This is a genomic window from Burkholderia seminalis DSM 23518, assembly GCF_902832885.1.
GTDB lineage: Bacteria > Pseudomonadota > Gammaproteobacteria > Burkholderiales > Burkholderiaceae > Burkholderia > Burkholderia seminalis.
On sequence record NZ_CADFDK010000011.1, the window covers coordinates 1 to 207,500 of the forward strand.

The window sequence follows — 207,500 nt, forward strand, 5'->3', positions numbered from 1 at the left end:
CTCCGATCGCGATGGAAGAAGGTCTGCGCTTCGCAATCCGCGAAGGCGGCCGTACGGTCGGCGCCGGCGTCGTCGCCAAGATCATCGAGTAAGCCAGTTATTCGTTGATCGACAGTTTTGGGGCTGGCAACAGCCGGCCCCAACATGGTTTAGGGGTATAGCTCAACTGGCAGAGCGTCGGTCTCCAAAACCGAAGGTTGGGGGTTCGATTCCCTCTGCCCCTGCCAAAAATAGCCACGTGTCCTACGTGGCATTTGTTTTAAGGTGTTATGGCGAATCCATCCGTCGAAACTGTAAATACCTCCGGCGATAAGCTGATGCTGGCCCTGGGTGTATTGCTGGTGTTGGCCGGATTCGTGGGCTTCTTCTGGCTGGCCAATCAGCAGTGGTATGTCCGCGGTGCCGCGTTGGCGGTAGGGATCATCGCCGGTGTGGCCGTCGGGCTGATGTCGGCCCCTGGCAAGAGCCTCATCGCTTTTGCCAAGGATTCGTACAAGGAAGTCCGGAAGGTCGTTTGGCCCACCCGCAAGGAAGCAACGCAAACCACGCTCGTCGTGTTCGGTTTCGTGCTCGTGATGGCGATTTTCCTCTGGTTGAGTGACAAATCGATCGAATGGGTGATTTTCTCGGCGATTCTGGGTTGGAAATGATATGAGCGATACTCCGGCATCCCCGAGCGGAAAACGTTGGTACGTCGTGCACGCCTACTCCGGTATGGAGAAGAGCGTGCAACGTGCGCTTCAGGAGCGCATCGAACGTGCTGGCATGCAGGACAAATTCGGTCAGATCCTGGTCCCGACCGAAGAAGTGGTTGAAGTCAAGGGCGGTCACAAGGCGGTGACCGAGCGTCGTTTCTTCCCCGGCTACGTGCTGGTGGAAATGGAGATGACGGACGAAACGTGGCACCTCGTGAAGAACACCGCGAAGGTCACCGGCTTCGTCGGCGGTGCGCGTAACCGCCCGACCCCGATTTCCCCGAAGGAAGTCGAGAAGATCATGTCGCAGATGCAGGAAGGCGTCGAGAAGCCGCGCCCGAAGACCCTGTTCGAAGTCGGCGAGATGGTGCGTGTCAAGGAAGGCCCGTTCACGGACTTCAACGGCACCGTCGAAGAAGTCAACTACGAAAAATCGCGCGTGCGTGTGTCGGTCACCATCTTTGGTCGATCCACCCCGGTCGAACTCGAATTCGGCCAGGTCGAAAAAGTTTGATCCCGATTCGGTGGGCAGCCTCGGCTGCCCACCTTCGCGCTTACGGCCCGCGTCATGGCCGTTGAGGAGCGTCAGTAGCCAGCGGCGAACGCGCGTTATTACTCACCGAACGCCCTTTCGGCGTTCCAATGAGGTTCACAAATGGCAAAGAAGATTATCGGCTTTATCAAGCTGCAGATCCCTGCAGGTAAAGCCAACCCGTCGCCGCCGGTCGGTCCGGCACTGGGCCAGCGCGGCCTGAACATCATGGAGTTCTGCAAGGCGTTCAACGCGCAGACTCAAGGCATGGAGCCGGGTCTGCCGGTGCCGGTGGTCATCACGGCATTCGCTGACAAGAGCTTCACGTTCGTGATGAAGACGCCGCCGGCAACCGTCCTGATCAAGAAGGCGGCGAAGGTGGACAAGGGCTCGAGCAAGCCGCACACCGACAAGGTCGGTTCGATCACGCGCGCTCAAGCCGAAGAAATCGCGAAGACCAAGATGCCGGACCTTACGGCAGCTGATCTGGACGCAGCCGTTCGCACCATCGCTGGTAGCGCACGCTCGATGGGCATCACTGTGGAGGGCGTGTAAATGGCTAAGATCTCCAAGCGCCGTCAGGCATTTGCCGCCAAGGTTGATCGTCAGAAGCTGTACGCGATCGAAGACGCACTGAGCCTCGTGAAGGAATGCGCGAGCGCGAAGTTCGACGAGTCGATCGACGTCGCAGTCCAGCTCGGCATCGATGCAAAGAAGTCGGACCAGGTCGTTCGTGGTTCGGTCGTTCTGCCGGCCGGTACGGGCAAGTCGGTTCGCGTTGCCGTGTTCGCGCAAGGCGAAAAGGCCGAGCAGGCACGTGCAGCAGGCGCGGAAATCGTCGGTATGGAAGACCTGGCTGAGCAGATCAAGGCTGGCCAGATGGACTTCGACATCGTGATCGCTTCGCCGGACACGATGCGTATCGTCGGTACGCTGGGCCAGATCCTCGGCCCGCGCGGCCTGATGCCGAACCCGAAGGTCGGTACGGTCACGCCGGACGTCGCAACCGCCGTCAAGAACGCGAAGGCTGGTCAGGTGCAATTCCGTGTCGACAAGGCCGGTATCATCCACGCGACCATCGGCCGTGCATCGTTCGAGCCGACCGCACTGCGTTCGAACCTGTCGGCGCTGATCGAAGCGCTGCAGAAGGCCAAGCCGGCAACGAGCAAGGGCGTGTACCTGCGCAAGATCGCACTGTCGAGCACGATGGGCGTCGGCGTGCGTGTCGACCAGGCTACGCTGGCAGCACAGTAAGCAAGTATTCGGGCCGCTTCGTTCGCGAAGCGGCCTACATGGGCTTTGGGCGGTTGCTCGTGCAGCAAGGCGAGCAACCGGTTATCAAAGACCGTTGGTGGGGCGCAGCAGTCAGGTGATCCCTTAATTCAAGCCAACGCAGATGGCGAACCCGAAAAAGTTTTGCAGTGGTGAAGCCGCAGGCCGTGAAGCGATTCGCGGCGTGAGGTGGAAATACTCCTAACGAGGTCGGACGCCGTTGTTGAACGAGGTACGTGAGGTTTCGGCCATACCGGCCGCGCCGAACGTATCGTTTCTGGAGGCTAACCGTGCCGCTTAATAGAGAAGACAAGCAAGCCGTCGTCGCTGAGGTTTCCGCGCAAGTCGCGAAGGCCCAGACCGTTGTGCTGGCTGAGTATCGTGGAATTGCGGTTGGCGATCTGACCAAGCTGCGCGCGCAAGCGCGTGAGCAGAAGGTTTACCTGCGCGTGTTGAAGAACACGCTGGCGCGTCGCGCTGTTGAAGGTACGCCGTTTGCTCCGCTGGCAGAGCAGATGACTGGTCCGTTGATCTACGGCATCTCGGAAGATGCAATTGCTGCTGCTAAGGTCGTCAACGACTTCAGCAAGGGCAATGACAAGTTGGTCATCAAGGCTGGTTCGTTCGATGGCAAGGTGATGGACAAGGCTGGCGTGCAAGCGCTGGCAAGCATCCCGAGCCGCGAAGAACTGCTCTCGAAGCTGCTGTTCGTTATGCAATCGCCTGTTTCGGGCTTCGCGCGTGCTCTGGCAGCGCTGGCCGAGAAGAAGCAAGCGGAAGCTGCATAAGCGAGCGTGCATCAGCGTTACTGATCGCTGGCTGTATCCGAATTCAATTTAGGAGTATTTCAAATGGCAATCGCAAAAGAAGACATCCTGGCAGCAGTCGAAGGGATGACCGTTCTGGAACTGAACGAACTGGTCAAGGCGTTCGAAGAGAAGTTTGGCGTGTCGGCAGCTGCAGTGGCAGTCGCTGGCCCGGCAGGCGGCGGCGCTGCTGCTGCTGCAGAAGAGAAGACCGAATTCACGGTCGTCCTGGCTGAAGCCGGCGCCAACAAGGTTTCGGTCATCAAGGCCGTTCGCGAACTGACGGGCCTGGGCCTGAAGGAAGCGAAGGACCTGGTTGACGGTGCACCGAAGCCCGTCAAGGAAGGCGTCGACAAGGCTGCTGCTGAAGAAGCCAAGAAGAAGCTGGAAGAAGCTGGCGCGAAGGTCGAAGTCAAGTAAGTTTCGACGCGCTGTGCGAAGGCTGGCGGTATTTTCACCGCCGGCCTTTTTGTGCTTTGTGGGGACGTTATTCTGGCACTCATTCGGGAGCCCGAATAATCGGCCCCAGAAGCCAAAGAAAACCGCCTGATCGTTGTGAAAGATCACGCACGATTGGCGGTTCTCTTTGTCTTCTGAAGCGACTGCAGAAGGCAAGTTTGGTCGGGTAGCGGGCAACACAGGCATCCGCTGCCGTCAGCCAGCGGTTGGTAGCGGCCAACCACCAAGCTTCTCGGCTCGTTCAAGCCGTCGAACGGCCATCGGGTCTCAGTCGGTGAACACTCGGGTTTGAAACGTCCAGGTATTCCGCCTCGATAGCACCCGCCGTGATTCGGAGATCGTATGCAATATTCCTTCACCGAGAAGAAGCGCATTCGCAAGAGTTTCGCGAAGCGCCCCATCGTTCACCAAGTTCCGTTCTTGCTGGCTACCCAGCTTGAATCATTCAGCACGTTTCTGCAAGCCGATGTGCCGGCGACGCAACGCAAGCCTGAAGGTTTGCAGGCCGCGTTCACATCGGTATTTCCCATTGTTTCGCACAACGGTTTCGCGCGCCTCGAGTTCGTGAGCTATGCGCTGTCCTCGCCGGCATTCAACATCAAGGAATGCCAGCAGCGTGGCCTGACGTACTGCTCCGCGCTGCGCGCGAAGGTCCGCCTTGTCATCCTCGACAAGGAATCGCCGAACAAGCCGGTCGTCAAGGAAGTGAAGGAGCAGGAAGTGTACATGGGCGAAATTCCGCTCATGACGCCGACGGGCTCGTTCGTCATCAACGGCACCGAGCGTGTCATCGTCTCGCAGCTGCACCGTTCGCCGGGCGTGTTCTTCGAACACGACAAGGGCAAGACGCACAGCTCGGGCAAGCTGCTGTTCTCGGCACGGATCATTCCGTACCGCGGCTCGTGGCTCGACTTCGAATTCGATCCGAAGGACATCCTGTACTTCCGCGTCGACCGTCGCCGCAAGATGCCGGTCACGATCCTGCTGAAGGCCATCGGCCTGACGCCGGAACAGATCCTCGCGAACTTCTTCGTGTTCGACAACTTCACGCTGATGGACGAAGGCGCGCAACTCGAGTTCGTGCCCGAGCGCCTGCGTGGTGAAGTCGCGCGTTTCGACATCACGGATCGTGATGGCAAGGTCATCGTCCAGAAGGACAAGCGGATCAACGCGAAGCACATTCGCGACCTCGAAGCCGCGAAGACCAAGTTCATCTCGGTGCCGGAAGACTATCTGCTCGGCCGCGTGCTGGCGAAGAACGTCGTCGACGGCGACACCGGCGAAGTGATCGCGAGCGCGAACGACGAAGTCACGGAAAGCGTGCTCGAGAAGCTGCGCGAAGCGGGCATCAAGGACATCCAGACGCTCTACACGAACGACCTGGACCAGGGCCCGTACATCTCGTCGACGCTGCGTGTCGACGAAACGACCGACAAGACGGCCGCGCGCATCGCGATCTACCGCATGATGCGTCCGGGCGAGCCGCCGACCGAAGAAGCGGTCGAGGCGCTGTTCAACCGTCTGTTCTACAGCGAGGAAGCGTACGACCTGTCGAAGGTCGGCCGCATGAAGTTCAACCGCCGCGTCGGCCGTGACGAGATCGTCGGCCCGATGACGCTGCAGGACGACGACATCCTCGCGACGATCAAGATCCTCGTCGAGCTGCGCAACGGCAAGGGCGAAGTGGACGACATCGACCACCTCGGCAACCGTCGCGTGCGTTGCGTCGGCGAACTGGCGGAAAACCAGTTCCGCGCGGGTCTCGTGCGTGTCGAGCGCGCGGTCAAGGAACGCCTCGGCCAGGCTGAAAGCGAAAACCTGATGCCGCACGACCTGATCAACTCGAAGCCGATTTCGTCGGCGATCCGCGAGTTCTTCGGTTCGTCGCAGCTGTCGCAGTTCATGGACCAGACCAACCCGCTGTCGGAAATCACGCACAAGCGCCGCGTTTCCGCACTGGGCCTGGGCGGTCTGACGCGCGAACGCGCAGGCTTCGAAGTCCGCGACGTGCACCCGACCCACTACGGCCGCGTGTGCCCGATCGAAACGCCGGAAGGTCCGAACATCGGCCTGATCAACTCGCTCGCACTGTACGCGCACCTGAACGAATACGGCTTCCTCGAGACGCCGTACCGCAAGGTCGTGGACAGCAAGGTGACCGACCAGATCGACTACCTGTCGGCGATCGAGGAAGGCCGCTACATGATCGCGCAGGCGAACGCCGCGATCGACGAGAACGGCCAGCTGATCGACGAACTCGTGTCGTCGCGTGAAGCCGGCGAAACGATGATGGTCACGCCGGACCGTATCCAGTACATGGACGTCGCGCCGTCGCAGATCGTGTCGGTGGCAGCCTCGCTGATTCCGTTCCTCGAGCACGATGACGCGAACCGTGCACTGATGGGTTCGAACATGCAGCGTCAGGCGGTGCCGTGTCTGCGTCCGGAAAAGCCGGTCGTCGGTACGGGCATCGAGCGCACCTGCGCGGTCGACTCGGGTACGACGGTTCAGGCGTTCCGCGGCGGCGTCGTCGACTATGTCGACGCGGGCCGTATCGTGATTCGCGTGAACGACGACGAAGCGGTCGCAGGTGAAGTCGGTGTCGACATCTACAACCTGATCAAGTACACGCGTTCGAACCAGAACACGAACATCAACCAGCGTCCGATCGTGAAGATGGGCGACAAGGTCTCGCGCGGCGACGTGCTGGCCGACGGCGCCTCGACGGACCTGGGCGAGCTCGCGCTTGGCCAGAACATGCTGATCGCGTTCATGCCGTGGAACGGCTACAACTTCGAGGATTCGATCCTGATCTCGGAGAAGGTGGTCGCGGACGATCGCTACACGTCGATCCACATCGAAGAGCTGAACGTCGTTGCACGCGACACGAAGCTCGGGCCGGAAGAAATCACGCGCGACATCTCGAACCTGGCGGAAGTCCAGCTCGGCCGTCTCGACGAATCGGGCATCGTGTACATCGGTGCCGAAGTCGAAGCAGGCGACGTGCTGGTCGGCAAGGTCACGCCGAAGGGCGAGACCCAGCTGACGCCGGAAGAGAAGCTGCTGCGCGCGATCTTCGGCGAGAAGGCTTCGGACGTGAAGGACACGTCGCTGCGCGTGCCGTCGGGCATGAGCGGCACCGTGATCGACGTCCAGGTGTTCACGCGTGAAGGCATCCAGCGCGACAAGCGTGCGCAACAGATCATCGACGACGAACTGAAGCGCTACCGCCTCGACCTGAACGACCAGCTGCGCATCGTGGAAGGCGACGCGTTCCAGCGTCTCGCCCGCATGCTCGTGGGCAAGGTCGCGAACGGCGGCCCGAAGAAGCTCGCGAAGGGCACGAAGATCGACCAGGCTTACCTGGAAGACCTCGACCACTACCACTGGTTCGACATCCGCCTGGCGGACGACGAGGCAGCGGCGCAGCTCGAAGCGATCAAGAACTCGATCGAGGAAAAGCGTCACCAGTTCGACCTCGCGTTCGAAGAGAAGCGCAAGAAGCTCACGCAAGGCGACGAACTGCCGCCGGGCGTGCTGAAGATGGTCAAGGTGTACCTCGCGGTGAAGCGCCGTCTGCAGCCTGGCGACAAGATGGCAGGCCGTCACGGTAACAAGGGTGTCGTGTCGAAGATCGTTCCGATCGAAGACATGCCGTACATGGCCGACGGCCGTCCGGCAGACGTCGTGCTGAACCCGCTCGGCGTGCCGTCGCGGATGAACGTGGGTCAGGTTCTCGAAGTGCACCTCGGCTGGGCCGCGAAGGGCCTCGGCTGGCGTATCGGCGAAATGCTGCAGCGTCAGGCGAAGATCGAGGAACTGCGCGTGTTCCTGACGAAGATCTACAACGAGTCGGGCCGCCAGGAAGACCTGGAAAGCTTCACCGACGACGAGATCCTCGAACTCGCGAAGAACCTGCGCGAAGGCGTGCCGTTCGCGACGCCGGTGTTCGACGGTGCGACCGAGGAAGAAATGGGCAAGATGCTCGACCTCGCGTTCCCGGACGACATCGCCGAACAGCTCGGCATGAACCCGTCGAAGAACCAGGTCCGTCTGTACGACGGCCGCACGGGTGAAATGTTCGAACGTCGCGTGACGCTCGGCTACATGCACTACCTGAAGCTGCACCACTTGGTCGACGACAAGATGCACGCGCGTTCGACCGGCCCGTACTCGCTCGTCACGCAGCAGCCGCTGGGTGGTAAGGCGCAGTTCGGTGGCCAGCGTTTCGGTGAAATGGAAGTGTGGGCACTCGAAGCGTACGGCGCGTCCTACGTGCTGCAGGAAATGCTGACGGTGAAGTCGGACGACGTGACCGGCCGGACGAAGGTGTACGAAAACCTCGTCAAGGGCGATCACGTGATCGATGCAGGCATGCCGGAATCCTTCAACGTGCTCGTGAAGGAAATCCGCTCGCTCGGTATCGATATCGATCTCGACCGCAATTAATCGGACTACGGAGAGAAAGCAATGAAAGCTCTGCTCGATCTATTCAAGCAAGTCCAACAGGAAGAAGTTTTCGACGCGATCAAGATCGGTCTGGCCTCGCCGGACAAGATCCGTTCGTGGTCGTTCGGCGAAGTGAAGAAGCCGGAGACCATCAACTACCGTACGTTCAAGCCGGAACGCGATGGTCTCTTCTGCGCGAAGATCTTCGGGCCGATCAAGGACTACGAGTGCCTGTGCGGCAAGTACAAGCGTCTGAAGCACCGCGGCGTGATCTGCGAGAAGTGCGGCGTCGAAGTGACGCTGGCGAAGGTGCGTCGCGAACGGATGGGCCACATCGAACTGGCCTCGCCGGTCGCGCACATCTGGTTCCTGAAGTCGCTGCCGTCGCGTCTGGGCATGGTGCTCGACATGACGCTGCGCGACATCGAACGCGTGCTGTACTTCGAAGCCTATGTGGTGATCGAACCGGGCATGACGCCGCTGAAGGCGCGGCAGATCATGACCGAAGAGGATTACTACAACAAGGTCGAGGAATACGGCGACGAATTCCGTGCCGAGATGGGCGCGGAAGGCGTGCGTGAACTGCTGCGCGCGATCAACATCGACGAGCAGGTCGAGACGCTGCGCACCGAGCTGAAGAACACCGGCTCGGAAGCGAAGATCAAGAAGTACGCGAAGCGCCTGAAGGTCCTCGAGGCATTCCAGCGCTCGGGCATCAAGCCCGAGTGGATGATCCTCGAAGTGCTGCCGGTGCTGCCGCCGGAACTGCGTCCGCTCGTGCCGCTGGACGGCGGCCGCTTCGCGACGTCGGACCTGAACGACCTGTATCGCCGCGTGATCAACCGTAACAACCGGTTGAAGCGTCTGCTTGAGCTGAAGGCGCCTGAAATCATCGTCCGCAACGAAAAGCGGATGCTGCAGGAAGCCGTCGACTCGCTGCTCGACAACGGCCGTCGCGGCAAGGCGATGACGGGCGCGAACAAGCGTCCGCTGAAGTCGCTCGCCGACATGATCAAGGGCAAGGGCGGTCGTTTCCGTCAGAACCTGCTGGGCAAGCGCGTCGACTACTCGGGCCGTTCGGTCATCGTGGTCGGCCCGACGCTGAAGCTGCACCAGTGCGGTCTGCCGAAGCTGATGGCGCTCGAGCTGTTCAAGCCGTTCATCTTCAACAAGCTGGAAGTGATGGGCGTCGCGACGACCATCAAGGCTGCGAAGAAGGAAGTCGAGAACCAGACGCCGGTGGTGTGGGACATCCTCGAAGAGGTGATCCGCGAGCACCCGGTGATGCTGAACCGTGCGCCGACGCTGCACCGTCTCGGTATCCAGGCGTTCGAGCCGGTGCTGATCGAAGGCAAGGCAATCCAGCTGCACCCGCTCGTTTGCGCGGCGTTCAACGCCGACTTCGACGGTGACCAGATGGCCGTTCACGTGCCGCTGTCGCTCGAAGCGCAGATGGAAGCGCGTACGCTGATGCTGGCGTCGAACAACGTGCTGTTCCCGGCCAACGGCGATCCGTCGATCGTGCCGTCGCAGGATATCGTGCTGGGTCTGTACTACGCGACCCGCGAAGCCGTCAACGCGAAGGGCGAAGGCCTGTCGTTCACGGGCGTGTCGGAAGTGATCCGCGCGTACGAGAACAAGGAAGTCGAGCTGGCCTCGCGCGTCAACGTGCGGATCACCGAAATGGTCCGCAACGAGGACACGTCGGAAGGCGCGCCGGAATTCGTGCCGAAGATCTCGCTGTACGCGACGACCGTCGGCCGCGCGATCCTGTCGGAGATCCTGCCGCACGGCCTGCCGTTCTCGGTGCTGAACAAGCCGCTGAAGAAGAAGGAAATCTCGCGCCTGATCAACACGGCGTTCCGCAAGTGCGGTCTGCGCGCGACGGTGGTGTTCGCCGACCAGCTGATGCAGTCGGGTTTCCGTCTCGCGACGCGTGCCGGCATTTCGATCTGCGTGGACGACATGCTCGTGCCGCCGCAGAAGGAAACGATCGTCGGCGACGCCGCGAAGAAGGTGAAGGAGTACGACCGCCAGTACATGTCCGGTCTCGTCACCGCGCAGGAACGCTACAACAACGTGGTCGACATCTGGTCGGCAACGTCGGAAGCGGTCGGCAAGGCGATGATGGAGCAGCTGTCGACGGAGCCGGTGACGGACCGCGACGGCAAGGAAACGCGCCAGGAGTCGTTCAACTCGATCTACATGATGGCCGACTCGGGCGCCCGGGGTTCGGCGGTTCAGATTCGTCAGCTGGCCGGTATGCGCGGCCTGATGGCGAAGCCGGACGGCTCGATTATCGAGACGCCGATTACCGCGAACTTCCGCGAAGGTCTGAACGTGTTGCAGTACTTCATCTCGACCCACGGTGCACGTAAGGGTCTGGCTGATACGGCACTGAAGACCGCGAACTCGGGTTACCTGACGCGTCGTCTCGTCGACGTCACGCAGGATCTGGTCGTGGTGGAAGACGATTGCGGCACGTCGAACGGCGTCGCGATGAAGGCGCTGGTCGAAGGCGGTGAAGTCGTCGAAGCGCTGCGCGACCGTATCCTCGGCCGCGTCGCGGTCGCGGACGTCGTGAACCCGGAAACGCAGGAAACGGTGTACGAATCGGGCACGCTGCTCGACGAAACGGCGGTCGAGGAAATCGAACGCCTCGGCATCGACGAAGTGCGCGTGCGCACGCCGCTGACCTGCGAAACGCGCTACGGCCTGTGCGCGGCCTGCTACGGCCGTGACCTCGGCCGCGGCTCGCTCGTGAACGTCGGCGAAGCAGTCGGCGTGATCGCCGCACAGTCGATCGGTGAGCCGGGCACGCAGCTGACGATGCGTACCTTCCACATCGGTGGTGCGGCATCGCGTGCGGCAGTGGCTTCGTCGGTCGAAGCGAAGAGCAACGGTATCGTGCGCTTCACGGCGACGATGCGCTACGTCACGAACGCGAAGGGCGAGCAGATCGTCATTTCCCGCTCGGGCGAAGCGATGATCACCGACGACTTCGGTCGCGAGCGCGAGCGTCACAAAGTGCCGTACGGCGCGACGCTGCTGCAGCTCGACGGCGCGACGATCAAGGCCGGCACGCAGCTCGCCACGTGGGATCCGCTGACGCGTCCGATCATCACCGAGTACGGTGGTACGGTGAAGTTCGAGAACGTCGAGGAAGGCGTGACCGTCGCGAAGCAGATCGACGACGTGACCGGCCTGTCGACGCTGGTCGTGATCGACGTGAAGCGTCGCGGTTCGCAGGCTTCGAAGAGCGTGCGTCCGCAGGTGAAGCTGCTCGACGCGAACGGCGACGAAGTGAAGATTCCGGGCACGGAGCACGCGGTGCAGATCGGCTTCCAGGTCGGCGCACTGATCACCGTGAAGGACGGCCAGCAGGTGCAGGTCGGTGAAGTGCTCGCACGTATCCCGACCGAAGCGCAGAAGACGCGTGACATTACCGGCGGTCTGCCGCGGGTGGCGGAACTGTTCGAAGCGCGTTCGCCGAAGGATGCCGGCATTCTCGCGGAAGTCACGGGTACGACGTCGTTCGGCAAGGACACGAAGGGCAAGCAGCGTCTCGTCATCACGGATCTCGAGGGCAACCAGCACGAGTTCCTGATCGCGAAGGAAAAGCAGGTTCTGGTTCACGATGCCCAGGTCGTCAACAAGGGCGAAATGATCGTGGACGGTCCGGCCGATCCGCACGACATCCTGCGTCTGCAGGGTATCGAGGCGCTGTCGCGCTACATCGTCGACGAAGTGCAGGACGTGTATCGTCTGCAGGGCGTGAAGATCAACGACAAGCACATCGAGGTGATCGTTCGCCAGATGCTGCGTCGTGTGCAGATCACCGACAACGGCGATACGCGCTTCATCCCGGGCGAACAGGTCGAGCGTTCCGACATGCTGGACGAGAACGATCGCATGATCGCCGAGGGCAAGCGCCCGGCTTCGTACGACAACGTGCTGCTCGGTATCACGAAGGCATCGCTGTCGACCGACTCGTTCATCTCTGCGGCATCGTTCCAGGAAACGACCCGCGTGCTGACCGAAGCGGCGATCATGGGCAAGCGCGACGATCTGCGCGGCCTGAAGGAAAACGTGATCGTCGGCCGTCTGATTCCGGCCGGTACGGGTCTCGCGTTCCACAAGGCACGCAAGGCGAAGGAATCGTCGGATCGCGAGCGTTTCGACCAGATCGCAGCGGAAGAGGCATTCGACTTCGGCACGCCGAGCGCGCCGGCGGAAGAGCCGCAACACCCGGCAGCCGAGTAAGTGCGGGCGGCGCAAGCCGCCTCACCTCGCTGTCACCGAAACCGTCCGGTTCCGCCGGGCGGTTTTTTTTCATCCGTCGTTCACGTGCATGACGTGCCTGAGCCGCGCCCGCGCATGCCCGCAATCGCCGGCCGCGCGGCCGCGACAGGCCCGCGATGCACGCGAACGGACCCTGACCGAACGGCCAACAACGCTCGATTCGCCACGCGCCGCGCAAGCGGGTTGTTAAAATCGCGATCATCGTTCAGCCGTCCTTGTTCCCATTCATGTCCCGCGCCCTCGAAATCCTCGACGAAGTCTTTGGTTATTCCGCCTTTCGCGGCCAGCAGGGCGAGATCGTCGAGCACGTCGCCGGCGGCGGCGATTGTCTCGTGCTGATGCCCACGGGCGGCGGCAAGTCGTTGTGCTACCAGATCCCGGCGCTGCTGCGCCGCGAGGCCGGGCAGGGCGCCGGCATCGTCGTGTCGCCGTTGATCGCGCTGATGCAGGACCAGGTCGCCGCGCTGCGCGAAGTCGGCGTGCGCGCGGCCTACCTGAATTCGACGCTGTCGGGCGCCGAGGCCGCGGCCACCGAGCGCGCGCTGCGCGAAGGCGAGATCGACCTGCTGTACGTCGCACCGGAGCGGCTGATGACCGGGCGCTTCCTCGACCTGCTCGAACGCGCGAAGATCGGCCTGTTCGCGATCGACGAAGCGCACTGCGTGTCGCAATGGGGGCACGATTTCCGTCCGGAATACATCCAGCTGTCGGTGCTTCACGAGCGCTTCCCGTCGGTGCCGCGCATCGCGCTGACGGCCACGGCCGACGCGATCACGCGCGACGAGATCATCCATCGTCTCGCGCTCGACGACGCACGCGTGTTCGTATCGAGCTTCGATCGCCCCAACATCCGCTACCGGATCGTCGAGAAGGACAACGCGCGCGCGCAGCTGCTCGACTTCATCCGCGCGGAGCACACGAATGCCGACGGCACGACCGACGCCGGCGTCGTCTATTGCCTGTCGCGTCGCAAGGTCGAGGAAACCGCCGAATGGCTGAAGGCGCAAGGCGTGCGGGCGCTGCCCTATCACGCCGGGATGGAGTTCGAGGTGCGGCAGAAGCACCAGGAAATGTTCCAGCGCGAAGAGGGTATCGTGATGTGCGCGACGATCGCGTTCGGCATGGGCATCGACAAGCCCGACGTGCGCTTCGTCGCGCACCTGGATCTGCCGAAGAGCGTCGAAGGCTACTACCAGGAAACGGGCCGTGCGGGCCGCGACGGGATGCCCGCGAATGCGTGGATGGCGTACGGCCTCGGCGACGTCGTCCAGCAGCGCAAGATGATCGACGAATCGGATGCGGACGACGCACACAAGCGCGTGCAGACGTCGAAGCTCGACGCGCTGCTCGGGCTGTGCGAGACGATTTCGTGCCGCCGCGTGCGGCTGCTGAACTACTTCGGCGAAGAGAGCCGGCCGTGCGGCAACTGCGACACCTGCCTCGAGCCGCCCGCGTCGTGGGACGCCACGCGCGAGGCGCAGATGGCGTTGTCGTGCGTGTTCCGCGCGCAGCGCGCGAGCGGTTTCAATTTCGGCTCGAGCCACCTGATCGAGATCCTGCGCGGCGGGCGCACCGAGAAGGTGTTGCAGCGCGGCCACGACCAGCTCAGCACGTTCGGGATCGGCGCGGCGCTGTCCGAACCGGAATGGCGCGCGATTTTCAGGCAGCTCGTCGCGTACGGCTACCTGGCGGTCGACCATGGCGGCTTTGGCGCGCTGATGCTGACGGAGGCCGCGAAGGCCGTGCTGAAGAACGAGGAGAAGGTCACGCTGCGCCGCTACGTGAAGCCGCAGCGCACGCGCCAGTCGTCGAGCCGCAGCGGCACGCGCGTCGATCCGACCGCCGGCATGGGCACGCGCGAGCGCGCACGGTGGGACGCGTTGCGCGCGTGGCGCGCGGAAACCGCGAAGACCGACGGCGTGCCGGCCTACGTGATCTTCCACGATGCGACGCTCGCGGAAATCGCGCGCAACGCACCGGAGTCGATCGACGACCTGCGCCACATCCCCGGCATGGGCGTACGCAAGCTCGAACGCTTCGGCGACGAGATCATCGACGTGGTCGAATCGGCCTGACACAGGTGTTCGGACCCTTCCTGTAAACCACGCGGTCGACCGGCAAATCACGCAACCCGTTGACTTAGTTGGTATTTCCGGACTATTATGCTGGGTTCCGGTATTCGGTGGGCTGTGTCGCGTTCGAAAGCGCGCGCCCGATTCGCCGGTGCGGAAGTCAACTGTGCGCCGATTCTCGCTTTGCCCGAAATCGATGCGCAGATTTTGTTCAATTTCAGGAATAAACAATGCCAACCATCAACCAACTGGTTCGCAAAGGCCGTCAGTCGGAAACGACGAAGAGCAAGAGCCCGGCCCTGCAGGACTGCCCCCAGCGTCGCGGCGTGTGCACCCGTGTGTACACGACGACGCCGAAGAAGCCGAACTCGGCACTCCGTAAGGTCGCCAAGGTTCGTCTGACGAACGGCTTCGAAGTGATTTCGTACATCGGCGGTGAAGGCCACAACCTGCAGGAACACTCGGTTGTGCTGATCCGCGGCGGCCGTGTGAAGGACTTGCCGGGTGTGCGTTACCACATGGTTCGCGGCTCGCTGGATACCCAGGGCGTCAAGGACCGTAAGCAAGCGCGCTCGAAGTACGGCGCGAAGCGTGCAAAGGCTGCCAAGTAAGCAGTTTTTGATCAGGGATCGCCGCAGGGCGGTCAAGGCGGGAGTGCCGGATTGCCGGTGCTGTCGAGTAAGTGGTCACCCGGCCAAGCTGGTTAGTCGTGAAGATGTGATCGGGTTTGTTGGTGGCCGCGGAGCTGGAACCAGCTCCAACTGAACAAGTAAAGGAAGAATCATGCCGCGTCGTCGCGAAGTCCCCAAGCGGGAAGTGTTGCCGGATCCGAAGTTCGGCAACGTTGATGTTGCCAAGTTCATGAACATGCTGATGCTGTCCGGCAAGAAGTCGGTCGCAGAGCGCATCGTTTATGGCGCATTCGAACAAATCCAGACCAAGGGTGGCAAGGACCCGCTGGAAGTGTTCACGGTTGCGCTCAACAACGTGAAGCCGGTGGTCGAAGTGAAGAGCCGTCGCGTTGGTGGTGCCAACTATCAAGTTCCGGTCGAAGTGCGCCCGTCGCGTCGTATGGCATTGGCGATGCGCTGGCTGCGTGAGGCTGCGAAGAAGCGCAGCGAGAAGTCGATGGCCCTGCGCCTGGCAGGTGAACTCTCCGAAGCGGCCGAAGGCCGTGGCGGCGCGATGAAGAAGCGCGACGAAGTTCACCGCATGGCAGAAGCCAACCGCGCGTTCTCGCATTTCCGTTTCTAAGCGCCTGGCTGGGCTGTTAGCGGAAATAAATTCCGGGCGGGTGCGCTTTTCAGGCGCCTCGCCCGTTTGTGTTGAAGCATGATGCAGCCGGGCTGCATCGTGTTATCCCAGTAGAGGATCAAAGTGGCTCGCAAGACTCCTATCGAGCGCTACCGCAATATCGGTATTAGCGCTCACATCGACGCCGGCAAAACGACGACGACCGAGCGCATTCTGTTTTACACCGGTGTGAACCACAAGATCGGTGAAGTCCACGACGGCGCAGCCACGATGGACTGGATGGAGCAGGAACAGGAACGTGGCATCACGATCACGTCCGCTGCTACCACGGCCTTCTGGAAGGGCATGGGCGGCAACTATCCGGAACACCGCATCAACATCATCGACACCCCGGGCCACGTCGACTTCACGATCGAAGTCGAGCGCTCGATGCGCGTGCTCGACGGCGCGTGCATGGTGTACTGCGCAGTGGGCGGCGTGCAGCCGCAGTCGGAAACGGTGTGGCGCCAGGCGAACAAGTACAAGGTGCCGCGTCTCGCGTTCGTCAACAAGATGGACCGTACCGGCGCGAACTTCTTCAAGGTCTACGACCAGCTCCGTCTGCGCCTGAAGGCGAACCCGGTTCCGGTCGTGGTGCCGATCGGCGCGGAAGAAAACTTCAAGGGCGTCGTCGACCTGATCAAGATGAAGGCGATCATTTGGGACGAAGCGTCGCAAGGCACGAAGTTCGACTACGTCGACATCCCGGCCGAGCTCGCGGAGACCTGCAAGGAATGGCGCGAGAAGATGGTCGAAGTGGCTGCCGAAGCCAGCGAAGACCTGATGAACAAGTACCTGGAAGAAGGTGATCTGCCGGAAGCCGACATCGTCAAGGCGCTGCGCGACCGTACGATCGCGTGCGAAATCCAGCCGATGCTGTGCGGTACCGCGTTCAAGAACAAGGGCGTGCAGCGTATGCTCGACGCCGTGATCGACTTCCTGCCGTCGCCGGTCGACATCCCGCCGGTCAAGGGCGAGCTCGAAAACGGTGAAGAAGCGGAGCGCAAGGCGTCGGACGAAGAGAAGTTCTCGTCGCTCGCGTTCAAGATCATGACCGACCCGTTCGTCGGCCAGCTGATCTTCTTCCGTGTGTACTCGGGCGTCGTCAATTCGGGCGACACGCTGCTGAACTCGACCAAGGGCAAGAAGGAACGCCTCGGCCGTATTCTGCAGATGCACGCGAACCAGCGTGAGGAAATCAAGGAAGTTCGCGCAGGCGACATCGCTGCTGCGGTCGGCCTGAAGGAAGCGACCACGGGCGACACGCTGTGCGACCCGGCGAACCCGATCGTTCTCGAGCGCATGGTGTTCCCGGAGCCGGTGATCTCGCAGGCTGTCGAGCCGAAGACCAAGGCTGACCAGGAAAAGATGGGCCTCGCACTGAACCGTCTGGCTCAGGAAGACCCGTCGTTCCGCGTGCAGACCGACGAAGAATCGGGCCAGACCATCATTTCGGGCATGGGCGAGCTCCACCTCGAAATTCTGGTCGACCGGATGAAGCGTGAATTCGGCGTGGAAGCAACCGTCGGCAAGCCGCAGGTTGCGTACCGCGAGACGATCCGCTCGACGGCGAAGGATGTCGACGGCAAGTTCGTCAAGCAATCGGGTGGTCGCGGCCAGTACGGTCACGCGGTCATCACGCTCGAGCCGAACGAACAAGGCAAGGGCTACGAGTTCTTCGACGAGATCAAGGGTGGTGTGATTCCGCGTGAATACATCCCGGCGGTCGACAAGGGTATCCAGGACACGCTGAAGTCGGGCGTGCTGGCTGGCTTCCCGGTCGTCGACGTGAAGGTTCACCTGACGTTCGGTTCGTACCACGACGTTGACTCGAACGAAAACGCGTTCCGCATGGCCGGTTCGATGGCGTTCAAGGAAGCGATGCGCAAGGCGAACCCGGTCGTCCTCGAGCCGATGATGGCCGTCGAAGTCGAGACGCCGGAAGACTACATGGGCAACGTGATGGGCGACCTGTCGGGCCGTCGCGGTATCGTCCAGGGCATGGAAGACATGGTCGGCGGCGGCAAGATCGTTCGCGCCGAAGTGCCGCTGTCGGAAATGTTCGGTTACTCGACGTCGCTGCGCTCGCTGACGCAAGGTCGCGCAACGTACACGATGGAGTTCAAGCACTACGCTGAAGCTCCGCGCAACGTTGCCGAAGCGATCATCAGCGCGAAGTCGAAGTAAATCTGCAGCTACCAACTGATTATTTTTTGAAAGAAGAGAACCATGGCAAAAGAAAAGTTTGAGCGGACCAAGCCGCACGTGAACGTTGGTGCGATTGGTCACGTTGACCACGGCAAGACGACGCTGACGGCAGCGATCACGACGGTTCTGACGAAGAAGTTCGGCGGCGAAGCGAAGGCGTACGACCAGATCGACGCGGCACCGGAAGAAAAGGCGCGCGGCATCACGATCAACACGGCACACGTCGAGTATGAAACGGCGAACCGCCACTACGCACACGTCGACTGCCCGGGCCACGCTGACTATGTGAAGAACATGATCACGGGCGCAGCGCAGATGGACGGCGCGATCCTGGTTTGCTCGGCAGCTGACGGCCCGATGCCGCAGACGCGTGAGCACATCCTGCTGGCGCGTCAGGTTGGCGTTCCGTACATCATCGTGTTCCTGAACAAGTGCGACATGGTGGACGACGCTGAACTGCTCGAGCTGGTCGAGATGGAAGTTCGCGAGCTGCTGTCGAAGTACGACTTCCCGGGCGACGACACGCCGATCGTGAAGGGTTCGGCGAAGCTGGCGCTGGAAGGCGACACGGGCGAGCTGGGCGAAGTGGCGATCATGAGCCTGGCCGACGCGCTGGACACGTACATCCCGACGCCGGAGCGTGCAGTTGACGGCGCGTTCCTGATGCCGGTGGAAGACGTGTTCTCGATCTCGGGCCGTGGTACGGTGGTGACGGGTCGTGTCGAGCGCGGCATCGTGAAGGTCGGCGAGGAAATCGAAATCGTCGGTATCAAGCCGACGGTGAAGACGACCTGCACGGGCGTTGAAATGTTCCGCAAGCTGCTGGACCAAGGTCAGGCAGGCGACAACGTGGGTATCCTGCTGCGCGGCACGAAGCGTGAAGACGTGGAGCGTGGCCAGGTTCTGGCGAAGCCGGGTTCGATCACGCCGCACACGCACTTCACGGCTGAAGTGTACGTGCTGAGCAAGGACGAAGGCGGCCGTCACACGCCGTTCTTCAACAACTACCGTCCGCAGTTCTACTTCCGTACGACGGACGTGACGGGCTCGATCGAGCTGCCGAAGGACAAGGAAATGGTGATGCCGGGCGACAACGTGTCGATCACGGTGAAGCTGATCGCTCCGATCGCGATGGAAGAAGGTCTGCGCTTCGCAATCCGCGAAGGCGGCCGTACGGTCGGCGCCGGCGTCGTCGCCAAGATCATCGAGTAACATCGACGATCCGCGGATCCCGACGGGGTCCGCGATTCCGCGGTACGCGGTTGTGCCGTCGAAACCGGGTGTCCAGCTTGTGCTGGCACCCGGTTTTGTTTTTCCGGCGGCGCGTTGCGCGGGCCGTGAAATGCACGCCACGGTTTCAGAATTTCGTGTAGAATCGCCGGCTTAGCAGTGGAAGTACTGTCCGGAACCTGATGCTTCGCTCCCCGCTGGCGTCATGTTTCACGTTCTTTTAGTGTCCGGCGATGCAACATCGCCTCGCTCTTTTCAAGGAATCGTCATGCAGCAACAGAAAATCCGCATTCGCCTGAAGGCATTCGACTATCGTCTGATCGATCAATCGGCTGCCGAGATCGTCGATACCGCGAAGCGGACTGGCGCAATCGTCCGTGGCCCGGTGCCGCTGCCGACGCGCATTCAGCGTTTTGACATCCTGCGTTCGCCGCACGTCAACAAGACGTCGCGCGATCAGCTCGAAATCCGCACCCACCAGCGCCTGATGGACATCGTCGACCCGACGGACAAGACCGTCGACGCGCTGATGAAGCTCGACCTGCCGGCTGGCGTCGACGTGGAAATCAAGCTGCAGTAAGGCTTCCGGCGCCGATCGGCATGCCGGGCGGCGCTAAGTCTTTGTATTGCTTGCGGAAATGGAAAAGTCGGGCTATACTGCTTGGCTTTTCGCGTATTCGCGTAAAAAAGTTGGGCCTTGCGTGCCCGGCATTTTGTAAATCAGCCCCGACCAATCGCAGTCGGGAATGGAGAAAATGATGAGCCTTGGACTCGTAGGTCGCAAGGTTGGCATGACCCGTATCTTCACGGCTGAAGGGGATTCGATTCCCGTCACCGTGCTGGACGTGTCGGACAACCGCGTGACGCAGATCAAGACTGTTGAAACCGACGGCTACACGGCCGTGCAGGTTGCATTCGGCTCCCGTCGTGCATCGCGCGTGACGAAGCCGCTGGCAGGTCATCTCGCCAAAGCCGGTGTCGAAGCCGGTGAAATCCTCAAGGAATTCCGCATTGATGCGGCCAAGGCAGCCGAGCTGTCGAATGGCGCCGTGGTCGGTGCAGATCTTTTCGAAGTGGGCCAGAAGGTCGACGTGCAAGGCGTGTCGATCGGTAAGGGCTACGCCGGTACGATCAAGCGTTACAACTTCTCCTCCGGCCGTGCCACGCACGGTAACTCGCGCTCGCACAACGTGCCGGGCTCGATCGGTATGGCGCAGGATCCGGGTCGTGTTTTCCCGGGTAAACGCATGACGGGTCACATGGGTGACGTGACGGTGACGGTGCAGAACCTCGAAATCGCTCGTATCGACGCAGAGCGCAAGCTGCTGCTCGTGAAGGGTGCGATTCCGGGCGCGAAGGGCGGCAAGGTCTTCGTGACGCCGGCCGTCAAGACCAAGGGGGCGAAATAATGGAACTCAAGCTCCTGAACGAAAATGGTCAGGAAGGTGCAGTGGTCAACGCATCGGACGTCGTGTTCGGTCGTGACTACAACGAAGCGCTGATCCACCAGGTCGTCGTCGCTTACCAGGCGAATGCTCGCCAGGGTAACCGCGCACAGAAGGACCGTGAGCAAGTCAAGCACACGACCAAGAAGCCGTGGCGCCAGAAGGGTACGGGCCGTGCTCGTGCCGGTATGTCGTCGAGCCCGTTGTGGCGTGGCGGTGGTCGTATCTTCCCGAATTCGCCGGAAGAAAACTTCTCGCACAAGGTCAACAAGAAGATGCATCGCGCAGGTCTCTGCTCGATCTTCTCGCAGCTGGCCCGTGAAGGCCGCCTGTCGGTCGTCGAGGACATCATCCTCGAAGCGCCGAAGACCAAGCTGCTGGCCGACAAATTCAAGACCATGGGTCTCGACTCCGTGCTGATCATCACCGACACGGTTGACGAAAACCTGTACCTGGCATCGCGCAACCTGCCGCACGTGGCAATTGTCGAGCCGCGCTACGCTGACCCGCTGTCGCTGATCTACTTCAAGAAAGTGCTGGTCACGAAGGCTGCGGTCGCCCAGATCGAGGAGTTGCTGTCATGAGCGAGATTCGCAAGAACGATCATCGTTTGATGCAGGTCCTGCTCGCACCGGTGATCTCGGAAAAGGCGACGCTGGTTGCCGACAAGAACGAGCAAGTCGTGTTCGAAGTCGCACCGGATGCCACGAAGCAGGAAGTGAAGGCGGCCGTCGAGCTGCTGTTCAAGGTTGAAGTTGATTCCGTCAACGTGCTGGTTCAGAAGGGCAAGCAAAAGCGCTTTGGCCGTTCGATGGGCCGCCGCAAGGACGTGAAGAAGGCGTACGTTTGCCTGAAGCCCGGCCAGGAAATCAACTTTGAAGCGGAGGCCAAGTAATCATGGCAATCGTTAAAGTTAAGCCGACATCGCCGGGTCGCCGCGCGATGGTCAAGGTGGTCAACAAGAACCTGCACCAGGGCAAGCCGTTCGCGGCACTGCTCGACTCGCAGAGCTCGACCGCCGGCCGTAACAACAACGGTCGTATCACCACGCGTCACAAGGGTGGTGGTCACAAGCAGCACTACCGTATCGTCGATTTCCGTCGCACGAAGGATGGCATCCCGGCAAAGGTCGAGCGTCTCGAGTACGACCCGAACCGCAGCGCGAACATCGCGCTGGTGCTCTACGCAGACGGCGAGCGTCGCTACATCATCGCCCCGAAGGGCCTGACCGTCGGCCAACAGCTGATGTCGGGTTCGGAAGCGCCGATCCGTGCAGGCAACACGCTGCCGATCCGCAACATTCCGGTCGGTACGACGATCCACTGCATCGAGATGCTGCCGGGCAAGGGCGCGCAAATGGCGCGTTCGGCTGGCACGTCGGCCATGCTGCTGGCACGTGAAGGCGTCTACGCGCAGGTTCGTCTGCGTTCGGGCGAAATCCGCCGCGTGCACATCGAGTGCCGTGCAACGATCGGTGAAGTCGGTAACGAAGAGCATAGCCTGCGCCAGATCGGCAAGGCTGGCGCGAACCGCTGGCGCGGTATCCGCCCGACGGTGCGTGGCGTTGCGATGAACCCGGTTGATCACCCGCACGGTGGTGGTGAGGGCAAGACGGCTGCAGGTCGCGATCCGGTGAGCCCGTGGGGTACGCCGGCTAAGGGTTACCGCACCCGCAGCAACAAGCGCACGACGACGATGATCGTCCAGCGCCGTCACAAGCGTTAAGGAGTAGGCAATGGCACGTTCTGTTAAAAAAGGTCCGTTCTGCGACGCCCATTTGCTGAAGAAAGTTGAGGCGGCTGCAGCTTCGCGCGACAAAAAGCCGATCAAGACCTGGTCGCGTCGCTCGACGATTCTGCCGGATTTCATCGGCCTGACGATCGCTGTTCACAACGGCCGTCAACACGTTCCGGTGTACATCTCGGAAAACATGGTCGGCCACAAGCTTGGCGAGTTCGCACTGACCCGTACGTTCAAGGGTCACGCAGCCGACAAGAAGGCCAAGAAATAAGGGGCAATCAAGATGGAAGTGAAAGCAATTCATCGCGGTGCCCGCATCTCGGCGCAAAAAACGCGCCTTGTGGCTGACCAGATCCGCGGTTTGCCGGTCGACAAGGCGCTGAACGTTCTGACGTTCTCGCCGAAGAAGGCGGCTGGCATCGTGAAGAAGGTTGTGCTGTCGGCAATCGCGAATGCGGAGCACAACGAAGGCGCCGATATCGACGAGCTCAAGATCAAGAGCATCTACGTCGACAAGGCTGCATCGCTCAAGCGTTTCACCGCGCGTGCCAAGGGCCGCGGTAACCGCATCGAGAAGCAATCCTGTCACATCACTGTGACGGTCGGGAATTAAGGAGCCATACGATGGGACAGAAAATTCATCCGACTGGCTTCCGCCTGGCTGTCAGCCGCAATTGGGCTTCGCGTTGGTACGCGAACAACAACAATTTCGCGGCGATGCTGCAGGAAGACATCGGTGTTCGTGAATACCTGAAGAAGAAGCTGAAGAACGCTTCGGTCGGTCGGGTCGTCATCGAGCGTCCGGCGAAGAACGCGCGCATCACGATTTACAGCTCGCGTCCGGGCGTGGTCATCGGCAAGAAGGGCGAGGATATCGAGCAGCTGAAGACGGAACTGCAACGCCGCATGGGCGTGCCGGTTCACGTCAACATCGAGGAAATCCGCAAGCCGGAAACCGATGCTCAGCTGATCGCTGACTCGATCACGCAACAGCTCGAGCGCCGGATCATGTTCCGTCGCGCGATGAAGCGTGCGATGCAGAACGCGATGCGTCTGGGTGCCCAAGGCATCAAGATCATGAGCGCGGGCCGTCTGAACGGTATCGAAATCGCTCGTACGGAGTGGTATCGCGAAGGTCGCGTGCCCCTTCACACGCTGCGTGCTGATATCGACTACGCGACTTCGGAAGCGAAGACGACTTACGGGATCATCGGCGTCAAGGTGTGGGTCTACAAGGGCGATACGCTCGGCCGCAACGACGCACCGGTGGTGGAAGAAGTAGCCGAAGACAAGCGTCCGCGTCGCAATGCGCGTCCGGGCGACCGTCGTCCGCGCCGTGACGGCGAAGGCGGCGCTCCGGGTGCTCGTCGTGGCGCACCGCGCCGCGGCGCCGGCAAGCCCGAAGACGGCAAGACTGGAGAATAACGATGCTGCAACCGAAACGCAGAAAGTATCGTAAAGAGCAGAAGGGTCGTAACACCGGCAAGGCGACGCGCGGCAACGCAGTGTCGTTCGGTGAATTCGGCCTGAAGGCGATCGGTCGCGGTCGTTTGACCGCACGCCAGATTGAAGCGGCGCGTCGTGCAATGACGCGTCACATCAAGCGTGGCGGCCGCATCTGGATCCGGATCTTCCCGGACAAGCCGATTTCGCAGAAGCCGGCCGAAGTGCGTATGGGTAACGGTAAGGGTAACCCGGAGTACTACGTCGCCGAGATTCAGCCGGGCAAGATGCTCTATGAAATGGACGGCGTAACCGAAGAACTGGCACGCGAAGCGTTCCGTCTGGCTGCAGCCAAGCTGCCGCTGAAGACGGCATTCATCGTGCGCCAGCTCGGCGCCTAAGGAGAAAACATGAAGGCTTCCGAACTTCTCCAGAAAGACCAGGCCGCGCTCAACAAGGAGCTGGCGGACCTGCTGAAGGCGCAATTCGGCCTGCGCATGCAACTCGCGACCCAGCAGCTCACGAACACGAGCCAGCTGAAGAAGGTTCGTCGCGACATCGCACGTGTGCGGACCGTCATGACTCAGAAGGCGAACCAGAAATGAACGATAGCGTGAAAACCTCGCTGAAGCGGACGCTGGTCGGTCGGGTCGTCAGCAACAAGATGGACAAGACCGTCACCGTGCTGATCGAGCACCGCGTCAAGCACCCGATCTACGGCAAGTATGTCGTGCGCTCGAAGAAGTACCACGCGCATGATGAAGCGAACACCTGCAACGAAGGCGATCTCGTCGAAATCCAGGAAACTCGTCCTGTTTCGAAGACGAAGGCCTGGACGGTGTCGCGCCTCGTCGAAGCCGCTCGCGTCATCTAAGCGGGCAGCGCAGTAGGCAGTAACAGGCACCTCTCCTCGAAGTGCTTGAAATCGCAAAGTTTTTGCTTGCGTGACCAGGATTATTTGTTATAATCCTGGTCTTCCCTCTTTATGGGAGCCCCGTCGCGGGCGAAGTTGGTGGGGGAAGCGGACTGGCGCCTGCCTGTCCGAAAGATTCACCGAATTGCGATGGCGGGTTTCGTTTGCCGTCGCTGCTGTTCCAACCCAAGCAGCCGATTGGCTGACGGGACCAAGACTGACCGAATGCATCATGGTGGTGCATCCGGATTAAGTTGGGAAAGACAAACCATGATCCAGACCGAATCTCGGCTCGAAGTAGCCGACAACACGGGTGCGCGTGAAGTCATGTGCATCAAGGTGCTCGGCGGCTCGAAGCGTCGTTATGCCGGCATTGGCGACATCATCAAGGTGACCGTCAAAGAGGCAACGCCGCGCGGGCGCGTGAAGAAAGGCGAAATTTACAACGCCGTGGTGGTCCGCACCGCCAAGGGCGTGCGCCGTCAAGACGGCTCGCTGATCAAGTTCGACGGCAACGCCGCTGTGCTTTTGAATAACAAGCTCGAGCCGATCGGCACCCGTATCTTCGGGCCGGTGACGCGTGAGCTGCGTAGCGAACGATTCATGAAGATCGTTTCGCTGGCGCCGGAAGTGCTGTAAGGAGTCGCGATGAACAAGATTCGCAAAGGCGACGAAGTGATCGTCGTCACTGGCAAGGACAAGGGCAAGCGCGGCGTCGTGCTGGCTGTCGGTGCTGAGCATGTGACGGTTGAGGGTATCAACCTCGTCAAGAAGCATGTGAAGCCGAACCCGATGAAGGGTACGACGGGTGGCGTGGAAGCGAAGACGATGCCCCTGCATATTTCGAACGTCGCACTGGTCGACGCGAATGGCAAGGCGTCGCGTGTTGGCATCAAGGTCGAGGAAGGCAAGAAGGTTCGCTTCCTGAAGACGACCGGTGCCGTACTGAGCGCCTGACGCAGCGGAGTAAAAAATGGCTCGTTTTCAAGAGTTTTACAAAGAAAAGGTTGTGCCCGGCCTGATCGAGAAGTTCGGTTACAAGTCGGTCATGGAAGTGCCGCGCATCACCAAGATCACGCTGAACATGGGTCTTGGCGAAGCGATCGCTGACAAGAAGATCATCGAGAACGCCGTTGGCGACCTCACGAAGATCGCCGGCCAGAAGCCGGTCGTCACGAAGGCACGCAAGGCAATCGCTGGCTTCAAGATCCGCCAGGGTTACCCGATCGGCGCGATGGTGACGCTGCGTGGCCAGGCGATGTACGAATTCCTCGACCGTTTCGTGACCGTTGCCCTGCCCCGCGTGCGAGATTTCCGCGGTGTGTCGGGTCGTGCGTTCGATGGCCGTGGCAACTACAACATCGGTGTGAAAGAGCAGATCATTTTCCCCGAAATCGACTACGACAAGATCGACGCACTGCGTGGGCTGAACATCAGCATCACGACGACTGCGAAGACCGACGACGAAGCAAAGGCTCTGCTCGCCAGCTTCAAGTTCCCGTTCAGAAACTGAGGTTACCGTGGCTAAACTGGCACTGATCGAACGTGAAAAGAAGCGCGCCCGCCTGGTCGCGAAGTTCGCAGCAAAGCGCGAAGCGCTGAAGGCGATCGTCGAAGACCAAAGCAAGTCGGAAGAAGAGCGCTACGAAGCACGCCTGGAGCTGCAGCAACTGCCCCGCAACGCAAACCCGACCCGCCAGCGTAACCGCTGCGCGATCACGGGCCGTCCGCGTGGCACGTTCCGTAAATTCGGCCTCGCGCGTAACAAGATTCGTGAAATCGCATTCCGTGGCGAGATTCCTGGCCTGACCAAGGCGAGCTGGTAATAGGAGAAACGTAAATGAGCATGAGTGATCCTATCGCCGATATGCTGACTCGCATCCGCAACGCGCAGATGGTCGAGAAGGTATCGGTTGCGATGCCCTCGTCGAAGGTCAAGGTTGCAATCGCGCAAGTCCTCAAGGACGAAGGTTATATCGACGATTTCGCCGTGAAGGCGGAAGGTGCGAAGTCCGAACTGAATATCGCGCTGAAGTACTACGCAGGTCGCCCGGTCATCGAACGCCTCGAGCGCGTGTCGAAGCCTGGTCTGCGCGTGTACCGCGGCCGTAACGACATTCCGCAGGTCATGAACGGCCTCGGCGTGGCTATCGTGTCGACGCCGAAGGGCGTGATGACCGACCGCAAGGCGCGCGCTACCGGCGTCGGCGGCGAAGTCATCTGCTACGTCGCTTAAAGCCGAGGAGAGAGAAACATGTCTCGAGTAGGTAAGAGCCCGATCGCGCTGCAAGGCGCGGAAGTCAAGCTGGCCGACGGTGCTATCACCGTCAAGGGCCCGCTGGGCACCATCACGCAAGCGATCAATCCGCTCGTGAACGTGGCGAACAACGACGGCACGCTGAATCTGTCGCCGGTCGACGAAAGCCGCGAAGCAAATGCACTGTCGGGCACGATGCGCGCGATCATCGCGAATGCCGTGCACGGCGTGACCAAGGGTTTCGAGCGCAAGCTGACGCTGGTTGGCGTCGGTTACCGTGCGCAAGCGCAAGGCGACAAGCTGAACCTGTCGCTGGGTTTCTCGCACCCGGTGGTGCACCAGATGCCGGAAGGCGTCAAGGCTGAAACCCCGACGCAAACCGAAATCGTGATCAAGGGGATCAACAAGCAACAAGTCGGTCAAGTGGCTGCGGAAGTCCGCGGTTACCGTCCGCCGGAGCCCTACAAGGGCAAGGGCGTGCGTTATGCCGACGAGGTTGTGATCCTCAAAGAAACGAAGAAGAAGTAAGGGTGCGCAATCATGGATAAGACTCAATCTCGCCTGCGCCGCGCTCGCCAGACGCGTATCAAGATCGCTGAGCTGCAGGTCGCGCGTCTCGCCGTGCATCGCACGAACACGCACATCTACGCTCAAGTGTTCTCGCCCTGCGGCACCAAGGTGCTCGCCAGCGCGTCGACGCTCGAAGCAGAAGTGCGCGCCGAACTGGCCGACAAGTCGGGCAAGGGCGGCAACGTGAATGCCGCGACGCTGATCGGCAAGCGTATTGCCGAGAAGGCAAAGGCTGCCGGCATCGAATCCGTCGCCTTCGACCGCTCGGGCTTCCGCTACCACGGCCGCGTCAAGGCGCTGGCTGAGGCAGCTCGCGAAGCTGGGCTCAAGTTCTAAGGAAGGAATTCGTCATGGCAAAGATGCAAGCGAAAGTTCAGGCTGACGAGCGCGACGACGGCCTTCGCGAAAAGATGATTTCGGTCAATCGCGTGACCAAGGTCGTGAAGGGTGGCCGTATTCTCGGCTTCGCCGCACTGACCGTGGTTGGCGACGGTGATGGCCGCATCGGTATGGGCAAGGGCAAGGCGAAGGAAGTGCCGGTCGCTGTCCAGAAGGCAATGGAACAAGCTCGCCGCAACATGTTCAAGGTGCCGCTCAAGAACGGCACGCTGCAACACGAAGTGCACGGCAAGCACGGCGCATCGGCCGTCCTCCTCGCTCCGGCGAAGGCAGGTACGGGCGTGATCGCCGGCGGCCCGATGCGCGCAGTGTTCGACGTGATGGGCGTTCAGAACGTCGTGGCGAAGAGCCACGGTTCGACGAACCCGTACAACCTCGTTCGCGCCACGCTGGACGGCCTGCGCAAGCAGTCCACCCCGGCAGACATCGCGGCGAAGCGCGGCAAGTCCGTCGAAGAAATTTTGGGCTAAGCCCGGGTGGTCACCATGTCTGAAAAAACTGTCAAGGTTCAGCTCGTTAAGAGCCTGATCGGGACCCGCGAATCGCACCGCGCGACCGTGCGTGGTCTGGGCCTGCGCCGACTCAATTCGGTCAGCGAGCTCCAGGACACGCCGGCGGTCCGCGGCATGATCAACAAGGTCTCGTACCTCGTTAAGGTCATCGCGTAAGCGGCCCTACGGATCAAGGAGTTGATATGGAATTGAATAACCTGAAGCCGGCCGCTGGCGCCAAGCACGCCAAGCGTCGCGTCGGTCGTGGCATCGGTTCGGGCCTCGGCAAGACGGCTGGCCGTGGTCACAAGGGTCAGAAATCGCGTTCGGGCGGCTTCCACAAAGTCGGTTTCGAAGGCGGTCAGATGCCGCTGCAACGTCGTCTGCCGAAGCGCGGCTTCACGTCGCTGACGAAGGAATTCGTCGGTGAAGTGCGCCTGGGCGACCTCGAGAAGCTGCCGGTCGACGAGATCGATCTGCTCGCACTGAAGCAAGCCGGCCTGGTCGGCGAGCTGACGAAGAGCGCAAAGATCATCGCGACGGGCGAACTGAAGCGCAAGATCGTCGTGAAGGGTCTCGGTGCCACCAAGGGTGCGCGCGCTGCGATCGAAGCGGCCGGCGGTTCGTTCGCCGAGTGACACGCGTAGCGCGTCGTCACTTGCATTCATCGGAGAAGGTACTTGGCTAACAGCCCGAGTCTTGCAAAACCCGGTCGAAGCACGGCGAAATTCGGCGATCTGCGTCGGCGAGCGATGTTCCTGCTCCTGGCGCTGATCGTCTATCGCATCGGCGCGCACATTCCCGTGCCGGGCATCGATCCGGATCAACTGGCTAAGCTGTTCCAGAGCCAGGCGGGCGGCATCCTGGGCATGTTCAACATGTTCTCGGGTGGCGCGCTTTCCCGCTTCACGATCTTTGCGCTGGGGATCATGCCGTACATTTCGGCGTCGATCATCATGCAGTTGCTGGCGATCGTATCGCCGCAGCTCGAGGCGCTGAAGAAGGAAGGGCAGGCAGGGCAACGGAAGATCACGCAGTACACGCGGTATTTCACCGTGGTGCTCGCGACCTTCCAGGCGTTCGGTATCGCGGCCGCGCTGGAAAACCAGCCGGGCCTCGTCACCGACCCCGGCATGCTGTTCCGTCTGACGACGGTCGTGACGCTGGTTACCGGTACGATGTTCCTGATGTGGCTCGGCGAGCAGATTACCGAGCGTGGTCTGGGCAACGGTATCTCGATCATCATCTTCGGCGGGATCGCAGCAGGGTTCCCGAATGCCGTGGGTGGGTTGTTCGAGCTGGTGCGTACGGGTTCGATGAGCATCATTTCGGCGATCATCATCGTCGTTCTGATCGCCGCGGTGACTTACCTGGTCGTGTTCATCGAACGCGGTCAGCGCAAGATCCTCGTGAACTACGCGAAGCGCCAGGTCGGCAACAAGATCTACGGTGGGCAGTCGTCGCATCTGCCGCTGAAGTTGAACATGTCGGGCGTGATTCCGCCGATCTTTGCATCGTCGATCATCCTGTTCCCGGCGACGATTCTCGGCTGGTTCAGTACCGGTCAGCCGACGGGAAGCTGGATTTCCAATACGTTGCATAACGTAGCGGAAGCGCTGAAGCCGGGCCAGCCGGTCTATGTGCTGCTGTACACGCTGGCGATCGTGTTTTTCTGCTTCTTCTACACCGCACTGGTGTTCAACAGCAGGGAAACCGCGGACAACCTGAAGAAGAGCGGCGCGTTTGTTCCGGGCATCCGTCCGGGCGATCAGACCGCACGATATATCGACCGCATCCTCACGCGTCTGACGCTGGCCGGTGCGATCTACATCGTCTTCGTGTGTCTGCTGCCGGAATTTCTGGTGCTGCGCTGGAACGTGCCGTTTTATTTTGGTGGAACGTCGCTGCTGATCATTGTCGTCGTCACGATGGACTTTATGGCGCAGGTGCAGTCGTACGTTATGTCGCAACAGTATGAGTCTCTGCTCAAGAAGGCGAACTTCAAGGGCGGCAACATCCCGATGCGTTAAGGACTATGGCCAAAGACGATGTAATCCAGATGCAGGGAGAGGTGATTGAAAACCTCCCGAATGCGACCTTCCGTGTGAAGCTGGAAAACGGCCATGTCGTATTGGGACATATTTCCGGGAAGATGCGGATGCACTACATCCGTATCCTGCCGGGCGACAAGGTGACGGTTGAGTTGACGCCTTACGATCTGTCTCGTGCGCGGATCGTGTTCCGGGCGAAGTGATTTGAAAAAAGGGTATTATCATGAAAGTGATGGCATCGGTTAAGCGCATTTGCCGCAATTGCAAGATCATCAAGCGCAAAGGCGTCGTTCGCGTGATCTGCAGCTCGGATCCGCGCCACAAGCAGCGCCAAGGCTGACCGCGCGTTTGTTTGCGCTTTTTGTTTGAGGAAAAACAATGGCTCGTATCGCAGGGGTTAACATCCCGAATCACCAGCACACCGAGATCGGCCTGACGGCTATCTTTGGTGTCGGCCGCACCCGTTCGCGCAGCATCTGCGTGGCAGCTGGCGTCGATTTTTCGAAGAAGGTCAAGGATCTGACCGACGCAGACCTGGAAAAGCTGCGTGAAGAAGTGGGCAAGTTTGTCGTCGAAGGCGATCTGCGCCGTGAAGTGACGATGAACATCAAGCGCCTGATGGACCTCGGTTGCTACCGTGGCGTCCGTCATCGCAAGGGCCTGCCGATGCGCGGTCAGCGTACGCGTACGAACGCACGTACCCGTAAGGGTCCGCGTCGTGCAGCGCAAGCGCTGAAGAAGTAAGCGGAACTGACAGTTACAGGAAAACGTAATGGCTAAGGCTTCGAACACCGCGGCGCAACGCGTTCGCAAGAAGGTTAAGAAGAACGTCGCTGAAGGCGTGGTTCACGTTCACGCGTCGTTCAACAATACGATCATCACGATCACCGATCGCCAAGGCAACGCTCTGGCATGGGCGACGTCGGGCGGTCAGGGCTTCAAGGGCTCGCGCAAATCGACGCCGTTCGCTGCTCAGGTCGCAGCCGAGTCGGCTGGCCGCGTCGCGATGGAATACGGCGTGAAGAATCTGGAAGTGCGGATCAAGGGCCCGGGCCCGGGTCGCGAGTCGGCAGTGCGCGCACTGCACGGCCTCGGCATCAAGATCACCGCGATTTCGGACGTCACCCCGATTCCGCACAACGGCTGCCGTCCGCCGAAGCGTCGTCGTATCTAAGGATGTGCTGGCACGTTCGTGCTAGCGCATTGCCTGTCGCCGCTCAGCGTCGACGGGCGTTGCTTTTTTGATTGACTAAGCCCACCGTTCGCCCCAAAGGGAGCGGACTAGCGCGGATTTCGGTTCGCGTGACTGATTGATAAAGGAATGCAAAGTGGCACGTTATATCGGCCCCAAAGCCAAGCTGTCCCGCCGTGAAGGCACCGACCTGTTCCTGAAGAGCGCACGCCGCTCGCTCGCCGACAAGTGCAAGCTCGACAGCAAGCCGGGCCAGCACGGCCGTACCTCGGGCGCACGTACGTCCGACTACGGTACGCAGCTGCGTGAAAAGCAGAAGGTCAAGCGCATCTACGGCGTGCTGGAGCGTCAGTTCCGCCGCTACTTCGCTGAAGCCGACCGCCGCAAGGGCAACACGGGTGAAAACCTGCTGCAACTGCTCGAGTCGCGCCTCGACAACGTCGTGTATCGCATGGGCTTCGGCTCGACCCGCGCTGAAGCGCGTCAGCTGGTGAGCCACAAGTCGATCACCGTGAACGGCGTCGTCGCAAACGTCCCGTCGCAGCAAGTGAAGGCAGGTGACGTCGTCGCGATCCGCGAAAAGGCGAAGAAGCAAGCGCGTATCGTCGAAGCGCTGTCGCTGGCCGAGCAAGGCGGCATGCCGAGCTGGGTTGCAGTCGATGCGAAGAAGTTCGAAGGCACGTTCAAGCAAATGCCGGAACGCGCCGAGATCGCAGGCGACATCAACGAAAGCCTGATCGTCGAATTGTATTCGCGTTAATCCGATTGACGGCCGAGGTACCCCGATTGCGTTGCGCAAGGAAGGGCCTCGGCTGTTTATTTTCTGGTTGTTACCGGTCAGCCTTATCGGTGTAACGAGCCGAGGGTATTGAAAAGGAAAACCCATGCAAACCAGTTTGCTGAAACCCAAGATCATCGCCGTGGAATCGCTGGGCGAGAACCACGCGCGGGTGGTCATGGAACCGTTCGAACGCGGTTACGGCCATACCTTGGGCAATGCGCTTCGCCGCGTGCTGCTGTCGTCGATGGTTGGCTACGCGCCGACCGAAGTCACGATCGCAGGCGTGGTGCACGAGTACTCGACGCTGGACGGCGTGCAGGAAGACGTCGTCAACCTGCTGCTGAACCTGAAGGGCGTGGTGTTCAAGCTGCATAACCGTGACGAAGTGACGGTTACGCTGCGCAAGGAAGGTGAAGGCGTTGTCACGGCCGGCGATATCGAACTGGCCCACGATTGCGAAGTCATAAACCCGAATCACGTGATTGCGCACCTGTCGAAGGGCGGCAAGCTCGACGTTCAGATCAAGATCGAAAAGGGTCGCGGCTATGTGCCCGGCAACGTCCGTCGTTATGGCGAAGACACGGCCAAGATCATCGGCCGCATCGTCCTCGACGCATCGTTCTCGCCGGTTCGCCGCGTGAGCTACGCGGTCGAAAGCGCACGTGTCGAGCAGCGTACCGACCTCGACAAGCTCGTGATGAACATCGAGACGAGCGGCGTGATCACGCCGGAAGAAGCGATCCGTCAATCGGCCCGCATCCTGGTCGACCAGCTGTCCGTGTTCGCGGCGCTGGAAGGCACGGAAACGGCAGCCGAAGCACCGTCGCGCGCGCCGCAGATCGACCCGATCCTGCTGCGTCCGGTGGACGATCTCGAGCTGACGGTTCGTTCGGCGAACTGCCTGAAGGCCGAGAACATCTACTACATCGGCGACCTGATCCAGCGCACGGAAAACGAGCTGCTGAAGACGCCGAACCTCGGTCGCAAGTCGCTCAACGAGATCAAGGAAGTGCTCGCTTCGCGCGGTCTCACGCTGGGCATGAAGCTCGAGAACTGGCCGCCGGCTGGTCTCGACAAGTAAGCCCGGTTGTTGCTGTAGTTGGCAAAGATGCGGATTTTCCTTTAAAATCCGCATCTTGCTTTTTTTCGCTACCGGCCCGTGCACCCTCGGGGTGCGATAGAAGAGCTGGATCAAAACTTTGAATCAAGGAAACTGAAATGCGCCATCGTCATGGTCTGCGGAAACTGAACCGCACGAGCAGCCACCGTCTGGCTATGCTCCGTAACATGTCCAACTCGCTGATCGAGCACGAAGTCATCAAGACGACGCTGCCGAAGGCGAAGGAACTCCGTAAAGTCGTCGAGCCGCTGATCACGCTCGGCAAGAAGCCGTCGCTGGCAAACCGTCGCCTGGCGTTCAACCGCCTGCGCGATCGTGACTCGGTGGCGAAGCTGTTCGACGTGCTCGGTCCGCGTTTCGCGAACCGTCCGGGCGGCTACCTGCGCGTGCTGAAGTTCGGCTTCCGCGTGGGCGACAACGCACCGATGGCACTGGTCGAACTGCTCGACCGTCCGGAAGTCGACGAAACGGAAAACGTGCAAGAAGCCGAGTAAGCTTCCGGTACGCCGCAGTATCTGAAAAGGGCCGAGCAATTGCTTGGCCCTTTTTGTTTTCGAGATGCCGGCTGCGATCGATTGTCGCAGGCCGGCGCCGGCAGCATTGCGCGGGCTGCGCTACGATACGGGCAGCCGACGCGATCCGAGGACAGGCAATCCGCGCCGGCCGGAGCCGGTAGACCAGCCAGGAGGGCGCGGATGATAGTGGTGCTGATGCTGACGACGGTGCCCGATGCGGCGACGGCCGCGGCGCTGTCCGATGGCGCGCTCGACGCGCGGCTGGCCGCATGCGTGTCGGAGCTCGGCGCGATCAAGTCGCGCTATCACTGGCAGGGCAAGGTCGAAACGGCCGACGAGATCCAGTTGCTGTTCAAGACGAGCCCCGTGCGGGCGCTCGAACTGGAGCGATTTATTCTCGCGCATCATCCGTACGAGACGCCCGAAATCGTCTCGTGGCAAACGACGGCGTCGGCCGCGTATGGCCAGTGGGTGACCAGCGAAACTCAACGTCTATTTCATGTTTAACGGTATGGCGCTTTCCGTGCGCGTGCGCGCGCTGCGGTTCCTGGCAGTCCTGTTGTCGTTCGCGGTCATGCTGGGCGGCCTGTCGGTCGCGCGCGCGGCCGACGATTTCCTCGATCCGTCGGTCGCGTTCAAGTTCAGCGCGAGCGAGTCGCCGGGGCAGGTGGACGTCCGCTTCAAGGTCGCCAACGGCTATTACCTGTACCGCGAGCGGTTCGCGTTCGCGGTGAAGAGCGGACAGGCGACGCTTGGCGAGCCGCAATTCCCGGCCGGCCACGTGAAGTTCGACCAGACGTTCCAGAAGAACGTCGAGACCTATCGCGACGAAGTCGTCATCCACGTGCCGGTGAAGCAGGCGGCCGGGCCGTTCGACCTCGCGGTGACGTCGCAGGGCTGTGCGGACGAAGGGATCTGCTATCCGCCGGCCGAGCACGTCGTGAAGGTCGGCGGTGCGGCGCTCGGCGCCGCGTCGTCGTCCGGTGGAGACGCGGCGGCCGCGGGCAGCTGGTTCGACAAGGTCACGAGCGCCGATTTCGCGCAGTCGCTGCTCGAAGGCCACGGCTTCTTCACGATCGTCGCCCTGTATTTCGTCGCGGGTGTCGTGCTGAGCCTCCTGCCCTGCTCGTACCCGATGATCCCGATTGTGTCCGCGATCATCATCGGCCAGGGCACGCGGGCGACACATGCACGCGGCCTCGCGCTGTCGCTGACCTATGTGGTCGGCATGGCGCTCGTCTACACGGTGCTCGGCATTGCCGCGGCACTGGTCGGCCAGAGCCTCGGCGCGTGGCTGCAGAACCCGTGGGTGCTCGGCGCGTTCGGCGTGCTGCTGACCGCGTTCGCGGTATCGCTGATCTCGGGCAAGGACATTGCGTTGCCCGCACGCTGGCAGAACGGCGCGGCCGAAGCCTCGAGCGCGCGACAGGGCGGCCACTTCGTCGCGGTCGCGGCGATGGGCGCGTTGTCGGCGCTGGTCGTCGGCGCATGCATGACGGCGCCGCTGTTCGCCGTGCTCGCCTTCATTGCGCACACCGGCAATGCACTGCTCGGCGGGGCGGCGCTGTTCGCGATGGGGCTGGGGCTCGGCGTGCCGCTGCTGGTCGTCGGCGTCGGTGCCGGGACGGTGCTGCCGCGCGCAGGCGCGTGGATGGACGGCGTGAAGGTGTTCTTCGGCATCGTGCTGCTCGCGGCCGCGCTGTGGATCGTGTGGCCGGTGCTGGCAGGCGGCCTGAAGATGGTGCTCGCCGCGTTGTGGCTGCTGGTCGCGGCCGCGGCGCTCGGCCTGTTCACGCCGAATGCCGGCGCCGCGTCGATCTGGCGCCGCCTCGGCAGGGGCCTTGGCGCCGCGCTCGCGATCTGGGCCGCGACGCTGCTCGTCGGCCTGGCGGCCGGCTCGACGGATCCCGTGAAGCCGCTGGCCGTGCTGGCGGCACGCACGGCGGCGTCCGGCGGCGCTGCGGCTGCCGGCGCGGCCGCCGCGCAGGACGGCCCCGCGTTTGCGTCGGTGCGCTCCAGCGGCGAACTCGACGCGCTGCTGAAGACGTCTGGCAAGCCCGTGATGCTCGACTTCTACGCGGACTGGTGCGTGAGCTGCAAGGAGATGGAGCATCTGACGTTTACCGACGCTCGCGTGCAGGCGCGTCTCGCACAGCTCCACCTCGTGCGCGCGGACGTCACCGCGAACAATCCGGACGACCAGGCGCTGCTCAAGCGCTTCAACCTGTTCGGGCCGCCGGGCATCATCTTCTTCGATCGCAGCGGCAACGAGATCGGGCGCGTGGTCGGTTATCAGGCGGCCGAGACGTTCCTGCGCAGCCTCGACCGCGCCGCCGTCCCGACGGTGTAGCGAACGAGGGCGTTCGACGCGGCATCGGCTTCGATCGCCGGTAAACAAAAAACGGCGGAACACCGAAGTGTCCCGCCGTTTTTCGTTGGGCCTGCCGGCGCGCGATCAGCGCTGCGCTTTCAGCAGGCGTGCGGCGTCGAGCGCGAAGTACGTGAGCACGCCGTCGGCGCCGGCGCGCTTGAACGCGAGCAGCGATTCGAGCACGACCTTGTCGTGGTCGAGCCAGCCGTTCATCGCGGCCGCCTTCAGCATCGCGTATTCGCCGCTCACCTGGTACACGTAGGTCGGGAAGCGGAACTCGTCCTTCACGCGGCGCACGATGTCGAGATACGGCATGCCGGGCTTGACCATCACCATGTCGGCGCCTTCGTCGATGTCGAGGCGCACTTCGCGCAGCGCTTCGTCGCTGTTCGCCGGATCCATCTGGTAGGTCATCTTGTTGCCCTTGCCCAGGTTGGATGCCGAGCCGACCGCATCGCGGAACGGACCGTAGAACGCCGACGCGAACTTGGCCGAATAGGCCATGATCCGCGTGTGGATGTGGCCGTCGCTTTCCAGCATTTCGCGGATCGCGCCGATGCGGCCGTCCATCATGTCCGACGGCGCGACGATGTCGACGCCGGCTTCAGCCTGCGCGCGCGCCTGATCGATCAGGATCTCGATCGTGTCGTCGTTGATCACGTAGCCGTTCTCGTCGAGCACGCCGTCCTGGCCGTGGCTCGTGTACGGGTCGAGCGCGACGTCGGTCAGCACGCCGAGCTCGGGGAAGCGTTTCTTCAGCTCGCGCACCGCGCGCGGAATCAGGCCTTCCGGATTGGCTGCCTCGCGGCCGTCGGGCGTCTTCACCGACGGCTCGATGGCGGGGAACAGCGACAGCACGGGCACGCCGAGTTCGACGCATTGCTCGGCGACGTGCATCAGCAGATCGACCGACACGCGCTCGACGCCGGGCATCGACGGCACCGGCTGCCGTTCGTTGGTGCCTTCGACGACGAACACCGGGTAGATCAGGTCGTCGGTGGTCAGGCGGTTTTCGCGCATCAGGCGGCGGGAGAAGTCGTCGCGGCGCATCCGGCGCGGACGATGAAGCGGATGGAAGCTCATGGCGATTTGGCAGAAATCAGGGCGGTAAGGACCTTACGGAACCCTTAGGTGATTTTTGAGAGCGTTGGTATATGATAGCGATCGAGCGGCACGCGTCGCGTGCAGCTCCCCGCTTCTCCTCCCTGAGCGGGTGCCTGTCGTTTTTCGATTAGGCTGTTTGACCCGCCGTCCAACGGCGGGTTTTTTTATGAGCCGGCCGAATCCGCAGGCGCCATCAGGTGCGCGCCGCCGATCCCGGCCGCGCGTTGCCCGATCATTGTGCTACAGGCTCGCCTTTTTCGTCGGCGACGGACGGCCGCACCCAGCTCTCGATCAGCTCATGTGCCTCGTCGAGCCCCGTGCGCTTCAGCGCGGAGAACAGCTGGACCGTCAGCTTGCCCTGGACGCCCTGGTCGCGATACGCATCGAGCCCCTTTTGCGTGGTCCGCAGCGCGTTGATGCTTTCCTGGCGCGTCAATTTGTCGCACTTGGTCAGCAGCGTGTGGATCGGCTTGCCGGTCGGCGTGAACCACTCGATCATGCGGCGATCGAGGTCGGTCAGCGGACGGCGCGAATCCATCATCAGGATCAGGCCGCAGAGCTGCGAACGCGTCGCGAGGTAGGACGACAGCAGCATCTCCCAGTGCGCCTTGGCGGCGCCGGGCACTTCCGCATAGCCGTAGCCGGGCAGGTCGACGAGGTTCGCGACGGGCTCGGCGGCCGGGCCGACGGAGAAGTAGTTGATATGCTGCGTGCGGCCGGGCGTCTTCGACGCGAAGGCCAGCCGCTTCTGGTTGCACAGCACGTTGATCGCCGTCGACTTGCCGGCATTCGAGCGGCCCGCGAACGCGATTTCCGGCTGGACCGTCGGCGGCAGGTCGCGCAGATGGTTGACGGTCGTGTAGAAGCGGGCTTGATGGAGCAGAAAGGCCATGGGAACCGGAAGGACGGGCGGCGCGAGCCGCTTGGTGGAGGCGGGGTAGCCCCGATAGGCGCGGGAGCTTTCAACGCGATATTGTACAATACGGCGGTTTTACCGAAGGCCACCCGGCGCCTGCCTCGCGCTTTTATGTGGCTTCTGCGGTAGACTGGTCGCCGTCGTTTTTTGCAGAACCTCAAATTCCCACAAGACGAAACAGGGTGTGCGAATGAATCGACTGTGCAAGTCTCTGATGGTGCTTCAGGTTGCAGCAGGGTTCGTAGGTTTCGTAGCGGAGGCAAACGCGGCGGATGCGGCAAAGCCGGATCTCGACCGCGGCAAGGCGATTGCCGGGCAGGTCTGCGCGTCGTGTCACGGCGCCGACGGCAATAGCGCATCGGCCAGTTTCCCGAAGCTGGCCGGCCAGCATCCCGAATATCTGGTCAAGCAACTGAACGACTTCAAGACGCAGCCGGGCGCGAAGGGGCCGGCGCGCAACAACGCGGTGATGGTCGGATTCGCGAGCGCGTTGAGCGCGGACGACATGCGCAACGTCGCCGCGTACTACGGGTCGCAGACGACGAAGCTCGGTACCGCACGCGACGCGGCGACCGTGCCGGTCGGCCAGAAGATCTATCGCGGCGGCATCGCGGAGAAGGGCGTCCCTGCCTGCGCGAGCTGTCACGGGCCGACGGGGCAGGGGATGCCGGTCCAGTATCCGCGTCTGTCGGGGCAGTGGGCCGATTACACGGTCGCGCAGTTGACCGCGTTCCAGCAGGGTGCCGGCGCGCGCAACAACAACGAGGCGATGCATCAGATCGCCACGCGCCTGTCGGACAACGAGATCAAGGCCGTCGCGGATTACATCGCGGGCCTGCGTTGACCGGCCGGTCGCGAACCGAATGACCGGTCGCCCGCAGGGCGGCCGGAGCCAGAACAAGAAAAGGGTGGGGCGCCGCGCCAGTGCGGCCGCCTTGCCCTTTTTTGTTGTCAGTTGGAGTTTGAATGAGCGTTACCACGTCGGGGTTGCAGTCGAAGTCGGGTCAGGGTGCGTCGAGGCGCGCGGTCGAGTTGCTGAGCTCGATGCGCTTCGCGATCGCGCTGCTGGTGGTGCTGTCGATCGCGAGCATCATCGGGACGGTCCTGACCCAGGACGATCCGTATCCGAACTACGTGAACCAGTTCGGGCCGTTCTGGGCGGACATCTTCCGCTCGCTCGGCCTGTACAACGTGTACAGCGCGTGGTGGTTCATGCTGATCCTGATCTTCCTCGTCGTGTCGATCTCGCTGTGCGTGATCCGCAACGCGCCGAAGATGCTCGCCGATGCGAAGAGCTGGAAGGACAAGGTCCGCGAAGGCAGCCTGCGCGCGTTCCACCACAAGGCCGAGTACTCGGCTTCCGGCACGCGCGCGAGCGTCGCGGCGACGGTCGCCACCTTCGTCACCAAGGCCGGCTACAAGCACGTCGTGCGTGAAAACGACGGCGCGACGCTGATCTCCGCGAAGCGCGGCGCGATGACCAAGTGGGGCTACATCTCCGCCCACCTCGCGATCGTCGTGATCTGTATCGGCGGCCTGCTCGACAGCAACCTGCCGATCAAATTCCAGATGTGGATGTTCGGCAAGAGCCCGGTCAACACGAGCGCGACGATCAGCGAGATCTCGCCCGACCATCGGCTGTCCGCGTCGAACCCGACGTTCCGCGGCTACGCGTGGGTGCCCGAGGGCCAGTTCGTGTCGACCGCGATCCTGAACCAGCCGAGCGGCTCGCTGATCCAGGATCTGCCGTTCTCGATCCAGCTGAACAAGTTCATCGTCGACTACTACACGACGGGCATGCCGAAGCTGTTCGCGAGCGACATCGTCGTGATCGATCGCGAGACCGGCCAGAAGATCCCGGCGCGCGTCGAGGTCAACAAGCCGTTCACGTACAAGGGCGTGTCGATCTACCAGTCGAGCTTCCAGGACGGCGGCTCGCAGATGCAGATGACGGCCTACCCGATGACGGGCGGCAGCGCGACGACCCTCCCCGTGAAGGGCACGATCGGCAGTTCGGCGCCGCTGCAGGTGCCCGGCGCCGACGGCGACACGATCGAGTTCTCCGATTTCCGCGCGATCAACGTCGAGAACATGGCCGACGCGAACGGCAAGCCGGACGTGCGCGGCGTCGCGACGACGAGCTCGCTGAAGGAAGTGTTCGACGAGCGGCTCGGCTCGGGCGCGAAGACGTCGAAGCCGACGCAGCTCCACAACATCGGCCCGTCGGTGCAGTACAAGATCCGCGGCAAGGACGGCCAGGCGCGCGAATTCAACAACTACATGCTGCCCGTCGACATGAACGGCGAGCGCGTGTTCCTCGCCGGCGTGCGCGCGAGCCCGAACGATCCGTTCCGCTACATGCGGATCCCGGCCGACAGCCAGGATTCGATCGGCGAATGGATGCGCCTGCGCGCCGCGCTGGAGGATCCGGCCGTGCGCGCCGAGGCCGCCGCGCGCTTCGCGCAGCGTTCGCTGCCGGGCACCGACGCATCGCTGCGCGGCCGCCTGCAGGACAGCGCATCGAAGGTGCTGACCCTTTTTGCTGCAAGCGACGACAGCGTCGGCCGCGGTGCCGACGGCCAGCCGGTCGGCGGCTTCCAGGCGGTGGCGACGTTCATCGACCGCTCGGTGCCGAAGGCCGAGCAGGAGAAGGCGGCGAGCCTGCTGCTGCGGATGCTCGAAGGCTCGATGTGGGAGGTCTGGCAGATCGCGCGCGAGCGTGCCGGCGAGCCGGCCGCCCAGCAGGGCACCGAGACGATCCGCTTCGTGCAGAACGCGATCAATGCGCTATCCGACAGCTTTTTGTATGGATCGCCGGTCTATTTGCAGCTTGACTCATTCAAGCAAGTGCAAGCTTCGGTATTTCAGTTGACGCGCGCACCCGGCAAGAATCTGGTGTATCTTGGCAGCCTGCTGCTGGTCGCCGGCATCTTCTCGATGTTCTACGTGCGCGAGCGGCGCCTCTGGTTCTGGCTGAAGGACGCCGGTTCGGGCGTCGATGTGGTGATGGCGATGTCCACGGCCCGCAAGACCTTCGATTTCGAGAAAGAATTCGTGCAGACGCGCGACGCGGCCGGCGTCGCCTTGCGCGCCGCACCTCGCGACGCCGCGCCCGCCGGTGCGGCATCGACGGCCCGCCCGCCTGCCGGCGGCGGTTCCGATTCCGAGAATTCCACCCGGTAACATCATGGATCTCACGCAAGTTTCCTCTTCCCGTGCGGCGTCGGCCCAGGCGCCGGTTTCGTCGCCGCTGTTCGACGACCGTCCTTTCCTCGCGCGCCTGTCGCTGTTCGACTGGCTGTTCGCTCTGGCGCTCGTGGCGGGCGCGGGCTATGCGCTCGTGCACTACAACGCGCACATGGATTACTACGACAAGGCGGTGATGATCGGCACCGTGCCGGCGCTCGTCGCGCTCGGCTGGCGCTGGAAGCCCGCGCGGCTGATGATGGCGTCGATCGCCGTGCTGTCGCTGCTGTCGATCCAGATCTACCAGGGCGATCTCGCGCGCGCCGATTCGGCGTTCTTCCTCAAGTACTTCCTGTCGAGCCAGTCGGCGATCCTGTGGATGAGCGCGCTGTTCGTGCTCGCGACGATCTTCTACTGGATCGGCCTGCTCGCGCGCTCGGAAACGGGCGCCGCGATCGGCCAGAAGCTCACGTGGGTCGCCGTGCTGATGGGCTTCACGGGGCTGATGGTGCGCTGGTACGAGTCCTACCTGATCGGCTCGGACGTCGGCCACATCCCGGTTTCGAACCTCTATGAAGTGTTCGTGCTGTTCAGCCTGATTACCGCATTGCTGTACCTGTATTACGAAGGCCACTACGGCACGCGTTCGCTCGGCGCGTTCGTGCTGCTGGTGATCAGCGCGGCGGTCGGCTTCCTGATGTGGTACTCGGTCGCGCGCGATGCGCAGCAGATCCAGCCGCTCGTGCCGGCGCTGCAGAGCTGGTGGATGAAGATCCACGTGCCGGCGAACTTCATCGGCTACGGCAGCTTCGCGCTGTCGGCGATGGTGTCGGTCGCGTACCTGATGAAGGAGCGCGGCGTGCTCGCCGATCGCCTGCCGACGCTCGAAGTGCTCGACGACGTGATGTACAAGTCGATCGCGGTCGGTTTCGCGTTCTTCACGATCGCGACGATCCTCGGTGCGCTGTGGGCAGCCGAGGCATGGGGCGGCTACTGGAGCTGGGACCCGAAGGAAACCTGGGCGCTGATCGTATGGCTGAACTACGCGGCGTGGCTGCACATGCGGCTGATGAAGGGCCTGCGCGGCGCGGTCGCTGCATGGTGGGCGCTCACCGGCCTGCTGGTCACGACGTTTGCGTTCCTCGGCGTCAACATGTTCCTGTCGGGGCTGCACAGCTACGGCAAGTTGTAAGATTTCCGCCGCTCGTCCGACTATCGAACCGCCGGTGCACTGCGTGCCCGGCGGTTTTGTTTTGTAACGGGCGGGCGAACCGGGCGTCGAACGGCGCACGACGGGCCGGGTCGAACGCTCATGAAGCATGCGCGCCGCGCATGCAGGAGGAACAGCACGATGTGGATCAAACGCCCTTTGCGGAACGTACTGACCGGCGGTGATATTTCGTCCAGCGAGGTCACGCCGCGCGCGGTATTCGAGAACCGGCGGCGCGTATTGCAGGCGGCCGGCCTCGCGGCGGCGGGCGGGCTGCTCGGCGGCAGCGGCGCGGCATTCGCCGCGTATGCGTCGCCCGACGCGCGGGCGACGAAGCTCGCGGCAAAAACGAATCCGAAGTTCGTCGCCGCCGACAAGGTGACGCCGTTCAAGGACATCACGTCCTACAACAACTTCTACGAGTTCGGCACCGACAAGAGCGACCCGGCGCAGAACGCCGGCACGTTGCGGCCGCGCCCGTGGCGTGTGAGCGTCGAGGGCGAGGTGCTGCACCCGAAGGTGTTCGATCTCGACGAACTGATGAAGCTCGCGCCGCTCGAGGAGCGCGTGTACCGGCTGCGCTGCGTCGAGGGATGGTCGATGGTGATTCCGTGGATCGGTGTGCCGCTGTCCGAGCTGATCAAGCGCGTGCAGCCGACCGGCAACGCGAAATACGTGCAGTTCATCACGCTGGCCGATCCGTCGCAGATGCCCGGTCTGTCGACGCCCGTCCTCGACTGGCCGTATTCGGAAGGGCTGCGGATGGACGAGGCGATGAACCCGCTGACGCTGCTGACGATGGGCGTCTACGGGCAGGTGCTGCCGAACCAGAACGGCGCGCCGGTGCGGATCGTCGTGCCTTGGAAGTACGGCTTCAAGAGCGCGAAGTCGCTCGTGAAGATCCGCTTCGTCGACAAGCAGCCGAAGACGAGCTGGAACACCTACGCGTCGAACGAGTACGGCTTTTATTCGAACGTGAATCCGAACGTCGATCATCCGCGCTGGAGCCAGGCGACCGAGCGGCGCATCGGCGAGGACGGCTTCTTCACGCCGAAGCGCAAGACGCTGATGTTCAACGGCTACGGCGATCTCGTCGCGTCGATGTATCAGGGCATGGACCTGAAGAAGAACTTCTGAACGCGACCGTGAGAAACGACATGCCTCCTCCGACGCTCACGCCCGCGCGTGCCGCGGGCGCCGGGCCGGCCGCGCGCGCGGCGCGAAACGGTGCGGTCCGACCCGCCGCGCCGCGCTGGCTCGTGCCGGCCAAGGTGCTGGTGTTCGCGGCCGGCCTCTATCCGCTCGCGCGTCTCGTGCTGTTCGGGCTGACCGACCGGCTCGGCGCGAATCCGATCGAATTCATCACGCGTTCGACGGGCCTCTGGACGCTCGTCTTGTTGTGCATCACGCTCGCCGTCACGCCGCTGCGGCGCATGACGGGGTTCGCCGCGCTGCTGCGTTTTCGCCGGATGATCGGGCTGTTCGCGTTCTTCTACGCGACGCTGCACTTCACGACCTACCTGTGGTTCGACAAGTGGTTCGACGTCGTCGCGATCCTGAAGGACGTCGGCAAGCGTCCGTTCATCACGGTCGGCTTTGCCGCGTTCGTGCTGCTGATCCCGCTCGCCGCGACATCGACGCGCGCGATGGTGCGCCGGCTCGGCCGCCACTGGGCGACGCTGCATCGCACGATCTACGCGATCGCGCTGTTCGGCGTGCTGCACTTCTGGTGGATGCGGGCCGGCAAGCACAATCTCGCGCAGCCGAAGCTCTATGCGGCCATCGTCGCCGTGCTGCTCGGCTGGCGGCTGATCGCATGGGGATGGCGGCGCGTGCGTGCGTGACGGCGCGGCCTGGAAAAACAAAAGGCGATGACTGGAAGTCATCGCCTCGTTTCGCCGGCCGCGCGTGCGGCCTCGCGTCGTTACTTCGCGGCGGCCGGGCTCGATGCCGGCGCGGGCATGGTCGATGCGCCGCTCGACAGCTCGGGCGACAGCGTGAGCGGCGAGCCCGACGTGTCGGGTGTGTCGTCGGACGACGCGTTTTCATCGGTCGGTTTCACGTCCGACGGCGGCGTATCCTGCTGCTGGAGCGGCTTGGGCATCGGAGGCACGGTGGGCAGATAGAGCGCGCCGCTTTGACCGCAGCCGGCAAGAATCGCCAAAGCCGCTACAATCGCGCTCATCCGGAAAACGACTCGCATGATCGTCCCTGAACAATTGAACCGATAGAGTTTAGCATGTCCGATACCGAATACCTGACCCGTGCCGAGGCCGTGCTGATGGCCGTCGAGCGTACTGTCGACGCCGCGAACGACGGCGACCACGACATCGATCTGGAGCGTAACGGCAGCGTCCTGACGCTGACGTTCGAGAACGGCTCGAAGATCATCGTCAACCTGCAGCCGCCGATGAAGGAAGTGTGGATCGCCGCGAAGGCGGGCGGATTCCACTACCGTTTCGTCGACGGTCAATGGCGCGATACGCGCACGGGCACCGAGTTCTTCTCGGCGCTCTCCGAATACGCGACCCAGCAGGCCGGCTTGCCGATCACGTTCAGCCTGTGACGTGCCGGGGCGCCGGAGCCCGAGCGTTGCCGCCAAAGAAAAAGCGCCCCGCGGGGCGCTTTTTTCATGTCCGGGCCGTGTGTCAGTGGCCGCGGAACAGGTTCATGATGTCCTGCTTTTCCTGTTCGTCGACGTGCGGGACCGCTTCGTCGACGCCCTGCGCGGCCGGTGCCTGCGGTACGCCGACCGTCGACACGAAGCCGTGACCCGGCGTGAATTCGGTGAAGTACAGCTCGCTGCCGAGCGATTCGACACCGTCGGGCATCGTCGGCTTGAACTCGGGCACGCCCTTCAGCGCCGCGCCCATGTAGTCGATCCAGACCGGCAGCGACAGGCCGCCGCCCGTTTCGCGATCGCCGAGGCTGCGCGGGTTGTCGTAGCCGATCCACGCGATCGCGGCGAGCGTGTGCTGGTAGCCGGCGAACCACGCGTCGTGCGAATCGTTCGTCGTGCCGGTCTTGCCCGCGAGGTCGGTGCGCTTCAGGATGTTGGTCCGTGCGCCCGTGCCGCGCTGCGCGACGCTCTGCAGCAGGCTGTTCATCACGTACGCGTTGCGCGCGTCGATCGCGCGCGGCGCGTTCTGCTCGGCGACGAGCGGTTGCGCGCGGGCGACGATCGCGCCGTTCGGATCGGTGACTTCGGCGATCAGGTAAGGATTGACGCGGTAGCCGCCGTTCGCGAACACCGAGTACGCGCCGGCCATCTGCAGCGGCGTGACCTGGCCGGCGCCGAGTGCCATCGGCAGGTAGGCCGGATGGCGCTCGGCGTCGAAGCCGAAGCGCGTGATGTACTGCTGCGCGTACTTCGTGCCGATGTGGTTCAGGATCCGGATCGACACGAGGTTGCGCGAGCGCTGCAGCGCGGTGCGCATCGACATCGGGCCTTCGAAGCCGCCGCCGTAGTTCTTCGGCTCCCACGGCTGGCCGCCCGTTTCCGCGGCACTGAAATACAGCGGGCCGTCGTTGATCACGGTGGCCGGCCCGAGGCCCTTGTCGAGGGACGCCGAGTAGATGAACGGCTTGAACGACGAACCCGGTTGCCGCCACGCCTGCGTGACGTGGTTGAACTTGTTCTTGTTGTAGTCGAAGCCGCCGACGAGCGAGCGGATCGCGCCGTCCTGCGGGACGATTGACAGGAACGCGCCTTCGACCTGCGGCAATTGCGTGATCGACCACTTGCCGGTGTCGTTCTTCACGACGCGCACTATCGCGCCGGGGCGGATGCGGCGGTTCGGCTGCGCGTTGGCCGACAGCGCGCCCGACGCGAAGCGCAGGTTGTCGCCCTCGACCGTCGCCGTGCTGCCGTCGATGAATGCCACCGTGATCTGGCGCGGGCTCGCGGCCGTGACGACCGCGGCAATCAGCTCGCCGTTGTCGGGATGTTCGAGCAGCGCGTCGTCGATCGCCTGTTCGCGGTCGTCGGCACCGGCGGGCAGCTCGATGAAGCCTTCCGGCCCGCGATAGCCGTGGCGGCGCTCGTAATCCATGATGCCCTTGCGCAGCGCGGTGTACGCGACCTGCTGGTCCGCGGAATCGATCGTCGTGACGACGTTGAAGCCGCGTGTGTAGGTTTCCTCGCGGTACTGCGCGTACATCATCTGTCTGACCATTTCCGCGACGTACTCGGCGTGCACGCTGAAATCGCGTCCCGGGCCCTTGACGACGAGCGGTTGCGCGACGGCTTCGTCGTACTGCTCGCGCGTGATGAAGTTCAGCTCGAGCATCCGCTGCAGGATGTATTCCTGGCGCACCTTCGCGCGTTTCGGATTGACGACCGGGTTGTACGCGGACGGCGCCTTCGGCAGCCCCGCCAGCATCGCGGCTTCCGCGAGGCTGATGTCCTTCAGGTCCTTGCCGAAATAGACCCGCGCGGCGCTCGCGAAGCCGTACGCGCGCTGGCCGAGATAGATCTGATTCATGTAGACCTCGAGAATCTGATCCTTCGTCAGCGCGCGCTCGATCCGGTACGCGAGCAGCATCTCGTAGATCTTGCGCGTGTAGGTCTTCTCGCTCGACAGGAAGAAGTTGCGGGCGACCTGCATCGTGATCGTGCTCGCGCCCTGCGACGCGTGGCCGTTCGTCAGCGCGACGAAGCCGGCGCGGATGATGCCGGTGAGGTCGACGCCGCCGTGATCGTAGAAGCGCGCGTCCTCGATCGCGAGGATCGCCTTCTTCAGCGAGTCGGGCACGTCCTTGAAATGCACGACGTCGCGGCGCTCCTCGCCGAATTCGCCGATCAGCACGTGATCGGACGTATAGATGCGCAGCGGCACCTTCGGGCGATAGTCCGTCAGCGCGTCGAGCGACGGCATGTTGGGCCAGGCGATGACGAGGGCATAGCCGAGCACGAGGCCGCCGGCCACGACGGCGGCCACGCACATCGCGGCGAAGCCGAGCAGGACTTTTTGCCACCAGGGCCGCTTCTTCTTCGGCTCCGGGGCGGGAGGCGGGGACGTAGGAGTCGTGGATTGCATAGGCACACCGGAAAACAGTCCCGCGATTATAGCTGCCCGGTAACACCGGTCCTGGCGCGGGGGGGGCGCCCGCCGGCAAGCCGCGGGTCGGCGGGCCGCCAGTATGACCCGCGCACGGCCGCCGCCGGCCGCTGCTGGCCGTTTGGCCGACTGTCGGCCCTGCAAGCCGCTTTGCAGAATCAGGTCTCGGCAACGTGGCGTGGGCCGCGACGATTTCGGGAGGCTGGGATGGCGGGACGATGGGTAGCGCGGTTGGCGCAGGGCAAGCACCGGTCGACGGGGATCGACATCGGCGCGGACGAGCTGAGGGTGGTCGTGCTGAGCCGGCGCGGCCGGGGCGCGGACGTGCGGGTCGAGGGGCTCGAGCGGGAGCCTGTCGGATTGTGCGGCGGCCCGGAAGACGCGCGCTGGGCCGCGGTCGCGCGGGCGCTGGCGGCAGCCGTCGCGCGGCTGTCGGCGGCCGACGTGCGGTGTGACACGCGCGGCGTGATGGCGTTGCGCGATGACGAGATACGTACCGCGACGCTCGACCTGGCCGGGCGTCACGACATCCCGGACGCCGCGCGGCAGGCGGCCGAGCGCATCTCGGGGCTGGCGCCGGACAGTTTCGCGTTCGACTGGCGGCAGCACGGCGGCGCGCGATCCGGTGAAATCGCGGTCGCCGTGGCCCCGCTGGCGCTGCTGGAGCGGCGGATCGACGTGGCCGCCCAGGCCGGTATCGACCTGACCGCGGTCGACGGCGAGTCGGCCGCGATGCTGCGCGCGTTGCGCTATGCCGCTCAGTTCGAACTCGACGCGCAGGGTTCGTACGCCGCGCTCTGGTTCCGCGACTCGGAGGTGCGAGGCTGGCGAATCGAAGGGCCGCTGGCGGTTCCGGTGCTCACGCTGTCCGGCCTCCCTCCGGAGGCGCTTCCCGATGCGCTGCGCCGGTGCGCGCTCGGCGCCGTGCGCCGTGTGTTCGTCGCCGGGGACGAGCGAAGCATCGCGTGCTTCGATACGTCCGTCGCGGAGATTGGCGACGTGCTTGGCTCGGCGGTGGTGCCGTTCGACTGCACGGGCTGGGACGGGCAGCCATGCGCGCCCGGCGGCATGCCGGGCGGCCCGGCATTCGCCGTTGCATTCGGGCTGGCGTTGCGCGGGGTGTGGGAATGATGGCCGACCAGGCGGCACTCGGCGGCTTCAACCTGCTGCCGTACCGCGAGCGGCGGGCGCACGCGTTGCGGCGTCGCCGGGCTGTGCAGTGCGGGGCGGCGATCCTGCTCGGCGTGCTCGGCGCCGCACTGTGGACGGGCGCGGCCACCTGGATGCGGTGGCGCGCGGACGCCGCGCGCATAGGCGTGGAGACGCGGCTGCGGCAGTTGCAGCCGCGGGTGCATGCCGCGACGCGCGCCGCCGATGCGGCGGCAGTCATCGCGCGGCGCGATGCACAGGTCGCCGCGCTTGCCGCACCGTACGAGCGCGCCGCGGGGCTGCTGGCGACACTGGCGCGGGTGCGCGACGACGGCGTCCGGCTCGACACGCTGCGCACGACGCCGGCCGGGGCCGTGCTCGAGGTGCGTGCCACGAGCTATCGGGCAGCCGCGCGATGGCTTGCCGGGATGGCGCGCGAGCAGCGCGACTGGCGGATCGACGTGGATGCATTGAAACCCGTGTCGAGCAGCGCGCCGGTCCCACTGGCCGGGTTGCCGCTGCGGTTTTCGGTTCAATTGCGCTGGCACGACGCGATGCTGTCGCGGACCGCGACGGGAGACGGCGCATGACGGCGATCACGCATTGGCCTGCGCCGCGTGGCGATGCGTGGCCAGGCGGCATGCGGCGGGTCTCGCCGGGGGCCCTGCATGCCGCCGGCTGCGTGCTGACGTTCGTGGCCGTGCTGGCGGGCGGCATTCATCTGACGAATACGGCCGACTGGAGCGGGCTCGCGCAGAGTCGCGCGTTGCTCGCCGCCGCGCAGGGGCGTGTGGTCGACGCGCAGCGCGTACTCGGGGCTGCGGAGCAAAGGCACGAGACCCGTTTGCCGCCGGCGCATGGCGACCGCGCGCCGGAATGGGCGGCGCTGATGCTGGAATTGGCCGATCTTGCCGCGTCGAGCGGGCTGCACGGCGTATCGATCGAGCCGCAGCCCACCGACGGCGCGGCGCGGGATGGCCGGCGCGCCGTGCGTATCGTTGCCGACGGCGGCTTTCGCGCGCTGTCGACGATGGTCGGCGGGCTGGCGCGCTTTCCGGTGCTGGCGGTGCCGTCGGCGCTGCGTGTCGAGCGAGGCATGCAGTCGACACGGGTGGACATGTCTATCGACGTGTATCCGGCGCTGCCGACGGCATCGTCCGCACGCGGCACGATGCCGCTTCAGGCCGCTGCGCTCGACGCCGATCCGTTCGGCGGGGAAGCCGACGGGAGGGCGGTCCGCCTCGCCGGCACGATTCGCGACGCGCGTGCCGGTCTCGCGTTGTTCGACGACGGAGACGGCGTGTTCACCGCCGTGGCGCCCGGCGAAGCGCTGGGGGCAGTGCGCGTGGTGCGCGTCGAGCCCGCGGCGGTGATGCTCGCGACGGCGGACGGCGCGCACCGGGTCGTCCTGGACGACGGAGGGCGGCCATGATGAAGCACGGCTGTCGGGTACTCGCCGTCTGGGCCGGATTGACGGCGGCCGGTGCGGGCGCGTCGTTGCCGCCGCTGCCGGCAGTCTGGCCCGCCGCGTCGGTGGAGGCGCCGGCGCCGGGTCTGCCGCTGCCGCACGGGAGCGTGGACGGCGCGGACAGCGCGGCTCCCGAGGAAGCCGGCCCGCCGCCGTCCGGCCAGGCTGCTCGCGCGGTGCTTCAGGCGGAGCCCGCTCCACCGGCGCCGCAACTGGAGGGGCCGCCGATTCCGTTGGCGCCGCCGGCCCGAATGAGCGACGCCGCTGCGCGGCAACCCGACGATGCGGACGACGCGCGACGAATCTCGCTGAATCTGCAGGGCGCCGGGCTCGCGGCCGCGTTCGACGCATTCGCGCGGTTCACGGGGCTCAATATCGTCGTCGGCGAGCAGGTGCGAGGCACCGTCACGTTACGTCTGAACAATGTGCGCTGGCGCGATGCATTCGACACGCTGCTCGACACGCACGGGCTCGCGATGTCCCGGCGCGGCAACGTGATCTGGGTCACGCCGGCGGCCGAGCTGGCCGCCCGGGAGCGCGAGCGCTTCGAAATGCATGCGCGGGCCGCCGATCTGGAGCCGCTCGCGAGCCGCACGTTCGCGCTGCACTACCCGCGCGCGCAGGACGTGCAGCGGCTGCTGGCCGGCGCGACCGGCCAGCGCCTGCTGTCGAAACGCGGCGCCGCGGCGGCCGATCCGCGCACGAACCTGCTGTTCGTCACCGATCTCGCGCCGCGCCTCGCGCAGATCGCGAGCCTGATCGACGCGATCGACCGGCCGTCGCGGCAGGTCCGGATCGAGGCCCGCATCGTCGAGGGCGAGCAGGGCTTCTCGCGCAACCTCGGTGCACGCGTCGCGCTGCGGGCGCAGGGGCGTCCGTCGGGGGGGCGAGAGCGCCACGTTCACGGCCGACGCGCGCAACGCGCTCGACCTCGCCGCGCGGCCGCTCGGCGGCTTCGACGCGGCGACCGCCGGCTTCACGCTGTTCGCCGCGCCGCTCAGCCGTGTCCTCGACGTCGAGCTGAGCGCGCTGGAGGCGCAGGGGCGGGGCCAGATCGTCTCGCGGCCGCGCGTGGTGACGGCCGACCGCGTCAAGGCCATCGTCGAGCAGGGTTCGGAGCTGCCGTACCAGGCGAAGGTGGGCAATGGCGTGAGCGGCGTGCAGTTCCGCCGTGCGACGCTCAAGCTGGAGGTCGAGCCGCAGATCACGCCGGACGGGCGCGTGGTGCTGGATCTCGATGTGACGAAGGACAGCGTCGGCGAGCCGACGGCGGCCGGCCCGGCCATCCATACGAAGCATGTGCGGACGCGTGTCGAGGTCGAGAATGGCGGGACGGTCGCGATCGGCGGCATCTATGAACAACTGAACCGGAACGATGTGACGCGCGTGCCGCTCTTGGGCAAAATACCGTTTCTGGGCGCGCTTTTCCGGCATCGCGCGCAGCGCGACCAGCGCAACGAACTGGTCGTGTTCATCACGCCGACCGTCGTCGATGCGCGTTGCGATGGGCGCGACGCGGGCGATGCGGATCCCGATAAAACGGGGCCAGAAGGCGCCGGCGCAGGCTCGACAAGGCAGCCGCTTTGCCAGTAAGCTGCGCCACACACCAGCAAGATTGAAGCAGAGGAAGCCGTTGCAAGCGCGGGACCCACATGCAAACGTATTTTTCGTCGGCCTTATGGGAGCGGGTAAGACCACCGTGGGCCGTGCGGTCGCGCGTCGTCTCGACAGGACGTTCTTCGACTCCGACCACGAAATCGAGGCCCGCACGGGCGCGCGCATTCCGGTGATCTTCGAGCTGGAGGGCGAGGCGGGGTTTCGCGATCGCGAAACGCAGGTGATCGCCGATCTCACCCAGCGCGAGAACATCGTGCTCGCGACGGGCGGCGGCGCGGTGTTGCGCCCGGAAAATCGCGACTGCCTCAAAAGCAACGGCATCGTCGTCTACCTGCGCGCCAATCCGCACGATTTGTGGCTGCGCACGCGCAAGGACAAGAACCGCCCGCTGCTGCAGACCGACGATCCGAAGGGGCGTCTCGAGGCGCTGTACGAAGTACGCGACCCGCTGTACCGCGAATGCGCGGATTTCGTCATCGAGACCGGCCGTCCGTCGGTCAACGGTCTCGTCAACATGGTGCTGATGCAACTCGAACTGGCCGGCGTCATCGCCAAGCCGCTACAAGCATGATTACTGTCAACGTCGATCTGGGCGACCGAGCCTATCCGATTCACATTGGTGCCGGCCTGATCGGCCGCACCGAGCTGTTCGCGCCTCACATCAAGGGTTCGTCCGTCACGATCGTCACGAACACGACGGTCGATCCGCTCTACGGCGACGCGCTGCGCGCGGCGCTCGCGCCGCTCGGCAAGCGCGTATCGACGGTTGTGCTGCCGGACGGCGAGGCGTACAAGAACTGGGAAACGCTGAACCTGATCTTCGACGGCCTGCTGACGGATCGCGCCGATCGCAAGACGACGCTCGTCGCGCTCGGCGGCGGCGTGATCGGCGACATGACGGGCTTTGCCGCCGCGTGCTACATGCGCGGCGTGCCGTTCATCCAGGTGCCGACCACATTGCTGTCGCAGGTCGATTCGTCGGTCGGCGGCAAGACGGGCATCAACCACCCGCTCGGCAAGAACATGATCGGCGCGTTCTACCAGCCGCAGGCCGTGATCGCGGACATCGGCGCGCTGACGACGCTGCCCGATCGCGAACTGGCGGCCGGCGTTGCCGAGATCATCAAGACCGGCGCGATCGCCGACGCGGCGTTCTTCGACTGGATCGAGGCGAACGTCGACGCGCTGAACCGTCGCGAGCCGGCTGCGCTCGCGCATGCCGTGAAGCGTTCGTGCGAGATCAAGGCGAGCGTGGTCGCGGCCGACGAGCGCGAAGGCGGTCTGCGCGCGATCCTGAATTTCGGCCACACGTTCGGCCATGCGATCGAGGCCGGGCTCGGCTACGGCGAGTGGCTGCACGGCGAGGCGGTCGGCTGCGGGATGGTGATGGCCGGCGACCTGTCGGCACGGCTCGGCCTGCTCGACGAAGCGTCGCGGCAGCGCCTCGACGCGGTGATCGCGGCCGCGCATCTGCCGACGCGCGGGCCCGCCCTCGGCGACGCGCGCTACATGGACCTGATGCGCGTCGACAAGAAGGCGGAGGCCGGCGCGATCAAGTTCATCCTGCTGAAGCGATTCGGCGATACGCTGATCACGGAAGCGCCAGACGAAGCCGTGTTCGCTACACTGGCGCAGACGACCCGATAACGGTGGCCCGGATGCCCCGGCGCCCCTGACATGGAGGAGACGTGAGCGAGACATCCAGCAGCACCTTGCCCGAAGCCGGCCGCGCATCCGCTGCGCCGGTGGCCGAGCCGCCGACGCTGGCGGCGCTGGAAGCCCATCTCGCTCCGTATGCCGCGCACGCGTCGCAATCGCGCGGCCGCCGCCATCCGGAAACCCCGCCGGCGGCGCGCACCGAATTCCAGCGCGATCGCGACCGCATCGTCCATTCGACCGCGTTCCGCCGGCTCGAATACAAGACGCAGGTCTTCGTGAATCACGAAGGCGACCTGTTCCGCACCCGCCTCACGCACAGCCTCGAAGTCGCGCAGATCGCCCGCTCGGTTGCCCGCAACCTGCGCCTGAACGAGGATCTCGTCGAAGCGATCTCGCTCGCGCACGATCTCGGCCACACGCCGTTCGGCCATGCCGGCCAGGACGCGCTGAATGCATGCATGCGCGACCACGGCGGCTTCGAGCACAACCTGCAGAGCCTCGCGGTCGTCGACGAGCTGGAGGAGCACTACGGCGCATTCAACGGGCTGAACCTGTGCTTCGAGACGCGCGAAGGTATCCTGAAGCATTGCTCGCGCGAGCATGCGCGCAAGCTCGGCGCGCTCGGCGAACGTTTCCTGCACGGCCGCCAGCCGTCGCTCGAAGCGCAGCTCGCGAACATCGCCGACGAAATCGCATACAACAACCACGACGTCGACGACGGCCTGCGTTCCGGCCTGATCACGATCGAGCAGCTTGCGGAAGTCGAGCTTTGGCAGCGTCACTACGAGGCGGCGCTCGCCGAATTCCCGCACCTCGAAGGCCGCCGGCTCGTGCACGAGACGGTGCGCCGCATCATCAACACGCTGATCGTCGACTTGATCGACGAAACGACGCGCAACCTCGTGCGCGTCGCGCCCGCGTCGCTCGACGACGTGCGCGCCGCGCCGCCGCTCGTGTCGCACAGCGCGACGGTCGCCGCTCAGGCAGCCGCGCTCAAGCGCTTCCTCTTCAAGAACCTGTACCGCCACTACAAGGTGATGCGCATGGCGAGCAAGGCGCAGCGCGTCGTCACGGGGCTGTTCGACGCATTCATCGACGATCCGCGCCTGCTGCCGCCGCCGTACCAGTCCGACGACGCGGCACATCAGCCCCGCCTCGTTGCGCACTACATCGCCGGCATGACCGACCGCTTCGCGCTGAAGGAATATCAGCGCCTGTTCGTCATCAACGACAACTGACTGTCACAAACGATCACTAGACTTCGCCGGTTCAATGGCGACGGGAATGTTGCACACGCTGTTGGTAACGTTTTCATAGGAGAGAGGTCGATGAAGAAGAAGCCTGCGGGGACACTGGTTCGTTCGATCGCGCTCGGCGGCGCGCTGATGTTCGGGGTGCAGCACGTGGCGCTCGCCGCGACGGAAATTCAGTTCTGGCATGCGATGGAGGCCGCGCTCGGCGAGCGGGTCAATGCGATCGCCGACCAGTTCAATGCGTCGCAAAGCGACTACAAGATCGTGCCGGTCTTCAAGGGCACCTACGACCAGGCGCTCGCGGCCGGCATCGCCGCGTATCGCAGCGGCAATGCGCCGGCGATCCTCCAGGTCTACGAAGTCGGCACGGCCACGATGATGCAGGCGAAGAAGGCCGTCGTGCCGGTCTACGACGTGTTCAAGCAGGCCGGCGTGCCGCTCGACGAAAAGGCGTTCGTGCCGACCATCGCGAGCTATTACAGCGACGCGAAGACGGGCCATCTCGTATCGATGCCGTTCAACAGCTCGACGCCGGTGCTTTACTACAACAAGGACGCGTTCAAGAAGGCCGGCCTCGATCCGAACCAGCCGCCGAAGACGTGGGCCGACGTGCAGGCCGATGCCGAGAAGCTGCGCAAGTCGGGGATGGCGTGCGGCTTCACGACCGGCTGGCAGGGCTGGATCCAGCTCGAGAACTACAGCGCGTGGCACGGGCTGCCGTTCGCGAGCCGCAACAACGGCTTCGACGGTACCGACGCGGTGCTCGAATTCAACAAGCCGCAGCAGATCGCGCACGTCGCGTTCCTGCAGCAGATGGCGAAGGACGGCACGTTCACGTACGCGGGCCGCAAGGATGAAGCGTCGGCGAAGTTCTACAGCGGCGATTGCGGGATCATGACGACGTCGTCGGGCGCGCTCGCGAACGTGCAGAAGTTCGCGAAGTTCAGCTACGGCACCGGCATGATGCCGTACGACGCGAACGTGAAGGGTGCACCGCAGAACGCGATCATCGGCGGCGCGAGCCTGTGGGTGCTGGCCGGCAAGGATCCGGCGACCTACAAGGGCGTCGCGAAATTCCTCGCGTACCTCGCTTCGCCGGCGGTCGCCGCGAAGTGGCATCAGGACACGGGCTACCTGCCCGTCACCAAGGCGGCCTACGACCTGACGCGCGAACAGGGCTTCTACGCGAAGAACCCGAGCGCCGAAACCGCGATCAAGCAGATGCTGAACAAGCCGCCGCTGCCGTACACGAAGGGGCTGCGCCTGGGCAACATGCCGCAGATCCGCACGGTGGTCGACGAGGAGTTCGAACAGGTCTGGGCGCAGAAGAAGTCGCCGAAGGACGCGCTCGATTCGGCCGCCTCGCGTGGCGACGAGCTGCTGCGCCGCTTCGAGAAGTCGGGCGGCTGAGCACGCATCGCGTCGTGCCGCCGGCGGCCCCGCGCATGAGCGCGTGCCGTCCGGCGGCACGGTTTCCTTTCCGTTTCGCCTGACCGGATATCCGCGATGCAATCCCGTTCCCGTTTCGGTACGAGCCTGTTGCCGTACCTGCTGATCGCGCCGCAGCTCGCGATCACCGCCGTGTTCTTCCTGTGGCCGGCGGGCGTCGCGCTGTGGCAGTCGACGCAGACGCAGGACGCGTTCGGCACGTCGAGCGAATTCGTCGGCTTCGCGAACTTCGCGCACCTGTTCGCCGATCCGCTGTATCTCGATTCGTTCCGCACGACGCTCGTGTTCAGCTCGCTCGTCACGGTGAGCGGGCTCGTCGTGTCGCTGCTGCTCGCCGCCTGCGCCGATCGCGTGATCCGCGGCGCGCGCGCGTACCGCACGCTGCTGATCTGGCCGTACGCGGTCGCGCCGACGATCGCGGCCGTGCTGTGGGCGTTCCTGTTCAACCCGAGCATCGGCCTGATCACCTACGCGCTCGCGAAGAGCGGCATCGTGTGGAATCACGCGCTGAACGGCGGCCAGGCGATGTTCCTGGTCGTGCTGGCATCGGTATGGAAGCAGGTGAGCTACAACTTCCTGTTCTTTTACGCGGGCCTGCAGGCGATCCCGCGCTCGCTGATCGAGGCGGCGGCGATCGACGGGGCCGGGCCGGTGCGGCGCTTCTTCAACATCGTGCTGCCGCTGCTGTCGCCGACGAGTTTCTTCCTGCTGGTCGTGAACCTCGTCTACGCGTTCTTCGACACGTTCCCGGTGATCGACGCGGCCACCGGCGGCGGCCCGGCGCAAAGCACCAAGACGCTGATCTACAAGATCTTCACGGAGGGCTTCCAGGGGCTCGACATCGGCAGCTCGGGCGCGCAGTCGGTCGTGTTGATGATCATCGTCGTCGGGCTCACGGTGATCCAGTTCCGCTTCGTCGAACGCAGGGTGCAATACGCATGATCGAAAATCGCAAGGGCTTCGACCTGTTCTGCCACGCGGTGCTGATCGCGGGCGTCGTGCTGATCGTGTTCCCCGTCTACGTCGCGTTCTGCGCGGCGACGATGAACGCGCAGGAAGTGTTCACGGTGCCGCTGTCGCTCGTGCCGAGCACGCACCTGTTCGAGAACATCGCGTACATCTGGGGGCACGGCAGCGGCGGCACGACGGCGCCGTTCGGCCGCCTGCTCGTGAACAGCTTCGCGATGGCGCTCGGCATCGCGGTCGGCAAGATCGCGGTGTCGATCCTGTCCGCGTACGCGATCGTCTATTTCCGCTTCCCGTTCCGCAACACGGCGTTCTGGCTGATTTTCGTCACGCTGATGCTGCCGGTGGAAGTGCGGATCTTCCCGACCGTGCAGGTCGTGTCGACGCTGCACCTGACGAACACGTACGCCGGGCTCACGATGCCGCTGATCGCATCGGCGACCGCTACGTTCCTGTTCCGCCAGTTCTTCATGACGCTGCCCGACGAGCTGATGGACGCCGCGCGCATCGACGGCGCCGGGGCGCTGCGCTTCTTCTGGGACGTGGTGCTGCCGCTGTCGAAGACGAGCATCGCGGCGCTGTTCGTGATCACGTTCATCTACGGCTGGAACCAGTATCTTTGGCCGATCCTGATCACGACGGAAGCGTCGCTGTCGACGGCGGTGGTGGGCATCAAGACGATGATCGCGAGCGGCGACGCCGCGACCGAATGGCAATACGTGATGGCGGCGACGCTGCTGGCGATGATCCCGCCGCTCGTCGTCGTGCTGGCGATGCAGCGCTGGTTCGTGCGCGGCCTCGTCGATTCCGAGAAATGAACCATGGACGGTAACCGGGAGAAGGACCAGGTATGGCTGCGCTGAGCTTGAAGGGCGTCAGGAAATCCTACGACGGCAAGCAGCATGTGCTGCACGGCATCGACGTGGAGATCGCGGACGGCGAATTCATCGTGCTGGTCGGCCCGTCGGGCTGCGGCAAGTCGACGTTGCTGCGGATGATCGCGGGGCTCGAGTCCGTGACGGACGGCGAGATCGCGATCGGCGAGCGCGTCGTCAACACGCTGGAGCCGAAGGATCGCGACATCGCGATGGTGTTCCAGAACTATGCGCTGTATCCGCACATGACGGTCGCGCAGAACATGGGCTACGGGCTGAAGATCCGTGGAATCGAGCGCGCGACGATCGATTCGCGGGTGGCCGCGGCCGCGAAGATCCTCGAGCTCGAGCCGCTGCTGGCACGGCGGCCGCGCGAACTGTCGGGCGGCCAGCGGCAGCGTGTCGCGATGGGGCGCGCGATCGTGCGCGAGCCGTCGGTGTTCCTGTTCGACGAGCCGTTGCCCAACCTCGACGCGAAGCTGCGCGTGCAGATGCGGCTCGAGATCCAGCGGCTGCATGCGCGGCTGGCGACGACGAGCGTCTACGTGACGCACGACCAGATCGAGGCGATGACGCTCGCGCAGCGCGTGATCGTGATGAACCGCGGCTACGCGGAACAGATCGGCGCGCCGGTCGACGTGTACGAGAAGCCGGCGACGGTGTTCGTCGCGGGCTTCATCGGCTCGCCGGCGATGAACCTGATGCACGGCCGGCTGTCGGATGACGGCGCGACCTTCACGGTCGCGGGCGGCGGCCCCGCGCTGCCGGTCGCCGGTGCGCCAGGCATCGGCGCGGAGATCGCCACCGGGCGCGACTGGGTGCTCGGCGTGCGTCCCGAGCACATGACGCCGCAGCCGGGCGTCGCGCAGGCGACGCTGCCGGTCGACTCGTGCGAGCTGCTGGGCGCGGACAACCTCGCGCACGGCCGCTGGGGCAACCACGACATCGCGGTGCGCCTGCCGCATGCGGACCGTCCCGCACGCGGCACGGCGCTCGCGGCCGCGCTGCCCGCGCACCGGCTGCATTTCTTCGATCCCGAAACCGGCAAGCGTGCCGGTTGAACCTGCTGCACTTGCCGAGAGACCGACGATGACCCTCCGCACCGACTGGCCCTATCCGCGCGTCGTCGCCCATCGCGGCGGCGGCACGCTCGCGCCGGAGAACACGCTTGCCGCGCTCGACGAGGGGGCGCGTCGCGGGCACCGGATGGTCGAGTTCGACGCGAAGCTGTCGGCCGACGACGTGACGTTCCTGCTGCACGACGACACGGTCGACCGGACGTCGAACGGCCACGGGCCGGCGGCGGGCATGCGTTATGCGGCGCTCGCCGCGCTCGACGCGGGCGCGTGGCGCGACGCGCGCTTCGCGGGCGAACGGATGCCGACGCTCGAGGCGGCGGCGGCGCGCTGCATCGCGCACGGGCTCGCCGCGAACGTCGAGATCAAGCCGTGCCCGGGGCGCGAGCGCGAGACCGGGCAACGCGTGGCGGCCGACGCGGCTGCGTACTGGCGCGACGCCGCGGTGCCGCCGCTGCTGTCGTCGTTCTCGTTCGATGCGCTGCAGCAGGCACGCGCGACCGAGCCGGCGCTGCCGCGCGGGATGCTCTACGAAGCCGTGCCGGACGACTGGCACGCGCAGGTCGTCGGCGCGCTCGGCTGCGTATCGTTGCACGCAGACCACAAACGGCTCGACGAACCGCTCGTGCGCGCGATCAAGGCGGCCGGTCTGCGCATCCTGGTTTACACGGTGAACGATCTCGAACGGGCGCGCGAACTCGCGCGCTGGGGCGTCGACGCGGTCTGCACGGACCGGATCGACCTGATCGCCCCCGATGCGCTGGACGACATCGCCGTCGTCTGACGATCACGGCAACGCCACGGCGCGGCTCGAGCGGGAACGTGCCTGACGCGAAAAAACAACGCCCCGGCGGGATTTCCGCCGGGGCGTTGTGCATCGTGGAGACGTTACGTCAGGAAAAATCCGCTACAAATTGCAGCAGGATTAACCATTCCCCAAATATTCGACTACGCTTAGAAACGGTAGCCGACGTTCAGGTACGTGACGATCGGGTTGAGCGAGATCTTCGCTTTCGACGTTTCGGTCAGGGTGCCGACCGGCGTCCGGCGGGCCGTCGTGAAGGTCGCGGTCACGCTGACCGGGATGTACGAGATCGACAGGCCCCCGAACCAGTGTTTCGTGAAGTTGTACGTGAAGCCGGCGTTGAATACGGGCGCCCACTGGTTGCTGGTCGTCGCGCTGGTCGGGCCGCCGAGCACGCCGTTCTCGAAGCTGCTGTTCGTGATCTTTGCGCCGGTGAACCAGACATACGTCGCGCCGACGCCGACATACGGACGGAACTTCGCGTTGGCGTCGTTGAAGTGGTAGCGAAGCAACACGGCGGGGCTCCACTGGTACGCACGGCCGAGTACGCCGAACTTATCGAACTGACCCTTGCCGGTGATGTCGAACTTCGGCGGTATCCCCATGACGAGCTCGGTGGAGATGTGGTCGGTGACGAAGTAGCCCGCTGCGAGCCCAAGCGTATCGGCGTCGTTGATGCCGGCGCCCGTGTTGGGAATCGATTGGTTGATGGGCGTGCCGCCGACGCGATACAGGAACAGCGGATCGCTGCTGTCCTGCGGCGACAGGTGCAGCCAGCCGGTGCTGACGTAGAAATCACCTGCGGATTGTGCTTGTGCCGTACCGCCCGCAAACGTGAATGCGAGCGCTGCGGCCCCCGTAATGGCCAGTTTTCGTTTCATTGTGTCTCCTCCGATGTAAGGCGTGCTCATTATGACGACTGCGTTTAAAACCAAACAAGCTCGTAAGTTAGAGTTTTCACCCTAGGATTAGTACGACCGTACGCTTACGCGCGCCGCAGGGACAGGCATTCTACGCAGGTGCGCACTTTCGGACCTTCGGGTATTTCCTAACGCGTTCAAACGGACATTCAGCATGGCACGGTTAGCACGACTCTACGTTCCCGACCAGCCGCAGCACGTGATACTGCGCGGCCTGGATCAGCAACCCGCGTTCGTCGACGACCAGGACTACGAACTCTTCATCGATTGCCTGAAGGCCGCCGCGCGCGATCATCACCTGTCGGTGCACGCCTACGTGCTGCTGCCGCGCCAGGTGCAACTCCTCGTGACGCCGAGCGACGAGGCGAGCCTGCCGAAAGCGATGCAGGCCGTCGGCCGCCGCTACGTCGCGCATTTCAACCGGCGCTACTCGCGGCGCGGCACGCTGTGGGAAGGCCGCTACCGCGCGACCGTGATCGAAGGCGAGCGCTATTTCCTGCTCGCGAGCCGCGTGGTCGAGATGAGCCCGGTGCGGTCGCAACTCGTCGCGACGCCCGAGGCCTATCGCTGGTCGAGCTACCGGCATCACGTCGGGCTCACCGTCGACAGCCTGATCACCGACCATCCGCTGTACTGGGCGCTCGGCAATACGCCGTTCGACCGTCAGCGCGCGTACAAGGAGCTGTGCGAGCAGCCGCTCGACGAGCGGCAGGCCGACCAGCTGCAGCAGGCGACGCTCAAGGGCTGGGTGCTCGGCGGCGAGCATTACCGCGAGTGGGCGGCGCGTACCGCGAACCGGCGCGTGTCGCCGTTGCCGCGCGGACGCCCCAGAAAGGTGCGTGAGAACACGCCGCCGATCCAGCAGTAATGCCGGAAAGGCGGGCCGGAAGCGGCGCTGCGGGCGCCGCTTCTTTTTGCACCAAAACGATACGTCCCCAATAAAACAGCACCAGATCGATGCGTCTGATTAATTGGGGTTCGATCAAGCGGTTTTTGTTGCTATTTCCTTGATTCGTCGCGTATATTCCGAATTCCGGTGGCCCGGGCGAAGCCTGCCCAACCACTGTCGGCCGCGCCGTCTCCCGTCGGGAGCGGGATCGGCGGCAACAAGAAAACGGTTCAACGGCCTCCAGGCCCCCTTTACGACGGTGTCCCCATGAACGACCACCAGCAGCCGCTCGCCGCGGTGCCCGCCGCACAAGGTCTGTACGACCCGCAAAACGAACACGACGCCTGCGGCGTCGGCTTCGTCGCTCACATCAAGGGCAAGAAGAGCCACGAGATCATCCAGCAGGGCCTGAAGATCCTCGAGAACCTCGACCACCGCGGCGCGGTCGGTGCCGATCCGCTGATGGGCGACGGCGCGGGCATCCTGATCCAGATTCCGGACGCGTTCTATCGCGAGGAGATGGCCAAGCAGGGCGTGGACCTGCCGCCGGCCGGAGAATATGGGGTCGGGATGATCTTCCTGCCGAAGGAGAACGCGTCGCGTCTCGCGTGCGAGCAGGAGCTCGAGCGGACGGTGAAGGCGGAAGGCCAGGTCGTGCTCGGCTGGCGCGACGTGCCGGTCGACCATGCGATGCCGATTTCGCCGACCGTGAAGGCGAGCGAGCCGCTGATTCGCCAGATCTTCATCGGCCGCGGCAAGGACATCATGGTGACGGACGCGCTCGAGCGGAAGCTGTACGTGATCCGCAAGACCGCGAGCCACCGCATCCAGGCGCTGAAGCTCAAGCACGGCAAGGAATACTTCGTGCCGTCGATGTCGGCGCGCACGATCGTCTACAAGGGCCTGCTGCTGGCCGGCCAGGTCGGCGTGTACTACCGCGACCTGCAGGACGCGCGCGTCGTGTCGGCGCTCGCGCTCGTGCACCAGCGCTTCTCGACCAACACGTTCCCGGCATGGGAACTCGCTCACCCGTACCGGATGATCGCGCACAACGGCGAGATCAACACCGTGAAGGGCAACGTGAACTGGCTGAACGCGCGTACCGGCGCGATCGCGTCGCACGTGCTCGCCGACGACCTGCCGAAGCTGTGGCCGCTGATCTACCCGGGCCAGTCCGATACCGCATCGTTCGACAACTGTCTCGAACTGCTGGTGATGGCCGGTTATCCGCTCGTGCACGCGGTGATGATGATGATTCCGGAAGCGTGGGAGCAGCACACGCTGATGGACGAGAACCGCCGCGCGTTCTACGAATACCACGCCGCGATGATGGAGCCGTGGGACGGCCCGGCCGCGATCGCGTTCACCGACGGCCGCCAGATCGGCGCGACGCTTGACCGTAACGGCCTGCGTCCGGCGCGCTACATCGTGACCGACGACGATCTCGTGATCATGGCGTCGGAAGCCGGCACGCTGCCGATCCCCGAATCGAAGATCGTCAAGAAGTGGCGCCTGCAGCCGGGCAAGATGTTCCTGATCGACATGGAGCACGGCCGCATCATCGACGACAAGGAGCTGAAGGACAACCTCGCGAACGCGAAGCCGTACAAGAGCTGGATCGACGCCGTGCGCATCAAGCTCGACGAGATCGAGCCGAAGGCCGAGGAAGTCGCGGCCGGCCGTACGCAGGGCGCCGCGCTGCTCGACCGCCAGCAGGCGTTCGGCTATACGCAGGAAGACCTGAAGTTCCTGATGGCGCCGATGGCGCAGCAGGGCGAGGAAGCCGTCGGTTCGATGGGCAACGACTCGCCGCTCGCGGTGATGTCGAACAAGAACAAGACGCTCTATCACTACTTCAAGCAGCTGTTCGCGCAGGTCACGAACCCGCCGATCGACCCGATCCGTGAAAACATGGTCATGTCGCTCGTGTCGTTCATCGGCCCGAAGCCGAACCTGCTCGACACGAACAACATCAACCCGCCGATGCGTCTCGAAGTGTCGCAGCCGGTGCTCGACTTCAAGGACATCGCGAAGATCCGCGCGATCGACCAGTACACGGGCGGCAAGTTCAGCGCGTACGAACTGAACATCTGCTACCCGGTCGCATGGGGCAAGGAAGGCATCGAGGCGCGTCTCGCGTCGCTGTGCGCGGAAGCCGTCGACGCGGTGAAGTCGGGCTACAACATGCTGATCGTGTCGGACCGCAAGACCGACGCCGAGCATGTCGCGATCCCGGCGCTGCTCGCCACGTCGGCGATCCACACGCACCTCGTCCAGCAAGGGCTGCGCACGAGCACGGGCCTCGTCGTCGAGACGGGCTCCGCGCGTGAAACGCACCACTTCGCGCTGCTCGCGGGCTACGGCGCGGAAGCCGTGCACCCGTACCTCGCGATGGAAACGCTCGCGAAGATGGCCGAGGGCCTGCCGGGCGACCTGTCGCCGGAGAAGGCCGTCTACAACTTCACGAAGGCGGTCGGCAAGGGCCTGCAGAAGGTGATGTCGAAGATGGGCATCTCGACGTACATGTCGTACACGGGCGCGCAGATCTTCGAAGCGCTCGGCCTGTCGAGCGACCTCGTCGAGAAGTACTTCAAGGGCACGGCGTCGAAGGTCGGCGGCATCGGCCTGTTCGAAGTCGCGGAAGAGGCGATCCGCCTGCACCGCGACGCGTTCGGCGACAGCCCGGTCCTGCGCGACATGCTCGACGCGGGCGGCGAGTACGCATACCGCGTGCGCGGCGAAGACCACATGTGGACGCCGGATTCGATCGCGAAGCTGCAGCACGCGACGCGTAGCAACTCGTACCAGACGTACAAGGAATACGCGCACCTGATCAACGACCAGACCAAGCGTCACATGACGTTCCGCGGCCTGTTCGAGTTCAAGGTCGAGCCGACCAAGGCGATCCCGATCGACGACGTCGAGCCGGCGAAGGAGATCGTCAAGCGCTTCGCGACGGGCGCGATGTCGCTCGGTTCGATCAGCACCGAAGCGCACGCGACGCTCGCGATCGCGATGAACCGGATCGGCGGCAAGTCGAACACCGGCGAAGGCGGCGAGGACGAGAAGCGCTATCGCAACGAACTGCGCGGTATTCCGATCAAGTCGGGCGAGACGCTGAAGTCGGTGATCGGCGACGAGATCGTCAGCGACATTCCGCTGAAGGACGGCGATTCGCTGCGCTCGAAGATCAAGCAGGTCGCGTCGGGCCGCTTCGGCGTCACCGCCGAGTACCTCGCGTCGGCCGACCAGATCCAGATCAAGATGGCGCAGGGCGCGAAGCCGGGCGAAGGCGGCCAGCTGCCGGGCCACAAGGTGTCCGAGTACATCGGCAAGCTGCGTTACTCGGTGCCGGGCGTCGGCCTGATCTCGCCGCCGCCGCACCACGACATCTACTCGATCGAGGATCTGGCGCAGCTGATCCACGACCTGAAGAACGTGAACCCGAGCGCGAGCATCTCCGTGAAGCTCGTGTCGGAAGTGGGCGTCGGCACGGTCGCGGCAGGCGTGGCGAAGGCGAAGGCCGATCACGTCGTGATCGCCGGCCATGACGGCGGCACGGGCGCATCGCCGCTGTCGTCGGTCAAGCACGCCGGCACGCCGTGGGAGCTGGGCCTGGCCGAAACGCAGCAGACGCTGGTGCTGAACCGCCTGCGCGGCCGGATCCGCGTGCAGGCCGACGGCCAGATGAAGACGGGTCGCGACGTCGTGATCGGCGCGCTGCTCGGCGCGGACGAATTCGGCTTCGCGACGGCGCCGCTCGTCGTCGAGGGCTGCATCATGATGCGCAAGTGCCACCTGAACACGTGTCCGGTCGGCGTCGCGACGCAGGATCCGGTGCTGCGCGCGAAGTTCAAGGGCCAGCCCGAGCACGTCGTGAACTACTTCTTCTTCGTCGCCGAGGAAGTGCGCGAGATCATGGCGCAGCTCGGCGTCGCGAAGTTCGACGACCTGATCGGCCGCGCCGACCTGCTCGATACGCGCAAGGGCATCGAGCACTGGAAGGCGAAGGGCCTCGACTTCTCGCGCGTGTTCTACCAGCCGGAAGAGTGCGAGGACGTCGCGCCGCGTCACGTCGACGTGCAGGATCACGGCCTCGAGCGCGCGCTCGACCACGTGCTGATCGAGAAGGCGAAGGCCGCGATCGAGAACGGCGAGCATGTGTCGTTCATCCAGCCGGTGCGCAACGTGAACCGTACGGTCGGCGCGATGCTGTCGGGCGTGATCGCGAAGAAGCACGGCCACGAAGGCCTCGCCGACGACGCGGTGCACATCCAGCTGAAGGGCACGGCCGGCCAGAGCTTCGGCGCGTTCCTCGCGAAGGGCGTGACGCTCGACCTCGTAGGCGACGGCAACGACTACGTCGGCAAGGGCCTGTCGGGCGGCCGGATCATCATCCGTCCGACCAACGACTTCCGCGGCAAGTCCGAGGAAAACATCATCTGCGGCAACACGGTGATGTACGGCGCGATCGAAGGCGAATCGTTCTTCCGCGGCGTCGCGGGCGAGCGCTTCTGCGTGCGCAACTCGGGCGCGACGGCGGTCGTCGAAGGCACGGGCGACCACGGCTGCGAATACATGACGGGCGGTACGGTCGTCGTGCTCGGCGAGACGGGGCGCAACTTCGCGGCCGGCATGTCGGGCGGCCTCGCTTACATCTACGATCCGGACGGCACGTTCGCGGCGAAGTGCAACAAGTCGATGGTCGCGCTCGAGCCGGTGCTGCAGCAGGCCGAGCAGGAGCGCACGGTCGATCGCGCGCTCTGGCACGCAGGCACGACGGACGAAGCGCTGCTCAAGGGGCTCGTCGAGCGTCATTTCCAGTTCACGGGTTCGCCGCGCGCGAAGTCGCTGCTGGAAAACTGGGACGCGGCGCGCCGCCAGTTCGTGAAGGTGTTCCCGCACGAATACAAGCGCGCGCTGGGCGAGATCGGTGCGAAGAAGGCGGCGAAGGAAGTGCTGGCCGCCTGAGCGACGAACGACATAGCGAATGCCGCGCGCGCGTGATTGCCGCGCGCGGCTCCCCCACCCGATACACCGAACAGAAGAGCACCTTATGGGCAAGGCAACCGGTTTTCTGGAGTTCGAACGCCGCCACGAGGCGTACGAAGCACCGCTCACGCGCGTGAAGCACTACAAGGAATTCGTCGCGGCACTGACCGACGCGGACGCGAAGGTCCAGGGCGCGCGCTGCATGGATTGCGGCATCCCGTTCTGCAACAACGGCTGCCCGGTCAACAACATCATTCCGGACTTCAACGATCTCGTTTACCGCCAGGACTGGCAGCAGGCGATCGAAGTCCTGCACTCGACCAACAACTTCCCGGAATTCACGGGCCGCATCTGCCCGGCGCCGTGCGAGGCGGCGTGCACGCTCGGGATCAACAACGACCCGGTCGGCATCAAGTCGATCGAGCACGCGATCATCGACAAGGCCTGGGCGGAAGGCTGGGTGAAGCCGCAGCCGGCCGAGCACAAGACCGGCAAGAAGGTCGCGGTCGTCGGTTCGGGCCCCGCGGGCCTCGCCGCCGCGCAGCAGCTCGCGCGCGCGGGCCACGACGTGACGGTGTTCGAGAAGAACGACCGCGTCGGCGGCCTGCTGCGTTACGGGATTCCCGACTTCAAGCTCGAGAAGTGGCTGATCGACCGCCGCATGCGCCAGATGGAAGCGGAAGGCGTGACGTTCCGCACCAGCGTGTTCATCGGCAAGGATCCGCTGCCCGAGTCGATCGGCAGTCTCGCGAAGGAAACGATTTCACCGGACACGCTGAAGGAAGAATTCGACGCGGTCGTGATCGCGGGCGGTTCGGAAACGCCGCGCGACCTGCCGGTGCCGGGCCGCGAGCTCGCGGGCGTCCATTTCGCGATGGACTTCCTGCCGCAGCAGAACCGCGTGAATGCCGGCGACAAGCTCGTCGACCAGCTGCTCGCGAAGGGCAAGCACGTGATCGTGATCGGCGGCGGCGATACGGGTTCGGACTGCGTCGGCACGTCGAACCGTCACGGCGCGAAGCAGGTCACGCAGTTCGAGCTGCTGCCGCAGCCGCCGGAAGAGGAAAACAAGCCGCTCGTGTGGCCGTACTGGCCGATCAAGCTGCGCACGTCGTCATCGCACGAGGAAGGTTGCGAGCGCGATTGGGCGGTCGCGACGAAGCGTCTCGAAGGCAAGAACGGCAAGGTCGAGAAGCTGATCGCGGTGCGCGTCGAGTGGAAGGACGGCAAGATGCAGGAAGTGCCGGGCTCCGAATTCGAGATGAAGGCCGACCTCGTGCTGCTCGCGATGGGCTTCACGCAGCCGGCGGCGCCGGTGCTCGACGCGTTCGGCGTCGCGAAGGATGCGCGCGGCAATGCGCGTGCGGCGACCGAAGGCGATCGCTCGTACTACACGTCGGTCGACAAGGTGTTCGCGGCGGGCGACATGCGCCGCGGCCAGTCGCTCGTGGTGTGGGCGATCCGCGAAGGCCGCCAGTGCGCACGCTCGGTCGATGCGTACCTGATGGGACATTCGGAACTGCCGCGCTGAGCTGGATCGCGCGGGTTTCGACGGAAGCCGGGCGTCCGAAAGGGCGCCCGGTTTTTTTATGGCTGGCGCCTGCCGGGGCGCGCCGGTTTCGCGTGCGCGGCGACGCCGTCCGATCGGGTTGCCGTGCCCGCCGGTACGCATCATTTTCGCGAAGCATCGCCTAACCTGATGACATCCAGGCGCGATTTCCCGATATCTCAAATCCTTTCGTTTTGTAATATTCCTTGAAAACTGTCATATCATGTCGCCCCTCGGGCCGCGTTCGCGGCCGACGCACCTGACTGACCCTATTTACAAGGAAACCGGATGGAAGCACTCCTGCAAGCGCTGATCGACGCCGTCAACGGCGTGTTGTGGAATTACGTGCTGATCGCGCTGCTGCTCGGCGCCGGCGCGTGGTTCACGCTGCGGTTCCGGATGATCCAGCTGAAGGCGCTGCTCCTCAGCATGAAACTGGTCGGCAGCAAGGGCGAGCCGGGCAGTATCTCGTCGTTCCAGGCGTTCGCGACGGGGCTCGCGAGCCGCGTCGGCACCGGCAACATCGCCGGCGTCGCGGTCGCGCTGACGGTCGGCGGCCCGGGCGCGATCTTCTGGATGTGGATGACCGCGCTCGTCGGGATGTCGTCCGCGTTCGTCGAGGCGACGCTCGCGCAGATCTTCAAGGTGTCGCATCCGGACGGCAGCTTCCGCGGCGGCCCCGCGTACTACATCCAGACGGGCCTGCGTTCGCGCGGCTTCGGCGTGCTGTTCTCGCTGTCGCTGATCCTCGCGTTCGGTTTCGTGTTCAACGCGGTGCAGGCCAACGCGATCGCCGACGCATTTCATACGTCGTTCGGCTGGAGCCGCGAGACGGTCGGCCTCGGCCTCGTGCTGCTGTCCGCACCGATCATCTTCGGGGGGATCCGCCGCATCGCGACGGTCGCGCAGGTGATCGTGCCGCTGATGGCGATCGGCTACCTCGCGCTCGCGGTCTACGCGGTCGCGACGCACATCGCGCTGGTGCCGGACGTGATCGTGCTGATCGTGAAGAGCGCGTTCGGCCTCGAGCAGGCAGCGGGCGGCCTGACCGGCTATGCGGTGAGCCAGGCGATCGCGATCGGCGTGAAGCGCGGGCTGTTCTCGAACGAGGCGGGGATGGGCAGCGCGCCGAACGCGGCCGCGACCGCGAGCACGCGGCACCCGGTCACGCAGGGGCTGATCCAGATGCTCGGCGTGTTCGTCGACACGATCGTGATCTGCAGCGCGACCGCGTTCGTGATCCTGCTGTCGGGCCAGTACGAACTCGGCACCGGAATGGAAGGCGCGGCGCTCACGCAGCGCGCGATCTCGAGCCACGTCGGCGACTGGGGCGGCATCTACATGGCCGTCGCGATCTTCTTTCTCGCGTTCTCGTCGGTGATCGGCAACTACGCGTATGCGGAAGGCAACGTCGAATTCATCACGAAGCGGCGCGGCGTGCTGCCGCTGTTCCGCGTCGCGGTGCTCGCGATGGTGATGTTCGGCAGCGTCGGGCAACTGCCGCTCGTCTGGGCGATGGCCGATACGAGCATGGGGCTGATGGCGATCATCAACCTGATCGCCATCATCGCGCTCGGCAAGTACGCGCACGCCGCGTGGGCCGACTATCGCCGCCAGCGCGCGGCGGGCATCGCCGATCCGGTGTTCACGCGCAACACGATCCCCGAACTCGCGCGCGTGCTGCCGGCCGACGTGTGGGGCGATCACGGGCCGCTGCCGCAGCGTCCGGCGGCGTCGGCCGACGCGGCCAGCGCGCCGCGCGGCGCGGTACGCGGGTCATGAACGGCGACCGGCTCCGTGCGTTCGTCGCGCTGATGCCCGATGCGGCGTCGCGCGACGCGCTGCACGCGTTGCCGGTCACCCGTGGCGCGCGACGCACGCTGCCCGCGCAACTGCACGTGACGCTCGCATTCATCGGCGCGATCGAGCGCGAACGGTGCGACGCGCTGGCCGCGCACCTGCCCGCGCTCGCGGCGGCCCATGCGCTGCCGCCGCTGCCGGTCGAGCGGATCGCGTGGTGGCCGAGCCTGCCGCGCGCGCGGCTGATCGTCGCGGAACTCGCGGCCGATCCCGCGTGCGTCGCGCTGAATGCCGGGTTGTCGGCGGTGCTGCGCGAACTCGGCGTGCTGGCCGACCGGCGGCCGTTCCGCCCGCACGTGACGCTCGCGCGGCTGCCGCATGACGCGGTCGGCCAGCCCGCGCACGGCGGCGCGCCGGGGCGACAGGTCGTGCTGCGTGTCGACGCGCTGACGCTGTTCGAAAGCCGGCTGTCGCATGAAGGCGTGTCGCATCGGCCGATCGCGTCGGCGCCGGTTGCGTGCGCGGATGGTCACGCCGCGCGCTGAGCGGTTTCCGCGATGCGGGGCGAAGGCCGGCCATCATCGACAGCTTGCCGGACAAACCGTCTGGACCCGATGGGGCGACGCCGCCGCCCGACGTCCGGCCTGCTGCGTTCTAACGTCGGTAGCGCGCGAGCGTCAGGCCGGACAGATCGATCTCCGGCTCGTGTCCGGTGACGAGGTCCGCCAGCACCTTCCCCGAACCCATCGACATCGCCCAGCCCGTCGAGCCGTGGCCGACGTTGAGCCAGAGCCCGTCGATCCCGCTGGCGCCCAGCAGCGGAGGCCCGTCGGGCGTCATCGGCCGGCGGCCGACCCAGAAGCGCGCCGAGGCCCGATCGGCGGCCGCCGGAAACCAGTCGTCGAGCACCTTCATCAGCGTATCGAGCGCCTGCTGACGCAGCGCCGCGCGCCGGTTGCCGAGTTCCGCGGTGCCCGCGACGCGCAGCGTCGGGCCGAAGCGCGTGATCGCCGTCTTCAGTGATTCGTCCATCAGCGCGGCGCACGGCGCTTTTTCCTCGTCGACGACTTCGAGCGTGGCGGAATAGCCTTTCACCGGATACAGCGGCACGTCGATTCCATGCGGCCGCAGCAGGCCGGCGCTGTCGACGCCAAGCGCGACGACGATCGCGTCGGCGGCGAGCATCGCATCGCGTGGCGTGGCATCGCCCGCGGCGCGCGAATCGACCCGCACGCCGCGCACCTTGCCGCCCGCGACGTCGAGCGCGCGGATCTCGGTGCGAAAGCGGAACGTCACGCCGTTCGCCTCGCACAGCGCCCGCAGTTCGCGCGTGAAGCGGGCGCAGTCGCCGGCTTCGTCGTCGGGCAGGTAGATGCCGCCGACAGGCGCCTGTCGCGCCCAGCGCAGGCCCGGCTCGATCGCCGTGCAGCCGGCCGCGTCGAGTTCGCGAAACGCGATGCCGGCGTCGCGCAGCACCTTCAGCGCGGGCTGCACCATCTCGACGTCGAACGCGCCGCGCAGCAGTTGCAGGTAGCCGCGGCTCGCGCCGTAGTCGAACGGATAACGCTCGCGAAACGCATGCAGGCATGCGCGGCTGTAATACGCGACGCGCTGCATCCGCTGCTTGTTCACGCGGAACCGTTCGAACTCGCATTCGCGCAGCCAGCGCGCGATCCAGCGCCACTGCGCGGCATCGAGCGTCGGCCGGAAGATCAGCGGCGACGCGGGCTTGAACAGGTACTTGAGGATCTTGCCGGGCATCCCGGGCGCGGCCCACGGCGTCACGTAGCCGGGCGCGATCACGCCCGCGTTGCCGAGGCTCGTCGCTCGCGCGACGTCGGCCTCGCGTTCGATCACGGTGACGTCGCAGCCTGCTTCGCGCAGGTGCCAGGCGGTGGTGACGCCGATCACGCCGGCGCCCAGAACGATCACGTGCATGCGGTTTCCTGGGCGAAGCAGTTGATCACGACGCGACGGCCGGATCGTCGACGAGCGACTTGCCGCGCGTTTCCGGCAGCACGAGCGCGGCGACGATCACGAGCAGGTAGCCGCCGCCCGCCACGAGGCCGATCGCCTTCACGAGCGACATCGACTGCGACAGCGCGCCGACGAGGATCGGGAAGAACGAGCCGAGCCCGCGGCCAAGGTTGTAGCAGAAGCCCTGGCCCGAGCCGCGGATCGCGCCCGGATACAGTTCCGACAGGTACGCGCCGACGCCCGCGAAAATCCCCTGCACGACGATGCCGAGCGGGAAGCCGAGCAGCAGCATCGCGGTATCGGTGATCGGCAGCATCGTGTATGCCATGCCGAGCGAGAACGAGCCGATCGCGAACAGGATGAACGACGCGCGGCGGCCGAGCCGGTCGGACAGGATCGCGCCGACCACGTAGCCGACGAACGAGCCGACGATCAGCACGACCAGATAGCCGCTCGTGTTGAACACCGACAGGTGGCGGACGGTTTTCAGGTAGGTGGGCAGCCACGTCGTGATCGCGTAGTAGCCGCCGAGCATGCCGGTGCACAGCGCGCTGCCGAACAGCGTCGCGCGCAGGTGCGGCGGCGAGAAGATCTCGAGGAAGTGGCCCGACACGCGGCCCTCGTCGCGCGCGCGGCGCGTGGCCGTGTAGATGTCGGGATCGTTGACGTTGCGGCGGATGTACAGGATCCACAGCGCGGGCGCGATGCCGATCCAGAAGCACGCGCGCCACGCGAGCTGCTCGGGCAGCAGCGCGAAGAATGCCCAGTAGAGGATCGCGGCCGCGCCCCAGCCGAACGACCAGCTGCTCTGCACGGTGCCGACGGCCTTTGCGCGATGCTCGGGCGAGCGGATCGTCTCGGCCATCATGATCGTCACGACCGACCATTCGCCGCCGAAGCCGAAGCCCTGCAGCGTGCGGGTGGCGAGCAGCTGCCAGAACGAATGCGTGAACCCGGACAGGCACGTGAACAGCGCGAACGTCGCGATCGTCCACTGCAGCACGCGCACGCGGCCATAGCGGTCGGCGAGGATGCCGGCGACCCAGCCGCCGATCGCCGACGAGATCAGCGAACTCGTCGCGATCATCCCCGCCTCGCTCTTCGACATGCCCCAGGTCGCGATCAGCGTCGGAATCAGGAACGAATAGATCATGAAGTCGAACGCATCGACCGCGTAGCCGCCGAAGCCGGCGTACAGCGTCCGGCGCTCGCGCGTCGACAGTTCGTTGAACCACTGGAATGCCTGCATGCTTGCCGCCCCCTCTCGTCTTGTCTCGCGCTGCCGCGTGGCGGTTATTTTACGGGCGCGGCCCCGCGCGCCAAAAAGGCGGGGACGGGTTCGTGCGGGCAAGGAGGGGGAGGGAAGGACGCGTCAGAGCGTCAGGCCGCCGTCGACGTGAATGACCTGGCCGGTGATCTGCCGCGCCGCATCGGACAACAGGAATGCGATCAGCGCGGCGACATCGTCGGGTTCGGCGATCCGGCCGAGCGGTGTCGCCTGTTCGGCCTGCGCCCACGCGGCGGCGTTGCCGGCGCTCGGGCCGTGGTCCTTGCGCGTGAAGCCCGGCGCGACGGCGTTCACGGTGATGCCGCGCGCGGCGAATTCGGCGGCCGCCGAGCGCACGAGCGATTCGAGCGCGGCTTTCGCGGCGGCGGTCGCCGCGAACGGCGCATCGGCGCGGTAACGGTGCGCGACGAACGAGCTGACCGCGACGATGCGCGGGGCGACCGACGCTTCGAGCAGCGGCCGCGCGCGGCCCGCGAGCGCCGAGAACGCGCCGGGCATCGCCGTGAAGGCGCACGCGAGCGTGTCCGCGGAAAGATCGGAAAAGGATTGCCGCGCGGCGAAGCCGGCGTTCGCGACGAGCTGGTCGAGCCCGCCGAAGCGCGTGGCGGTGGTATCGACGAGCGCGGCGGCAAGACCCGGTTCGCCGAGATCGCCGGTCAGCGTGATGCATTCGGCGCCGGCCGTCGTGCACGCACGGGCGACTTCGGCGAGCCGCGCCCGCGCGGAATCGTCCGCGCCGCGCGCATGCAGCGCCAGCGCGATGCCGGGCGCCGCGAGCCGTCGTGCGAGCGCCGCGCCGATCCCCGCGCCTGCGCCGGTGATCAGCGCGATGCGCGCGCGTGCGCTCACGCGGCGACCTTGTCGCCGGCGTTCGCGCGTTCGACGTTGATCGTGCCGACGTGGAACGCGGCCAGCGACTCGCGGTGCGCGATGCTGACGATCGCGGCCTTCGGCAGCCGTTCGGCGAACAGGTGATACAGGCGTGCCTCGTTGTCGGCGTCGAGCGCGCTGGTGGCTTCGTCGAGGAACAGGAAGTCGGGCTTGTGCAGCAGCACGCGCGCGCCGGCAAGACGCTGCTGCTCGCCGGGCGACAGCACGCGCGTCCAGTGCGCGGTCTCGTCTAGGCGCTCGACGTAATCCTCGAGGCGGCACGCGCGCAGCGCGTCGCGGCAGGCTTCGTCGCTGAACGTGTCGGGTGTCGCCGGATAGGTGAGCGCGGCCTTCAGCGTGCCGATCGGCAGGTAGCTCGTCTGCGGCACGAACATCATCCGCGCGCCGACCGGCGCATCGATCGCACCGTCGCCGAACGGCCACAGGCCCGCGAGCGCGCGCATGAACGTGCTCTTGCCGGAACCCGACTTGCCGATCACGAGCCAGCGCGAGCCCGGCTCGATCGTCACGTTGCCGATGTCGGCGAGCGCGTTGCCGTTCGGCAGCGCGAGCTTCAGCGCCGACGTCGACAGCTTCGCGTCGTCGATGTAGTGCAGGTTGATGCCGCCGTGCTCGGTCGCGGGCGACAGGCTTTCCTTCAGGTGCGACGTGCCCATCACGCGCTTGAATTCGCGCAGACGGTTGACGGTGGCGCGCCATTCGACAAGGGTCGAGTAGCTGTTGATGAACCACGAGAACGAATCGCTGACGGTGCCGAACGCGGACGAGATCTGCATCAGCACGCCGAACGAGAACGCGCCCGCGAAATAGCGCGGCGCGGCGACGACGAGCGGGAAGATGATCGCGATCTGCCCGTAGAAGCTCAGCACGAACGTGAGCCGCTTCGTGTACTTCATCACGCGCCACCAGTTGTCGCGGATGCGCATGAAGAGGCCCTGCGCGTTGGCCGCCTCGGTCTTCTCGCCGTCGTAGAACGCGATCTGCTCGGCGTTCTCGCGCACGCGGATCAGCCCGAAGCGGAAATCGGCCTCGACGCGCTGCTGCTGGTAGTTGATCGACACCAACGGATGGCCGACCTTCTGGATGATCAGCGAGCCGATCACCGCGTACAGCGCGGCCGCCCACACCATGTAGCCGGGAATCGAGATCGGCGTCGCGCCGAGCGTGAACGTCAGCGCACCGGCGAGCGACCACAGGATCGTGATGAACGACACGAGCGTGACGACCGTCGACAGCAGGTCGAGCGACAGCGCGAGCGTCGTGGTCGCGAACGACTGGAGGTCGTCGGTGATCCGCTGGTCGGGGTTGTCCGCGAGGCGGTCGCGTTCGATCCGGTAGAACGCGCGATCGCCGAGCCACTGGCCGAGGAAGCGGTCGGTGAGCCACTGGCGCCAGCGGAAGCCGAGCAGCTGCCGCAGGTAGCGGCCGTACACCGCGAGGATGATGAACGCGAACGCGAGCGCGGAGAACTGCATCAGCAGATTCGGGAAGTCGTGGACGTCCTTCGACTGCAGCGCGTTGTAGAACTCGGCGTTCCACTTGTTCAGCCGGACGTTGATCCAGACCACGCAGAGGTTGATCGCGATGATCGTGACCAGCAGGCCCCACGCGATTTTCCATTCGGACGATACCCAGTAGGGCTTGATGAGGCTCCATGCGGATACCGGGCGCTCGTCCTGCGGCGCGTCGGAGGCGGAGCGGACGGGATCGATCGATTGGGTCATGTGCTTCCTGATGAGTAGCCGGCGCGCGGGCCGGGCGAAGCCGGGCGCGCGCCGCGATACGGCATGCCGGGGCGCGGCGCCGACGGACGGCGGGCGCAGCGATGGTCGCCCGCGCGTCTTAAACGGCGCTTAAGGGCCGGCGGTGACGCGGCAACCGGCCGCTCGCGCGGCCGGCCTGCGGGCATTGTGCCAGAGCGGCGCGGGCCGACGGCGAATTTGCCCCACGGGGACAGTTTGCGGCGCTTTCGGCTTTTATGGTCTAATGGCCGACGACGAAACAGGGGTGCTTCGTGGCGCGGCCGGCGGATGTTCCGGGCGGCGCGGCGAGGCTGAGAAAAACCCTTTGCACCCGATCCGGGTAATACCGGCGAGGGAAGTTTCTGATCCCGCCGGGCCGCGCTGGCCGCCATCCCATATGGTCAGCGCCCGAGTCCCGCCCGGCCGGCCTTTGCTGCCGGTTTCGTCCTTTTGGGTACGCGCATTGCGCGTTACGGAAGGAATGATGACCGCACAATCTTCAGTCTTTTGCTTGATTCCCGCCCCGATGCCGCACGCGTTCGCATGGGGCGGCGCGCGCGCGTCGACGCTCGTCGTGCGTATTCGCGCGGAGGGCGCGCGATGAACGTCCAGGATGCACGGCCCGATTTCGCGGTGCTCGGCGGCGGCCTCGTCGGCCGCCTGATCGCGTGGCGGCTCGCGGGCGACGGGCATCGCGTCGCGCTGTACGAGCGCGGCGGCCCGGACGGCGAGCAGTCGGCTGCCTGGATCGCGGCCGCGATGCTCGCGCCGCTCGCGGAAGCGGCGAGCGCGGAACGGCTGATCACCGAGCTCGGCGCCGCGTCGCTCGAACGCTGGCCGCAATGGCTCGCGGAACTGCCCGAACCCGTTTTTTTCCAGCATCACGGCACGCTCGTCGTCTGGCACCACGCGGACCGCGCGGAGGCGCCGCTGTTCGAGCGGCGGGTGCGCGCGAACGCGCCGGCCGACCTGCTCGACGGCGGTTTCGTGACGCTCGCCGGCGCGCAGGTCGATGCGGCCGAGCCCACGCTCGCGGGCCGTTTCGCCCGCGGCCTGCTGCTGCCGCGCGAAGGGCAGCTCGACAATCGCCAGGCGCTGCGCGCGCTGGCGGCGGGCCTCGCCGAACGCGGCGTCGATCTCCGCTGGCACGTCGCGATCGACGATGCCAACCTGCCCGCCGCGCATTTCACGATCGATTGCCGCGGGCTCGGCGCGAAATCCGCGCTGCCCGCGCTGCGCGGCATCCGCGGCGAAGTCGCGCGCGTGCATGCGCCCGGCATCGGGCTCACGCGGCCCGTGCGGCTGCTGCATCCGCGCTACCCGCTGTACATCGCGCCGAAGCAGGACGATCTCTATGTGATCGGCGCGACCGAGGTGGAGGGCGAGGACATGTCGCCCGTCAGCGTGCGCTCCGCGCTCGAACTGCTGAGCGCGGCGTTCTCCGTGCATCCGGCGTTCGGCGAGGCACGCATTCTCGAACTCAACGCGCAGTGCCGGCCGACGCTGCCCGATCACCGCCCGGCGGTGATCTGGGACGGCGCATCGACACTCGCCGTCAACGGCCTGTACCGGCACGGCTTCATGATCGCGCCGGAAGTCGCGCAGGCAGCCGTCGCGTGCGCGCAAGCCGCGCTCGGCGGCGCGCTGGGCGATGCCGACGCGTTCGCCGCGTGGCGCGACGCCGCGCGTTGGCCGACGCTCCTTCATCACCGCAGCGACGCGCGCCAGCCGGCCTGACGCGCGCCGCCGACCGAATCCGACCGAGCCTCATGGATATCCAGATCAACCAACAGACGCTGACGCTGCCCGACGGCGCGACGGTGGCCGACGCGCTCGCCGCGTACGGCGCGCGGCCGCCGTACGCGGTCGCGCTGAACGGCAATTTCGTCGCGCGCACGCAGCATGCGGCGCGCGCGCTCGCGGCGGGCGACAAGCTCGACGTCGTGCACCCCGTCGCGGGCGGCTGAGCGCCGCCGGTTCGTCCCCGCTCTTCCAGGAAAACGACATGACGTCCCTCACCTCCGCCGACGCGCTGACGCTGTACGGCGAAACCTTCGCAAGCCGCGTGCTGCTCGGCACGTCGCGTTATCCGTCGCTGCAGTCGCTGTCCGATTCGATCGACGCGTCGCGTCCCGGGATGGTGACGGTCGCGCTGCGCCGCCAGATGACGGGCGGCACCGCAGAAGCCGGCTTCTTCGACCTGCTCAAGCGCCACGCGGTGCCGCTGCTGCCGAACACGGCCGGCTGCCAGACCGTCGCCGAGGCCGTGACGACCGCGCACATGGCGCGCGAGGTGTTCGGCACCGACTGGATCAAGCTCGAGCTGATCGGCGACGACTACACGCTGCAGCCCGATCCGGTCGGGTTGATCGAGGCCGCCGCGCAACTGGTCAAGGACGGCTTCAAGGTGCTGCCGTACTGCACCGAGGATCTCGTGATCGGCCGGCGCCTGCTCGACGTCGGCTGCGAGGCGCTGATGCCGTGGGGCGCGCCGATCGGCACGGGCAAGGGCATCGTGAACCCGTACGGCCTGCGCGTGCTGCGCGAGCGGCTGCCGGACGTGCCGCTGATCGTCGATGCGGGGCTCGGCGTACCGTCGCACGCGTGCCAGGTGATGGAGTGGGGCTTCGACGGCGTGCTGCTGAACACGGCCGTGTCGCAGGCCACGCACCCGGAGATCATGGCGCGCGCGTTCGCGCAGGGCGTCGAGGCGGGGCGCGCCGCGTACCTGGCCGGGCCGATGGACGCACGCGAGACCGCGCACGCGAGCACGCCGGTCGTCGGGATGCCGTTCTGGCACCAGGACGGGGGCGGCGCATGAGCGCGCGCTTCGCCGACGCATTCTGGCCGCCGGCCGACGAGCTGGCCGAAGCGGCCGAACGGATTCGCGCCCGCCTCGGCGACTGGCCGGACGGCGCGGCGCCGTGGCGGCTCTGCGTGGCGGCGCCCGACGTGCCGTCCGACGGCGACGTGCTGATCGTGTCCGCCGGCGACCGCGCCGCGCAGGCGCGCGCGTCGGCCGCGTCGCGGCCGGCCTCGCCGGAGGCGGTCGCGATCGAATTCGACGAGCAGGGTGCGGTGCTGCATGCGGCGGGCGCGCGTTACGCGCTCGAAGCCGCGCATCCGCTCGCGGACGACTGGATCGCGGCGCTCGCCGCCTTCCTCGATTGCGGCTTCGCGCCGGTCGACGCGCTGGTGCTCGCGCTGGCGTGGCAAGACGGCGACGAGACGCGTGCCGCCGACGCGTGGCCGGTCGATGCCGCGCGGTTTCCGCGTGTCGCCGGGCTGCCGCCCGCGCCGGAGCCGGCATTCGCGCCGTGCCCCGCGCAACTCGGCCTCTATCCGGTCGTGCCGGACGCGGCGTGGGTCGAGCGCGTGCTCGAGGGCGGTGCGCGGACCGTGCAACTGCGCGTGAAAGGCGCGACGCCGGACGCGCTGCGCCGCGAAATCGCGCGTGCGGTCGCGGCGGGGCGTCGTTATCCCGATGCGCGCGTGTTCATCAACGATCACTGGCAGATCGCGGTAGATGAAGGCGCGTACGGCGTTCATCTGGGTCAGGAGGACCTCGAAACGGCCGATCTGGCCGCGATCGCGCGCGCGGGCCTGCGGCTCGGACTTTCGAGCCACAGTTATTACGAGATGTTGCGAGCGTTGCACGCGCGCCCGAGCTACCTCGCGCTCGGCCCCGTCTACGCGACCGCCACGAAGGCCGTCGCCGCGCCGCCCCAGGGCCTCGCGCGGATTGCCCGCTACGCGCGCTTCGCCAGCGCGCGGGCGCCGCTCGTCGCGATCGGCGGGGTGGGGCTCGACACGCTGCCGGCCGTGCTGGCGACGGGCGTCGGCAGCGTCGCGGTGGTCAGCGCGGTCACGGGCGCCGCCGATTATCGGACGGCGCTTATTGCGCTGCAGCAATGTTTTCCCGGACAATTTGACAATCATTGACCGCCGGGCCCGGAACGGCGTCACGACATCATTCCAATGCAGGCCCTATAATTCGGCGTTCTGCGTAAAAGGACTGTCAGCTCCGTGAGCCCCACTCCTACCGAGACCCTGCTGGAACTTCGCGACGTCGACTTTGGCTACGGCGACCGCCTCGTCCTGTCCAACCTGAACCTGCGCTTCGGGCGCGGGCAGGTCGTCGCGGTCATGGGCGGCTCGGGTTGCGGCAAGACCACCGTGCTGCGCCTGATCGGCGGCCTCGTGCGCGCGCGCCGCGGCCAGGTGCTGTTCGACGGCGCCGACGTCGGCGCGCAAACGCGCGACGGCCTGTACGCGCTGCGCCGCAAGATGGGCATGCTGTTCCAGTTCGGCGCGTTGTTTACCGACATGTCGGTGTTCGAGAACGTCGCGTTCGCGCTGCGCGAGCATACCGACCTGCCCGAAGACCTGATCCGCGACCTCGTGCTGATGAAGCTCAACGCGGTCGGCCTGCGCGGCGCGCGCGACCTGATGCCGTCCGAGGTGTCGGGCGGGATGGCGCGCCGGATCGCGCTCGCCCGCGCGATCGCGCTCGATCCGCAGCTCATCATGTACGACGAGCCGTTCGCCGGCCTCGACCCGATCTCGCTCGGCATCACCGCGAACCTGATCCGCACGCTGAACCAGGCGCTCGGCGCGACCTCGATCCTCGTCACGCACGACGTGCCGGAATCGTTCGCGATCGCCGACTACGTGTACTTTCTGGCCAACGGCGGCGTGCTCGCGCAGGGCACACCCGACGAGCTGCGCGCGTCGACCGATCCGAGCGTGCGGCAGTTCATCGACGGCGCGCCGGACGGCCCGTTCAAATTTCATTACACGAGCCCGCCGCTTGCAGCGGATTTCGGGCTCGGCGGAGGGCGCGCATGATCAGCGCGATCGGACGTTACGTCATCGGCGGCCTCGAGCGCGCGGGCTACGGCACGCGGCTGTTCGCACGCCTCGTGCTGCAATTCTTCCCGCTGCTGCGCCGGCCGCGGCTGGTCACGAAGCAGATCCACTTCCTCGGCAACTATTCGTTCGTGATCATTGCCGTGTCGGGGCTGTTCGTCGGCTTCGTGCTCGGCCTGCAGGGCTATTACACGCTGAACCGCTACGGGTCCGAGCAGGCGCTCGGCCTGCTGGTCGCGCTGTCGCTCGTGCGCGAGCTCGGCCCGGTCGTCACCGCGCTGCTGTTCGCGGGCCGCGCGGGCACGTCGCTCACGGCCGAGATCGGCCTGATGAAGGCCGGCGAGCAGCTCACCGCGCTCGAAATGATGGCGGTGGACCCGATCAAGACGGTGATCGCGCCGCGCATGTGGGCGGGCATCATCGCGATGCCGCTGCTCGCGGCGATCTTCAACGCGGTCGGTGTGCTCGGCGGCTACTTCGTCGGCGTCGTGCTGATCGGCGTCGATCCGGGCGCGTTCTGGTCGCAGATGCAGGGCGGGGTCCAGGTCTGGGCCGACGTCGGCAACGGCGTGCTGAAGAGCATCGTGTTCGGGTTCGCCGTGACCTTCATTGCGCTGTATCAGGGGTATGAAGCGAAGCCCACGCCCGAAGGCGTGTCGCGCGCGACCACCAAGACGGTCGTGTTCGCGTCGCTCGCCGTACTCGGCCTCGATTTCCTGCTGACCGCGCTGATGTTCAGCTAAGCCTCAGTCAAGCCAAATTTTGGGATGACGATGAAAAAGACTGCTCTCGACTTCTGGGTCGGCCTGTTCGTGGTGGTGGGCTTCCTTGCGGTGCTGTTCCTGGCGCTGAAGGTCGGCAACATGAGCTCGCTGTCGTTTCAGCCGACCTACTCGGTCCGGATGAAATTCGACAATATCGGCGGGCTGAAGCCGCGCGCGGCCGTGAAGAGTGCCGGCGTCGTGGTCGGCCGCGTGAAGTCGATCGGCTTCGACACGAACACGTACCAGGCGCTGGTGACGATCGACATCGACGGCCAGTACCCGTTCCCGAAGGATTCGTCGGCGAAGATCCTGACGTCGGGCCTGCTCGGCGAGCAATACATCGGCCTCGATCCGGGCGGCGACACGGAAATGCTGAAGTCGGGCGATACGATCTCGATGACGCAGTCGGCGATCGTGCTCGAGAACCTGATCGGCCAGTTCCTGTACAGCAAGGCCGCCGATGCGGGCGGTGCGAAGCCGGCAGCCGGCGCGGCGGCTCCGGTGGCGGTGCCGGCGTCGGCGTCGGCGGTGTCCGCCGCGTCCGGTTCGGCGGCCCAATAACCACACGAGAGAATAGAAGAGGGTAATGACCATGCAGACGATCCGCATCAGGCACGCCGCGCTGGCGATAGCGGCAGCCGCCGCGTTGAGCGGCTGCGCGACCGTGCAGACGCCGACCAAGGGCGATCCGCTCGAAGGCTTCAACCGGACGATGTACAAGTTCAACGACACGGTCGACACCTACGCGCTGAAACCGGTCGCGAAGGGCTACCAGTACGTGGTGCCGCAGCCGGTGCGCGACAGCGTGACGAACTTCTTCTCGAACATCGGCGACGTCTACATCGCGGCGAACAACATCGTGCAGCTGCGGATCGCGGACGGCGTCGGCGACATCATGCGCGTCGTGATCAACACGGTGTTCGGCGTCGGCGGCCTGTTCGACGTCGCGACGATCGCGAAGCTGCCGAAGCACACGGCCGATTTCGGGATCACGATGGGCCGCTACGGCATGCCGTCGGGCCCGTACCTCGTGCTGCCGCTGCTCGGCCCGAGCACGCTGCGCGACACGGCCGGCCTCGGCGTCGACTACGTCGGCAATCCGCTCACCTACGTGAAGCCGGACGGCCTGAGCTGGGGCCTGTTCGGCGTCAACCTCGTCAACACGCGTGCGAACCTGCTCGGCGCGGGCGACGTGCTGGATGCCGCGGCGCTCGACAAGTATTCGTTCGTGCGCAACGCGTACCTGCAGCGCCGCCAGATGCTGATCAGCAACGCGCGCGGCGAGGCCGCCGCGACGTCGAGCAACGACGCGCTGCCGAAGTACGATCTGCCGGACGACGGCGCGGCACCGGCGGCGGCCGGTACGGCGGGCGCGGCAGCGGTGAGCGGCGCGACCGCGCCGGCGGGGGCATCGGGCGCGGCGGTTGCCGCGCCGGCCTCGGGCACGGCCGAAGGACCGAATCCGGCCAGCGAAACGAACGTGCCGGCGATGCAGGTGGCGCCGCCGTCGCCGGGCGGGTTCCGCTTCCCGAGCATCCGGCTGCACTGACGGATTTACATTCGTTACAGCCGGAAACGATTCAGTCGGTAGCGTGCGCGAACTTGCGCGTAAGCTACCTGCTCCAACCTTCGCATCGACTCATTCATGCAGGTCACTATGATGAAAAAACTGTTCCTGATCCCCGTATTCGCGGCGCTGTTCTCGTTCGGCAGCGCGGCTCACGCGCAAGTCGACCAGTCGAACCCGCAGTCGCTGATCAAGACGGCGACGCAGCAGGTGCTCGACGAAGTCAAGCAGCAGACGATCAAGCAGGGCGACACCAACCGCATCATCTCGATCGTCAACAAGGACATCCTGCCGTACACCGATTTCCGCCGCACCACGCAGCTCGCGATGGGCCGCAACTGGCGCACGGCAACGGCCGAGCAGCAGCAGCAGGTTCAGGAGCAGTTCAAGCTGCTGCTGATCCGCACGTACTCGGGCGCGCTGGCGCAGCTGAAGCCGGACCAGCAGATCCAGTACCCGCCGTTCCGCGCCGATCCGGCCGATACCGATGTCGTGGTCAAGACGGTCGCGATGAACAACGGCCAGCCGGTCCAGATCGATTACCGCCTGTACAAGTCGGCGAACGGCTGGAAGGTGTATGACCTGAACGTGCTCGGCGCGTGGCTGATCCAGACGTACCAGCAGCAGTTCAACGAAAAGATCCAGCAAAGCGGCGTGGACGGCCTGATCCAGTTCCTGACGCAGCGCAACCAGCAACTTGCCGCCGGCAAGCAAGCGTCGTGAGCGGCTTCGAAGCCGGCTCCTCGCTGACCGTCGCGAGCGCGAAGTCCGCGCTCGCGGACGGTCTTGCGCGCATCGGCGCGGGCGCCACCGCCGTCGATTGCGCGGCGCTGACGCAGTTCGACTCGTCCGCGCTCGCCGTGCTGCTCGCATGGCAACGTGCCGCCATGTCGCGCGGCGCGACCCTCGACATCCTCAATCTCCCGCCGAAGCTCGCCAGCCTCGCGCGCGCCTACGGCGTCGACGCGCTCATCGACGGCACCGGGCGACATTGACCCTGTCCGACCGGAGCCTGCCGCGCCAGCTGGCGCGCGCACGCGTCAGGCCGCGCGCCTCCGGCGCCGGCTCCCCCAGCCGGTTTGCCCTATAATCAAGCGTTTTGCGGGGCAGCCAATCGGCGTCCGGCCCCCATTTTCTTTCGCAGCAAGCACAGAATAGGCGTCGCGGCCCTGGCGTCGCGCACAGTCATGTCAGCCATAGAAATCCGTCACGTCAAGAAGCGCTACAAGTCGCTTCAGGCGCTCAAGGGCGTCAGCCTGTCGGTCGAGGAAGGCGAGTTTTTCGGTCTGCTCGGCCCCAACGGCGCAGGCAAGACCACGCTCATCAGTATCCTCGCCGGGCTCGCCCGGGCCGACGAAGGCAGTATCTCGGTGCGCGGCCACGACGTCGTCAAGGACTTCCGCGGTGCGCGCCGCGCGCTGGGTGTCGTCCCGCAGGAACTCGTCTTCGACCCGTTCTTCACCGTCCGCGAGACGCTGCGGATCCAGTCCGGCTATTTCGGGCTGCGCCGCAACGACGACTGGATCGACGAAGTGATGGCCAATCTCGACCTCACCGAGAAGGCCGACGCGAACATGCGCGCGCTGTCGGGCGGGATGAAGCGCCGCGTGCTCGTCGCGCAGGCGCTCGTGCACCGGCCGCCCGTGATCGTGCTCGACGAGCCGACCGCCGGCGTCGACGTCGAATTGCGCCAGACGCTGTGGAAATTCATCTCGCGCCTGAACCGCGAGGGTCACACGATCGTGCTGACCACCCATTACCTCGAGGAAGCCGAGTCGCTGTGCGACCGCATCGCGATGCTGCGCCGTGGCGAGGTGGTCGCGCTCGACCGCACCGACGCGCTGCTGCGCCGCTTCGCGGGGCTGCAGCTCTATCTGCGGCTCGCGACGGGCGCGCTGCCGGCCGAGCTGCGCGGGCTGGAGACCGACCCCGCCGCGCGCGCGCCGGGCGAGCACCTGCTGCGTCTCACGAGCTACGACGATGTCGAACGCATTCTCGCGCAATGCCGCGCGGCAGGCTGCACGTTCGACGAGATCGAGGTCCGCAAGGCCGACCTCGAGGATGTGTTCGTCCAGGTGATGAACGGGGCCGAGGTGATCGAGGGTCTGGCATGAATCAACAATCCCCGCGCGAACTGCGTTCGCTGCCGGCCGAAGGGGCGCTGGGCACGGCCCGGCGCGTGCCGGGCAGCGGCTTCCGGACGCTGTTCTACAAGGAACTGCTGCGTTTCTGGAAAGTGTCGTTCCAGACGGTGCTCGCGCCGATCGTCACGGCGCTGCTGTACCTGACGATCTTCGGTCATGCGCTGTCGGGCCGCGTCGAGGTGTATCCGGGCGTCGAGTACGTGAGCTTTCTCGTGCCGGGCCTCGTGATGATGAGCGTGTTGCAGAACGCGTTCGCGAACAGCTCGTCGTCGCTGATCCAGTCGAAGATCACCGGCAACCTCGTGTTCATGCTGCTGCCGCCGCTGTCGTACCGCGACATCTTCGGCGCGTACGTGCTCGCGTCGGTCGTGCGCGGGCTCGCGGTCGGCACCGGCGTGTTCGTCGTGACGATCTGGTTTATCCCGATGCATTTCGCGGCGCCGCTGTTCATCATTGCGTTCGCGCTGCTCGGCTCGGCGATCCTCGGCACGCTCGGCCTGATCGCCGGGATCTGGGCCGAGAAGTTCGACCAGCTCGCCGCGTTCCAGAACTTCCTGATCATGCCGCTGACGTTCCTGTCGGGCGTGTTCTATTCGACGCACTCGCTGCCGCCCGTGTGGCGCGAGATCTCGCGTCTCAATCCGTTTTTCTACATGATCGACGGCTTTCGTTTCGGGTTCTTCGGCGCGTCCGACATCAACCCGTTCGCGAGCCTCGCGATCGTTACCGGTTTCCTCGTGCTGCTCGCGCTGATCGCGATGCGGCTGCTCGCGACCGGCTACAAACTGCGTCATTGATATCGACAGGCTGCGGCCGCCTCCCGGGGCGCCGCCGCCGACAGGAGCCTTACACCATGTTGCCGACTCCCGAACAGGTCAAGCAATACATCGCCGGCGGTCTCGCCTGCACGCATCTGGAAGTCGAAGGCGACGGCCAGCATTTCTTCGCGACGATCGTGTCGGCGGCCTTCGAGGGCAAGCGGCCGATCCAGCGGCACCAGCTCGTCTATGCGGCGCTCGGCGATCGCATGAAGCAGGAAATCCACGCGCTCAGCATGAAGACGCTGACGCCCGCCGAATGGCAGAACGCATAACCGGAAATCACTGAGTGCAAGTCACCGTCAACGAGCGCGACGCCGTCAAGAGCGTCGCCACGGCACACCCGGCCGCCAACGGGGAATCGCAGGGACAGGGGATGGACAAGCTCGTGATCGAAGGCGGTAACCGTCTGTCCGGCGAGATCGTCGTGTCGGGCGCGAAGAACGCCGCACTGCCGATCCTGTGCGCGGGGCTGCTCACCGCCGATCCGGTCGATCTCGACAACGTGCCGAACCTGAAGGACGTGCGCACCACGCTGAAGGTGCTGAACCAGATGGGCGTGAAGAGCGAGACCGACGGCTGCCGCGTGCAGCTCGACGCGTCGCGCGTCGACAACCTCGTCGCGCCGTACGAGCTCGTGAAGACGATGCGCGCGTCGATCCTCGTGCTCGGCCCGCTGCTCGCGCGCTTCGGCGAGGCGAAGGTGTCGCTGCCGGGGGGCTGCGCGATCGGCGCGCGTCCGGTCGACCAGCACATCAAGGGGCTGCAGGCGATGGGCGCCGAGATCAGCATCGAGCACGGCTTCATCGAAGCGCGCGCGAAGCGCCTGAAGGGCGCGCGCATCGTGACCGACATGATCACGGTGACGGGCACGGAAAACCTGCTGATGGCCGCGACGCTGGCAGACGGCGAGACGGTGATCGAAAACGCCGCGCGCGAGCCGGAAGTGAGCGATCTCGCCCACCTGCTGGTCGCGATGGGCGCGAAGATCGACGGTATCGGCACCGATCGCCTCGTGATCCAGGGCGTCGAGCGGCTGCACGGCGCGCGCCATTCGGTGATCCCCGACCGCATCGAGGCCGGCACGTTCCTGTGCGCGGTCGCGGCGGCCGGCGGCGACGTGATGCTGACGGGCGTGCGCCCGCACATTCTCGACGCGGTGATCGACAAGCTGCGCGAAGCCGGCGTGTCGATCGAGGAAGGCGACAGCTGGCTGCGCGTGAAGATGGACCGCCGCCCGTCGGCCGTGACGATCCGCACGTCGGAATACCCGGCGTTCCCGACCGACATGCAGGCGCAGTTCATGGCCCTCAATACGGTCGCGACGGGCACCGCGCAGGTCGTCGAAACCATTTTCGAGAACCGCTTCATGCACGTGCAGGAGCTGAACCGGCTCGGCGCGAACATCACGATCGACGGCAATACCGCGCTCGTGACGGGCGTCGAGAAGCTGTCCGGCGCGAACGTGATGGCGACCGACCTGCGTGCGTCGGCGAGCCTCGTGATCGCCGGGCTGCGCGCCGACGGGGAAACGCTCGTCGACCGGATCTATCACCTGGACCGCGGCTACGACCGCATGGAAGCCAAACTGACCGCCGTCGGCGCGAACGTGCGCCGCCTTTCCGGGAGCCAAGCATGACCGCGCCGCTGACCCTCGCCCTGTCGAAGGGCCGGATTTTCGAGGAAACCCTGCCGTTGCTCGCCGCGGCCGGCGTGCAGGTGACCGAGGATCCGGAAACGTCGCGCAAGCTGATCCTGCCGACGACGAACCCGGACCTGCGCGTGATCATCGTGCGCGCGAGCGACGTGCCGACCTACGTCGAATACGGCGCGGCCGATTTCGGCGTGGCCGGCAAGGACGTGCTGGTCGAGCACGGCGGCTCGGGCCTGTACCAGCCGATCGATCTGAACATCGCGCGCTGCCGGATGTCGGTGGCGGTGTCGGCCGGCTTCGATTACGCGAGCGCCGTGCGCCAGGGCGCACGCCTGCGCGTCGCGACGAAGTACGTCGAAACGGCGCGCGAACACTTCGCCGCGAAGGGCGTGCACGTCGACCTGATCAAGCTGTACGGCTCGATGGAGCTCGCGCCGCTGGTCGGGCTGGCCGACGCGATCGTCGACCTCGTCAGCTCGGGCGGCACGCTGAAGGCGAACAATCTGGTCGAGGTCGAGGAGATCATGGCGATCTCGTCGCGCCTCGTCGTGAACCAGGCCGCGCTGAAGTTGAAGCGCGCGGCGCTCAAGCCGATCCTCGACGCGTTCGAACGCGCGTCGCAGAATGGCGGTTGAGCGCATCACCGTAACGGAACTCCCATGTCCATCACCATCCGCAAGCTCGATTCGACGAACGAAGGCTTCGGCGCCGCGCTGCGCGCGTTGCTCGCGTTCGAGGCAAGCGAAGACGAAGCGATCGAGCAATCGGTCGCGAAGATCCTCGCCGACGTGAAGTCGCGCGGCGACGCCGCGGTGCTCGAGTACACGAACCGCTTCGACCGGCTGAGCGCGAACAGCGTCGCCGCGCTCGAACTGCCGCAGGACGCGCTGCAGACGGCGCTCGACGGTCTCGCGCCGAAGGCGCGCGCGGCGCTGGAAGCGGCCGCGGCGCGTGTGCGCGCGTACCACGAGAAGCAGAAGATCGAGTGCGGCACGCATAGCTGGCAGTACACGGAAAGCGACGGCACGGTGCTCGGCCAGAAGGTCACGCCGCTCGACCGCGTCGGCCTGTACGTGCCGGGCGGCAAGGCCGCGTATCCGTCGTCGGTGCTGATGAACGCGATTCCCGCGCGCGTCGCGGGCGTCGGCGAGATCGTGATGGTCGTGCCGACGCCGGACGGCGTGAAGAACGACCTCGTGCTCGCCGCGGCGCTGCTCGGCGGCGTCGACCGCGTGTTCACGATCGGCGGCGCGCAGGCGGTCGGCGCGCTCGCGTACGGCACGGCGACGGTGCCGGCCGTCGACAAGATCTGCGGCCCCGGCAATGCGTACGTCGCGTCGGCGAAGCGCCGCGTGTTCGGCACGGTCGGTATCGACATGATCGCCGGGCCATCGGAAATCCTCGTGCTGTGCGACGGCACGACCGATCCGAACTGGGTCGCGATGGACCTGTTCTCGCAGGCCGAGCACGACGAGCTCGCGCAGTCGATCCTGCTGTGCCCGGACGGCGCGTTCCTCGACCGTGTCGAGAAGGCGATCGACGAGCTGCTGCCGTCGATGCCGCGCCGGGACGTGATCCGCGCATCGCTCGAAGGGCGCGGCGCGCTGATCAAGGTGCGCGACATGGCCGAAGCGTGCCGGATCGCGAACGACATCGCGCCCGAGCACCTCGAAATCTCGGCACTGGAACCGCAACAATGGGGCCAGCAGATCCGCCACGCAGGCGCGATCTTCCTCGGCCGCTACACGAGCGAAAGCCTCGGCGACTACTGCGCGGGGCCGAACCACGTGCTGCCGACGTCGCGCACCGCGCGTTTCTCGTCGCCGCTCGGCGTGTACGACTTCATCAAGCGTTCGAGCCTGATCGAGGTCAGCGCGGAAGGCGCGCAGACCCTCGGCGAGATCGCCTCCGAGCTCGCGTACGGCGAAGGGCTGCAGGCGCACGCGAAGAGCGCCGAGTTCCGGATGAAGGGCTGACCACGCACCACGCGGGGCCGAGCCGGGGCGGGCGCCGATGCGCCGGCGCCGGCCGCACCGCGGAGCGCGGCTGGAGACCAGTGCAGGGCGGCAGCCGCCGCCTTGCCGACCATTTGATGCCGGCGCGACGCACGCCGGCTTGAGACCATGACGACGCCACAAGACATCATCCGCCGCGACGTGCTCGCGATGACGAGCTATCCGGTGCCCGACGCGAGCGGGTTCGTGAAGCTCGACGCGATGGAGAATCCGTATCCGCTGCCCGAACCGCTGGCGGCGGCGCTCGGCGAGCGTCTCGCGCAGGTCGCGCTGAACCGCTACCCGGCGCCGCGCCCGGCCGCGCTGCTCGACAAGCTGCGCCACGCGATGGGCGTGCCGGCCGGTTGCGACGTGCTGCTCGGCAACGGTTCCGACGAAATCATCAGCATGATCTCGGTCGCGTGCGCGCAGCCGGGCGCGAAGGTGCTCGCGCCGGTGCCGGGTTTCGTGATGTACGAGCTGTCGGCGAAGCTCGCGCAGCTCGAATTCGTCGGCGTGCCGCTGCAGGCCGACCTGACGCTCGACGTCGACGCGATGCTCGCGGCGATCGCCGGGCACCGGCCCGCGATCGTCTATCTCGCGTACCCGAACAACCCGACCGGCACGCTGTACGACGATGCCGACGTCGAACGGATCATTGCCGCCGCGCGGCACAGCCTGATCGTGATCGACGAGGCGTACCAGCCGTTCGCCGAGCGCTCGTGGCTGCCGCGCGCCGCCGAATTCGACAACGTCGTCGTGATGCGCACGGTGTCGAAGCTCGGTCTCGCGGGCATCCGCCTCGGCTATCTCGTCGGGCGGCACGCGTGGCTGACCGAATTCGACAAGGTGCGCCCGCCGTACAACATCAACGTGCTGACCCAGGCGACCGCCGATTTCCTGCTCGACCACCTCGACGTGCTCGATGCGCAGGCGGCCGAACTGCGCGCGGAACGCACGCGTCTCGCGCAGGCCGTGGCCGCGCTGCCGGGCACGACGGTGTTCCCGAGCGCCGGCAATTTCCTGCTGGTGCGCGTGCCGGACGCGGCCGCCGTGTTCGATGCGCTGCTCACCGAACGGGTGCTGGTCAAAAACGTGAGTAAAATGCATCCATTGCTGGCCGAATGCGTGCGGCTGACCGTCGGTTCTCCCGACGAAAACGCCCGCCTGCTGGCCGCCTTGAAACTCGCGCTGCCCGGTTGAGCCCAGGGCGCGGCGGCGCGCGACGATCAATCCCCATTTACCTCAGACTCAATCAAGGAATTGCCATGCGTGTGGCGGAAGTCGTTCGCAATACCAGCGAAACGCAGATCCGTGTGAAGCTCGATCTCGACGGCACCGGCCAGCAGAAGCTGGCCACCGGCGTGCCGTTTCTCGACCATATGCTCGACCAGATCGCGCGGCATGGTCTGGTCGATCTCGAGGTCGAAGCGCATGGCGACACGCATATCGACGACCACCACACGGTCGAGGATGTCGGCATCACGCTCGGTCAGGCCGTCGCGAAGGCGATCGGCGACCGGAAGGGCATCCGCCGCTACGGCCATTCGTACGTGCCGCTCGACGAGGCGCTGTCGCGCGTCGTGATCGACTTCTCCGGCCGGCCGGGCCTCGAATTCCACGTGCCGTTCACGCGTGCGCGGATCGGCACGTTCGACGTCGACCTGTCGATCGAGTTCTTCCGCGGTTTCGTGAACCACGCGGGCGTCACGCTGCACATCGACAACCTGCGCGGGATCAACGCGCACCATCAGCTCGAGACGGTGTTCAAGGCCTTCGGCCGTGCGCTGCGCGCGGCGGTGGAGCTCGACGAGCGTGCGGCGGGGCAGATTCCGTCGACGAAAGGCAGCCTCTGATCGTCCGGATGGGCGGACGCTAAGGACAACCTCACGGCTTCGGCGCGCGGCGCCGGCTTGCGATGGATCTGCTCAAATCGTTCATTTCGCTGCTGGCGCTGATCAACCCGGTCGGCGCGGTGCCGTTCTTCCTGAGCCTGACGGCGCAGCAGACGGACGGCGAGCGGCGTCGCACGATCCGGATCGCATCGGTGTCGGTATTCTGCGTGATGACGGTGACCGCGCTGCTCGGGCAGCAGATCATCAACTTCTTCGGCATTTCGGTCGGGTCGCTCGAAGTGGGCGGCGGGATCATCATGCTGCTGATGGCGATCAACATGCTGAACGCGCAGATCGGCAACACGCGATCGACGCCGGAAGAGCGCCACGAAGCCGAGCTGAAGGACAACATCGCGGTCGTGCCGCTGGCGATTCCGCTGCTCACGGGCCCCGGCTCGATCAGCACGGTGATCATCTATGCGGCGAACGCGCATCACTGGTATGAACAGGCCGGGCTGGTCGCGATCGGCGCGGCCCTGGCTTTTCTGTGTTTCGTCGCGATGCGGCTCGCCGAGCCGATCGCGAACTGGATCGGCCGCACGGGCATCAACATCGCCACGCGGCTGATGGGTCTGATGCTGTCGGCGCTGGCGGTGGAATTCATCGTCAATGGACTGAGGGCGCTACTGCCTGCACTGAGATGAAAACTTCGATTGCGATTGTGGATTATGGGATGGGCAACCTGCGCTCGGTCGCGCAGGCGCTCAAGAAGGCCGAACCGGCCGCCGACGTGGCGATCGTCGACACGCCGGCCGCGATTCGCGCGGCCGACCGCGTCGTGCTGCCCGGCCAGGGCGCGATGCCCGACTGCATGCGCTGCCTCGGCGAATCGGGCCTGCAGGAGGCCGTGATCGAGGCGTCGCGCACGAAGCCGCTGCTCGGCGTGTGCGTCGGCGAGCAGATGTTGTTCGACTGGAGCGCGGAAGGCGACACGAAGGGCCTCGGCCTGTTGCCCGGCAAGGTCGTGCGCTTTGAGCTCGACGGCCGCGTGCAGGACGACGGCTCGCGCTTCAAGGTGCCGCAGATGGGCTGGAACCGCGTGCGCCAGTCGCAGCCGCACCCGCTGTGGGACGGCGTGCCCGACGACGCGTATTTCTACTTCGTGCACAGCTACTACGTGACGCCGGACAACCCGGCACATACGGTCGGCGAAACGGCATATGGTGCGCCGTTTACGTCCGCGGTCGCGCGGGACAACCTCTTCGCGACCCAATTCCACCCGGAGAAAAGCGCGGAGGTCGGGTTGCGTCTGTACCGCAACTTCGTACACTGGAAACCGTGAACGTGGTGCGCGAACCACAGTCGACGGGCCGCGGAGGCCCGTCTTGCGGGGCTCGCGCGCCTAGGCGCCGAAAGAGTTGTACTAAACTAGCGAGACGGCGCGGTACCGGATTGGCCGGTACGCGCCGGATTCTTTTCTTCTTCCACGACGACACCCGATTGCTATGTTGCTGATTCCGGCCATCGATCTAAAAGACGGTCAGTGTGTGCGCCTCAAACAGGGCGACATGGACCAGGCCACGATTTTTTCCGAGGACCCGGCGGCGATGGCCCGCAAGTGGGTCGATCTCGGCGCCCGGCGGCTCCATCTGGTCGACCTGAACGGCGCATTCGCCGGCAAGCCGAAGAATCTCGAGGCGATCGAAGCGATCCTCGACGAAGTCGGCGAAGAAATCCCCGTCCAGCTCGGCGGCGGCATCCGCAGCCTCGAGACGATCGAGAAGTATCTCGACGCGGGCCTGTCCTACGTGATCATCGGCACGGCGGCCGTGAAGAACCCGGGCTTCCTGCAGGACGCGTGCACCGCGTTCTCCGGCAGCATCATCGTCGGGCTCGACGCGAAGGACGGCAAGGTCGCGACCGACGGCTGGAGCAAGCTGACCGGCCACGAAGTGGTCGATCTCGCGAAGAAGTTCGAGGACTACGGCGTCGAATCGATCGTCTATACCGACATCGGGCGCGACGGAATGCTGCAGGGCATCAACATCGAGGCGACCGTGAAGCTCGCGCAGGCGGTCGGCATTCCGGTGATCGCCAGCGGCGGCCTGTCGAACCTCACGGACATCGAGAACCTGTGCGAAGTGGAAGAGCACGGCGTCGAAGGCGTGATCTGCGGCCGCGCGATCTACTCCGGCGATCTCGATTTCGCGGCCGCGCAAAGGCGCGCGGACGAACTGAACGGCGAACTCGACAACGCGTAACGCGGTTTCCCGTTCGCCGGGGCCGCCCGCAGGCGGCCCCGACCGGAAGTCTCGTGCGAGGCTTCCGCAACCGGCCGTCCCAGCGCGGCATTTGGCGCAACATCATGGCTCTAGCTAAACGCATCATCCCCTGCCTGGACGTGACTGCCGGGCGTGTCGTCAAGGGCGTCAACTTCGTCGAGCTGCGCGATGCCGGCGATCCCGTCGAAATCGCCCGCCGCTACGACGACCAGGGCGCCGACGAACTGACGTTCCTCGACATCACCGCGACGTCCGACCAGCGCGACCTGATCCTGCCGATCATCGAAGCCGTCGCGTCGCAGGTCTTCATTCCGCTGACCGTCGGCGGCGGCGTGCGCGCGGTCGAGGACGTGCGGCGTCTGCTGAACGCGGGCGCGGACAAGGTCAGCATGAATTCGTCGGCGGTCGCGAACCCGCAGCTCGTGCGCGATGCGGCCGACAAGTACGGCTCGCAGTGCATCGTCGTCGCGATCGACGCGAAGCGCGTGTCGGCCGACGGCGAGACGCCGCGCTGGGAAGTCTTCACGCACGGCGGCCGCAAGAACACGGGCCTCGACGCGATCGAATGGGCGCGCAAGATGGCCGAGCTCGGCGCGGGCGAGATCCTGCTCACGAGCATGGACCGCGACGGCACCAAGTCGGGCTTCGACCTCGCGCTCACGCGCGGCGTGTCGGACGCGGTGCCGGTGCCGGTGATCGCATCGGGCGGCGTCGGTTCGCTGCAGCATCTGGCAGACGGCATCAAGGACGGCCGCGCCGACGCGGTGCTGGCCGCGAGCATCTTCCACTACGGCGAGCACACGGTCGGCGAGGCGAAGCGCTTCATGGCCGACCAGGGCATCCCGGTGAGGCTGTAATGAATACGGAAACGAAATCCCTGCCCGCGTGGCTCGACAAGGTCCGCTGGGACGACAACGGCCTCGTGCCGGTGATCGCGCAGGAAGCAGCGACGAACGACGTGCTGATGTTCGCGTGGATGAACCGCGAGGCACTGGCGAAGACGATCGAGACGCAGCGCGCGGTCTACTATTCGCGCTCGCGCAAGCGGTTGTGGTTCAAGGGCGAGGAGTCGGGCCACGTGCAGCACGTGCACGAGGTGCGGCTCGACTGCGACGAGGACGTCGTGCTGCTGAAGGTCGAGCAGGTATCGGGCATCGCGTGCCACACCGGCCGGCATTCGTGCTTTTTCCAGAAATTCGAGGGCACCGTCGACCACGGCGACTGGGTCGCGGTCGAACCGGTGCTGAAAGATCCCGAACACATCTACAAATGACGCAATCGACCGAAGACACGCTGCTGCGCCTCGCGGCCGTGATCGATAGCCGCAAGGGCGGCGACCCCGATCAATCGTACGTATCGCGCCTGTTCCACAAGGGCGACGACGCGGTGCTGAAGAAGATCGGCGAAGAGGCGACGGAAGTCGTGCTGGCCGCGAAGGACGTGCGCCAGGGCGGCGCGCCGAGCGCGCTCGTCGGCGAGGTGGCCGACCTGTGGTTCCACTGCCTCGTGATGCTGTCGCACTTCGAGCTGAGCCCGGCCGACGTGATCGCCGAACTCGAGCGCCGCGAGGGGCTGTCGGGCATCGAGGAAAAGGCGCTGCGCAAGCGCCGCGAGCGCGAGGAAAACGGCGGCTGATGCGCATCGTCCCGCCGCGGTGGCAGCAGTGCGGTAAGCTGTAAGAATTGTCATCTTACGGGGGTAGCATCATGAACGATACGTCGAACCAGTTTCCGACGCCCGCGGTGCCGGGGGCGGCGGATGCCGAGCGCCTGAACGGGCTGCGCACGCTGACTCACGTGCTCTACGGTCTTTATGCATTTCACTGGCTGACGGGCGGCGTCACGGGCATCATCGCGATCATCATCAACTACGTGAAGCGCGGGGACGTGGCCGGCACGCCGTATGCCGACCATTTCGAGTGGCAGATCCGCACGTTCTGGCGCGCGCTGATCGCGTACGTCATCGGGTTCGCGCTGGCATTCGTCGTGGTCGGATTCGCAGTGATGTTTGTCACGTGGATTTGGACGCTGTACCGTATCATCAAGGGTTGGCTGTACCTGAACGACAACAAGACGCTCGATCCGCAGGCGTGGTTCTGACCGGCGCGCGCGGGCGTTTCGCAGGAGCAACATGAGTCACGATCCGAATTGCCTGTTCTGCAAGATCGCGGCAGGCGAGATCCCGAGCACGAAGGTGCACGAGGACGACGAATTCGTCGCGTTCCGCGACATCCGCCCGGCGGCCGAGACGCACGTGCTCGTGATTCCGCGCCGGCACCTGCCGACGCTGTCGGCGGCGAGCGCGGACGATGTGCCGATGCTCGGCCGACTGATGCTGCTCGTCGCGCGCCTTGCCGACCAGCTCGGCGTCGCGTACACGGGCGGCGAGACCGGTTTTCGCACGGTGATCAATACGGGCCCGGGCGGCGGGCAGGAGGTCTACCACCTGCACGCGCATATCCTGGCCGGTCCGCGCCCCTGGCAGCGGATGGGTTGACGGCGCGGGGCGTTTCCCCGCATCGATAGTCGAAGCCGGCGCGTCGCCGGCGATTTGCGCCGCCCGGCGGCGTGGTTGAGGAGAGGTTTCATCATGGGTGGATTGAGCATTTGGCACTGGCTGATCGTGCTGCTGATCGTCGCGCTGGTTTTCGGTACGAAGAAGCTGCGCAACATCGGCAACGATCTCGGCAGCGCCGTGAAGGGTTTCAAGGACGGCATGAAGGAAGGCGAAACGCCGGCCGACGCGCAGCAGCTGCCGCGCTCCGGCTCGGTCGACGTCAACGCGAAGGAAACGACGCGTTCCGATTCGAACAAGGCGTAACGCCGGCCCGCTGACAGGCATTCGCGATGCTGGATCTCGGTCTTTCGAAGATGGCGCTGATCGGCGTCGTCGCGCTCGTGGTGCTCGGCCCCGAGCGCCTGCCGCGCGTCGCGCGTACGGCAGGCGCGCTGTTCGGTCGTGCGCAGCGGTACATCAACGACGTGAAGGCCGAGGTCTCGCGCGAAATCGAACTCGACGCGTTGCGGACGATGAAGACCGATTTCGAATCGGCCGCGCGCAATGTCGAGACGACGATTCACGACAACCTGCGCGAGCACGAGAAGGAACTCAACGACACGTGGCATTCCGCGGTCGGCGGTCTTGACGAAGCGTCGGGCGCCGCCGGGTCCTACGGTTCCGACGCGCCTGCTGCGCCGTCGTGGCGCGGCAGTCCGGCCGCGCTCGCGACGAAGCGCCGCAACTGGCGCGTGAAGCAGGCGGCGACGCCTGTCTGGTACAAGCGCGCGACCACCCGCCGCACGCACGTGCAGTCGGGCGCCGCGCGTGTCGCGCGCCACCAGCCGGCCAGCCTGCGCCGGCCGACGCGCTTCTTCTGAGCCGAGCGCATGCTCGCTCGTCAATCCTACCGAGGGCCGGTGTGAGCGACCCCCAGCAGAACCCGGGCGACGCCCCGGAAGAAACCTTCATTTCCCATCTCGTCGAGCTTCGCGACCGCATCATTCGCGCGGGGCTGGCCGTGATCGTCGTGTTCCTCGGGCTCGTCTACTGGGCGCCCGACATCTTCCGGCTGCTCGCGCGGCCGCTGATGGAGAATCTGCCGAAGGACGGCAAGATGATCGTCACCGACGTCACCGGCTCGTTCTTCGTGCCGATGAAGGTCACGATGCTCGTCGCGCTCGTGATCGCGCTGCCGGTCGTGCTGTACCAGATCTGGGCGTTCGTCGCGCCGGGGCTGTACCAGCACGAGAAGAAACTCGTCACGCCGCTCGTCGGCAGCAGCTACGTGCTGTTCCTGTGCGGGATGGCATTCGCGTACTTCCTCGTGTTCCCGACGATCTTCCGCGTGATGGCGCACTACAACGCGCCGCTCGGGGCCGAGATGACGACCGACATCGACAACTACCTGAGCTTCGTGCTCGGGATGTTCATCGCGTTCGGGGTCACGTTCGAGGTGCCGATCGTCGTCGTGCTGCTCGTCCGGATGGGCGTGCTGACGGTGAAGAAACTGAAGGAAATCCGCCCGTACGTGATCGTCGGCGCGTTCGTCGTCGCGGCGGTCGTCACGCCGCCGGACGTGTTCTCGCAACTGATGCTCGCGCTGCCGCTGATCGTGCTGTATGAAGCCGGGATCCTGGCCGCGCGGTTCTTCGTGCCGAAGAAGCCGGCCGAAGAGGGCGAGGCGGGGAACGGCGAAGCCGCGGGCTGACGGCGGCGCACCGGGCGGCGGGCCGGCTCTTCCGGTCAGCTCGAACGGTGCGGCGATGCCGTGGCCGAGCCGGCAAGCGTGTGGCATTGCCCCCTTCCCGGGCAATACGGATCGGTCGAAGCAAAGCAAAAGGGCAGCCAACCGGCTGCCCTTTTTCATTTCCACCGACGACAACGGGCGCGTGATCTCGCGCGACCCGCCTGCCCAACCTCATTCGGTATCGCTGTCCTGCTCGTCGAGCGTCTGCTTCGGCGGCGGCGGGCGCTTGCCGATCACGACGCTCACGTCGAACTCCTTGCCCTTGCGCACGACGTGCACCTTGGTCGGCGTGCCGGGCTTGATCTGCGCGACGACGTTCAGCAGCTTGGTCGTGTCCGTGATGTCCTCGCCGTTGACCGTGACCAGGATATCGCCCGGCTTGATGCCGGCCTTGTCGGCCGGGCCGCCCTGCAGCACGCCGGCGACGATCGCGCCCGATTTCTGCTGGAGCCCGAACGACTCGGCGATCTCCGGCGTGACGTCCTGCGGTTCGACGCCGATCCAGCCGCGCGTGACCGAGCCCGTCGTGATGATGCTCTCGAGCACCGTGCGCGCGGTCGACACCGGAATCGCGAAGCCGATGCCGAGCGAGCCGCCCGAACGCGAGTAGATCGCCGTGTTGATGCCAAGCAGGTTGCCGTTCACGTCGACCAGCGCACCGCCCGAGTTGCCGGGGTTGATCGGTGCGTCGGTCTGGATGAAGTTCTCGAACGTGTTGATGCCGAGGTGATTGCGGCCGAGCGCGCTGATGATCCCCATCGTGACCGTCTGGCCGACGCCGAACGGGTTGCCGATCGCGAGCACGACATCGCCGACGCGCGACTGGTCGGAGCGGCCGAGCGTGATCGTCGGCAGGTTCGTCACGTTGATCTTCAGCACGGCCAGATCGGTCTCGGGATCGCTGCCGATCACCTTCGCGGTGGCCGTGCGGCCGTCGGCGAGCGCGACTTCGATCTGGTCGGCGCCGTCCACGACGTGCTGGTTCGTTAGAATGTAACCTTCCGGGCTCACGATAACGCCCGAGCCGAGGTTGGCTGCCGGTTCGTCCTGCTGCTTGCGGGCGTTGCGGTCGCCGAAGAAGTAGCGGAACAGCGGATCTTTCGCGCGCGGGTCGGGCGGCAGCGAGCCGTCCTTGCTGGAGAACACGTTGACGACGGCCGGCATCGCCTTCTGCGCGGCTTCCGCGTACGACGTGGTCGCCGGCGCGCCGCCGATGCCGGGCGCGACCTCCCGCAGCGCAACGATCGGCGTGGCGAGCTGCTTGCCGAGCTGTCCTTGCCGTTGCAGCCATTGCGGCTTGAGCGTCACGACGATGAACATCAGCGCGAGCAGCACGGTAACCGCCTGCGCGAAGAACAGCCAGAAGCGTCTAAGCATCTGAATGGATTAGAGGTTTATATGGATCAGATCGAACTTGAATTGTACTTGAACAATACCCTCGAAACCGCGCGCTTCAAGGACTATTGCCCGAACGGCCTCCAGGTCGAGGGGCGCCGCAAGGTCGAGAAGATCGCCACCGGCGTGACGGCGTCGGTCGCGTTCCTCGAGGCCGCGCTCGAATGGGGGGCGGATGCCGTGCTCGTCCATCACGGTTATTTCTGGCGCAACGAGGCGCCGCAGATCACGGGCCGCAAGTACCAGCGCCTGAAGCTGCTGCTCGCGAACGACCTGAACCTGTTCGCGTTCCACCTGCCGCTCGACGCGCATCCCGAATTCGGCAACAACGCGCAGCTCGGCGCGAAGCTCGGGCTGATCGGCGAGCAGCGTTTCGGCGAAGGCAACCTCGGCTGGATGGCGACGCTGCCGATGCCCGTCACGCTCGAGCACTTCGTCGCGAAGGTCGAGAACACGCTCGGCCGCACGCCGCTCGTGCTCGGTGACCCGGAGATGCAGCTGCGCCGTATCGCGTGGTGCACCGGCGCCGCGCAAAGCTATTTCGACGCGGCGATCGATGCCGGCGCGGACGTGTACCTGACCGGCGAGGTGTCCGAATACGTGACGCACACGGCTGCCGAGAGCGGCGTCGCGTTCGTTGCGGCGGGGCACCATGCGACCGAACGTTACGGAATCCAGGCGCTGGGCGCCCACTTGTCCGAAGAATTCGATATCGAGCACCTTTTTATCGATATTCACAATCCGGTCTGAGCGACGAATTTGCGGCGGTGCATCGAAATTTCGCAATGTAGCGAATGCTTAAAAGTGAAATGATTTAATCGCTCCGATAGTGGGGGATAACCCTTAACTATCAAACACTTCGAAGGGATTTTCATCTCCGGGCCTTGTAAATGGCGACTCCATTCGAGCAAACTAGCGGCGGAATGGAAAGTCGTGACGGAAAATCCAACTCAGAAGTGGGGCGTGTGATGCGAGACAAGGAAGAGAAACGCGTCGACAGCGGCCGCCGTACCTGGCTGATTGCGACATCCGTAGCAGGTGGCGTGGGAGGCGTAGCCACCGTCATACCTTTCGCGGCGTCGCTTGCGCCGTCCGCGAAAGCGAAAGCGGCCGGTGCCCCGGTCGAGGTTGATATCAGCGGCCTGAAGCCTGGCGAAATGGTCACCGTGCCGTGGCGCGGCAAGCCCGTCTGGATCCTGAATCGCACCGATTCGATGCTGGCCGACGTGGTCAAGGCCGACAAGGAAGTCGCGGATCCGACCACGAAATCCCCGTATTCGATGCCGTTGCCCGCGTATTGCGCCAACGAATATCGCTCGCGGGCCGATCGCAAGAACATTCTCGTCGTGATGGCCGTGTGTACGCACCTCGGCTGCACGCCTAGCCAACGCTTCACGCCGGGTCCGCAGCCGAACCTGCCGGACGACTGGCCGGGCGGTTTCCTGTGCCCGTGCCACGGTTCGACCTACGACCTCGCCGGCCGTGTGTTCAAGAACAAGCCGGCGCCTCAGAATCTCGACATCCCGCCCTACATGTTCACGTCGGCGACGACCCTCGTGATTGGCAAGGACGAGAAAGGAGAAGCGTGATGGCCGCCGACAACAAAGAAGTCTCCACGACAGGTCTCACCGGCTGGATCGATCAGCGCTTCCCGCTCACGTCCACCTGGAAGAAGCACGTTTCCGAGTACTACGCGCCGAAGAACTTCAACTTCTGGTACTTCTTCGGCTCCCTCGCGCTGCTGGTGCTCGTCAACCAGATCGTCACGGGCATCTTCCTGACGATGAACTACAAGCCCGACTCGATGCTCGCGTTCGCGTCGGTCGAGTACATCATGCGCGAGGTGCCGTGGGGCTGGCTGATCCGCTACATGCACTCGACCGGTGCATCGATGTTCTTCGTGGTCGTCTACCTGCACATGTTCCGCGGGCTGCTGTACGGGTCGTACCGCAAGCCGCGCGAGCTCGTGTGGATCTTCGGCTGCGCGATCTTCCTGTGCCTGATGGCCGAGGCGTTCTTCGGCTACCTGCTGCCGTGGGGCCAGATGTCGTTCTGGGGTGCGCAGGTGATCGTGAACCTGTTCTCGGCGATCCCGTTCGTCGGCCCGGACCTGTCGCTGTGGATTCGCGGCGACTACGTCGTGTCCGACGTCACGCTGAACCGTTTCTTCGCGTTCCACGTGATCGCGATTCCGCTCGTGCTGGTCGGTCTCGTGATCGCGCACCTCGTCGCACTGCACGAAGTGGGGTCGAATAACCCGGACGGCATCGAGATCAAGGCGAAGAAGGACGAGAACGGCATCCCGCTCGACGGCATCCCGTTCCATCCCTACTACTCGGTGCACGATTTCCTCGGCGTGTGCGTGTTCCTGATGATCTTCGCGCTGATCGTGTTCTTCTCGCCGGAGATGGGCGGCTACTTCCTCGAGGCGAACAACTTCGTCCCCGCGAACCCGCTGCAGACGCCGCCCGAGATCGCACCGGTCTGGTACTTCACCGCGTTCTACGCGATGCTGCGCGCGACCACCGACCCGTTCAAGATCGTGCTGATGATCGTGATCGCGCTGCTCGGCGTGCTCGCGCTGATCCGCGCGCGCGGCAAGTGGAAGGCCGGCCTGCCAGTGCTGGCCGCGGCGATCGTCGTGTTCATGTACCTGACGGAGTCGAAGTTCTGGGGCGTCGTCGTGATGGGCTCGGCGGTGATCACGTTGTTCTTCCTGCCGTGGCTGGATCGCAGCCCGGTGAAGTCGATCCGCTACCGGCCGCTGTTCCACAAGGTGTTCCTCGGGATCTTCGTCGCGGCGTTCCTGACCCTCGCGTTCCTCGGCACGCGGCCGCCATCGCCGGCTGCGACGCTGATCGCGCAGGCCTGCGCGCTGATCTACTTCGCGTTCTTCCTCGGCATGCCCGTCTGGACGCCGCTTGGCACGTTCAAGCAGCCGCCGGAGCGGGTGCGCTTCAAGCCCCATTAACGTGAGCGAGGAGAGAACGACATGAAGAAACTGCTTTCGACACTCGCGCTGATCGGGGCGACCGCGTGCGCGCTGCTGGCGGCGCCGGCCGTGCGGGCGGAAGGTAATTTTCCGCTCGACCGGGCGCCCGATAACACGGAAAATCTCGTTTCGCTTCAGCACGGCGCGCAATTGTTTGTAAACTATTGCCTGAACTGCCACAGCGCGAACCTGATGCGCTACAACCGTCTGACGGATCTGGGCATATCCCAGAAGGAGATCGAAAAGAATCTCCTGTTCACGACCGACAAGGTCGGCAACACGATGTCCGTCGCGATGCGGCCCGAAGACGCGAAGAACTGGCTCGGCACCACGCCGCCCGACCTGTCGGTCGAGGAGCGCGCGCGCGGCCGCGACTGGCTGTATACATATCTGCGGAGTTTCTACCGCGACGATACGCGGCCGACCGGCTGGAACAACGCGGTGTTCGAGAACGTCGGCATGCCCCATGTGTTGTGGCAGCTGCAGGGGCAGCGCATTGCCAAATTCGAAGACAAGACGGACGAGGAGACGGGCGAGAAGGTCCACACGCTCGTCGGCTTCCAGCAGGTCACGCCGGGCACGCTGTCGTCGCCCGACTATGATGCTGCGGTGGCCGACCTGGTGGCCTATATGACATGGATGTCCGAGCCGGCCCAGCAGACCCGCAAACGCCTCGGCGTGTGGGTGCTGATCTTTCTCGGTGTCCTGACTTTCCTGGCCTGGCGGCTCAATGCCGCGTACTGGAAAGATATCAAGTAAACACGCCTGACCGGCGTGGGGCCGGCGCAAGGCGGAACCCGTGAAAGGGGTTGCGCCGCGTGCCGGCCCTCGGCTTTTTTGAGGAAACGCAAATATGATGGTTCTGTATTCCGGCACAACTTGCCCGTTCTCCCAGCGTTGCCGGCTGGTGCTGTTCGAGAAGGGCATGGACTTCGAAATCCGCGACGTCGACCTGTTCAACAAGCCGGAAGACATTTCGGTGATGAACCCGTACGGTCAGGTGCCGATCCTGGTCGAGCGCGACCTGATCCTGTACGAATCGAACATCATCAACGAGTACATCGACGAGCGCTTCCCGCATCCGCAGCTGATGCCGGCCGACCCGGTGCAGCGCGCCCGTGCGCGCCTGTTCCTGCTCAACTTCGAGAAGGAACTGTTCGTCCACGTCAGCACGCTCGAGAACGAGAAGGGCAAGGCGGCGGAGAAGAACCACGAGAAGGCACGCCTCGCGATCCGCGATCGCCTGACGCAGCTCGCGCCGATCTTCGTGAAGAACAAGTACATGCTCGGCGAAGAGTTCTCGATGCTCGACGTCGCGATCGCTCCGCTGCTGTGGCGCCTGGATCACTACGGCATCGAGCTGTCGAAGAACGCCGCGCCGCTGATGAAGTACGCCGAACGGATCTTCAGCCGTCCGGCCTACATCGAGGCACTGACGCCGTCCGAAAAGGTCATGCGTCGTTGATGTTGCAATGAAGGAATGACGGAGCGGGCGGCGCGGCGTGCCGCGTGCCTGCTCCGGGTTCGAGGATCGTGATGCAAGAGATTTCAACGAAGCCTTATCTGCTGCGCGCGTTGTACGAGTGGTGCACCGATAACGGTTACACGCCGCATATCGCGGTGAGGGTCGACAACTCGACGCGCGTGCCGCGTCAGTTCGTGCGTGACGGCGAGATCGTGCTCAACATCAGCTTCGAGGCGACGAGCCAGTTGCAGATGGGCAACGAGTGGATCGAGTTCACGGCCCGGTTCTCCGGGAAGGCGCACAAGATCGAGATTCCGGTGGCCAACGTGCTCGCGATCTATGCGCGCGAGAACGGGCAGGGCATGGCGTTCCAGGTCGATGCGGTTGCGGGCGAGGGCGCGGATTCGGGTACGTTCGACGATGACGCCGCGCAAGCGGAAGACGGGCAGCGTGACGAGCCTGCGTCGACGTTGACGCCGGTCGCCGACAGCGGCGCGAACGAGGAGCCGTCCGAAGGCGCCGACGAACCGCCGAAAACCGACGGCGACGGCACGAAAGGCGGCAGCAGACCTCGCCTCAAGATCGTGAAATGAGGTAGAATCTCGCGCTTACGCCGGCTTAGCTCATCTGGTAGAGCAGTTGATTTGTAATCATCAGGTGGCGGGTTCGAGTCCTGCAGCCGGCACCATATTGAACGAAGGGCCGGGAGATTGATTCTCCCGGCCCTTTGTCTTTTCTGCGGCCGTCTTTCTGGCCGACGGGGTGTCGCGTGCGCGGTGCCGCGACAAGGGGACTGTCCTTTCGACATCAATCTGCCGCTCACATCTGCCTGAACAATCCCGCATACGCACGACTGACGGGCAGCATCTCCCGCTGCCCGTGCACGCGAATCCGCAACCGTCCCAGCAGATCGCGCTCGATACGATCGATCGCCGCGTACGCGACGATCACACCGCGATGCACTTGCGCGAACCGCGCCGGATCGAGCCGCTGCATCAGGTCCTTCAACGGCGTGCGGATCACGAGCCGTTCGCTGGCCGTGACGATTTCCGTGTATTTTTCCGACGCCTGGAAATACAGCACATCGTCGATCGAAACGAGCCGCGTCGCATCCTTCACGCCCACGGTCAGCCAGCGGATCGGCGCGGCATCCCGCGATTGCACCGCTTGAGCCAACGCTTCGGGATGCCCGACAGCCGGCTCGCCGCGCTGAAGCTTCGCGATACAGCGCAGCAGCCGCTCGTCCGTCACCGGCTTCAGCAAGTAGTCGACCGCTGAGCGATCGAACGCGTCGACTGCATATTCGTCGTAAGCCGTGACAAACACGACATGTATGTCCGGCGCCAGCGCAGCCAGCTTCAATCCGTCGATGCCGGGCATCCGGATGTCGAGGAACGCGATGTCCGGGCGCGGCGACGCATTCAGTGCGGCCAGTGTTTCGATACCGTTGCGCGGCATCGCAACGATCTCCAGTTCAGGCCAGAGCTGCCGCAGTCGTTGCGCGAGCGAAGCGGACAGGTTCGGTTCGTCGTCGGCGATGAGGGCGGTCGGCATGTCAGTCGATCGGAGTCAGCAGGGTGGCGGTGACGCCATGTGCGGCACTCGCGTTCGTTTCGACGGTGACGCTGCCGCGCTCGCCATGCAGCGTCCGGATACGTGCAGCGACGTTGGCGAGCCCGACACCGCCGTACAGGCCAGAGCCGCCCTTGCCGAGGCCGACGCCCGTGTCGATCACGTTCAGTTCGAGCTTGTCGCCCCGCGTCCGGCCGCGAACGACAATCCCGCCGCCGTCGATCGACGGCTCGATCCCGTGCAGCAGCGCATTCTCGACGAGCGGTTGCAGCAGCAGCGGCGAGAACGGCAGCGCGTGCAATTCCTCCGGAACTTCGATCGCATATGACAGCCGCTCGCCGAGCCGGATCGAGGCGATCTTCAGCAACGCGTCGACGAGATCGAGTTCGTCGCCGAGCGTCGACGTCGCATCGCGCGTGCGGCGCAGGCTCGCACGCAGGTAGCGGTTCAGGTGGTCCAGCATCGTCGATGCGCGGGACGGGTCGCGTTCGATCAGGCTCTGCACGTTCGCGAGCGTATTGAACAGGAAGTGCGGCTCGATCTGCGCCTGCAGCAGCGCGAGGCGTGCGGCTGTCTCGGCCTGGCGCGCTTCGGCGGCTTCGCGTCGCTCGGTTTCGAGCGTCGCGCGCATGCGAAGCGACTGAAGGAACAGCGACACGCACACGAACAGCACGGCCGACACCAGGAACGACGGCCCGTAGTTGTCCCACGTTCCGATGCGGGCGTGCCCGAATACGTGCGGCACGTTCCCGCGAATGATGGTCGCGGCGATCTCGAACCCGGCGAACACGCTGACCGGTGCGATCACGATGGCCTTCAGCACGAGCCCCGGCTTGCGCGGCAGCAGCCGATTCGCGGCGCGGCTGAGCAACAGCGCGCAGAAACCGATCGTGTTGGCGACGACGAGGTAGGGCAGCAGCGGTTCGCCGACATGGACGACCCAGAACCCCAGGCCGACGACCGAATTGAAGCACGTGAACGCGAGCAGCGCGGCCGGATTGCGCAGCCGCCGCGGTGCGGCGCCGGCAGGCGGCGGTATCGGTGAAGGATCGGACGTGGCTCGCATGGTGTCGGGGGAGCGTGGCGCGCGATGCGCGTATGCCGTGACTTTAGCGTCACGCGGGCCGACTGCGTGAATGTTGCGACGAACGGCGCGCGGCTTCGACGACGTGCGTCGGCGGCCGACGGCTGGCCGGCTATCGCCACGAGTGTCGCGGAGCGTCGCCCGGAGGGATAGCGGATGGCGCCGGCTCCGCGCCGAGGGGGCCTCACCGGACGACCATCGCCACGACGCGCAACTCGTCCGCGGATTCCGGCCGCCCATCGCAAGCCGCGCCGCGCGCCGAGGCTGCGCGGTACGGTGTCGGCGTGTCCATTCCGATCAGGCGACTTCGACCATGTCCGCGCTCCTTCATCTGAAGCCTTACGTGTACGTGATGTTCTGCGTGCTGCTTTACATCGGCATCAAGCGCTGTTTCCCGCGCGAGGTGCCGGCGATGCGACCGCTGATTTCTCCCGTCGTATTCGGGATGCTCGGCATCGTCAGCCTGAACGGTCTGTTTCCGCACGCCGGTGTCGATGCGAACGCGATTGCGCTGGCGGCCGTGCTGGGCGGCGCGTCGCTGGGCTGGCTGCACGCGAGCCGGTGGCGCCTCGAATACCGCTCGATGCCGTCGGGCCTGCGCGTGCGCCTGCCCGGCGACGCAAGCCTGCTCGTCACGCTGATGGTGACCTTCGTCGCGGAAACCTGCATGCATTATGCAGTGGCCGTGCGGGCGCCATGGGCGGCGACGAGCGGCTTCGAGATGCTGTCGTTCGCCGTCTGGGGCGTGCTCGTCGGAATGACGCTTGGGCGTGCGCTGAACGTGGTCGTGCGCTGCATGCGCCATGCGAGCGGATCGGAGCGCGGCGGCTACCCGTATTCAGTCGATTCGCGATGACGGGCGCGAGCTTGATGCAGTTCGTCGTCAACTGGATCCGCATCGAAACGCCGGCGGCGCGTAATGCGGACTGTTTCGCTCCCGCTTTGCTGTCACGGCCGCGTCACGATACGCCCATAAGGTTGCACGTTTTCATCGCCGCGACCTCGCCCGACGGAGCCGTGCGCAACCCGCCCCGCGGCGACGTGCCCGCCTCGCAGGCCGGGCAACCGGGATCTCGCTCCGGCAGCCTGGCGGCCGCGCATTACACCCTTCCATTCGCAAACACGATCGACGCCGGTTCGAACCGGATCGCGGCCGGTCAGGAGACAAGCACCATGCTGAGTCCGCACGAATTCTCGATGCTGTTGCGCATTGCGCGTGCGCCGGACAGCGTCGATCAATCGAATCCGGCCTTTGCCGTGCTGGTCGAGAAGCGTCTGGTCGACGATACGCAGGCGCGCATGAGCGCCGTGGCGGCGCGTCCGGCGCTGACGCCGATCGGCCAGATGTTGCTGGCGCGCTTCGACGAAGCGGCTTGAGGGGAGGCGTCACGCGTTCATCGAAATGAACGGCGTGACGCATTGAAACGCCGGGCCGCTTATTGCGCGACCGGCACCGTTACATCGCTGCCGAACCAGTGCATCGAGATCTTCTTCAACGTGCCGTCCTTGTGCAGCGAATCGAGCGCGTCGTTGATCGCCTTCTCGAACTTCGGATTGCCCTTGCGGAACGGGATCGCCATTTCCTGCTTGCCGCCGTTCAGCACCGCCCCCGCGCGCAGCGGCAGGTTGGACGTCTTGATCATGTACGGCAGCATCAGCCGATCGTCGAGCGTTGCCTCGATCCGGCCCGCGGCGAGGTCACGCAGTTTCTCCGGCGCGCCCGGATACGTCTGCACCTCGATACCCGGCACGGTGCGCGCCATCTGGTCGTAGTTGGTGCCGAGCGTCACGCCCAGCTTCTTGCCCTTGAAGTCGTCGAGCGACTTGAAGTTGCGCGTGTCGTCCTTGCGCTGGATCAGCTGCGCGGCCGAGTACGTGTACGGCTGGCTGAAGTCGAGCGCTTCCTTGCGTTGCGGCGTGATCGTGACCTGGTTGACGATCACGTCGAACTTGCCGGCCTGCAGGCCGGCGATGATGCCGCTCCATTCGGTCGGGACGAACTGCGTCTTCACGCCGAGCTTGCCGGCGACCGCGTTCGCGACGTCGACGTCGAAACCCTCGAGCTGGCCTGACGTGCCGCGCGAATTGAACGGCGGGTACGTGCCTTCGAGGCCGACGCGCAGCACGCCGGCTTTCTTCACGGAATCGAGCAGGTCTTCCGCGTGTGCGGCGACGGCCGTGAAGCCGAGGGCCGACGCGAGCAGCAGGCCCGACAGCAGGAACTTCGAACGTTTCATCGCAGATCTCCAGTGTTCAGTGTCGTGTAGGGAGCGCCGGGTATCGGTTGGACCCGGATGAGGCCGGAATACGGGCACGTAGACACTACTCGCAACCGCGCCGCGCCGGAAGTCGAATTGGCCCTGATTGCAATCGATTTCACCTGGCGGCGAGGGCGGAACGGTTCGGCGGGCGGCAGCGCAGGCGAAGCGCGGACCGATTGGATGCCGTGTCTTCAAATCCGGCCGGTTTACGAAGATGCCAGTAAATTGTCTGTAAAATCGCGCGAGCGAAGTCCAGTGCTCGCGCCATCCGAGGGCGCGTCAAAAGAAGAAAAGGCCGTAGCCATGAACATGCAGAACACGATCGCCGCGTTGCGTGGCGGGTTGCTTCAGCAGGACCGGTTGCTGAAGCTCGATACGCCCTTGGGGGGCAACGTCCTGACCGTGCAGCGGGCAGTCGGCCGCTCGCGCATCGGGCGTGCGTACGAGTTCACGCTCGACGTGCTGTCGACCGATAGCGATCTGGAACTTAAAAAGCTGATCGCGCAGCCCGTCACGCTGTGGATCGAGCAAGGCGACCGCAGCTATCGGCCGATCAACGGATACGTGCATACCGCGCGCCGGCTGGGCGCCGACGGCGGGCTCACGACCTATCAGCTCACGTTCGCCGATTTCACCCATTTCCTGAAGTTCCGTCGCGACCAGCGGCTCTGGAACGACACGACCGTCGACCAGATCATCAGCGACGTGCTGAACCAGCATCCGCAGGCCAAGGGCCATTTCCGCTTCGCGCTGTCGAAGCCGGTGCCGAATCGCTCGTACACGCGCCAGCACGACACCGACTGGCATTTCGTGCATCGGCTGATGGAGGACGAGGGGCTCTTCTGCGCATGGCAGCAGGCCGACGACGGCAAGTCGCACACGCTCGTGATCACCGACAATCTGCAGGCGTTTGCGCCGCTGTCACCGAAGACGGTGAGCTTCTATCGCGGCGGTGCGGCAAGCGGGGCCGACGCGTTCACGCAATGGTCGGGCACGCGCACGCTGCAGAGCGTCACGCGGTCGACGCGCACGTTCGACTACAAGAATCCCGCGCAACCGTCGAATCCGAAAGGTACGTCGCTGCCGACGATGGCCGGCCAGGGTGAACTGCCGGACCAGCTCGAGGTGTACGAGTACACGGGCGCTTACACGTATCTGGACCAGACGCGCGGCGACCATCTGACGAAGGTACGGATGGAGGAGTGGGAATCGCAGGCGAAGCGCTTCCACGGTGCGGGCGGCGTGCGCGCGATCGACGCCGGCCGGCGCTTCACGCTGGCCGAGCATCCCGAGCACGATCGCGATTCCGCCGATCAGCGCGAATTCGCCGCGATCGAGGTCGCGTGGTGGATCGAGAACAACCTGCCCGTTGCGAGCGACAGCGCGGACTTCCCGTACAGCCTGCGCGAGGCATTGATCCAGGCACAGGACGGTTACGGCGCCGATCCTGCGTTGCGTGTCCCGCACGACGACGGATCGACGGGCTTCTATCTGGTCGAGGTCGAGGCGCAGCGCGTGAGCGTGCCGTATCGCAGCCCGTTCGAGCACAAGAAGCCGGAGATGCACCTCGAAACGGCGATCGTCGTTGGGCCGCAGGGCGAGGAGGTCTATACCGACGAACTGAACCGGATCCGTGTGCAGTTCGTATGGGACCGGTTGAATCCGGCCAACGAGAACGCGTCGTGCTGGGTGCGCGTCGTGCAGTCCGATACGGGCGGCGGCTACGGCGGCGTGCACGTGCCGCGTATCGGCGAGGAAGTGCTGATCGATTACGTGGGCGGCGACTGCGACCGGCCGCTGGCCGTCGGGCGCGTGTACAACGGCGCGAACCAGCCGCAGTGGCACAGCGACGGGATCCTCTCCGGCTACCGGTCGAAGGAGTATTCGGGCGGCGGCTACAACCAGCTCGTGATGGACGACGCGACCGGGCAGAACCGCGTGCAGTTGATGAGCAGCAGCGCGAACAGCCTGCTGCACCTCGGCTACCTCATCGACCAGAACGGCAATTCGCGCGGGTCGTATCTCGGCAGCGGGTTCGACTTGCGCTCGGATGCGTACGGCGCGGTGCGGGCGAGCCAGGGCCTTTACGTGACGACGCACCCGAAGGCGCCGAACAGCCAGCCGCTCGACGTGAAGGAAGCGCAGCAGCAGCTCGTGACGGGTGAAAGCCTCGTCGAAGCGATGTCGGGTGTGAGCGAGCAGCATCAGGCGGAAAGCCTGAAGGAAGCGCACGACACGATGCGCGCGTTCACCGACGCGACGCAGGACAGCAAGTCGGGCAGCGCGTCCGGCGGGCGCACGGCCGGTGGCGGCACCGGAAGCGCGAATGCGTTCAAGGAGCCGGTGATGCTGTTCGGCAGCCCGTCGGGAATCGGGATGTCGACGCAGCAGTCGGTGCATGTGGTCGCGAACGATCACGTGAACGTGGCGAGCGGGCGGAGCGTGCATGTCGCGGCGGGCAAGTCGCTGATCGGGAGCATCGGGCAGAAGCTGAGCCTGTTCGTACAGAACGCGGGGATGAAGCTGTTCGCGGGCAAGGGCAAGGTGGAGATCCAGGCGCAGTCGGACAACATCGAGGTGACCGCGCAGAAGGCGGTGAAGGTCGTGTCGGCGACTGACCGGATCGAGATCGCGGCCGATCAGGGGATTCTGCTGACGAGCGGCGGCGGGTATATCCGCATTCAAGGCGGGAACATCGAGATTCATACGCCGGGTGCGGTCGATGTGAAGGGTGCGTCGCATACGTTCGCGGGGCCGGCGAGCATGGGGTATCCGTTGCCGAGTCCACGGCCGGATCAGCCGGGGCAGCTGGAGCTGTTTCACAAGTACGTGAACGGCGAGGCGGTGAAGGGCGGGCTGTTCACGGTGAAAGACGTGAACGGTGCGGTGCTGAAGAAGGGGGCGCTCGACAACAGCGGCTACACGGTCGTGAGCGGGCTGCCGCCGGGTGCGGTACGTGTCGAGTTCGGGAAGGATCCGCGCGAGTCGGATCAGCCGGCGAACTATTTCAAACAGGCGAAATGGCCAGCGGAGCCGGTCGAGCCGTCGCCGGAGGCGGCCCAGTCAGCAGCAACGGGACAGCTTGCCAGCCAGTTGCAAGGGATGGCCCCTGCTGCTGCGACGGCAGCCATGGGGCTCGTGAGCGGTGGCGGTGCAGGTGCAGCGCTGGGCGGACTGGCGAGTTCCGCGTTGCCGGCTGCGGCGGGCGCGCTGGGTGGGGCAGGTGCAGTCTCCGCGCTGCAGACGGCGTCGAGCCTGGGCAGCGCCGCTAAGCAGGTGGCCGGGATGGTGCAGGCGGCACGGCAAGGCGGACTCGCGGCGCTGGCCGCGCCGGCGGCGAATGCGGCGTCCGGGGCGTTGCAAGGCGCATTGCCGGGCGTCGCCGGTATCGCGGGCAAGGGCGCCACGACCGTCGCCTCGGCCGCGGGCGCGACGGGCATGAAGCTGCCGACGAGCGGGTTTGGCGGACCGCTGAAATCCTGAGAGCGCGGCGGCTCGTCGGCCGCCCGAATATAACGAACTGAACGAAGAACGACATGGCACAACAACTTCCGCCGGGCGCTGAGAAGGAACAGGCCGTTACCTGGCTCAGCGATGTTTCTCCGAAGGATGTCGCCGCGGTCGGCAACCGCTTCGATGCGTGGTTGCGCAAGATCAGCGGCAACCACATCACGTTCGAGGACGTGAAGACTTTTGCCGGTGCGGTACCGATCATCGGCAACATCATGGCAATGGTCGACGCGCTGGGCGATATTGCCGAGATCATCGAGAAGCGCGGCGGCCAGGTGCTCGACTACATGAGCCTTGCGATCAACCTGCTTGGCATCATCCCGGTTCCGCCGACGCTTGCGCCTTTCCGGATGTCGGCGCGCCCGCTGCTTGCGCTCGTTCGCCACGAATTGCTGATGACGCGCAACAACCTCGGCGCGGCGATCATCTCCGTGCTGGTCACGCATATCAACGCGACTTGCGCGACCGAGATCGAGGACTTTCTCAACAAGCTGAAAGCCGGTCTCGTCGAACTGCTCAACGGATGCGCATCGACGTGCCAGGAGCTCATGCTCGCGCTGGCGACCGGCATGGACAAGGCGCTGCACGGGCAACTCTTCGACGCCAACGCGAATCTGAAGCGGCAGCAGGAGCTCGCAAAGAAGATGGCGGACGAGCGGCCGTGGTACAGCCCGAGCCGTGTCGGCGACGGCATCCAGTTTGCGTACGAGGGGACCAAGGCGCTGGGAAAGAAGGTTGTCAACAAGACGGCGGGCACGGTGGCGAAGCTCGCGCCGGATGCGTGGCTCGAGCCGTTTCGCGGCACGGTGACGTTCCTTCGGACCGAAGCGCCGAAGATCGCGGCGTCGATTCGTTCGCTTGCCGGCAGCGAAGAAGGCAAGATGATGTGGCTGGTCTTGCAGCTGATCGAGGCCGTCGGGCGCGTCAAGGCACGCGCGAAGCTTCATGAGCAGAGTACGGACGTCAAGGCGAACGGGAAGAGCCAGGCGAAGAAGACGCGGGAGCAGGAAGGGCTGGAGAAAGTCGACGGACAAGCGCCGGTCGAAGGGGCGGGGAGGAGCACGTGCAAGGCGTGCGGGCTCGGGGCATCGGAGGCATCAATCGATTTCGCGTTCGGCGACGAAACGTTCTCCCACGTGGATTTCGACCTGCCGGGCGCCATGCCGCTCGTTTGGGAGCGTACTTATCGTTCTCGTCTGTCGGCTTATGACAATGGCGAGCTAGGTGCGCGATGGATCACGCCCTATACGACGCGCATCGACATCAAGAACGGTCAGTGGATCTATCGCGATGCGGAAGGGCGCAGCATCGAGTATCCGGCACTCGCGGCCGGCGCGGTGCACGATGATCTGTCGGAGAACCTGACGCTGTCGCGGCTCGACGATACATGGGTGACGATTGCGTACGGCCATGCCGTGCTGCATGTGTACGAGCGCCGCGGTGACGTGTTCCGTCTCGCGATGCAGAAGGACCGTGCCGGCAACACGATCACGCTGGACTACGATGCGCTCGATCGCCTGGCGCGTCTGATCGATTCGAGCGGCAATGTGCTCGCGTTCGAGCACGATCGGCATGGCCGGATCGTGCAGATCGAACACGTGCTCAAGGATGGTGTTCGTCGCACGCTGGCGAGCTACGAATACGATGCCGACGGCGATCTCGTGCGCGCGGTCGATCGCCACGGCAATGCGCGGACGTATCAGTATCGCCGTCACCTTGTGACGCGCTATACCGATCGCACGGGCCGCGGGATGACGCTCGAATGGGATGGCGCGGATGCCGAGGACAACACAAACGCGAAGTGCATTCGTGAATATGCCGACGACGGCAGTCTCGATCTCCGGCTCGCGTGGAATCCGAACATCCGTCTGACCTACGTGACCGATGCGCTCGGACAGATGACGCGGTACTACTTCAACATCCACGGTTACGTGTATCGGATCGTGTATCCGGACGGTAACCAGGAGTGGTTCCGGCGCGATGCTCATCACAATCTGGTACTGCACATCCGGCAGGATGGCAGCATCGAACGGCGCGAATACGACGCGCGCGGCAATCTGGTTCAGCACGAACGGGCGGACGGCAGCGTCGTCGAGATGGCGTACGACGAGAAGGATCAGATGATCCGGCTCGTCGACCCGAACGGGCACGTGTGGCAACGCAAGTACGACGATGCGGGCAACCTCGTCGAGGAAATCGATCCGCTCGAACACTCGACGAAGTACGAATACAACGACAAGGGCTTGCCGACGCAAATCATCGATGCGAAGGGCGGTTCGAAGACGCTCGAGTACAACGACGCGGGGCAGGTCACAAGCTATACGGACTGCTCCGGAAAGAAGACGGAGTGGCGCTATGACGATATCGGGCGCGTGATCGAGACAAAGGACGCGGCCGGTGGCGTGGTGGCCTATCGGTACGGCCCGAACGGGCAACCGACCGAAGTTCGCTCGCCTGCTGGCGTCGAACAGATCCAATACGATGCTGAAGGCCGCTTGCTCCGTCACACGGATCAGCTCAATCGTTCGACGCGATATGGCTACGACGCGGTCGGCCGCATTGCCAGCCGCGCCGATGCGCTCGGGCAGACGGTTGCGTATCGCTATGACCGCCTCGGGCGCCTGACCGCGTTGACCGATGCCAACTTTGCGACGTATCAGTTCCACTACGATCCGGCAGGGCGGCTGATCGAGGAAATCGGCTTCGACGGCAAGTCCACGCGTTATCAGTACGACAGCGAGAGCGGCAGTCTCGTTGCGATCGACGAAGCGGGTTGCGTGACGTCGATCGACGTCGATGTGAACGGTCGGCTGCTGAAGCGCGTCGCGGGGGAAAGCGAAGAGCGGTTTGCCTACGATCGGAGCGGCAAGTTGATCGATGCGGTGAATCGATACGGCCGCGTGCAGTTCTTCTTCGATCCGGTCGGCAATCTCGTGCGCGAACATCATGCGTACGACCTGTTCGGCGAACGACGCAGTTACGTATGGCATCACGAGTACGACGAACTCGGCAATCGGCGGCGTACCGTTCGGCCGGACGGCCATGCGGTCGACTGGCTGATGTATGGGTCCGGGCATGTGCACGGGATGCTGCTCGATGGCGAGGAGCGTGTGCAGTTCGAGCGCGATGACTTGCATCGCGAGACGGTGCGTGTGCTGTCGAGCAAGGTCGGCCAGCGCACGCACTACGATCCGGCTGGACGCGTGTTGCAGCAGACGATTCAGCGATCGACGTCGCCCGCGCCGCTTGCCGAGCGGCGGTATCGCTATGACGTGGTGGGGCAGTTGTCGCGAATCGAGGACAGCCGCAAGGGCGGGACCGACTATCGATACGATCCGGTCGGACGGTTGATCGAGGCGATCAGTCCCATCGCGAAGGAACGGTTTGCGTTCGATCCGGCGAGCAACATCATCGATCCGGTGCGGACTGCGGACATGTCTGCGTCGCGTCCGAGTCCGGTGCGGCCGGAAAGCACGTTGCCGGTTGAGGTGCCAAAGGTGCTTGGTAACCTGCTGAAGGCGTATGCAGGCATGCACTTCGAGTACGACGCGCGCGGGAATCTGGTGCGCAAGCGCACGCCGGCGGGTGAGCAGGAATACGAGTGGGATGAATTCAATCGCTTGCTGTCCGCACGGGTTGCCGAGACGTCGCGGCAGAGTCAGGCGCGGTATTTCTATGACCCGTTCGGTCGGCGTATTGCGAAGGAGGTGAACGGCGAGCGGACGGTGTTCGGGTGGGATGGTGACACGCTGGCGTATGAGAGTGACGGCGAGCGCGGCACGCACTATCTGTACGAGCCGGGAACGTTCGTGCCGCTGGCGCAGTATGTTGCGGGGCCGGTTGAGGGGATCGTGACACCGGAGTGGGAGAGTACCGACCGCTATGTGCCAGAGGAAGATCCGCTGCAGAAGGTGCCGGAGCGTCGAGGCGATGCGGCGGTGTTCTATTACCACTGTGATCAGATCGGTACGCCGCAGTTGTTGACGGATGCTGATGGAGACGTCGTGTGGGAGGCGTCATATAAGGCGTGGGGGGAAGCGCGGGAAGTGATCGCGCGGGTGTCGAAGGCGGCGGGGATCGTGGCGAGGAATCCGCTGCGGTTTCAGGGGCAGCAGGACGATGAAGAGACGGGGCTGCATTACAACCGGTATCGGTACTACGATCCAGAAGTAGGACGGTTCATTAGCAAAGATCCAATTGGACTTGCGGGTGGGCTGAATGCTGTCCAGTACGCGCCTAACCCCATCGGTTGGGTTGATCCGTTGGGGCTCAGATGCGATAGTCCAGCAGAAAAACTTCGTCGGAAGCTTTCAGCGCTTGAAGGAGCACAGGCGACTGCTGATCGAACGCGTGCGCTGCCAGACGGACGTATCCGGTACTACGATAAAGAAGCGTTAGCCAGAACTGCCGGGCCGACGAGAGGACGATCACACGTCACCGAATGGAATCCTGCTACTGGTCAAGTCCGCAGTTGGGAAGAGACGTACGACCATTCTGGAGCAGTGAATCGCGTTCATCCTAAGATGAATGATGGCGAGGTTCTGGATTTACCACACTACCCGCCGACCAAGGCAGATATAGATCAAGGGAAGGCGACGCCGGGCGGCAGAGCAATTAATTGTCCATGTAGGTGCTGATGATGAATCAACGCGATGAAAAACTGAACTTGGTCACGGAAATAATGGAGTTCATCGAAACACAACCCTATGCCCCGGAAACATGTGCTCGATATGTTTATCTCAAGTCGCTTGATGCTAGGGCATATCGCTATGGTGATAAGAGGCTCGACACGCTGCTCGACACGATTGGTGGGATGAGTGCTGGAGAGGAGTTCGTCTATTCAAAGACTGAGCTTCTAGAAATGTTGAAGGCGTACTTGTCAGAAGCGTAGTAACGAAAGGCCGCTCGAGCGGCTCCTGGTATATATGTGATTGTCGAGGTCGGGGGAGATGGAAATCAGGTACGACGGGATCGACCATTTGATCGAGCAAACGGGGGGCGACGGCAAGATGGTGCGCTATGAATACGACGAGGTGGGTTTACGGATCGCGTCACCTTGAGGAAATTACTCAACACCCCGCAGCCAAAGGCGCACCGGCACCTAGCGAGTGGCGCAATGCGACTACGACGCGGGTGGTGTTCTGCTCCCAAGCAATGTGCTTCTCGATTGGGAGAGTGAAGGAGCGCGACTTATAGACGGGGCTCGCCTATAACCGACACAGATACTACGATCCGAGTTCGGGGCGCTTCGTGTCCAAGGACCCGATCGGTCTCGCTGGCGGCAACAACCTCTATCAATACGCGCCCAATCCGACTGGCTGGATCGACCCGCTGGGGCCGGCTCGATGCCCTTGTGATCCGTGCTCGAAGTATGATGTTGGTACGTACGACGATCTCAAGAAGCGTTCAGCTTCTGGCGACGGCCTCGATATTCACCACGCGATGCAAAAACACCCAGCCGCCCAGGTTGTTGCTGGCTACGATCCAAAGACTGGCCCGGCCATAGCTGTTCCTGCTGGTGAACATGAATAAATTCCGACACGTAAGGGCGCGTATACGGAAACGGCGAGAGATTTGCTAGCTAGCGACATCAGAGATCTGAGACAACACACTGGCGCTTCTAACAAGTGCTTGCAACGGCTCATTGCGCTCAACAAGGAAATGTACCCAAAGGCTTTTAAGAAATAGTATTCACGTAAAAAGGACTTCAGTCACGAATACAGAGGAATTCGTTGCTGCGATCCGGACGCATGTACAGGAGCAGGCGACAAGTGATCTTGTGAGAACTTTTACTGCCCCTCCGGGGCGGCGGCCTCGTGATCTGCTGATCAAGGTTTCGGAGTAGCGGGCTCGTTTACCGAGCGATGAACAACGGCTACTCGACGAAGCGATAGCAGAATCGGTTCGCGTTGCATTATTTGGTCTCTTTGCTGTAATCGACGGGTCGAGGGTCGTTGACGAAAATGTGGATCGGTTCATTATTACTGCTGTAGGCCACGACGGAGTTCGAACAGAGCTTAATGAAGATACCGCAGTCGACCTTCACAGTGAGTTTGCGCCTGATTGACGAGAGCCTTCGAAGGGAGCAGTAAAAGAACAAGGGCCGCGTAAGCGGCCCTTGTTGTTTCTGGTCGCTGATGTCCGGAAATAGACCAACGCGCGGTTACTCGTTTCTCCCCTGATAATGCGAGTTCACGCGCTGCGGCTCGAGCCTTTGGATGTGCTAGCGATGACGCAGGGCACCCGATTGCGCGCAACCTTGGCGGTCTTGGTGGCGTTAAGGAAGTCTTTCCTCAGGATCCTAGTACGAATCGAGGGGCGTTCAACCGCTTTGAAAGCCAGATTGCGGACCACGTGGCTAGTGGCGACAATGTAATCGTTCGAGTTGTACCACAGTATGGATCTGGCTCAACCAGACCTGATTCAATTCTCTATCAAGCTAGGATAAATGGTGTTACGCACTCGCGGACGTTTGCGAATCCTTGTCCATGCAAATGCCCATGACTGGAGATGAAATGACGCCCACTGAACGATTGACGACCTTTATAGCGGATATGCTGCGTTGGGAGATAGCGCTTGAGGCGAAGCGACGAGCCCTGAGAGGCAACCAGGACTCATCGGTGCGTGAGCAAATGTTGACCGATGCTAGAGAAGCGCTAAACCAGATTTTTATGGAGCATCTCAGTGCCGAGGCGCTTGCTACGAAGGCGCAAAGTCGCCTCGACTTGTTGCCTTCTGGTCGTCCGCCAGAGTTTGAGCAGCAAGTGCTGGATGATACAGAGAGCAAAGTCGGTAAGACGATCTACATCGAGACGTTCAATGAAAGAGGACTCGCTCAGCGTCTCCGTTACGCGCTCGTAATGGAGCACGGTGAGCCGAAAATTGACGCCGTCTACGATTGGCGTCGGAGTACGGGTAAATGGGACAAGCAGGATTCCATCTAGAGTGAGTCACCGCGCCACATGGTGCGGGTGAAGCAAGGGCGGTTATCAGCAAAGCGGCTCGCAATGTAGGAATCAGGAATCCACTGCGCTTCGCGGACCAATTGAGATGCTGAAACGGGGTCGCTCCAGCTGCACTATAACCGGCATCGGTACTACGACCCGAGCAGCGGCCGCTTCATCTCGAAAGACCCGATCGACCTCGACGGTGGCTTCAACGTCTATCAATATGCGCCCAACCCGACCGGCTGGATCGATCCGTTAGGGCTTTCGAAGCAATGTCCTAAATGCTTGCCTAGCTGCAACGATTACGCGTCTCAGGGGCCGAAAGATTCAACTGAGATGGCCCCAAAGCATATCAACCAAAATTCGGTAACGTTCTCTACGCCCACAACACAAGGCCACATTGATCTGCAAGGGGCATCGCATTTCGATAAGGCCACGGGAACAGATATTCCGACACCTCATGTTCAGACTCGTACAATTAACGTTGGGCCAAACGGCCAAGTGACGACGTCGAAAAAGACAGAGGTTACAAGGGCTGCGACTAAACAAGACGTTCGTGTTGCAAGGGAACTGGCGAGACGAAAGGGGCTGTGCAAATGAGTGATCTGATTGATGCTTTGCAAAACTGGTATACCTCCCAATGCGACGATGTTTGGGAGCACTCTTATGGCGTCGAGATTACCAATATTGACAACCCGGGCTGGAGGGTCAAGGTAAGCGGTGCGTCAGGGAGGAAGCCTGTCGATATGAATGTAGAGCGCGATGAAGAAAATTGGATCACGGTGAAGGCAACCGAAACGGAATTCGTCGGGTACGGTGGTCCTGGTAATCTGAATGAACTACTGGCGCTCGTTGTCGATTGGTTGCGATAAGTACGAAGGGCCGCGAGAGCGGCCCTTGTTGGTGCGATGAGTTGAAGCTCGCCGTTCAGGTGGCGGTAATGGTGAGCTTGCCGTGTTGGACGTGAACGTGGAGCTTCTGTCCGGCGTGGAAACCTGCGTCGTGTGTCAGCCAGCGGCCTGAGATCTTGATAAGGGATTGCGGCCGATGTGCGGGGCTTCGCGTCCAAGGAGCGTGAGACGGGGCTTTATTACAACCGGTATCGGTACTGCGATCCGAGTGGTGGGCGCTTCGTGTCGAAAGATCCGATTGGGTTAGCTGGCGGGGTCAACGTCTATCAATATGCGACGAACCCGGTACAGTGGATTGACCCGCTAGGGCTCACGAAATGCCCTTGCGCCGACGACTGCGAGAAGATTCGCGCCGACGAAGGTGTCGTGACCGGAAGGCACGGTCACCTGAGAAGGATTGGCGGGCAACAAGACTCACATCATATTTACCAAGATGCCGCCGTGAATGGTCTGCCAAACTGGGCATTACGGCTGATACGCTGACTCGTGTGCCAAGGAATGGAAATGGTTCAACCAGGAGATGTTAGTGTGAGCAAATGGATTACAGATGATATGATTTTGGAGATATCCAAGATATGTGAATGTTTTTCGAAAAATATTTTCGAAAAATTGGTTTCGAATGGAAACTTTGACGCCAAAGAGTCGGAGGGGATTAAGAGGAATATTTTGGAATATCTGTGCGGGGATGTTCTGGATGAGAATGCGCTAAAAAGAATTGGAGTCCCTGATCGAGGCTACATCGTTAGTCACGTGAAGTTGTATGAAATTGATCTGGGGGCGCCATCGGGGTCCAGTAAGAGGATGCAACTCGATCTAATAATAGATGGCGTTGAAAGTGACCTTACTCTTGTTGCGCATGCATATAAAATGGCTGAAGGGGATAGGATTTTGATTTACGATGCTCTGACTTTGTAGGGTCGGTTTGCTGCGGAATGAGAGTGGAGGTTTTGCGTTTCCGGGTTATTTTTTTCGATGGGGCGTGCAGTCGCTCAGTTGAGGCGAGGTGATGTTGATACGTATCGATTGGCGTGAATTGTATGTTGATGAGTAAAAATTTTCGATATTGATGCAAGGTGGGTCACCTTCGCTTCTTTTTTTGGATTGGTTCGGGAAGGGGGCAGATGATTGCGTACGATTTCGATTCGGACCTGACCGCCATATTATGTCTATTTGGCTAGGGAGTCTGATGAAGAAGATGGTGACTTCGTAGGTGTGGCGATCACGGAAGTCGTAGTATCTTGCCCAAAGTTCAATCGGCAAAAAGTATAGATGCGGGATGCAGGTTTCAAGTGGTGTTTAGGAGGAACGCGCGGACCGACAGCAACCACCGAGTCCACTGCGCGCATACGGAATTGGCATAATCACGGCTCGCTGATACGAGCGCCGTGACGCAGGCACTTTCGTGCACCTGCCACATCGCTGCTCCTGCGCATTGACTCCAGTCCCGTTACCACTGCAATACCCATGTCGACCACCACCACGACCGAAGTGTCGTTGCAACACATTCTCGAACATCCCGGCGACTTCTCCGGTTGGCTCTGCCTGCCGCCGACGCCGTGGACGCTCGATACAGAGGGCGCATTCACCGAAGACGCCGACGACCCCGAGACCAATACGCCACCGGCCGTCGCACAGCAGCCCGGCTGGCGCGTCACGCTGAACAGCGCGACGATCGAAGACATCGTGATCAACGCGCACGATCAGGTCGACGAACCGAGCGTCGCCCAATTGCTCGACGCGTTCCTTTTCTACGTCGAGAACGACGCATTTATCCTGTTCTGATGACACGCCGGCGAATGCGAACGACGACAGTGATCGAGCAAACAACCGTCGGTAACCGTTCGCACGTGACGGAAGTGACGCGCGACGACCCCGCGCAAGCGATCGCGGCCGTCGAACGACTGAACGGTCGCGATCGCTCGACCATCGCCTTCGACGCGAGCGATGCGACGGTGATGACGATCGGCGGTGGCCATGACGGCAGATATGTCGTCTTCATCGCACCGGATCGACGCCGCATTGCTGAACCTGACGGCACCCGAAGCACCTGCAGACGAAATGATCGAACTCGTGGCGGGCGGCCAGCGAGGTAGCTATTCGGCGCGACAGTGCGTCGATCGTGCAACGGCGACGCAGGCGGCAGCCTATTTCGTATCGACCGGCGGCGCCGATCCGCGGTTATGCTGGCAACCCGGCTGATTCGCCGCGGGACAGGAAGGAAATGAATATTGCACACGATCCGGCAGCATTGCGCGCGCAACAGGAAGCGGATTTGCGCACGCTACGGTCTGCACGCCGCCGAGCCCGAAGAGGGGTACCGTCGCGATGTCGACGCTCGGGCGTATGCCTGTCTATGGCACGCGCATCGCGCTGTCCGAAGGCGACGACGTCGGCTGGTTTTTCCATTGCGGCGAATACTCGGACGCCGCCGATTTCTATCGGCCGTTGCGCACCGCGCACCTGTCGACCTACTTGCCTTCGGTCCTGCCCTATCTGCGGCTGCCAGCCGGCGCGCGTTTCATGATCGACGATGCAGGCTATGAAGATGTCTGGATAGCGTGGCGTATCGGTACGCGATCGAACTTTTTCAGCTGTCCAGAGGATGCGGGGCAGAAACGAAAAAGGACCGCCCGCGGTCCTTTTTCCATGCAGCATCAACGTCGAACGAAGCCCGCCCCTCAAGGCAACGAAATCGTCAAATTAGCCGACTCCGGCCCCACCTTGATCACCTGCGAATAAGGCGCCAACGCCTGCAGCGTCTTGTCCTTGAGATAAGTATTGAGCCCGAGGTACCCGAGCAGCGCCACGAGTGCAAACACCGCCCCGATCGCCCAAACCGGCACCTCACGCTTCAACCGATGCGCGATCTGATCCGGCAACGGCCAATGCGGCGCGAACGGCGCCCGCTTGCCTTTCATATGCGCGATCTCATCGCCCAGCCGCGCGGTGAGGTAAGCGAGCTTCTCCGGCCCTTCGAGCAGATACTTGCCCTGGAACCCGAGCAGCAGACACATATGAAACACCTCGAGCGACTGCAGCCGCGCCGCGCCCTGCGCACGGCAATCCTCGAGATACTGATAGAACTTCTCGCCCGCGAGCTGCTCGCCGAACAGCACGAGCTGCAGCGGCCGGCGTTCCCAGTCGGCCCGGATCTTGAACTGCGACGACAGCACCATCTCGTCGATCGCGGCGCAGAACGCGAATTTCGCGCCGTAGACGTCCTCGGCAGCGATATTCAGCTTCTTCGCACCGCGCTCGAAATCCGACAGGAACTCCTGGATCCGCGTGCTGAACTCGCTCGCGCTGTCCGGTTCCCGCCCGTTCTTGAGCAGGAACAGCATGAAGAAGCCGTCGTACAGCAAATCGAGCAGCGAACGCGCCTGGAACGCGGAGTCCGTCGACGCCGGGGTATGCATGGGTGCCGGCGCATTGTCGCCGAACAGGGAAGGCGCGTAGCTCATGATGTGACCGCGATCAGTTCGAATTTCAGGTCATTGATGCCAGTCGGCGCATAGATCATCGCGGACTGGGCCTGCAGCATGCGCTCGTACAGCGGGCTGCGCGAATCGAGCGCGAAGTAGCACGCGCCCGGCCGCACCGGAATCGCGGGCGGCACCTGCGGCGTGTACGACAGCCGCACGCCGGGCATCGCCGACAGCACGAGCTTGTCGACGTCGTCGGGCGCGCCGACCTTGAAGCGGGCCGGCACGGCATCGACGAGCTCGACGCTCGGCATGTCCGCGGACACGGCCAGATAGAACTCGGTCTTGTCGTCGATCTTGCCGGAGTCGAGGCGGCCCAGGTGGAACGACGGACGTACCTCGTCGAGCGTGATCGCGAAATAGCGCGTCGAGATCACCGTGTCGAGCAGCTCGCGCAGCATCAGGTCGAGACGCGCAAAGCTCGGTCCCGGATCGTCGTGTCGGTAGACGGGCAGGTCGGCGAGCGAATAACCCTTCGAGAACGTCATCAACTGGCCCGCGAGGCGCAGCAGTTCCTGGAACAGCCGCTCCGGATGCAGCGCCGCGTGCTGGTGCAGGTGCGCGAGCGTCGCGAATGCGGCGTTCGCGGTGTGCAGCAGCCAGAACGATGCGATGTCGCCCGAGCGGAACTCGATGATGTTCTTCGACGGCTCGCGGTGGAAACCGTACAGCGCGTTCACCTTCGCCTGCAGCGCGTCGACGAGCTGGCGCAGCCGCTGGTGCAGGATCGGCGATGCCTCGATCGCGAGGCACGGCGGCACGAAGCTGTCGTCGATCTCGAAACCGGAGGTCGCGGTGCGGCGCACGCGGACGAGCGGCACCGACAGCAACTGGTCGCGCGGTTCGCTGTGCGCGATCAGTTTGACCTGCGTCTTCAGGAACGTGATGTCGGCTTCGGCGGCATCGGTGAAGTTGTCGGCGACGCTCGTCTGCTCGCTGACGAAGCGCGTCATGAAGCCGGCGGCCGGATCGTCGCTGTAATTGGTGCCGTTCTCGCGCAGCGGGTGCAGCGCGAGATAGAACACGAATTCGTTGATGCCCTCGGGCAGGGTATCCAGCGCGATCGGTGGCGGCAGGTCGTCGGCCTGCGGCGCGGCATACAGCGCACCGTCCGGAAACACGAGCGCGAGTTCGGCGACCCGCAGCACGTTGCTGCCGAGCGCGTCGCGATCGATGCGCACCGAGCGCACGCCCCAGTTGTACGGCTGGATCGCCTGGATGGACTCGAACAGGCGCGCCTCGTGGTACGCGTCCTGTCGCTGAAAGTGTTGAGGCCGGAGGAACAGCCCTTCCCCCCACAGCACCTTGGCCGAATAACTCATGTCAAATCCGGTTAATGTGGCGTTGCGATGTAATCGATTTGGTCGTGCCCGAATTAAATCGCCAATTGTTAACTCTTGTTAATTGACATTCGTGCGACATGTTTAACCGCAGGACACCGAAGACAGCATATTCAGCGGTTGTGACGGCGCACCCTGCTGCGGTGCAATGACGGTGCCATCGGTGACCGTCATCGCGCAATTGTGCAGGCCGATGATTATGCCGGATTTCTCCGACTTCACCGGATCGAACGTCAGTTTCCATCGCTGGAGTGCGGGATCGCGGAACAGTGCGACGATGCCGAACGCCTGCGCCTCGCGCGAAACCTTCTCGGTCGCCGTATAGCGCTGGCCCGGAATCAGCGTGATTTCACGTACGTTCAGCAGGTCGGCGCCGAGTGCGGCCTTTTCCTTGGTCGGATCGGTGAAGGCGTCGAACGGCGCTTGCTGGAACGACGTCGGGTCCTTCAGCGTATAGAGCCGCACGACGAGCGCGAGCGGCTTGTTGTCGGTCGCGGCATTCAGGTTCGGCGCCGCGGCGAGCGTGATGCCGAGGTTGCGCGGCGGCTTTTGCGCGTCGGGCACCTCGGGCTTGCCGATGCCGGCCGCGGACATCACGGCGCTCGCGGCCGAGCCGAGCAGCGGGGCGGCCGCGCATCCGGCCAGCAGGGCGCACGCAACCAGCGGCAGCGCGTAGCGAATCATGGACGATCTCATGTGTTTCCGGCGTGCCGCCTTTATCCCTGTCAAGACTGCCAGGTATTTCCGCGATCGCTGCGAATCCCCGGCGTTACATTGTTCAACTATTAAGCGCGCCGGCGTCTCGGCGGGCATCCGGAAATTTTTTCCGCCGCCCGGGCGGCGCGTCGTGCGACCAGTAAAACTTGCGCATTCCGGCCGAAAGAAAAACCGCCGCGAGCCTGCGGCGATAGGCCATTCGAGGGGGTAGCGCCCGGTTTTAAAAGGAATTACTCTTCACACGACGATTGAATTATGAAAAATTGATCGGTACTATACCCGCGCGCTTCTTGCAAAGCAAAAGAACCAGATTCTCAACGATTTAAAACTCACGCGCCGGTGGAAATAACGATGAAAGACCGTCTCTTCGCAAAACTGTCTGGGGTAGTAGTGGCTTGCGGCGTGATCGCCGGTTGTGCGAGCCAGCCTCCCGCGCCGCCGACTGCCGAGGTGTTCAACAAGTCGCTGGCCGATGCAGACGCCGTTGCGAAGGCGGGGGACCAGGACAAGGCGCTCGGCCTTTACCAGCAACTCGCGAAGTCGGATCCGACGCGCGAGGAGCCGTGGTCGCGCATTGCGCAAATCCAGTTCGCACAGAACCACTACGGCCAGGCAATCGTTGCCGCGCAGGAAGCGCTGCAACGCGACGCGACCGACCGTCAGGCGAAGAGCGTGCTGGCCGTGGCCGGCCTGCGGATCGCGACGCAGTCGCTCGGCGAGCTGCGCCAGGATGCGTCGCTCGCGGGCGACGCGAAGTCCGATGCGCAGGCGCTCGCGAAGCAGCTGCGCGACACGCTCGGCGAATCGGCGCTGTTCCCGCCTGAAACGAAGGTCGTGAAGCCGCGCCCGCCGCGCCGCGTCGTCCATCGTCCGAAGGGCGTTGCCGCACCGGCCGCCGAAGCGGCGGCAGCCACCACGCCGACGCCGCCCGCCACGCCGCAAAAGGGCAGCGCCGATCCGTTCGGCGCACTGCGCAACTGAAACCGCAACTGACGCGATAACCACAACTAACCTGGGAGCCGTCGAGATGGCCAAGAAAGAAAGCATTCAGAAAAGCTTGCAGAAAATTCGGCCGCCGCGCGTCCAGCTGACCTACGAGGTCGAGAAGGGCGATGCGATCGAGGTGAAGGAACTGCCGTTCGTCGTCGGGGTCGTCGGCGATCTGGCGGGCCAGTCCGAAATCGAGCAGCCGAAGCTGCGCGACCGCAAATTCGTCAACATCGACCGCGACAATTTCGACGACGTGATGAAGGCGATCGAGCCGCGTGCCGCGTTCCAGGTGGAAAACCGCCTGAGCCCGGAAGGCGGCAAGTTCGCGGTCGACCTGAAGTTCCGCTCGCTGTCGGATTTCAGCCCGGACGAAGTCGTCGAACAGGTCGAGCCGCTGCGCCGCCTGCTCGAGGCGCGCTCGAAGCTCGCCGACCTGCGCAACAAGCTCGCCGGCAACGACAAGCTCGAGGATCTGCTGTCCGAGGTGCTGAAGAACACGCAGCAGCTGCAGGAGCTCGCGAAGGGCACCGGCGGCGACAAAGACGGCGAATGACGACGGAGTGTTGAGATGAACCAGCAAACGGCTGCGGCCCAAGCGAGCGGCGCGGAATACGCCGCCGGGACTTCGCTGCTCGACGACATCGTCGAGAAGAGCAAGGTCGCGAAATCCGATTCCGAGCATGCCCGCGCGAAGGACCTGATCGGCGAACTCGCGCACCAGGTGCTCGACGGCACGGTGATCGTGTCGGACAACCTGTCGGCCACGATCGACGCGCGCGTCGCGGAACTCGACCGCCTGATCTCCACGCAGCTTTCCGCGGTGATGCACGCGCCGGAATTCCAGCGCCTCGAGAGCACGTGGCGCGGGATGGACTACCTGGTCAAGGAAAGCAACACGGGCCAGACGATCAAGATCAAGGCGCTGCACGCCCCGAAGCGCGACCTCGTGCGCGACTTCAAGGGCGCGAGCGAGTTCGACCAGAGCGCGCTGTTCAAGAAAGTCTACGAAGAAGAATTCGGCACGTTCGGCGGCTCGCCGTTCGGTGCGCTGATCGGCGATTACGAGATCTCGCGCCAGCCGGAAGACCTGTACTTCATCGAGCAGATGTCGCGTGTCGCGGCGGCTGCCCATGCGCCGTTCATCGCGTCGGCGTCGCCGGAGCTGCTCGGCCTCGAGTCGTTCGCCGACCTCGGCAAGCCGCGCGATCTCGCGAAGGTATTCGACACGGTCGAATATGCGAAGTGGAAGTCGTTCCGCGACTCGGAGGATTCGCGCTACGTCGGCCTGACGCTGCCGCGCTTCCTCGGCCGCCTGCCGTTCAATCCGAAGGACGGCCAGACCGCGGAGCGCTTCAACTTCGTCGAGGACGTCGACGGCACCGAGCACGACAAGTACCTGTGGTGCAACGCGGCGTGGGCCTTCGCAGCCCGCCTGACGGCTGCATTCGACGACTTCGGCTGGTGCGCGGCGATCCGCGGCGTCGAAGGCGGCGGCCTCGTCGAGGATCTGCCGACCCACACGTTCAAGACGGACGACGGCGAAGTCGCGCTGAAGTGCCCGACCGAGATCGCGATCACCGATCGCCGCGAGAAGGAACTGAGCGACCTCGGTTTCATCCCGCTCGTCCATTGCAAGAATTCCGATTACGCCGCGTTCTTCGCCGCGCAGTCGGTGCAGAAAGCGAAGAAGTACAGCACCGACAGCGCCAACGCGAACGCCGTCCTGTCCGCCCAGCTTCAATACATCTTCTCGGTATCGCGTGTTGCGCACTACCTGAAGGCGATGATGCGGGACAAGATCGGCAGCTTCGCCTCGGCGCAGAACGTGGAAACATTCCTCAACCGGTGGATTTCGCAGTACGTGCTGCTCGACGACAACGCGTCGCAGGAGCAGAAGGCGCAATTCCCGCTGCGCGAGGCTTCCATACAAGTGTCGGAGATTCCGGGGAAGCCGGGCTCGTATCGTTCGGTCGCATTCCTGCGCCCGCACTTTCAGCTCGACGAACTCTCGATTTCTCTGCGACTTGTCGCTGATCTGCCCAAATCGGCAAATTCATAAGCGAGCAAAATCGCCCGGGCGGGCCGCCTGGGTAGGACGTTAAAACCACCTCTTTGGGGAGTAGAAGGGCCATGTTACACATTCACTTGCAATTTGGTAGCCCGGCAGTCAAGGGCGAGTCGGCTGACAAGGACCATCAGGGCTGGCTTGAGCTGAAGTCGTGGGATCACTCGATCGTGCAGCCGCGTTCGGCAACGGCGTCGTCGGCCGGCGGCCTGACGCAGACGCGGTGCGAACACGGCGACATGGTGTTCTCGAAGGAAATCGATTCGTCGAGCCCGCTGCTGTACCAGCACGCGTCGGGCGGCACGACGTTCGACGAAGTGACGATCCATTTCTCGCGCGCCGACGGTGAAGGCAAGCGCGTGCAGTATCTGGAAGTCAAGCTCAAGTACGTGATCATCTCGAGCATCGCGCCGAGCGTCCGCGAGGAAGGCCTGCCGATCGAGACGTTCTCGCTGAAGTACGCAGCCGTGCAGTGGAAGCAGACCCAGCAGAAGATCGGCGGCAACCAGGGCGGCAACACGCAGGGCGCCTGGAGCCTGACGAAGAACGACAAGACCTACGCGGTCTAAGGTCGGTTGCGGCAACGGGGCGCACGGCGTCCCGTTGCCGTTTTCGCTGTGCACGCCGGCTGATGAAACGATTCGAACCCAGTTTTCTCGACAAGCTGTTTGACGACGAACCGCACCTGCCGGCCTCGGCAGCGATGCGGCAATTGTCGCTGGACGAGCTCAAGAACACGGTCGCCCGCGACGTCGAGGCGATCCTCAACACGCGTATCGCGCATACCGAGAGCGAGCTGGCGGCGCTGCCCGAATGCCAGAAGTCGGTGCTGACCTACGGGCTGAACGATTTCGCGGGGCTGAGCCTCGCGAGCCACTACGACCGCGCGTTCATCTGCAAGTCGATCCAGCAGGCCATCGCGCGCCATGAGCCGCGCCTGCAGCAGGTGCAGGTGACGTTCGAGCTGAACGAGCAAGCCACCAACGCGCTCTATTTCGCGATCCAGGCGCTGCTCGTCGTGCACCCGGCCGAAGAGCCGGTGAGTTTCGACGCGATGCTGCAACCGTCGACGCTGCAGTATTCGGTCACGCGCGCACGCGCCGCGAGAATGCAGTAAATCAAGCCGCCGAGCGGGCCGGACCGCCCGGTGGTTGATCAGGTCCGGCAGGAAATATTGAGGTTCGGGGTCGTCGATGGAAGAATTGCTGCCGTATTACGAGCGCGAATTATCGTTTTTGCGGCGCTATTCGCGAGATTTCGCCGAACGCTATCCGAAAATCGCGGCGCGGCTCGCGCTGTCCGGCGAGCATTGCGAGGATCCACACGTCGAGCGGATGATCGAGTCGTTCGCGCTGCTCGGCGCGCGCATCAACAAGAAGCTCGACGACGACTACCCCGAGTTCACCGAAGCGCTGCTGGAAGTGCTGTATCCGCACTACCTGCGGCCGTTCCCGTCGTGCTCGATCGCGCAGTTCACGCCAGCTTCGCCCGGCCAGCAGACCGAACCGGTCGTGATCGAGCGCGGCACCGAGCTGAAGAGCCGTCCGATCCGCGGCGTGCAGTGCCGGTTTCGCACCGCCTACGACGTGACGCTCGCGCCGATCCGCATTTCGGAGGCCCGATACACGCCGGTCGCGCTCGCGCCGAGCGCGACGGTGCTGCCGTCGAACGCGACGGGCGTGATCTCGATCACGTTCGAATCGCTCGCCGCGCAGCTCGATCTCGGCGCGCTGAAGCTGTCGACGCTGCGCGCGCACCTGCACGGCGAGCAGTCGTTCGTCGCCGCGCTTACCGACTGCCTGTTCGTCAACGTGCTGGGCGCGTATGTCGAGCCCGAACGCAACGGCCGCTGGACCGCGCTGCGCAAGCTGCCGATCGCGCAAGCCGGTTTCGACGAAGACGACGCGCTGATCGACTATCCGGCGAAATCGCATCCCGCGTATCGCCTGCTCACCGAATACTTCGCGTTCCCCGACAAGTTCGATTTCGTCGATTTCGACCTCGCGGCGATCACGCGCGCGTCGGGCCGCTGCCAGCGCGCGACGCTGCATCTGGTGCTGCAGGACGTGCGCAGCGATTCGCACGTCGCGCGGCTGCTCGAGCTGCTGACGCCGAGTCATTTCCGGCTGTTCTGCACGCCGATCGTCAACCTGTTCCGCCAGCACGGCGAGCCGATCCGCGTCACGCATCGCGCGGTGTCGTATCCGGTGATCGCCGAGGCGCGGCGCGCGTTCGCGTACGAGGTGTACTCGATCGACTCGGTGAAGCTCGTCAGGCAGCAGGCGCACGAGGAGTCGGTGATCGAATTCCGGCCGTTCTACTCGCTGCATCATGGTGAATCGGCGCGGATCGGCCACTACTGGTTCGCGCGCCGCAACGACTGGGTCGCGCAGAAGAGCCCCGGCTACGAAACCGAAATCTCGATCGTCGATATCGACTTCGAGCCGACGTCGCCGCAAACCGACACGCTGAGCCTCGACCTCACCTGCACGAACCGCGATCTGCCGGCGATGCTCGCGTTCGGCCTCGAGGGCGGCGACCTGTTCCAGGAGGGCGGTGCGCAGACGAGCGGCATTTCGATGCTGCGCCGCCCGACGCAGAGCGTGCGCTTCGAGCGCGGCCGCGCCGCGCACTGGCGGCTCGTGTCGCATCTGGCGCTCAATCACGTGTCGCTGGTCGCGCACGGCCTTGCGCCGCTGAAGGAAATGCTGACGCTGTACGACCTGCGGCGCACGGCCGTGTCGATGCGCCAGATCGACGGCCTCGTCGGGGTCGAGCAGCGCGGCGCCGTGCAGTGGCTGCCCGGCAAGCCGTTCGCGACCTTCGTGCGCGGCATCGAGATCCGGCTCACGATCGACGAGGAGCACTTCGTCGGCGCGAGCCTCGCGTCGTTCGTACGCGTGCTCGACAGCTTCTTCGGGCTGTACGTCCATCTCAACAGTTTCGTTCAATTGGTCGTCGTGTCGAAGCGCACCGGCGAGGAGATCATCCGATGCAAGCCCCGAACCGGCGAATCGATCCTGGCGTAGTCGACGCGCTGCTCGACGAGCCGCACCGCTTCGAATTCTTCCAGGCGGTGCGCGTGCTCGAAGGGCTGTTCGCACGGCAGGCGTCGGACGCGCCCGGCGCATGGCGGCAGGGCGACGTGGTCGCGCAGCGCATCGAGTTCCGCAATACGCTGTCGCTCGGTTTTCCGCCGAGCGAGATCGAAGGCGTGCGCTCGTTCGACGACGGCGGCGCGCTGCTCGATTCGGGCGAGCAGCGTACCGCCGCGCTCGCGGCCGGCGAGCTCGGCCACGTCGAGCTGACGCCCGCGTTCTTCGGGCTGCTCGGCGGCCAGGGGGCGCTGCCGCTGCATTACACCGAGCAGATCGTCGCGCGGGAGTACCTGCGGCGCGATCATGCGGCGCGCGCGTTCTTCGACGTGTTCTCGAACCGCGCGACCGCGCTGTTCTACGCGGCGTGGAAGAAATACCGGCTGCCGTTCCATTACGAGCTCGATCGCGACGAGCGCTATCTGCCGCTGCTGCTCGCGATCGCGGGCGTACCGAGCGACGAGGTGCGCGACAGCCTCGCGGCCGGCCCGGGCGGCGTGCTCGACGAAGCCGTCGCCGGTTACGCGCTGGCCGCACGGCACCGGCCGATGTCGGCCGCGTACCTGCAGCGCGCGCTGTCCGATTACTTCCGCGTGCCGGTGAAAATCGACCAGTTCGTCGGCAAGTGGTACGACGTGCCGCCCGACCAGTTGAGCGTGCTCGGCGAAGTCAACGCGGTGCTCGGCGCGACGGCGCTCGTCGGCGAACGCGTCTGGCAGCGCGACATGCGCGCACGGATCGTCGTCGGTCCGCTGTCCAAGCGCGATTACGAGGCCTTCCTGCCTGGCGGCGCGCACGCCGTCGCGCTCGAGCGGATGCTGACGCTGCTCGCCGGCGTCACGCTCGAATACGAGGTGAAGCTCGTACTGAAGCGCACCGAGGTCGGCGCGAGCGTGCTGGGCGCGGGCTCACGGCTCGGCTGGGATGCATTCCTCTGCACGCGCGACGCGATCGAGGACCGCTCCGATGCACGCTACGAACTGCACGTGATTCATTGATTCCGAACGACAACAACACGCAATCGAACCTGAGATCGACGCCATGAGCACGCCTCTGAAGACCCTGATCACGAAACTGAATCCGCTGTGCCGGCACGCGACCGAGCGCGCGGCGAGCGCGTGCCTGGCGCGCGGCCATTACGAGGTCGATCTGGAGCACCTGTTCCTCGCGTTGCTCGAGGAGCCCGCCGGCGACCTGCCGCTCGCGCTGCGCGCGAGCCGCGTCGATCCGCATGCGCTGCGTGCCGATCTCGAACGCGAGCTGACGCGGCTGAAGACCGGCAACACGCGTACGCCGGTGTTTTCCGTGCACCTGATCGCGCTGTTCGAGCAGGCATGGCTGATCGCGTCGCTCGATTCGCAGCTTGGCCGCATCCGTTCGGGGCATCTGCTGCTCGCGCTGCTGACCGCGCCGGATCTCGCGCAGTTCGCGCAGCGGATGTCGTCCCAGTTCGCGGAAGTGAACGTGACGGACCTGAAGCACAAGTTCGACGACGTCGTGGCCGGGTCGAGCGAGGCCGAGCCGCGTCAGGCCGATACGGACGACGGCGGCGCGGCGGCGAGCGAGGCCGGTGCGGCACCCGCGGCGGGCCCGTCGAAGACCCCCGCGCTCGACACGTACACGACCAACCTCACGCAGCGCGCGCGCGACGGCAAGATCGATCCGGTGATCGGCCGCGAAGCGGAGATCCGCCAGGCGATCGACATCCTGATGCGCCGCCGCCAGAACAACCCGATCATGACGGGCGAGGCCGGCGTCGGCAAAACCGCGGTCGTCGAGGGGCTCGCGCTGCGGATCGCGGCCGACGACGTGCCGCAGCCGCTGCGCGGCGTCGCGCTGCACGTGCTCGACATGGGGCTGCTGCAGGCCGGTGCGAGCGTGAAGGGCGAGTTCGAGAACCGCCTGAAGAGCGTGATCGAGGAAGTGAAGAAGAGCGCGCATCCGATCATCCTGTTCATCGACGAAGCGCATACGATCATCGGCGCGGGCGGCCAGGCCGGCCAGAACGATGCGGCGAACCTGCTCAAGCCGGCGCTGGCGCGCGGCGAGTTGCGCACGATCGCCGCGACGACGTGGAGCGAATACAAGAAGTACTTCGAGAAGGACGCGGCGCTGGCGCGGCGCTTCCAGGTCGTGAAGGTCGAGGAGCCGAGCGAGCCGCTCGCGGCCGCGATGCTGCGCGGGATGTCGGGCCTGATGGAAAAGCACTTCAACGTGCGGATCCTCGACGATGCGATCACCGAGGCCGTGCGCCTGTCGCACCGTTACATCGGCGGCCGCCAGCTGCCCGACAAGGCGATCAGCGTGCTCGACACCGCGTGCGCGAAGGTCGCGCTCGCGCACAGCGCGACGCCGGCCGCGATCGACGACACGAGGAAGCGGATCGAGCGGATCGACGCGGAAATCGCGTCGCTGGAGCGCGAGGCCGCCGGCGGCGCGCCGCACGACGAGCGGCTTGCCGAACTGCGTGGTGCGCGCGACACGGCACTCGAACAACTCGCGAAGGACGACGCGCGCTACGAAGCCGAGCGTGCGATCGTGGCCGAGATCACCGAGCTGCGCGATACGCTCGACAAGGCGCGCGGCCCGTCGGAAGACGGCCAGCCGGTCGACGTGCCGGCCACCCGCGACAAGCTCGCCGAACGCGTGGCGGCACTGCATGCGCTGCAGGGCGGCGAGCCGATGGTGCCGCTGCAGGTCGACGGCCATGTCGTCGCCGAGATCGTCGCCGCGTGGACGGGTATTCCGCTTGGCCGGATGGTGAAGGACGAGATCGACACCGTCCTGAACCTGCAGCCGCTGCTCACCGCGCGCGTGATCGGCCAGGATCACGCGCTCGACGCGATCGCGCAGCGCGTGCGCACCGCGACCGCGAACCTCGAGGATCCGAACAAGCCGCGCGGCGTGTTCATGTTCGTCGGGCCGTCGGGGGTCGGCAAGACCGAGACGGCGCTCGCGCTGGCCGACATCCTGTACGGCGGCGAACGCAAGATGGTCACGATCAACATGAGCGAGTACCAGGAAGCGCACAGCGTGTCGGGCCTGAAAGGCTCGCCGCCCGGCTACGTCGGTTATGGCGAAGGCGGTGTGCTGACCGAGGCCGTGCGCCGCAACCCGTATTCCGTCGTGCTGCTCGACGAGGTCGAGAAGGCGCACCCCGACGTGCTCGAGATGTTCTTCCAGGTGTTCGACAAGGGCGCGATGGACGATGCGGAAGGGCGTGAGATCGACTTCCGCAACACGCTGATCATCCTGACGTCGAACGTCGGGTCGGCCGCGGTGATGCAGGCGTGCCTGAACAAGCCGGCCGAGGAACTGCCCGATCCGGACGAGCTCGCCGAGACGCTGCGCCCGCAGCTGTACAAGACGTTCAAGCCCGCGTTTCTCGGGCGCATGAAGGTCGTGCCGTACTATCCGATTTCCGACGACGTGCTGGCCGAGATCATCGAGTTGAAGCTCGAACGGATCCGCCGCCGGATCGAGGCGAACCACAAGGCCGCGTTCGAATGGGACGAGTCGCTCGTCGAGGCGGTGCTTGCGCGCTGCACCGAGGTCGACTCGGGCGCCCGCAACGTCGACCATATCCTGAACGGCACGCTGCTGCCGGAGATCGCGGGCCACGTGCTCGGCCGGATCGCCGACGGCGAAGCCATCGCGCGTATCGCGGTGCGTGCGGACGAGGCCGGCGAATTCGCGTACACCGTCGAATGAGCGCGGCCGCGCAACGTCCAAGCATTGATGAACTGACCAAACCATGCCGATCAATCTTCCCGAGCTGCTGACGCCGATCAGCGACGCGTCGCCCAGCGGCGACGACCTGCTGTTTTCGAACGAATTCGACGCGATCCAGGACGCGCGGCGCTACGACGATCCGACGCTCGACCAGGGCGAATGGGTGACCGAGATCAAGGAGGCCGACTGGGGCTTCGTCGTCGATCAGGCAAGCGTGCTGCTGCGTACGCGCACGAAGGACCTGCGGCTCGGCGTGTGGCTGACCGAGGCGCTCGCGCTCGAGGACGGCCTCACCGGCCTCACCGACGGTTATGCGTTGCTCGAGGGCCTGTGCCGTGAGTTCTGGGACACCGTGCACCCGCTGCCCGAAGGCGAGGACACCGAATACCGGCTCGGCAACGTCGCATGGCTCTCCGGCCGCACGGCCGAGCTGCTGCGCGCGGTGCCGATGACGGACGGTGCATCGAACGCGTTCAGCACGCTCGACTGGGAAGTGGCGCAGCACGTCGCGCAGGCGATCAAGCGCGACCCCGATCACGCGGACGAGATCGCGCGCGGCAAGCCGTCGCTCGACCAGATCGATTCGTCGCGGCGCGTGACGCCGATCGCGTTCTACACGACGTTGCTGGCGAACCTGAAGGCGTTCGAATTCGCGCTCGATGCGTTCGAGGAGCGGCTCGTCGAGCGCGCGGGCGATTCGGCGCCGAGCTTCCGTCAGGCGCGCGACGCGTTCGAGACCGTGTACCGGCTCGCCGAGCGTTTTGCGCGCGAGCAAGGCTACACGGGCAGCGCGCCGCACACGCAGGCGGCGCCGCAGGCGCAACCCGAGCGCATCGAGCCGGTGTTCGGCAATTCGATCCAGACCGAGGAGACCCACGTGCAGCAGCAGACCGCGCCGCGCCCTCCGGTGACGCAGATGATCGCCGGCATCCAGAACCGCGCGCAGGCCGTCGACCAGTTGCGTGCGGTCGCGCGCTATTTCCGCCAGACCGAGCCGCACAGCCCGGTCGCGTATCTCGCCGACAAGGCGGCCGAATGGGCCGACATGCCGCTGCACAAGTGGCTCGAGAGCGTCGTGAAGGACGACGGGTCGTTGTCGCATATCCGCGAGCTGCTGGGCGTGCGGCCGGACGAGCAGTCGTAAGCGCCGGGCCTTGCACCTGAGAGCGCGGGCTCGGCGGGCCCGCGGCAGACAAGAACAGGGATTGACGCATGAACGTGACCGAACTGGCCCAGGCGATCCGCGGCGGCCTGGTTCAGCAGGATCGCCTGCTGAAGACCGACCTCCCGTCGCTGCCGAACAATGCGCTGGTGCCGCGCCGCGCCGTGATTCACGCCGAACTGGGACGCGATTTCAACGTGGAGCTCGATCTCGTGTCGAGCGCGAGCGACATTGAGCTCAAGACGCTGATCGCGAAGCCGATCACGCTGTGGATCCAGCAGGCGGACAAATCGTATCTGCCGATCAACGGTCATATCCACACGGCGCGCAGGCTCGGCGCGGACGGCAGCCTGTCGGGCTACCAGCTGGCCGTCGCGTCGTGGATGCATTTTCTCAAGTTCCGCAGCGACATGCGGTACTGGCAGGACCAGACGATCGACACGATCCTGGCCGACGTGTTCGATGCGCATCCGCAGGCCAAGGGCCGATACCAGTTCGCGCTGTCGAAGCCGCTGCCGTCGCGCTCCTACTGTCGCCAGAGCGAAACCGACTGGAACTTCGTGCATCGGCTGATGGAAGACGAAGGGCTGTTCGGCTTCTGGCGCCATGCCGGGGACGGCAGCGCGCACACGCTGGTGATTACCGACGACCTGCATGCGGTCGACGAACTGTCCCCGAATACCGTCAGGTTCGACCGCTCGGGAACGGGCAGCGAAACCACGGGTTTCACGCAATGGGCCGCGTCGCGCACCCTGCAGAGTTCGCTGCACACCACGCGCACGTTCGACTACAAGTCGCCGTCATCCGCCGGCAACCCGAACGGCACGACGCTGCCGACCAAGGCCGATCAGGGCGACCTGCCGGGCCAGACCGAAATCTACGAATACACCGGTGCGTATACGTACGCGGGCCAGGATCGCGGCGAACACCTGTCGAAGATTCGCCTTGAGCAATGGGAGTCCTGCGCGAAGCGCTTTTTCGGCGTGGGCGGCGTGCGTGCGATCGATGCGGGCCGGCGCTTCACGCTGGCGGATCACCCCGAGCACGATCGCGATTCGGCTCAGGACCGGGAATTTGCGGCCGTGAAGGTGTCCCGGTACATCGAGAACAACCTGCCGATCTCGGACCACGAGGCGAACTTCCCGCACAGCCTGCAGGACCGTCTGGCGCAGGTGAAAGCCGGCCACGGTGAAGCCGCGGCCTTCGAGGTGGGGCATGACGACGGTTCGGCCGGGTTCTATCTCGTCGAAGTCGAGGCGCAACGCGCAGCCGTGCCGTATCGCAGCCCGTTCGAGCATCGGAAGCCCGAGATGCAGCTTGAGACGGCCATCGTCGTCGGGCCGAAGGGCGAAGAGGTGTATACGGACGAGCTGAACCGGATCAAGGTCATGTTCGTCTGGGACCGGCAGAACGCGGGCACCGAAACCGCGTCGTGCTGGATGCGCGTCATGCAGTCGGATACCGGCGGCGGCTACGGGGCCGTCCATATTCCGCGTGTCGGCGAGGAAGTGCTGGTCGGCTACATCGGCGGCGACTGCGACCGGCCGATCGTCATGCATCGCGTCTACAACGGAGCGACCAAGCCGCAATGGCATAGCGACGGGATCCTGTCGGGTTTCCGGTCGAAGGAATACGCGGGGTCGGGGCACAACGAGATGGTACTCGACGACGCGACCGGGCAGAACCGTGCGCGCCTGTTCAGCAGCAGCGCGAATTCGCTGCTTCATCTCGGTTACCTGATCGAACAGAACGGCAACACGCGCGGCGCGTATCTCGGCTCGGGGTTCGATTTGCGGACGGATGCGTATGGTGCGGTGCGGGCCGGGCAAGGGCTGTACGTCACGACCCATCCGAAGCAGGCGAACAGCCAGCCGCTCGACGTGCGTGAGGCGCAACAGCAACTGGTCGATGCCGAGGGGCTGATCGAGTCGATGTCGCAGGTCAGCGAGATGCATCAGGCTGAAGCCCTTGGGGCCGGTCACGATGCACTGAAGCAGTTCGTCGATGCGACGCAGAACAGCGTGACGGGGGCGACGTCGGGCGGAAGGACCGCTGGTGGCGGGACGGGCAGCGCGAATGCGTTCACGGAACCGGTGATGTTGTTCGCGAGCCCGGCGGGGATCGGGATGGCGTCGGAGCACAGCACGCACCTGGCTGCGGATCGCCACGTCAACGTCGTGAGCGGGCAGAGCACGCATCTCGCCAGCGGGAAATCGCTGGTGGCGAGCGTCAAGGAGAAGCTCAGTCTGTTTGCGCAGAATGCGGGCATGAAGCTCTTTGCCGGGAAAGGTGCCGTCGAGATACAGGCGCAGAATGACAACGTCGAGATGGTCGCGCAGAAGACGATCAAGGTGCTGTCGGCGACCTCAACGATCGAAGGCGTCGCGAAGGAAGAGATTCTGCTGACTTCCGGCGGCGCGTATGTCCGGATCAAGGGCGGCAACATCGAGATTCATGCACCGGGCAAGATCGACGTGAAGGGCGGGCAGCACACGTTCAGCGGGCCGACGAGCATGCATAAGACGTTCAAGGCGGAAGGCAAGAAGGCAGACATGCGGATTCGATATGTAGATGCCGACGGCAACGTGCCGCACGGGGAACCGATCAAGTTCACGACCGAGGACGGGACCGAGCATAGCGTCGCGCTCGACGCGGAAGGCAAGGCGGAATTGAAGAACATCGATTTTGAAGAGTTCGTGGCCAGTCAGTTCAAACGGACGGGGGAGTGAAAATGGGCAAGCCACTTGTTCAACATAACGTCTGTATTGATCTGCCGGGGGAGCCGGTCAAGTGCGCGGCCGAGACGGAATTGACGGTGCTGTTACGCAAGCATCGGGATGTGGTATTCGATATCCAGCTTCAGGCCGGCGCGACCTATACCGTCACCACGACGCACCCCGATCAACCGAACGGGCGCTTTTATGACACGAAGCGGAAGATGAATGTCGGCAAGACGACGTTCAAAGATGGGGAGCCGTGCCACATCTGGATCGGCCGTACTTTCGAGGGGAGTCTGATTCTCAAGCAGGGCGAGAAGGTGCTTGGGCACTATCCGATTGCCAAAATGGACTGCACAAAGGGCTGTACGGATGATCCGAAGGATAAACCAGCGCCGGTTCTGATTGTGCTCCACAACGATAAGGAGTGGGCGAAGGACCTGATCCGGATTTCGGATGCTGGAGTCCTGGGAAAAGCTGCTGCGGCACCGTCCTTGATGTCCGCTCTGGATCGGGCCCGCCAAGCGCAATCCAAAGGTGATTTATCCGGCCTGATGAGTAATAGCCCGTTCCAATCTAAAAAAACGATGGCGGGTGCGCCCAATGTTTTCTCGGGGGAGGCATTAAATGTTTCCGCGGACGGGCGGGAAATAAAATACTCCGTTCACATGTTTTCCGTAAAGCGGAATGCCGGTGTGGAGGAGCCAAATTGGGTGCTGAGATTCTTCAAAGAGGGTGACAAACCTTACGAATTCAAGCCTAATCCTCACGATGTCATATCGAGGAACTGGCTTCTGATGCAGGTCGGAAATATCGGTGCGTATATCAGGGATGCTTGGTATGGAAATGAGCCTTGGGCAAGGGATTTTTTTAAAAGATCATTTTTTTTAATCAAGCGTGGCGGTGAAACGGTACTTGCATTCTCCACCGTCCCGGAAGATTGGAAAACTCTGGGATTTTTATTGGTTGGCTATGCGCGGGAAGTGCAGCCCGGTACCAAGCTGGCAACGATAGCCGGAGGGGCTGGATCATTGTCATCCGCAGGAGCGGCGGCGTGGAATGCAGCCAAGGGATCCTTTTCCGGGAATGCACTGGTCGCATTCTTTATTGGGGCGGGTATAGACACGATCGTCTGGTTTTCGGATTCAAATCAGGATTTCAGGGATTTAATCGCAATATTGTTGGTGGATGCATTCAAGGCGGCATTGGTTGGTGCTGCAATAAGCTTGGCCAACGCTGGCATAGTTGCCATGGCTGCAGCGACCGGAGTGACTGTAGGTGCTCTGGCGATAGGTGGATTTGTCCTGATTTTGGGTGTTGGTTTGCTTGTTGATTATTTGTTCGATGCCAGTGGGAAGAAATTCGTGAAATTGCTATTTCACAATCCGAAGGCTATCGTGGATGAAATCGATGGCATGGTGCGGAGGGCCGGTAAGGCACTCGAAGAAAAGCTGCCGAAGGATTATGGTGACTATTATTCAGGGTCGCAGTGGATGATGCTTCCCTGAGGATTCACTTCCGGTAATTTTTGAGGATTTTTATCTGACGATGATGGAAGCAAATGTTGATGGCCACCCAGTCGATGACGGTTCGCCGATAGATTTTCATGGAAAGCTGGCTGCGATAGAGTTGGCTATTGGTTTGCTTGTGGCCGCCATATATTACGTATTTTCCAAGTTGGGTGTGATGGCGGATTTGTTGTGGAAATCGATAGTGGTTGTTCAGTTTTGCATATCGATTGTTTTGTTTGTTCATTATGTTATGAATCGGCAGCCTCGAAGGCTCTGGGTTGAGGGTGTTGTTTCGCTGTTTTACCTGGGGCCGTGGTTGATGATCGCATTGTTTTGGTTATTCTATATATCATATGTTCCGATGCCTGGAATTTTGAAGGTTTCCGTGATCGCTGTATGCTTTGCTATTATTGGGTGGCACTCGTTCAAGGTTTTGTTGGATTTTCGTCGCGCCGCTAAAAGCGAATCGGTTGTGAATACAATTTATTATGAAAGTGGTGGGAAATTGGTCTTCCGTAATTCGCTGGGTGGCTATATTGACCAATTGACTTCGCGGAATCCGTTGAAAGGATCCTTGCTTTCAGTGGTTGGTTATTCGATGCCTTTTGCTGCGGCATTTGGGTTGAGTGCTAACCATGTTTTTGGTGAGAACATTGGTCCTCATGTGCTGGGTGTTGTTTTGTCGCTCGTTGGGTTCCCGATGTCGATCTGGATCATTGGAAATGCCTACGTGCGATCGATTTTTTTTCGAGTTTATTTGCCATTGAGGCTTGAACGAAAAACCGGGAAGAAAGTTATTCTGAGTTCATGAATAGCCTGATGCTCGCGGCGGTTTGAAGCGAAATTTCATATCCGCGTGATACCACGCAATTCTCGGAGAGAATCTGGTCGCCGGTGCGGTCCTCATCGTGTGCGCGTATGTGCTCGGAACGCCACTGTTTCTGGTCGATTCGCCGCCGTTGACGATCGCCGCTGACGGAGCAACGAACGATGACTCTTCTGGATTACTTGAAACAGGCGTCCGATCAGTGAATGCCCGATTCTCGGGCTCCGCGCTACGGCGATCAGCTGCATAACATGGGCGGATGCGACCAAGTGTGATCCGCAACCAGTCGTCATATCCGAATCACGAACCGCCGATGCGATTCCGTGCCCGCCGCATATTCACTGGGTGTGGCGGATGGACCGCCGTCGCAGCTCGAAATGTCGATCCAGGATTTCGAGCAGTCGCCGGGCGTTGTCCGTTTGCGTGGGAACGCGCCGTAGCGCATGGTGAGCGGCGTGCCGAGGTCGCCCTCACAAGGTGGTGGCCGCCCCCAAGCCCCCCGCAACCCGCTGCCCGATCCCGGGATGAGATCTTGCGCTGCGGCGAAATGAACGCAGCGCTGTACACTGGCCGGGATGGCGAGAGGGCGATCCTTGAAGTTGGTTTTGAGCATACCCAGATAAGGCACCATTCCTATCAGCTCGCCGGCTTCCTCCGACATGATGGATGAAACTGCATAGAGCAATCCGACAAACTTAATCTGAATCGGCACGCCTTCAATAGCGAGATCCGTGTCGTCCCTGCGTTTGGTCATGCAATACACTGCACCGGAATTCCCCGCGATTGTTCCAGGCCTTCGCGGTACACACGCCGTTCGCGGACGGTTCTCCGCTGCGCTGCGAGTCGCTGCGGCAGGCTTGCTGTTCGTGTCCATGGCGGCGTGCAGCAAGTCGGATCCGACCTACACCAGCATTTCGACCGAGGCGCTGAACTACCTGCCGTACAACCTCGTTCGGTTCACGATCACCGACCAGTTCGGCAACAAGGCACGCGGCGGCGGTGATCTCGAACCTGGGGCAGGGGAGGGCAGCATCGCCTGCTGCTATTTGCTGAAGGGCACCGATTTCAAGGTTCAGTGGACGTATTACGATGCGGACGACTGGCGGCCGGGCGAGCAGGTGAAGAAACAACAGGCGGAGACGGACGTTTCATTGCCGCCGACGAGGGAGCCGGACTCGATCGGCTCACGCATTCTCGAAGTTCACTTCTATCCCGATCGTCATGTCGAACTGGCATTTCCCGGCGAGATGCTGGGCAGTACGCGATTGCCGATCGTCGACGTGTCGCGTGACCTGACGAAACGGTACGGCAAACGGCTCGACGAAAAGTACAAGGACAACGACGCCCAGTTGCACCGCCGGATTGCGAGAACCGTTGCGGAAGCCTGGATCAAGTACCGCTTCACCGATCGCAGCGACCTCGAGCAATACGCGTATTACGCGCTTCTGGTGAATCCTCGGTTCGACGCGCACCAGGAGGCGCAGAAACTCATTCAGTCAAGCAAGGGCAAGCCGGGCGCATTCGCGAAGGCGGTAGCCGCGCTGTCGCCTTCGGTTGTGAAGGAGCTTGGGCGAAACCGATTCCAGGCGGTCGCGGTGCCGTCGATTCCGGCGGGGCTGTTGCCGCCGCCACGTGAGGAGAACAGCCATGGCAGGAGCTAACGATCGAAACGCCATTCGACTCGATCCTGACGATGCTACGCCGCAGAGCGTTCGAATGGCCGTCGACAGGATGGCGACGGCCAACTATCCGAAGGGAGATTGTCTGCCGTGCGGGGCAACGATCCGTATCGGCGTGTTCTTCGTACCGCAAGGTCGTCCCTGATACGCAGGGCGTGAACTTTCTGCCGCATGCGGAGGTATTCCTGCGCTGGATCGCCGTGCGATATCAGGATCCGGAATTCCGTCATTCAGTGACGGATCCGGCGACCGAGTGGCGCAAGGATGTCGAAAAAGCCGACTACGACCGGCGCGATGCCAAGGCAAAGCTCGACTGGGCGATGATGGGCCGCCAGCGGATGGATTCGCCCGAAATTCAAAAGCTGAAGCTCGCGAAGCAGGCGGCGGACAAGCGTTACAACGACCTGTGGAGTGACGTCCCGCCGAGCAACTATACGACGGTCTGGCAGCGCCTCGACAAGGAGGCGAAGGAGATGACCGGCAAGTGGGAGAAGATGCGGCCGGAATACGAGGCCCAACAGCAGCGCCGCTTCATGCAGTCGTTCAACAACAAGCTGACCTATACGCCGCTGTTCCTCGCGCCTGCGTTTGCGCGCCACGTCGAACTGAACGAGGACGAGGTTGCGCTGGTCAAGGCCTGGGAGCAGGGGTATTCGGGGAAGAACCCGCTTCCGGCGGAGGTGATGGCGATGTTCGACATGCTCGTCCACGATACGTTGCTGACGAGTTGGCAAGATCACGTGCTCGCGCCTTCACTGTACTTCAGGACTCGGGACAAGGACGTGTTTGGAAAGACCGACTACGTGAAGGAAGATAAGCAGCGCAAGAGCGACGATCTCACCGCCGAACGGGTCGAGCAGGCGAGCAGGCAGAGCCAGCAATGGGCGAAAAGCTACCAGCGGACGCCGCCCACGCATTGACGTCATTCAGCGGCGCGCAATTATCTATCGCCGACACCCCGCCACACCGGGGCGGCTCATCGCGAGCCGCCTCCCGCAAACTTACTGCCCCACCCGGAACTCGATCCGCCGATTCCTCGCCCGCCCGTCGGCCGTATCGTTCGGCGCGATCGGCTGATCCGGCCCGACGCCCGTCGTCGTCATCTGCTGCGGCGGAATGTTCTTCGTGATCAGGTAACCCTTCACCGCATCCGCGCGCGCCTGGCTCAGCGCGATGTTCGACGTCCGGTTCCCCGAGTTGTCGGTGTGGCCGATGATGTCGACCGTGCGGTTCTGCATCTTCGCGAGCGCGGCCGCCATCTGGTCGAGGATCAGCCGGCCCTGCGGCGTCAGCGTCGCGCTGCCGGTCTCGAACTCGATCGTGCGATTGGCGAGCGTCTGGTCGAGCACGCCCTGCTCGGACGCCGACACGCGCAACCCGTTCTTGATCGTGTACGTCGGGTTCAGCGTGTTCGCCATGTCGCTGGCGAGCTGCTGGCGCTGCGCCTCGTTGTGCACCTCGCCCTTCATCTCGATCTGCGTGCCGTTGATCTTCAACTGCCCCTTGCTGATCTGCTTGAGTTGCGTGCCGAGCAGCTTCTGTACGTTGGCGCTCCAGTTCGGCGGCGTCGCGACGTCGCCGACCTCGATCTGGTCGACGACGTTCGTCGTGCCGTAGGTATCGCGCAGCTTCTGCAGCACGGCGGCCTTGGTCGCCTCGTCGGGCACCTTGCCGCCGACGACGACCTGGCCGGGCGCCGCGTTCGCGGGCGGCGGCGTGATCGTGCCGGCCGTGCCGCGCACCACCGTGCCGGACGCGGTGCCGGCGCTCGGGTTCGACGACGGCAGCGCGGTCGTCGCGACCGTGCCGTTGCCGACCGGCGTGACGGTGGCGCCGGTGTTCTGCGCGAAGGCCGCGCCGCTCGCGACGAGGCCGGCGGCGAAGAGGGCGGCGAGGGCGGGCGAGAGGGCGGCCGAAAGACGGGCGCGCCGGGCGTGAATCGTGCGATGCATCCCGTCAGCCTCCGATGAACGCTTCGCGGAACGCGTCGATGGCGACGCGCAGCGAGAGTTGCGGTTGGTCGAGGTAGCTGACGAGCTTGCTGATCTGCTGATCGTTTTGCGCATGGGCGTCGATCCACTCGGGATCGTCGATGTCGATGTTGTGGGCGGCGTAGGTCTGCGGGTCGACCACGCTCAGCAGCGTCTTGGAAGACGCGCCGTTGAAGCCGATGATCAGCCGTTCGCGTTCGGCGATCGTGCCGATGAAGATCGCGAGCTCGAAGTCGGCCTGCGCGACGAACGGCGTGATGAGTTCGAGCCAGAACGCGGCGACGAGGCTGCGGTAGAACGGATCCACGGGCAGCGGTAGTGTGAGCCCGCGCTCGATGTGCGACGAGCCGCTCTGCATCACGGGCCGCAGCAGCGAGCCGAGCGCGAGCATCGCGCCGCGCAGCCGCACCGGATGGCCGCTTTCGAGCAGCATCTGCTGCAGGCCGTACAGCGACTGATGTTCGACGAAATCGTTGAAGGTACCGTCGTGCGACGTACCGGGGCCGCCGACATCGATCGGCACCTGCGTGTCGCCGAGCGCCTGCAGCGCGCCGGGCGGCTCCTCCTTCGCGAGCAGCGCCGGCATCTGCGCCGCCACGCGCGACCACAGCCGCGCGAACGCGAGCGGGCTGCGCGCGAGGAACGCGAGCGGCTGGTCGACCTCGAGCGCGGTCGCGCCGAGGAACGGGAAGCGGCGCATCGACACGTCGTGGCTCGCCACCATGTGGCCCGCGATCGCGAGCTTGCTGCGCGAGCCGATGAATGCGAAATGCATCGGCTTCGCATCCTCGTAGACGATCTTCCAGCGTGGATCTTCCGCAAGCAGCTCGAGCGCCTGCGCGATCCAGCGATCGAGCGTCTGCAGCAGCTGCGGATTGTGTGCGCTCTTGACGAAGTCGCCGCGCGACGGAATCTTGCCGAAGTAGGCGATTTGCGCCTGGACGGTTTGCGTCATTGCGCCCCCTGTGCATGCGTTGCGTTGGCGGCCGCGACGGCCGGCGCGGCGGCCGGCGTGCCCGTGCCGGCGGACTGCGTTGCGTTCAGCGCCGCGCCCGCGCTCGCGTCGGCGACCGACGACGGCAGCTGCAGGCCGCGCAGGCTCTGCTGCTGCGGCTGGTCACCGCCGCCGCCGGACGGTTGAGACGTGCTGATGATGCGCATCGTTACCGACACGTTCACGCTGCCCTGCGCCCACGTCAGGTCGAAGGTGCCGTCCGGGCGGCGCTTGCGCTGCGCCGAGTTGATCAGCTTCTCGAGACCGTAGCGGCCCGGCTCGTTGACGAGCTGCACCGTGCGGCCGTCGAAGGTCGTCGCGGACAGCGTCGCGCCCGGCGAGCCCTGCGGGTTCGGCCAGACGAAGTTGGTCCACTGCGGCGGCGTGTTGCGGTAGCGCAGTTGCTGGCCGTCGATCGCGATCGTGTATTCCGTCGTGCCCGTGCTTGGCTGCGGCAGAATCTGGAACACGGTCTGCGGCTCGGACGACGCGGCCGCGCTGCCGGCGGCGCCGCCCGCGAGCGGTGCGACCCAGCGTGCGAAGCCGTTCGTGAAGTCCGGCGTGAGCCCGATGCCCATGTCGCCCCACGTGCGGGCGGCGAGCGTGTCGCCGCGGCGTACCGCGAGCGGCCCGAGCGTCGTGCCGACGAACTTCGCGATCGAGCCGTCCGGACCGAACACCTGCGCGATCTCGCCGGCGCCGGCCTCGACCTTGGCGTTCGCCGCGAACGGGTACTTCGTCGCGAGCGAGTTCTGGAACGGCTGGTAGACCTGCGCGTTCCACACCTTGTTGACTTCGGCGCTGGCCGGCTGGATCACGACCGCGAACGCCTGCATCAGCGGCCGCACGAGCAGCGGGCGCAGCGACTTGCGTTGCGAATCGGTGAGGCCCGTCAGCATCTGCTCGTCGACGAGCTTCAGCGAATCGGCGAGCTCCGAACCGTTGCCGTCGAGCGTCTGCTGCATCAGCTGGCGCGCGCCCGGGCCCGGGTCGCCCTGGTTCTTGATCACGTTGAAGCGGGTACGGACCTTCGACAGCGAATCCATGTAGCCCTTGAGCATCGACGTGCCGTCATGCGTCGCGACGATCCGCGCGAGCCCGATGAACTCCTGGCCGATCGGACCCATCGGCACCTCGGCCGGATTGCCGTTGATGTCGATGTTGGCCGCCGCCACCTGGCCGGCCTGCGAGCGCGTGAACAGCTGCTTGACCCAGTTCACCACGCCCGTCTGCGCCTTCTTGATGGCCACGTTCGCGAGCGACGGGTTGTCCCACGACGTCTGGTCGTACGCGGTCTCGAGGATCTTGCGGATCGGCGAATCCTGCGGGTCGCCGAGGCGGTTCATCCCGTCGACGGCCTGGCCGAAGCTGCTGAAGCCCTGCACCGCGATGCCCTGCATGAACTTCTGCCAGTGCTGCGCGTACTCGGTCTTGTACATGCCGACGAGCGTCTTCTGGATCTGCTCGGGGCTGCCCTCGAGCGTCAGGTCGTCCTGCGTCGACGTGTTCAGCACCCAGTCCTTCGCCTGCAGCTCCTTGGTCGCCGCGTCGCGGATCGCCGGCTGCACGTAGTCGAACCACGCTTCGCGCGTGAACGTGCCCGGAATCGCGTAGCTGCCCGCCACGAGCGACTGGTTGCCGTCGCCGACGATGCGCGCGATGGTCATCGGCGCGAAGCGGGTCGACGCGCGCGCCTTGATTTCCTCGTAGACGCGCTGGCGGGCCGGCATGCCGCGCACGACGCGGCGCAGGTTCTCGCGGGTCTGGTCGACGAGCGCGAGGTTCGCGTCGATCATCGGCCAGTCGTCGTCGTTCACGCGGGACAGGTAGAACGAGATCATGCGCTCGGCGCTCTTGATCATCTCGTCGCGCGGCATGTTGCCGCGATTCGTCTCGAGCCAGCCGCGCCAGAAGCGGGCGAGCTGGTCGGTCAGGTGCGCCTGCTCGACGTGGCGCTTGTCGGACAGCATCAGGTACGTCTTCAGCGCGTTGTACGCGTCCTGCACGTTGGTCGGCGACGCGTCGCTGTAGAGGCCGCCCTGCGGTGCGGCGGGCTGTTGCGCGGCGGCCGGCGCGGGGCCGGACGCGGCCAGTGCGGCACCGGCCTGCGGCGCGGCGCCTGCCGCGTTGGTCGAGACCGGCAGCGTGCCGCCCTGCACGGCGCCCGATTCGGGCGGGCGCGTCATCGGCACGAGCTGTTCGGGGTGCGCGTTCACGTCCTTCATGAACGACGCGAGGTTCTGCGACACCGGAGCCAGTAGGATCTGGCGCACGCCGTTGTAGTACTCGGTCAGCAGGTGCTGCTCGAGACGGTCGCCCTGGTACAGGCCGAGCGACACGGACAGCGGCTTGTCGCGGCGGAACTGCTCGAGCTGCTCGATCCGGTCTTCGAGGATGTCCATCGCCTGCAGGCGCGACTGCAGGTCGTTGCGGCCCTGTTGCAGGCGCGTGACGTTGTCGAGGTCGGCCTGCACGTTCGACACGAGTTGCTGGTTGCCGATCGTGGACCAGGTCCAGCCGCCGAGCGCGAGCGCGAGCGCCGCGACGAAGCCGAAGAAGGTGGCGTAACGCAGCCGCGTCTTGGTCGGGCTTGCGAACTGGCGCACCGTCTGGCGGTCGGCGAAGATCACCTTCGAGAACAGGTCGCGCAGGAAGAAGCCGTTCTTCGAGAACGCGCTGTGCGGCTTCGGCAGCGCGTTTCCGTCGAGGCCGAAGCGGTGCGCGATGCGCTGCGCGGCCGCGCTGTTGGTTTCGCCTTCCTGCAGGGCGCTGGTGAAGTAGAAGCCGCGGAAGATCGGCTTGTACTGGAACGGGTTGTTCTCGAACAGCGTCGCGAGGAACGCGCGCAGCGACGGCTTGATCGTCGAGAATTCGAGCGGGAAGCTCAGCTGGCCCGGCGACAGCTGGTTGCCGCGCGACAGCGACAGCTGCGCGACGCTGATCTCCTTCAGCCCTTCGTAGAGTTCCTCGAAGTGCGTATCGAACTGCGCGACCACGTCGCGCTTGTCGTCGGGCTCGTAGGGCAGGGTGGCGCCCCACACGCGGTCGTACTCGTGCTTGTCGCTGCTGCTGAAGAATTCGGTGAAGCCGGTGATCAGGTCGGCCTTCGTGAACATCACGTAGACCGGCGCGAACACTTCCAGCTTTTCCGTCAGCTCCTGAACGCGCTGGCGGAGGTTTTTCGCGAGGTTGATCGCGAATTCGGGGCGGTTGCCGGTGAGTTCGGCGATGCTCGCGGTGACGATGATGCCGTTGATCGGCGCCTTCGGGCGATAGCGCTTGAGCAGGCCGAGGAAGCCGAGCCATTCGCTGCGGTCTTCCTCGTGCACCGAATAGCGGCCGGCCGTGTCGAGCAGGATCCCTTCGGTCGTGAAGAACCAGTCGCAGTTGCGCGTGCCGCCGATGCCGTGGATCACGGCGCTGTTCTTGTCCGCGAACGGGAATTGCAGGCCGGAGTTGAGCACGGCGCTGCTCTTGCCCGCGGCCGGGTTGCCGATCACGATGTACCACGGCAGTTCGTACAGCGCGGAGCCGCCCGACACCTGGCCGATCTTCGACGTCTTGATCGTCTTCACCGCATCCGACAGGCGCGTGCGCAGCACGTCGAGGTCGGCGGTCTTCGAATCGGGGGCGAGCGCGGCTGCGGCGGGCGCGGCGATCTTGCCGGTTTCCGCCTGCTCCTCGAGCACCTGGCCGAGCTGCTGGTTCGCGCGCTTCACGCGCCAGCGGCGCCACAGCGCGACGACGAGCCACAGCGCGAGGATCGCCGCGAACGCGATCGCCGCCCACAGGAGCGGCAGCTGCAGCATGTCGGCGACGATGAAGAGAATCGCCGCTAGCGCGACGATCCCGACAATCGAGAGCGTACGCGGATGAGTCAGCACGTTGAGGATGCGTTGCATAGGACGTTCAGGTTCCGGTGCGATTCGGTGAGGCGACGCAGGCGCGCCGAGCGGCAAGGGTGGCGCCGCGATGTGTCGCCATGCTGTCAAACGGGATGAAGGGGGCTGGCATCAATGCGCCCGCGGCATCGGAGAAGGCGCGCGCATTAATGAAAGGACGCTGTGAGATTTAAAACGGAAGCGGCGGCCGGAAAAAATCGCGCACCGGAATGCCCGATTTTTTGCGTCGCCCGTATCGTTTCCTGCCGGGATATTTAAAAGCCCCATGCCGCCCTCATTATTTCCTGTCCGGCAGCCCTGGCTAGCTGCCGCGTCCCAGTTTAAAACCGGGTTTATGGTATTCCACGTGCCCGAGATCCATCATTTTCCATCGGCCGCCCCAGGTCAGGCCGACTTGCTCGGCGACCTGGCCGTACAACTCGTAGCCGCGCATCGCCCAGGGATCTTTCTCGGAAATGACCAGCTTGCCGTCGCGCAGGAATGCGTTGTCGGCCGCCAGCCCGAATTGGTGATAACTCTGGAAGGCCGCCGCGTTGGTCACGTTGCTGCCCATCTGTGCCAGCCGGTTCTGCCGTTCCGGGCTTCGGTACCCTTCCAGCAGCGCCATCTCATAACCGTGCTGTTCGTGCATGATCTTGTAGACCAGCAGCAGACGCGTACGGAAATCCGGGTCCAGCAGGTTCCAGTCGCGGCTCGCATCCTTGAGTGCCGGGCGTATTTGCTCGACTTCCTTGGTGGCGAAGACTTCCGGCGGCAGCGGCGGCGGCGGTACGAGCTGCTCGCCCTGCAGCAGCGCGGCGATCTTCTCGTCGGGCACGCGCGCCGTGTCGTCATACTGGAACAATTGCCGGCCGCGTAAAGCAATGGCGACCAATGGCGGCGTCGCAAGAATACCTGCCGATACCATAATCATCAAGCGCCGTCGAACCAGTAAATTTTGCACATCGTTTAATGCGCCGCGCGTAACGCTTGCCGATTTAACAATCTGACTCCGCGTGCGCGCGGCGCGATCGTTCGCGCGGCGCGTAAGACGGCCGTGAAACTGGGCGACGGATTCGAAAACGGTCGCGCGGATACCCGGTAAAAGCAACAGTGCCGCAACCGCAACGGCAAGGGCGAAATAGGCGACGAGTGCGACGGCAATCAAGGAAATCCCCGGAAATTGGAATTGATTGTGTTTTGCAATGCTTGCTCTTAGAATCAGGCTGCTTCGAGAGGCCGGGCTATATTATCGCGGTGAATTAAACCAGGATTCAATGAGACGCTGAATGAGTGCGCCGGAAAATTCAAATTCGAAAACTCCGCCCAGCCTGCTGTCCGATACTAAACCGGCAGGCGAGGGAGGACCTCAGCAGTCGCGCATTCTCGCGAATCTGGAAGGACGTGTCACGCCGCCCGCCGAACCCCCGCGCCGTTCGCTGAAGGCGCCGATCGCCGCCGTCGTCGCACTGGTGGTTGCCGTCGGCGGCTGGGGTGCGTGGCGCATGCAGCAGCACTCGGGCGAACCGGTCGCCGCCGTGACGGCCGCCGCCGAGCCCGCGGCCGCCGCGCCGGCCAAGGCCGTACCGGCCAGCAACGCCGTCGCGCAAGTCGCGCAGAATGGCGCATCCGCCGCGTCCGCCGTGCAACCGGCCACGATCGTCAACGACGATTCGGCATCCCAGGCCGTTGCCTCCGCATCGTCCGCGTCCGCCGCCGACGGCAGCCGCCTGTCGCGCGCACTGGCCAATGGCGCCGACGACGCATCGGGCGCAGCCACGGCCGGCGCGGCTGCAGCCGCCACGGCCGCAGCAGCCGCGACGACGAAGACCGCGAAGGCCGACGCCACGAAGAGCACGAAGGTCGCGGCGCACGGCAAGGCCGACACCAAGGCCGAGGCCCGCAAGCATCGCAAGGAACAGGAGGCGGAGCTCGCGCAGGCGAAGAAGCGCCGCGACGCGGCCGCGACCCGTACCGCGAAGGCGGCCGGGAAGGACGATCCGGATGCCGACCTGCTCGCGGCGCTCGTCGCGCGCACGAAGCCGGCCGACAAGAAGCTCGCCGCGCAGAAGGGCCAGGCCGTGCCGACCAAGACGGCCGCGACGTCCGGCTCGCTCGCGTCGCGCGTGAAGGAATGTTCGGAGCGCGGCTTCTTCGAAGATCAGCTGTGCCGCTGGCGTGTGTGTGACGGCCACTGGGGCAAGGACCCCGCGTGCCCGAGCGCCGCACAGTCGGAGACGCGGCAGTAGCGCGCGTTGCGCCTGCCGCCGCGCTTGGTCCGCGCCGCCCGTTGGGCGGCGCGTTGCTTTTGGGGGCGAGCAAGCTGCCGGTATGATGCGGCCTGATGCTGTCACGAGCGCGTCACGCCCGTCGGGCATACGTCTCCATTCCTTTCCCGGCGCGGGCCCGCGACCCGCGATGTGCGGCGCGTCGCGCGCCGCACGACCTTCGACACGATGGACCTGATCGTACAGACTTACGGCGCCGATACGTCCGGCATGGTGTGCGGCTTCCGCTTCGTGCCCGGCGGCGCCGGCGCGACGCTCGACGCCGACGCGGCCGCCGCGTGGCTGCGCACGTGCCGCGAACACGGCACAGGCGCGTCGGGCGATTTCGTCTGGCTGCATTTCAATCTCGCGCATGGCGCGAGCGAGCGCTGGATGCGCACGCATCTCGGGCTGCCCGACAGTTTCTTCGAATTTCTCCACGAGGGGTCGCGTTCGACGCGCATCGAGCAGGAAGACGGCGCGCTGCGCGCGATCGTCAACGACGTGATGTTCAACCTCGAGCTGACGCCGTCGGAGATCGCGACGCTGTTCGTCCACGTCGAGCAGCGCATCATGGTGACGGCGCGGCTCAAGCCGCTGCGCTCGGTCGACACGCTGCGCGCGTGCGTGCGCGATGGCGAGCGGTTCAGGTCGCCCGCGGAGCTGCTCGTGCACCTGCTGCGCGACCAGGCCGACCTGCTGATCCAGATCATGCGGCGCACGAGCGTCGACGTCGACCGCATCGAGGATCGCTTCCTGTCGCAGCGGCTCACGTCGAGCCGTATCGAGCTCGGCGCGATGCGCCGCACGCTGACGCGCCTGCAGCGCATGCTCGCGCCGGAACCCGGGTCGATCTTCCGGCTGCTCGCGAAGCCGCCCGCGTGGCTGCACCTGGAAGACGTGCAGGAGCTGCGCGAATCGACCGAAGAGTTCTCGCTCGTGCTCGCCGACCTGGCGGGGCTCAACGAGCGGATCAAGCTGCTGCAGGAAGAGATCGGCTCGCGTCTCGACGAGCAGAACAACCGGACGCTGTTCACGCTGACGCTCGTGACCGTGATCGCATTGCCGATCAACATCGTCGCCGGTTTCTTCGGGATGAACGTCGGCGGCGTGCCGTTCTCGGAAAACAAGCACGGCTTCTGGCTGATGGTGCTGCTCGTCGCGGGCTTCACCGCGCTCGCCGCCTGGTGGGCATTCCGGCGTCGCGACGACCGCTAGCGACGCATCGGCGCCGCGGCGCGGTCGCGCGTGCGTCGGGCGGACGAAAAAAGGGCCTCGCATGCGAGGCCCGTCAAAGGTCGGAGAAGCCGGTACGCCGTCCGGCGCCGCAGGCTGCGCGGCGCCGGACGGCTGCGCACCGTTACTGCGTCACTACCTTGCGCGGCTTGAAGATGCCCTGGTATTGCAGTGCCGGGCGTTCCTTCGTCGTCAGCTCCACGCCGCCGAAGGTCGGCGTCTGGCGCAGCTTCATCGCGGCCGGCGAAGCGACCGAGCCGATCGACGTCGAGCGCGAAGCCGGCGCGAGATTGTTCGCGACGAGCAGCGCGGCTTCGCTCTTCAGGTTCGCCAGCAGTACCGGATCGGTCGAGCCGTTGACCTGCGTGAGCAGCCCGCTCCAGGCCGCGTCGCTGTAGTTCACGACGTAGTAGTCGAGACCGCTCGGGTCGGCGACCACGCCCGTGCAGCCGTCGATCCGCGTCTGCGTCTGCGTGTCCTTCAGCGCGAGCGTCGTGCGTTTCGCGAGACCCTGGCCGTACGCGAGCGTGATCGGCACCGTCCACTGCAGGCCCGGATACGCGTTCTTGTTCGGGAACGGCTGCTGTTTCAGCGTGACGATGGTCTGGTTCTTCGTCAGGTCGCACTGCGTGTCGAGCGAGATCAGCGGCACGCCGGTCTGACGCACGTAGCTGTCGCCGATCGGGCCGACCGCCTGGCCGCTTTCCTTCGACAGGGCATCCCACAGGCGCTTCGGCGTACCGTTGCCGAACGAGTAGTCGACCAGGTACTGCTGCAGACCCTTGCGCAGCGTCTGCTCGCCGAGATAGTTCTCGAGCGTCTTCAGCACGTGACCGCCCTTGTCGTACGTGAACGCGCTGGCGCTCAGCACGAAGTCGTTCGACGCCCAGCCGTTGAAGTTCGGCGCGACCGGGAATGCGTTCGGGCCGATGTCACGATTGATCACGCGGTACTTGTTCTTCACCTGGTCGAGCCAGCTGAATTCGTCGGGGAAGAACTGGATCGTGGTCTTCGTCTCGAAGAACGTCGCGAACGATTCGTTGAGCCACACGTTGTCCCACCAGTCGGTCGTGACGAGATCGCCGAACCACTGGTGCGCGACTTCGTGCGTCAGCACCTCGTTGCCGTAGTGCGACATCGGCTGGCCCGGCTGCGGCAGGATGTCGTCGGCGAACTCGAGGATCGACCCCCAGTTCTCCATCCCGCCGAAGTTCAGGTCCTTCTGGTCCTTGAACGCGTCGTTCGCGGCCACCGTGTCGAACTTCGTGAGCGGCAGCGCGATGCCCGTGTAGCGGTAGTAGAAGTCGAGCGCCTGCTTGGTGCGGTCCATCGCCGGCTTCGCCCACTCGCTCATGCCCGGCGGCGTGAACACGCGCAGGTGCAGGCCGCCCTTGCCGCCCGGCAGCGGGCTCGTGAAATCGTCCTCGTAGGTGTCGAACATGCCGCCGCCGAAGAACAGCAGGTACGACGGCATCGGCGGGGTCTTCTCGAACTGCACGAGCTTGTAGCCGCCGCCGACGTTGGTCGACGGCTTTTCGGCCGCGTTCGACACGACGCGCCAGCTCGACGGCACTTCGGCCGTCACTTCATAGGTCGGGCGGAAGGCGGGCTCGTCCCAGCCCGGGAACCACTGGCGCGCCAGGTTGGTTTCGCCCTGCGTCAGGATCGCGCCGCTCGTCTTGCCGTCGGTGCCTTTCAGGTCGACCCGGAACACGCCTTCCGCGGCCGAGCAGCCCGGATACGGATCGTCGCCGCAGCTGCCGCCCGTCTTCGTGCCCGGATCGTCATACGACTTGAAGTTGATGATGCCCGACCACTCCATGTGCAGCGAATAGGTGCCCGGCGAGATCGTGCCGCTCACGGGCCGCAACTGATAGAAGTCACCCTTGTCCTGCGGCGTCGCAATCAGCTGGATATTGCCCGGCTGCAGCGTGATGCGGCCGTTCGTGAACTTGATCCGGTGGCCGGCGATCACGATGTTGTTGACCGGCTTCAGCACCTTGATTTCGACGTCGGCGCGGCCGTCGAACGCGTTCAGCGCGTCGTTCGGGCGGAACCACAGCCGGTAGTTCACGGGCACCACGGTGTCCGGCAATTCGACAGGCGATACGCTCTTGTCGACGTTCGATGCGCTCGGCGGCGCGGTGACGGCGGGCGACGAGCCTGAATGCGGCGCGCCGGCGGAGCTGAGCGCGGAAGCGGAGCCCGCACCGCCGTCGTCGCCGCCGCACCCGGCGAGTGCCAGTGCGGCGACGAGCGGCAGATAACGCATCTTGCGAATATGGATCGACATGACTGAAACCTCGATTGTTGAAGGAATCGTTCAGTGCTGCGAAAACGCCGGCAAAAGCCATCCCCTCGCCGTTAATCAGCGGCGAAAAAATGGCAATGGCGGATTATTCGAAAAGACGGTAGCCGACTACGTGAAGGTAATCATGGTTTACTGCCCCCTCTGGATTTCCGGATATTGGTTAACTTGCCAGTTCAAAATGGCCGGACGCGTGTTGTACTGAATTGATTTCGCGCGCACGACACGGGGCCGCGCGCCCGGCGGGGCGCGCAATCCCTTTGAACCGACGACCTACGGGGCTGGCCGGGCCAGGCCGCAGGACGGAAGGAAGGCGGGTTGCCATTCCGTAAATGCGCCGTCATGCGGCTTCAAGGTTTGTCGGCTTGCTCCAAGGATGCGTAAATATACTTGATGGTTTTGGGTAAAGGAAACGAAAAATTTAGAAAGAGCATCTATTGAATTCTCCGTGCTTCATTGAATGCTGGAAGTCATTAATTCGCTTTCCGTTTAGCTGATGATTTCGTAGTTTTAATCTATTAACGATCTTGGACTGCCGCGAAAACTACGAAATCCGGCGTGGAGCGGCACGCTCGGTACAATGCATCGACGACCCGCTCACCGATCGCCGCGAGGAGGCCCTTCCATGCCACGTACCCTGTTCCGTTTCGCGCCGCTGCGCGCCGTGCCGATGCTGTTCGCCGCCGTGCTGCTGCTGCTCGGCGGTTGCGCGGGGCTGACGCGCGACCCCGTGCGCGTGTCGGTCGCGGGGCTCGACCCGCTCGTCGGGCAGGGGCTCGAGATGCGCTTCAACCTGAAGCTGCGCGTGCAGAACCCGAACGATGCGCCGATCGAGTACGACGGCATCTCGGTGTCGCTCGACCTGAACGGCACGCCGTTCGCGAGCGGCGTCAGCGATCGCGCGGGCACCGTGCCGCGTTTCGGCGAAGCGGTGCTCGACGTGCCGGTGTCCGTGTCCGCCTTCGCCGCCGCGCGGCAGGCGTGGAACCTGCCCGGCGCGGCCGCGAACGGCGAACTGCCGTATGCGCTGCGCGGCCGGCTCGCCGGCGGCGTGATCGGCACCGTGCGCTTCAACGACGCGGGCACGCTGCGCATGCCGGTCATGCCGGGGTGGGGCGGGCAGGCCATGCGGTTTCCGGTAACGTCGCTCAAATGTCAACGAAAATTGACGATTTGACGGTCTTCAATGCTTATCGTCGCGTGAGGTCGATTTTTGCGGGCGTTGCCCCTACACTTGCCGATGTCCGAGGGCCGGACATTCTTCCAGGAGCAAACCATGGCGGCAAAATTCGAGATCAAGAAAGCCACGAACGGTCAGTACTACTTCCACCTGAAGTCGGCGAACGGCGAGATCATTCTCGCGAGCGAGCGGTACGAAGAGAAGGGCGGCGCGAAAAACGGGATCGCATCCGTGCGGGAAAATGCGCCGCTGGACGAGCGCTATGAGCGCAAGCTCGCCCACAACGGCGAGCCGATGTTCAACCTGAAGGCGGCCAACCATCAGGTCATCGGCACGAGCGAAACGTACAAGAGCGTGCAGGGCCGCGAGAACGGCATCGCGGCCGTCAAGCGCGATGCGCCCGGCGCGGAAGCCATCGATCTCGACTGACGGTCGATCGCGCCGCGACGCATGCTTTCGGGCGGGCGTCGCGGCGCCCGTTTTGCCGGTCCGGGCAAAGCGCGGTATGGTGTGGTCCGCGCGGTGAATTCCCGCCGCCATCGATGCCAACCGTAACCGAGTTCGCGTGACCGATTTCCCCGTTTTCCACTGGACCGACGCCGACGGCGCCGATCATGCCGTGCGCTGGCGCTCCGAAGCCGGCGTGCCGCCGCCCAAGCGTGCGGTGCCCGCCGACGATCGTCTTGCCGCCGACGCGGCTTACCGCCTTGCTTGCGAGGGCACCGCGCTCGTCTGGCAGGGTGATTTCCAGAATGCGCGCCAGCTCGTGCAGGCGATGGCGCGCCGTGTCGAGCGCAAGCCGAAGAAGGCGAAAGCCGCGGCCGGCGTCGACGCATTCAACCTGCATCGTCTCGCGCAGTCGCAGCGCGCGCGCACGCTCGGGATGCTGCTGATCCCGCTCGACGCCGACTACACGATCCCGCTGCGCCGTGCGCCCGGCGTGCGTGCCGCCTGCGAGGAGGCGTATGGCCCCGGCGGCGCGCCGTCGGTCGTGTCGCTGCGCGAACTGCTCGGTCTCGTCGGTGCGCATGAGTGGCGCAAGAAGGGCGTACCGATTCCGGCGCTCGGCGGCGCGCCGATCCACCCGCACTATGGCGTGTTCTCGCCGGTGCGCGGCGAATACGTCGACCTCGTCGCGCGCGCGCCGCTGCCGGCGACATCGCTCGCGTTCGACATCGGCACCGGCACCGGCGTGCTGGCTGCCGTGCTTGCGTCGCGTGGCGTCGAGCGCGTGGTCGCGACCGACCAGGATCCGCGTGCGCTGGCGTGCGCACGCGAGAACGTCGCGCGGCTCGGCCATGCGAGCCAGGTCGACGTCGTCGAAGCCGACCTGTTTCCGCCCGGCCGCGCGCCGCTCGTCGTCTGCAACCCGCCGTGGGTGCCGGCCCGGCCGAGCGCGCCGATCGAATACGCGGTCTACGACCCCGACAGCCGCATGTTGCGCGGCTTCCTCGCGGGGCTCGCCGCGCATCTCGAGCCGGGCGGCGAGGGCTGGCTGATCCTGTCCGATTTCGCCGAGCATCTCGGCCTGCGGCCGCGCGAAACGCTGCTGCAATGGATCGACGAAGCCGGCCTCGTCGTGCTCGGCCGCGACGACATCCGCCCCGCCCACCCGAAGTCGACGGACGCCGACGATCCGCTGCACGCGGCACGCCGCGCCGAAGTCACGTCGCTGTGGCGGCTCGGCGCACGAGCCTGACCGCGCATTTTCGGTAAACTGTCGCCATTCCTCACGAATTCCCGCCGCCGGGCCGTGGTCGACCGACCGTGGCCCGGCGCCGCATCACGATGTCGAACAAGACCCACGAAATCCGTCCGGAGCAGTCCGTCGAGCTGCTGAAGGAACTGCACATCCTCACCCGCGACGGGAAGCTGAACCAGGACAGCCGCCGCAAGCTGAAGCAGGTCTACCACCTGTTCCAGTTCATCGAGCCGCTGCTCGCCGGCGTGCAGGCCGACCAAGGCAACGTGACGCTCGTCGATCACGGTGCCGGCAAGTCGTATCTCGGCTTCATCCTGTACGACCTGTTCTTCAAGCAGCAGCCGGGGCACGGCACGCCGGCGTTCGCGTCGCACGTGTACGGGATCGAGACGCGCGAGGAGCTCGTCACGCGCTCGACCGAGCTGGCCGCGCGGCTCGGGTTCGGCGGCATGTCGTTCCTGAACCTGTCGGTCGCCGACTCGATCACGTCGCCGCGGCTGCCCGAAACCGTCGACGTCGTCACCGCGCTGCATGCATGCGACACGGCGACCGACGACGCGATCCGCTTCGCGCTCGCGAAGCGCGCGCAGCACATCGTGCTGGTGCCGTGCTGCCAGGCGGAAGTCGCGGGCGTGCTGCGCAAGAACAAGGGCAAGTCGCTCGCGAACGCGCTGACCGAGGTGTGGCGGCATCCGCTGCATACGCGCGAATTCGGCAGCCAGATCACCAACGTGCTGCGCTGCCTGCAGCTCGAGGCGCACGGCTACCAGGTCAGCGTGACCGAACTGGTCGGCTGGGAGCATTCGATGAAGAACGAGCTGATCATCGCGCAGTACAAGAACCTGCCGCGCCGGCGGCCCGGCGAGCGGTTGAACGAGATCCTCGGGATGTTCGGCCTTGCCGAACTGAACGAGCGCTTCTTCGTGGCGCAAGCCGCGGGAGCAGGCGGCGAGGCCGCCGAGCCGGCCGAAGGCTGACGCACGGCCCGCGCGGCGCGTCAGACGTCGTCGCCCGGCCTGCGCATCCATTCGCGCCAGCCGTCATGGCCGAGGCGGCGCAGCGTTTCCTGATTCTTTTCGTAGATCGCGGACGCGTCGGGAAACGCGTCGACCGCGCGTGCGATGCTGTCCTCGCGCAGCAGATGCAGGATCGGGTACGGCGCGCGGTTCGTGTAGTTCTCGATGTCGTCGGGCGCGGTGCCTTCGAATCGGTATTGCGGGTGGAAGCTCGCGATCTGCAGCACGCCGTCGAGCCGCAACTGCTGCACCAGCCGTTCGGCAAAGAACAGTGCGTCGTTGTAATCGACGAAATCGGCAAACGCATGCGGGAAGATCAGCAGCGTCGTATCGACCTGCCGCGGGTCCGCCGCATCGAGCGCGCGCAGCTCGGTCTCGAGTTCGGCGAGCGCATCTTCCAGCGTCGTCGCGTCGCTGATCGCGTAGCGCACCTGTTCCTTCACGTAGACGCTTTTCGCGAACGGGCACAGATTGAGCCCGATCACCGCGCGCGCGAGCCAGTGCCGGGTGGCGGCGAGGATGTCGTCGTGCGATTCGGGGCGGGTGTCGGTCATCGTGAAACCAGTCGGGCGGAAGAACGGCGAGGGCCGCATTGTAGCGGGCGCGCCGCGCGCCGGCGCATGCGCCGCGTCAAGCGCAGGCGGCTTCGATCAACTGCGTGACGAGCGCGGGCGCGGCGCCGATCGGCGTTTCGCCGTGCCGGTACGTCTGGCTCGCCGCATAGATGCCTTCGACCACCAGCGCAAGCGCGTCGGCCAGCGCCTTCGGCTGCCGCGCGCCGGCGCCTTCGCATAGCGAGACGAGCCGTTTCATCAACTGTTCCTTGTTTTGCGCGACGCGCTCGCGCGCCGGGTGCGACGCATCCGGGAATTCGGCGGCCACGTTGACGAACGGGCAGCCGCGATAGTCCTTCTGCGTCGCGCGCTCGGCAAGATCGACGAAATACTGGATCAACTGCGCCTTCGGCTGCCCCGGGTGCTTCGCGGCGCTCGTGTCGAGCCGCTCGAAGAAGCATGCGTCCATCCGTTCGAGATACGCGAGGATCAGCTCGTCCTTCGACGAGAACTGGCGGTACAGGCTCATCTTGTTGACGCCCGCGCGCTCCACGACCGCCTCGACGCCCACCGTTCGCACGCCTTCCCTGTAAAACAGCTCCTCGGCGGCACGCAGCAGGTGCTCCTGTGCGGTGGCGCCGTCGATCGGCCGGCGCGTACGCCGCGCCGGCGGTTTGTCGATCTCGATGCCCGACATGATGACCCTCGACTACGTGATGAATTGCTTGACATGTTACCGACTGGTAACTACGATCGCAACACACTTGTGACCGGTCGGTAACAATCGCGCCGGATCGACAGACGAATGCCAAGCGTCGGCCCGGGTCAGCCGACGTTGCAATGCGCGGCGGAGGTGGCCTGATCGGGGCGGAGCAGGTGCGATGGCGCCGGAGCCGCCAACTGGAGAACGCGAAGATGAACTGGGCAGTGACACGAATCAGCGGGCGCTTCCACTACGGATGGCTCGCGGCGGCGGTGGTATTCCTGATCCTGCTGGCGGCAGCCGGCACGCGTGCGACGCCGAGCGTGCTGATGGTGCCGCTCGAGCGCGAGCTCGGCTGGAGCCGGGCGGCGATTTCGCTGGCGATCTCGGTGAACATCGCGCTGTACGGCCTGACGGGCCCGTTCGCGGCCGCCGCGATGCAGCGCTTCGGGCTGCGCCCGACGATCCTCACCGCGCTGGTGACGATGAGCGCGGGCGTCGCGCTGTCGTCGATGATGACGCAGAGCTGGCAGATGGTGGTGATCTGGGGGCTGATGGTCGGCTGCTCGACGGGCGTCGTCGCGCTGACGCTGTCCGCGACCTTCGTCACGCGCTGGTTCCATGCACGGCGCGGCCTCGTGATGGGGATCCTGACCGCGAGCACGGCCACCGGCCAGCTCGTGTTCCTGCCGATGCTCGCGGCGATCGCGCAGCGCCACGGCTGGCGGCCGGTCGTGCTGGTCGTCGCGGTGGCGGCCGCGATCGTGATTCCGCTGGTGGCGTTCCTGTTGCCCGAGCGGCCGGCCGACGTGAAGCTGCGCCCGTACGGCGAGCCGGCCGACGCGCCGCCCGCGCCCGACGCGACGAAGGAGAACCCGCTCGCGGTCGCGTTCCGCACGCTGCTGATGGCGAGCCGTTCGCGCGACTTCTGGCTGCTGTTCTTCAGCTTCTTCATCTGCGGCGCGAGCACCAACGGCTACGTCGGCACGCACCTGATCGCGATGTGCAGCGACTACGGGATGACCGAAGTGCAGGGCGCATCGCTGCTTGCGGCGATGGGGGTGTTCGACCTGTTCGGCACGACGCTGTCGGGCTGGCTGTCCGACCGTTACGACAACCGCGTGCTGCTGTTCTGGTACTACGGGCTGCGCGGGCTGTCGCTGATCTATCTGCCGCATGCGTTCGGGATCGATTTCTTCGGGCTGCCGCTGTTCGCGATGTTCTACGGGCTCGACTGGATCGCGACCGTGCCGCCGACCGTGCGGCTCGCGACCGATGTGTTCGGCAAGGCCGCGGCGCCGGTCGTGTTCGGCTGGATCGTCGCCGGCCACCAGCTCGGCGCGGCGTTCGCGGCGCTCGGGGCCGGGCTGCTGCGCGCGAGCCTCGGTACCTACACGGTCGCTTCGATGATCTCGGGCGGGCTGTGCATCGCCGGCGCGCTGATCGTGCTGCGGATCAACCGCGGCCCGTCGCGCGCGGCCGCGCAGGCGGCCTGATCGCGGTGAACGCGGCCGGCCGCGCAGCCTGCGGCCGGCCAATGCACGCACGGAGATTTGCATAGCGCGGCGGGAGCGGGCGCGCCGCCGCTCAAGCGGGTATGCTTGCGGTTCGCCGGGCGTTCGCGCCCCTTCATCGATGTCAGCGAGGAACCGCATGTCCGTCAAACCTGCTCCCACCACTGTTTCGATTCACGATCTGATCGCAGGCCGCTGGAGCCCGCGTGCCTATTCGGACGAGCCCGTCAGCGCCGGCGATCTGCACGCCGTGCTCGAAGCGGCGCGCTGGGCGCCGTCCGCGTACAACGCCCAGCCGTGGCGTTTCATCGTATTCGATCGCGCGCATGACGAAGACGCATTCAAGCGCGCGTTCGCGACGCTGGTGCCGTTCAACCAGGGCTGGAATGCGCCGGCGCCCGTGCTGATCGCGGTGACCGCGCACACGTTGACGCCGAAGGGCGAGCCGGCACCGACCGCGTCGTACGACGCGGGCGCCGCCGCGATGTCGCTGGTGCTGCAGGCGCATGCGCTCGGCCTCGCGGCCCACCAGATGAGCGGTTTCGATACGAAGGCGTTTCGCGACGCGTTCGCGATTCCGGCCGACGTCGCGATCCTGTCGATCATCTCGCTCGGCCACTACGGCAACGTCGACAAGCTCGATCCGGTGCTGCGCGATCGCGAAAAGGCGCCGCGTACGCGCCATGCGATCGGCGAAGTCGTCTATGCGGGCGCGTGGAAGAAGGGCTTCGACGCGGCAGCCTGACCCCGCAGGCGGCGGGCTGCGTCCTGCATCCCGCCCGTGTGTGTCCCTGGCGCGCCGCGGCGCGCGCCGTCGCCTGCCGCGCCCGCCGCGCGGCACCGGTGGCCCGCCCCGGTTGTGATCCAGCGGGCTTCATGTTAAAAAGCCCGTCCTTTCCGTTTTCGCGCCGGCCCTGCTGCGGCAATTTCCCATGACTTACTGCGCGATCGATTTCGGCACGTCCAATTCCGCCGTGGCGCTGCCCGACGGCGACGGCATGCGCCTCGCGCCCGTCGAGGGCGACCACCTGACGCTGCCCACGGCGATCTTCTTCAACAACGACGAGGAAACGGTCGAATACGGCCGTGCGGCGCTGGCTTCCTATATCGACGGTTTCGACGGCCGGCTGATGCGCTCGATGAAGAGCATCCTCGGCTCGCCGCTCGCGGAGACGACGACCGATCTCGGCGACGGCAGCGCGATCGCGTACACCGAAATCATCGCGCGCTTCCTGACCCACCTGAAACGCAAGGCCGAAGCGCGCGCGGGCGCGCCGATCGGCCGCGCGGTGCTCGGCCGGCCCGTGTTCTTCGTCGACGACGATCCGCGCGCCGACCGTCTCGCGCAGGATCAGCTCGCGGCGGCCGCGCAATCGGTTGGTTTCGCGGACGTTCACTTCCAGTACGAACCGATTGCCGCCGCGTTCGACTACGAATCGCGCCAGCAGGCCGAGCGCCTCGTGCTCGTCGCGGACATCGGCGGCGGCACGTCCGACTTCTCGCTGGTGCGCGTCGGGCCCGAGCGGATGGCGCGGCTCGAGCGCAAGGACGACGTGCTGGCGCACCACGGCGTGCACGTCGCGGGTACCGACTACGACCGGCGTGTCGAACTGGCGGCGATCCTGCCTGCATTCGGCTACCGTTCGCTCGACCCGGAAGGGCGCGAACTGCCGAACAAGATCTACTTCGATCTCGCGACCTGGCACCTGATCAACACGGTCTACACGCCGAAGCGGCTCGGCGAGCTGAAGCTGATGAAGCACCTGTACCAGGACGTGCGGCAGTACGACCGGCTCACGAGCGTGGTCGAGCAGCGGCTCGGGCATGCGCTGATGGCGCGCGCGGAAGAGGCAAAGATCGGCGTCGCGGCGGGCGGGGAGACGATGATCGACCTGAACGACGTGGAAGAAGACCTGCTGATCGCGTTCGACGCCGATCGCCTCGTCGATGCGAGCCGTGACGACACCACACGCATCGTCGACGCCGCGCGCGAGACGGTGCGGCTTGCGGGCATCGCGCCGCGCGAGGTCGGCGCGCTGTACTTCACCGGCGGTTCGACCGGGCTCGCGTTCCTGTCGGGTGCGCTCGCGGGCGCGTTTCCGGAGGCGCAACCGGTATTCGGCGACCGCCTCGCGAGCGTCGCGACGGGCCTCGGCATTCACGCGCAGCGATTGTTCGGTTGAATGGCGGCAGGCGGAAGGGCGTAGCTGCCATCCCGCATCGGCGCCCAAAAACAAAAAGCCCCGCCGAAGCGGGGCTTTTTTACACGAATTATCGCGCCAAGCTTAGACCGGACGGATGTTCGCAGCTTGCAGACCCTTCGGGCCCGTCTTCACTTCGAATTCAACCTTCTGGTTTTCTTGCAGCGTCTTGAAGCCTTCGACGCGGATTTCCGAGAAGTGCGCGAACAGATCGTCGCCGCCGCCTTCCGGGGTGATGAAGCCGAAGCCCTTTGCGTCATTGAACCACTTGACGGTACCGGTTGCCATGTTACTTGTTCCTAAAAAGATAAAACGGGGCCGAAGCCCATGGGGTGCGGAAAATCAAGGAAGGGGTAATAGGACCACCGGAGTACCGTTGATGGGCGAACTACGAAAGAACCAATTCACTCGCCACCTGAAATCCTGCGAAGTCCTTTATACGGCTAATCGCGCTCATGGTCAACCGTATTCCCATGCTCTCAGGGTTATTGCGTATATCAGGTTTACAAAGCTTGCAGGCGATGCGAATTTTTTGTAGGGGCCGAACGATTTTGGCGGCACGTTCGAGGTGCAACCGTTAAACTACGCGCCGCGCGGACGGGTTGCCCCGATCGGATGATTCGTCCCCCCAAGAATGCGTGCGCGGTGCTGTCCGAGCCGATCCCGGACCGCGGGCCGACCATGCTTTTTGAGACACAGGAGAGGATGTGAAGAGTTCTATTCAACGGAACATCGGCCCGTTTGCATTGATGCTGACGGGGCTGGGTTCGATTATCGGCTCGGGCTGGCTGTTCGGTGCCTGGAAAGCCGCGAAGATCGCCGGTCCGGCGGCGATCTGCGCATGGATCATCGGTGCGGTCGTGATTCTTGCGATTGCACTGACGTACGCCGAACTGGGCGCGATGTTCCCCGAGTCGGGCGGCATGGTGCGCTACGCGCGCTACTCGCACGGTTCGCTGGTCGGTTTCATCAGCGCATGGGCCAACTGGATCGCGATCGTTTCCGTGATCCCGATCGAGGCCGAAGCGTCGATCCAGTACATGAGTACGTGGCCGTATCCATGGGCGCATGCGCTGTTCGTGAACGGCGAGTTGACGACACCCGGCCTGCTGCTGTCGGCCGTGCTGGTCGTCATCTACTTCATGCTGAACTACTGGGGCGTGAAGGCCTTTGCCCGGGCGAACACCGCGATCACGATCTTCAAGTTCCTGATCCCGGGCGCCACGATCCTCGGCCTGATGCTGACGAGCTTCCATTCGGAGAACCTCGGCACCGCGTCGAATGCGAGCTTCGCACCGTATGGCTGGTCGGCCGTGCTGACCGCGGTCGCGACGAGCGGCATCGTGTTCGCGTTCAACGGTTTCCAGAGCCCGGTGAACCTGGCGGGCGAAGCGCGCAATCCGTCGCGCAGCGTGCCGTTCGCGGTGATCACGTCGATCCTGATCGCGCTCGTGATCTACGTGCTGCTGCAGATGGCGTACATCGGCTCGGTGAATCCGGCTGACGTCGCGCAGGGCTGGGCGCACTTCAATTTCTCGTCGCCGTTCGCGGAACTCGCGATCGCGCTGAACCTGAACTGGCTCGCGATCCTGCTGTACATCGACGCGTTCGTCAGCCCGAGCGGCACCGGCACGACCTACATGGCGACGACCACGCGGATGATCTACGCGATGGAGCGCAACAACACGATGCCGAAGATGTTCGGCAACGTCCACCCGATCTACGGTGTGCCGCGCCAGGCGATGTGGTTCAACCTGCTCGTGTCGTTCGTGTTCCTGTTCTTCTTCCGCGGCTGGAGCTCGCTCGCGGCGGTGATCTCGGTTGCAACGGTGATCTCGTACCTGACCGGCCCGATCAGCCTGATGGCGCTGCGCCGCGCGGCGACCGACATCGAGCGCCCGCTGTCGATCCCGCTGATGAAGCTGATCGCACCGTTCGCGTTCGTGTGTGCGTCGCTGATCCTGTATTGGGCGAAGTGGCCGCTCACGGGCGAAATCATCCTGCTGATGATCGTCGCACTGCCGGTGTACTTCTACTTCCAGGCGAAATCGGGCTGGACCGGCTGGGGCGCCGACCTGAAGGCTGCCTGGTGGCTGGTCGCGTACCTGCCGACGATGGCCGTGCTGTCGCTGATCGGCAGCAAGGAATTCGGCGGTCACGGCTACCTGCCGTACGGCTGGGACATGCTGATCGTCGCGGCGATCTCGCTGGTGTTCTACTTCTGGGGTGTGAATACCGGTTACCGGACCCAGTATCTCGACGAGCGCGAGTCGCACGACGAGATCCTCGAAGGGGTCGGTGCCTGACGCATGACCTGTCGCCGGATTCGGCGGCGGCGGGAAGCAGCGGAAAAAGCCCGCCCGAGCGATGCTCGGGCGGGCTTTTTGTTTGCGTCGGCGATGGCGTCGCGGCTCAGGCGTTGGCGCTCGCGAACACGTAGTTCGTCATCGCGAGCACGCGCTGGTAGGTGCCGAGCGACTGGATGCCGAGCTGGTAGTCGTCGTCCGCCGCGCCGAGCGCCGTGAAGGCCGGCAGCAGATGCTCGTCGGTCGGATGCATCAGCACCGCGTGCGGCGCCTGCCGGCGGTAGTCGAGCAGCGCATCGACATCGCGCGCGGCGAGCTTCGCCTCGAACCAGTCGGTGAATTCCGCGACGCGCGGGTCCGCATCCTCGGGCGCGGCACCGAAATCGGCCGCACGCAGGTTATGCGTGATCTGGCCCGAGCCGATCACCATCACGCCTTCGTCACGCAGCGGCCGCAGCGCACGGCCGAGCGCGAAGTGGTGCGTCGCATCCGCGCGCGGCTGGATCGACAGCTGCGCGACCGGCACGTCCGCCTCCGGGAACATCAGCAGCATCGGCACCCACGCGCCGTGGTCGAGGCCGTGCTCGGTCGTCGCGGTCGCGATGCCGGCCGCATTCAGCAGCGTGGCCGCGCGTTCGGCGACGTCGGGCGCGCCCGGCGCCGGATAGCGGATGTCGTACAGCGCCTGCGGGAAACCGTAGAAATCGTGAATCGTTTCCGGATGCGCGGCGACGCTCGCAACCGGCCGTTGCGTGCCCCAGTGCGCGGACAGCATCAGTACCGCGCGCGGGCGCGGCAATTCGGCGCCGAGATGCGTGAATGCGCCGGACGGCAGCGTCGGGTCGATCGGCAGCGTCGGGGCGCCGTGGGACAGGTACAGCGAAGGCAAGCGGTTCATGGTGGTGGCCTGCAAAAAGGGTTTGCCTGTGACTATAGGCGCGCACCGCGTATTGATAAATCCGCGTGGCGGAATTTGATTGGCGCTTGTTTGTTGATAATCGTTGCAACGTAATGCGTGACGGTGTGCGAAATCGTCAGTGCGCGTGCAATCGAGTGAATTGCCGTGAAAATCGGCGAAGATGAGCGAAGAAGGAGGCTTACTGCGCGTGCCGGATGCCGGCCCAGGGTGTCGTCTGCGGCGCGCTGAGCGCGAACAGGTCGAGGACGCGCGTGACGGTCTGGTCGACGAGTTCCTCGATCGTCTTCGGCATCGCGTAGAACGCGGGCAGCGGCGGAAAGACGATGCCGCCCATCTCGGTGACGGCGGTCATGTTGCGCAGATGCGCGAGGTTGAACGGCGTTTCGCGCACCATCAGCACGAGACGGCGACGTTCCTTCAGCGTGACGTCGGCCGCGCGCGTGATCAGGTTGTCGGACAGCCCGTGCGCGACGCTCGCGAGCGTCTTCATCGAACAGGGCGCGATCACCATCCCGTCGGTCGCGAACGAACCCGACGCGATCGTCGCACCGACGTCGCGCACCGAGTGCACGACGTCCGCTCGGCGTTCGACCTCGGCCTTCGGCAGCTTCAGTTCATGCTGGATGTTGAGCCAGCCGGCGTTCGAAATCAGCAGGTGCGTTTCGACGCCGCCCGCGGCGCGCAGCAGATCGAGCAGCCGGACGCCGTAGATCGCGCCGGTGGCGCCGGTGATCGCGACGATCAGCCGGCGTGGCGGCGCGCTGGGAGAGGCCATCGAAAGGGCAGCGGCTGCCGCGTGTCAGGCGGCGGCGAACAGTTGCTGCAGTTCGCCCGACTGGTACATCTCCATCATGATGTCCGAGCCGCCGATGAACTCTCCCTTCACGTAGAGCTGCGGAATGGTCGGCCAGTTCGAGAATGCCTTGATGCCCTGGCGGATTTCGTCGTCTTCCAGCACGTTGACCGTCTTGAACTGGTCGACGCCGCAGGCTTTCAGCACCTGCACGGCGCGGCCCGAGAAGCCGCACATCGGGAATTGCGCGTTGCCCTTCATGAAGAGCACGACCTGGTTTTCGTCGACGATTTGCTTGATACGTTGTTGGGTGTCCATGACTGACCTTGCGTTTGCGGGGCGTTAGATCGAAATGATAGCGGATTTCAACCGGGCGAGCCGGGCGTCAGCCCGGCCGCCGGCCGCCTGTCGTGCGTTCGATCGAGGCGAGATCGGCGAGCGATTCGACCGCGACGAAGCCGTGCGAGGCGAGAATGTCGCGGACGGCTTCGGCCTGATCGTAGCCGTGCTCGATCCAGAGCGTGCCGCCCGGTTTCAAATGGGCGCCGGCGCCCGCGACGATCGTGCGGATCGCGCTGAGGCCGTCGGCGTCGTCGGTGAGTGCGCCGCGCGGCTCGAAACGCAGGTCGCCCTGCGCGAGATGCGGATCGTGCCGCGCGATGTACGGCGGGTTGCTGACGATCGTGTCGAACACGAGCGCCGGATCGAGCGCCGCGTACCAGTCGCTCTGCAGCCACTGCAGCGGGCCGCCGGGGCGGCGTGCGTCGAGCAGCTTGCCTGCGTTGCGCTGCGCGACGACCAGCGCGGCCGGCGAGCGATCGAGCGCCCACACGCGTGCATCGGGGCGCTCGGCGGCGATCGACACGGCAATCGCGCCACTGCCGGTGCCGAGATCGAGCACGGCCGGATGCGGCAGCCCGTCGATCGCATCGAGCGCGGCTTCGACGAGCAGTTCGGTTTCGGGGCGCGGGATCAGCACGTCGGGCGTCACGTCGAACGGGCGGCCGAAGAACTCGCGGATCCCGACCAGTTGCGCGACGGGTTCGCCGGCGACGCGGCGCGCTTCGAGCGCGCGGTAGCGTTCGACCGCGGCCGCATCGAGCGGCGCATCGCCGCGCGTGATCAGCTGTGTGCGGGTCCAGCCGAGCGCGTGCGCGAGCAGCACGCGTGCGTCGACCGCGTCGAGCGGTGACGCGCGCAGCAATTCGGCGGCGGTGGTGTCGGGCATCGCGGCCTCAGTCGGCTTCGCCGAGCGACGCGAGCAGCTCGGCCTGGTGCTCGCTGACGAGCGCGCCGATCAGTTCGTCGAGATCGCCGTCCATGATCGCCTCGAGCCGGTACAGCGTCAGGTTGATCCGGTGGTCGGTCATCCGGCCTTGCGGAAAGTTGTACGTGCGGATCCGTTCGGAACGGTCGCCGGAGCCGATCAGGCTCTTGCGCGTCGCGGCTTCCTTCGCGTGCTGCTCGTGATACTGCTTGTCCTTGATGCGCGCGGCGAGCACCTTCAGCGCGCGGTCCTTGTTCTTGTGCTGCGAGCGGTCGTCCTGGCATTCGACGACGATCCCGGTCGGGATGTGCGTGACGCGCACCGCCGAATCGGTCTTGTTGATGTGCTGGCCGCCCGCGCCGGATGCGCGGAACGTGTCGATCCGCAGGTCGGCCGGGTTGATCTCGACTTCGCCGATTTCGTCGGCTTCCGGCATCACCGCGACCGTGCACGCGGACGTATGGATGCGCCCCTGTGTCTCGGTCGCCGGCACGCGCTGCACGCGATGGCCGCCCGATTCGAACTTCAGGCGCGAAAACGCGCCCTGGCCCGCGATCCGCACGATCACTTCCTTGTAGCCGCCGAGATCCGACGCGCTCTCCGACATCATTTCGACCTGCCAGCGCTGGCGTTCCGCGAAGCGCAGGTACATGCGCAGCAGGTCGCCCGCGAACAGCGCCGATTCGTCGCCGCCCGTGCCCGCGCGGATTTCGAGGAAGATGTTGCGATCGTCGTTCGGATCCTTCGGCAGCAGCATCTTCTGCAGCTCGGTCTCGAGGCGCGCCATATCGTCGCGCGCGCTGCGGATTTCGTCTTCGGCGAAGTCGCGCATCGACGGGTCGGCGAGCAGTTCCTGCGCGGCCTTCTCGTCGCTGCGCGACTGGCGCCACAGCGCGTATTGCTCGACGACCGGGCCGAGTTCCGCATGTTCACGCGTCAGCTTGCGGTACTGGTCGAGGTCGGCCGTGACGTTTTCGCGGCTCAGCAGGTCGTTCAGTTCGGCCAGCCGTGTGGACAGCTGGTCGAGCTTGCGTTGCATGCTCGTTTTCATGGTGTGGAGCGGCGCTCCCGGGCAAGGGGTATTCGGAAAGGATAGGCCGGCGCGCGGCCGGCGGCAGGGCGACCGGGCGGCGCTAGTGGCCGGACTGGTCGTTCGAGCGCGGCGCGTGCTGGTAGAAGCCGCGCATCAGGTCGATCAGCGAATCGCGATCGGCGCCGTTCACGCGGTTGAGCGCGCTCGTCGGGCCGTGGATCAGCTTGTTGGTCAGCGCCTGCGACAACGCCTCGAGTACGGCGGCCGGATCGTCGCCGCGTGCGAGCAGTTTCTGCGCCTTGTCGACTTCGGCGCGGCGCAGCGCGTCGGCCTGCGTATGCATGTGACGAATCACCGGCACGACGCTGCGCGTGTCGAGCCATTGCATGAAATTCTGCACGCGCGTCTCGATGATCGCTTCGGCCTGCGCGACCGCGGCCTGGCGCGACGCGTTGCCTTCGCGCACGATCGCGCCGAGATCGTCGACGGTGTAGAGGAACACGTCCTTCAGCTTGCCGACTTCGGGCTCGATGTCGCGCGGCACCGCGAGGTCGACCATGAAGATCGGGCGGTGGCGGCGTGCCTTCACCGCGCGCTCGACCGCGCCGAGGCCGATGATCGGCAGCGTCGATGCGGTGCACGACACGATGATGTCGAATTCGTGCATGCGGGTCGGCAGGTCGGCCAGCGGCATCGCGCGGCCGTTGAAGCGTTCGGCGAGCCGCTGGCCGCGTTCGGCCGTGCGATTCGCGACGACGAGTTCGCGCGGGCCTTGCGCGGCGAAGTGCGTCGCGCACAGCTCGATCATCTCGCCGGCGCCGATGAACAGTACGCGCTGATCCGACACCTTTTCGAAGATCCGCTGCGCGAGGCGCACCGCGGCGGCGGCCATCGACACCGACTGCGTGCCGATTTCGGTCGTGCCGCGCACTTCCTTCGCCACCGCGAACGTGCGCTGGAACAGCTGGTTCAGATAGGTGCCGAGCGCGCCGGCTTCCGTCGCGGTGCGGACCGCGTCCTTCATCTGGCCCAGAATCTGGGTTTCGCCGAGCACCATCGAATCGAGGCCGGACGCGACGCGGAATGCATGCCGGACCGCTTCCGACTGCGGCAGCGCGTACACATGCGGGGCGAGCTCGTCGACCGGAATCCGGTGATACTCCGACAGCCAGCGGACCGCGCCTTCGCGCGCCGCGCGATCGTCGGTCGCGCAATACAGTTCGGTGCGGTTGCAGGTGGAGAGGATCGCCGCTTCGGGCGTATTGGGTGCCTGGGGGCCGAGAAACACGTTCTTGAACGTGACGAGAGCCGGCTTGATCTGCTCGAGCGGAAACGCCACGCGTTCGCGCAAGGCGACAGGCGCAGTGTGGTGATTGATTCCGATCGTGAGGAGTTGCATATCGAGGGCTATCGTTTAGCCCCATATTATAGCGTTTCAGCGATTTCCTCACTCGCGGCATACCGGGCATCAGCGTGGCGGGGCCGGGAATTTGGGGGTTCGATCGGCACGCGGTCGAGCTGATAGCCGTAGCCGTAGAGCGGCAACAGCCGGTAGCCGCGCTCCGGGAGCAATTGCAACTTGCTGCGCAGCCGGGATGCGTGCGTATCGAGCGTGCGCGACTTCATGTCGCGGCGGCGCCCCCACACGGTTTCGAGGATATGGGCGCGCGACACGGGCCGCGACAGGTTCGTGAACAGCAGCTGGGCGAAACGGAATTCCTTGGGCGTCAGTGAAACGATTGCGTTGCCGAAGCGCACGAGGTCGTGCGTTGCGTCGAATGCGTATTCCCCATACATTTCGCGCGAGCGGGTCGGCGGCCGGCGTACGCCGGCGCGCCGGCTCAGTGCGTTGACGCGCGCAAGCAGCTCGGGGCCGCTCACGGGCCGCGCGAGGCAATCGTCGGCGCCCGCGTGCAGGCACGAGACGATTTCGCTTTCGCGCGGCGACTGCATCACGGTGATGGCCGGCAACCCGGGCAGGACCGTCTGCGCGCGCGGAATGACTTCCTCGGCGGGCTGATCGCCGGCCCAGTGGCCGGTGATCAGCATGTCGCAGGTGTTGTCGGCCGCGAGCCACGCGAAGAAGGCGGTGCTGGACGGAAACGCGTGGCACACGTGACCGCCCGCGAAGAGCAGCCGGTTCAGGAGCGCGGCGCGACGCGACTCGGGATCGATCAGAGCGATTCGCATGAGAGTTTCTTCATTACGGTAGCCGGTGCGCGCTTGCCATAACGTCGAGTCGGCCCCTACACTCGAACGTTCGCGGCACCCGGCTGGTCTCGGGTTCGATGGATGAATCGATGCTAGCCGCTGGTAACGTTCACGCCTATGGGACGAATCTGAATTTATAGAAGGCGTCGAATGAACTGGTTTGGAATCATTGTCCTGGGAGCGGCCGTCGGGCTGTTCGGCCGCTGGCTGCATCCGATGCGGCGCACGAGTCGGCCGGCGTGGTGGATCGCGGTGCTCGCCGGCATCGTCGGTGCGGCCGCCGCCCGCATGGCCGGCAATCTCTCGGGACTGTTTTACGATGGCGAGACGCTCGAATGGCCGGTCTGCACCGGCGTCGCGTTCCTTGCCGTAGCCGTGACGGTCGCGCTGTCGGCCCGTCGCTGAATGCTCTCAGGTGAAATCATGAATGCCCGTCTTCCCGAAGTCTCGCCGGTGCCGGCCCGCCTTGCGCTGTTGCGCGGTGCCATGGCCCGCGAGGACCTGGCCGCCTATCTCGTGCCGTCCGCCGATCCCCATCTGTCCGAGTATCTGCCCGAGCGCTGGCAGGCGCGCCGCTGGCTGTCCGGCTTCACGGGCTCGGTCGGCACGCTGGTCGTGACCGCGGATTTCGCGGGGCTGTGGGTCGACAGCCGCTACTGGGTGCAGGCCGACGCCGAGCTGGCCGGCACGGGCGTGCAGCTGATGAAGATGACGGGCGGCCAGCAGAGCGCGCCGCATGTCGACTGGCTGGCGCAGAACGTGCCGGCCGGCGCGACGGTCGGCGTCGACGGCGCGGTGCTCGGCGTCGCGGCGGCGCGCGGGCTGACGGCCGCGCTGAGCGCGCGCGGCATCGCGCTGCGCACCGATCTCGACCTGCTCGACGCGATCTGGCCGGAGCGGCCGGGGTTGCCCGGCGACGCTGTGTTCGAGCACACGGCGCCGCAGGCCGACACGACACGCGCGAGCAAGCTGGCCGAGGTGCGTCGCGCGATGCACGCGCAGGGCGCGCAGTGGCATTTCGTGTCGACGCTCGACGATCTCGCCTGGCTGTTCAACCTGCGCGGCGCCGACGTCAACTTCAATCCCGTGTTCGTTGCGCACGCAATGATCGGCGCCGATCGCGCGACGCTGTTCATCGCCGACGGCAAGGTGTCGCCGGCGCTGGCCGAGTCGCTCGCGCGGGACGGCGTCGACGTCCGTGCGTACGGCGACGCGCGCGCGTCGCTCGCGGCGTTGCCCGCCGGCGCGACGCTGCTGATCGACCCGCGCCGCGTGACGTTCGGCACGCTCGAGGCCGTGCCGGCCGGCGTGAAGCTCGTCGAGGCGGTGAATCCGTCGACGTTCGCGAAGTCGCGCAAGACGTCCGCCGAGATCGAACACGTGCGCGTGACGATGGAACACGACGGCGCCGCGCTCGCGGAATTCTTCGCATGGTTCGAGCAGGCCGTGAACCGCGAGACGATTACCGAGCTGACGATCGAGGAGAAGCTCACGGCCGCACGCGCACGGCGCCCCGGCTACGTGTCGGCGAGCTTCGCGACGATCGCGGGCTTCAACGCGAACGGCGCGATGCCGCACTACCACGCGACCCGCGAGTCGCACGCGACGATCGCCGGCGACGGCCTGCTGCTGATCGATTCGGGCGGCCAGTACATGACGGGCACGACCGACATCACGCGCGTCGTGCCGGTCGGCACCGTCAGCGACCTGCAGCGGCGCGATTTCACGATCGTGCTGAAATCGATGATGGCGCTGTCGCGCGCACGCTTCCCGCGCGGCATCCGCTCGCCGATGCTCGACGCGATCGCGCGCGCGCCGATGTGGGCGGCCGGGCTCGATTACGGCCACGGCACCGGGCATGGCGTCGGCTATTTCCTGAACGTGCACGAAGGCCCGCAGGTCATCTCGCACTACGCGCCGGCCGAGCCGTACACGGCGATGGAAGAAGGCATGATCACGTCGATCGAGCCTGGCGTATACCGTCCGGGCCAGTGGGGCATCCGGATCGAGAACCTGGTCGTGAACCGCGCGGCCGGAAAGACGGAGTTCGGCGATTTTCTCGCGTTCGAGACGCTGACGCTGTGCCCGATCGACACGCGCTGCGTGCTGATCGAGATGCTGCACGACGAGGAGCGCGCATGGCTGAACACGTATCACGCGACGGTGCGCGAGCGCGTCGGCAGGCACGTGAGCGGCGATGCGAAAGCGTGGCTCGACGCGCGCACGCAGCCGATCTGACGCCGCCGGCGGCAACGGCCGGACCATCAGCCGACATAAGCCGAACGACAGAACCGAGGGCAAGCCATGACGGACACCGCAGTGATCGTGATCGACATGCAGCGCGGGCTGGTGGAGCGGGCGCGGCCTGCCTACCGGCTCGACGAGGTCGTGTCGGGCATCAACCGGTTGACGGCGGCCGCGCGCGCGGCCAACGCGCCCGTCTGTTTCGTGCAGCACGACGGCGATGCGGACGACGACATCGTGCCCGGCACGCCGGGCTGGGAGCTGCATGCGGGGCTGGTCGTCGGCGGCGACGACTGGCGCGTGCGCAAGCAGGTGAGCGATTCGTTCCACGACACGCCGCTCGCGGCGCAGCTCGATCGGCATGGCATCCGTTCGGTGCTGATCTGCGGTTATGCGACGGAGTTCTGCGTCGATTCGGCCGCGCGCCGCGCCGCGCTGCTCGGCTACCGGACGACCGTCGTGTCCGACCTGCACACGACGAACGAGCGTGCGCACCTGTCGGCCGCGCAGATCGTCGCGCACCACCACTTCATCTGGAACAACAACTCGCTGTCGGGCAACGCGGTGACGCCGCGTCCGCTCGCGGAAGTCCTTGCTGCGGAGTTTGCATGACGATCAAGGCCGTGGTGTTCGATTTCGGCGGCGTGCTGATCGACTGGAGCCCCGAGTACCTTTACCGTGAGCTGATTCCAGACGAAACCGAGCGTCGCTGGTTTCTCACGCACGTGTGCGCGATGGACTGGGTGATCCGCCAGGACGGCGGGCAGACGATCGAGGAAGGCACGGCCGAGCTCGTCGCGAAGTTTCCGGAGCACGAGGCGCTGATCCGCGCGTTCTATGCGCGCTGGCACGAGATGATCCGCGGCGTGCTGGAAGAGGGCGCCGCGCTCGTCGACCGGCTGGACGCGCAGGGGATGCCGCTGTTCGGCCTGACGAACTGGTCCGCGCAGACGTTTCCGTACGCGTGGGACAACTTCCCGGTGCTGCGGCGATTCAGGGACATCGTCGTGTCGGGCCGCGTGAAGCTCGTGAAACCCGATCCGGCGATCTATCGCGAGATGCATGCGCGGATCGTGCCGCACCTGCCGGGTATCGCGCCGCACGAGCTCGTGTTCATCGACGACAACGCGAAGAATGCGCAGGCCGCGACGGCGCTCGGCTGGCACGGCATTCATCACACGAGCGCGGCGGCGACCGAGGCACGGTTGCGTGAACTGGGCGCGCTCGCGTAAGCGACAGCGCGCGACCGCGCGGCGATAAAAAAAGCGGGCCACGGGCCCGCTTTTTCGTTCTGCCGATCCGGAAGCGGCCGCCTCGGGCATTCGGCCCCGCGTTGCCGCGGTGCCGGATGCCCAGGCCGGCGTGCCGGTCAGCGGCTGATCGGCTTGTAGCGCAGACGCTTCGGCTTCGCGGCTTCCTCGCCGAGGCGCGCACGCTTGTCGGCTTCGTACTCCTGGTAGTTGCCGTCGAAGAACGTGACCTGCGAATCGCCTTCGAACGCGAGGATGTGCGTCGCGATCCGGTCGAGGAACCAGCGATCGTGCGAGATCACCATCACCGAGCCCGCGAATTCGAGCAGCGCGTCTTCCAGCGCGCGCAGCGTTTCGACGTCGAGGTCGTTCGACGGTTCGTCGAGCAGCAGCACGTTGCCGCCCGAGATCAGCGTCTTCGCGAGGTGCAGACGGCCGCGTTCACCGCCGGACAGGTTGCCGACGATCTTCTGCTGGTCGCCGCCCTTGAAGTTGAAGCGGCCGATGTACGCACGCGACGGTGTTTCGTACTTGCCGACCGTCAGCACGTCGGCGCCGCCCGAGATTTCCTCGAACACCGTCTTCGAGCCGTCGAGCGCGTCGCGGCTCTGGTCGACGTACGCGAGCTTCACCGTCGGGCCCATCACGACTTCACCCGAATCCGGCTGTTCCTTGCCCGTGAGCATCTTGAACAGCGTCGACTTGCCGGCGCCGTTCGGGCCGATGATGCCGACGATCGCGCCGGCCGGAATCTTGAAGCTCAGGTTGTCGATCAGCAGGCGGTCGCCGAACGACTTGCTGACGTTCTTGAACTCGATCACTTCATTGCCGAGGCGTTCGCCGGCCGGAATGAAGATTTCCTGCGTTTCGTTGCGCTTCTGGTATTCCTGGCTGCTCAGTTCCTCGAAGCGCGCGATACGCGCCTTCGACTTCGCCTGACGGCCCTTCGGGTTCTGGCGCACCCACTCCAGTTCCTTCTTGATCGCCTTCTGGCGTGCCGATTCCGATGCTTCTTCCTGCTTCAGGCGCTCTTCCTTCTGGTCGAGCCAGCTGCTGTAGTTGCCCTTCCACGGAATGCCGTGGCCGCGGTCGAGTTCGAGAATCCACTCGGCTGCGTTGTCGAGGAAGTAGCGATCGTGCGTCACGGCGACGACCGTGCCGGGGAAGCGCACCAGGAACTGCTCGAGCCAGTCGACCGATTCGGCGTCGAGGTGGTTGGTCGGTTCGTCGAGCAGCAGCATGTCCGGTTTTTCGAGCAGTAGCTTGCACAGCGCGACGCGGCGCTTTTCACCGCCCGACAGATGCTCGATCTTCGCGTCCCAGGGCGGCAGGCGCAACGCGTCGGCCGCCACTTCGAGCTGCTGCTCGGGGCTGCCGCCGTCGCTCGACGCGAGGATCGCCTCGTACTTCGCCTGCTCGGCCGCGAGTGCGTCGAAATCGGCGTCCGGTTCCGCGTAGGCCGCGTAGATTTCTTCCAGCTTCTTGTTGGCCTGGAACAGGTCGCCGAGGCCTTCCTCGACGGCTTCGCGCACGGTCTTCGTCGGATCGAGCTGCGGTTCCTGCGGCAGGTAGCCGATGTTCAGGTTCGGCATCGGCGTGGCTTCGCCCTCGATGTCCTTGTCGACGCCCGCCATGATGCGGATCAGCGTCGACTTGCCCGAGCCGTTCAGGCCGAGCACGCCGATCTTCGCGCCGGGAAAGAACGACAGCGAGATGTCCTTCAGGATCTGGCGCTTGGGCGGCACGATCTTGCCGACCCGGTTCATCGTGAAAACGTATTGGGCCATTTCGGTGTGAAAGTCAGAAGTGGTTGAGACGGCCGCGCAGCGTGCGGGCGTGGCGGCGTCGGGTGATTCGGTACGGAGCGTGCCGCGCGGGGCGCGGCGGCGGCGCCGCGTGTCGGCGGCGCGAACGCGTATTGTACTTCGCCGCCGGCTGCCGCCGGCTGCCGCCGGCTGCCGCTGGCGCCGCGCAGCCGTCCGGATGCGTCGCGTTACAGCCACGCGGCGACGCCGCCGTGCCCCGAGCACGTGCCGCGTCGATGGCGGCTGAAGCTGTACGTGCCGTCGCGGCAGCGCGCGCTCGCCCCGTCCGGCACGCGGCCCGATTTCGAATGCGCGGGCGCGTGCACGGTCTCGCCGTCGCGGTTGCGATACGTGTCGTGACGGTCGAGATCGGCTTCGTTGCCGTAGCCGGGCGATGCGCGGTACGCGTGTGCGGGGTGGGGCAACGCGGCGCAGGTGACAAGGAAGACGGCGGACAGTGCCGCGATGCGTGTCGCGCGGCGGAACAGGGCAGGCATGGTCTCTCCCGGTCGGTTTGTTGTTATCGATGTCGGGCGGATCGCCCGCGCCGCATGTTAACGGATCGGCGCCCGACCGGTGCCGGCGCCGCGCGGCGGCGCGACGCTACGCCGCGCCGGACATCGACGCCGCGCCGTCCGCCTGCGCGGCCTCGAGAATCCAGCGGCGGAACGCGGCGACCTTCGGCCGCTCGGCGTGATGCGGCGGATAGACGAGGTAGTACGCGAAATCGTCGAGCCAGGCGACCTCGGCAAGCTGCACGAGTCGCCCGCTCGCCAGCTCTCCGCGCACCATCGCGGCCGGCAGCAGCCCGGCGCCCTGGCCGGCGACGATCGCCTGCAGCAGCAGGCCCGAGTCGTCGAACGCGGGGCCGCGCGGCGGCCCGAAATCGTCGATCCGCCGCGCGCCGAACCAGATGTGCCAGCCCTTGCGCTCGGCGTCGTGCAGGTGCGGCCAGCCGACGAGGTCGGCCGGCGTCGCCGGCCTGCCGAGCCGCGCGACGAGTTCGGGCGACGCGAGCGCGACGATCTCCACCGTCAGCAGGCGCTCGCTGCACAGCCCGATGTAGCGCCCGAGGCCGTGACGGATCGCGACATCGACGCCGTCGCGCGAGAAATCCGCGAGCGCGTGGCTCGTGACGACCTGCAGGTCGACGTCCGGGCACGCGTGCCGGAACTGCGCGAGGCGCGGGACGAGCCACGCGGACGCGAAGAACGGCGTGACGCTCACCGTCAGCACGCCGCTGTCGGCGGCGCCCGACACGCGCTGCGACGCGTCGGCGATCTGCCGGAACGCGTTGCGCACGGGCGGCAGGTAGTCGCGGCCGGCGGCCGTCAGCAGGATGCCGCGGTTCACGCGCTCGAACAGCTGCACGCCGAGATGCGCCTCGAGCGTGCGGATCATCTGGCTCACCGCGCCGGGCGTGACCGACAGCTCTTCGGCGGCCGACTTCACCGACAGGTGGCGGGCGGCAGCTTCGAAGGCGCGCAGGGCGTTGAGTGGCGGAAGGCGGGAACGATTCATTCAGTTTTTCTAAAGCGAAAGGCCGACGAAATATCGTTTGAGGCCGCGTGTATGCCCGAGTACCGTTGATGTATCGGATCACACGTTGCGTGGCCGCGTTTCGGTAGCGGATGCGATCAACATAGTTCATCTATATCCATGAGGCAATCCGGGCGCTGCCCGGCGGCCGGTGGAACCTGAGAGGAGCATCGTCATGAACCGCCCGGGCGCACCGCGCCTCTTCTACGGCTGGTACGTGGTCGCGGCCGCGTTCGCCGTCACGTTGGTCGGGTTCGGCAGCGCGTATACGTTCAGCGCGTTCGTCGAGTCGCTGCAGCGGGATTTCGCCGCGTCGCGCGGGCAGATTTCGCTCGTGTTCTCGCTCGCCGGCTTCCTGTATTTCGGTTTCGGCATCGTCAGCGGGCCGCTGGCCGATCGCTTCGGCTCGCGGCGGCTCGCCGTCGCCGGGATGTTGCTGACCGGCGCGGGGCTCGCGGCGGCCGGCGCGGCGCGCACGCTGCTGCAGGTCTATGTCGCGTACGGGCTCGGGGTCGGACTCGGCGTCGGCTGCGCGTACGTGCCGGCCGTCGGTGCCGTGCAGCGCTGGTTCGTGCGCCGGCGCGGCTTCGCATCGGGGCTCGCGGTCGCGGGGATCGGCGTCGGCACGCTCGTGATGCCGCCGCTCGCGTCCGCGCTGATCGCGCATGCCGGCTGGCGCGGCGCGTATTTCACGCTCGCCATGATCGCGGTCGTGCTGGGCGCAGGCATGTCGCTGCTGATCGAGAACGATCCGCGCGGGCGCGGACTGCTGCCCGATGGCGATGCGGCCGACGATGACGGCCAGCATGCCGGTGCCGCCTCGGCCCGTGTGAAGGTGCAGGCCGGGGCGACCGTGCGCGAAGCCGTCACGTCGCGGCCGTTCGCGAGCCTCTACGCGGCATGCCTCGTGTGCTCGTTCGGCGTGTTCGTCCCGTTCGTTCACCTCGTGCCGTACGCGCTCGATCACGGCGTCGCGCCGCCCACGGCCGTGCTGCTGCTCGGGGCGATCGGCGTCGGCAGCACGGCCGGGCGCTTCTTCCTCGGCGGCCTGGCCGACCGCTTCGGCCGCCGCGCGTCGCTGCTGGCGATGTTCGCCGGCATGGCCGTGGCGCTCGTCGCATGGGCGGGGGCAGGCACCGTCGCGACGCTCGCCGCGTTCGCGCTCGTGTTCGGCGTGTTTTATGGCGGCTGGGTCGCCGTGCTGCCGGCGGTCGTGATGGACTATTTCGGCGGGCGCAACGTGAGCGGGATCATCGGCATCCTGTACACGAGCGTCGCGTTCGGCACGCTGATTGGCCCGGCCGCCGCCGGCTTCATCTACGACGCGGGCGGCGGTTATCTCGTGCCGATCCTCGCGAGCGCCGCCGCGAATGCGATCGCGTTCGCGATCGTCGCGAGGACCGGACGGGCGCCGGCGGCCGCGCGCGCAACCGGCGGATAGGCGCATCCGGCTGGGCGTGCCGCGCGATTTCCGGTAGCGTGGCCGGACCGGCAACCATCGGCCAACGGTCAGGGAGGCATCGTGACATTCGACGACGTCCGGCAGATCGCGCTCGCGTGGCGCGGTGTCGAGGAGGGCACGTCGTACGGCACGCCCGCACTCAAGGTGAAGGGCAGGATGCTCGCGCGGCTGCGCGAGGACGGCGACACGCTTGTCGTGAAGGGTGTCGGCCCCGACGAGCGCGCCTGGCTGATCGAATCGGAACCCGACGTGTATTACGTGACCGATCACTATGCCGGCTGGCCGATCGTGCTGGTCCGCCTGTCGGTCGCGCATCCCGACGCCGTGAAAAACCTGCTTCTGCGGGAATGGCACGCGATCGTCCCGGCCAGGTGGCGGGACGAAGCGGCGCACTGACGGCGCGGAATCCGGCACCACGCCGGATCAAGCGTTGCATCGGTTCGCATCGATGCAACGAGTGGTTCCATCGAAATTCTTCAATTGGTTCTTAGTGACGAACCGTTTGATGCTTACACTCCTTCGCTTCGAAGGCGGCTGACGACAGCCGATGGAAAGGGCGCACGCGATGCGCCGGCGTCTTGCACGCCGCATCGCACCCGCAGCTTCGCAGACTGCGCGGGCGCACCGACCCGAACGGCCCCACCTGGCCTCACGCCCGCGTGCGACGCACGCACGGCCGCAGCCGGAATCAAGAACGACAACGCCCCACGCCGCCTTCACGCGACACCCGGTCATACCGGAACCGTTTTTTGGAGAGAGACAGATGAGTGGAAGCAACACGGGCCTCGGCACGGGCCTGAAGCAGCGTCACGTGACGATGATGTCGATTGCCGGCGTCATCGGCGCGGGCTTGTTCGTCGGCTCCGGCCACGCGATCGCGGAAGCCGGTCCGGCATCGATCCTCGCGTATGCGATCGCGGGCGTGCTGGTCGTGCTGGTGATGCGCATGCTCGGCGAAATGGCCGTCGCGCATCCGGACAGCGGGTCGTTCTCGACCTATGCCGATCGCGCGATCGGCCATTGGGCCGGCTTCACGATCGGCTGGCTGTACTGGTGGTTCTGGGTGCTCGTGATCCCGATCGAGGCGACGGCCGCCGCGACCATCCTCAATGCATGGTTCCCGGGCGTCGCGACGTGGATCTTCGCGCTCGGCATCACGCTGCTGCTTACCCTCACCAACCTCTTCTCCGTCAAGAACTACGGCGAATTCGAATTCTGGTTCGCGCTGATCAAGGTCGTCGCGATCGTCGTGTTCCTGTGCATCGGCGGCGCGGCAATCGTCGGAATCATCCCGGCGCCCGCCGTATCGGGCGTGTCGAACCTGTTCGCGCATCACGGCTTCATGCCGAACGGCGCCGGCGCGGTGCTGGCGGCGATGCTGACGACGATGTTCTCGTTCCTCGGCACCGAGATCGTGACGATCGCGGCCGCCGAATCGGACAACCCGCAACGCCAGATCGTGCGCGCGACCAACTCGGTCATCTGGCGCATCACGCTGTTCTATCTCGGCTCGATCCTGATCGTCGCGGCCATCGTGCCGTGGAACGACCCGCTGCTGCCGAAGCACGGCTCGTATCAGCGCGCGATGGAACTGATCGGCGTCCCGAACGCGAAAGCGATCATCGACGTGATCGTGCTCGTGTCGGTCGCCAGTTGCCTGAATTCGGCGCTGTACACCGCGTCGCGGATGCTGTTCTCGCTGTCGAAGCGCAAGGACGCGCAGGCGTTCCTGCATCGCACCGATTCGACCGGCACGCCGCGCGCGGCCGTGCTCGCGTCGACCGCCTTCGGCTTCGTGACCGTGATCGCGAACTACCTGATGCCGGAGCAGGTGTTCGGCTTCCTGCTCGCGACGTCGGGCGCGATCGCGCTGCTCGTGTATCTGGTGATCGCGATCTCGCAACTGCGGATGCGCAAGACGCTCGAATCGACCGGCGCCGACCTGACGCTGCGCATGTGGCTGTTCCCGTGGCTCACGTGGGCGGTGATCCTGTTCATCTGCGGCACGCTGACCGTGATGTTCGTCAGCGAGGAGCATCGGATGGAAGTGGGGGCGACGGCCGTGCTGGCGTTGATCGTGCTGCTGGCGTCGTGGCTGAACAAGCGTGGGCGCGATGCGCAGGCGAGCGCGGGGCGGCGGGTGTCGGCGACCTGATGTCATGACGAAGCGGCGGCGGACGCACGGCGTTCGCCGCTGGCTGGCGGAACGTCCCGCAATGAAAATGGCCCGACGGCGCTTGCCGTCGGGCCATTCGTTTTTCGTGCCGGGCACGTGTTGCGCGATGCCGCGTGATTCACACGGCATCGGTCGATGCAACGCTCAGACGTTGAACAGGAAGTTCATCACGTCGCCGTCGTGCACGACATATTCCTTCCCTTCTGCGCGCATCTTGCCGGCTTCCTTCGCACCCTGTTCACCCTTGTACGCGATGAAGTCGTCGAACGCGATCGTCTGCGCGCGGATGAAGCCGCGCTCGAAGTCGGTGTGGATCACGCCGGCTGCCTGCGGCGCCGTGTCGCCGATATGGATCGTCCACGCGCGCACTTCCTTCACGCCCGCGGTGAAGTAGGTCTGCAGGCCGAGCAGCTTGAAGCCCGCGCGGATCACGCGGTCGAGGCCCGGTTCTTCCATGCCCATGTCGGCGAGGAACGCTTCCTTGTCCGCATCGTCGAGATCGGCGATTTCCGCTTCGATCGCCGCGCACACGGCAACCACCGGCGCATTCTCGCTTTCCGCGTACTTGCGCACCGCCTCGAGGTGCGGGTTGTTCTCGAAGCCGTCGTCCTTCACGTTGGCGACGTACATCGCCGGCTTCGCGGTGATCAGGCAGAACGGCTTGAGCAGCGCCGCTTCGTCGTCCGACAGCGCGAGGCCGCGCACGGCCTTGCCCTGGTCGAGCTGCGCGCGCACTTTCTCGAGCACCGCGACGAGCTTCGCCGCTTCCTTGTCGTTGCCCGACTTCGCGGCCTTCGAATAGCGCGTGAGCGCCTTCTCGACGGTGCCGAGGTCGGCCAGCGCGAGTTCGGTGTTGATCACTTCGATATCGTCGATCGGGCTGACCTTGCCGGCGACGTGAATGACGTTCTCGTCCTCGAAGCAGCGCACGACGTGCGTGATCGCGTCGGTTTCGCGGATGTTCGCGAGGAACTGGTTGCCGAGGCCTTCACCCTTGCTCGCGCCCGCGACGAGGCCCGCGATGTCGACGAATTCGACGACGGCCGGCACGACACGCTCCGGCTTGACGATCTCGGAGAGCGCCTTCAGGCGCGTATCGGGCACTTCGACGATGCCGACGTTCGGTTCGATCGTGCAGAACGGGTAGTTCTCGGCGGCGATGCCGGCCTTGGTCAGCGCATTGAACAGGGTGGACTTGCCGACGTTGGGCAAGCCGACGATGCCGCATTTGAGACTCATGGAATCCTTCGGACGGGTAAGGCGGCGCGGCCGGACAGGGCACGGCGGCGCGGGAAAAAAAGGGCGGCCGGCGCGTGGAGCGCGGCGAGCCGACGGTCAAAGACGCTATTGTACCGTGCCGACGCCCCGGATTCCGGGGTTGCGCCGAACGGCCGATGCGACGGGCCGCCCCGCCGCATCGGCCGCCAGCGATTCTGCTGATTTCCCGCAAAGTCCGGCCGCGTAAGGGTTTGGCCCCGCGGCTATAATGCCCGCCATGACTGCCCACCACTCCTTCGACGTCGCCGTGGTCGGCGGCGGGCTCGTCGGCAAGACGGCCGCGCTCGCGCTGACCCAGTCCGGCTACAAGACCGCCTTGCTTGCCCAGCCGGCCACGCCGCGCCCCGCCGATCTCGCGTTCGACACCCGCGTCTACGCGCTGTCTTCCAGTTCGCAGGCGCTGCTCGAGCGGCTGCGGGTCTGGCAGGCGCTCGACCACGGCCGGCTCGCGCCCGTCTTCGACATGCGCGTGTACGGCGACGCGCATGCGGAACTGCATTTTTCCGCCTACCAGGCCTCCGTGCCGCAACTTGCATGGATCGCCGAATCGTCGCTGGTCGAGACGTCGCTCGACGCCGCCCTGCGGTTCCAGCCGAACCTCACGTGGTTCGACGCGCGCGCACAGGGCTTCGACGTGCGCGACGACGCGGCCGTGCTCACGCTGTCGTCGGGACAGGTGCTCGAAGCCGATCTGGTCGTCGGCGCCGACGGCGCGCATTCGTGGGTGCGTTCCCAAATGGGGGCCCGGGTCGAACGGCGCGATTACCGGCAGACGGGCGTCGTCGCGAACTTCAAGGCGTCGCTGCCGCACCGCGAGACGGCCTACCAGTGGTTCCACGAGGGCGAGATCGTCGCGCTGCTGCCGCTGCCGGACGGCCACGTGTCGCTCGTGTGGTCCGCGCACACCGCGCATGCCGATGAATTGCTCGCGCTCGACCCCGCGCAGCTCGCGGCCGAGGTCGAGCGCGTGTCGCACGGCCAGGTCGGCACGCTCGAATGCGTGACGCCGGCCGCCGGTTTCCCGCTGGCGCTGCAGACGGTCGACAAGCTGATCGCGCCGCGCGTCGCGCTGGTCGGCGATGCCGCTCACCTGATCCACCCGCTCGCCGGGCAGGGGATGAACCTCGGCCTGCGCGACGTCGCGGCGCTCGTCGACGCGATCGCGGGCAAGGAGAGCTTCCGCAACCTCGGCGACACGGTGCTGCTGCGCCGCTACGAGCGTTCGCGCCGCGAGGACATCCGCGCGCTGATGGTCGCGACCGACGGCCTGCAGCGGCTCTTCGCGGTGCCGGGCTCGCTCGCGAAAGCGGTGCGCAATGCGGGCATGGCCTTCGTCGGTGCGCAGCCGCTCGTGAAGCGCTGGCTCGTGTCGGCCGCGCTCGGCTGAACGAACCTTCCGCCGCTTCGCCGGTCGGAGACGGTTCCGTTACGGCGTACACTGTGCCGTGCACACCGATTGAGCTGAAGGAAGATTTCGATGAAAAAAACGATCCGCATCGCGTCGCTGGCGCTGGCCGTCACGATGGCGACGCTTGGCTGCACCGCGCAGGCCGACCAGACCACCGACAAGCTGAAGGCCACGCTGCAAGCCCGTCTCGGCAACGATGCGCCGATCAAGAGCGTGTCGAAATCGCCGGTCGCCGGCCTTTACGAAGTGAACCTCGGCTCGCAGATCATCTATAGCGACGCGGCGGGCGACTACGTGCTGCTCGGCGATCTCGTCGACACCAAGACGCACAAGAACCTGACCGACGCACGCCTGTCCGAAATCAACAAGATCGACTTCGCGAGCCTGCCGTTCGCGAACGCGATCAAGGTCGTCAAGGGCAACGGCGCCCGCAAGATCGCGGTGTTCTCCGATCCGAACTGCCCGTATTGCAAGAAGCTCGAGACGACGCTGCAGTCGGTCGACAACGTCACCGTCTACACGTTCCTGTACCCGGTGCTGTCGCCGGACTCGACCGTGAAGTCGAAGGCGATCTGGTGCGCGACCGACCGTGCGAAGACGTGGGAAGGCTGGATGCTCGACCACCGCACCCCGTCCGGCGCCGGCACCTGCGATACCACCGCGCTCGACAAGAACCTCGCGCTCGGGCGCGGGATGAACGTCACGGGCACGCCGACGATCTTCCTGCCGGACGGCCGCCGCCTGCCGGGCGCGGTCTCGGCCGACCAGCTCAATCAGGCGCTCGCCTCGAGCAAGTAACCGACTACACGCCGGGCACATGGCCCGGCGAGCGAGGGGCGCCCGCATGATCTGCCGGCGCCTCTCTTCGTTTTCGCCGCCGTATTCGACCGACCGATTGCCACGATGACCCAGCCGATCCGCTATTCGATTGTCCCGAAAGATCTTGCCGCGCACCTGTTCGAAGTATCGGTGACGGTCGCCGATCCCGATCCCGAAGGCCAGCGCTTCTCGCTGCCGGTGTGGATTCCGGGCAGCTACCTCGTGCGCGAGTTCGCGCGCAACATCGTGACGCTCGGTGCGTTCAACGACGCGGGCCGCAAGGTCCGCATCGCGAAGACCGACAAGCACACGTGGCAGGCCGCGCCCGTGACCGGCGCGCTGACGCTGCGCTACGACGTGTACGCATGGGACCTGTCGGTGCGCTCCGCGTATCTCGACGAATCGGGCGGCTTCTTCAACGCGACGGCCGTGTTCCTGAGCGTCGCCGGCCGCGAGGCCGCGCCGTGCGAGGTCGACATCGCGAAACCGGCCGGCGCGGCGTTCCGCACGTGGCGCGTCGGCACCGCGCTGCCCGAAGCGCGCGGCACGAAGCGCTACGGTTTCGGCGCGTATCGCGCCGCGAACTACGATGAGCTTTCCGACCATCCGGTGACGATCGGCGAATTCGCGCTCGCGACCTTCGACGCGCATGGCGTGCCGCACGACATCGTGATCGCCGGGCGCGTGACGCAGCTCGACATGGAGCGGCTGCGCACCGACCTGAAGCGCGTGTGCGAAGCGCAGATCGCGCTGTTCGAGCCGAAGTCGAAGAAGGCGCCGATGGACCGCTACGTGTTCATGACGCTCGCGGTCAGCGACGGCTACGGCGGCCTCGAGCATCGTGCGTCGACCGCGCTGATCTGCAACCGCACCGACCTGCCGGTGAAGGGGCGGCCGGAAACGACGGAAGGCTATCGCACCTATCTCGGTCTCTGCAGCCACGAGTACTTCCACACGTGGAACGTGAAGCGCATCAAGCCCGCGGCGTTCGTGCCGTACGACCTGACGCGCGAGAACTACACGTCGCTGCTGTGGCTGTTCGAGGGTTTCACGTCGTATTACGACGACCTGATGCTGGTGCGCAGCGGGCTGATGTCGCAGGACGAATATTTCGCGGCACTGGGCCGGACGATCGGCGGCGTGCTGCGCGGCACGGGCCGGCTCAAGCAGAGCGTCGCGGAAAGCTCGTTCGACGCGTGGATCAAGTACTACCGCCAGGACGAGAATGCGACCAACGCGATCGTCAGCTATTACACGAAGGGTTCGCTCGTCGCGCTCGCGTTCGATCTCGCGATCCGCGCGCAGACGCGCAACCGGAAGTCGCTCGACGACGTGATGCGTCTGCTGTGGCAGCGCTACGGCCGCGACTTCTACCGCGGCAAGCAGGCGGGCGTCGAGGAGAACGAAGTCGACGCACTGATCGAGGAAGCGACGGGCGTCGCGCTCGGCCGCCTGTTCACCGATGCCGTGCACGGCACGCGCGACCTGCCGCTCGCCGAGCTGTTCGCGCCGTTCGGTGTGACGCTGGCGCCCGATGTCGCGAACGGCGCGGCCGCGAAGCCGACGATCGGTGCGCGTCTGCGCGGCGGCACGGACTGCACGTTCGCGGCGGTCTACGAAGGCGGTGCCGCGCATCGCGCGGGGCTGTCGGCCGGCGATACGCTGATCGCGGTCGACGGGCTGCGCGTGACGGGCATGAACCTCGATGCGCTGCTCGCGCGCTACCGGCCGGGCGACAAGGTCGAGGTGCACGCATTCCGCCGCGACGAGCTGCGTACCGCGAAACTGAAGCTCGACGGCCCGGAAGTCACGCGCTACCGGCTGACGGCGGCCGCGAAGCCGGCCGCGGTCTCCAGGGCCCGGGAAACCTGGCTGAAGGGGTGAACGTAAGAAGACGGGTATCAGGGTGCGATCACGGATTGTTCTGCTGCTGCAACAATCCGTCGCCCTGAACCCGCTTTTTCACGGTCATGCGGCCACGCACAATGGCGTCACTCGCGCTACCGAAGCGCAACCCCAACGGAGCCTGACATGACGACCATTCTGCAAATCAATTCCGCTGCGCGTTCGCAAGGTGCGCAATCCACGCTGCTGGCCAACGAACTGACGGCAAAGCTGCAACAATCGAACCCCGGCGCGAAGGTCGTGGTTCGCGACCTGCTGGCCGATGCGCTGCCGCACCTCGACGAATCGGTGCTCGGCGCGTTCTTCACGCCGGCCGACAAGCGCACCGCGGAGCAGAATGCGATCGTCGCGAAGAGCGATGCACTGATCGCCGAGCTGCAAGCCGCCGACGTCATCGTGATCGGCGCCCCGATGTACAACTTCGGCATCTCGTCGCAACTGAAGACGTACTTCGACTGGATCGCCCGTGCCGGCGTCACGTTCCGCTACACCGAGAACGGTCCGGAAGGCCTGATCAAGGGCAAGAAGGTTCACGTCGTGACGGCCCGCGGCGGCAAGTATGCCGGTACGCCGAACGACAGCCAGACGCCGTACCTGCGCACCTTCCTCGGCTTCATCGGCCTGACCGACGTGAGCTTCATCTTCGCCGAAGGCCTGAATCTCGGCCCGGATGCGCAGAGTGCCGCGCTCGCGAGCGCGCGCGAAGCGATCGCCGCCGCGTAAGGAAGGCCGCCGCGGGTGCGACGCACCTGCTGCCTCTGCGCCGCCCGAAAAAAACGCCGCGTTCCCGAAAGGGGCGCGGCGTTTTTGCGTGCTTGCCGGCTCGAAGGAACCGGCAGCGCGTCAAGCGAGCGTTTCGGCGACTTCCGGCAGGCGCCAGTCGATCGGCTCGCGGCCCGCATCGACCAGATAATCGTTCGCGAGCGCGAAATGGCGGCAGCCGAGGAAGCCGCGGTGTGCGGATAGCGGCGACGGATGCGGCGCCTCGAGCACGCAATGCGCGCTCGCGTCGAACAGCGCGCGCTTCGCCTGCGCGTGTGCGCCCCACAGCATGAACACGAGCCCGCGATGACGGCCGGCGAGTTCGCGGATCAGCGTGTCCGTGCATTGCTCCCAGCCGCGCTTCGCATGGCTGGCGGCCGCGCCGCGCTCGACCGTCAGCACGGTGTTGAGCAGCAGCACGCCCTGGCGCGCCCATGTGTCGAGACAGCCGTGGCGCGGCGTGTCGTGACCGAAGTTCGCGGCGATTTCCTTGAAGATGTTGCGCAGCGACGGCGGCGTGCGGACGGCCGGCGGCACCGAGAACGCGAGGCCGTGCGCCTGCGGCGTGCCGCGATCGTCGCCATGGTACGGATCCTGGCCGAGGATCACGACTTTCACGTCGTCGGGGCTCGTCAGGCGCAGCGCGCGGAACACGTCGGTCGGGTAGACCGTCTTGCCGGCTGCGCGCTCGTCGTCGACGAAGCGGCACAGCGGCGCGTACGCGTCGCTGTCGGTGAACGGCTTCAGCACGTCGCGCCAGACGGCCGGCAGCGCGTCGAATTGCGCGGCGAGATGCGGAACGTCGGCGGCGGCGGGCTGCGGTGCCGCCGCGGCGGGGGCCGGTGCCGCGGTTTTCTTCGCGGGTTTGCGCCCGGCCGCGGGCGGCTTGGAAGCCGCGGACGGTATATCGGCCGGTGCCGTTTCCGGCACGGGATCGTCGAACAGCGACGCCTGTTGCGGCGCGCGGGAAGTCTTGCGGGTTGCCATGCGTGATGCGTGTTTATTGCGCGCGCAGCCGGTAGCCGCGCTGCGCCTTGCTGATGTTTTCGGGAGCGAGGCCCGGCAGCGCCTGCTGCAGTTCGGCGGCAAGCGTCGAGAGCGCCGCTTCCGGGCCGTCGATCAGTTCGAGTTCGATTTCGCTGATCGGTTCGCGGCGCGTTTCGTGTTCCGCCTGGACGACGATCTCGCCGAGGTCCACCGCGGCCTCGACGGTCGCACCGCCGATCGCGACGCGCCACAGCGTACGCGAAAAATCCGTGCGGAACAGCGCATGCAGCGCGCCGGCCGCATTATTCAGCGCGGCGGCCGCTTCCGGCACGTCGCAGGCCGCGACGAGCGCGTCGATCTCGAGCGCGTCGCCGGCGACCGGCAGTTCCCATTCGTGGCGGCGATGCAGGCCGCCTTCCGCACTGCCGACCGTCTTGAAGGTCTGCAGCCAGCCGTGCGGCGTGCGACGCACGCGCACCGCGCTCTTCGAGCGCGCCAGCGCGAGATCGGGTGTGTCGTAGTAGACGTTCGCGAGCGTGACGTCGCGGCCGGGTTCGCCGGTCAGCGTCTCGAAGAAGCGTCGCGCGGCGTCGGCCTGACCGGCCGGCAGCGCGAGCTTGATTTCCTTTTCGATCGCCATCAGAAGAACATCCGCGCGAGTTCCTCGCCCGGCTGCTCGGCGCGCATGAACGCTTCGCCGACGAGGAACGTGTTCACGTTCGCCGCGCGCATCGTGTCGACGTCGGTGCGCGACAGGATGCCCGATTCGGTCACGACGATGCGGTCCGCCGGAATCATGTCGAGCATGTCGAGCGTGGTCTGGATCGACGTCTCGAACGTGCGCAGGTTGCGGTTGTTGATGCCGAGCAGCGGTGTCTTGAGCGTCAGCGCCTGTTCCATCTCGTTGCGGTCGTGCACTTCGACCAGCACCGCGAGGCCGAGCGTGTGCGCATACGCCTCGAGGTCCTGCATCAGCGGCGTATCGAGTGCGGCGGCGATCAGCAGGATCGCGTCGGCGCCCATCGCGCGGGCTTCGACGATCTGGTACGCGTCGACGATGAAGTCCTTGCGCAGCACCGGCAGCGTGCAGGCCGCGCGTGCCTCTTCGAGGTAGCGGACGCCGCCCTGGAAGAATTGCTCGTCGGTCAGCACCGACAGGCACGCGGCGCCGTGCGCCGCATACGAGCGTGCGATGTCGGCCGGCACGAAGTGCTCGCGCAGCACGCCCTTCGACGGGCTGGCCTTCTTGATTTCGGCGATTACCGCGGCGTCGCCGGCCGCGTGCTTCGCACGCAGCGCGCCGACGAAGTCGCGCAGGTCGCGCGCGGAGGCGTCCAGCTTCAGTGCCTCGAGCGGCGTGCTGCGCATGGCCGCCGCGACTTCTTCGCGCTTGACGGCGATGATTCGGTCGAGAATGTCGCTCATGGGGATTCCTGCTTGATTCGTAAGGGGAGTCAGCGCTTGAACTGCTGCGTGAAGCGCACGAGTTCGTCGACTTTCGCGCGCGCCTTGCCGCTCGCGATCGCTTCGCGGGCGAGCTGGATGCCGTCCGCGATCGATTCGGCGACGTTCGCCGCATACAGCGCGGTGCCCGCGTTCAGCGTGACGATCTCGCGCGCGACGCCCGGCTGGTTGTCCAGCGCGCCGAGCAGCATCGTGCGCGACTCGTCGGCATTTTCCACCTTCAGCGTGCGGTTAGACACCATCTGCAGGCCGAAATCCTCCGGATGGATCTCGTATTCGTGCACCTTGCCGTCGCGCAATTCGCCGACGAGCGTCGCGGCGCCGAGCGACACCTCGTCCATCCCGTCCTTGCCGTATACGACGAGCACGTGCTGCGCGCCGAGGCGCTGCATCACGCGCACCTGGATACCGACGAGGTCGGGGTGGAACACGCCCATCAGCTGGTTCGGCGCGCCGGCCGGATTGGTCAGCGGGCCGAGGATGTTGAAGATCGTGCGCACGCCGAGTTCGCGCCGCACGGCCGCGATGTTCTTCATCGCCGGGTGATGGTTCGGCGCGAACATGAAGCCCATGCCCGTTTCGGCGATCGACGCGGCGACCTGCTCCGACTGCAGGTCGATGTTCACGCCGAGCGCCTCGAGCACGTCGGCGCTGCCGGACTTGCTCGACACGCCGCGGTTGCCGTGCTTCGCGACCTTCGCGCCGGCCGCGGCCGTGACGAACATCGACGCGGTCGAGATGTTGAACGTATGCGAGCCGTCGCCGCCGGTGCCGACGATGTCGACGAAGTTCGAGTTGTCCTGCACCTCGACATGGTTCGCGAATTCGCGCATCACGGTCGCGGCGGCGGCGATCTCGCCGATCGTCTCCTTCTTCACGCGCAATCCGGTGATGATCGCCGCGGCCATCACCGGCGACATGTCGCCGCGCATGATGAGCCGCATCAGGTGCAGCATCTCGTCGTGGAAGATTTCGCGGTGCTCGATCGTGCGCTGCAGCGCTTCCTGCGGAGTAATCGTCATCGTGGGGCTCCCGTCACGCAGCCTGTGCAGCCGCGGCGCGGGCCTGCTTCAGGAAATTCTCGAGCAGCGCATGGCCGTGCTCGGACAGGATCGATTCCGGATGGAACTGCACGCCTTCGACCGGCAGCGTCTTGTGGCGCACGCCCATGATTTCGCCGTCGTCGGTCCAGGCGGACACTTCGAGGCAGTCCGGCAGCGATTCGCGCTCGATCGCGAGCGAGTGGTAGCGCGTGACGTCGAAATGCTTCGGCAGGTCGGCGAACACGCCGCGACAATCGGTTTCGATCCGGCTCACCTTGCCGTGCATGATGGTCTTCGCGCGCACCACGCGGCCGCCGAATGCCTCGCCGATCGCCTGGTGGCCGAGACACACGCCGAGGATCGGTTTCTTGCCGGCGAACTCGCGCAGCACGTCGAGCGTGATGCCCGCGTGTTGCGGATTGCTCGGGCCCGGCGACAGGCAGATCGCGTCGGGATCCAGGCGCGCGATCTCGTCGAGCGTGATTTCGTCGTTGCGGTAGGTACGCACGTCCTCGCCGAGTTCACCGAAGTACTGGACCAGGTTGTAGGTAAACGAGTCGTAGTTGTCGATCATGAGCAGCATGGTCAGTCTCCGGTCAGAAGTCGCTATCGAGGCCGTCCTGGACCTGTTCGGCCGCACGCAGCACCGCGCGCGCCTTGTTCTCGGTCTCTTGCCATTCGGATTCGGGTACCGAATCCGCGACGACGCCGGCCGCCGCTTGTACATACAGGTTGCCGTTGTGGATCAGCCCCGTGCGGATCGCGATCGCGAGATCCATCTCGCCCGAGAACGACAGGTAGCCGACCGCGCCGCCGTACAGCCCGCGCTTGACCGGCTCGAGCTCGTCGATCAGTTCCATCGCGCGCACCTTCGGCGCGCCGGACAGCGTGCCGGCCGGGAACGTCGCGCGCAGCACGTCGTAGTTCGTCATGCCGGGCTTCAGCTTGCCTTCGACCGAGCTGACGATATGCTGCACGTGCGAGTACTTCTCGATGACCATCTTGTCGGTCACCTGCACCGAGCCGATTTCGGCAATACGGCCGACATCGTTGCGCGCGAGGTCGATCAGCATCACGTGCTCGGCGATCTCCTTCGGATCGTTGAGCAGCTCGGTCGCGAGTTCCGCATCGCGCTCGGGCGTGTTGCCGCGCGGGCGCGTGCCGGCGAGCGGGCGGATCGTGACGATCTGATCCTCGCCGCGCTTTTCCTGGCGCACGAGGATTTCCGGCGACGCACCCACCACGTGGAAATCGCCGAAGTTGTAGTAATACATGTACGGCGACGGGTTCAGCGAACGCAGCGCGCGATACAGCGACAGCGGATTGTCGCGGTACGGCTTCGTCAGCCGCTGGCCGACCTGGATCTGCATCAGTTCGCCGGCCGCGATGTATTCCTTCGCCTGACGCACGGCGGCCAGATAGTCGTCCTTCTTGAACTCGCGGAACGTCTCGGTGCGCACGCTGGCCGACGTGACGGGCGGCTGCACGGTCGTGCGCAGGCGCTGCTTCAGCTCGCGCAGGCGCTGTTTCGCCTTTGCGTAGGCTTCGGGCTGGCCCGGGTCCGCGTAGATGATCAGGTACAGCTTGCCGGCGAGGTTGTCGATGACCGCGACTTCCTCGGTCAGCAGCAGCTGGATGTCGGGCAGGCCGAGATCGTCGCGCGGCGCGGTGTTCGCGAGCTTCTTCTCGATATAGCGCACCGCGTCGTAACCGAAGTAGCCGGCGAGACCGCCGCAGAAGCGCGGCAGGCCCGGGCGCTGCGCGACCTTGAAACGCGCCTGGAACGATTCGATGAACTGGAACGGGTTACCGTCGTGCGTCTCGACGACCTGGCCGTCGCGCACGACTTCCGATACGCCGTTGCGGGTGCGGACGAGCGTGCGGGCCGGCAGGCCGATGAACGAGTAGCGGCCGAAGCGTTCGCCGCCGACCACGGATTCCAGCAGGAACGAGTTGGCGCCCGCGCGTTCGGGCTGGGCCAGCTTCAGGTAGAGGGACAGCGGCGTTTCGAGATCGGCAAGGGCTTCCGCGATCAGCGGGATGCGGTTGAAGCCTTCGTTCGCGAGCGATTGGAATTCGAGTTCGGTCATGTTCCGGTCCTGTTCGGGACGAGCGGCGCGTGCGCCAGGGATCACTTGACGCTGCGCGGGTTGCCGTCGGCGAAAGGGCGGTCGATCGAGAAGTGCCTGTTGCCGGCCGGCATTCCGGGCGTGAACGTCGCGAGCCTGCGGCCGATCCTGAACGCGAGCGTTCGGACGCGGTGGAACTCGAGGTGGTGCGACGATCGGCGCGCGGATGCGCAGCGAGATAAAAAACGGCGCTGAAGACGTGCTTCAGCGTACCTCATCGAAGAGGTTAGCGCGACCAGCGACGCCAGGGCCAGGCTCCCCGGTCGATGCTGCTCAGACTCCGTTTTTTATTCAGAAACATGCGGATGGAAGAAATAATCAGACGGTTGGCCGGCCGGCGTTGTGCGCGGAAATTGCGCGAGCCGCGACCAGCAACGAATCGACTATACCATCCGAATTTATCGTTTGTATAGCTTTGCCGTGGTTGTAGCCGTACGGCACCGTCAGCGTCGCCATTCCGGCCGCGCGGCCGGCCAGCGCGTCGTTTTCCGAGTCGCCGATCGCGACCGCCGCGTCCGGCGGGACGCCGAGCGCGTCGCAGGCCGTCAGCATCGGCAGCGGATCGGGCTTCTTGCGTGCGACGCTGTCGCCGCCGAGCACGATGCCGAAGCAATCGGCCAGCCCGTATTGTTCGAGCAGCTCGACCGCGAAGCGGTGCGGCTTGTTCGTCACGCACGCGAGCCGGATCCCGGCCGCGCGCAGCGCGTCGAGGCCGGCGGCCACTTCCGGATAGAGGCGCGCATGGCGGCCGTTGATCTTCGCGTATTCGGTCTGGTAGATCGCCAGCGCGTCGTCGAAGCGCGCGTGCGCTTCGTCGGCCGGGAAGCGCGGCTTCAGCACGCTCTGGATCAGGTGTTCGGAGCCCTTGCCGACGTAGCCGATCACCTCGTCGCGCGACGTGGCCGGCGCGCCGAGCCGCGCGAGCATCCCGTTCAGGCCGGCCGTGAAATCGTCGGCCGTGTCGACCATCGTGCCGTCGAGGTCGATCAGCGCGGCTTCGATACGCGGCGCGGCAAAGCGGATCGGGGCGGCGTGCGCGGCGTCCGCGGTGGCCCCGGCCGGCGCGTGGCCGGCAAGCGACGAATCGGCCACGGCGTCAGCTCCGCTCGACGGTGGCGAGCGCGGCGCGCATCTCGTCGATCACCTTGCGGTAGTCGGGCTTGCCGAAGATCGCCGAACCCGCGACGAACGTGTCGGCGCCGGCCGCAGCGATTTCCGCGATGTTGTCGGCCTTCACGCCGCCGTCGACCTCGAGCAGGATCTCGCGGCCCGTGCGCTCGGTGTACGCGTCGATGCGCGCGCGTGCTTCGCGCAGCTTGTTCAGCGTTTCCGGAATGAACGACTGGCCGCCGAAGCCCGGGTTGACCGACATCAGCAGCACGAAGTCGAGGCGGTCCATCACGTGGTCGAGGTAGTTCAGCGGCGTGGCCGGGTTGAACACGAGGCCGGCCTTGCAGCCGTGGTCGCGGATCAGCGACAGCGTGCGGTCGATGTGATCGGAGCCTTCCGGGTGGAAGCTGATCAGGTTCGCACCGGCCTTCGCGAAATCGGGCACGATCCGGTCGACCGGGCGCACCATCAGGTGCACGTCGATCGGCACCTGCACGTGCGGGCGGATCGCTTCGCACACGAGCGGGCCGATCGTCAGGTTCGGCACATAATGGTTGTCCATCACGTCGAAGTGGATCCAGTCGGCGCCGGCGGCGACGACGTTGCGGACTTCTTCGCCGAGCCGTGCGAAATCGGCCGACAGGATGCTGGGAGCGATACGGAATTGGGTCATGGCAGGGGAGCGGGGACGTTGCGGCGCAAAACCGTCATTCTACCGTCCGGCGACCCGGTGCGCGGCGGCGGGCCGTGCGGCCGAGGCCCGATTGCGCATAGAATGCCGAACCAATGCGGCGCGCCCGCGGCCCCGTTGCCCATGCCGGCACGGACAGTCACCTTCCACCGGAAACATCATGAGTCAGTATCAGTTCACCGTTTCGGTGAAAACCAGCTACCTGCCGGAACAATCCGACCCCGATCACCGTCAATACGCATTCGCGTACACGCTGACGATCCGCAACACGGGACAGGTCGCGGCGCAGCTGATCGCGCGTCACTGGATCATCACGGACAGCGAGAACCACGTGCAGGAAGTGAAGGGGCTCGGCGTCGTCGGGCACCAGCCGCTGCTGCAGCCGGGCGAACACTTCGAATACACGAGCTGGGCCGTGATCGCGACGCCGGTCGGCACGATGCGGGGCGCGTACTTCTGCGTGGCGGAAGACGGCGAGCGTTTCGAGGCGCCGGTCGACGAGTTCGCACTGCACATGCCGCGCACGCTGCATTGAGCGTGCGAAGCGCGTCAGCGCGGCTGGCGGTCGTTGTTGCCGCGGGCGTGCTTCTTTCTGCCCGACGACGTCCACACGACGATGAAGATCAGCAGGGCAAGCGCTACGAAGGCTTCGAGCGCGAAGATGAGCATCGGATATTGGTCGAGAAAATCTGACATGGCGGTTTCCATCAAGAACGGACATTGTATGTGGTTTGGGCCCCGGTTGGCCGGGTGGGTGGCAGCGGCCGCGGCGGCGGCGCTGCTTGCCGCGTGCGGCAGCGCACCGACGCGGACGTCGTCGCTGAAGCCGCCGACCGGCGCGGCGATCGTGCCGGGGCAGGTCGCCGCGAAGCGGCTCACGCCGGTCGCGTGGCAGCAGGTGCCGGGCTGGCAGGACGATTCGCTGATCGGCGCGACGGCCGCGCTGCGGCAGAACTGCGTGCGGCTCGCGCGCCAGCCGGCCTGGGCGCGCGCGTGCGCGGCCGCCGACCGGCTCGACGAGCTCGACGTCGGCAGCGCGCGCACTTTCTTCGAAACGTATTTCACGCCGTTCCAGCTCGCGAACACCGACGGGACGCTCGACGGGCTCGTGACCGGTTATTACGAGCCGCTGCTGCGCGGTTCGCGCGTGCGCCGCGGCCCGTATCAGTACGCGCTCTATCGCTGGCCGGCCGGCTATCGCGCGGGGGCCGCGCTGCCGGCACGCGCGCAGCTCGAGCGCGCCGGGATCCTGAACGGCAACGAACTCGTGTGGGTCGACGATCCGATCGAGGCCTTCTTCCTGCAGGTGCAGGGCTCGGGGCGCGTGCTGCTCGACGACGGTTCGGTGATGCGGGTCGGCTTCGGCGGCACCAACAACCAGCCGTACCGTTCGATCGGCAAGTGGCTGCTCGATCGCGGCGAGCTGACGCCCGCCCAGGCGACGATGCAGGGCATCAAGGCATGGGCGAAGGCGAACCCGACCCGCGTCGACGCGTTGCTCGACACGAATCCGCGGTTCGTGTTCTTCCGCGACATGCCGACCAAGGAAGATGCGCCGCACGGCGGCGCGGACGGCCCGATCGGCGCGCTTGGCGTGCCGCTGACGCCGGAGCGTTCGATCGCGGTCGACCCGTCGGCGATTCCGCTCGGCACGCCCGTGTTCCTGCAGACTACGCGTCCGCTGACGAATACGCCGATGAACCGGCTCGTGTTCGCGCAGGATACGGGTTCGGCGATCAAGGGCGGCGTGCGGGCCGACTATTTCTGGGGGCTCGGCGACGACGCGGGCGATCAGGCCGGCCGGATGAAGCAGGTCGGCCGGATGTGGCTGCTGTTCCCGAATTCGTGATGCGCAGCGGCGCGGTTGTTCCAGGCGGAATGCTCCACGTGACGTGACTTGACGGGCCGTGCCCCGGGACAAAACAGTCCGACCGGCTCTGGCCGATTCGGACTGTTTCTTTTTGGGGCGGCGCGATGACCGCTCCGCGTCGCTGACCGGCGGCGTCCGGTGTTATCCCTTGCGCTTGTCGACGACGCGGCGTGCCTTGCCGACCGAGCGCTCGATCCCGTTCACGGGCAGCACGTTGATCACGGCCGTCACGCCGATCAGCGACTTGATGTCGTGCGCGAGCGCCTGTTTTGCCGCGTGGATCGCCGCCGTATCGGGTGCGGAGTCGGGGCAGGGCTCGACGTTGAGCGTCAGCACGTCGAGCGGGCCTTCCTTCGTCAGCACGATCTGATAGTGCGGCGCGAGCGCGCGCTGCTTGAGCAACTGCTCCTCGATTTGCGTCGGGAATACGTTGACGCCGCGCACGATCATCATGTCGTCCGAGCGGCCGGTGATCTTCTCCATCCGGCGCATCGTGCGGGCGGTGCCGGGCAACAGGCGCGTGAGATCGCGGGTGCGATAGCGGATGATCGGCAGCGCTTCCTTCGTCAGCGACGTGAACACGAGTTCGCCGAGCTCGCCGTCCGGCAGTACTTCGCCGGTTTCCGGGTCGATGATTTCCGGATAGAAATGGTCTTCCCAGATGGTCGGGCCGTCCTTGGTCTCGACGCATTCGGACGCGACACCGGGCCCCATCACTTCCGACAGCCCGTAGATGTCGACCGCGTCGATGCCCATTCGCTGTTCGATCGCGACGCGCATGTCGTTGGTCCAGGGCTCCGCGCCGAAGATACCGATGCGCAGCGAGCTCTGCACGGGATCGAGGCCCTGGCGTTCGATTTCGTCTGCGATCGACAGCATGTAGCTCGGCGTCACCATGATGATGTCGGGGCGGAAATCCTGGATCAGCTGCACCTGCTTTTCGGTCTGGCCGCCGCCGAACGGGATCACGGTCAGCCCTGCGCGTTCGGCGCCGTAATGCGCGCCGAGCCCGCCCGTGAACAGGCCGTAGCCGTAGCTGACGTGTACCTTGTCGCCGCGGCGTGCACCGGCGGCGCGGATCGAACGCGCGACGAGGTTCGCCCACGTGTCGATGTCGCCGGCCGTATAGCCGACGACCGTCGGCTTGCCGGTCGTGCCCGATGACGCGTGGATGCGCGAGATCCGGTCCTGCGGTACCGCGAACATCCCGAACGGGTAGCTGTCGCGCAGATCGCCCTTCGTCGTGAACGGGAAGCGCGACAGGTCGGCGAGCGTCTTCAGGTCGTCCGGATGCACGCCCGCGTCGTCGAACTTGCGACGATAGACGGGCGAGTGGTCATACGCATGCCGGAGCGACCACTTGAGGCGTTCGAGCTGCAGTGCGATCAGCTCGTCGCGTGAGGCGGTCTCGATCGGCTCGAGCGGTAGCGGGGTAGTCATGCCTGTCTCCAGTGTTTGTTATGTGCGGGCCGTCGGCGTCAGCGGTCTTCCGGGATGACCGTGCCCTTGATCTGGGCGGATTTGCCGCGAAACATCGCGACCGTTTCACCGGTCTGGTTCGTGACGCGGATGTCGTAGATGCCGTGGCGGCCGGCGCGCGCCTGTTCGATCGCCTCGGCCGTCAGCACGTCGTCGCCGTGCACCGGGCGCAGGAATTCGATCGAGCAGCCGGCCGCGACCGTGTTCAGGTTGTACGAGTTGCACGCGAATGCGAAGGTCGAATCGGCGAGCGTGAAGATGATCCCGCCGTGGCAGGTCTGGTGTCCGTTCAGGAATTCGGGCCGCACGCGCATCCGCAGGCGGGCGTAGCCGGCGCGAACCTCGGCGATTTCCATGCCGAACGCGCGGCTGCAGGCGTCGGCTTCGTACATGGCCTGCGCCGTGGCGCGGGCCAGCGAATCGGGGTCGAGCGTGGTGGTGGCGTGCGTCATGTCAACGCCCCTCGAAGCGCGGTGCGCGCTTCTCGATGAACGCCGTCACGCCTTCCGCGTAGTCGTGCGACTGGCCGAGCTTGCGTTGAAGGTCGCGTTCCAGGTCGAGCTGCTGGTCGAGCGTGTTCGTGACGCCGTCGCGCATCGATTGCTTGATCGATGCGATCGCGAGCGTCGGCTGTTGCGCGAGCTGGGTGGCGAGCTGACGGACCGTCGCGACGAGTGCGTCGTCGTCGACCGCACGCCAGATCAAGCCCCATTGCTCGGCCTGCTCGGCGCCGAGCTTGTCGCCGGTCAGCGCGAGCCCCAGCGCGCGAGCCATGCCGACGCGCTGCGGCAGGAACCACGTGCCGCCCGAATCCGGCACGAGCCCGATCTTGACGAAGGCCTGGATGAAACTGCTCGAGCGGGCGGCAAACACGAGATCGCATGCGAGGGCGAGATTCGCGCCGGCGCCGGCCGCCGTGCCGTTGACGGCGGCGATCACCGGAATCGGCAGGCGCTGCAGGCGGCGGATCAGCGGATTGAAGTGCTCGTCGATCAGCGTGCCGAGGTCGGTGGACGCGCCCGGCGTGAAGTCGAGGTCGGCCAGATCCTGGCCCGCGCAGAAGCCGCGCCCCGCCCCTGTCAGAATCAGCGCGCGCGCGCCGGCCGCTTCGACTTCATCGAGTGCCGACTGCAGTTCGCGATGCATCGCCCGCGTGAAGCTGTTCAGCTTGTCGGGGCGGTTGAGGGTGATCGTGGCCACGCGCGCGGCCTGATCGATATCCAGCTGAATCGCCTGATAGGACATGCAGTGTCTCCTTCATGACTTCGTTATAGGCGCGCGGCGGGGCGGTTACACGCGTTCGATTGCGAGGGCGATGCCCTGGCCGACGCCGATGCACATCGTACAGAGCGCAAAGCGGCCGCCCGTACGTTCGAGTTGATGGAGCGCCGTGGTCACGAGCCGGGCCCCCGAAGCGCCGAGCGGATGGCCCAGCGCAATCGCGCCCCCGTTCGGGTTCACGCGCGGATCGTCGTCGGCGACACCGAGCATGCGCAGCACCGCGAGGCCCTGCGACGCGAACGCCTCGTTCAGTTCGATCACGTCGAACTGGTCGATGGTCATGCCGAGCTGGCGCAGCAGCTTTTGCGTGGCCGGCGCGGGGCCGATGCCCATCACGCGGGGTTCCACACCGGCGGTTGCCATGCCGACGACGCGCGCGCGGCGGCGCAGCCCATACTGGTCGGCAGCCTGCGCATTGGCGAGCAGCAGCGCGCACGCGCCGTCGTTGACGCCCGACGCGTTGCCGGCCGTGACGGAGCCGTCCGGACGCACGACACCCTTCAGCTTCGCAAGCGCCTCGAGCGACGTCTCGCGCGGATGTTCGTCGCGCGACACGACGATAGCGTCGCCTTTCTTCTGCGCGATCGTGACCGCGACGATTTCGTCGGCGAGCGTGCCGTCCTGCTGCGCACGCGCGGCCTTCTGCTGGCTGCGCAGCGCGAACAGGTCCTGATCCGCGCGGCTGATGTGGTAGTCGACCGCGACGTTCTCGGCCGTTTCCGGCATCGAGTCGACGCCATGCAGCTGCTTCATCAGCGGATTGACGAAACGCCAGCCGATCGTCGTATCGAAGATGTCGGCCTGGCGCGCGAATGCGCTCGCGGCCTTGCCCATCACGAACGGCGCGCGCGTCATGCTCTCGACGCCGCCGGCGATCATCAGGCGCGCTTCGCCCGACTTGATCGCGCGCGCGGCCGTGCCGACCGCGTCCATTCCGGAGCCGCACAGGCGGTTCAGCGTCGTGCCCGGCACGGCGGTCGGCAGGCCCGCGAGCAGCGCCGACATGCGCGCGACGTTGCGGTTGTCCTCGCCGGCCTGGTTCGCGCAGCCGTAGATCACGTCGTCGATCGCCGACCAGTCGACGTTTCGGTTGCGCTCGGCGAGCGCCTTGAGCGGCACCGCGCCGAGGTCGTCGGCGCGGACGTCTTTCAGGGCGCCGCCGTAGCGGCCGATGGGGGTGCGAATCGCGTCGCAGATGTAGGCGTCTGTCATGGGCGTATCGATGAGCAACGAACCCGCCGGGTGGCGGATTCGTTCATGGTAGAGAACGTGGCGGCGTTTGCACGTCGGCCATTCGGGTTACGCCGTCTGGCCGGCTTCCGCGGGGACTGCTTTCGGGGCAACATGGACGCGGCTTTGCACCACGCGGAAGCGGTTGGCGACGAACGCCGGGTCGGCCAGCGCCGCGTTAGCCGCCGGGTTCGCACCGGTGCCGTGGAAATCGGAGAACGCGGCCGACTGGTTGACGAATACGCCGCCCGTCAGGTTGATCGACAGCGCGACACCGCCGCGTACCGCCGCGTCGTGCGCGGCCTCGACGATCGCGTCGTCGGTGCTGTAGACGGAGAGCGTCAGTGCGCCATGTTCCGCCGCGATTTCACCGGCGAGGTCGAGCGACTGAGCGGTCGAGTCGGTCGCGATCACGAACGAGATCGGGCCGAACCATTCCTGCGTGAATTTGGCGCGATCGGCCACGTCGAGCTGCAGTACGAGCGGCGTACGCACGCGGGCGTCGGGGAAGACCGGATGCTGGAGAGTCTGGCTGTCGGCGAGCACGCGGCCGAGCTGGCGGGCGTCGTCGATGCGCGCGGTCACGCCTTCGTTCTGGATCGCGCCGATCAGTTCGACCGCGCGTGCCGGGTCGCCGGTGAGTTTTTGGACGGAAACGGCGATGGCCTGTGCGACCTCGTCGAAGCTCGCATGACCGTCGGCCGTCCGGATCCCGTCACGCGGCACGTAGATATTTTGCGGCGCCGTGCACATCTGGCCGGAATACAGCGCCAGCGAGAACGCGATGTTCCTGGCGGCGGCCTTCAGGTCGTCGGTCGAGTCGATCACGATCTGGTTGACGCCCGCCTTTTCGGTATAGACCTGTGCCTGGTGGGCATGGCGTTCGAGCCACGTGCCGTTCTGTGTGCTGCCGGTAAAGTCGATCAGCTTGATCTCGGGGCGCAGCGCGAGGTCCTGGACGAGGGCGCCGTCGTTGGGCTCGGTCGCGAGGAGCGTGACGACGTTCGGATCGAATCCGGCCTCGCGCAGTACGTCGCGGGCGATCCGGACCGTGATCGCGAGCGGCAGGATCGCACCCGGATGCGGTTTGACGATCACGGTGTTGCCGGTTGCCAGGTCGGCGAACAGGCCCGGGTAGCCGTTCCAGGTCGGGAACGTGCAGCAGCCGAGCACGAGCCCCGTGCCGCGCGGGACGATCGTGTAGCGCTTGTGCATCGCGAGCGGCGGGTTCTTGCCTTGCGGTTTTTCCCAGTGCGCGTCGGCGGGGATGCGGCGCAGTTCGTCCCATGCATAGGCGACGGCCTCGAGCGCGCGATCCTGCGCGTGCGGGCCACCGGCCTGGAACGCCATCATGAATGCCTGCCCGGTGGTGTGCATCACGCTGTAAGCGATCTCGAAGCTTGCGCGGTTCAGGCGCGCGAGAATCTCGAGGCTGACGCCGATCCATGCGCTCGGGCCGGCTTCGCGCCACGTGCGTTGCGCGGCGGCCGCGGCGGCGATCAGTGCGTCGGGCGTCGATTTCGGATACCGGATGCCGAGCGCGATGCCATAGGGCGACTGCTCGGCACCGACCGTTTCGCCGGACGCCGGCTGGTCGAGTTCGAACGTTTTGTCGAGGTGGGACTTGAATGCGGCCTCGCCATCGGCGTTCGCGCTTTCCCCGTACACTTTGGGGCTCGGCATTTCGGCGAACGGGCTCCAGTACCCGCGGCTCTCGATGGCGGCGAGTGCGTGCTTCAGCGTGTCTTCGTGCTTCGTGAACAGTGCATGGGTCATGGCGGCGGCCTGATGGACATTGAGAGGGGTTGGATCGATTAATTAACCGACCGGTTGGTCGGAGAATGGTAGCATCAAACTATTCGCATGTGCGAGGCGTTTCTCATTTCATTGATCGAGGAGAAATAGATGGCTTACGAGAACATCCTGGTGGAGACCCGGGGGCGTGTCGGGCTGGTTACGCTGAACCGTCCGAAGGCGTTGAATGCGCTGAACGATGCGCTGATGGATGAGTTGGGCGCCGCGCTGAAGGCGTTCGATGCGGATGACGGCATCGGCGCGATCGTCGTGACGGGGAGCGAGAAGGCATTCGCGGCCGGTGCGGATATCGGCATGATGGCGACCTACTCCTATATGGATGTTTATCGGGGCGACTACATCACGCGCAACTGGGAGACGGTCCGCGAGATCCGCAAGCCGATCATTGCGGCGGTTTCGGGCTTCGCGCTGGGAGGCGGCTGCGAGCTTGCGATGATGTGCGACATCATCTTTGCGGCGGATACGGCCAAGTTCGGTCAGCCGGAGATCAAGCTGGGCATCATGCCGGGCGCTGGCGGTACGCAGCGGCTGCCGCGCGCGGTGTCGAAAGCGAAGGCGATGGACATGTGTCTGACGGCACGCTTCATGGACGCCGCCGAAGCCGAGCGGGCCGGGCTCGTGTCGCGCGTGCTGCCGGCCGACAAGTTGCTCGACGAGGCGCTTGCCGCCGCGGCGACGATTGCCGAGTTCTCGCTGCCGGCGGTCATGATGGTCAAGGAGTCCGTGAACCGCGCGTACGAGACGACGCTGGCCGAGGGCGTCCACTTCGAGCGTCGGCTGTTCCATTCGCTGTTCGCGACCGAAGACCAGAAGGAAGGGATGGCGGCCTTCGTCGAGAAGCGGAAGCCGGAGTTCAAGAACCGCTGATCGGGTTCTGCCACGCGCGGTGTCCGACGGCCTGTTGGGCGCCTGTTGTCAGCACGGCGGGTCGTCGCCCGTCGAACCCCCAGCCCCCGTGCGCGGCAGCGCACGGGGGCTTGTTCAAACTTTTTTCACAAAGGGCTTGCGTGGGCGGCGCGAGGTGCATAGAATCACGCCTCTTTCGCGCTCACGGAAACGCGGCGCGGAAGGAAGGGAAGCAGTGCGGTTGAGGCCCGGCAAGAACGGCCCCGACGGTACGGAAGTTGAGCCCCGCGGTCGCAACGACGTAGTGCAAAAAGTTGTTGACGAACTGCGAAACACGGTTCATAATCTCGCTTCTCTGCTGCTGAAAACGCAGCGCTGCCGGGAAGCACGATGTTCCTCGCAGATTGCTCTTTAAAAATTAACAGCCGATAAGTGTGGGCGCTTGATGGCAGCGAGCTGATCCTCGGATCAGATAGCGAAAGTATCAAGAGTCTCACACTAAAGTAAGTCAGGTTTATGAAGTGATTCATATTCCTGTCAGCTTTGAGTGAGCGACCGGTTCTTAACCGAACCGAAAACAGTAACAGGTTTAAACTGAAGAGTTTGATCCTGGCTCAGATTGAACGCTGGCGGCATGCCTTACACATGCAAGTCGAACGGCAGCACGGGTGCTTGCACCTGGTGGCGAGTGGCGAACGGGTGAGTAATACATCGGAACATGTCCTGTAGTGGGGGATAGCCCGGCGAAAGCCGGATTA

The 207,500-nt window shown here is 65.2% G+C and carries 202 protein-coding genes, 2 tRNA genes, 1 rRNA gene, 6 pseudogenes and 1 riboswitch (1 of these 212 running past the window's edge); of the genes and pseudogenes, 161 read left to right on the plus strand and 50 right to left on the minus strand.

The genetic code is table 11. The annotated features are described in order from the left end of the window. The 46 genes from HWX00_RS27050 to dsbD all read left to right on the plus strand — a co-directional run. On the plus strand, window positions 1–92 hold a 92-nt coding region (locus HWX00_RS27050; protein ID WP_076604501.1), incomplete at its 5' end, for an EF-Tu C-terminal domain-related protein. Window positions 93–151: 59 nt separating this feature from the next. Then, window positions 152–227, plus strand: a tRNA-Trp gene (locus HWX00_RS27055). Between the two features lie 42 nt (window positions 228–269). Continuing rightward, window positions 270–650, plus strand: coding sequence for a preprotein translocase subunit SecE (gene secE / locus HWX00_RS27060; RefSeq protein WP_006482892.1), 381 nt, complete (start codon window positions 270–272; stop codon window positions 648–650). A 1-nt stretch (window position 651) separates the two neighbouring features. Beyond that, window positions 652–1,209 carry a transcription termination/antitermination protein NusG gene (gene nusG / locus HWX00_RS27065; RefSeq protein WP_006400672.1) on the plus strand — a complete coding sequence of 186 codons (558 nt, stop codon included), beginning with the start codon at window positions 652–654 and terminating at the stop codon, window positions 1,207–1,209. Window positions 1,210–1,350: 141 nt separating this feature from the next. After that, window positions 1,351–1,782 carry a 50S ribosomal protein L11 gene (gene rplK, locus HWX00_RS27070; protein WP_006477201.1) on the plus strand — a complete coding sequence of 144 codons (432 nt, stop codon included), beginning with the start codon at window positions 1,351–1,353 and terminating at the stop codon, window positions 1,780–1,782. Further along, on the plus strand, window positions 1,783–2,481 hold the full coding sequence (gene rplA / locus HWX00_RS27075; RefSeq protein WP_006482906.1) for a 50S ribosomal protein L1: 699 nt from the start codon (window positions 1,783–1,785) through the stop codon (window positions 2,479–2,481). A gap of 308 nt (window positions 2,482–2,789) precedes the next feature. Beyond that, window positions 2,790–3,287, plus strand: coding sequence for a 50S ribosomal protein L10 (gene rplJ / locus HWX00_RS27080; RefSeq protein ID WP_034191212.1), 498 nt, complete (start codon window positions 2,790–2,792; stop codon window positions 3,285–3,287). 63 nt (window positions 3,288–3,350) lie between these two features. After that, complete coding sequence (rplL, locus tag HWX00_RS27085) at window positions 3,351–3,725, plus strand: 50S ribosomal protein L7/L12 (protein ID WP_006477198.1); 375 nt, start codon at window positions 3,351–3,353, stop codon at window positions 3,723–3,725. A gap of 381 nt (window positions 3,726–4,106) precedes the next feature. Then, window positions 4,107–8,213, plus strand: coding sequence for a DNA-directed RNA polymerase subunit beta (gene rpoB / locus HWX00_RS27090; protein WP_175029230.1), 4,107 nt, complete (start codon window positions 4,107–4,109; stop codon window positions 8,211–8,213). Between the two features lie 21 nt (window positions 8,214–8,234). Beyond that, window positions 8,235–12,476: a DNA-directed RNA polymerase subunit beta' gene (rpoC, locus tag HWX00_RS27095; RefSeq protein WP_034191214.1), complete on the plus strand. Its 4,242-nt coding sequence runs from the start codon at window positions 8,235–8,237 to the stop codon at window positions 12,474–12,476. 266 nt (window positions 12,477–12,742) lie between these two features. Further along, window positions 12,743–14,590, plus strand: coding sequence for a DNA helicase RecQ (recQ, locus tag HWX00_RS27100; protein WP_034191215.1), 1,848 nt, complete (start codon window positions 12,743–12,745; stop codon window positions 14,588–14,590). A gap of 227 nt (window positions 14,591–14,817) precedes the next feature. Then, window positions 14,818–15,198: a 30S ribosomal protein S12 gene (gene rpsL / locus HWX00_RS27105; RefSeq protein WP_006400662.1), complete on the plus strand. Its 381-nt coding sequence runs from the start codon at window positions 14,818–14,820 to the stop codon at window positions 15,196–15,198. Window positions 15,199–15,370: 172 nt separating this feature from the next. Continuing rightward, window positions 15,371–15,841, plus strand: a complete 471-nt coding sequence (gene rpsG / locus HWX00_RS27110) for a 30S ribosomal protein S7 (RefSeq protein WP_006477195.1) — start codon at window positions 15,371–15,373, stop codon at window positions 15,839–15,841. 123 nt (window positions 15,842–15,964) lie between these two features. Continuing rightward, on the plus strand, window positions 15,965–18,067 hold the full coding sequence (gene fusA / locus HWX00_RS27115; protein ID WP_006482929.1) for an elongation factor G: 2,103 nt from the start codon (window positions 15,965–15,967) through the stop codon (window positions 18,065–18,067). Window positions 18,068–18,109: 42 nt separating this feature from the next. Then, window positions 18,110–19,300 (plus strand): elongation factor Tu, encoded by a 1,191-nt coding sequence (tuf, locus tag HWX00_RS27120; RefSeq protein WP_175868158.1) that lies wholly within the window; start codon window positions 18,110–18,112, stop codon window positions 19,298–19,300. A 286-nt stretch (window positions 19,301–19,586) separates the two neighbouring features. Then, a complete protein-coding gene (gene rpsJ, locus HWX00_RS27125; protein ID WP_004199280.1) occupies window positions 19,587–19,898 on the plus strand; it encodes a 30S ribosomal protein S10 in 312 nt (103 codons plus the stop codon). Between the two features lie 178 nt (window positions 19,899–20,076). Continuing rightward, on the plus strand, window positions 20,077–20,727 hold the full coding sequence (rplC, locus tag HWX00_RS27130; protein ID WP_006482922.1) for a 50S ribosomal protein L3: 651 nt from the start codon (window positions 20,077–20,079) through the stop codon (window positions 20,725–20,727). Beyond that, window positions 20,727–21,347 carry a 50S ribosomal protein L4 gene (rplD, locus tag HWX00_RS27135; RefSeq protein ID WP_006477192.1) on the plus strand — a complete coding sequence of 207 codons (621 nt, stop codon included), beginning with the start codon at window positions 20,727–20,729 and terminating at the stop codon, window positions 21,345–21,347. The genes rplC and rplD overlap by 1 nt, the downstream gene beginning before the upstream one ends. Continuing rightward, entirely contained in the window at window positions 21,344–21,658 is a 315-nt protein-coding gene (rplW, locus tag HWX00_RS27140) for a 50S ribosomal protein L23 (RefSeq protein ID WP_004199275.1), read from the plus strand. Before rplD ends, rplW begins: the two co-directional genes overlap by 4 nt. 2 nt (window positions 21,659–21,660) lie before the next feature. Then, window positions 21,661–22,488: a 50S ribosomal protein L2 gene (gene rplB, locus HWX00_RS27145; protein ID WP_006482900.1), complete on the plus strand. Its 828-nt coding sequence runs from the start codon at window positions 21,661–21,663 to the stop codon at window positions 22,486–22,488. 10 nt (window positions 22,489–22,498) lie between these two features. Next, on the plus strand, window positions 22,499–22,774 hold the full coding sequence (rpsS, locus tag HWX00_RS27150; RefSeq protein ID WP_004199273.1) for a 30S ribosomal protein S19: 276 nt from the start codon (window positions 22,499–22,501) through the stop codon (window positions 22,772–22,774). 12 nt (window positions 22,775–22,786) lie between these two features. Continuing rightward, entirely contained in the window at window positions 22,787–23,116 is a 330-nt protein-coding gene (rplV, locus tag HWX00_RS27155) for a 50S ribosomal protein L22 (protein WP_004199272.1), read from the plus strand. 11 nt (window positions 23,117–23,127) lie between these two features. Next, window positions 23,128–23,928: a 30S ribosomal protein S3 gene (rpsC, locus tag HWX00_RS27160; protein ID WP_006482899.1), complete on the plus strand. Its 801-nt coding sequence runs from the start codon at window positions 23,128–23,130 to the stop codon at window positions 23,926–23,928. Window positions 23,929–23,930: 2 nt separating this feature from the next. Continuing rightward, window positions 23,931–24,347, plus strand: a complete 417-nt coding sequence (rplP, locus tag HWX00_RS27165) for a 50S ribosomal protein L16 (protein ID WP_006482873.1) — start codon at window positions 23,931–23,933, stop codon at window positions 24,345–24,347. A 9-nt stretch (window positions 24,348–24,356) separates the two neighbouring features. After that, window positions 24,357–24,551 carry a 50S ribosomal protein L29 gene (gene rpmC, locus HWX00_RS27170; RefSeq protein WP_006400652.1) on the plus strand — a complete coding sequence of 65 codons (195 nt, stop codon included), beginning with the start codon at window positions 24,357–24,359 and terminating at the stop codon, window positions 24,549–24,551. Further along, window positions 24,548–24,820 (plus strand): 30S ribosomal protein S17, encoded by a 273-nt coding sequence (gene rpsQ, locus HWX00_RS27175; RefSeq protein WP_006752928.1) that lies wholly within the window; start codon window positions 24,548–24,550, stop codon window positions 24,818–24,820. The genes rpmC and rpsQ overlap by 4 nt, the downstream gene beginning before the upstream one ends. A 309-nt stretch (window positions 24,821–25,129) precedes the next feature. Next, complete coding sequence (gene rplN, locus HWX00_RS27180) at window positions 25,130–25,498, plus strand: 50S ribosomal protein L14 (protein ID WP_006752929.1); 369 nt, start codon at window positions 25,130–25,132, stop codon at window positions 25,496–25,498. Window positions 25,499–25,507: 9 nt separating this feature from the next. Then, on the plus strand, window positions 25,508–25,816 hold the full coding sequence (gene rplX, locus HWX00_RS27185; RefSeq protein ID WP_006477187.1) for a 50S ribosomal protein L24: 309 nt from the start codon (window positions 25,508–25,510) through the stop codon (window positions 25,814–25,816). A gap of 16 nt (window positions 25,817–25,832) precedes the next feature. After that, window positions 25,833–26,372: a 50S ribosomal protein L5 gene (gene rplE, locus HWX00_RS27190; protein WP_006477186.1), complete on the plus strand. Its 540-nt coding sequence runs from the start codon at window positions 25,833–25,835 to the stop codon at window positions 26,370–26,372. A gap of 7 nt (window positions 26,373–26,379) precedes the next feature. Continuing rightward, on the plus strand, window positions 26,380–26,685 hold the full coding sequence (gene rpsN / locus HWX00_RS27195; RefSeq protein WP_006482884.1) for a 30S ribosomal protein S14: 306 nt from the start codon (window positions 26,380–26,382) through the stop codon (window positions 26,683–26,685). 14 nt (window positions 26,686–26,699) lie between these two features. Beyond that, window positions 26,700–27,095, plus strand: coding sequence for a 30S ribosomal protein S8 (rpsH, locus tag HWX00_RS27200; RefSeq protein ID WP_006477185.1), 396 nt, complete (start codon window positions 26,700–26,702; stop codon window positions 27,093–27,095). Between the two features lie 18 nt (window positions 27,096–27,113). Further along, window positions 27,114–27,644 carry a 50S ribosomal protein L6 gene (rplF, locus tag HWX00_RS27205; RefSeq protein ID WP_006477184.1) on the plus strand — a complete coding sequence of 177 codons (531 nt, stop codon included), beginning with the start codon at window positions 27,114–27,116 and terminating at the stop codon, window positions 27,642–27,644. A 12-nt stretch (window positions 27,645–27,656) separates the two neighbouring features. Then, a complete protein-coding gene (gene rplR / locus HWX00_RS27210; RefSeq protein WP_006477183.1) occupies window positions 27,657–28,022 on the plus strand; it encodes a 50S ribosomal protein L18 in 366 nt (121 codons plus the stop codon). Window positions 28,023–28,036: 14 nt separating this feature from the next. Next, the gene (gene rpsE / locus HWX00_RS27215) at window positions 28,037–28,555 is read left to right on the plus strand and encodes a 30S ribosomal protein S5 (protein WP_006482895.1); all 519 of its coding nucleotides are present in this window, start codon (window positions 28,037–28,039) and stop codon (window positions 28,553–28,555) included. Window positions 28,556–28,570: 15 nt separating this feature from the next. Beyond that, window positions 28,571–28,753 carry a 50S ribosomal protein L30 gene (gene rpmD, locus HWX00_RS27220; RefSeq protein WP_006400644.1) on the plus strand — a complete coding sequence of 61 codons (183 nt, stop codon included), beginning with the start codon at window positions 28,571–28,573 and terminating at the stop codon, window positions 28,751–28,753. A gap of 26 nt (window positions 28,754–28,779) precedes the next feature. After that, window positions 28,780–29,214 carry a 50S ribosomal protein L15 gene (gene rplO, locus HWX00_RS27225; protein ID WP_006482880.1) on the plus strand — a complete coding sequence of 145 codons (435 nt, stop codon included), beginning with the start codon at window positions 28,780–28,782 and terminating at the stop codon, window positions 29,212–29,214. Window positions 29,215–29,256: 42 nt separating this feature from the next. Then, window positions 29,257–30,606, plus strand: coding sequence for a preprotein translocase subunit SecY (gene secY / locus HWX00_RS27230; protein ID WP_006482915.1), 1,350 nt, complete (start codon window positions 29,257–29,259; stop codon window positions 30,604–30,606). A gap of 5 nt (window positions 30,607–30,611) precedes the next feature. Next, entirely contained in the window at window positions 30,612–30,830 is a 219-nt protein-coding gene (infA, locus tag HWX00_RS27235) for a translation initiation factor IF-1 (RefSeq protein ID WP_004521905.1), read from the plus strand. 20 nt (window positions 30,831–30,850) lie between these two features. Continuing rightward, entirely contained in the window at window positions 30,851–30,967 is a 117-nt protein-coding gene (gene rpmJ, locus HWX00_RS27240; protein WP_004199844.1) for a 50S ribosomal protein L36, read from the plus strand. Window positions 30,968–31,005: 38 nt separating this feature from the next. Then, window positions 31,006–31,371 (plus strand): 30S ribosomal protein S13, encoded by a 366-nt coding sequence (gene rpsM / locus HWX00_RS27245; protein WP_006477178.1) that lies wholly within the window; start codon window positions 31,006–31,008, stop codon window positions 31,369–31,371. Window positions 31,372–31,399: 28 nt separating this feature from the next. Next, window positions 31,400–31,801 carry a 30S ribosomal protein S11 gene (gene rpsK, locus HWX00_RS27250; protein WP_004197937.1) on the plus strand — a complete coding sequence of 134 codons (402 nt, stop codon included), beginning with the start codon at window positions 31,400–31,402 and terminating at the stop codon, window positions 31,799–31,801. A gap of 154 nt (window positions 31,802–31,955) precedes the next feature. After that, a complete protein-coding gene (gene rpsD, locus HWX00_RS27255; protein WP_006477177.1) occupies window positions 31,956–32,579 on the plus strand; it encodes a 30S ribosomal protein S4 in 624 nt (207 codons plus the stop codon). 124 nt (window positions 32,580–32,703) lie between these two features. Next, window positions 32,704–33,681, plus strand: a complete 978-nt coding sequence (locus HWX00_RS27260; RefSeq protein WP_006477176.1) for a DNA-directed RNA polymerase subunit alpha — start codon at window positions 32,704–32,706, stop codon at window positions 33,679–33,681. A gap of 137 nt (window positions 33,682–33,818) precedes the next feature. Further along, window positions 33,819–34,214 carry a 50S ribosomal protein L17 gene (rplQ, locus tag HWX00_RS27265; protein ID WP_006477175.1) on the plus strand — a complete coding sequence of 132 codons (396 nt, stop codon included), beginning with the start codon at window positions 33,819–33,821 and terminating at the stop codon, window positions 34,212–34,214. 201 nt (window positions 34,215–34,415) lie between these two features. Then, complete coding sequence (gene cutA, locus HWX00_RS27270; protein WP_034189858.1) at window positions 34,416–34,742, plus strand: divalent-cation tolerance protein CutA; 327 nt, start codon at window positions 34,416–34,418, stop codon at window positions 34,740–34,742. Next, window positions 34,735–36,585: a protein-disulfide reductase DsbD gene (dsbD, locus tag HWX00_RS27275; RefSeq protein WP_034189857.1), complete on the plus strand. Its 1,851-nt coding sequence runs from the start codon at window positions 34,735–34,737 to the stop codon at window positions 36,583–36,585. Before cutA ends, dsbD begins: the two co-directional genes overlap by 8 nt. Window positions 36,586–36,690: 105 nt before the next feature. On the opposite strand, the gene hemB is transcribed toward dsbD, so the two are convergent. After that, window positions 36,691–37,689, minus strand: a complete 999-nt coding sequence (gene hemB / locus HWX00_RS27280; RefSeq protein WP_021161736.1) for a porphobilinogen synthase — start codon at window positions 37,687–37,689, stop codon at window positions 36,691–36,693. Window positions 37,690–37,942: 253 nt separating this feature from the next. Further along, window positions 37,943–38,602, minus strand: a complete 660-nt coding sequence (yihA, locus tag HWX00_RS27285) for a ribosome biogenesis GTP-binding protein YihA/YsxC (protein WP_034189856.1) — start codon at window positions 38,600–38,602, stop codon at window positions 37,943–37,945. A 214-nt stretch (window positions 38,603–38,816) separates the two neighbouring features. Here yihA and HWX00_RS27290 point away from each other — a divergent pair, with 214 nt between their 5' ends. From HWX00_RS27290 to msrQ, 5 genes are all read left to right on the plus strand, one after another. Continuing rightward, window positions 38,817–39,470 (plus strand): c-type cytochrome, encoded by a 654-nt coding sequence (locus tag HWX00_RS27290; protein WP_034189855.1) that lies wholly within the window; start codon window positions 38,817–38,819, stop codon window positions 39,468–39,470. Between the two features lie 122 nt (window positions 39,471–39,592). Beyond that, on the plus strand, window positions 39,593–41,809 hold the full coding sequence (locus HWX00_RS27295; protein WP_175027115.1) for a cytochrome c biogenesis protein ResB: 2,217 nt from the start codon (window positions 39,593–39,595) through the stop codon (window positions 41,807–41,809). Window positions 41,810–41,813: 4 nt separating this feature from the next. Further along, window positions 41,814–43,004 (plus strand): c-type cytochrome biogenesis protein CcsB, encoded by a 1,191-nt coding sequence (ccsB, locus tag HWX00_RS27300; protein ID WP_049035624.1) that lies wholly within the window; start codon window positions 41,814–41,816, stop codon window positions 43,002–43,004. Between the two features lie 159 nt (window positions 43,005–43,163). Then, the gene (msrP, locus tag HWX00_RS27305) at window positions 43,164–44,159 is read left to right on the plus strand and encodes a protein-methionine-sulfoxide reductase catalytic subunit MsrP (protein ID WP_034189863.1); all 996 of its coding nucleotides are present in this window, start codon (window positions 43,164–43,166) and stop codon (window positions 44,157–44,159) included. 20 nt (window positions 44,160–44,179) lie between these two features. Beyond that, window positions 44,180–44,866 carry a protein-methionine-sulfoxide reductase heme-binding subunit MsrQ gene (gene msrQ, locus HWX00_RS27310; RefSeq protein WP_034189852.1) on the plus strand — a complete coding sequence of 229 codons (687 nt, stop codon included), beginning with the start codon at window positions 44,180–44,182 and terminating at the stop codon, window positions 44,864–44,866. Between the two features lie 80 nt (window positions 44,867–44,946). Here the strand turns inward: msrQ and lptM are convergent, their stop codons facing one another. Then, window positions 44,947–45,225 (minus strand): LPS translocon maturation chaperone LptM, encoded by a 279-nt coding sequence (gene lptM / locus HWX00_RS27315; RefSeq protein WP_034189851.1) that lies wholly within the window; start codon window positions 45,223–45,225, stop codon window positions 44,947–44,949. A 36-nt stretch (window positions 45,226–45,261) separates the two neighbouring features. Here lptM and cyaY point away from each other — a divergent pair, with 36 nt between their 5' ends. Next, a complete protein-coding gene (cyaY, locus tag HWX00_RS27320; RefSeq protein WP_034189850.1) occupies window positions 45,262–45,588 on the plus strand; it encodes an iron donor protein CyaY in 327 nt (108 codons plus the stop codon). An 82-nt stretch (window positions 45,589–45,670) separates the two neighbouring features. Here cyaY and HWX00_RS27325 read toward each other — a convergent pair whose 3' ends face one another. Further along, window positions 45,671–48,061 carry a penicillin-binding protein 1A gene (locus HWX00_RS27325; RefSeq protein ID WP_034189849.1) on the minus strand — a complete coding sequence of 797 codons (2,391 nt, stop codon included), beginning with the start codon at window positions 48,059–48,061 and terminating at the stop codon, window positions 45,671–45,673. Between the two features lie 228 nt (window positions 48,062–48,289). Here HWX00_RS27325 and HWX00_RS27330 point away from each other — a divergent pair, with 228 nt between their 5' ends. The 12 genes and pseudogenes from HWX00_RS27330 (at window position 48,290) to ugpQ (ending at window position 60,378) form a co-directional block, all read left to right on the plus strand. After that, on the plus strand, window positions 48,290–49,213 hold the full coding sequence (locus HWX00_RS27330) for a type IV pilus biogenesis protein PilM (RefSeq protein ID WP_034189848.1): 924 nt from the start codon (window positions 48,290–48,292) through the stop codon (window positions 49,211–49,213). Continuing rightward, the gene (locus HWX00_RS27335; protein WP_175027116.1) at window positions 49,210–49,821 is read left to right on the plus strand and encodes a fimbrial protein; all 612 of its coding nucleotides are present in this window, start codon (window positions 49,210–49,212) and stop codon (window positions 49,819–49,821) included. Before HWX00_RS27330 ends, HWX00_RS27335 begins: the two co-directional genes overlap by 4 nt. Continuing rightward, on the plus strand, window positions 49,818–50,663 hold the full coding sequence (locus HWX00_RS27340) for a hypothetical protein (protein WP_049031169.1): 846 nt from the start codon (window positions 49,818–49,820) through the stop codon (window positions 50,661–50,663). Before HWX00_RS27335 ends, HWX00_RS27340 begins: the two co-directional genes overlap by 4 nt. Then, a pseudogene (locus tag HWX00_RS27345) lies at window positions 50,660–52,292 on the plus strand (type IV pilus secretin PilQ). Before HWX00_RS27340 ends, HWX00_RS27345 begins: the two are co-directional and overlap by 4 nt. A gap of 40 nt (window positions 52,293–52,332) precedes the next feature. Further along, window positions 52,333–52,887: a shikimate kinase AroK gene (aroK, locus tag HWX00_RS27350; RefSeq protein ID WP_034189844.1), complete on the plus strand. Its 555-nt coding sequence runs from the start codon at window positions 52,333–52,335 to the stop codon at window positions 52,885–52,887. Further along, on the plus strand, window positions 52,884–53,963 hold the full coding sequence (aroB, locus tag HWX00_RS27355; RefSeq protein ID WP_069706022.1) for a 3-dehydroquinate synthase: 1,080 nt from the start codon (window positions 52,884–52,886) through the stop codon (window positions 53,961–53,963). The genes aroK and aroB overlap by 4 nt, the downstream gene beginning before the upstream one ends. A gap of 41 nt (window positions 53,964–54,004) precedes the next feature. Continuing rightward, window positions 54,005–55,213 carry a deoxyguanosinetriphosphate triphosphohydrolase gene (locus HWX00_RS27360; protein ID WP_034189842.1) on the plus strand — a complete coding sequence of 403 codons (1,209 nt, stop codon included), beginning with the start codon at window positions 54,005–54,007 and terminating at the stop codon, window positions 55,211–55,213. A gap of 90 nt (window positions 55,214–55,303) precedes the next feature. Then, window positions 55,304–56,638, plus strand: a complete 1,335-nt coding sequence (gene ugpB, locus HWX00_RS27365; RefSeq protein ID WP_034189841.1) for a sn-glycerol-3-phosphate ABC transporter substrate-binding protein UgpB — start codon at window positions 55,304–55,306, stop codon at window positions 56,636–56,638. A 96-nt stretch (window positions 56,639–56,734) separates the two neighbouring features. Further along, a complete protein-coding gene (ugpA, locus tag HWX00_RS27370; RefSeq protein WP_034189840.1) occupies window positions 56,735–57,619 on the plus strand; it encodes a sn-glycerol-3-phosphate ABC transporter permease UgpA in 885 nt (294 codons plus the stop codon). Beyond that, window positions 57,616–58,461 (plus strand): sn-glycerol-3-phosphate ABC transporter permease UgpE, encoded by an 846-nt coding sequence (gene ugpE / locus HWX00_RS27375; RefSeq protein WP_034189839.1) that lies wholly within the window; start codon window positions 57,616–57,618, stop codon window positions 58,459–58,461. Before ugpA ends, ugpE begins: the two co-directional genes overlap by 4 nt. Window positions 58,462–58,493: 32 nt before the next feature. Continuing rightward, on the plus strand, window positions 58,494–59,579 hold the full coding sequence (locus tag HWX00_RS27380) for a sn-glycerol-3-phosphate import ATP-binding protein UgpC (RefSeq protein WP_175027117.1): 1,086 nt from the start codon (window positions 58,494–58,496) through the stop codon (window positions 59,577–59,579). A gap of 28 nt (window positions 59,580–59,607) precedes the next feature. Beyond that, entirely contained in the window at window positions 59,608–60,378 is a 771-nt protein-coding gene (ugpQ, locus tag HWX00_RS27385; RefSeq protein ID WP_069706021.1) for a glycerophosphodiester phosphodiesterase, read from the plus strand. Between the two features lie 170 nt (window positions 60,379–60,548). On the opposite strand, the gene HWX00_RS27390 is transcribed toward ugpQ, so the two are convergent. Then, a complete protein-coding gene (locus HWX00_RS27390; RefSeq protein WP_034189836.1) occupies window positions 60,549–61,280 on the minus strand; it encodes an OmpW/AlkL family protein in 732 nt (243 codons plus the stop codon). Between the two features lie 193 nt (window positions 61,281–61,473). Here HWX00_RS27390 and HWX00_RS27395 point away from each other — a divergent pair, with 193 nt between their 5' ends. The 5 genes from HWX00_RS27395 (at window position 61,474) to thpR (ending at window position 71,094) form a co-directional block, all read left to right on the plus strand. Continuing rightward, window positions 61,474–62,187, plus strand: a complete 714-nt coding sequence (locus HWX00_RS27395) for a transposase (RefSeq protein ID WP_034189835.1) — start codon at window positions 61,474–61,476, stop codon at window positions 62,185–62,187. 288 nt (window positions 62,188–62,475) lie between these two features. Beyond that, entirely contained in the window at window positions 62,476–67,179 is a 4,704-nt protein-coding gene (locus HWX00_RS27400) for a glutamate synthase-related protein (protein ID WP_034189834.1), read from the plus strand. A gap of 85 nt (window positions 67,180–67,264) precedes the next feature. Continuing rightward, window positions 67,265–68,731, plus strand: a complete 1,467-nt coding sequence (locus HWX00_RS27405; protein WP_034189833.1) for a glutamate synthase subunit beta — start codon at window positions 67,265–67,267, stop codon at window positions 68,729–68,731. 306 nt (window positions 68,732–69,037) lie between these two features. Beyond that, a complete protein-coding gene (locus HWX00_RS27410) occupies window positions 69,038–70,531 on the plus strand; it encodes an alanine/glycine:cation symporter family protein (RefSeq protein WP_175027118.1) in 1,494 nt (497 codons plus the stop codon). Further along, window positions 70,528–71,094, plus strand: a complete 567-nt coding sequence (gene thpR, locus HWX00_RS27415; RefSeq protein WP_175027119.1) for an RNA 2',3'-cyclic phosphodiesterase — start codon at window positions 70,528–70,530, stop codon at window positions 71,092–71,094. The genes HWX00_RS27410 and thpR overlap by 4 nt, the downstream gene beginning before the upstream one ends. A gap of 109 nt (window positions 71,095–71,203) precedes the next feature. On the opposite strand, the gene HWX00_RS27420 is transcribed toward thpR, so the two are convergent. From HWX00_RS27420 to HWX00_RS27435, 4 genes are all read right to left on the minus strand, one after another. Then, a complete protein-coding gene (locus HWX00_RS27420; protein ID WP_049030990.1) occupies window positions 71,204–72,487 on the minus strand; it encodes a D-amino acid dehydrogenase in 1,284 nt (427 codons plus the stop codon). Window positions 72,488–72,512: 25 nt separating this feature from the next. Further along, window positions 72,513–73,775 carry an MFS transporter gene (locus HWX00_RS27425; RefSeq protein ID WP_175027120.1) on the minus strand — a complete coding sequence of 421 codons (1,263 nt, stop codon included), beginning with the start codon at window positions 73,773–73,775 and terminating at the stop codon, window positions 72,513–72,515. Window positions 73,776–73,898: 123 nt separating this feature from the next. After that, window positions 73,899–74,663 (minus strand): SDR family NAD(P)-dependent oxidoreductase, encoded by a 765-nt coding sequence (locus HWX00_RS27430; RefSeq protein ID WP_124609862.1) that lies wholly within the window; start codon window positions 74,661–74,663, stop codon window positions 73,899–73,901. Then, window positions 74,660–76,429 carry an ABC transporter ATP-binding protein/permease gene (locus tag HWX00_RS27435; protein ID WP_034189827.1) on the minus strand — a complete coding sequence of 590 codons (1,770 nt, stop codon included), beginning with the start codon at window positions 76,427–76,429 and terminating at the stop codon, window positions 74,660–74,662. Before HWX00_RS27435 ends, HWX00_RS27430 begins: the two co-directional genes overlap by 4 nt. Before the next feature lie 269 nt (window positions 76,430–76,698). Continuing rightward, window positions 76,699–76,822: riboswitch (TPP riboswitch) on the plus strand. Window positions 76,823–77,047: 225 nt separating this feature from the next. Here HWX00_RS27435 and HWX00_RS27440 point away from each other — a divergent pair. The 29 genes from HWX00_RS27440 (at window position 77,048) to tatC (ending at window position 98,581) form a co-directional block, all read left to right on the plus strand. Next, the gene (locus HWX00_RS27440; RefSeq protein WP_059557075.1) at window positions 77,048–78,184 is read left to right on the plus strand and encodes an FAD-dependent oxidoreductase; all 1,137 of its coding nucleotides are present in this window, start codon (window positions 77,048–77,050) and stop codon (window positions 78,182–78,184) included. 32 nt (window positions 78,185–78,216) lie between these two features. Continuing rightward, window positions 78,217–78,414 (plus strand): sulfur carrier protein ThiS, encoded by a 198-nt coding sequence (thiS, locus tag HWX00_RS27445; RefSeq protein WP_027783340.1) that lies wholly within the window; start codon window positions 78,217–78,219, stop codon window positions 78,412–78,414. A gap of 38 nt (window positions 78,415–78,452) precedes the next feature. Next, window positions 78,453–79,268, plus strand: coding sequence for a thiazole synthase (locus tag HWX00_RS27450; protein ID WP_034189825.1), 816 nt, complete (start codon window positions 78,453–78,455; stop codon window positions 79,266–79,268). Beyond that, window positions 79,265–80,389 (plus strand): thiamine phosphate synthase, encoded by a 1,125-nt coding sequence (gene thiE / locus HWX00_RS27455; protein WP_175027121.1) that lies wholly within the window; start codon window positions 79,265–79,267, stop codon window positions 80,387–80,389. The genes HWX00_RS27450 and thiE overlap by 4 nt, the downstream gene beginning before the upstream one ends. A gap of 84 nt (window positions 80,390–80,473) precedes the next feature. Beyond that, on the plus strand, window positions 80,474–81,295 hold the full coding sequence (locus HWX00_RS27460) for an ABC transporter ATP-binding protein (RefSeq protein ID WP_006477138.1): 822 nt from the start codon (window positions 80,474–80,476) through the stop codon (window positions 81,293–81,295). Then, window positions 81,292–82,059: a lipid asymmetry maintenance ABC transporter permease subunit MlaE gene (gene mlaE, locus HWX00_RS27465; protein WP_175027122.1), complete on the plus strand. Its 768-nt coding sequence runs from the start codon at window positions 81,292–81,294 to the stop codon at window positions 82,057–82,059. The genes HWX00_RS27460 and mlaE overlap by 4 nt, the downstream gene beginning before the upstream one ends. A 24-nt stretch (window positions 82,060–82,083) precedes the next feature. Then, entirely contained in the window at window positions 82,084–82,641 is a 558-nt protein-coding gene (gene mlaD, locus HWX00_RS27470) for an outer membrane lipid asymmetry maintenance protein MlaD (protein WP_175027123.1), read from the plus strand. A 31-nt stretch (window positions 82,642–82,672) separates the two neighbouring features. After that, complete coding sequence (locus HWX00_RS27475; RefSeq protein WP_059557092.1) at window positions 82,673–83,629, plus strand: MlaA family lipoprotein; 957 nt, start codon at window positions 82,673–82,675, stop codon at window positions 83,627–83,629. Between the two features lie 111 nt (window positions 83,630–83,740). After that, a complete protein-coding gene (locus tag HWX00_RS27480) occupies window positions 83,741–84,370 on the plus strand; it encodes an MlaC/ttg2D family ABC transporter substrate-binding protein (RefSeq protein WP_034189861.1) in 630 nt (209 codons plus the stop codon). Then, window positions 84,367–84,642 carry an STAS domain-containing protein gene (locus HWX00_RS27485; protein ID WP_034189821.1) on the plus strand — a complete coding sequence of 92 codons (276 nt, stop codon included), beginning with the start codon at window positions 84,367–84,369 and terminating at the stop codon, window positions 84,640–84,642. The genes HWX00_RS27480 and HWX00_RS27485 overlap by 4 nt, the downstream gene beginning before the upstream one ends. A 192-nt stretch (window positions 84,643–84,834) precedes the next feature. Continuing rightward, window positions 84,835–85,761 carry an ABC transporter ATP-binding protein gene (locus HWX00_RS27490; RefSeq protein ID WP_034189820.1) on the plus strand — a complete coding sequence of 309 codons (927 nt, stop codon included), beginning with the start codon at window positions 84,835–84,837 and terminating at the stop codon, window positions 85,759–85,761. Then, window positions 85,758–86,588, plus strand: coding sequence for an ABC transporter permease (locus HWX00_RS27495; protein WP_226194235.1), 831 nt, complete (start codon window positions 85,758–85,760; stop codon window positions 86,586–86,588). The genes HWX00_RS27490 and HWX00_RS27495 overlap by 4 nt, the downstream gene beginning before the upstream one ends. A 56-nt stretch (window positions 86,589–86,644) precedes the next feature. Continuing rightward, window positions 86,645–86,884, plus strand: a complete 240-nt coding sequence (locus tag HWX00_RS27500) for a BolA family protein (protein ID WP_006477131.1) — start codon at window positions 86,645–86,647, stop codon at window positions 86,882–86,884. Between the two features lie 14 nt (window positions 86,885–86,898). Next, complete coding sequence (gene murA, locus HWX00_RS27505) at window positions 86,899–88,248, plus strand: UDP-N-acetylglucosamine 1-carboxyvinyltransferase (RefSeq protein ID WP_034189819.1); 1,350 nt, start codon at window positions 86,899–86,901, stop codon at window positions 88,246–88,248. Continuing rightward, complete coding sequence (hisG, locus tag HWX00_RS27510) at window positions 88,245–88,898, plus strand: ATP phosphoribosyltransferase (protein ID WP_012327780.1); 654 nt, start codon at window positions 88,245–88,247, stop codon at window positions 88,896–88,898. Before murA ends, hisG begins: the two co-directional genes overlap by 4 nt. Before the next feature lie 24 nt (window positions 88,899–88,922). Then, window positions 88,923–90,239: a histidinol dehydrogenase gene (gene hisD / locus HWX00_RS27515; RefSeq protein WP_034189818.1), complete on the plus strand. Its 1,317-nt coding sequence runs from the start codon at window positions 88,923–88,925 to the stop codon at window positions 90,237–90,239. A 147-nt stretch (window positions 90,240–90,386) separates the two neighbouring features. Next, window positions 90,387–91,460: a histidinol-phosphate transaminase gene (gene hisC / locus HWX00_RS27520; protein WP_069706014.1), complete on the plus strand. Its 1,074-nt coding sequence runs from the start codon at window positions 90,387–90,389 to the stop codon at window positions 91,458–91,460. Between the two features lie 65 nt (window positions 91,461–91,525). Then, window positions 91,526–92,113, plus strand: coding sequence for an imidazoleglycerol-phosphate dehydratase HisB (hisB, locus tag HWX00_RS27525; protein ID WP_006477126.1), 588 nt, complete (start codon window positions 91,526–91,528; stop codon window positions 92,111–92,113). 62 nt (window positions 92,114–92,175) lie between these two features. Then, window positions 92,176–92,796: a MarC family protein gene (locus HWX00_RS27530; protein WP_175027124.1), complete on the plus strand. Its 621-nt coding sequence runs from the start codon at window positions 92,176–92,178 to the stop codon at window positions 92,794–92,796. Continuing rightward, complete coding sequence (gene hisH, locus HWX00_RS27535; protein ID WP_034189815.1) at window positions 92,793–93,434, plus strand: imidazole glycerol phosphate synthase subunit HisH; 642 nt, start codon at window positions 92,793–92,795, stop codon at window positions 93,432–93,434. Before HWX00_RS27530 ends, hisH begins: the two co-directional genes overlap by 4 nt. Window positions 93,435–93,597: 163 nt before the next feature. After that, window positions 93,598–94,353 (plus strand): 1-(5-phosphoribosyl)-5-[(5-phosphoribosylamino)methylideneamino]imidazole-4-carboxamide isomerase, encoded by a 756-nt coding sequence (gene hisA / locus HWX00_RS27540; RefSeq protein ID WP_175027125.1) that lies wholly within the window; start codon window positions 93,598–93,600, stop codon window positions 94,351–94,353. A 104-nt stretch (window positions 94,354–94,457) separates the two neighbouring features. Beyond that, entirely contained in the window at window positions 94,458–95,231 is a 774-nt protein-coding gene (gene hisF / locus HWX00_RS27545; RefSeq protein WP_011350732.1) for an imidazole glycerol phosphate synthase subunit HisF, read from the plus strand. Further along, window positions 95,231–95,647, plus strand: a complete 417-nt coding sequence (gene hisI / locus HWX00_RS27550; RefSeq protein ID WP_034189813.1) for a phosphoribosyl-AMP cyclohydrolase — start codon at window positions 95,231–95,233, stop codon at window positions 95,645–95,647. Before hisF ends, hisI begins: the two co-directional genes overlap by 1 nt. Further along, the gene (locus tag HWX00_RS27555; RefSeq protein ID WP_034189812.1) at window positions 95,644–96,009 is read left to right on the plus strand and encodes a phosphoribosyl-ATP diphosphatase; all 366 of its coding nucleotides are present in this window, start codon (window positions 95,644–95,646) and stop codon (window positions 96,007–96,009) included. Before hisI ends, HWX00_RS27555 begins: the two co-directional genes overlap by 4 nt. Before the next feature lie 71 nt (window positions 96,010–96,080). Beyond that, a complete protein-coding gene (locus HWX00_RS27560; protein ID WP_034189811.1) occupies window positions 96,081–96,473 on the plus strand; it encodes a DUF4870 family protein in 393 nt (130 codons plus the stop codon). 31 nt (window positions 96,474–96,504) lie between these two features. Next, window positions 96,505–96,870 (plus strand): histidine triad nucleotide-binding protein, encoded by a 366-nt coding sequence (locus HWX00_RS27565; RefSeq protein ID WP_175027126.1) that lies wholly within the window; start codon window positions 96,505–96,507, stop codon window positions 96,868–96,870. Between the two features lie 93 nt (window positions 96,871–96,963). Continuing rightward, window positions 96,964–97,194: a Sec-independent protein translocase subunit TatA gene (gene tatA / locus HWX00_RS27570; protein WP_034183658.1), complete on the plus strand. Its 231-nt coding sequence runs from the start codon at window positions 96,964–96,966 to the stop codon at window positions 97,192–97,194. A gap of 26 nt (window positions 97,195–97,220) precedes the next feature. Then, complete coding sequence (tatB, locus tag HWX00_RS27575) at window positions 97,221–97,751, plus strand: Sec-independent protein translocase protein TatB (RefSeq protein WP_034189809.1); 531 nt, start codon at window positions 97,221–97,223, stop codon at window positions 97,749–97,751. 41 nt (window positions 97,752–97,792) lie between these two features. Further along, complete coding sequence (gene tatC / locus HWX00_RS27580) at window positions 97,793–98,581, plus strand: twin-arginine translocase subunit TatC (RefSeq protein ID WP_034189808.1); 789 nt, start codon at window positions 97,793–97,795, stop codon at window positions 98,579–98,581. Window positions 98,582–98,791: 210 nt separating this feature from the next. Here the strand turns inward: tatC and HWX00_RS27585 are convergent, their stop codons facing one another. After that, complete coding sequence (locus HWX00_RS27585) at window positions 98,792–99,997, minus strand: Do family serine endopeptidase (protein WP_034189807.1); 1,206 nt, start codon at window positions 99,995–99,997, stop codon at window positions 98,792–98,794. A 21-nt stretch (window positions 99,998–100,018) separates the two neighbouring features. Here HWX00_RS27585 and HWX00_RS27590 point away from each other — a divergent pair, with 21 nt between their 5' ends. The 7 genes from HWX00_RS27590 (at window position 100,019) to HWX00_RS27620 (ending at window position 105,160) form a co-directional block, all read left to right on the plus strand. Beyond that, window positions 100,019–100,765 carry a Nif3-like dinuclear metal center hexameric protein gene (locus HWX00_RS27590; protein WP_175027127.1) on the plus strand — a complete coding sequence of 249 codons (747 nt, stop codon included), beginning with the start codon at window positions 100,019–100,021 and terminating at the stop codon, window positions 100,763–100,765. A 218-nt stretch (window positions 100,766–100,983) separates the two neighbouring features. Then, on the plus strand, window positions 100,984–101,604 hold the full coding sequence (petA, locus tag HWX00_RS27595) for a ubiquinol-cytochrome c reductase iron-sulfur subunit (RefSeq protein WP_006477110.1): 621 nt from the start codon (window positions 100,984–100,986) through the stop codon (window positions 101,602–101,604). Continuing rightward, window positions 101,604–102,986 carry a cytochrome b gene (locus HWX00_RS27600; protein WP_034189805.1) on the plus strand — a complete coding sequence of 461 codons (1,383 nt, stop codon included), beginning with the start codon at window positions 101,604–101,606 and terminating at the stop codon, window positions 102,984–102,986. The genes petA and HWX00_RS27600 overlap by 1 nt, the downstream gene beginning before the upstream one ends. Window positions 102,987–103,007: 21 nt before the next feature. Next, window positions 103,008–103,766, plus strand: coding sequence for a cytochrome c1 (locus HWX00_RS27605; RefSeq protein WP_034189804.1), 759 nt, complete (start codon window positions 103,008–103,010; stop codon window positions 103,764–103,766). Between the two features lie 94 nt (window positions 103,767–103,860). Next, window positions 103,861–104,472: a glutathione S-transferase N-terminal domain-containing protein gene (locus tag HWX00_RS27610; protein WP_006400565.1), complete on the plus strand. Its 612-nt coding sequence runs from the start codon at window positions 103,861–103,863 to the stop codon at window positions 104,470–104,472. 71 nt (window positions 104,473–104,543) lie between these two features. After that, window positions 104,544–105,065, plus strand: a complete 522-nt coding sequence (locus HWX00_RS27615; protein WP_034189803.1) for a ClpXP protease specificity-enhancing factor — start codon at window positions 104,544–104,546, stop codon at window positions 105,063–105,065. A 19-nt stretch (window positions 105,066–105,084) separates the two neighbouring features. Next, window positions 105,085–105,160: transfer RNA gene (locus HWX00_RS27620), tRNA-Thr, on the plus strand. A gap of 131 nt (window positions 105,161–105,291) precedes the next feature. Here HWX00_RS27620 and HWX00_RS27625 read toward each other — a convergent pair. Together HWX00_RS27625 and HWX00_RS27630 are read right to left on the minus strand one after the other, a co-directional pair. Next, window positions 105,292–106,026, minus strand: a complete 735-nt coding sequence (locus tag HWX00_RS27625) for a LytR/AlgR family response regulator transcription factor (protein ID WP_124609855.1) — start codon at window positions 106,024–106,026, stop codon at window positions 105,292–105,294. A 1-nt stretch (window position 106,027) separates the two neighbouring features. Continuing rightward, on the minus strand, window positions 106,028–107,110 hold the full coding sequence (locus tag HWX00_RS27630; protein WP_124609854.1) for a sensor histidine kinase: 1,083 nt from the start codon (window positions 107,108–107,110) through the stop codon (window positions 106,028–106,030). A 331-nt stretch (window positions 107,111–107,441) separates the two neighbouring features. Between HWX00_RS27630 and HWX00_RS27635 the strand changes: the two genes are divergently transcribed. Further along, a complete protein-coding gene (locus HWX00_RS27635; protein WP_069706009.1) occupies window positions 107,442–107,984 on the plus strand; it encodes a DUF6622 family protein in 543 nt (180 codons plus the stop codon). A gap of 317 nt (window positions 107,985–108,301) precedes the next feature. After that, window positions 108,302–108,505, plus strand: a complete 204-nt coding sequence (locus tag HWX00_RS27640; protein WP_034189859.1) for a hypothetical protein — start codon at window positions 108,302–108,304, stop codon at window positions 108,503–108,505. Window positions 108,506–108,564: 59 nt separating this feature from the next. Here the strand turns inward: HWX00_RS27640 and HWX00_RS27645 are convergent, their stop codons facing one another. Next, window positions 108,565–109,365 carry a transporter substrate-binding domain-containing protein gene (locus HWX00_RS27645; RefSeq protein WP_034189797.1) on the minus strand — a complete coding sequence of 267 codons (801 nt, stop codon included), beginning with the start codon at window positions 109,363–109,365 and terminating at the stop codon, window positions 108,565–108,567. Between the two features lie 327 nt (window positions 109,366–109,692). Between HWX00_RS27645 and HWX00_RS27650 the strand changes: the two genes are divergently transcribed. The 8 genes and pseudogenes from HWX00_RS27650 to HWX00_RS27695 all read left to right on the plus strand — a co-directional run bounded on the left by HWX00_RS27650 (window position 109,693) and on the right by HWX00_RS27695 (window position 120,718). Next, entirely contained in the window at window positions 109,693–112,872 is a 3,180-nt protein-coding gene (locus HWX00_RS27650; protein WP_175027128.1) for a type VI secretion system Vgr family protein, read from the plus strand. A 53-nt stretch (window positions 112,873–112,925) separates the two neighbouring features. Then, on the plus strand, window positions 112,926–117,536 hold the full coding sequence (locus HWX00_RS27655; RefSeq protein ID WP_226194237.1) for an RHS repeat-associated core domain-containing protein: 4,611 nt from the start codon (window positions 112,926–112,928) through the stop codon (window positions 117,534–117,536). Between the two features lie 2 nt (window positions 117,537–117,538). After that, window positions 117,539–117,790: a hypothetical protein gene (locus HWX00_RS27660; protein ID WP_059557545.1), complete on the plus strand. Its 252-nt coding sequence runs from the start codon at window positions 117,539–117,541 to the stop codon at window positions 117,788–117,790. 305 nt (window positions 117,791–118,095) lie between these two features. Continuing rightward, a pseudogene (locus tag HWX00_RS37425) lies at window positions 118,096–118,242 on the plus strand (RHS repeat-associated core domain-containing protein); the annotation flags it as partial. 804 nt (window positions 118,243–119,046) lie between these two features. Beyond that, a complete protein-coding gene (locus HWX00_RS37430; RefSeq protein ID WP_083286573.1) occupies window positions 119,047–119,403 on the plus strand; it encodes a DNA/RNA non-specific endonuclease in 357 nt (118 codons plus the stop codon). Window positions 119,404–119,414: 11 nt separating this feature from the next. Further along, window positions 119,415–119,843, plus strand: coding sequence for an NTF2 fold immunity protein (locus HWX00_RS27685; protein WP_167361862.1), 429 nt, complete (start codon window positions 119,415–119,417; stop codon window positions 119,841–119,843). A 26-nt stretch (window positions 119,844–119,869) separates the two neighbouring features. Beyond that, window positions 119,870–120,122 (plus strand): annotated as a pseudogene (locus HWX00_RS37435) (RHS repeat-associated core domain-containing protein); the annotation flags it as partial. Window positions 120,123–120,442: 320 nt separating this feature from the next. Then, the gene (locus tag HWX00_RS27695; protein WP_124609909.1) at window positions 120,443–120,718 is read left to right on the plus strand and encodes an immunity 53 family protein; all 276 of its coding nucleotides are present in this window, start codon (window positions 120,443–120,445) and stop codon (window positions 120,716–120,718) included. A 55-nt stretch (window positions 120,719–120,773) separates the two neighbouring features. Here HWX00_RS27695 and HWX00_RS37440 read toward each other — a convergent pair. Beyond that, window positions 120,774–120,887: pseudogene (locus HWX00_RS37440) on the minus strand (SymE family type I addiction module toxin); the annotation flags it as partial. Window positions 120,888–120,922: 35 nt separating this feature from the next. On the opposite strand from HWX00_RS37440, the pseudogene HWX00_RS37445 reads away from it, so the two are divergent. From HWX00_RS37445 to HWX00_RS37010, 6 genes and pseudogenes are all read left to right on the plus strand, one after another. Next, window positions 120,923–121,084, plus strand: a pseudogene (locus tag HWX00_RS37445) (RHS repeat-associated core domain-containing protein); the annotation flags it as partial. Between the two features lie 201 nt (window positions 121,085–121,285). Further along, a complete protein-coding gene (locus HWX00_RS27710; RefSeq protein WP_124609910.1) occupies window positions 121,286–121,672 on the plus strand; it encodes a hypothetical protein in 387 nt (128 codons plus the stop codon). A 549-nt stretch (window positions 121,673–122,221) separates the two neighbouring features. Then, window positions 122,222–122,539: a DUF7716 domain-containing protein gene (locus HWX00_RS27715; protein ID WP_124609911.1), complete on the plus strand. Its 318-nt coding sequence runs from the start codon at window positions 122,222–122,224 to the stop codon at window positions 122,537–122,539. 14 nt (window positions 122,540–122,553) lie between these two features. Then, on the plus strand, window positions 122,554–122,850 hold the full coding sequence (locus HWX00_RS27720; protein WP_175868157.1) for a hypothetical protein: 297 nt from the start codon (window positions 122,554–122,556) through the stop codon (window positions 122,848–122,850). Then, window positions 122,816–122,956, plus strand: a complete 141-nt coding sequence (locus HWX00_RS37450; RefSeq protein WP_366917819.1) for an Imm1 family immunity protein — start codon at window positions 122,816–122,818, stop codon at window positions 122,954–122,956. The genes HWX00_RS27720 and HWX00_RS37450 overlap by 35 nt, the downstream gene beginning before the upstream one ends. Window positions 122,957–123,082: 126 nt before the next feature. Next, window positions 123,083–123,496: an immunity protein Imm33 domain-containing protein gene (locus HWX00_RS37010; RefSeq protein ID WP_226194241.1), complete on the plus strand. Its 414-nt coding sequence runs from the start codon at window positions 123,083–123,085 to the stop codon at window positions 123,494–123,496. Here HWX00_RS37010 and icmH read toward each other — a convergent pair. The 3 genes from icmH to tssJ all read right to left on the minus strand — a co-directional run bounded on the left by icmH (window position 123,436) and on the right by tssJ (window position 126,275). Then, a complete protein-coding gene (gene icmH / locus HWX00_RS27735; protein WP_034187530.1) occupies window positions 123,436–124,218 on the minus strand; it encodes a type IVB secretion system protein IcmH/DotU in 783 nt (260 codons plus the stop codon). The two genes, HWX00_RS37010 and icmH, sit on opposite strands and share 61 nt — an antisense overlap. Further along, window positions 124,215–125,561, minus strand: coding sequence for a type VI secretion system baseplate subunit TssK (gene tssK / locus HWX00_RS27740; protein WP_034187529.1), 1,347 nt, complete (start codon window positions 125,559–125,561; stop codon window positions 124,215–124,217). The genes icmH and tssK overlap by 4 nt, the downstream gene beginning before the upstream one ends. 102 nt (window positions 125,562–125,663) lie before the next feature. Then, window positions 125,664–126,275 (minus strand): type VI secretion system lipoprotein TssJ, encoded by a 612-nt coding sequence (gene tssJ / locus HWX00_RS27745; RefSeq protein ID WP_034187528.1) that lies wholly within the window; start codon window positions 126,273–126,275, stop codon window positions 125,664–125,666. Between the two features lie 372 nt (window positions 126,276–126,647). On the opposite strand from tssJ, the gene HWX00_RS27750 reads away from it, so the two are divergent. The 12 genes from HWX00_RS27750 to HWX00_RS27805 all read left to right on the plus strand — a co-directional run bounded on the left by HWX00_RS27750 (window position 126,648) and on the right by HWX00_RS27805 (window position 142,379). Further along, window positions 126,648–127,277, plus strand: coding sequence for a tetratricopeptide repeat protein (locus HWX00_RS27750; protein WP_034187527.1), 630 nt, complete (start codon window positions 126,648–126,650; stop codon window positions 127,275–127,277). A gap of 46 nt (window positions 127,278–127,323) precedes the next feature. Continuing rightward, window positions 127,324–127,839, plus strand: coding sequence for a type VI secretion system contractile sheath small subunit (gene tssB, locus HWX00_RS27755; RefSeq protein ID WP_006484395.1), 516 nt, complete (start codon window positions 127,324–127,326; stop codon window positions 127,837–127,839). A 15-nt stretch (window positions 127,840–127,854) separates the two neighbouring features. Then, complete coding sequence (gene tssC / locus HWX00_RS27760) at window positions 127,855–129,345, plus strand: type VI secretion system contractile sheath large subunit (protein ID WP_034187526.1); 1,491 nt, start codon at window positions 127,855–127,857, stop codon at window positions 129,343–129,345. 71 nt (window positions 129,346–129,416) lie between these two features. Continuing rightward, the gene (locus HWX00_RS27765; protein ID WP_034187525.1) at window positions 129,417–129,920 is read left to right on the plus strand and encodes an Hcp family type VI secretion system effector; all 504 of its coding nucleotides are present in this window, start codon (window positions 129,417–129,419) and stop codon (window positions 129,918–129,920) included. Window positions 129,921–129,982: 62 nt separating this feature from the next. Then, complete coding sequence (gene tssE, locus HWX00_RS27770) at window positions 129,983–130,468, plus strand: type VI secretion system baseplate subunit TssE (protein WP_034187524.1); 486 nt, start codon at window positions 129,983–129,985, stop codon at window positions 130,466–130,468. Window positions 130,469–130,544: 76 nt separating this feature from the next. Then, window positions 130,545–132,380, plus strand: coding sequence for a type VI secretion system baseplate subunit TssF (tssF, locus tag HWX00_RS27775; RefSeq protein WP_034187523.1), 1,836 nt, complete (start codon window positions 130,545–130,547; stop codon window positions 132,378–132,380). Beyond that, window positions 132,344–133,444 (plus strand): type VI secretion system baseplate subunit TssG, encoded by a 1,101-nt coding sequence (gene tssG / locus HWX00_RS27780; RefSeq protein ID WP_034187522.1) that lies wholly within the window; start codon window positions 132,344–132,346, stop codon window positions 133,442–133,444. The genes tssF and tssG overlap by 37 nt, the downstream gene beginning before the upstream one ends. 43 nt (window positions 133,445–133,487) lie before the next feature. Next, window positions 133,488–136,157, plus strand: coding sequence for a type VI secretion system ATPase TssH (gene tssH, locus HWX00_RS27785; protein ID WP_175027130.1), 2,670 nt, complete (start codon window positions 133,488–133,490; stop codon window positions 136,155–136,157). Window positions 136,158–136,200: 43 nt separating this feature from the next. Then, the gene (tssA, locus tag HWX00_RS27790; RefSeq protein ID WP_175027131.1) at window positions 136,201–137,322 is read left to right on the plus strand and encodes a type VI secretion system protein TssA; all 1,122 of its coding nucleotides are present in this window, start codon (window positions 136,201–136,203) and stop codon (window positions 137,320–137,322) included. Between the two features lie 68 nt (window positions 137,323–137,390). Beyond that, window positions 137,391–140,069, plus strand: a complete 2,679-nt coding sequence (locus HWX00_RS27795) for a type VI secretion system Vgr family protein (protein WP_175027132.1) — start codon at window positions 137,391–137,393, stop codon at window positions 140,067–140,069. A gap of 2 nt (window positions 140,070–140,071) precedes the next feature. Continuing rightward, the gene (locus HWX00_RS27800) at window positions 140,072–141,565 is read left to right on the plus strand and encodes a hypothetical protein (protein WP_175027133.1); all 1,494 of its coding nucleotides are present in this window, start codon (window positions 140,072–140,074) and stop codon (window positions 141,563–141,565) included. Between the two features lie 40 nt (window positions 141,566–141,605). Continuing rightward, the gene (locus HWX00_RS27805; RefSeq protein WP_154233737.1) at window positions 141,606–142,379 is read left to right on the plus strand and encodes a hypothetical protein; all 774 of its coding nucleotides are present in this window, start codon (window positions 141,606–141,608) and stop codon (window positions 142,377–142,379) included. Between the two features lie 541 nt (window positions 142,380–142,920). On the opposite strand, the pseudogene HWX00_RS27810 reads toward HWX00_RS27805, so the two are convergent. Continuing rightward, a pseudogene (locus HWX00_RS27810) lies at window positions 142,921–143,142 on the minus strand (hypothetical protein); the annotation flags it as partial. 4 nt (window positions 143,143–143,146) lie between these two features. On the opposite strand from HWX00_RS27810, the gene HWX00_RS27815 reads away from it, so the two are divergent. Next, window positions 143,147–144,055: a DUF3304 domain-containing protein gene (locus HWX00_RS27815; protein WP_069706001.1), complete on the plus strand. Its 909-nt coding sequence runs from the start codon at window positions 143,147–143,149 to the stop codon at window positions 144,053–144,055. A gap of 173 nt (window positions 144,056–144,228) precedes the next feature. Then, window positions 144,229–144,993, plus strand: a complete 765-nt coding sequence (locus HWX00_RS27820) for a hypothetical protein (RefSeq protein WP_226194245.1) — start codon at window positions 144,229–144,231, stop codon at window positions 144,991–144,993. Between the two features lie 81 nt (window positions 144,994–145,074). On the opposite strand, the gene HWX00_RS27825 is transcribed toward HWX00_RS27820, so the two are convergent. The 4 genes from HWX00_RS27825 to HWX00_RS27840 form a co-directional block, all read right to left on the minus strand. Next, complete coding sequence (locus tag HWX00_RS27825; RefSeq protein ID WP_124670902.1) at window positions 145,075–146,025, minus strand: OmpA family protein; 951 nt, start codon at window positions 146,023–146,025, stop codon at window positions 145,075–145,077. A 4-nt stretch (window positions 146,026–146,029) separates the two neighbouring features. Next, window positions 146,030–147,019: a type VI secretion system-associated protein TagF gene (gene tagF, locus HWX00_RS27830; protein WP_175027134.1), complete on the minus strand. Its 990-nt coding sequence runs from the start codon at window positions 147,017–147,019 to the stop codon at window positions 146,030–146,032. Further along, window positions 147,016–150,960, minus strand: a complete 3,945-nt coding sequence (gene tssM / locus HWX00_RS27835) for a type VI secretion system membrane subunit TssM (protein ID WP_034187514.1) — start codon at window positions 150,958–150,960, stop codon at window positions 147,016–147,018. The genes tagF and tssM overlap by 4 nt, the downstream gene beginning before the upstream one ends. A gap of 301 nt (window positions 150,961–151,261) precedes the next feature. Further along, window positions 151,262–152,107 carry a M15 family metallopeptidase gene (locus HWX00_RS27840; RefSeq protein ID WP_034187513.1) on the minus strand — a complete coding sequence of 282 codons (846 nt, stop codon included), beginning with the start codon at window positions 152,105–152,107 and terminating at the stop codon, window positions 151,262–151,264. A 121-nt stretch (window positions 152,108–152,228) separates the two neighbouring features. On the opposite strand from HWX00_RS27840, the gene HWX00_RS27845 reads away from it, so the two are divergent. Continuing rightward, a complete protein-coding gene (locus tag HWX00_RS27845) occupies window positions 152,229–153,188 on the plus strand; it encodes a hypothetical protein (RefSeq protein WP_059557524.1) in 960 nt (319 codons plus the stop codon). 207 nt (window positions 153,189–153,395) lie between these two features. Continuing rightward, complete coding sequence (locus HWX00_RS27850; protein WP_059557543.1) at window positions 153,396–154,424, plus strand: transporter; 1,029 nt, start codon at window positions 153,396–153,398, stop codon at window positions 154,422–154,424. A gap of 142 nt (window positions 154,425–154,566) precedes the next feature. Here HWX00_RS27850 and HWX00_RS27855 read toward each other — a convergent pair whose 3' ends face one another. Next, entirely contained in the window at window positions 154,567–156,735 is a 2,169-nt protein-coding gene (locus HWX00_RS27855) for a M1 family metallopeptidase (protein ID WP_034187511.1), read from the minus strand. Here HWX00_RS27855 and HWX00_RS27860 point away from each other — a divergent pair. The 5 genes from HWX00_RS27860 to HWX00_RS27880 all read left to right on the plus strand — a co-directional run bounded on the left by HWX00_RS27860 (window position 156,734) and on the right by HWX00_RS27880 (window position 160,609). Continuing rightward, window positions 156,734–156,955, plus strand: a complete 222-nt coding sequence (locus HWX00_RS27860) for a hypothetical protein (protein ID WP_175027135.1) — start codon at window positions 156,734–156,736, stop codon at window positions 156,953–156,955. The two genes, HWX00_RS27855 and HWX00_RS27860, sit on opposite strands and share 2 nt — an antisense overlap. A gap of 420 nt (window positions 156,956–157,375) precedes the next feature. After that, a complete protein-coding gene (locus HWX00_RS27865; protein WP_175027136.1) occupies window positions 157,376–157,927 on the plus strand; it encodes an LEA/WHy family protein in 552 nt (183 codons plus the stop codon). A 99-nt stretch (window positions 157,928–158,026) separates the two neighbouring features. Beyond that, window positions 158,027–158,359, plus strand: coding sequence for a YegP family protein (locus HWX00_RS27870; protein ID WP_175027137.1), 333 nt, complete (start codon window positions 158,027–158,029; stop codon window positions 158,357–158,359). A 136-nt stretch (window positions 158,360–158,495) separates the two neighbouring features. Further along, complete coding sequence (locus tag HWX00_RS27875; RefSeq protein WP_175027138.1) at window positions 158,496–159,629, plus strand: methyltransferase; 1,134 nt, start codon at window positions 158,496–158,498, stop codon at window positions 159,627–159,629. A gap of 89 nt (window positions 159,630–159,718) precedes the next feature. After that, on the plus strand, window positions 159,719–160,609 hold the full coding sequence (locus HWX00_RS27880; protein ID WP_124609921.1) for a class I SAM-dependent methyltransferase: 891 nt from the start codon (window positions 159,719–159,721) through the stop codon (window positions 160,607–160,609). A gap of 20 nt (window positions 160,610–160,629) precedes the next feature. Here the strand turns inward: HWX00_RS27880 and HWX00_RS27885 are convergent, their stop codons facing one another. After that, entirely contained in the window at window positions 160,630–161,202 is a 573-nt protein-coding gene (locus HWX00_RS27885; RefSeq protein ID WP_034187507.1) for a DUF1415 domain-containing protein, read from the minus strand. Window positions 161,203–161,278: 76 nt separating this feature from the next. Beyond that, window positions 161,279–161,899, minus strand: coding sequence for a TetR/AcrR family transcriptional regulator (locus HWX00_RS27890; protein ID WP_175027139.1), 621 nt, complete (start codon window positions 161,897–161,899; stop codon window positions 161,279–161,281). 218 nt (window positions 161,900–162,117) lie between these two features. On the opposite strand from HWX00_RS27890, the gene HWX00_RS27895 reads away from it, so the two are divergent. The 3 genes from HWX00_RS27895 (at window position 162,118) to HWX00_RS27905 (ending at window position 165,602) form a co-directional block, all read left to right on the plus strand. Continuing rightward, complete coding sequence (locus HWX00_RS27895) at window positions 162,118–163,401, plus strand: MFS transporter (RefSeq protein ID WP_034187533.1); 1,284 nt, start codon at window positions 162,118–162,120, stop codon at window positions 163,399–163,401. 157 nt (window positions 163,402–163,558) lie between these two features. Then, window positions 163,559–164,164 carry a nitroreductase family protein gene (locus tag HWX00_RS27900; RefSeq protein ID WP_034187505.1) on the plus strand — a complete coding sequence of 202 codons (606 nt, stop codon included), beginning with the start codon at window positions 163,559–163,561 and terminating at the stop codon, window positions 164,162–164,164. Window positions 164,165–164,351: 187 nt separating this feature from the next. Continuing rightward, window positions 164,352–165,602, plus strand: coding sequence for an Hsp70 family protein (locus tag HWX00_RS27905; RefSeq protein ID WP_034187504.1), 1,251 nt, complete (start codon window positions 164,352–164,354; stop codon window positions 165,600–165,602). A 102-nt stretch (window positions 165,603–165,704) separates the two neighbouring features. Here HWX00_RS27905 and HWX00_RS27910 read toward each other — a convergent pair whose 3' ends face one another. Then, window positions 165,705–165,908 carry a cold-shock protein gene (locus HWX00_RS27910; protein ID WP_006477070.1) on the minus strand — a complete coding sequence of 68 codons (204 nt, stop codon included), beginning with the start codon at window positions 165,906–165,908 and terminating at the stop codon, window positions 165,705–165,707. Between the two features lie 419 nt (window positions 165,909–166,327). On the opposite strand from HWX00_RS27910, the gene HWX00_RS27915 reads away from it, so the two are divergent. Next, window positions 166,328–167,926: an APC family permease gene (locus tag HWX00_RS27915; RefSeq protein ID WP_034187503.1), complete on the plus strand. Its 1,599-nt coding sequence runs from the start codon at window positions 166,328–166,330 to the stop codon at window positions 167,924–167,926. Window positions 167,927–168,032: 106 nt separating this feature from the next. Here HWX00_RS27915 and HWX00_RS27920 read toward each other — a convergent pair whose 3' ends face one another. The 7 genes from HWX00_RS27920 to HWX00_RS27950 form a co-directional block, all read right to left on the minus strand. Beyond that, the gene (locus tag HWX00_RS27920) at window positions 168,033–168,824 is read right to left on the minus strand and encodes a DODA-type extradiol aromatic ring-opening family dioxygenase (protein ID WP_175027140.1); all 792 of its coding nucleotides are present in this window, start codon (window positions 168,822–168,824) and stop codon (window positions 168,033–168,035) included. Window positions 168,825–169,023: 199 nt separating this feature from the next. Continuing rightward, on the minus strand, window positions 169,024–169,620 hold the full coding sequence (locus HWX00_RS27925; protein WP_034187501.1) for a UbiX family flavin prenyltransferase: 597 nt from the start codon (window positions 169,618–169,620) through the stop codon (window positions 169,024–169,026). Window positions 169,621–169,644: 24 nt separating this feature from the next. Then, on the minus strand, window positions 169,645–169,956 hold the full coding sequence (gene grxD, locus HWX00_RS27930; RefSeq protein WP_006477066.1) for a Grx4 family monothiol glutaredoxin: 312 nt from the start codon (window positions 169,954–169,956) through the stop codon (window positions 169,645–169,647). Window positions 169,957–170,023: 67 nt separating this feature from the next. Further along, the gene (gene prmC / locus HWX00_RS27935) at window positions 170,024–170,866 is read right to left on the minus strand and encodes a peptide chain release factor N(5)-glutamine methyltransferase (protein WP_175027141.1); all 843 of its coding nucleotides are present in this window, start codon (window positions 170,864–170,866) and stop codon (window positions 170,024–170,026) included. Window positions 170,867–170,873: 7 nt separating this feature from the next. Then, on the minus strand, window positions 170,874–171,956 hold the full coding sequence (prfA, locus tag HWX00_RS27940) for a peptide chain release factor 1 (protein WP_034187499.1): 1,083 nt from the start codon (window positions 171,954–171,956) through the stop codon (window positions 170,874–170,876). Between the two features lie 82 nt (window positions 171,957–172,038). Next, a complete protein-coding gene (gene hemA, locus HWX00_RS27945; protein WP_011350794.1) occupies window positions 172,039–173,337 on the minus strand; it encodes a glutamyl-tRNA reductase in 1,299 nt (432 codons plus the stop codon). 26 nt (window positions 173,338–173,363) lie between these two features. After that, a complete protein-coding gene (locus HWX00_RS27950) occupies window positions 173,364–174,128 on the minus strand; it encodes a response regulator transcription factor (RefSeq protein ID WP_175027142.1) in 765 nt (254 codons plus the stop codon). A gap of 171 nt (window positions 174,129–174,299) precedes the next feature. Here HWX00_RS27950 and HWX00_RS27955 point away from each other — a divergent pair, with 171 nt between their 5' ends. From HWX00_RS27955 to HWX00_RS27970, 4 genes are all read left to right on the plus strand, one after another. After that, window positions 174,300–174,554, plus strand: coding sequence for a DUF1129 domain-containing protein (locus HWX00_RS27955; protein WP_034187497.1), 255 nt, complete (start codon window positions 174,300–174,302; stop codon window positions 174,552–174,554). 18 nt (window positions 174,555–174,572) lie between these two features. Further along, complete coding sequence (locus tag HWX00_RS27960; protein WP_034187496.1) at window positions 174,573–176,387, plus strand: aminopeptidase P family protein; 1,815 nt, start codon at window positions 174,573–174,575, stop codon at window positions 176,385–176,387. A gap of 66 nt (window positions 176,388–176,453) precedes the next feature. Then, window positions 176,454–177,005, plus strand: coding sequence for a cysteine hydrolase family protein (locus HWX00_RS27965; protein ID WP_034187495.1), 552 nt, complete (start codon window positions 176,454–176,456; stop codon window positions 177,003–177,005). After that, on the plus strand, window positions 177,002–177,625 hold the full coding sequence (locus HWX00_RS27970) for an HAD family hydrolase (RefSeq protein WP_049028997.1): 624 nt from the start codon (window positions 177,002–177,004) through the stop codon (window positions 177,623–177,625). The genes HWX00_RS27965 and HWX00_RS27970 overlap by 4 nt, the downstream gene beginning before the upstream one ends. A gap of 137 nt (window positions 177,626–177,762) precedes the next feature. Here HWX00_RS27970 and ettA read toward each other — a convergent pair whose 3' ends face one another. The 3 genes from ettA to gcvA all read right to left on the minus strand — a co-directional run bounded on the left by ettA (window position 177,763) and on the right by gcvA (window position 180,969). After that, the gene (gene ettA, locus HWX00_RS27975) at window positions 177,763–179,430 is read right to left on the minus strand and encodes an energy-dependent translational throttle protein EttA (RefSeq protein WP_006494122.1); all 1,668 of its coding nucleotides are present in this window, start codon (window positions 179,428–179,430) and stop codon (window positions 177,763–177,765) included. 206 nt (window positions 179,431–179,636) lie between these two features. Next, window positions 179,637–179,945: a DUF3761 domain-containing protein gene (locus HWX00_RS27980; protein WP_069705994.1), complete on the minus strand. Its 309-nt coding sequence runs from the start codon at window positions 179,943–179,945 to the stop codon at window positions 179,637–179,639. A 106-nt stretch (window positions 179,946–180,051) separates the two neighbouring features. Further along, window positions 180,052–180,969 (minus strand): transcriptional regulator GcvA, encoded by a 918-nt coding sequence (gene gcvA, locus HWX00_RS27985; RefSeq protein WP_175027143.1) that lies wholly within the window; start codon window positions 180,967–180,969, stop codon window positions 180,052–180,054. 193 nt (window positions 180,970–181,162) lie between these two features. Here gcvA and HWX00_RS27990 point away from each other — a divergent pair, with 193 nt between their 5' ends. The 3 genes from HWX00_RS27990 (at window position 181,163) to gabP (ending at window position 184,604) form a co-directional block, all read left to right on the plus strand. Beyond that, the gene (locus HWX00_RS27990) at window positions 181,163–182,428 is read left to right on the plus strand and encodes an MFS transporter (protein WP_175027144.1); all 1,266 of its coding nucleotides are present in this window, start codon (window positions 181,163–181,165) and stop codon (window positions 182,426–182,428) included. Window positions 182,429–182,509: 81 nt separating this feature from the next. Further along, window positions 182,510–182,845 (plus strand): MmcQ/YjbR family DNA-binding protein, encoded by a 336-nt coding sequence (locus HWX00_RS27995; RefSeq protein ID WP_034187490.1) that lies wholly within the window; start codon window positions 182,510–182,512, stop codon window positions 182,843–182,845. A 367-nt stretch (window positions 182,846–183,212) separates the two neighbouring features. Next, the gene (gene gabP, locus HWX00_RS28000) at window positions 183,213–184,604 is read left to right on the plus strand and encodes a GABA permease (protein ID WP_175027145.1); all 1,392 of its coding nucleotides are present in this window, start codon (window positions 183,213–183,215) and stop codon (window positions 184,602–184,604) included. A gap of 165 nt (window positions 184,605–184,769) precedes the next feature. Here gabP and ychF read toward each other — a convergent pair whose 3' ends face one another. Then, window positions 184,770–185,864, minus strand: coding sequence for a redox-regulated ATPase YchF (ychF, locus tag HWX00_RS28005; RefSeq protein ID WP_034187488.1), 1,095 nt, complete (start codon window positions 185,862–185,864; stop codon window positions 184,770–184,772). Between the two features lie 247 nt (window positions 185,865–186,111). Here ychF and HWX00_RS28010 point away from each other — a divergent pair, with 247 nt between their 5' ends. From HWX00_RS28010 to HWX00_RS28025, 4 genes are all read left to right on the plus strand, one after another. Beyond that, complete coding sequence (locus tag HWX00_RS28010) at window positions 186,112–187,290, plus strand: UbiH/UbiF family hydroxylase (RefSeq protein WP_034187487.1); 1,179 nt, start codon at window positions 186,112–186,114, stop codon at window positions 187,288–187,290. Window positions 187,291–187,380: 90 nt separating this feature from the next. Further along, the gene (locus HWX00_RS28015) at window positions 187,381–188,109 is read left to right on the plus strand and encodes a DsbC family protein (RefSeq protein ID WP_034187486.1); all 729 of its coding nucleotides are present in this window, start codon (window positions 187,381–187,383) and stop codon (window positions 188,107–188,109) included. 105 nt (window positions 188,110–188,214) lie between these two features. Then, window positions 188,215–190,014, plus strand: a complete 1,800-nt coding sequence (locus tag HWX00_RS28020; RefSeq protein WP_175027146.1) for a M61 family metallopeptidase — start codon at window positions 188,215–188,217, stop codon at window positions 190,012–190,014. 147 nt (window positions 190,015–190,161) lie between these two features. Continuing rightward, window positions 190,162–190,758 (plus strand): FMN-dependent NADH-azoreductase, encoded by a 597-nt coding sequence (locus HWX00_RS28025; RefSeq protein ID WP_034187484.1) that lies wholly within the window; start codon window positions 190,162–190,164, stop codon window positions 190,756–190,758. 120 nt (window positions 190,759–190,878) lie between these two features. Here the strand turns inward: HWX00_RS28025 and HWX00_RS28030 are convergent, their stop codons facing one another. The 8 genes from HWX00_RS28030 to rpe form a co-directional block, all read right to left on the minus strand. Further along, complete coding sequence (locus HWX00_RS28030; protein ID WP_034187483.1) at window positions 190,879–191,784, minus strand: uracil-DNA glycosylase; 906 nt, start codon at window positions 191,782–191,784, stop codon at window positions 190,879–190,881. Between the two features lie 13 nt (window positions 191,785–191,797). Continuing rightward, the gene (locus HWX00_RS28035; RefSeq protein ID WP_069705988.1) at window positions 191,798–192,424 is read right to left on the minus strand and encodes a CYTH domain-containing protein; all 627 of its coding nucleotides are present in this window, start codon (window positions 192,422–192,424) and stop codon (window positions 191,798–191,800) included. Beyond that, on the minus strand, window positions 192,424–193,209 hold the full coding sequence (trpC, locus tag HWX00_RS28040; RefSeq protein WP_175027147.1) for an indole-3-glycerol phosphate synthase TrpC: 786 nt from the start codon (window positions 193,207–193,209) through the stop codon (window positions 192,424–192,426). Before trpC ends, HWX00_RS28035 begins: the two co-directional genes overlap by 1 nt. A 29-nt stretch (window positions 193,210–193,238) precedes the next feature. Continuing rightward, window positions 193,239–194,270, minus strand: a complete 1,032-nt coding sequence (gene trpD, locus HWX00_RS28045) for an anthranilate phosphoribosyltransferase (RefSeq protein WP_027788472.1) — start codon at window positions 194,268–194,270, stop codon at window positions 193,239–193,241. Between the two features lie 13 nt (window positions 194,271–194,283). Further along, on the minus strand, window positions 194,284–194,874 hold the full coding sequence (locus tag HWX00_RS28050; protein WP_049030266.1) for an aminodeoxychorismate/anthranilate synthase component II: 591 nt from the start codon (window positions 194,872–194,874) through the stop codon (window positions 194,284–194,286). A 13-nt stretch (window positions 194,875–194,887) separates the two neighbouring features. Continuing rightward, window positions 194,888–196,381 (minus strand): anthranilate synthase component I, encoded by a 1,494-nt coding sequence (gene trpE / locus HWX00_RS28055; protein ID WP_175027148.1) that lies wholly within the window; start codon window positions 196,379–196,381, stop codon window positions 194,888–194,890. 357 nt (window positions 196,382–196,738) lie between these two features. Continuing rightward, window positions 196,739–197,512, minus strand: a complete 774-nt coding sequence (locus tag HWX00_RS28060; RefSeq protein WP_175027149.1) for a phosphoglycolate phosphatase — start codon at window positions 197,510–197,512, stop codon at window positions 196,739–196,741. Window positions 197,513–197,516: 4 nt separating this feature from the next. Then, window positions 197,517–198,203 (minus strand): ribulose-phosphate 3-epimerase, encoded by a 687-nt coding sequence (gene rpe, locus HWX00_RS28065; RefSeq protein WP_006482066.1) that lies wholly within the window; start codon window positions 198,201–198,203, stop codon window positions 197,517–197,519. A gap of 178 nt (window positions 198,204–198,381) precedes the next feature. On the opposite strand from rpe, the gene apaG reads away from it, so the two are divergent. Both apaG and mltA read left to right on the plus strand, forming a co-directional pair. Continuing rightward, window positions 198,382–198,756: a Co2+/Mg2+ efflux protein ApaG gene (gene apaG, locus HWX00_RS28070; RefSeq protein WP_034187476.1), complete on the plus strand. Its 375-nt coding sequence runs from the start codon at window positions 198,382–198,384 to the stop codon at window positions 198,754–198,756. 81 nt (window positions 198,757–198,837) lie between these two features. Then, on the plus strand, window positions 198,838–200,070 hold the full coding sequence (gene mltA, locus HWX00_RS28075; RefSeq protein ID WP_175027150.1) for a murein transglycosylase A: 1,233 nt from the start codon (window positions 198,838–198,840) through the stop codon (window positions 200,068–200,070). A gap of 162 nt (window positions 200,071–200,232) precedes the next feature. On the opposite strand, the gene paaK is transcribed toward mltA, so the two are convergent. From paaK to paaN, 5 genes are all read right to left on the minus strand, one after another. After that, the gene (gene paaK, locus HWX00_RS28080; RefSeq protein ID WP_034187475.1) at window positions 200,233–201,531 is read right to left on the minus strand and encodes a phenylacetate--CoA ligase PaaK; all 1,299 of its coding nucleotides are present in this window, start codon (window positions 201,529–201,531) and stop codon (window positions 200,233–200,235) included. Window positions 201,532–201,569: 38 nt separating this feature from the next. Beyond that, window positions 201,570–202,022, minus strand: coding sequence for a hydroxyphenylacetyl-CoA thioesterase PaaI (gene paaI, locus HWX00_RS28085; RefSeq protein WP_059557496.1), 453 nt, complete (start codon window positions 202,020–202,022; stop codon window positions 201,570–201,572). 1 nt (window position 202,023) lies between these two features. Then, on the minus strand, window positions 202,024–202,815 hold the full coding sequence (gene paaG / locus HWX00_RS28090; protein ID WP_049034228.1) for a 2-(1,2-epoxy-1,2-dihydrophenyl)acetyl-CoA isomerase PaaG: 792 nt from the start codon (window positions 202,813–202,815) through the stop codon (window positions 202,024–202,026). Window positions 202,816–202,860: 45 nt separating this feature from the next. Continuing rightward, complete coding sequence (pcaF, locus tag HWX00_RS28095; RefSeq protein ID WP_175027151.1) at window positions 202,861–204,063, minus strand: 3-oxoadipyl-CoA thiolase; 1,203 nt, start codon at window positions 204,061–204,063, stop codon at window positions 202,861–202,863. A gap of 87 nt (window positions 204,064–204,150) precedes the next feature. Further along, a complete protein-coding gene (paaN, locus tag HWX00_RS28100; RefSeq protein ID WP_034187471.1) occupies window positions 204,151–205,857 on the minus strand; it encodes a phenylacetic acid degradation protein PaaN in 1,707 nt (568 codons plus the stop codon). A 129-nt stretch (window positions 205,858–205,986) separates the two neighbouring features. On the opposite strand from paaN, the gene HWX00_RS28105 reads away from it, so the two are divergent. Continuing rightward, window positions 205,987–206,763 (plus strand): enoyl-CoA hydratase, encoded by a 777-nt coding sequence (locus HWX00_RS28105; protein WP_034187470.1) that lies wholly within the window; start codon window positions 205,987–205,989, stop codon window positions 206,761–206,763. 570 nt (window positions 206,764–207,333) lie between these two features. Next, window positions 207,334–207,500 (plus strand): 16S ribosomal RNA (locus HWX00_RS28110); it runs 1,366 nt beyond the window's last position.

What these genes read in the sequence shown, in the direction of transcription:
- rplO (WP_006482880.1), top strand. Translation starts at nt 28,780, where the DNA reads ATGGAATTGAATAACCTGAAGCCGGCCGCTGGCGCCAAGCACGCCAAG.
- HWX00_RS28035 (WP_069705988.1), bottom strand. Translation starts at nt 192,424, where the DNA reads ATGGCGATCGAAAAGGAAATCAAGCTCGCGCTGCCGGCCGGTCAGGCC.
- rpmC (WP_006400652.1), top strand. Translation starts at nt 24,357, where the DNA reads ATGAAGGCTTCCGAACTTCTCCAGAAAGACCAGGCCGCGCTCAACAAG.
- HWX00_RS27715 (WP_124609911.1), top strand. Translation starts at nt 122,222, where the DNA reads ATGTCGACCACCACCACGACCGAAGTGTCGTTGCAACACATTCTCGAA.
- trpE (WP_175027148.1), bottom strand. Translation starts at nt 196,381, where the DNA reads ATGACCGAACTCGAATTCCAATCGCTCGCGAACGAAGGCTTCAACCGC.
- HWX00_RS27630 (WP_124609854.1), bottom strand. Translation starts at nt 107,110, where the DNA reads ATGCGAGCCACGTCCGATCCTTCACCGATACCGCCGCCTGCCGGCGCC.
- rplC (WP_006482922.1), top strand. Translation starts at nt 20,077, where the DNA reads ATGAGCCTTGGACTCGTAGGTCGCAAGGTTGGCATGACCCGTATCTTC.
- pcaF (WP_175027151.1), bottom strand. Translation starts at nt 204,063, where the DNA reads ATGACAGACGCCTACATCTGCGACGCGATTCGCACCCCCATCGGCCGC.
- HWX00_RS27600 (WP_034189805.1), top strand. Translation starts at nt 101,604, where the DNA reads ATGGCCGCCGACAACAAAGAAGTCTCCACGACAGGTCTCACCGGCTGG.
- aroB (WP_069706022.1), top strand. Translation starts at nt 52,884, where the DNA reads ATGATTACTGTCAACGTCGATCTGGGCGACCGAGCCTATCCGATTCAC.
- rplV (WP_004199272.1), top strand. Translation starts at nt 22,787, where the DNA reads ATGGAAGTGAAAGCAATTCATCGCGGTGCCCGCATCTCGGCGCAAAAA.
- rpsG (WP_006477195.1), top strand. Translation starts at nt 15,371, where the DNA reads ATGCCGCGTCGTCGCGAAGTCCCCAAGCGGGAAGTGTTGCCGGATCCG.
- nusG (WP_006400672.1), top strand. Translation starts at nt 652, where the DNA reads ATGAGCGATACTCCGGCATCCCCGAGCGGAAAACGTTGGTACGTCGTG.
- HWX00_RS27425 (WP_175027120.1), bottom strand. Translation starts at nt 73,775, where the DNA reads ATGCAGGCATTCCAGTGGTTCAACGAACTGTCGACGCGCGAGCGCCGG.
- tssF (WP_034187523.1), top strand. Translation starts at nt 130,545, where the DNA reads ATGGAAGAATTGCTGCCGTATTACGAGCGCGAATTATCGTTTTTGCGG.
- ccsB (WP_049035624.1), top strand. Translation starts at nt 41,814, where the DNA reads ATGGATCTCACGCAAGTTTCCTCTTCCCGTGCGGCGTCGGCCCAGGCG.
- HWX00_RS27565 (WP_175027126.1), top strand. Translation starts at nt 96,505, where the DNA reads ATGAGTCACGATCCGAATTGCCTGTTCTGCAAGATCGCGGCAGGCGAG.
- HWX00_RS27290 (WP_034189855.1), top strand. Translation starts at nt 38,817, where the DNA reads ATGAATCGACTGTGCAAGTCTCTGATGGTGCTTCAGGTTGCAGCAGGG.
- rpsE (WP_006482895.1), top strand. Translation starts at nt 28,037, where the DNA reads ATGGCAAAGATGCAAGCGAAAGTTCAGGCTGACGAGCGCGACGACGGC.
- HWX00_RS27640 (WP_034189859.1), top strand. Translation starts at nt 108,302, where the DNA reads ATGCTGAGTCCGCACGAATTCTCGATGCTGTTGCGCATTGCGCGTGCG.
- mltA (WP_175027150.1), top strand. Translation starts at nt 198,838, where the DNA reads ATGAAGATCAGCAGGGCAAGCGCTACGAAGGCTTCGAGCGCGAAGATG.
- rplQ (WP_006477175.1), top strand. Translation starts at nt 33,819, where the DNA reads ATGCGCCATCGTCATGGTCTGCGGAAACTGAACCGCACGAGCAGCCAC.
- HWX00_RS28015 (WP_034187486.1), top strand. Translation starts at nt 187,381, where the DNA reads ATGAAAAAAACGATCCGCATCGCGTCGCTGGCGCTGGCCGTCACGATG.
- HWX00_RS27885 (WP_034187507.1), bottom strand. Translation starts at nt 161,202, where the DNA reads ATGACCGACACCCGCCCCGAATCGCACGACGACATCCTCGCCGCCACC.
- rplP (WP_006482873.1), top strand. Translation starts at nt 23,931, where the DNA reads ATGCTGCAACCGAAACGCAGAAAGTATCGTAAAGAGCAGAAGGGTCGT.
- tssH (WP_175027130.1), top strand. Translation starts at nt 133,488, where the DNA reads ATGAGCACGCCTCTGAAGACCCTGATCACGAAACTGAATCCGCTGTGC.
- rplX (WP_006477187.1), top strand. Translation starts at nt 25,508, where the DNA reads ATGAACAAGATTCGCAAAGGCGACGAAGTGATCGTCGTCACTGGCAAG.
- petA (WP_006477110.1), top strand. Translation starts at nt 100,984, where the DNA reads ATGCGAGACAAGGAAGAGAAACGCGTCGACAGCGGCCGCCGTACCTGG.
- rplR (WP_006477183.1), top strand. Translation starts at nt 27,657, where the DNA reads ATGGATAAGACTCAATCTCGCCTGCGCCGCGCTCGCCAGACGCGTATC.
- msrP (WP_034189863.1), top strand. Translation starts at nt 43,164, where the DNA reads ATGTGGATCAAACGCCCTTTGCGGAACGTACTGACCGGCGGTGATATT.
- thiE (WP_175027121.1), top strand. Translation starts at nt 79,265, where the DNA reads ATGAGCGCGCGCTTCGCCGACGCATTCTGGCCGCCGGCCGACGAGCTG.
- rpsH (WP_006477185.1), top strand. Translation starts at nt 26,700, where the DNA reads ATGAGCATGAGTGATCCTATCGCCGATATGCTGACTCGCATCCGCAAC.
- tssC (WP_034187526.1), top strand. Translation starts at nt 127,855, where the DNA reads ATGAACCAGCAAACGGCTGCGGCCCAAGCGAGCGGCGCGGAATACGCC.
- HWX00_RS27910 (WP_006477070.1), bottom strand. Translation starts at nt 165,908, where the DNA reads ATGGCAACCGGTACCGTCAAGTGGTTCAATGACGCAAAGGGCTTCGGC.
- HWX00_RS28010 (WP_034187487.1), top strand. Translation starts at nt 186,112, where the DNA reads ATGCCCGCCATGACTGCCCACCACTCCTTCGACGTCGCCGTGGTCGGC.
- HWX00_RS27795 (WP_175027132.1), top strand. Translation starts at nt 137,391, where the DNA reads ATGAACGTGACCGAACTGGCCCAGGCGATCCGCGGCGGCCTGGTTCAG.
- HWX00_RS27645 (WP_034189797.1), bottom strand. Translation starts at nt 109,365, where the DNA reads ATGAAACGTTCGAAGTTCCTGCTGTCGGGCCTGCTGCTCGCGTCGGCC.
- HWX00_RS27990 (WP_175027144.1), top strand. Translation starts at nt 181,163, where the DNA reads ATGAACCGCCCGGGCGCACCGCGCCTCTTCTACGGCTGGTACGTGGTC.
- HWX00_RS37010 (WP_226194241.1), top strand. Translation starts at nt 123,083, where the DNA reads ATGTCGACGCTCGGGCGTATGCCTGTCTATGGCACGCGCATCGCGCTG.
- HWX00_RS27605 (WP_034189804.1), top strand. Translation starts at nt 103,008, where the DNA reads ATGAAGAAACTGCTTTCGACACTCGCGCTGATCGGGGCGACCGCGTGC.
- trpC (WP_175027147.1), bottom strand. Translation starts at nt 193,209, where the DNA reads ATGAGCGACATTCTCGACCGAATCATCGCCGTCAAGCGCGAAGAAGTC.
- HWX00_RS27410 (WP_175027118.1), top strand. Translation starts at nt 69,038, where the DNA reads ATGGAAGCACTCCTGCAAGCGCTGATCGACGCCGTCAACGGCGTGTTG.
- HWX00_RS27880 (WP_124609921.1), top strand. Translation starts at nt 159,719, where the DNA reads ATGTCGAACAAGACCCACGAAATCCGTCCGGAGCAGTCCGTCGAGCTG.
- rpsK (WP_004197937.1), top strand. Translation starts at nt 31,400, where the DNA reads ATGGCTAAGGCTTCGAACACCGCGGCGCAACGCGTTCGCAAGAAGGTT.
- HWX00_RS27260 (WP_006477176.1), top strand. Translation starts at nt 32,704, where the DNA reads ATGCAAACCAGTTTGCTGAAACCCAAGATCATCGCCGTGGAATCGCTG.
- lptM (WP_034189851.1), bottom strand. Translation starts at nt 45,225, where the DNA reads ATGCGAGTCGTTTTCCGGATGAGCGCGATTGTAGCGGCTTTGGCGATT.
- HWX00_RS27495 (WP_226194235.1), top strand. Translation starts at nt 85,758, where the DNA reads ATGAATCAACAATCCCCGCGCGAACTGCGTTCGCTGCCGGCCGAAGGG.
- HWX00_RS27750 (WP_034187527.1), top strand. Translation starts at nt 126,648, where the DNA reads ATGAAAGACCGTCTCTTCGCAAAACTGTCTGGGGTAGTAGTGGCTTGC.
- HWX00_RS27865 (WP_175027136.1), top strand. Translation starts at nt 157,376, where the DNA reads ATGCCACGTACCCTGTTCCGTTTCGCGCCGCTGCGCGCCGTGCCGATG.
- HWX00_RS27335 (WP_175027116.1), top strand. Translation starts at nt 49,210, where the DNA reads ATGATGGCCGACCAGGCGGCACTCGGCGGCTTCAACCTGCTGCCGTAC.
- tssA (WP_175027131.1), top strand. Translation starts at nt 136,201, where the DNA reads ATGCCGATCAATCTTCCCGAGCTGCTGACGCCGATCAGCGACGCGTCG.
- rpsJ (WP_004199280.1), top strand. Translation starts at nt 19,587, where the DNA reads ATGCAGCAACAGAAAATCCGCATTCGCCTGAAGGCATTCGACTATCGT.
- HWX00_RS27390 (WP_034189836.1), bottom strand. Translation starts at nt 61,280, where the DNA reads ATGAAACGAAAACTGGCCATTACGGGGGCCGCAGCGCTCGCATTCACG.
- HWX00_RS27380 (WP_175027117.1), top strand. Translation starts at nt 58,494, where the DNA reads ATGGCTGCGCTGAGCTTGAAGGGCGTCAGGAAATCCTACGACGGCAAG.
- HWX00_RS27965 (WP_034187495.1), top strand. Translation starts at nt 176,454, where the DNA reads ATGACGGACACCGCAGTGATCGTGATCGACATGCAGCGCGGGCTGGTG.
- recQ (WP_034191215.1), top strand. Translation starts at nt 12,743, where the DNA reads ATGTCCCGCGCCCTCGAAATCCTCGACGAAGTCTTTGGTTATTCCGCC.
- secE (WP_006482892.1), top strand. Translation starts at nt 270, where the DNA reads ATGGCGAATCCATCCGTCGAAACTGTAAATACCTCCGGCGATAAGCTG.
- apaG (WP_034187476.1), top strand. Translation starts at nt 198,382, where the DNA reads ATGAGTCAGTATCAGTTCACCGTTTCGGTGAAAACCAGCTACCTGCCG.
- HWX00_RS27895 (WP_034187533.1), top strand. Translation starts at nt 162,118, where the DNA reads ATGAACTGGGCAGTGACACGAATCAGCGGGCGCTTCCACTACGGATGG.
- HWX00_RS27685 (WP_167361862.1), top strand. Translation starts at nt 119,415, where the DNA reads ATGACGCCCACTGAACGATTGACGACCTTTATAGCGGATATGCTGCGT.
- rplF (WP_006477184.1), top strand. Translation starts at nt 27,114, where the DNA reads ATGTCTCGAGTAGGTAAGAGCCCGATCGCGCTGCAAGGCGCGGAAGTC.
- HWX00_RS27900 (WP_034187505.1), top strand. Translation starts at nt 163,559, where the DNA reads ATGTCCGTCAAACCTGCTCCCACCACTGTTTCGATTCACGATCTGATC.
- HWX00_RS27815 (WP_069706001.1), top strand. Translation starts at nt 143,147, where the DNA reads ATGCAATACACTGCACCGGAATTCCCCGCGATTGTTCCAGGCCTTCGC.
- hisG (WP_012327780.1), top strand. Translation starts at nt 88,245, where the DNA reads ATGACCGCGCCGCTGACCCTCGCCCTGTCGAAGGGCCGGATTTTCGAG.
- hisB (WP_006477126.1), top strand. Translation starts at nt 91,526, where the DNA reads ATGCGTGTGGCGGAAGTCGTTCGCAATACCAGCGAAACGCAGATCCGT.
- thiS (WP_027783340.1), top strand. Translation starts at nt 78,217, where the DNA reads ATGGATATCCAGATCAACCAACAGACGCTGACGCTGCCCGACGGCGCG.
- yihA (WP_034189856.1), bottom strand. Translation starts at nt 38,602, where the DNA reads ATGGCCTTTCTGCTCCATCAAGCCCGCTTCTACACGACCGTCAACCAT.
- HWX00_RS27925 (WP_034187501.1), bottom strand. Translation starts at nt 169,620, where the DNA reads ATGGCCTCTCCCAGCGCGCCGCCACGCCGGCTGATCGTCGCGATCACC.
- HWX00_RS27850 (WP_059557543.1), top strand. Translation starts at nt 153,396, where the DNA reads ATGGACCTGATCGTACAGACTTACGGCGCCGATACGTCCGGCATGGTG.
- tssJ (WP_034187528.1), bottom strand. Translation starts at nt 126,275, where the DNA reads ATGAGATCGTCCATGATTCGCTACGCGCTGCCGCTGGTTGCGTGCGCC.
- rplD (WP_006477192.1), top strand. Translation starts at nt 20,727, where the DNA reads ATGGAACTCAAGCTCCTGAACGAAAATGGTCAGGAAGGTGCAGTGGTC.
- tssE (WP_034187524.1), top strand. Translation starts at nt 129,983, where the DNA reads ATGAAACGATTCGAACCCAGTTTTCTCGACAAGCTGTTTGACGACGAA.
- rpe (WP_006482066.1), bottom strand. Translation starts at nt 198,203, where the DNA reads ATGACCCAATTCCGTATCGCTCCCAGCATCCTGTCGGCCGATTTCGCA.
- HWX00_RS27950 (WP_175027142.1), bottom strand. Translation starts at nt 174,128, where the DNA reads ATGCGAATCGCTCTGATCGATCCCGAGTCGCGTCGCGCCGCGCTCCTG.
- HWX00_RS28030 (WP_034187483.1), bottom strand. Translation starts at nt 191,784, where the DNA reads ATGGCAACCCGCAAGACTTCCCGCGCGCCGCAACAGGCGTCGCTGTTC.
- tuf (WP_175868158.1), top strand. Translation starts at nt 18,110, where the DNA reads ATGGCAAAAGAAAAGTTTGAGCGGACCAAGCCGCACGTGAACGTTGGT.
- HWX00_RS27330 (WP_034189848.1), top strand. Translation starts at nt 48,290, where the DNA reads ATGGCGGGACGATGGGTAGCGCGGTTGGCGCAGGGCAAGCACCGGTCG.
- HWX00_RS27590 (WP_175027127.1), top strand. Translation starts at nt 100,019, where the DNA reads ATGGATCAGATCGAACTTGAATTGTACTTGAACAATACCCTCGAAACC.
- HWX00_RS27765 (WP_034187525.1), top strand. Translation starts at nt 129,417, where the DNA reads ATGTTACACATTCACTTGCAATTTGGTAGCCCGGCAGTCAAGGGCGAG.
- tatA (WP_034183658.1), top strand. Translation starts at nt 96,964, where the DNA reads ATGGGTGGATTGAGCATTTGGCACTGGCTGATCGTGCTGCTGATCGTC.
- HWX00_RS27585 (WP_034189807.1), bottom strand. Translation starts at nt 99,997, where the DNA reads ATGCTTAGACGCTTCTGGCTGTTCTTCGCGCAGGCGGTTACCGTGCTG.
- rplL (WP_006477198.1), top strand. Translation starts at nt 3,351, where the DNA reads ATGGCAATCGCAAAAGAAGACATCCTGGCAGCAGTCGAAGGGATGACC.
- HWX00_RS27955 (WP_034187497.1), top strand. Translation starts at nt 174,300, where the DNA reads ATGAACTGGTTTGGAATCATTGTCCTGGGAGCGGCCGTCGGGCTGTTC.
- HWX00_RS27530 (WP_175027124.1), top strand. Translation starts at nt 92,176, where the DNA reads ATGGATCTGCTCAAATCGTTCATTTCGCTGCTGGCGCTGATCAACCCG.
- cutA (WP_034189858.1), top strand. Translation starts at nt 34,416, where the DNA reads ATGATAGTGGTGCTGATGCTGACGACGGTGCCCGATGCGGCGACGGCC.
- rpmJ (WP_004199844.1), top strand. Translation starts at nt 30,851, where the DNA reads ATGAAAGTGATGGCATCGGTTAAGCGCATTTGCCGCAATTGCAAGATC.
- HWX00_RS27325 (WP_034189849.1), bottom strand. Translation starts at nt 48,061, where the DNA reads ATGCAATCCACGACTCCTACGTCCCCGCCTCCCGCCCCGGAGCCGAAG.
- mlaE (WP_175027122.1), top strand. Translation starts at nt 81,292, where the DNA reads ATGATCAGCGCGATCGGACGTTACGTCATCGGCGGCCTCGAGCGCGCG.
- tssK (WP_034187529.1), bottom strand. Translation starts at nt 125,561, where the DNA reads ATGAGTTATTCGGCCAAGGTGCTGTGGGGGGAAGGGCTGTTCCTCCGG.
- HWX00_RS27500 (WP_006477131.1), top strand. Translation starts at nt 86,645, where the DNA reads ATGTTGCCGACTCCCGAACAGGTCAAGCAATACATCGCCGGCGGTCTC.
- tssB (WP_006484395.1), top strand. Translation starts at nt 127,324, where the DNA reads ATGGCCAAGAAAGAAAGCATTCAGAAAAGCTTGCAGAAAATTCGGCCG.
- rpsM (WP_006477178.1), top strand. Translation starts at nt 31,006, where the DNA reads ATGGCTCGTATCGCAGGGGTTAACATCCCGAATCACCAGCACACCGAG.
- HWX00_RS28020 (WP_175027146.1), top strand. Translation starts at nt 188,215, where the DNA reads ATGACCCAGCCGATCCGCTATTCGATTGTCCCGAAAGATCTTGCCGCG.
- cyaY (WP_034189850.1), top strand. Translation starts at nt 45,262, where the DNA reads ATGTCCGATACCGAATACCTGACCCGTGCCGAGGCCGTGCTGATGGCC.
- paaK (WP_034187475.1), bottom strand. Translation starts at nt 201,531, where the DNA reads ATGACTACCCCGCTACCGCTCGAGCCGATCGAGACCGCCTCACGCGAC.
- rplE (WP_006477186.1), top strand. Translation starts at nt 25,833, where the DNA reads ATGGCTCGTTTTCAAGAGTTTTACAAAGAAAAGGTTGTGCCCGGCCTG.
- rpsQ (WP_006752928.1), top strand. Translation starts at nt 24,548, where the DNA reads ATGAACGATAGCGTGAAAACCTCGCTGAAGCGGACGCTGGTCGGTCGG.
- HWX00_RS27695 (WP_124609909.1), top strand. Translation starts at nt 120,443, where the DNA reads ATGAGTGATCTGATTGATGCTTTGCAAAACTGGTATACCTCCCAATGC.
- HWX00_RS27395 (WP_034189835.1), top strand. Translation starts at nt 61,474, where the DNA reads ATGGCACGGTTAGCACGACTCTACGTTCCCGACCAGCCGCAGCACGTG.
- tssM (WP_034187514.1), bottom strand. Translation starts at nt 150,960, where the DNA reads ATGCAACGCATCCTCAACGTGCTGACTCATCCGCGTACGCTCTCGATT.
- tagF (WP_175027134.1), bottom strand. Translation starts at nt 147,019, where the DNA reads ATGACGCAAACCGTCCAGGCGCAAATCGCCTACTTCGGCAAGATTCCG.
- HWX00_RS27615 (WP_034189803.1), top strand. Translation starts at nt 104,544, where the DNA reads ATGCAAGAGATTTCAACGAAGCCTTATCTGCTGCGCGCGTTGTACGAG.
- HWX00_RS27890 (WP_175027139.1), bottom strand. Translation starts at nt 161,899, where the DNA reads ATGTCGGGCATCGAGATCGACAAACCGCCGGCGCGGCGTACGCGCCGG.
- HWX00_RS27295 (WP_175027115.1), top strand. Translation starts at nt 39,593, where the DNA reads ATGAGCGTTACCACGTCGGGGTTGCAGTCGAAGTCGGGTCAGGGTGCG.
- HWX00_RS27920 (WP_175027140.1), bottom strand. Translation starts at nt 168,824, where the DNA reads ATGAACCGCTTGCCTTCGCTGTACCTGTCCCACGGCGCCCCGACGCTG.
- rplW (WP_004199275.1), top strand. Translation starts at nt 21,344, where the DNA reads ATGAGCGAGATTCGCAAGAACGATCATCGTTTGATGCAGGTCCTGCTC.
- rpoB (WP_175029230.1), top strand. Translation starts at nt 4,107, where the DNA reads ATGCAATATTCCTTCACCGAGAAGAAGCGCATTCGCAAGAGTTTCGCG.
- prmC (WP_175027141.1), bottom strand. Translation starts at nt 170,866, where the DNA reads ATGCCCGACACCACCGCCGCCGAATTGCTGCGCGCGTCACCGCTCGAC.
- HWX00_RS27855 (WP_034187511.1), bottom strand. Translation starts at nt 156,735, where the DNA reads ATGTCGATCCATATTCGCAAGATGCGTTATCTGCCGCTCGTCGCCGCA.
- HWX00_RS27440 (WP_059557075.1), top strand. Translation starts at nt 77,048, where the DNA reads ATGAACGTCCAGGATGCACGGCCCGATTTCGCGGTGCTCGGCGGCGGC.
- HWX00_RS27490 (WP_034189820.1), top strand. Translation starts at nt 84,835, where the DNA reads ATGTCAGCCATAGAAATCCGTCACGTCAAGAAGCGCTACAAGTCGCTT.
- icmH (WP_034187530.1), bottom strand. Translation starts at nt 124,218, where the DNA reads ATGAGCTACGCGCCTTCCCTGTTCGGCGACAATGCGCCGGCACCCATG.
- HWX00_RS27980 (WP_069705994.1), bottom strand. Translation starts at nt 179,945, where the DNA reads ATGCCTGCCCTGTTCCGCCGCGCGACACGCATCGCGGCACTGTCCGCC.
- ugpE (WP_034189839.1), top strand. Translation starts at nt 57,616, where the DNA reads ATGATCGAAAATCGCAAGGGCTTCGACCTGTTCTGCCACGCGGTGCTG.
- grxD (WP_006477066.1), bottom strand. Translation starts at nt 169,956, where the DNA reads ATGGACACCCAACAACGTATCAAGCAAATCGTCGACGAAAACCAGGTC.
- HWX00_RS27845 (WP_059557524.1), top strand. Translation starts at nt 152,229, where the DNA reads ATGAGTGCGCCGGAAAATTCAAATTCGAAAACTCCGCCCAGCCTGCTG.
- HWX00_RS37450 (WP_366917819.1), top strand. Translation starts at nt 122,816, where the DNA reads ATGATCGAACTCGTGGCGGGCGGCCAGCGAGGTAGCTATTCGGCGCGA.
- rpsC (WP_006482899.1), top strand. Translation starts at nt 23,128, where the DNA reads ATGGGACAGAAAATTCATCCGACTGGCTTCCGCCTGGCTGTCAGCCGC.
- HWX00_RS28050 (WP_049030266.1), bottom strand. Translation starts at nt 194,874, where the DNA reads ATGCTGCTCATGATCGACAACTACGACTCGTTTACCTACAACCTGGTC.
- hisA (WP_175027125.1), top strand. Translation starts at nt 93,598, where the DNA reads ATGTTGCTGATTCCGGCCATCGATCTAAAAGACGGTCAGTGTGTGCGC.
- prfA (WP_034187499.1), bottom strand. Translation starts at nt 171,956, where the DNA reads ATGAAAACGAGCATGCAACGCAAGCTCGACCAGCTGTCCACACGGCTG.
- HWX00_RS28025 (WP_034187484.1), top strand. Translation starts at nt 190,162, where the DNA reads ATGACGACCATTCTGCAAATCAATTCCGCTGCGCGTTCGCAAGGTGCG.
- HWX00_RS27870 (WP_175027137.1), top strand. Translation starts at nt 158,027, where the DNA reads ATGGCGGCAAAATTCGAGATCAAGAAAGCCACGAACGGTCAGTACTAC.
- rpoC (WP_034191214.1), top strand. Translation starts at nt 8,235, where the DNA reads ATGAAAGCTCTGCTCGATCTATTCAAGCAAGTCCAACAGGAAGAAGTT.
- ugpQ (WP_069706021.1), top strand. Translation starts at nt 59,608, where the DNA reads ATGACCCTCCGCACCGACTGGCCCTATCCGCGCGTCGTCGCCCATCGC.
- rplB (WP_006482900.1), top strand. Translation starts at nt 21,661, where the DNA reads ATGGCAATCGTTAAAGTTAAGCCGACATCGCCGGGTCGCCGCGCGATG.
- gabP (WP_175027145.1), top strand. Translation starts at nt 183,213, where the DNA reads ATGAGTGGAAGCAACACGGGCCTCGGCACGGGCCTGAAGCAGCGTCAC.
- HWX00_RS27435 (WP_034189827.1), bottom strand. Translation starts at nt 76,429, where the DNA reads ATGACCCAATCGATCGATCCCGTCCGCTCCGCCTCCGACGCGCCGCAG.
- ugpA (WP_034189840.1), top strand. Translation starts at nt 56,735, where the DNA reads ATGCAATCCCGTTCCCGTTTCGGTACGAGCCTGTTGCCGTACCTGCTG.
- hemB (WP_021161736.1), bottom strand. Translation starts at nt 37,689, where the DNA reads ATGAGCTTCCATCCGCTTCATCGTCCGCGCCGGATGCGCCGCGACGAC.
- trpD (WP_027788472.1), bottom strand. Translation starts at nt 194,270, where the DNA reads ATGACGATTACTCCGCAGGAAGCGCTGCAGCGCACGATCGAGCACCGC.
- hisF (WP_011350732.1), top strand. Translation starts at nt 94,458, where the DNA reads ATGGCTCTAGCTAAACGCATCATCCCCTGCCTGGACGTGACTGCCGGG.
- HWX00_RS27420 (WP_049030990.1), bottom strand. Translation starts at nt 72,487, where the DNA reads ATGCACGTGATCGTTCTGGGCGCCGGCGTGATCGGCGTCACCACCGCC.
- ugpB (WP_034189841.1), top strand. Translation starts at nt 55,304, where the DNA reads ATGAAGAAGAAGCCTGCGGGGACACTGGTTCGTTCGATCGCGCTCGGC.
- msrQ (WP_034189852.1), top strand. Translation starts at nt 44,180, where the DNA reads ATGCCTCCTCCGACGCTCACGCCCGCGCGTGCCGCGGGCGCCGGGCCG.
- hisD (WP_034189818.1), top strand. Translation starts at nt 88,923, where the DNA reads ATGTCCATCACCATCCGCAAGCTCGATTCGACGAACGAAGGCTTCGGC.
- HWX00_RS27480 (WP_034189861.1), top strand. Translation starts at nt 83,741, where the DNA reads ATGAAAAAACTGTTCCTGATCCCCGTATTCGCGGCGCTGTTCTCGTTC.
- HWX00_RS27400 (WP_034189834.1), top strand. Translation starts at nt 62,476, where the DNA reads ATGAACGACCACCAGCAGCCGCTCGCCGCGGTGCCCGCCGCACAAGGT.
- rpmD (WP_006400644.1), top strand. Translation starts at nt 28,571, where the DNA reads ATGTCTGAAAAAACTGTCAAGGTTCAGCTCGTTAAGAGCCTGATCGGG.
- HWX00_RS27450 (WP_034189825.1), top strand. Translation starts at nt 78,453, where the DNA reads ATGACGTCCCTCACCTCCGCCGACGCGCTGACGCTGTACGGCGAAACC.
- HWX00_RS27905 (WP_034187504.1), top strand. Translation starts at nt 164,352, where the DNA reads ATGACTTACTGCGCGATCGATTTCGGCACGTCCAATTCCGCCGTGGCG.
- infA (WP_004521905.1), top strand. Translation starts at nt 30,612, where the DNA reads ATGGCCAAAGACGATGTAATCCAGATGCAGGGAGAGGTGATTGAAAAC.
- paaN (WP_034187471.1), bottom strand. Translation starts at nt 205,857, where the DNA reads ATGACCCATGCACTGTTCACGAAGCACGAAGACACGCTGAAGCACGCA.
- hemA (WP_011350794.1), bottom strand. Translation starts at nt 173,337, where the DNA reads ATGCAACTCCTCACGATCGGAATCAATCACCACACTGCGCCTGTCGCC.
- HWX00_RS27405 (WP_034189833.1), top strand. Translation starts at nt 67,265, where the DNA reads ATGGGCAAGGCAACCGGTTTTCTGGAGTTCGAACGCCGCCACGAGGCG.
- HWX00_RS27805 (WP_154233737.1), top strand. Translation starts at nt 141,606, where the DNA reads ATGATGGAAGCAAATGTTGATGGCCACCCAGTCGATGACGGTTCGCCG.
- HWX00_RS27610 (WP_006400565.1), top strand. Translation starts at nt 103,861, where the DNA reads ATGATGGTTCTGTATTCCGGCACAACTTGCCCGTTCTCCCAGCGTTGC.
- ettA (WP_006494122.1), bottom strand. Translation starts at nt 179,430, where the DNA reads ATGGCCCAATACGTTTTCACGATGAACCGGGTCGGCAAGATCGTGCCG.
- ychF (WP_034187488.1), bottom strand. Translation starts at nt 185,864, where the DNA reads ATGAGTCTCAAATGCGGCATCGTCGGCTTGCCCAACGTCGGCAAGTCC.
- rplA (WP_006482906.1), top strand. Translation starts at nt 1,783, where the DNA reads ATGGCTAAGATCTCCAAGCGCCGTCAGGCATTTGCCGCCAAGGTTGAT.
- hisI (WP_034189813.1), top strand. Translation starts at nt 95,231, where the DNA reads ATGAATACGGAAACGAAATCCCTGCCCGCGTGGCTCGACAAGGTCCGC.
- mlaD (WP_175027123.1), top strand. Translation starts at nt 82,084, where the DNA reads ATGACGATGAAAAAGACTGCTCTCGACTTCTGGGTCGGCCTGTTCGTG.
- HWX00_RS27960 (WP_034187496.1), top strand. Translation starts at nt 174,573, where the DNA reads ATGAATGCCCGTCTTCCCGAAGTCTCGCCGGTGCCGGCCCGCCTTGCG.
- HWX00_RS27475 (WP_059557092.1), top strand. Translation starts at nt 82,673, where the DNA reads ATGCAGACGATCCGCATCAGGCACGCCGCGCTGGCGATAGCGGCAGCC.
- thpR (WP_175027119.1), top strand. Translation starts at nt 70,528, where the DNA reads ATGAACGGCGACCGGCTCCGTGCGTTCGTCGCGCTGATGCCCGATGCG.
- hisC (WP_069706014.1), top strand. Translation starts at nt 90,387, where the DNA reads ATGACGACGCCACAAGACATCATCCGCCGCGACGTGCTCGCGATGACG.
- dsbD (WP_034189857.1), top strand. Translation starts at nt 34,735, where the DNA reads ATGTTTAACGGTATGGCGCTTTCCGTGCGCGTGCGCGCGCTGCGGTTC.
- tssG (WP_034187522.1), top strand. Translation starts at nt 132,344, where the DNA reads ATGCAAGCCCCGAACCGGCGAATCGATCCTGGCGTAGTCGACGCGCTG.
- rplN (WP_006752929.1), top strand. Translation starts at nt 25,130, where the DNA reads ATGATCCAGACCGAATCTCGGCTCGAAGTAGCCGACAACACGGGTGCG.
- HWX00_RS27340 (WP_049031169.1), top strand. Translation starts at nt 49,818, where the DNA reads ATGACGGCGATCACGCATTGGCCTGCGCCGCGTGGCGATGCGTGGCCA.
- HWX00_RS27560 (WP_034189811.1), top strand. Translation starts at nt 96,081, where the DNA reads ATGAACGATACGTCGAACCAGTTTCCGACGCCCGCGGTGCCGGGGGCG.
- hisH (WP_034189815.1), top strand. Translation starts at nt 92,793, where the DNA reads ATGAAAACTTCGATTGCGATTGTGGATTATGGGATGGGCAACCTGCGC.
- rpsS (WP_004199273.1), top strand. Translation starts at nt 22,499, where the DNA reads ATGGCACGTTCTGTTAAAAAAGGTCCGTTCTGCGACGCCCATTTGCTG.
- HWX00_RS27555 (WP_034189812.1), top strand. Translation starts at nt 95,644, where the DNA reads ATGACGCAATCGACCGAAGACACGCTGCTGCGCCTCGCGGCCGTGATC.
- HWX00_RS27800 (WP_175027133.1), top strand. Translation starts at nt 140,072, where the DNA reads ATGGGCAAGCCACTTGTTCAACATAACGTCTGTATTGATCTGCCGGGG.
- HWX00_RS28105 (WP_034187470.1), top strand. Translation starts at nt 205,987, where the DNA reads ATGGCTTACGAGAACATCCTGGTGGAGACCCGGGGGCGTGTCGGGCTG.
- HWX00_RS27860 (WP_175027135.1), top strand. Translation starts at nt 156,734, where the DNA reads ATGACTGAAACCTCGATTGTTGAAGGAATCGTTCAGTGCTGCGAAAAC.
- HWX00_RS27625 (WP_124609855.1), bottom strand. Translation starts at nt 106,026, where the DNA reads ATGCCGACCGCCCTCATCGCCGACGACGAACCGAACCTGTCCGCTTCG.
- rpsL (WP_006400662.1), top strand. Translation starts at nt 14,818, where the DNA reads ATGCCAACCATCAACCAACTGGTTCGCAAAGGCCGTCAGTCGGAAACG.
- HWX00_RS27650 (WP_175027128.1), top strand. Translation starts at nt 109,693, where the DNA reads ATGAACATGCAGAACACGATCGCCGCGTTGCGTGGCGGGTTGCTTCAG.
- HWX00_RS27660 (WP_059557545.1), top strand. Translation starts at nt 117,539, where the DNA reads ATGAATCAACGCGATGAAAAACTGAACTTGGTCACGGAAATAATGGAG.
- rplK (WP_006477201.1), top strand. Translation starts at nt 1,351, where the DNA reads ATGGCAAAGAAGATTATCGGCTTTATCAAGCTGCAGATCCCTGCAGGT.
- HWX00_RS27720 (WP_175868157.1), top strand. Translation starts at nt 122,554, where the DNA reads ATGCGAACGACGACAGTGATCGAGCAAACAACCGTCGGTAACCGTTCG.
- tatB (WP_034189809.1), top strand. Translation starts at nt 97,221, where the DNA reads ATGCTGGATCTCGGTCTTTCGAAGATGGCGCTGATCGGCGTCGTCGCG.
- gcvA (WP_175027143.1), bottom strand. Translation starts at nt 180,969, where the DNA reads ATGAATCGTTCCCGCCTTCCGCCACTCAACGCCCTGCGCGCCTTCGAA.
- HWX00_RS27970 (WP_049028997.1), top strand. Translation starts at nt 177,002, where the DNA reads ATGACGATCAAGGCCGTGGTGTTCGATTTCGGCGGCGTGCTGATCGAC.
- HWX00_RS27635 (WP_069706009.1), top strand. Translation starts at nt 107,442, where the DNA reads ATGTCCGCGCTCCTTCATCTGAAGCCTTACGTGTACGTGATGTTCTGC.
- paaI (WP_059557496.1), bottom strand. Translation starts at nt 202,022, where the DNA reads ATGACGCACGCCACCACCACGCTCGACCCCGATTCGCTGGCCCGCGCC.
- HWX00_RS27825 (WP_124670902.1), bottom strand. Translation starts at nt 146,025, where the DNA reads ATGCATCGCACGATTCACGCCCGGCGCGCCCGTCTTTCGGCCGCCCTC.
- HWX00_RS27655 (WP_226194237.1), top strand. Translation starts at nt 112,926, where the DNA reads ATGGCACAACAACTTCCGCCGGGCGCTGAGAAGGAACAGGCCGTTACC.
- paaG (WP_049034228.1), bottom strand. Translation starts at nt 202,815, where the DNA reads ATGTCCTATCAGGCGATTCAGCTGGATATCGATCAGGCCGCGCGCGTG.